The sequence below is a fragment of the Enterobacter cloacae complex sp. 418I7 genome (genome assembly GCF_050030705.1).
Classification (GTDB): Bacteria; Pseudomonadota; Gammaproteobacteria; order Enterobacterales; family Enterobacteriaceae; genus Enterobacter; species Enterobacter intestinihominis.
This window is the reverse complement of record NZ_JBLGUU010000001.1, coordinates 2466039-2696724: the sequence shown is the minus strand read 5'-3', so window position 1 is coordinate 2696724 and position 230686 is coordinate 2466039. Positions and strand designations below refer to the sequence as shown.

Below are 230686 nucleotides of genomic sequence, written 5' to 3'. Positions count from 1 at the left end.
TAATGGAGGCCCGATAAGTCAGGGTATAACCAGCAACTTCAACGTTAAAAGAACCCCGAACGGTCAGGGATAAGGAGATTTACGTGGTTATTGAGCCTGGCGAAATGCAGTCAATACCAACCGAGATAGGTAAGCCACATAAGATATGCCCGAACAGGGCGGTCGAGTTTGTCTTTACTCTAAATGATGGATCAAAAATTAAGGGTATAGCGCCAGCTGGCGAAGATCTGGAATTTACCAATAATGGCGATATCGTTGACATAAAAATCAATATTTACGAGGCACCATCCGGGCCCCGGCTTGTTGATTAATCAAACCCGCTTCGGCGGGTTTTTTAATGCCTGGAGTTTAGATGCCAATTATCGACTATCCCGACTGGCTGCCGCTGGCGCAGAAGGCCAGCAAAAACATGACGCTTGATACCGGGTTCCAGACCGATCAGCCAGCGGTCGGCCCGGCTATCTTCGAGAATCAAACCGACGACCTGAAAGTGACCTGGTCGCTGACGTGGATCTTCACCCTGGCTGAGGAGCGAGCTTTCCAGCAGTGGCTGCGCAGCCCAAACTATCTCAACCGGGGACTGAACTGGTTCCGGATGAATATCAATCTGGGCGGCAGTGGCCTCCAGTTGCAGGAGCTTCACTTCACGCAGATGCCGGTACAAACCAGTATCGACGGCGGGGTGGTGACCTGGACGGGGACGGTTATTGCGAACCACCTCTACAACGCCGACGACGAATTCGACGACATCATTGTTGAGCTGCCGCCGCCTTGGGATTCAGGGCTGGATATCGTGGTTACGGGTTATCCGGATGGTCGCGATCCGGAAAGTCTTCCGAGGGTTCCCTGATGCCATCGTTCCGTCAATATAAGCAGCAGCGCCCGATGCGCGGACTGTACGACACCATTACGTTCTACCATCCATCCTTTGGCTACGTCCGCCTGGTCGATAAGCAGTTCTTCCCGAAGACGCTCGGCGGCCAGACGTACACGCCAGCGCGCTTTGAAATCGAAGAGAGTCAGCAGAGCGGTACTCCGGTAATCGACGCGACGGTGAAATTAGGGCGTCTGTCGTCTGACATCAAAGCGCTGATGAAACAGTGGAAGGGTGCAGCCCGTCTGACGGCCATCACGGCCACCAGGCAGATCTTCGACAGCGGCGACGTGTCTGTGCCGATTAAGTCGTGGCAGCTTTACGTCAAGACGGTCGATATCGATGCTGATGCCGCATCGGTCACTCTCTCCGTCACCAACCCGCTGAACAACAACATCGGAAGGCTCTATGACCCAACGGAATACACTGGCCTTCAGTACCTCTGATTTTATCAGCAGGATGATCGGCGTGCCGTGGTCTAACCGGGCATGTTCTTTCGAGAAGGTTGATTGCTGGGGCTTGTGCGTATTGTATTACCGGCACGTGCTCGGAATTGAGCTGCACCAGACACCGGACTACGAAGCCGGGGCAGATTTCTTCACCTGCTATCAGGGAGACGTCGTGTTCTGGCGTAAGGCCGATAAACCGGTCGAGGGCGGGATATTCGTCGGGTACCGCGGCACGCAACCGGCACACGTTGGCCTGGTACTGAACCGGCAGGCGCTGCACTCGCGTGGAGAGAACGGAAGTGTACGCATGGACTCGTTGCTGGTCATTCAGCGGGCATTCACCAAAGTGGAGTTTTTCGAATATGGCGCTGGTTGAGATTTCGAATTTTCCAGGAACGCCTAAGCTGCGTTGCAGGGTGCCAAACGGCACCCTTTTTTATGACTGGCTGGCGGCCAATGACGCTACCTTTCACCGCGACCTGCTGATCGTCCGCAACGGAGTAAAGCTGGGTGACGATGATGAGCTGGCGTTTGAACTGAGCGAGCTGGACCATATCCAGATTTTCGACCAGCCAAAGGGCATTGTCGGCGACATCCTGAGCCCGATCTTTAAAGTGGTTGGCCAGGTGTTTTCGTTCCTGGCGCCGAAGCCGGCAATAGCGAACAACGGCGGTAATACCGTCGACTCGCCCAACAATAGCCTGACCGGTCAGACAAACACCGCGCGCGTTTACAAGGCCAAGCCGGACATTTACGGGCAGATTCGTTCGTTCCCGGATCTGATTCAGGAGTCGGTGTTCGAATACGTGCACCAGACGTCCACCGACGGCGGCCTGAAGTACGTTACAGAGTGGATGTGCATCGGTATTGGAAAATACGATTACGAGTCCGTGCGTTACTCAGAATCCAGCCTGGGCTCTCTGGCCGGTGCCGAATTCCAGTTTTTCCAGCCAGGAGAAGTTATACCGCAGATCGTCGAGGGATACGGATTCGATGACGTTGACGGGCAGGAGGTGCCCGGGCAGAACGAAGCCAGCGACTTCCCGATTGAAACAGCAACGGCAAACACAGTGGTCAGCGGAACGTATTCCGGCGGCCAGATAGCGATGAAAATCGTGAAACAAGCTGAGTTCGATTACTTCATGGGCCTGGTGCTGCCGCACGCGGTGACCTTCACCATCAATGTGACGTACAGCACGGCCTCTGGCAACGTTACTACCGATGCAACATTCTCCGGCACGCTGATCTCCGCCGTTGAAACAAACGACGGCGCGGTTGTTGACCCGGTACGCTGGTACACGTTTACGATGAACCAGCTGGAGGGGCCGCAGGACATCCCGGCGAATGCCACGATCAACACCACGAAATTCATCCTCAACGATAACGAGGCGCTGGTGGTTGGGCCGTTCTTTTCCCCAGTCGAGTCAACGCAACTGTGGCTGCATACTCAATCAAGTCTGGGCGGGAAGAAAGAGACGAACTGGAAGGTTGTCATCTGGAAAATCGACGACGACTACAACCAGGTTCCGGGCACGCAGCAGACCTTTACGTACAGGCAGACGACGCCTCACCAGTCGACGAGTGAAGTCTTCTACCGCACAGACAAAATCACGCCGACCGGCGGCTTCGGGAAATACGCGGTCAGTTTCCAGCGAACGGATAACTCCGGCGACGCGTCACTGCTCAAGGTAGAAGAGATCCACAGCATCAACATCCGTACGAACGTTGTTCACCCGACCGACACGCTGGTGCGCGTAAAAGTCAGGGCGACAGAGAATGCCCTGGGCAGCCGTGAGCGCAAATATAACGCGCTGGTGACGCGTCATACCATCACATACGACCTCGACACGCAAACAGTGGATTACACGCTGCGGCCGTCGCGCTCGTTCGCTGATGCGGTGGCGCACACCTGGCTGATTATGGGGGAACAGCCGGTAAGCAGCATTGACCTCTACGGGCTGTACTCGATAGCCGAAAGCCTGCCGGATGAGCGCCTGGGTTACTTCGACTACACGTTCGACGACGAGAACGACTCACTGGGCGATCGCGTACAGGGGATCTGTAATGCTGCGTCGGTGGTGGCGTACTGGGATGACGGTGTGCTGACGTTTACCCGCGATCAGAAGGTTGACTACCCGGCGGCGGTATTCAACCGTGCGAACATGAAGACGGACGAGTACAAAATGACGTACGAGGCCACTCTTCCTGGGGGCTACGACGGTGTGCAGGTGTCCTATGTCCACCCGACCACGAACAACAAGACGTACATCAACTACCGCGTGCTGAACGGCGCCATCGTCGAGCAGGAAGCTGAGAACCCGAACAAGCTGGAGATCGTCGGCTTCCGTAATGAGTATCAGGCCCGGGAGCGAGCTCTGCGCGAAACCAAACGCCTGATCTACTCGCGCGTGAAGATGAACGCCAAAGTGTTTGAGGACGGCATTATCCAGGTCGGTAGCGTCATTCAGATGCCCGACATCTACGACAGCAACCAGCAGGGTGGTTACGTCACCGGCCGCTCCGGGAATGATTTCGATACCAGTGAGCCGATCACCTTCACCGGTTCGATGTATGTCCTTGTCACCGACAGCTTGGGTAACCCGACGCTGCGTTATCCGGCGACGGCCCGCACCGACACCAAGTACGGCTTCACTGCGGCAATACCCGACATTCAACTCAATATCTGGAACGGAGACACTGTACAGCTCCCGTCACGCTACCTCATAGCAACGGTGGAGGAGCTGAACAGCCAACTATGGACGGTCAATAGCATCAAGCCGAACACAGATAACACGGTATCTCTGACCGTCGCGGAATATAGCGACGCCATCTACCAATAAAAACCGTCCCCGACCAACCAGACCCGGCCACCGTGCCGGGTTTTTTTATGGAATCAATATGGCTACGCAACCTACTAATTTGTCTGTCCCTAGCGAATCACCACGCGATCTGAAGTTTAATGCGGGAAAAATTGACGAGTTCGTTACGTCCTTTTCTCAATGGTACGTAGACCGCTTCGGTGTGCAGCATTACACGATTGAAGGGCTGAAACAGCTAGTCTTGCAGCAGATCTACAATCTTGGTTGGAACCTTAAAGGTACATTCCAGGGTGGCGGAACGGTGACGGCTGCCGGTGACCTTTTGCAGGACACGACAACATTAATCTGGTATCGCTGGGATGATCTTTCTACTCTCCCAAAAGATGTACCTTCTGGATCTACGCCTGCTTCCGCTGGAGGCACTGGCCCAGGAAAGTGGCAACCAGTAGAAGTTTCTGATGTGCTGAGGAAAGACCTGTCTGCGGCTGATGGTTTTAAATTAATAGGCCGCTGCGCGACGGTAACGGCCCTGCGACTGGTTGAACCGACCATCAATAAGCAGATGATCAGCCTTGTAGAGTATGCATCTGGTACTGGGTATGGTGGCGGCATTTTGTGGTATGACAACACAGATACAACTAGCGCTGATAATGGCGTGGATGTATTTGTTACTGCTGGCGGCAAGCGCTGGAAGCGCCTCACTTCCCGCATAACGTTACTTGACGCCGGAGGTGTGCCTGGCACGGACAGCAGCGTTGCATTGCAGCGTCTGGTTGATGCCAAGAAAGGGAAGTTGGTTGTCATTCCAGAGGGAGAATTTATCGTTGCAGGTATCACGCTCAATAACAGTAGCTATAACAACACGCGCTTTCAGTGTGAGGGCATGCTGAAGTTAAAACAACGAACTTCCACTTCTGAAAACAATGCCGGAATGCCAGCTTACATGGGCATCTTATTGAAAGATGTTTTCGATGTTACAGGGCATCTCAGATTCGATGGGCAGAGAACTCTACAGCCAGATGAGGAGCACATTTATTGTGTCGGCATAGCAGGTGGTGGGCGGTTCGACTTCACTCATGAAATTAAAGATATTAAAGGCGACGGATTTTATGTTTCTCAATCTGACTGGTTGTCAAATAGTGCCATTACTAATGGCCTGCGCCTAAGAGGAACGATTTCCAACGGTGTTATTGACGGCCGTAACGCCATCTCAGTTATCAGCTGCAAAAACTTCAATATTGATGTCTCTATCAATAATGTTGGCGGCATAGTAGGCGGGGTTCAGCAGCCTGGCGGAGTTGATTTGGAGCCTAATTTCGACTATCAAATTATTGATAGCGGTTTCATTAATATAGTTGCAGATAATAGCGCATTTGGAGTATGCATATTAGGTAAGTCGTATAATGTCAATAATCTTAAAATCAAGGCCATCCTTAGTAATAACTGCAAACCATATCTGACACGTTTCAAAAATTGCGACATTGATATTCAAAATAAAGATGGAGGGGTTGCTGCTGAAGTTGATACATGTGTGGATAGCAAGATCAAAATTCGACACCATAATTGCAATTCTGGTGCTATTTACGGCTTTAACGGGCAAGTATTGGGATGTGAGATTGAGACAATCGGGACGCAGTGGAAGGATTCAGTTGCAGGACATTACGACATTCAATCATGTATATTTAAGGTTTCAGCTTATGATTGCCTGGGCACAGGCACTGGGTTCGCCTGGATCATCGGCATTCCTAATGGGAAAACATCAGCGTACATACCTGCGTATAATCGTTACAGTATTGACTGCCCAAGGCAGACCAATGCAGTGTATGCAATTCGTAACGCAAGCAATCTTGTATTAACCCGGTGTATTCTCTGTAACAGCAATCTTGGTGGATGGAATAACTGGGGGGAAGCAGTACTTGGTCAGGTTGCGAACGTTATTGAAAGTACAATATGTAACACTCTCAGCAGTTCAAACGCCATGCCAGGTTCTGGTTATTATCCCCAGGGAGTTATCGTTAAAGCAAACTCTAATACGGTTACCTCAGGGCAGGTGCTCTATGGATGGCTGAGACTAACAACAAGCAATAGTCACATTTTAGATACAGACTGGAAAGCCGTGAAATTTTTGTGGTGAAACAGGCCCCTGACGGGGCCTGTTTTGTTATTTGCATTTCTTGTTGAAATCAACAATTGCAATATCTTTAACGATATGCAGGTCAAATAATCTCTCATTTCGAGTAAAACTGGAAGTACACATCTCGCTCAATGCATTTTTTACCGTATCTTTATCAGGTACCCTTGGAAGGTACAAGCCTTCAAAGTTGAATCTATTGTAAGGCCACGACCAATTGTAAAAATAATTTGGTATGTTGAACTTGAAAATCGGGAAGTTATTTTCTGAATTCAGCAGAACCGGCGATTTCGCATATGCTCCATTGAAAGCAATATAGTTATAATCTATTCCTCTTAAGCTGTGCTTTATATCATTAATAATAACAGAGCTATATTCGGACTGAGCTTTGGATGCAGCGCCAAATGCATAGATATACACGGCAAAATAAGTGAGTGGAATTAGCAGCAAAAGGATTAAATATTTTGCTTGAGTGTTTTTAGTTAATACGTAAACACAATAAAAGACAAGCAGATTTAATCCACCAAACCCTACGTATAACCGTGAAAAATAAGGTACGGCACTCTCAAGAGGTAGCAGGGAGCCCATCGTGGCAATCAAAGAAATAAAAGGTAGTGAAACTAATGCTAGGTATGTGAATATTAATGAAACACTTTTCTGAGTCCCCTTTTTTTTCTTTGCAAGCTTGATGCAACAAAGCAATATTAAGCATGTAACTGCTAAGAAATAAATTGCCGCCATACCATGAAAGAAAAACCTATCAACGAAGTTATAATATGCAGTGAGATTGTTGACAGCATTACTAAACAAGCCACCTCCATCTATTCCTGGATGGCTGGAATTGTGTGACCCTGAAAATGTATTCGGTAGGATAATTTTCAAGTATAAGAATGCTGATAAAGCAAGAGCCAAAATTCTGGATGCAGCAAGCATTAACGCATATTTATGCTCATTCCTATGCTCAATAGTGTGCATAAACTGTATTATGCTACAAAAAATGTAAAGATTTATAGATGGCTGGTAGGTGCAAAAAACCACAATTACAGTGGCTAATGATAATAAAAAGTCTAATTTATAGTCATTCTTATTTGCACTGATCAGTAGAAGTGGTGCGCATAATGAAACACACATCGGCAGCACATCAAATCTATAAGAAAGTATCTCTGGGAGTGAGGGCGTCAACACATATCCAAGAGGAACGATAAAATAAATACCGCCGGAGACTATATATTTCTTATGAAACATATAAAGTGCTAAGGCTATCAATGAGCATGACAAAATCAGAGGTAAAGGGAAAATGTCAATTAATCTATGATTAAAAGATAGCAACTGCATTAACCAGTCTGAAACTGGTCTGCCATCAACCCCCCACCTAGTATAACCTTTTGTTGCCCTCCCCATATCGTCAATATAATATTGAGAAGACAAAAATATTGGAAGAGAAAGAAATAATATAGCGATTAAGTAATCTTTATATTTTATTGTTTTCATTTTCCAATCCCAGCCTTGGATTTTAGTATGTAACGTGGTCGATTTTTAACTTCTACATAAATCCTGCCAATGTATTCACCCAAAACACCAATTCCTATAAGCTGAATGCCTCCAAGAAAAAGTATAGAGACGAGGAGAGATGGGTAACCACGCACAGCATTACCAAAGGCGAGGGTATCTATAATCATCCATGCTCCATACAGGAAAGCCACGCCAGCAACCAGTAAACCAATGTAGGTCCACATGCGGAGGGGGAAGGTTGAGAAGCTTGTGATGCCCTCTAGAGCCAGATTCCAGAGCTTCCATCCGTTGAATTTTGTGCTTCCTGCGACGCGTTCTGCGCGTGCATATTCAACGACATCGGTGCGGCCGCCAACCCAACTCAGCACGCCCTTCATGAAAAGATTCCGCTCTGGCATAAGCTTAATGTTTTCCACAACATCACGCGACATAAGACGGAAGTCACCAACGTTTTCTTCAATCTTTGGATTGCTGATCTTGTTGTGCAGCTTATAGAACCACTCAGCTGTCTTGCGCTTCAGTCTGCCATCAGTGGAGCGGTCAGAACGCTTGGCAAGAACCATGTCAGCCCCGGCCTGCCATTTCTCTATCAGGTGCGGAATGACTTCGATGGGGTCTTGTAAGTCTACGTCAATCGGGATAATGGCTTCACCGTTTGCGTGGTCAAGTCCAGCGAATAGCGCAGGTTCTTTCCCAAAGTTGCGAGTGAATGACAGTGGAACAACAAGCGGATCGGCAACAGCAAGCGCGTTGATAATTGACTCTGTCGCGTCTTTACTGCCGTCATTAATGAAGACTATCTCTACTTCATGCTGCTGAAGCCCTTCAAATTCCCGAACCGTTTTATAAAAAATAGGTATCGCGTCTTCTTCGTTGAAGACGGGAACGACCAAAGAAATTTTCATTTCGCATCCCTAAAGACAATGAACTTTGAATAGATAAATCCGCACACCAGACTGATTGCGGAGAACACGATTAACGTGATGATAGGAGCCATGCCAGACTTATCAGCGCACCATCCAACAATCGCGCTAAGTGAGCCCATGAATCCTACGTAGAGCATGTAGCGTAGAGTGGTAGTCGAGGACTTAAACGTGAACCTGGCGTTTGCAAAGAAGCTGAATGACACCGCCACGACAAACCCGGCGAAGTTGCCAAGTGCCTGACCTGTATGGAATGCGTAAATGCAAACGGCGAACACCACCCAATGAATGAGCGTGTTGATAACACCTATTGATGTGTACTTGGCGAATAACTTTAACATTATAGAAATCAGTAAATTCTGAAAGGCCTGAAGTTTAGCACCACTGTGAAACTTGATCGACCCTCATAATTAACGATACTGTATATACATACAGTTATTTTGTGAGGTGATTATGCCACGCACGGCAGATATACACGCCGCCTTTGTTGCGGCCATACAGCTCAACCCCAAGGGCTATCGCTATCTGAGCACAGACGCATTCATAGAGAAATTGCGGGAGTTCAACTGGCACTACACGCGCGAAGAAGCGAATGCCTGGATAGAGCGATACCAAAAAGACTTTGCTGACAAGACGACAGACGGTAGCGACAACAGGTACTGGATCCTGCGTAACATGGGGAGGGTCCAATAATGGGATTTGCATCACCTGCAAGCGATTATGTCGAGCGCCAACTTTCACCCGAGGTGATTTGCAACATCGGGGCAGAAAGTAGGGTGCTTGAAACTGATTCAGGATTTGCAGTCATTGAGCCAGTTGTTAAAAAATCATCCGGTGATGTGTTACTTATCCTTTGCGACGGTCATACGCAGTTTGCCAAGTTGATGGGCAAGGCGCTCATTACAGATGATGGTGAGGCGATAGAGGGAAACGCACTCGAAGAGGTCGAAGTTCTTGGCCGAGTGACGTTCTTCATCAACCGCGCAATAGATGACGGATTACCGATATGATTACCAGGCTCAAGAAAGCGGCTGGATCAGCTCCGGTCCCTGATTCTTAACATTCCCCACGGCACGCGTAACGGCATGCCAGATAAACTTGTCGGCGGGCACTGTCCCGTCGGCAATTATCTTCTCAGCTTCTTTCCCACCTGCATCCTGACGCATCCACTCGCGTGCCGCTTCTGGTGACAAAACCAGTGGCCTGCGGTCATGAATGTCGACGAGGCCTTTATCAGCCGCAGACGTCACAATCAGAAATCCCTCGGCTTCATCGCCGCGCTCAAACGGTGTGCTTCCGATCGCCGCCATAAAGATTGGCTGACCGTCGGCCCGGTGGATGAAGTAGGGTTGTTTCTTGTCACCTTCTTTCTTCCATTCGAACCATCCATCCGCAAAACAGATCGCCCGGCCATGCTGCCAGAGAGGCTTGAACATTCTGCTGGTGGCCGCGGTTTCGACGCGCGCGTTTATCAGGGGGGCTTTATCCCACCACCCGGGCGCGTAGCCCCAGAACACCGGATCGAGATGTAACTGCTCGTGGCGTTCATTCAGCAGCAGCACTTTGGTGCCGGGCGCCACGTTGTACCGGCCAATTGGTTCCGGGTCATATGCAATGTCGCGATCGCCTTCATCGGCCAGGTAAGCCAGATATTCTTCACGGGTTTGGGCTTGTGCAAAACGTCCACACATAGAAACCTCCAGTCGGATGTCAGACTGAAAGTATAGGGCAGGGAGAAAAAGTAGCGCGCGCTAGTTAAGTCTTACAATCGGATCGGTGGGGATTATGCTGATGGTATGGGAGGGCGTAAAGCTGCGTGTTACGAAACTGGAAGGAGCTACGCAAAGTTGGGGAGATTTCGGATCGAAGCGATCCCGAAGTTCACTCGTCGCCCACTCGAAAAAGATGGCAACGGTTTGATCTTGAATGGATGTATTGGTAAGCATTGAAACCCGTTAAAAATGGGTTTCTGATATGTAAGTGTTTGAATAAATTCAAAAAGTGCTGGTTGAAGCGGAAACAGGAATCGTATTCGGTCTCTTTTTATCTGCATGAAAATAAACGATAAAATCCGGTTTTCGTCTCAGCAGAAGGTTCACTTCCTGTGCGCCTGCTTCAAACATACCACAACCCGGCAGGCGTAAGTCCAGTCCTTTTTGGCTGTTTTGTTAAATTTTTGTTTGTATTTTGCCTGAGACGAGTGCGGGATCAATGCGCGCATGTACGGAAGCCGCAATATCATCAAGTAACGCAAAGCGGCGACGGTATTCGGCGCGTTTTTTGCTGGCAATCTCCTCCAGTGCTTTACGCTCCATCTGGAGCGGCAACTGCCAGCAGAAGGCGGAGAGTTTCTTTCCGTTCAGGCCTTCCCAGAACTCGTCGTAGCTGGCGTGAAAATGACGCCCTTTACTCAGACGGTAGCGCAGCGCGCGGAAAACATGGCCTTCATCGCTGACGGCAAAAATCGCGCTGATGTTCGAGCGTGAGGCAAGCTGGAAGATCACCTCCATCAGCACGCGTTTCGGGAAAAGCCCATGGCAGGCACGGGTAGCCTGCTTAATCACCTCCCGTGAAACATGACGACGGGGACCCTGGAGGCCGCCGATCACCAGCACCATACGGCCGTTACTGCGTGCGACACAGAACGTCAGGCTGGCAAGCAGCGTGTTGTCATTGTCATACAGCCAAAGCGTGCTTTCGCCTTCACGTTCAGCCTTACCTGCGGACGAGGCGTGGACGGTATAGATTTCGCCGTTTTTTGCCTCGAACCGGACAACCGGCACCTCTTGCGGATTAGTCAGCGCGTGGGCGAGGGCGGTATTTGTCAGACTATCAATCCACTGATAGTGGCTGACGATAGCATCGGCCCGGTCGTTTGAGTTCAGGCCACGCATCAGATACTGGCGGTGAGTTTTGCTCGGCAAGGTAATTTGAGAGGTGAGCAGCCTGTCGAAATCATCGCGCCCGGATAGCGCCTCCAGCATGCGATGGGTGGAGGACCAGAATAAAAGCGAGCGCAGAAGGAACTTTAACCGGTAATCACGTTTGTGCCAGATTGGGCCGGGAACGCGTTTCCCTCTCACCAGTTCAGAAATAATATTTGTGCGATGCGGATAAAAAACATCGTTTTGCAGGTGTATGTTTGACACGTGAAAATCCCTCTTTTTATTCCGCATTATTTTAAAGGCCAGGGAATAAGGGATTAATAGCGCAGCGATCTTTATTTCCGGCTGGTTTATGGTTTGTTTGGATTCGCGATATCCAACGCCAGCGCATGACATTTTCTGTGGCAGCTATACTTCTTACAGGAGGCGTTATGTATCAGAAAATAGAGGGAGAACACTGGCGTCATGTCTGGGTTGTCAGCGATATTCATGGTTGTTATCAGTGGCTTATGGATGAACTGAATCGACGGAATTTTAATCCTGATGCGGATCTGCTGATCTCGGTGGGGGATATTATCGACCGCGGTCCCGACAGCGTGAAATGTTTACAGTTGATGCAGGAAAAGTGGTTTTATGCGGTACGCGGTAATCACGAGCAAATTGCGTTAGATGCGCTTGAAAATAATGATTTTAGTCTCTGGAAGATAAATGGCGGTAACTGGTTTACCGGGCTTACGGTCGCTCAACAAAAGCAGGCGAAGGATTTACTCGACGCGTGTCGGGACTTACCGCACATTATTGAAATAACCTGCAAAAACGGTCTGAACGTGATTGCTCATGCGGATTATCCCGCCGCCGAATATGCCTGGCATAAGCCGGTAGATGCCCAGCGGGTGCTGTGGGATCGCGACCGGTTAATGGGCTTTATGGTGGGTAGAGGGCAGGGCATTAGCGGTGCGGATCACTTCTGGTTCGGACATACGCCTGTGGACAAGCGCTACGATTTCAACAATCTGCACTACATTGATACGGGAGCGGTGTTCGGGGGCTTTCTGACGCTGACGCAGCTTCAGTAATAAATAACCCGCCTTCGGGCGGGTTCTCTTTGGGTTATGCAAGACGCAAGACCCAGGCATCGGTTTTACTGTCGTAATGTTCACGGTACAGAACGGAATGTTCCCCATCAAGGATCGCCGGGACGCTGGTATCTGCATCCCAGGCGTCCAGTTGCATGCACAAATCCGGATCGGATTTGCAGGGAATACTTAACGTTCGTTCGCCTTGTGCTTCGCCGCGCAATTCAGCGTCGTCGATTTCAAAAGCGCCAATGCGTACGCTGGTTTTCGTCATAATGCTCTCCGATTTGTTGCCCAAAATCTGGTATGACCAGTGCAGTCATCCATTTTTGATCCTAGACAAGGAGAGAGAAATCGCCAGTAAAAAAATGCGTTTTTTCAGTCAGTGCGGCTGTTACCGGTAAACAGGCGACCATCGCGTACCAGTTCACGCGGATAGCTGTTTTTCAGCCGCGAGCCGACTTTTTTCGCCAGCCCGAGCGGATAGCCCTGATACGTCACGATGACTTCATCCTGTGACGGGCCGTCTTCCGGGTAAACGTCACGACCGCGATACCACTCTTCCGCTTCATGATGCGTCAGGGCGAAGGTGTTCTCATTGCCTGCCAGCGCAATGACCGCTTCGTGCTGCCAGCGATAGCCTTTGTTGTGGATCTCCGCCAGGCGAATACCGAGGCGGGAGAAACGCACCTTACCAATCAGCGGTTCGATGTTGACCGGGAACAGCCACAGCTCTTTGTCACGCATCCAGAGGCGCAGGCTCTCATCCCAGTGCAGTCCCACTTTGCTGGCAGCCGCTTGCGCCTGTGCCGCCTCACGGCCTTTGACCGGCGCGAACGGGAAGTTGCCGACCTTAAACTTAGGGACAGGCAGCGGATCGACGGCGCGGGTTTTACGCAGTCGTGCGACAAAGAACCCCTCGCAATCGTAAATCTGCGGGAAGACGTGCAGGAAGCCTTCAGGGGTGGCCGCGTGACTGGCCGAATCGAAGAGGGTGTCCAGCGGCAGAAACTCGACGGCATCCGCATAGCGTTGCCTGAGCCACAGGCAGACGTCCTCGTTTTCATCACGATTCAGCGTGCAGGTGGAGTAAACCAGCGTTCCACCGGGGCGCAGGGCATGAAACGCACTGTCGATCAGTTCACGCTGCGTGGCGGCGATCTCCAGGTTGCTTTCAACGGACCAGTTTTTTAACGCATCAGGATCTTTACGCACTACGCCTTCGCCGGAGCAGGGCGCGTCGAGCAGGATGGCATCAAAAGCTTCCGGCAAGGCAGCGCCAAACACGCGACCGTCGAAGTGTGTTAACGCGACGTTGTGGATCCCGCAGCGGCTGATATTGGCGTGCAGGACTTTGACGCGGCTGGCGGAAAATTCGTTGGCGAGGATCGCGCCGCGGTTGTTCATCCGGGCGGCAATTTGCGTGGTTTTAGAGCCCGGCGCCGCCGCGACATCCATCACCCGCTCGGGCTGGTTTCCGTCGGCAAACAGCGCGGCAACCGGTAGCATGGAGCTGGCCTCCTGAATATAAAACAGCCCGCTCAGGTGCTCGGCGGTGCTGCCGAGCGGCAGGCTCTCCTCGTCATCCCGCTCGATCCAGAACCCTTCCTCACACCACGGCACCGGCGTCAGCTGCCAGCCGTAGGAGGAGACGAGATCCAGAAACGCTCCGACGCTGATTTTCAGCGTATTGACGCGAATACTTCGACGCAAAGGGCGCTGGCAGGCGGCGACGAAATCGTCGAAAGAGAGATGAGCAGGAAGCGCCTCGCGCATCTGTACGAGGAATTGTTCAGGAAGAAATACGGAGTTTTGAGCCACGGGCACACCACAGGGAAACATTCAGGCGCGCAGTGTAACATAAAGGCTCCGGCGCGTTGACACCGGAGCCTGCGAGATTAACGCGGCAGCGCCGTTCCCCATTCGCGCCACTCTTTCGGTTCACTTTCCAGCAGCAGGAAGTGTTTTCCTGCCTGCGCCTTAGGCGCCAGAGGCGTGCCAGGCGGCGTCGCGAAGGCAATGCCGCCGCGAATGAACTGGTTAAAGGTCCCCGTTTTGACCACGCCACCGGTCAGGCCGAAGTCCAGCGAGTAGCCTGAAGCGAGCCAGAACACTGAGTTGTTGCGAACCAGATGCTGATAACGCTGGCTGATGCGCAGGCCAACCATCACGCGATCGGACAGATTACCCAGCGTCAGGCTTGTTACTGTCCCCACTTCAATACCGCGGAACAGGACCGGCGTACCGATGCCCAGCGAACCGGCTTCCGGTACTTCAACCACAATGCTCAGACCGTCCAGATAACGGGAATCGGTGATGGTCGCCTCCTGCAACTCAAACTCACGACGCGCGTTGCCCCGACCCGGTTCAACGTTAATGTACGGCTGAAGTATGGTGTCGAGATGCTCAACCCCTGCGGCAGAAATTTGCGGCGTAACCACCGAGAAGCGCGAGCCTGCCCGGGCGAACGTCTGTACATATTCCGGATAAAGCACGGCGGTAGCCTGAACTTCATTGCGCGCGGTGATCAGCGTCAGCTTCTGAACCTGCCCGATATCAATTCCGAGATAGCGGATAGGCATGCCTTCTGCCAGTTTACCGGCATCAAAGGTGTGCAGGGTAATCTGTCCCCCGACGGCGCGCGCCGCGGTTTCAGACGGGAAGAGGATCCGCTTGTCACCTTTACGCATGTTGCCGCCCGCGCCGCTCAGGTTATCGAAGCTGATCGCACCGCGCAGGGCACGGGAGAGGGGAGACGCCTGTACGGTCAGCCCGTTGCCGTTGAGCTGCACTTTCGCGCCGCCTTCAGCCCAGAACACGCTGTTTGGCGTGAGCAGCTTGCGATACTCCGGCTTGATATGCAGTTCGATATCAAACGCGTCCGCACGAGGACGAACGGTGATCACTTCTCCGACCTCAAACTTACGATAAAGCACGACGGAGCCTGCCTGGACATCCGGCAGCGTTTCAGCGCTTAAGGTCAGCGTGGTGGTCGGCAGGTCGCCGAGGCTGTTTTCAATGGCTTTGTCCAGATTGGCGAACAGTGGATAGCTCTCACGCAGCGCGCCTTTGCTGCCCGGCAGAATGCGGATCCCGCCGTTAACCCACTCGCTGGCGCTGGCGCCGAGGAACTCAACGCCGTCCAGACCCACCTTCACGTCGACCCGGCTGTTCACCACAAATTTACTGTCGCCGTGCACAAGGTTGCCGTACTGCGGATCGATGGCGGCGGAGAAGGAGACCCCTTTTTCCGTCAGCTTTCGTTCCAGAACCTGACCCACCTGCACACCGTGCAGGATTAGCGGTTGACCGGCTTCGATACCATAGCTTTCCGGCGCATTCAGCTTAACCGTCAACACGCCCGGTTTTTGCAGCAGAGCTTTATCCGCCGGCGCGATGACAAAGTTTTTATTCGGTGCACCTTCACCGGGGATCAGCTCAAAGGTGCTTCCCGTCAGCAGGGAACTGATGCTAGCGTCGCTGAGGGAGAGCTTCGGATTACGCAGCTCGATGCGCGTTTTTTCCCGCAGGAGGTCCACAACGCTCGGATCCACCGTCATTTCGCCGGTAACGGAGCCGCCCGCGTTGAGGGTTAATTTTGTCAGTTGCCCGACCTCTAAACCCTGGTACATCAGCGGGGTCGAACCGGCTTTCAGGCCTTTGGCATCCGGCAGGGTCAACTTGACGATGACACCGCGCTGGCTGTGTGCCAGGTCGGCGTACAGACCAAAGGTATCCTCTGCGGCGGCAGGGCTGGAGTCAGCAGGTGAGTCGAAGGCGATAGCGCCATTCACCAGCGCCGCCAGGCTCTCAAGCTTCACTTTCGCACCGCTTAAGCTCAGGTCAGCATCGACGCCGGAGACGTTCCAGAAGCGGCTGCCTTTTTTTACCAGGTTGGTAAAACGGCGATCGATCAGTACATCAATGGTCACGCCATCTTTGTTCGGGTTAATGGCGTAGTCGTAAACGCGGCCAACCGGAATTTTGCGGAAATAGACCAGAGAACCACTGTTCAGCGAGCCCAAATCCGGCGCGCGGAGGTGGATCATCAGATCGCCGTTATTCAGCCGATATTTCGGCTGGGTATCCAGCGCAACAAAGTGATCCTGTGGCTCACCTTTGCCAGGCATCATGCCGATATAGTTACCGCCCACAAGCGCATCCAGCCCGGAAACGCCGGCCAGGGAGGCTTTAGGCGTGACCAGCCAGAACTGCGTTTCGGCGCGCAGGGCATCCTGCATGTCAGACTTAATGCTCGCCCGGACCTGGATTTTGTTCAGCCCTTTGCCGAGGGAAATATCCTGCACGGTACCCACTTCCACCCCCTGGAAGCGAACGGGGGTACGTCCGGCGACAATGCCGTCCGCAGACTGGAAATCAATCGTGATGGTACTTCCGCGATCTTCATAGCTCGTCCAGATAAGCCAGCCTGCGATCATCAGCGCGATGACAGGCAGCAACCAGAATGGCGAAATGCGGCGTTTTGTTTTAATTCTCGCTTCAGTCGGCGAAGCGGGCGTTTCCTGACTCATGTGCGTCCCAAAGTAAGCGGCTGTCCAGCCATTCCACTGCAAGAATAGTCAATATCACCGCAGAGCCGAAATAAAAAGCTGCGGGTCCCATGGTAAAAGCAAGTAACTGATCGCGATTGATGAGCGACATCATCAGCGAAATCACGAACAGATCCAACATCGACCAGCGACCAATCCAGGTCACGAATCGCAGAAGCAGGATGCGGGTGCGTAGTCCTTGTTCGCATTTAAAGTGAATGCTGATAAGTAGCGTAAACATCACCACCACTTTGGTAAAGGGCACCAGAATACTGGCGATGAACACAATGGCGGCAACCCCCACGTTACTGTGCGCCAGAGAGATAATCCCCGAAAGGATAGTATCTTCCTGTCGGGCGCCGTTCACATAAATTACGGAGATCGGCAGCATATTGGCCGGGAATAAAAATATCAGTGAGGCGATAAGCGCCGCCCAGCATTTTTGCAGGCTGTTGTTGCGCCGCAATCTTAACGGAATGTGGCAGCGAGGACACCTCCCGCGTTTATCCGGAAAACCGGTGTAATGGCACCCCAGGCAGACGCGCAGGTTTTCATCAGGCCGGGTCGCGGGACGCTGAGGGTAAAATCGCTCCCAAAGCTGTTCAACATTCAGATGAATCAGGGTCAAAATACTCAGCAGGACCAGTGAAATAAACGCAAAAAGGCCAATGCCGGGTTGTAAAAACGCATAATCCTGCACCTTAATGGAGGCCACGCCGACGCCCACCAGATAGATGTCCAGCATCACCCACTCCTTGAGCTTTTCCAGCATGAGCAGGACAGGGCGCAGGTTCATCCCCAGAATGTTGCCAAACCACAGGTAGGCAATTGCCGCGACCAGCACCAGCGGTGCGCCGACGACGCAGAACAGCACCATAGCGCCGGTGAGCGGATCGCCCTCGCGCGTCATCTGCCAGATCCCCTGCAATACGTTAGCGTCAATACGCACGCCAAGCAGGTAGAGCTTTAACAGCGGCTCGGTCCAGGCGAACGGCATCAGCAGCAGCATGGTAACCGCCATTGCCGCCAGACGCGTCAATGACCAGTCCCGGCCATCGCGAATTTTGGCATCGCAGCAAGGGCAAAAAGCACTTTGGTGCGATTTCATCTTCGGCAACATAAAAAGCGTATCGCACTGGGGACAACGCTGATAATGTGCACGAGGCAGAGCCTGGCTTACCGTACGGACAACGATCTTTCTTGTCGGCGTAATTTGGGGTGTTTTTAGGGCCATCAGTCGCACACAGATAAGTATTGTTGAAAGTTATAATAACTCATGAACGGATTCATCTTGAGCATGAGCGCATTTAATGCTTATTTTAATAGGCTATGCGGTAATTATGTAAGATAACTAAGTGATTGAATAATGAACAAAACAGAATTCTACGCGGATCTGAATCGCGATTTTAAGGCATTAATGGCAGGGGAAACCAGTTTCTTAGCCACTCTGGCAAATACCAGTGCGTTACTGTACGAACGCCTTTCTGACGTGAACTGGGCGGGCTTTTATCTGCTGGAAGGCGACACGCTGGTGCTGGGGCCTTTCCAGGGGAAACTCGCCTGCGTACGCATCCCGGTAGGTCGCGGCGTGTGCGGTACCGCAGTGGCGACCCGTCAGGTTCAGCGTGTCGAAGATGTTCATGCGTTTGACGGCCACATTGCCTGCGATGCCAGCAGCAATTCTGAAATCGTACTGCCGCTGGTGGTTAAAAATCAGATTATTGGCGTTCTGGATATCGACAGCACGGTCTTCAGCCGCTTTACTGCCGAGGATGAGCAGGGGCTGCGCGCGTTGGCCGCAAACCTGGAAAATGTTCTGGCAGAGACCGATTATCATAAATTCTTTGCGAGCGTCGCAGGATAATCAACGGATAACGTAGCATTTACTGATAGCGTCATTATAATGTCGCCTGTTCATGCCTGCGCTTGTTGGCAACGTCCGTTGTAATCAGGAAATTTCATGGAAAATCAACCTAAGTTGAATAGCAGTAAAGAAGTTATCGCATTTCTGGCCGAGCGTTTCCCGCAGTGCTTCAGCGCTGAAGGTGAAGCGCGTCCTCTGAAAGTCGGTATCTTTCAGGATCTGGTCGCGCGCGTTGAGGGGGAGATGAACCTCAGCAAAACGCAGCTTCGTTCTGCCTTGCGCCTTTATACCTCGAGCTGGCGTTACCTGTACGGTATCAAGCCGGGTGCGACCCGTGTCGACCTTGACGGCAACCCGTGTGGTGAGCTGGACGAGCAGCACGTAGAACATGCGCGTAAGCAGCTTGAAGAAGCTAAAGCTCGCGTTCAGGCACAGCGTGCTGAACAGCAGGCCAAAAAACGCGAAGCCGCAGCGGCAAACGGTCAGGAAGACGCCCCTCGTCGCGAGCGTAAACCGCGTCCGGCACCGCGTCGTACTGAAAATAACGATCGCAAACCGCGTGCTGACAAACCAGCAGCTAAAGCCCCACGTGCGCCGCGCGAAGAGCCGCGCCACACCCCAGTTTCGGACATCAACGCCCTGAGCGTAGGTCAGTCTCTGAAGGTTAAAGCGGGTAACAATGCGATGGATGCCACCGTACTGGAAATCACCAAAGATGGCGTTCGTGTACAGCTGACTTCTGGTATGTCAATGATTGTACGCGCAGAACACTTGTTGTTCTGAAACGGAGGCCGAGCCTGGCATGAACACTTTTTTTAAGCTCACCGCGCTGGCTGGCCTGTTTGCTATAACAGGCCACGCTTTCGCTGTGGACGATATTACGCGTGTTGATCAAATTCCGGTTCTTAAGGAAGAAACTCAGCACGCGACGGTGAGTGAGCGCGTGACGTCGCGCTTTACTCGTTCGCACTATCGTCAGTTCGATCTCGATCAGGCCTTTTCGGCCAAAATCTTTGACCGTTATCTGAACTTGCTGGATTACAGCCATAACGTACTGCTGGCCAGCGATGTCGAACAGTTCGCTAAACGCAAATCCGAAGTGGGTGATGAGCTGCGCTCCGGAAAGCTGGATCTTTTCTACGATCTGTACAACTTATCGCAAAAGCGCCGTTTTGAGCGTTATCAATACGCGCTGAAAGTGCTGGAACGTCCGATGGACTTCACCGGCAACGACACCTTTAATCTGGACCGCAGCAAAGCGCCATGGCCGAAAGATGAGGCTGAACTGAATGCGCTGTGGGACGGAAAAGTCAAATATGACGAACTGAGCCTCAAGCTCACAGGCAAAGACGAGAAAGAGATCCGTGAGACGTTAAACCGTCGCTACAAATTCGCAATTCGTCGTCTGGCGCAGACCAACAGTGAAGATGTTTTCTCGCTGGCGATGACCGCGTTTGCGCACGAAATTGATCCGCACACTAATTATCTCTCTCCACGTAACACCGAACAGTTCAATACCGAAATGAGCCTGTCTCTGGAAGGTATCGGTGCTGTGCTTCAGATGGATGATGACTACACCGTTATCAACTCCATGGTGGCCGGTGGCCCTGCGTCGAAAAGCAAAGCGATCAGCGTAGGCGACCGTATTGTCGGTGTAGGTCAAACCGGAAAGAGCATGGTGGACGTGATTGGCTGGCGACTTGATGACGTAGTTGCGCTGATCAAAGGGCCGAAGGGCAGCAAAGTTCGCCTGGAGATCCTGCCAGCCGGAAAGGGGACCAAAACCCGTATCGTTACTCTGACCCGTGAGCGTATCCGTCTGGAAGATCGCGCGGTGAAAATGTCGGTGAAAACCGTGGGTAAAGAGAAGGTTGGCGTTCTGGATATCCCTGGCTTCTACGTTGGCCTGACCGATGATGTAAAAGTGCAGCTCCAGAAGCTTGAAAAGCAGAATGTCAGCAGTGTGATCATCGACCTGCGCAGCAACGGCGGCGGGGCATTGACCGAGGCCGTCTCGCTCTCAGGGCTGTTTATCCCGTCTGGCCCGGTGGTTCAGGTGCGCGATAACAACGGTAAAGTGCGTGAAGATGCCGATACCGATGGCGTGGTCTACTATAAGGGTCCGCTGGTGGTGCTGGTCGATCGCTTCAGCGCCTCTGCATCGGAAATCTTCGCTGCTGCCATGCAGGATTACGGCCGGGCGTTAATCGTCGGCGAACCGACGTTTGGCAAGGGCACCGTTCAGCAGTACCGCTCTCTGAACCGTATTTACGACCAGATGCTGCGTCCTGAATGGCCGGCGCTGGGCTCAGTACAGTACACCATTCAGAAGTTTTACCGTGTTAACGGCGGCAGTACGCAGCGCAAAGGCGTGACGCCGGACATCATGATGCCGACAGGTACCGAAGAGACGGAAACGGGCGAGAAGTTTGAAGATAACGCGCTGCCGTGGGATAGCATTGATGCCGCGACATTCGTGAAATCGGGTGATATGAAACAGTTCGGTCCGGAACTGCTGAAAAATCACAACGACCGCATCGGGAAGGATCCTGAATTCCAGTACATCATGAAGGACATCGCGCGTTTCAACGCTCTGAAAGCGAAACGGAACATTGTCTCTCTGAACTACGCCCAGCGTGAGAAAGAGAACAATGAAGATGACGCGACACGTCTGGCGCGTATCAACGATCGCTTCAAACGTGAAGGCAAGCCTCTGCTCAAAAAACTGGACGATCTGCCTAAGGATTACCAGGAGCCCGATCCGTATCTGGACGAGACGGTGCATATCGCGCTTGATCTCGCGAAGCTGGAAAAAGAGAAACCTGCCGTACAACCTGCTCCGACAAAATAATCCCCCAACAGGCACAAGAAATTGTGCCTGTTTCTTTTTGTTCCTCATCCTTCCGTCAGGCAGATTTCCAATTGTGTAAAGTTGTGTCTTTCTGGTGACTTACGCCGTCTGGATGCTTGAAAATAGCCGCAATACCCATACGATGTGGGTAATCGCATAGTGCGTTTTGTTAAACTGAGGTTAAAAGAATATTATGATGCGAATCGCGCTCTTCCTGCTCACCAACCTGGCGGTGATGGTGGTATTCGGGCTGGTGCTAAGCCTGACGGGAATTCAGTCGAGCAGCGTTCAGGGTCTGTTGATTATGGCGCTGCTGTTTGGTTTCGGCGGCTCTTTCATTTCACTGCTGATGTCGAAGTGGATGGCACTGAAATCCGTAGGCGGTGAAGTTATTGAGCAGCCGCGTAACGATATGGAACAGTGGTTGATGAGCACGGTTGCTCAGCAGTCAAAGCAGGCGGGCATAGCCATGCCGCAGGTGGCGATCTACCACGCGCCGGATATCAACGCGTTTGCTACCGGTGCGCGTCGTGACGCGTCCCTGGTGGCCGTCAGTACCGGTCTGCTGCAAAACATGAGCCGTGACGAAGCGGAAGCGGTTATTGCTCACGAGATCAGCCACATCGCTAACGGCGATATGGTCACCATGACCTTGATCCAGGGCGTGGTGAACACCTTCGTTATCTTTATTTCCCGTATTCTGGCGCAGATTGCTGCCGGATTTATGGGTGGCAACCGTGATGAGGGTGAAGAGAGCAACGGTAACCCGCTGATCTATTTTGCTGTTTCAATGGTGCTGGAGCTGGTGTTCGGTATCCTGGCAAGCATCATTACCATGTGGTTCTCCCGTCATCGTGAGTTCCACGCGGATGCCGGTTCTGCGAAACTGGTGGGTCGTGAGAAGATGATTGCTGCGCTGCAACGTCTGAAAACCAGCTACGAGCCGCAGGAAGCAAACAGCATGATGGCCTTCTGTATCAATGGTAAATCAAAGTCGCTGAGCGAGCTGTTTATGTCACACCCGCCGCTGGATAAACGTATTGAAGCGCTGCGAAGCGGCGAGTACCTGAAGTAATACCCGCCGGATGAAAAAAACCGGGCAGGAGACAATCTCCGCCCGGTTTTTTTATGCCTGCGCCTTTGGCTGGGTCACACGAAGGCCGCTAATGATAGCCGCGAGGGTCGCCAGTGTCCCTGCGGTAATCAGCGCAACGTGTGTCGCATTTTGCCCGGCAAGGTTAAACATCAACGCCACCATTGCGGCCCCGGTGCTTTGCCCTAACAGTCTTGCCGTACCCAGCATCCCGCTGGCACCACCGCTGCGATGACGTGGGGCAGAGGTGATAATTGTGTGGTTGTTAGGTGACTGGAACAGACCAAAACCTGCCCCGCACAGGATCATGCGCCAGATAATATCCAGATCCCCCGGCGAGGAGGGCAGGAGCGACAGCGCAAACAGTCCTGCTGCCATGACGATCAGCCCGATAGCCCCCAGCAGTCCGGCATGAACGCGCTCAATAAGGTACCCGGCCAGCGGGGCCATCACCATGGTTGCCAAAGGCCAGGGTGTGAGCAACAAGCCTGTTTCCACTTCCGAACGGCCAAGCACGCTCTGCAAAAAGAATGGCAGCGCAACCAGCGCCAGCATCTGGGCGCAGAACGAGCAAATGGAGGTACAAATTGATAGCAAAAACAGCGGAATACGCAGCAAATCGACCGGCAGTAACGGCACGGGCAGCGCCAGCTGGCGTCGTACAAAGAAAAAGCCGATGATAAGCAGGGCAACGATTTCTGCGGCAATGAGCGACAAAGACTGTCCCTGCGCAAATCCGCTCAGCGCAGTAATCAGCAGGCCAAAGGTCAGCGCGTTCATCACAGCGCTGGGCAGGTCAAAACGTGGCATGGTGTTTTTCGGACCATTTTCCGGAAGATAGCGCAAGGCGAAGAAGATCGCCACAATGCCCAGCGGCACGTTAATGGCAAACAGCCACTGCCACGAGGCAACGGACAGAATGGCGGCGGCAATCGTCGGCCCGGCGGCGGACGACACGGCCACAATAAAGGAGTTAATGCCCATGCCGCGCCCCAGATGGCGATGAGGATAGATAAGCCGTATCAGGGCCGTGTTCACGCTCATTAGCGCCGCACCGCCAAAACCCTGTGCGATACGCGCAAGCGTAAGGGTGTGCAGTGAATCGGAAAGGGCACAGAAGAGCGAGGTGAGAGTAAAGACCACCAGCCCGCACTGATAAACCCGGCGATAACCAAACATATCGCCCAGGAAAGAGAGTGACAAAAGGGAAATCACAATCGCTATCTGGTACGCGTTCACAATCCAGATGGAGCTTGCCGGAGAAGCATTAAGGTCTTTGGCAATGGTAGGAAGAGCCACATTGGCAATCGCACCGTCAAGGACAGCCATCGAAATGCCGATGACAATAGTGGCAATTGCTCCGTACCGCTGGGGTAAGGGCAGGCCATCAGAAACGTTTTTTTGCATGGGAAAAGAATGACTCAGTGTGAAATTATTTTCAGAGTAACTATTTTAGCATCGTTATTTCGGTTTTATGTCGCAGATTTGTAACGAAGTAAACCCAGATAGATTGCAGCGCGCATCACACGAATTTATAATAAAAACCGGTTCTGATTTTTATAAAACACTCTCCATGAGGTGATAAATGGCAATCGCAGATTTGGATAAGCAGCCAGATTCTGTTTCTTCCGTGCTGAAGGTGTTTGGCATCTTGCAGGCGCTCGGAGAAGAGCGTGAAATTGGTATTACAGAGTTGTCGCAGCGTGTGATGATGTCGAAAAGCACCGTTTATCGCTTTTTGCAGACGATGAAATCATTGGGTTATGTCGCGCAGGAAGGAGAATCAGAAAAATATTCTCTGACCCTGAAACTGTTTGAATTGGGCGCCCGCGCCTTGCAGAACGTGGATCTGATCCGCAGCGCTGACATTCAGATGCGTGAACTTTCGCGGTTGACGAAAGAGACAATTCACCTCGGCGCACTGGATGAAGATAGCATCGTTTACATCCACAAAATTGACTCCATGTACAACCTGCGCATGTATTCACGCATCGGTCGTCGTAACCCGCTGTACAGTACCGCAATTGGTAAAGTCCTGCTGGCCTGGCGCGATCGTGAAGAGGTTAAGCAAATCCTTGACGGTGTGGAATACAAACGCAGCACCGATCGCACGATTACCAGTACGGATGAACTGCTGAGCGTGCTGGATAACGTGCGTGAGCAGGGTTATGGGGAAGATAACGAAGAGCAGGAAGAAGGGTTGCGCTGCATCGGTGTGCCGGTGTTTGACCGCTTCGGCGTTGTCATTGCGGGACTGAGCATCTCTTTCCCAACGCTGCGTTTCTCCGAAGAGCGTCTTCATGAGTATGTGGCAATTCTGCATACCGCAGCGCGCAAAATTTCAGAGCAGATGGGCTATAACGAATACCCGTTCTGATCAATGCCTCCAATAAAAACGCCGCACTCTTGCGGCGTTTTTGTAAGCGAAATTTAGCTCTGATTAGCCGTTATCCACCACAACAGATGATTTACGCAGCACAGGACAGTTGGTTAACCCGATGATCCCGCTGTCGGAATGGATGTACTGAGCCGTGCTTACCCCCTGGGCGGTGAGATATTTACACTGAATACCCAAACCCGCGGCATTCTCTTTGCTTCCCATTAATACGCCATACCCACTTAACAGCAGGCCGATCCACACAAGTGCCAGTACAATTATCGTACGAACGAGTAAACGCATCGATGCCTCTTTTTTCTTTGTTGTCATGGAGTAAGCGTAACGGGTTTACGCAGTGAAACAAGTGCACGATTCCGAAAAGCGTCTGTTGAAGGTACAGTTAGCCCCTGTTTAAGATAGCCGTGATAACCTGGCTACATCAGGTCATAAGACGGAGTGTGGAGTGAAAAAAATACGCTGGGTAATTCTGATTATAGTGCTGATAGCATGCGTGGTGCTGTGGACGCAGACTATCAATGTGATGTGCGATCAGGATGTACAGTTCTTTAGCGGCATTTGTTCAATCAATAAGTTTATCCCCTGGTAGTGGCTATTTTTGCACTGAGCGATGTCCTTACGTGGCTGCAGTGGTAAAATGACTGTTTTTACTGAGGTGGTGAAATGGGTGAGTTAATGAATTCGGGGCTGCTGAGCATTGCATCCCTGGTAATGTCTTTAGTGGTGCTGGTCGTTGGACTGGTGCTGTGGTTCTTCGTTAATCGCGCCAGCTCCCGCACAAACGAGCAGATTGAGCTGCTGGAAGCATTGCTCGATCAGCAGAAACGGCAGACTGCGTTGCTGCGTCGTCTGTGCGAAGCCAACGAGCCGGAGGAGAAAGCGGTGCCGAAGGAAGCTGATGTTCAAAAACAAGACGAGGAAGAGTTCATTCGCCTGGTGGCCGAACGATAGTCTGCCCGGAACGGGGAGGTGGCCTGACGTGCGGCGTAAATCTCCTCCCTTATCAAATGTGACCCATAACATCCAAACATATAATTAAGCAGCAGTTAACTACTGTTTCAGTATACTGAAAACTGGCGAATATTTATCCTTATACAAGTCGTACCGTTTCGTTGAATAAATTGTGAGCTTTAACTTTCCTGAAGTGTTTTATTTTTATCGAAACGTTTTGCTTGCCTTGTTTTGAGGCAGAGTCATAAAAATTTCATTATTTTGGTGCAGAATAACGCTTATTAAATGGTGGATTTTAATACAGTTAGCAATATGTATTTAACATCGTTTATTCACTGTCTCACTCTGGTGCATTGCGATGTTTTCAGCATAACTTTTCACAAAATGTTCTAACTCAGTCATTCCTTTAAAGAAATTCAGGGATTGGGATGGACGCTTTGAAATGATTGAGCTATGTTTAAAAAGTCTTTGATTACAGGGCGCGTCAGCGCACCCTGTGGGCGGTGAGGTCAGGTGGCGCTTCATTTGACAATTCGCATAACTGTGCAGATTGTTATGGAGTAACGCCTGAATTTGTGCGGCGGATCGAGACACGTTTAAAAATGGCTTGCCATATTAAACGTTGTGTGTGATAACACGTTTTGGGTCAAACGAGGTACAGTTCTGTTTATGTGTGGCATTTTCAGTAAAGAAGCCCTGAGTAAACACGTTGTCGTTGAATACCGCTTCTCTGCCGAACCTTATATTAGTGCCTCAAGCAGTAATGTCTCAGTTTTATCTATGTTAAAGCCTGCGGGCTAAGAAAACACTCTAAGGAATTTTGCAAATGGCAAAGATTAAAGGTCAAGTTAAGTGGTTCAACGAGTCTAAAGGTTTTGGTTTCATTACTCCTGCTGACGGCAGCAAAGACGTGTTCGTACACTTCTCTGCAATCCAGGGTAACGGCTTCAAAACTCTGGCTGAAGGCCAGAACGTTGAGTTCGAAATTCAGGACGGCCAGAAAGGCCCAGCTGCGGTTAACGTAACTGCTATCTGATCGAATCACTGCTGACTGAAGCGCTCAGCGCTTCGATCTCAGACATAAGCCTCGCCGATGCGGGGCTTTTTTATTCACTTATTTTTCAAAATGTTACGTATTCCTCCTCTGTTATTATCTTGTTGCAAACCCGCGAAATTATTAGCATTGTTTTCCCGCCTTATTATCCCTTTTTCCCGTTAAATCAGGGCGTTGATTAACAGCCCTGGGGTTAAAGTGAAAAAAAAGACAATAACGGCCAACGGAAACTTTACACCGGCACGTTTTGCACTTCTGTGTCTCGCCATCTTTTGTAGCCTTGCTTTTCTGTTAGGCCGCGTGGCATGGCTACAAATTATCAAACCGGATAATCTGGTGAAGCAGGAGGATATGCGTTCCCTGCGCGAAGTGGCGATAGACGCCCCGCGTGGGATGATTGTTGACCGTGAAGGGCGTCCCCTTGCGGTAAGCGTACCTGTCCAGGCCGTCTGGGCCGATCCCAAAACTGTGCTTGATAAAGGGGGGATTGGCTTTGATTCGCGCTGGCAGGCCCTGGCAAATGCTTTACACCTTTCTCTGAGCACGCTCGCATCGCGAATAAACAGCAATCCGCACGGGCGATTCATTTATCTAGCTCGTCAGGTTGATCCCTCCCAGGCAAAGTGGATTGATAAGCTGCGTCTTCCCGGTATCAACCTACGCGATGAGTCCCGCCGCTTTTATCCTGCCGGACACGTGGCGGCAAACCTGATTGGCTTCACTAATATTGATGGTCAGGGTATTGAGGGCGTCGAGAAAAGCTTTAACACGCAGCTCACCGGGAAGGCAGGCGTGCGGCTGGTCAGGAAAGATCGCTACGGGCATGTGGTTGAGAACCTCACGGAGGTGGCGCCCGTACCGGCACATAATATCCAGCTTAGTATCGATGAACGCCTGCAAACTATCACCGAAGACGCGCTGGACAATGCCGTGGCGTGGAATAAAGCCGAGTCAGGAGCGTCGGTGCTGATTAATATCCAGACGGGCGAAATTCTGGCGATGGCGAGCTTCCCTGACTTCAACCCCAACAATCGGGAAGGGGCAACGCTGGATGACTTTCGTAATCGCGCGATCAGCGACACCTTTGAACCGGGTTCGACCGTTAAGCCTCTGGTGCTGATGACGGCGCTACAGCAGGGGCTGGTGCAGCCTGACAGCGTGATAGACACGCATCCCTACACCATTGATGGTCATCGTATTCGCGATGTGGGTTACTACCCCGAGCTGACCATGACCGGGATCCTGCAAAAATCCAGCGACACGGGCGTATCCCGTCTTTCTCTCGCGATGCCCGTGCAACGGTTACTTGATACCTATAAAAACTTTGGTTTTGGCGAGAGTACCGGGCTTGGCTTAACGGGAGAAAGCTCAGGTTTACTGCCGCAGCGAAAATTCTGGAGTCAGTTAGACAGGGCGACCTTTGCCTTTGGGTATGGCCTGATGGTTACCCCCCTCCAGCTGGCGCATGTGTATGCCACCATCGGTAGCTATGGCATTGAACGGCCTCTGTCCATCACCCGTATCGATCCCCCCGTGATTGGCAAACGGGTGATGCCCGGGGAGATTGTTCACGAGGTGGAACACATGATGGAGAGCGTCGCGTTACCCGGCGGTGGCGGGATCAAAGCGGCGGTGCGTAACTATCGTGTGGCGATTAAAACCGGGACGGCCAAAAAAATCGATGAACACGGTAAGTATGTGGATAAATACGTCGCCTACACAGCAGGCGTTGCGCCCGCCAGCGATCCCCGTTTTGCACTGGTGGTGGTGATCAACGATCCGAAAAACGGAGCCTACTACGGCGGGGCCGTTTCCGCGCCCGTGTTCAGCGAAATTATGGGTAACGTCTTGCGTCTGGAAAACGTGAAGCCAGACGGGCTGCCGGCAGATTCTGACCATCTGATCGTGATGCGTCACCCAGCCGTTTATAACCCTGGCGAATAGCGGTACACTTCGCCTTTTGGTTTTCGCCCTGGAGCTGTCATGTCTTTCAGTTGTCCCCTTTGCCACGCGCCGCTGACGCGCGCGGAGAAAACGTTTATCTGTCCACTGGGACATCAGTTTGACCGGGCTAAAGAGGGCTATGTCAATCTTCTGCCGGTACAGCACAAGCGCTCCCGGGATCCGGGTGACAGCGCGGAGATGATGCAGGCGCGCCGTGCGTTTCTTGATGCCGGGCACTATCAACCGCTCAGGGATGCCGTTGTCGACTTACTCCGTCAATATCTGACAGAAGGCGCATCCGCCATGCTGGATATCGGCTGCGGTGAGGGCTACTACACCGCCACGTTTGCTGACATCGCGGCTGGGAAGGGCGCCGAAACTTACGGGCTGGACGTGTCGAAAGTGGCTATCCGTGCAGCAGCAAAACGCTACTCAGCGGTAACGTTCTGCGTGGCCTCCAGCCACCGCCTGCCGTTTGAGGAAGCGAGTATGGACGCCGTAGTGCGTATCTATGCCCCGTGCAAGGCAGAGGAGCTGGCGCGCGTCGTTAAGCCCGGCGGGTGGGTTATCACCGTTACGCCGGGACCGCGTCATCTGCTGGAGCTAAAAGGGCTGATCTATGATGAAGTTCACCTGCATGCGCCGCACTCTGAACAGCTGGCGGGCTTCGCGTTAAAGCAGGCGCAGTCAGTGGCGTATGAGATGACGTTGCAGGGAAGTGAAGCGGTGGCGTTACTGCAAATGACGCCGTTTGCGTGGCGGGCAAAACCAGAGGTGTGGGAAACGCTGGCAGCACAGACAGAATTTCGCTGCCAGACGGATTTCAGCATCCATTGCTGGCAGCGCGAAGATTAACCCGCGAAGTGTGCCCAGAGTATTTGGGCACCAATTCCGATCAACACGATACCGCCCAGAATTTCGGCGCGTTTGCCTAACAGCGGGCCAATGAACCGCCCCACCATCATCCCCAGCGTTGACATAATCAGCGTGGCGCAGCCAATCGCCAGCGCGGTGGCGATAATATTGACCTGCAAAAACGCCAGACCGACACCGACGGCCATTGCGTCCAGGCTGGTTGCGATAGCGGTTGTCACCAGAAGCCAGAAGCCGTGGCGTTGCAGCGGCGCATCATCTTCATCGCTGTTGCCACGAAAACCTTCAATTACCATGCGTCCGCCGAGGAACACCAGCAGCACGAAGGCGATCCAGTGGTTCCACTCCAGCACAAACTGGCTGGCGAGCATCCCCAGACCCCAGCCAATAAGCGGCGTCAGCGTTTCGATTGCGCCAAAGATGAGACCGGTGCGCAGGGCTTCGGAAAATTTAGGTTTATGGAGGGTGGCACCTTTACCGATAGAGGCGGCAAATGCGTCCATGGACATGCCAAAAGCCAGAAGGATCGTAGCGGAGATATTCATAAGTGCGTCCAGACCGGGGGTATCCATATGACACATCACTGCCCCCAGTAAACAGCAGTTGATGTATCTATGGTCTCGCCTGATCGCTTTTGGCACAGTAAGTGTGCTGAAAACGATCCGTACGCGCCACGTTTTGCAACGAGTATGTTGACACGTACATTTCCCGCAGGCAGGAAATCGGCTACTCCCCAACGACGGACGCAACCTTAACATATTTTGAGAATATAAAACAACAACGAAGATGGCTTTATATAGCCACTATATTGATAACGATTTTCATTTAGGTTTATGCGTGAAAGTATCGTTAATAAATATAAGTTAATTCGCAGGGGAGATATAGCATCGGCTATATTGCTGGTTTGAGAATAATACAATACATAGCCGATGCTATAAAATTAATTCATTGAGTTTTAAGGAGTAATTTGTAGATTTTTTCCAGGTCGTCAATATTTTTGACCCGAATGAGCAGGCGGCGTTGTTCTAATTGCATCACCAGAACTCCGTCTTCGGATAAATTCATCTCTTTAATGCGGTTATATTCTATCCAGACATTGGCGAAGAAGAATCCGTGTTTTTTAAAAATGAGTTTTGGCGAGCGGATCCAGAACAGGTAAATCGCCATTAATGCCAGCGCACATAATAACCATGTGGTTAATATTGCGCCGTGGCTGGTCACATTATTGTAAATCAGGATGACTACCAGACCGGCGAAGATAAACGCATCAATGCGCCCACGGCGTAAGAGGGGAAGGGTCAGCAGCGTCTCGCCGTGGCGGCGAGGCATAATGAACTCGTCATAGATCGCGTAAGCCAGAAGGGCAACAATAAATAAAACCAGTACGGTGTCCGTGACAGTCATTCATCCTCCAGATAAAAAGACCGGGGGCAAGCCCCCGGTCGGTAACGCATTTTATTACAGACCCAGCAGGCCGACGGCGTAGCCCGCGATACCGATGACGAAGAAGCCAACGATGATCCAAAGCGGGTTCACTTTCTTACGCAGCAGCCACATACAGGCGAAGGTTAACAGCAGCGGTACCAGGCCAGGCATCAGCTGGTCCAGAATAGTCTGCACGGTGGTGACGCGCGTCTGACCATCCTGACCGGTGATCGTCGATACCACCAGCGGGATGTTCACGTGCGTCCACTTGTTAACCAAAGCCCCCATTACAAACAGGCCGAGGATTGACGCCCCCTCAGTCAGTTTTTGCAGGAAGCCGCCGCCCATATCCTTAACGATATCCACCCCTTTACGGTAACCGTACGCCACGCCGTAGTAGCGGGTCAGCAGACGCACCGCGTTGAACAGGATAAAGAACAGCAGGGGACCAAGCAGACTGCCGCTCATGGCGATCCCGGCGCCCAGTGCCGCAAAGACCGGACGCACGGTACCCCAGAAGATCGGGTCGCCCACGCCTGCCAGCGGCCCCATCAGACCGACTTTAATACCGTTGATAGCACCATCGTCGATCTCAGCCCCGTTTGCACGCTGCTCTTCCATCGCCAGCGTTACGCCCAGAACAGGCGCCGCTACGTAAGGGTGAGTGTTGAAGAATTCCAGGTGACGCTTAATTGCCTGACGGCGTGCTTCGTTGTTTTCCGGATACAGGCGTTTGATTGCCGGCACCATGGAGAAGCAGAAGCCGAGCGCCTGCATACGTTCGAAGTTCCATGAACCCTGAAACAGGTTAGAACGGATGAACACGCCACGAATATCACCCGGAGTGAGTTTTTTCTCAGTGGTAGTTTTTGTCATATCAACCATTTCGCTCACCTGTTAGTCCAGTTCGTTATCGAGATCGTTGTTACCAGCAGCCTGCGCAGGGGCACCCGCGACACGGTTGTATTTCGGGCTGAGCTGGATATAAAGAATCGCCATCACCGCACCAATCACACCCAGCGCAACCAGGTTGAAGTTGGTGAATGCAGCGGTAACGAAGCCAAGGTAGAAGAACGGCATCAGATAGCCTGCGCGCATCATGTTGATGACCATCGCGTAACCTACGACCACAATCATACCGCCCGCGATATTCAGACCGCCGGTGACCACTTCTGGTATGGCGTTCAGCATACTTTGAACTTCACTGGTCCCAACGGAAATCGCCACGATAACGGCCGGAATAGCGATACGCATCGCCTGCAGGAACAGGGACGAGACGTGGATCCAGGAGAGCGCTGTCAGGTTGCCGTTATCGGCCGCCTTATCCGCCGCGTGCTGGAAGGCAACGGTGATGGTACGAACAATGATGGTCAGCACCTGGCCTGCCGCGGCCAGTGGAATGGCCAGCGCGATACCGGCACCGATACTCTGATGACCGGCGATAACCAGAACGGTCGAAATAATGGACGCCAGCGCGGCATCTGGCGCAACTGCCGCACCGATGTTCATCCAGCCGAGGGCGATCATTTCCAGGGTACCACCGATGATGATACCGGTTTTCATGTCACCGAGAACGGCGCCAATCAACGTACAGGCCACCAGAGGGCGGTGGAACTGAAATTCATCAAGTACGGACTCCATACCCGCAATACACGCGACGATGAACACCAGCACAATCTGAAGAGTAGTAATCTCCATTGCACTTCTCCTATTACATAAGCTCTATATGAAAAACCGGCCCGGGCTTATTTCCCCACTTTGCCGATCAAATCCATCATTTTCAGTTTCTGATCCGTGGAAACCTTACGGGCTTCCAGCTCGATACCGCGTGCATTCAGCTTGTTGAAGGCCTCGATATCTTTCGCATCCACTGAAATCGCGTTGTTGACCTGCGTTTTGCCCTGACGGAAAGCCATACCGCCAATGTTAACGGAGGTGATTTTCACGCCGCCTTCAACAATGCGTTCAACGTCTGTCGGGTTGGTGAACAGAAGCATCACGCGTTCGCCCGCATATTTCGGGTTGTTGTAAACGCGGATCATTTTGGCGACATCCACGACGTGCGCGGTGACGCCCGGCGGTGCAACCTGGGTAAGAAGGGTTTTACGGACAGTGTCGGCGGCCACTTCGTCACTGACCACGATGATGCGTTGTACGTTGGTCTCTTTGGTCCAGCGCGTCGCCACCTGGCCGTGGATCAGACGGTCATCAATACGCGCAAGGCCGATAACCATGTAATCGTTCGGACCCATTGGCTTCGCCGGTGCCGCGGCTTTTGGTGCAGCAGGGGCAGGGGCAGGTTTTTCAACCGGCTGTGCTTTCAGCGCCTTCACGCCTTCGCGACCGGTTTCCACCGCCAGCGCCACCAGCTCGTCAAAGCCTGGGTTGTCGTCACGCGCCATGAAGGTTTCCACCAACATTGGGATATTTACCCCGGCGACGACTTCATAATGCTCTTTATCGACGACAATGCGGCTGGCAGCGTTGAACGGGCTGCCGCCCCATGTATCCACGAGAAACAGCACGCCTTTGCTGGTATCCAGCTTCTCAAGCTGAGCAGTGTACTTTTCAATCAGCGTCTCGGCGTTTTCACCGGGAACGAAATCGATCCAGCCGACGTTTTCCTGCTCGCCCAACAGCATTTCTGCCGTTTTGAGTAACTGCTCCGCAGCCCAACCATGTGTGCCTATGACAATAGCAATGGTCACTTGCTACCTCCTATTATTATCATTTATACGTCTGCCAGGCAGGCGTACTGAGAATCGTATTGGCGAACCGAATCGATTCAGATAAGGGTTAGAGTTCTAAAAAACCAAGACTTCCGCGAATTATTTTAGATAGTGAAAAAATAATTTATGTGATGAAGATCCGTAATTTAGCTACGCCTTACAGATTTTTCTGTAAGATAAACCACGTGTGTTACAGAAGTTTGCAAAGGAACGTAAATCTTTGCTAAAAACCCATTGTCTCTGATATGTTTAGCGTCCGTTTAATTATTCAGGAGTATAGGGCTACAGCCCACTATATGGACCGTCACCGACGTCAGTCATCTTCCAGGCCATTCCGCGCCTTATTCACCGGCGACCTTCGCCACGCATCGACCCCCATTCCCTTTGAAATGCCCGAAATTAGCGGGGCACCGTTTTGTCATTCCTTTAGCAGGAGCGTGTCATGGAATTCTTAATGGACCCGTCAATCTGGGTAGGCTTGCTTACGCTGGTCGTGCTGGAGATCGTTCTCGGTATTGATAACCTGGTGTTTATTGCCATCCTTGCGGATAAGCTGCCGCCGAAACAGCGTGATAAAGCCCGTCTGATCGGCCTCTCGCTGGCGCTGATCATGCGACTGGGCCTGCTGTCCGTGATCTCGTGGATGGTTACGCTGACTAAGCCTCTGTTCACCGTCATGGATTTCACCTTCTCCGGCCGTGATTTAATCATGCTGGTGGGGGGGCTTTTCCTGCTGTTCAAAGCTACAACAGAGCTGCATGAACGGCTGGAGAACCGGCAGCATGATGATGGTCACGGTAAGGGGTATGCCAGCTTCTGGGTGGTGGTCCTGCAGATTGTGGTGCTTGATGCGGTCTTCTCACTGGATGCGGTGATTACAGCGGTTGGCATGGTGAACCATCTGCCGGTGATGATGGCGGCGGTTGTGATTGCGATGGCGGTAATGCTGCTGGCGTCGAAACCGCTGACGCGTTTCGTCAACCAACATCCGACGGTCGTCGTGCTGTGTCTGAGTTTCCTGTTGATGATTGGTCTGAGCCTGGTGGCAGAAGGTTTTGGTTTCCATATACCGAAAGGCTACCTGTACGCCGCGATTGGCTTCTCGATTCTGATCGAGCTGTTTAACCAGATTGCGCGCCGTAACTTCATTAAGCAGCAGTCGAATCAGCCGCTGCGCGCGCGTACCGCCGATGCGATCCTGCGCCTGATGGGCGGGCGTCGTCAGGTGAACGTGCAGGCGGATAACGAGAACCGTAACCCGGTTCCGGTGCCGGAAGGCGCGTTTGTGGAAGAAGAACGCTACATGATCAACGGCGTGCTTTCGCTGGCCTCCCGCTCCCTGCGCGGCATTATGACGCCGCGCGGTGAAATCAGCTGGGTGGACGCCAACCTGAGCGTCGACGAAATTCGCCAGCAGCTGCTCTCCTCGCCGCACAGCCTGTTCCCGGTCTGTCGGGGCGAGCTGGATGAGATCATCGGTGTGGTGCGCGCGAAAGAGATGCTCGTGGCGCTGGAAGAGGGCGTCAACGTCGAGGCCGTAGCGGCCGCGTCGCCTGCCATCGTGGTGCCGGAAACGCTGGATCCGATTAACCTGCTGGGCGTGTTGCGTCGTGCTCGCGGGAGCTTTGTTATCGTCACCAACGAATTTGGTGTGGTACAAGGTCTGGTAACGCCGCTGGACGTGCTGGAAGCCATTGCCGGTGAATTCCCTGATGCGGATGAAACGCCAGAAATCGTTGCCGACGGTGACGGCTGGCTGGTGAAAGGCACCACCGACCTGCACGCGCTCTCGCACACGCTGGGCGTCGAAAACGTGGTCAATGACGATGAAGACATCGCCACGGTAGCGGGGCTGGTGATTGCCGTTAACGGGCAGATCCCGCGTATCGGTGATGTGCTTGAGCTGCCGCCGCTGCAAATTACCATCGTTGAAGCCAACGACTATCGCGTTGATATGGTTCGTATTGTTAAAGAGCACTCTGTACACGACGAAGAAGAGTAACGCTATCTAGCGTAACGGCAATAAAGGCACGATGTGTCCGTTGTGACGGGCTGGCGGAGGGTTACTTTCCGCCAGCCATTTCGGAAACTCCCGCAGCGGCATCGGCCGCGCATACAAGTACCCCTGTAAAATATGTACGCTGTGGCGGCGCAAATAGCGTGACTGCTCCTCGGTTTCAACCCCTTCTGCAACCAGTTCAATATTCAACCGCTGGCCCAGCGCAATAATAATATCTGTTACCGTTGAGTTCACGGCGTCGGTGCCGATCGCGGTGGTGAAGGATTTATCAATTTTCAGCACGTCCGGGTGAAGTTTTTCAAGCCACGAAAGAGAACTATTGCCCGTACCAAAATCATCAATCGCAAGCTTCACCCCTTTGCGATGCAGCTCCCGCACGATGCGGTAATCCACATCGAGCAACGCATCGCGCTCGGTTAACTCTACAATCAACTTTTGAACAGGGTTCGCCTTAAACCAGATGCGGTTAAGATCCCGGATCAGCGCAGCGCGGCGAAAATGGCTGGCGGCCACGTTGATGCCAATATGGAAATCCCGTGAGGCCGGGAAAAAGCCTATCTGCCGCACCGTTTCGCTGATGACGTAGCGGGTAAGCGGAACAATCAGGCTATGTTCTTCAGCCAGGGGGATAAAGACATCGGGAGAAATCCAGCCCTGACGCGGGTTGTTCCAGCGCAGGAGGATCTCGACGCCAACGCATTCCCGGGTGCGGGCGTTTACCAGCGGCTGGCAGAAGAGTTCAAACTCCCGGGCAGCAATCCCCATATTAATTTCCCAGGTGAAACTTATGCGTCGCGCCGTGGCAAGCCAGGCGATATAGCCCATCAGTAAACTGAGCATCAACGCCAGCGGTAGCTGGGTGGGCAGATTTTTCAATGCCATTTGGCCTGCCCCCGGGCCGCTGACCGTGACGCTGAAAGGGTAGTGCTGTGAAGACTGTTCCAGCAGGGAGGCGTGTTCATCGAAGGTCGGCGTATTCGTCACCTGCTGCCCGTCGCGGAGAAAATTATCGCCTACTCTCAGGACCACGTCGGTGATTTGTGGCCGCTGTGGCTCCAGAATCATTTTGGTGATGAGATCGATATTCACTACCTCCATCAACCCGTCACTGCCGTCGCCCGCAAGGGGTGACCACTGAATCAGTACCGGACTGCCCTTTAACAGCCACCGATCGGTCAACAAGATCAGCCTGGGTTCACTGGACGGAAGCATCGGCTCAATGTCACTGACGGGCATATTTCGGCTGCCAAATACGCTCGAGCAATACAGTATTCCGTCTTTGACGAGGGCGATCGAGCGCACGGTCTGGAGGATCGCCGCCTGTTTTCGCAGAATCGGATTCGCTTCAGCGCAGGGTATATCAACCAGAAAACGTAGAGTTTCACGCTGGGTTTCTAACGCAAGAAGCACCTTATCAAGCGCACGCACGGTGTGGTGAGTAAAGTCGTGGATCCGATCCTGATTAATGTTGCGCTGTGAAATAAAGCGAATGCCCAGCGTCAGGACGAGCGTAACGAGCGCAACCGTAACACAGACGATAACGCGTTTTCGGCGATAGTCTTTAATGATCGTTTGTGCAGTTTGCATGAACGGTCGCCTGATAAGCACCGGCCGGAAAAGCCAGACGCAACAGTGACAGTGTAGTGGGGAAAACGTGAAGCGACGAGAGGCGGTGGGAAAATTCGCCCATCTGTTGCAGATGGGCGAAAAGGAAGGTTTAGTCGCACTGCACCTTAATGGCCAGACCGCCGCGCGAAGTCTCACGGTACTTCGCGTTCATGTCCTTGCCGGTTTCGTACATTGTTTCAATAACCTTATCCAGTGACACGCGTGGCTCGCTGGTACGGCGCATCGCCATACGCGAGGCGTTGATCGCTTTGACGGAGGCGATGGCGTTACGCTCAATGCACGGTACTTGCACCTGGCCGGCAACCGGGTCACAGGTCAGACCGAGGTTGTGCTCCATGCCGATTTCCGCCGCCACGCACACCTGCTCAGGGCTTGCGCCCAGCAGTTCCGCCAGACCGGCCGCCGCCATAGAGCAGGCCACGCCCACTTCACCCTGACAGCCTACTTCGGCACCGGAGATGGAGGCATTCATCTTGTACAGCGCGCCGATAGCGCCTGCCGCGAGGAAATAACGGATATAGATCTCCGGTGTCACGGGCTCAATAAAGTGATCGTAGTAGGCCAGCACCGCCGGAACGATACCGCACGCGCCGTTGGTTGGCGCCGTCACCACGCGACCACCCGCTGCGTTCTCTTCGTTAACCGCCAGCGCAAACATGTTCACCCAGTCAACCACATTCATAGGGTCATTGGAGAATTTGTCGGTGGTGACCAGCATACGGCGAAGCGCAGAGGCACGACGCGGCACACGCAGTGGCCCAGGCAGAACCCCCTCGGTGTTCATCCCGCGGTCAATACAGGCGCGCATGGTTTGCCACACGTTAGCAAAATAGTCTTCGATCTCTTTCTTGCTGTGCAGCGCCAGTTCGTTCTGCATCACCATGCCGGAGAGGGAGAGACCGGTCTCTTTGCAATAGGCCAACATCTCGGTGGCAGATTTAAACGGATAGGGCACATTCACATCGCCCGCGCTCTCTTTGCCAAAGTGTTCTTCGTCAACGATAAAGCCGCCGCCGATGGAGTAGTAGGTTTTACTGTAGATCTCTTTTTCGCCGCTCCAGGCGTGGATGGTCATACCGTTTTCATGCAGCGGCAGGTTGTCGCTACGAAAACGCATCCCGTCATCCTGCGGGAATTCCACTTCGTGCTGACCGTTAGCCAGCAGCAGACGACCGCGCGTTTCCACGTCGCGGATAAATGCCGGAATGGCATCAATATCAACTGTGTCCGGCATATTGCCCGCCAGACCCATAATAATGGCGATATCGGTGTGGTGGCCTTTACCCGTTAATGACAGTGAACCGTAAACGTCTACGGCGACACGGGTAACGCTTTCCAGTAATCCTTTTTCGACCAGATCATCGACGAACTGTTTACCGGCCTTCATCGGCCCTACAGTGTGGGAAGAAGATGGACCAATCCCCACTTTGAACATGTCGAATATACTAATCACTTTCACACTCCTGACAGGGTTACTGGGGTTCCAGTAACGATGTTATAACTGCGCATAGTGTAAGAGGGAACACTAACCTCGGCTTAACTATTCACATGAATTAAACTAATGGTTAACGATGGTTTAGCTAATAGCGCGACGCCGATCGCAAACCTGCCAGAAAAGGGTGGAATGTAAAGTATAGTCAAGGCTTCAGGCCGATTTGTAGCGCAAGCTCACGAATGATGCCTGCCGTCATGCCCCAGACAAAATAATGCTGATACCACGACAGCCAGACCCGATGATCGTGCCCGCGGCGGTGAATATCCAGAGGATGATAGCGGCCCAGACGAAGGGCCTCTTCAAGCGGCATTTCGAACACCGCTGAAACTTCATCGACGCTGGCGTGATACTGAAGATCGGGCGGAATAATGCCGACGACCGGCGTGACCTGAAAACCGGTTACGCTGTCCACTGGCGGCAGCACGCCAATTACCTCGACTGCCTCCGGGGGGATCGCCACCTCCTCATGCGCTTCGCGCAGCGCGGCGGCAATCAGGGAAGCATCGGTGCTGTCCACCGCGCCGCCCGGAAACGCAACCTGACCGGCGTGTTTTCGCATATGCGGTGAGCGCTGGGTAAGCAACAGACCCGGCTGTTCACGACGCACGACCGGGATCAGTACTGCCGCCTGACGTTGATTCAGCGCGGCGCGGTTAACCTGGGGCCGCAGAAGCTGAAAACGCGACAGAAAATCATCCAGCGTCAGGTTGTCTTTCTTCACCGTGAGTTCTCCAGTTGTTTCAGGATACGATTCACTTTATCAAAGGTTTCCTGATATTCCGCTCCGGCCTGGCTGTCGGCTACAATGCCGCCGCCTGCGGAACAGTAAAGGTTACCGTCGCAGGCCGTCAGGGTGCGAATAGTGATGCTGGTATCCATGGTTCCGCACAGGCTCACATAGCCGATGCTGCCGCACCAGGCGTTGCGGCGATGCGGTTCCAGTTCGTCGATGATCTCCATCGCGCGGACCTTCGGCGCGCCGGTGATGGAGCCGCCCGGAAACGCGGCGCGGAGCAGATCGCAGGCGGTCCGCGAGGCCGGCAGGCGTGCAGTGATAGTACTGACCAGATGATGTACCGCCGGGAAAGGCTCCACAACGAACAGCTCCGGCACGCGCACGCTGCCCGGCTCGGCGACGCGGCCAATATCATTGCGCATCAGATCGACAATCATCAGGTTTTCAGCGCGATCTTTCGGCGAGGCCGCCAGCGTCTCCGCCTGCTGGCGGTCGGCGTTAGCATCGGCAAGGCGCGGCAGGGTGCCCTTGATCGGGCGGGTCTGAATAATACCGTCAGCCAGATGAATAAAACGCTCAGGCGAAAGGCTGAGGATGGCGCCGTGTTCAAGGCGTAAAAATGCGCTAAACGGGGCCTTATTGCTGGCATTGAGGCGAGTAAATGCCTGCCATTCGTCTCCCCGGTACGCCGCCTGGAAACGCTGGGCAAGGTTGACCTGATAACAGTCGCCGCTGTGAAGATACGCCTGCACGCGAGAGAATTTTTCCGCATATTCCGCCGCGCTCATGTTCGAGTGCCAGCCAGAGGTCAGCATAAAGTGTTCCGCTGTGGCGGGCCGTTGCGCCTCAAGCCAGGCCAGACGCGCCTGCACGTCTCGGTGGCTAAGCAGGGAAACCGTCTGCTTACGGTGATCCACGATTAGCGCCCAGTCATACAGCCCGACCGCTATATCCGGCAGGGAAATATCCGCCTGCGCATGCTCGGGCAGCTTTTCGAAACGGCGACCCAAATCGTAACCAAACAGGCCCAGCGCGCCCCCCTGGAAAGGCAGATCCGGATCCGGTGTGGCAGATAAGCCCAGAGCATGGATCTCGTTCTGAAGCCGCATCAGCGGATCGTCCGTGGGTGACAGCGCATCGGTAGTCAGCGTTTTAACCGGGTCGGCCACCAGAATATCAAAGCGGCTGTAGGGGTGAACCGCATGCCCGGAGTGCAGCAGCATGGCAAAAGGAAGGTGGCTCAGACGGGCAAACCAGAACTCGGCGGCGTCTGCACGCCAGGGTAAGGTCATAACAGTGGGGAAGCGCATGTTCATGTATGGCATACTACCGGGTAGCGTGAAATAATTAGCGCGAATAATTTAGCAGGAGTTAACGATGTTTGCAGGTTTACCTTCTCTCAGTCATGACCAACAGCAGAAAGCGGTAGAGCGGATTCAGGAATTGATGGGCCAGGGTATGAGCAGCGGAGAAGCGATCACCGTCGTCGCTCAGGAAATTCGCGCCAGTCATACCGGCGAGCGGATTGTGGCGCGATTTGAAGATGAAGATGAATAACCGGGCTTAAACTGCCGCGATAATCTTAATCTCCACCTTATACTCCGGTTTCATCAGCGTGGCCTGTACGGTGCAGCGTACAGGCGCGTGACCCGCCACTACCCACGCATCCCAGGCTTTATTCATCTCCGCGAAGTCGTCTTTATTCGCCAGGAAAATCGTCGCGTCCAGAATGCGGGATTTATCGCTGCCCTGTTTTTCCAGTACGGCGTCGATCTGCGCCAGGGTGTTAGCGGTTTGCTCGAAGGCGTCGGCGTCCAGATTGGCAGGGACACCGGTGTAGTACAGCGTCTGGTTGTGGATCACCACATCAGACCAGCGGGCTTCGGCATCAATGCGCGTAATTGTCATAAACGTATCCTCGTTATCTTTCATCGTCAGGCGGCAAGACTGCCATATTGTTCCGCCGTCGTCACTATTTGGGGTGGCACCGGAGAGAAGGGGCTGACATAATCCCTGTGCAAAAATACAGTGAGAGAACACCGTGGCAGACGATTTTTCCCCTGAAGGTCAGTTAGCACAGGCAATTCCCGGTTTTAAACCGCGCGAACCCCAACGTCAGATGGCGCATGCCGTCGCGCACGCCATCGACAAGGCGCAGCCGCTGGTTGTGGAGGCCGGCACCGGTACGGGGAAAACCTACGCTTACCTCGCTCCTGCGCTGCGGGCGAAAAAAAAGGTGATCATCTCTACGGGATCAAAAGCGCTCCAGGATCAGCTCTACAGCCGCGATTTACCCACGGTGGCGAAAGCGCTAAAATACAAAGGGCGTCTGGCCTTGCTGAAAGGGCGTTCTAACTATCTGTGTCTGGAGCGTCTCGAACAGCAGGCACTGGCGGGCGGTGACCTGCCGGTACAAACACTCAGCGATGTGATCGTCCTGCGCGCCTGGGCCAACCAGACGGAGGAGGGGGACATCAGCACCTGTGCGAGCGTGCCGGAAGACTCCCCGGCCTGGCCGCTGGTGACCAGCACCAACGACAACTGCCTCGGCAGCGACTGCCCGCTGTATAAAGACTGCTTTGTGGTGAAAGCGCGTAAAACGGCGATGGACGCCGACGTGGTGGTGGTGAACCATCACCTGTTTCTTGCGGATATGGTGGTCAAGGACAGTGGTTTCGGCGAGCTGATCCCGGAGGCGGAGGTGATGATCTTCGATGAAGCCCATCAGCTACCGGACATCGCCAGCCAGTATTTTGGCCAGTCGCTCTCCAGCCGTCAGCTTCAGGATCTGGCGAAAGATATTACCATTGCCTATCGCACCGAGCTCAAAGATACCCAGCAGTTGCAGAAGTGCGCGGACCGCCTGGCGCAGTGCGCACAGGATTTCCGCTTACAGCTTGGCGAGCCGGGCTATCGCGGCAACCTGCGCGAACTGCTCGCAGACAAAAATATCCAGCGCGCGCTGCTGCTGCTCGATGATGCCCTTGAACTCTGTTACGACGTGGCGAAGCTGTCTCTCGGACGTTCAGCGCTGCTGGACGCCGCCTTCGAGCGGGCCACGCTCTACCGTGGGCGGCTGAAGCGGCTGAAAGAGATCAACCAGCCGGGCTACAGCTACTGGTATGAATGTACCTCCCGCCACTTCACCCTGGCGCTCACGCCGCTGACCGTTGCCGATAAATTCAAAGAGGTGATGGCGCAAAAGCCCGGCACCTGGGTCTTTACCTCGGCCACGCTGTCGGTCAACGACGATCTGCACCACTTTACCGAGCGTCTCGGCATTGAGCAGGCTGAATCCTTACTCCTCCCAAGCCCGTTCGACTATGAGAAACAGGCGCTGCTGTGCGTGCCACGCAATCTGCCGCTGCCTAACCAGCCAGGGGCGGCGCGCCATCTGGCGGCCATGCTAAAGCCGATGATTGAGGCCAACAACGGACGCTGCTTTATGCTCTGCACCTCTCACGCCATGATGCGCGATCTGGCCGAGCAGTTCCGCGCGACCATGACGTTGCCGGTGCTGTTGCAGGGGGAAACCAGCAAAGGCCAGCTGCTCCAGCAGTTTGTCAGCGCCGGTAATGCCCTGCTGGTGGCGACCAGCAGCTTCTGGGAAGGGGTGGACGTGCGCGGCGATACGCTCTCGCTGGTGATTATCGATAAGCTGCCATTCACATCGCCGGACGATCCGCTCCTGAAAGCACGCATGGAGGACTGCCGTCTGCGCGGGGGCGATCCGTTCGACGACGTCCAGTTGCCGGACGCGGTTATCACGCTTAAACAGGGGGTAGGGCGACTGATACGCGACGTCACCGACCGCGGAGTGCTGGTGATCTGCGACAATCGCCTGGTGATGCGTCCCTACGGCGCCACCTTCCTCGCCAGCCTGCCGCCTGCGCCGCGCACACGGGATATTAAACGCGCGGTCCGCTTCCTGGCGAACCCGACGGCGGAGTAATTCTTCCCGGAGTGTGTTAAGATGCGCGCCATTTTGTGACTGACCATTGCGAGAGCGCGACGACTGATGCGAATTCTGGCTATTGATACCGCGACAGAGGCCTGTTCCGTTGCCCTGTGGAACGACGGTACGACTTTTGCTCATTTCGAAGAGTGCCCACGGGAACACACCCAACGTATTCTGCCCCTGGTAAAAACCATTTTAACCGAGGGCAACACCGCCCTGACTGACCTCGACGCGCTGGCCTACGGCCGTGGTCCGGGCAGCTTTACGGGCGTACGTATCGGGATTGGCATTGCGCAGGGGCTGGCGCTGGGCGCTGACCTGCCGATGATCGGCGTCTCAACGCTTGCGACCATGGCTCAGGGTGCCTGGCGCATGACCGGTGCCAGCCGCGTGCTGGCCGCGATTGATGCCCGCATGGGTGAAGTCTACTGGGCGGAGTACACCCGTGACGAAAACGGCGTCTGGCACGGCGAAGAGTCGGAAGCCGTGCTTAAACCTGATGCCGTCACCGAGCGCCTGAAACAGCTCACCGGTGAGTGGGCGACGGTCGGAACCGGCTGGCCGGCATGGCCTGAGATGGCGAAGGACACCGGCCTTACGCTGGTGGACGGTAACATGCTCCTGCCTGCCGCCGAAGATATGTTGCCTGTTGCCTGTCAGCAGCTTGCCGCAGGAAAAACCGTGGCCGTTGAACACGCCGAGCCGGTTTATTTACGAAACACCGTCGCGTGGAAGAAACTTCCTGGCCGCGAGTGAATCTCAGTAACAGGAACTGAGAAAAAGGAGTCGCATCATGGCGGTTCAGACTAAAGTTGTACGCTTTTTTATGGCAGGCGCGGTTGCCATAGCACTGAGCGGGTGCGTCACCGTTCCTGATGCGATCAAGGGCACCAGCCCGACGCCACAGCAGGATCTGGTACGCGTGATGAATGCTCCGGAGCTGTATGTCGGGCAGGAAGCGCGCTTTGGCGGCAAGGTGGTTGAAGTGCTAAACCAGCAGGGGAAAACCCGGCTGGAGATTGCCACCGTTCCACTGGACAGCGGCGCACGGCCTGTTCTGGGTGAAGCCTCGCGCGGGCGGATCTACGCTGACGTCAGCGGCTTCCTCGATCCGGTAGATTTCCGCGGGCAGCTGGTGACCGTCGTCGGGCCGATTACCGGTTCGGTGGCGGGGAAAATCGGCAATACGCCATACAAATTTATGACCATGCAGGTGAACGGCTACAAACGCTGGCGTATCGCCCAGCAGGTGGTGATGCCGCCACAGCCAATCGATCCGTGGATGTGGGGTCCACATCCGTATCGTTACGGCTACGGTGGCTGGGGTTGGTACAATCCAGGCCCTGCACAGGTTCAAACAATCGTAACTGAGTAACTTACTGTTATTGTTAGGAAAGAGACAGCGGCTCAGCCGCTGTCTCTGTTTTTTTACGGACAAAACGAAAAAAAAGAGTGACGCGCTTCGCAACCTGCAATCTGAGCAATTAATAAACTGGTACGCTGAGTTAATATAATGTTAACAAACTGTTTATTATCGGGGCTGTGATGACGACGAACACTCATTTCAGAGGTGATGCATTGAAAAAGGTTTGGCTTAACCGTTATCCCGCGGATGTCCCTGCGGAGATCAATCCTGACCGTTATCAATCCCTGATTGAATTATTTGAACACTCGGTACGGCGCTACGCTGACCAGCCCGCATTTGTGAATATGGGCGAAGTGATGACTTTCCGTAAGCTGGAAGAGCGCAGCCGGGCGTTTGCGGCCTATTTACAGGAAGGATTGGGCTTGCAGAAAGGGGATCGCGTCGCGCTGATGATGCCAAACCTGCTGCAATACCCGGTGGCGCTGTTCGGGATCCTCAGGGCGGGGATGATCGTGGTTAACGTTAACCCGCTCTATACCCCGCGCGAGCTGGAACATCAGTTGAATGACAGCGGTGCGGCGGCGATTGTGATTGTCTCCAACTTTGCCCACACGCTGGAAAAAGTCGCTGAAAGAACCCAGGTTAAGCACGTCATCCTGACGCGCATGGGCGACCAGCTCTCTACCGCGAAAGGTACGCTGGTCAACTTTGTCGTGAAATACGTTAAGCGGCTGGTGCCGAAATACCACCTGCCGGATGCCATCTCTTTCCGCCGCGCGCTGCATGCGGGCTATCGGATGCAGTACGTTAAGCCGGAGATCGTGTCAGAAGATCTGGCGTTCCTGCAATACACCGGCGGTACCACCGGCGTGGCTAAAGGGGCGATGCTGACCCATCGTAATATGCTGGCGAACCTTGAACAGGTGAACGCCACCTACGGGCCGCTACTGCACCCGGGCAAGGAGCTGGTGATCACCGCGCTTCCGCTGTATCACATTTTTGCGCTGACCATGAACTGCCTGCTGTTTATCGAGCTTGGCGGTCAAAACGTATTGATCACCAACCCGCGCGACATTCCGGGGCTGGTTAAAGAGCTGGCGAAATACCCGTTCACCGCCATGACCGGCGTGAACACCCTGTTTAACGCGCTGCTTAACAATAAAGAGTTCCAGCAGCTCGATTTCTCCACGCTGCATCTTTCTGCGGGCGGCGGGATGCCGGTTCAGCAGGCGGTTGCCGAGCGCTGGGTAAAACTCACCGGACAGTATCTGCTGGAAGGCTATGGTCTGACGGAGTGCGCCCCGCTGGTCAGCGTCAACCCGCATGACATCGACTACCACAGCGGCAGTATCGGTCTGCCGGTCCCGTCGACGGAAGCTAAACTGGTGGACGATGAGGGTAACGAAGTGCCTCACGGCGAACCGGGCGAGCTGTGCGTCAGAGGGCCGCAGGTGATGCTGGGCTACTGGCAGCGTCCAGATGCCACGGATGAGATCATCAAAGACGGCTGGCTGTACACCGGCGACATCGCGGTGATGGATGACGAAGGTTTTCTGCGTATCGTCGATCGCAAGAAAGACATGATCCTCGTTTCCGGTTTCAACGTCTATCCGAACGAAATCGAAGACGTGGTGATGCAGCACAGCGGCGTGCTGGAAGTGGCAGCGGTGGGGGTTCCTTCCGGCAGCAGTGGTGAAGCGGTGAAGATATTTGTGGTCAAGAAAGATCCTTCTCTTACCGAGGAAGCGCTGATAACGTTTTGTCGCCGGCAGCTGACGGGCTATAAAGTGCCGAAGCTGGTGGAATTCCGCGATGAGCTGCCGAAATCCAACGTCGGGAAGATATTACGACGAGAATTACGTGACGAAGCCCGTGCCAAAGTGGACAATAAGGCCTGAGCTTCACGTTAATCGCCCAGACGCCGGTTAAGCCGGCGTTTTTTATGGGCGCAAACAAAAGAGAGTCCGATTTGAATTACCAGATGATCACTACCAACGACGAGCTGGCTTCGCTGTGCGAGGTGACGCGTGATTTCCCCGCTATCGCCCTGGATACGGAATTTGTCCGTACCCGCACGTACTACCCGCAGCTGGGCCTGATCCAAATGTATGACGGCAAACACGTGTCGTTGATTGACCCCCTCGGCATTACCGACTGGGCGCCAATGCGCGAGCTGTTGCTTGATACCGCCGTGACCAAATATCTGCACGCCGGCAGTGAAGATCTGGAAGTCTTTCTCAACACCTTTGGCATCATGCCGCAGCCGCTGATTGATACCCAGATCCTCGCGGCGTTCAGCGGTCGTCCGCTCTCCTGGGGCTTCGCGGCGATGGTGGAAGAGTACACCGGTCTGACGCTGGATAAGAGCGAATCGCGTACCGACTGGCTCGCGCGCCCGCTGACGGCGCGTCAGCTTGAATACGCCGCGGCAGATGTATTCTACCTGCTGCCGATTGCTGGCCAGCTTATGAAAGAGGCTGAGGCGTCCGGTTGGCTGTCTGCCGCCCTGGACGAGTGCCGCATGACGCAGCAGCGTCGTCAGGAAGTGGTTGCTCCGAAAGAGGCCTGGCGTGACATCACTAACGCCTGGCAGCTGCGCACCCGTCAACTGGCCTGTCTGCAACTGCTGGCTGACTGGCGGCTGCGTAAAGCGCGTGAGCGCGATCTGGCGGTTAACTTCGTGGTGCGTGAAGAACACCTGTGGGCGGTGGCGCGCTATATGCCGGGTAGCCTTGGCGAACTGGACAGCATTGGCCTTTCCGGGAGTGAGATCCGTTTCCACGGTAAAACGCTGCTCGCGCTGGTAGAGAAAGCTCAGCAGCTGCCGGAGGACGCACTGCCAGAACCACTGCTTAACCTGATGGATATGCCGGGCTACCGCAAGGCGTTCAAAGATATCAAAGCGCTGGTGCAGACGGTGGCGGGGGAAAGCAAACTGAGCGCCGAACTGCTGGCTTCACGTCGTCAGATTAACCAGCTGCTGAACTGGCACTGGAAGTTGAAACCGCAAAATGGTTTACCTGAACTGGTCGCCGGATGGCGGGGGGAACTGATGGCTGAACGCCTGAATACCCTGCTGGAAGGGTATCCGCGCTAAAGAATTGTAGCCCCGGTAAGCGCCGCGCCACCGGGGAAATTGCCGGGCGGTACGATGCTTGCCCGGCCTACAAAACCACAAACGGATTAACGCGACTCTTCCGCTTCCGGAAGCGTCACGTTCAGCTCCAGAATCGAAATATCCCCGTCTTTTTGCTCCAGCTGAACGGTGACCATTTCCGGGTCAATCTGCACGTATTTGCAGATCACTTCCAGAATGTCTTTGCGCAGCTGCGGCAGGTAGTGCGGTTCGGCGTCGCTACGACGACGTTCCGCCACAATGATTTGCAGACGTTCTTTTGCGATGTTGGCGGTGCTTTTTTTCCGCGAGAGAAAAAAGTCCAGTAATGCCATAACTTATCCTCCGAACAGGCGTTTGAGGAAACCTTTCTTCTCTTCTTCAATGAAGCGGAAAGGACGTTCTTCTCCCAGCAGACGGTCAACGGTATCCGCATACGCTTTACCCGCGTCTGCCTGTGTATCCAGGATCACGGGCTCACCCTGGTTAGAGGCGCGCAATACGGACTGATCTTCCGGGATCACGCCAACCAGTTTGATGCGCAGGATCTCCAGCACGTCTTCCATGCTCAGCATGTCACCTTTGTTCACCCGACCCGGGTTGTAGCGGGTCAGCAGAAGGTGCTCTTTGATCGGCTCCTGGCCATTTTCCGCGCGACGAGATTTCGAGGCCAGAATGCCGAGAATACGGTCGGAGTCACGTACTGACGAGACTTCCGGGTTAGTAGTGATGATGGCTTCATCCGCGAAGTAGAGCGCCATCAGCGCGCCGGTTTCGATACCGGCCGGGGAGTCGCAGACCACGAAGTCGAACTCCATCTTTTTCAGATCGTCGAGCACCTTTTCCACGCCTTCACGGGTCAGCGCGTCTTTATCACGGGTCTGGGACGCCGGGAGAATGTAGAGGTTCTCGGTACGCTTATCTTTAATTAGCGCCTGGTTAAGCGTGGCATCGCCCTGAATGACGTTCACGAAGTCATACACCACGCGACGCTCGCAACCCATGATCAGGTCCAGGTTACGCAGACCGATATCGAAGTCGATTACGACGGTTTTCTTTCCCTTCTGGGCCAAACCAGTAGCGATGGCCGCGCTGGAGGTGGTCTTGCCAACGCCTCCTTTACCCGAAGTCACAACAATAATGCGTGCCATAGAAATTCCTTGTTAAAAGGGATCAATTTAACGGTTGAACGGTCAAAGCGTTATCTGCCAGCTGCAGACGAGCCGCTTTGCCATAAAATTCGGCTGGGATTTTATCGCTCAGCCAATATTCACCTGCGATAGACACCAATTCTGCCGTCAGGTGAGTACAAAAAATTTGTGCTTCTCGATCGCCGCTGGCGCCCGCAAGCGCACGCCCACGCATCATACCGTAAACGTGAATATTGCCGTCTGCAATCAGTTCTGCGCCCGCACTGACGTGGCTTGTAACAATCAGATCACAGTTTGGCGCATAAATGCGCTGACCGGAACGAACCGGCAGATCAATCAATCGCGTTTTTGTGACTGGGGCTACATTTTGCGCCGAAGGCGGGGGAGCGGGAACGGTTGCAGGCGTTGCGCGCGGGGATTTTTCTCTACCCTCGTTTAACAAGGGCAAACCCGCGCGTTCAATTTCGGCTTTTAACTCTGCGTCTTTGCAGCCGCTTATACCCACGATGCGCAACCCCGTGGAGACGACGGCCTGCTGGAGTCGCTTCCAATTAACCGGCCCCTCAAGGTCGCTTACATTAACGACAACAGGAGCATGCTTAAGAAAAGCGGGAGCCTGCGCGATTTTGTCTTCTAACGCCTGACGAATAACCTCGGGTTTTGCATCATGCAAATGAACCACTGATAAGGTGAAGCTACTGCCTTTAAGCTCGATGGGCGTATTTGACATCCTGGCCTTACTCAATTTGCTATTAACCGCAACACATCGCCGCGATATTCCGAAGAGTATCAGGCATGTTATAGTCAGGAGTATATTGAGGCAAGCAACCACCCATTAATTCAGAGTAAAAACATGTTTTGTGTGATCTACAGAAGTACCAGCCGCGACCAGACCTACCTTTATGTCGAAAAGAAAGACGATTTTTCCCGCGTGCCTGAGGAATTAATGAAAAGCTTTGGCCGACCGCAGCTGGCGATGCTGCTGCCGCTGGACGGCCGTAAGAAGCTGGTGAACGCCGATCTGGAGAAAGTCAAAAAGGCGTTAACCGAGCAGGGCTATTATTTACAGCTTCCGCCGCCACCGGAGAATTTATTAAAACAGCATCTTGAGGTGAGCGGAAAGAAATAAGCCCGGGTCATTCCGGGAACAACTCATCAACCGATTAGGGGTCGACCATGTATCAACATCATAACTGGCAAGGTGCTTTACTGGATTATCCCGTCAGCAAAGTGATCTGCGTGGGCAGCAACTATGCAAAACATATTCAGGAGATGGGCAGCGCCGTGCCGGATGAGCCTGTTCTGTTTATTAAGCCAGAAACTGCACTGTGCGATATTCGCCAGCCGCTGGTTCTGCCGCAGGGGCTGGGCTCGGTGCATCATGAAGTGGAGCTGGCGGTGCTGATCGGCGCGACGCTGCGCCAGGCGACCGAAGAGCATGTAGAGAAAGCGATTGCGGGTTACGGTGTCGCGCTCGACCTGACCCTGCGCGACGTCCAGAGCAAAATGAAGAAAGCGGGGCAGCCGTGGGAAAAAGCCAAGGGCTTTGACAATTCATGCCCGATTTCCGGTTTCGTTCCGGTGAGTGAATTTACCGACGACCCGCAGAATACGCCCCTCAGCCTGAAGGTCAACGGCGAGATTCGCCAGCAGGGGACGACCGCTGACATGATCCATAAGATCGTTCCGCTGATTGCCTACATGAGCCGCTTCTTCACCCTGAAACCCGGCGACGTGATCCTTACCGGCACTCCGGAAGGTGTGGGGCCGCTGCACAGTGGCGACGAGCTGGACGTCAGTTTTAACGGCCTGTCGCTGAAAACCCGCGTGCTGTAAAAGCACCTTGCCGCCTGAAAAGGGCGGCAAAACTTGCATCAACGTGCCAGACTCGTTATAAGGTGCGCTCTATTTTGACGTGTGGACATCCCGATGAACGACATTCCTTTCTGGCAAAGCAAAACTCTCGACGACATGACCGACGCGGAGTGGGAATCGTTGTGTGACGGCTGTGGGCAGTGCTGCCTGCATAAGCTGATGGATGAAGATTCGGATGAGATCTATTTCACCAACGTAGCCTGCAAGCAGTTAAACATCAAAACCTGCCAGTGCCGCAACTACGAGCGCCGTTTCGACTATGAGCCGGACTGCATCAAGTTAACTCGTGAAAATCTGCCGACCTTTGAGTGGCTGCCGCATACCTGCGCGTATCGCCTGCTGGCGGAAGGTAAAGATCTGCCCACATGGCATCCGCTGTTGACGGGTTCGAAGGCGGCGATGCACGGCGAACGTATTTCCGTGCGCCACATTGCGGTGAAAGAGTCCGAGGTGCAGGACTGGGAAGACCACATTATGAATCACCCTAATCGGTGATAATAAAAAACCCGCCGAGGCGGGTTTTTTATTATGCGCAATTTTGTCGGGTGGCGCTGCGCTTACCCGACCTACAAAACTGACGTTGCCGTTTTGCTTTTACCTTCCAAAAAGATCGCGTTTCTTTGGCTTGAACGGCTGGGCAATCAGCACCAGCAGTGCTACCACGAAGTAGGCGACAAAAATGCCCACCAGCCACTGCGGCATCTCCAGCGTCAGAAACTCCCACTGGCGTACAGAGCAGTCACCGGAGGCCACAAACACCTGCGGCAGCCATTTATCCAGCGGCAGCCAGCTCGGGAAGCGGGCGGCAAAGTCGCAGGTCATAAACGGCGACGGGTGAAGCTGCATCTGGGTATGCTCCCAGGCAAGCGCAATCCCTTTCCCGGCGCTGTACAGCCAGATGGCAATTGCGGCATAGCGTAACGGTGTTTTAGGTGCAATCGCACCTACCAGACCTGCGCCCATAATGCCGAACAGCGCACAACGCTCATAAATACACAGGACGCAAGGTTTCAGCCCCATCACATGCTGAAACCACAGCGCGACCATTTCCAGCGCAAAGGCGGTCAGGGCCATCAACAACCATGCTCCGCGACCGCGTGAGCACTGGTTCAAAAATCGCAACATAATCATTTCCCTGGAACATGCTTAGACAGCGCAGTGTAAACGAATTTTAATGCGCCGCAAGTATACCTGCTTGCAACAACCATTGCGTACAGGGAACGAGAGTAATTTTGATGCACAGCAAACCAACAAGGGTAAGCACCAGCGTGTACGGCAGCGCCATCCAGACCATTCTTCCATAAGAAAGTCGTATGAGTGGCGCCAGCGCCGAGGTCAGCAGGAAGAGGAAGGCCGCCTGACCGTTCGGGGTTGCCACGGAGGGGAGGTTGGTTCCAGTGTTGATCGCCACCGCCAGCAGCTCGAACTGTTCACTGCTGACAATCCCTTGCTCCATCGCGGCTTTGGCCTCATTGATGTATACCGTCCCGACAAAGACGTTATCGGATATAGAAGACAACAGACCGTTAAACAAATAGAACAGCGTTAGCTGCGAATCTGGCGTGGCCTGAAGCACAAACGCGATGATTGGCGCGAACAGATGTTGGTCAATAATCACCGCCACGACGGCGAAAAACACCGCCAGCAGGGCGGTAAACGGCAGCGCTTCGGTAAAGGCTTTTCCGATAGCATGTTCGTCCGTGACGCCGCTCAGGCTGGTTGCCAGAATAATTACCGACAGACCAATCAGCCCCACCTCGGCAAGGTGGAAGGCCAGCGCAGCGATAAGCCACACGCCGATGATGCCCTGTGCAATCAGGCGCAGCGTCTCCTGGCGCGTGCGTTGTTTGCGGCTCTGCTCGTCAAACTTATGCAGCTCCTGACGGACCTGATCGGGCAACTTCGCGCCATACCCAAAAAGGTTGAATTTTTCGACCAGCACGCAGGTCGCTAAGCCGCAGATCAGAACGGGCACGCTGACCGGCGCCATGCGCAGGAAAAATTCGCCAAAATGCCACTCAGCCGCTTTGGCGATAATCAGGTTTTGCGGCTCTCCGACCATTGTCATCACGCCGCCCAGCGCCGTCCCCACGCCCGCATGCATCATCAGGCTGCGCAGAAACGCGCGGAACTGCTCGAGCACATCGCGGTTGTGCGCCTCAACGTGGCTGTCGTCCTGTAAGTTATCGCCAGGACGAGACGAAGCGACCCGGTGGTAAATACCGTAAAAGCCGACGGCGACGCTGATCACCACCGCCACAACCGTCAGCGCATCCAGGAAGGCAGAGAGGAAAGCCGCGGCGAGGCAAAACGCCAGCGAGAGCAGCGTTTTCGACGGAATGCTCAGCAGCAGACGGGTGAAGATAAACAGCAGAAGCTGCTTCATAAAGTAGATCCCCGCCACCATGAAGATCAGCAGTAGCAGGACTTCAAGATTCGACGCAATCTCGTTTTTAACATGCTCCGCGCTGGTCATTCCAATGACCACGGCTTCCAGCGCCAGCAGCCCGCCGGGCAACAGCGGATAGCACTTCAATGCCATCGCCAGGGTAAAGATAAACTCGGCGACCAACATCCACCCGGCAACGAAGGGATCCAGCAAAAAGATAACGGGATTAACGACCAGGAATACCAGTAGAGTGAGTTTGTACCAGTCAGGTGACTGACCTAAAAAGTTGCGCCACAGCGCGCGCCCAAATGAAATTTCCACGACAGACGTCCTTTCCCCGTCAAATAAGACAAGACATCAGTATACGCAAAAACGGCGGCGGAGAGGGGGATAAAGCCATTTTGTAAATTTCATAAAAATGAAACGGCGATCCCTCTTTTCTGTCTCTGCTGCGCTATCTGCCTCTGCGCGCCTCTGGTATGATGAGTGCAATTTGCTAAAGCTGTGTAATGGAAATCTCACTATGGTCATTAAGGCGCAGAGCCCGGCGGGTTTCGCGGAAGAGTACATCATTGAAAGCATCTGGAATAATCGTTTCCCTGCGGGATCAATTCTACCTGCTGAACGCGAACTCTCTGAACTGATTGGCGTCACCCGTACCACGCTGCGAGAAGTGCTCCAGCGTCTGGCGCGCGATGGCTGGTTGACGATACAGCATGGCAAACCCACTAAGGTGAATAACTTCTGGGAAACGTCCGGGCTGAATATTCTGGAAACGCTGGCGCGTCTCGATCACGAAAGCGTACCACAGCTGATTGACAATCTGCTTTCGGTGCGCACCAACATCGCTACCATTTTCATCCGCACCGCGTTTCGTCAGCATCCTGAAGATGCGCTGAAGGTGCTTGCCACCGCCAATGAGGTGGAAGACCACGCGGATGCCTTTGCGACCCTCGACTACAACGTGTTCCGCGGTCTGGCGTTTGCTTCCGGCAATCCGGTTTACGGTCTGATCCTGAATGGAATGAAAGGGTTATATACACGCATTGGTCGTCACTACTTTGCCAACCCTGAAGCCCGCAGCCTGGCGCTCGGCTTTTACCATAAACTGAGCAAGCTCTGCACCGAAGGGCTGCACGATCAGGTCTATGAAACGGTGCGTCGTTATGGCCACGACTCCGGTGAAATCTGGCACCGAATGCAGAAAACCCTGCCGGGCGATCTGGCGATTCAGGGCCGGTAAAAGAAAAAACCTCTCTATTGAGAGGATTTTTTTCGCCCGGTGGCGCTTCGCTTACCGGGCCTACAAAACCCGTAGGCCGGGTAAGGCGTAGCCGCCACCCGGCTAAAACGCACTACAGCGTATTCATCCGCGCCGGACACCGCTCCAGCAGCTCCACGCTGCCATCTTCATTCTGCTGCTCCAGCGACACGTCAAATCCCCACAGGCGATGCACATGCTTCAGCACTTCCTTACGCCCCTTATCCAGCGGCGCGCGGTTGTGAGGGATATAGCGCAGCGTCAAAGAGCGGTCACCGCGCAGATCCACATTCCAGACCTGAATGTTCGGTTCAAGATTGCTCAGGTTGTACTGAGACGACAGGCGCGAGCGGATCTCACGATAGCCCTCTTCGTTGTGGATCGCAGAGATCTCCAGGTAGTTGTTGCGGTCATCATCCAGTACGGTGAAGAAGCGGAAATCACGCATGATCTTCGGCGACATGAACTGGCTGATAAAGCTCTCATCCTTAAAATCACGCATCGCGAAGTGCAGCGTTTCCAGCCAGTCAGAACCGGCAATATCCGGGAACCAGTATTTGTCCTCTTCGGTGGGCGACTGGCAGATACGCTTGATATCCTGGAACATGGCAAAGCCGAGTGCGTACGGGTTAATGCCGCTGTACCACGGGCTGTTATACGCTGGCTGGAATACCACGTTGGTGTGGCTGTGCAGAAACTCCATCATAAACCGCTCGGTGACTTTTCCTTCGTCATACAGGTGGTTAAGAATGGTGTAGTGCCAGAAGGTCGCCCAGCCTTCGTTCATCACCTGGGTCTGCTTCTGAGGATAGAAATACTGGCTCACCTTGCGCACGATGCGCAAGATCTCACGCTGCCACGGCTCCAGCAGTGGGGCGTTCTTCTCCATAAAGTAGAGCAGGTTTTCCTGCGGCTCGGAAGGGTAACGACGCGCCTCGGCGACGGTTTTCTCCTCCTCACGTTTCGGCAGGGTGCGCCACAGCATATTCACCTGGCTTTGCAGATACTCCTCGCGGCTCTTCTGCCGGGCTTTCTCTTCCTGCAATGAGATCTTCTGCGGACGCTTATAGCGGTCAACGCCGTAATTCATCAGCGCGTGGCAGGAGTCCAGTAGCTTCTCTACCTCGTCCACGCCGTAGCGCTCTTCGCAGTCGGTAATGTATTTGCGGGCGAAGATCAGGTAATCGACGATGGAGCTGGCGTCCGTCCAGCTGCGGAACAGATAGTTATTTTTGAAGAACGAGTTATGTCCATAGCAAGCGTGCGCCATCACCAGCGCCTGCATGGTAATGGTGTTCTCCTCCATCAGATAGGCAATACACGGGTTAGAGTTAATAACGATTTCATACGCCAGCCCCTGCTGTCCGTGCTTATACAGTCGCTCCGTTTCAATGAATTTTTTACCAAACGACCAGTGCGGATAGTTAATCGGCATCCCGACGCTGGAGTAAGCGTCCATCATCTGTTCCGAGGTGATGACTTCAATCTGATGGGGATAGGTGTCCAGACGATAGAGTTTGGCCACCCGGTCGATCTCCGCCAGGTAGACATCCAGCAACTCGAAGGTCCAGTCGGGTCCATCGCTCAGACGGGTGCTGTCCCTTGACATGGAATCTAGTGTAGCCATTAGCGCGCCCTCGTTGTTGGTCGCTCTCTCTGACTGGAGAGCCTCCTTTCAAGCATAGATCACCCCATTCAAATACGCGGGGCGCAGAAATTTTTTCTTTGCGATTTCCCGTTTTCGATACGGCAAAAAAAGCGGTGCTCGCAGAATTTTCTACTGGTTAAAAATAACGCGCAGCAGGAGATCCCAAATAAGCGCCATCCCCTGATACAGCGGGATATGTGAGTTGAGTCACCATAAAAAAGTCATATGTTGAATAATATTTTCAGCTAGGTTATCAATCTGTAATTAGATGATTGTTCTTTTGCTCATAATGGAGTGGCTATGCGTGTTGTCATACTGGGAAGTGGTGTCGTTGGCGTAACCAGCGCCTGGTATTTAAGTCAGGCGGGACATGAGGTTACCGTTATCGATCGCGAATCCGGTCCGGCGCTGGAAACCAGTGCGGCGAATGCGGGGCAGATCTCCCCGGGCTACGCTGCGCCGTGGGCGGCCCCGGGCGTTCCGCTGAAGGCGATCAAATGGATGTTTCAGCGACATGCGCCGCTGGCGATAAGCCTTGACGGCACGCAGTTCCAGCTTAAGTGGATGTGGCAGATGCTGCGCAACTGCGATACCCGCCACTACATGGAGAACAAAGGGCGCATGGTGCGCCTCGCAGAATACAGCCGCGATTGCCTGAAAGCGCTGCGTTCCTCAACGGGGATCGAATATGAAGGGCGCCAGGGCGGCACACTTCAGCTGTTCCGTACCGCGCAACAGTACGAAAACGCGACCCGCGATATCGCCGTGCTTGAAGATGCGGGCGTACCGTATCAGCTGCTGGAAGCCAGCCAACTTGCCCAGGTGGAGCCAGCACTTGCCGAGGTCGCGCACAAGCTGACGGGCGGCCTGCGTTTACCGAACGATGAAACTGGCGACTGCCAGCTTTTCACCCAGCGTCTGGCGCGCATGTGTGAGCAGGCCGGGGTGAAATTCCGCTTCAACACCTCTGTCGACAAGCTGCTGTCGGAAGGGGAGAAGATTTACGGCGTGAAGTGTGGAGAAGAGGTCATCAAAGCCGATGCTTACGTGATGGCGTTTGGCTCCTACTCTACCGCGATGCTGAAAGGGATCCTGGACATCCCGGTCTATCCGCTGAAAGGCTACTCCCTGACCATTCCCGTGAAAGAGGACAGCGGCGCGCCAGTATCAACCATTCTTGATGAAACCTACAAAATCGCCATCACCCGTTTCGATAACCGGATCCGCGTCGGGGGCATGGCGGAAATCGTGGGCTTCAATACCGAACTGCTCAAACCACGTCGTGAAACGCTGGAGATGGTCGTCGGCGATCTCTTCCCGCGCGGCGGTTTCATTGAGCAGGCGACGTTCTGGACCGGCCTGCGCCCAATGACCCCGGACGGCACGCCGATTGTGGGCCGTACGCCTTACAAAAATCTGTGGACAAATACCGGCCACGGTACGCTTGGCTGGACCATGGCCTGCGGTTCGGGCCAGCTGCTTAGCGACCTGATTTCCGGGCGGACGCCGGCAATTCCGTTTGACGATTTAAGCGCCGCACGCTATCAATCAGGGTTTACCCCCTCGCGTCCACAACACCTGCACGGCGCGCATAATTAAGGAGTCGTCATGTCCCGTCCCATTCTGGCCCAGCTGGATTTGCAGGCGCTGAAGGATAACCTGCAAATTGTTCGTCGTGCTGCGCCGGGTTCTCGTGTCTGGTCGGTGGTGAAAGCCAACGCCTATGGTCATGGTATCGACCGTATCTGGAGTGCGCTCGGCGCTACCGACGGTTTTGCCTTGCTGAATCTGGAAGAGGCCATCCTGCTGCGTGAGCGCGGCTGGAAAGGACCGATCCTGCTGCTGGAAGGATTCTTCCATGCGCAAGATCTGCCTCTGCTGGATAAGTACCGCATGACGACCAGCGTTCACAGTAACTGGCAGATCAAGGCCATTCAGGACGCGAAGCTGCATGCCCCGCTGGATATCTATCTCAAAGTGAACAGCGGTATGAACCGACTGGGCTTCCAGCCTGAACGTGTGCACACGGTCTGGCAGCAGCTTCGTGCGCTGAAAAACGTCGGTGAGATGACGCTGATGGCGCATTTTGCCGATGCGGAAAAGCCGGACGGCATTGCCGATGCTATGGTCCGCATTGAGCAGGCGGCAGAAGGGCTGGACTGTCCGCGCTCGCTGTCGAACTCAGCGGCAACGCTCTGGCATCCCGAGGCGCATTACAACTGGGTGCGCCCGGGGATCGTTCTGTACGGCGCGTCACCCTCAGGTCAGTGGCAGGATATCGCCAACAGCGGCCTGAAGCCGGTGATGACGTTACGAAGCGAAATTATCGGCGTGCAAACCCTGAAAGCGGGCGATACGGTGGGCTATGGCAGCCGCTATCGGGCAGCGGGCGAACAGCGTATCGGTATCGTGGCGGGGGGCTATGCAGACGGTTATCCGCGCATCGCCCCAAGCGGCACGCCGGTGTGGGTCGATGGCGTGCGTACGGGCACGGTAGGCACCGTCTCAATGGACATGTTGGCTATTGATTTGACGCCATGTCCTCAGGCGGGGATCGGCTCACCGGTTGAGCTGTGGGGCAACGAGGTTAAAATTGATGATGTGGCCGCTGCGGCGGGCACTGTCGGGTATGAACTGATGTGCGCGCTGGCGTCAAGAGTGCCTGTTGTGACGGTGTAACATGTGTGTGCCGGGTGGCGGCTTCGCCTTACCCGGCCTACAAAAGCCCGAATTTAGGCCGGGTAAGCGTTAGCGCCACCCGGCAAAAAAGCAGCTACTCCGCCGCCTCCTCCTCCATCGGCCTTACGCCGACTTTGCGCACCGCGTTATCCTCTTTCTCGGCCACCGTCCAGACCATCCCGGCAAACTCCACCTGGTCACCGACGACCGGTGCAGCCCCTAATAATTGCTGAATAATCTCGCCCAGTGTTTGCTGGTTATCGCGATTCTCCATTCCTCCCTCCAGCCCATAAATCAGCGCCACATCCGCAAAGCGGGCGCTGGCTTCGAGGATAAAATCGCCGAAGAAACGCTGATCCAGCGCCACCGGGGGCGACTGGCTGAACAGCTTGCCCAGGGCAGGCAGGTCGCGCTCGCGGCCAATCACGCAGAGGATATCGTTCTCTCGCAGCCGCGTGCTGCCGGTCGGGTGAAGCAGGGCGTTATCCCGGAACAGGGCGGCAATACGCGTTTCAGCGGGCATATGCAGATCGCGTAGCGAAGCACCCACGCACCACTTATCGGCGCTTAGCTGATAGACAAACTGTTCCCACGGGTTGTCTGGGTGAATATCCAGCCCCACGCGGGAGACCGGCCAGCCAACGGGCGGTACCACCACTTTGGCTTTTTTCGCCGCCCAGCCCAGCGACGTCCCCTGGAACAGCAGCGATACCAGCACCACAAAGAAGGCGACGTTGAAGAACAGACGAGCGTTGTCCAGCCCGGCCATCATCGGGAAAACCGCCAGGATAATCGGCACCGCGCCGCGCAGCCCCACCCAACTGATAAATATCCGCTCACGCAGGTTAAACCCGCGGAACGGCAGCAGCCCGGCAAACACCGACAGCGGACGGGCGAAGAAGATCATCCAGGCCGACAAAAGCAGCGCTGGCACGACGATAGGCAGCAGGTCGGAAGGCGTCACCAGCAGGCCCAGCACCAGGAACATGGCGATCTGTGCCAGCCAGGCCAGCCCGTCAAAGTTTTGCAGTATCGCATAACGGTTACGAATCGGTCGGTTGCCCAGCAGGAATCCACAGAGGTAAACCGCCAGAATACCGCTGCCGTCCAGCGCGGTGGTGACGGCAAAGATTAGGATCCCGCCGCTCAGGGCCAGCAGCGGGTAAAGGCCGGAAGGCAGCGTAATACGGTTGATTGTCTGCTGTAACAGGTAACCGCCGCCGAGACCAATGATAATCCCGAGGCCAAACTGCTGGAGGATGTGCCAGGCGAACATCCAGCTCAGGCCAGTTTCGTGCTGCTGGATCATCTCAATCAGGGTGATGGTCAGGAACACCGCCATCGGATCGTTGCTGCCGGATTCAATCTCAAGCGTGGAGCCAACGCGCTCGTTCAGCCCCTTTCCGCCGAGCAGCGAGAACACCGCCGCCGCATCGGTAGAGCCGACAATCGCGCCAATAAGCAGGCCTTCCATCATATCGAGGTTAAACAGCCAGGCTGCCATCATACCGGTCAGGCCGGAGGTGATTAGCACGCCGACGGTAGCCAGAGACAGCGCCGGGCCTAAGGCAACGCGAAACGAACTTGCCTGGGTGCGCATGCCGCCGTCCAGCAAGATCACCGCCAGCGCGAGGTTACTTACCATATAGGCGAAAGGGTAATTATCGAAGGGGATACCGCCGATTCCGTCAACCCCCGCCAGCATGCCGATAGCCAGGAAAATGACAAGAATAGGTATGCCAAGGCGCGATGAAAATGAACTTAATAAAATGCTGAAGGTTACCAGGATGGAACCCAGAATGAAAAGACTGATTATCGCTGTGGCACTCAATGTCGTCTTACTCCCACCTCAATGTGAACGCTGTTATTAAAACCCTAACATATTAACAACTGTATCTGCGTTTTATTGAGGGGGAATAACGGCTTTTTTATGCCTTTAAGACCGGATGACCGCTGATTGTTAACCGACTGCCTGAATTACCGTGTGCAAGGTGCGCCCGGGCACCCAGTGGCAAGGTAACGGTTTGCTGCTCATGGCCGAAATTCAGACCGGCGATCACCGGAATATCCAGCCGGGAACGAATGAAATCGACCATCGTCTCCAGCGTGTAGCCCGCGTCGTAATCGTTGGGGGCTGACCCGCTGAAACTGCCCAGCACAATGGCCGACTGCCGATCCAGGATCCCGGCGTGATAAAGCTGTAACAGCATGCGTTCGACGCGGAACGGGTGTTCGTTGATATCTTCCAGCACCAGAATGCCGTCCTCGATCTGCGGCAGCCACGGTGTCCCAATCAGCGATACCAGCATCGCGAGGTTTCCGCCCCACAGCTGCCCTTCACATTCCCAGTGCGGTCCGTTGCCTTGCCACTCGACGGTAAACGTCGGGTTTTGCAGGGCGCGCCAGAAATGGTCCTGCGTAAACGCATCCAGCTCCGGCGCACCAAAGTTGCCGGCCAGCATCGGGCCGCTAAAGGTAATGACGTTATGCAACGCCAGCAGGCCGAGCTGGATCGCCGTGAAATCGCTGTGTCCGCAGATTAACAGCGGATCCTGCTGCTGGCGTGCGGCCAGCCCGGCCCAGTCGATGCTCTCCAGCAGCCGGCTTGCGCCATAGCCGCCGCGCACGGCCAGCACAATGGTGTTTTCACCTTCCAGCGTCGCCAGGCTGTTGATATCGCTCAGTCTCTGCGCCTCCGTACCGGCAAAACGCTGCATGCGGCGGGGGATAATTGTCTGATTTTCTACCTGATGGCCTATTTCCAGCAGGCGCTGAACGCCCCGCTGTGCCGCCTCCTGGTTGATGCAGTAGCCCGACGGTGCAATGAGATGAAACTGAGGCATGGCAATTCCTTGCTGAATGAGAATCTAATTGTCTATATCATGCCGCTTATACGCCGCCTGCTTCAAGGGGCGACGTACCGCGATGACCGGCTATAAGGATAGATGACGTGAAATTGAGATGGTTTGCTTTTTTGATTGTGTTGCTCGCTGGCTGTAGTTCAAAACATGATTATAAAAATCCCCCCTGGAACCCCGAAGTCCCGGTAAAGCGGGCCATGCAGTGGATGCCGATCAGCGAACAAGCCGGGAAGGCCTGGGGCGTGAGCCCGCGCCTGATCACCGCGATCATCGCCGTGGAGTCCGGCGGTAACCCGACGCTGGTGAGTAAATCGAATGCGGTGGGGCTGATGCAGTTAAAAGCCTCTACGGCGGGAAGAGAGGTCTATCGCTACATGGGCTGGAAGGGACAGCCATCCACCAGCGAGCTGAAAAACCCGGAACGTAATATCTCTATGGGAACCGCTTACCTGAGCATCCTGGAGCATGGCATTCTGAAGGGGATTGACGATCCGGAAGTGATGCAATATGCGCTGGTGGTGTCGTACGTTAACGGAGCTGGCGCGCTGCTCCGAACCTTCTCATCCGATCGTAAAGAGGCGATAGAAGAAATTAACGATATGGATAAAGATGAATTCTTCGAACACGTTGTGAAGAATCATCCGTCAGCACAGGCTCCACGTTATATCTGGAAAGTACAGAAAGCAATGGACGCCATGTAACGTCTTTGTCGGGCGGCAGCACGCTGCCCGACGCCTTTCAGCGCACTTTATTCGCGCGTTCCCGCGCTTCACGCTCCAGTGAAAAAATGATGCGCTGTAGTTCGCGCTCGGCGCCTGGCCCGACATTCAGAAAGCGAAAACTCAGTCGCGGCGTGGTAATGGTTTCGTTTTTGCCGTCCACCACCTTGCGCTCGCTGATGGCAATCAGCTGGGCGTCAAACCAGAAGCGTCCCCATCCGCCCATATCCAGCTCGATCTGACTAAAACGCATACCTTCCACCAGCCCTTCCGGCTTCGGCATATCCATCAACGCTCCCATGCCGCCCAGCGACAGGTCGAAGAGACGAAAGCGGATCTCTTTTTTGTCCGGCATTTTCGCCTTACAGAAGTAGGCCGGGTGAAGCGGGGCGCTGATGCGAAAATACTCGCGGCGCTGCACGAACCAGAGATTAGCGGGCAGGGGGGTGATAAACGCAGGCAAACCCTGGTACACGATCGTGGTCAGGCGAGGCAGTATAAACTCGACTTTAGCCCCCTGCGTTTCGGCCATCACCGAGAGGTTTTCTGCCTGTAGCGCGGCACGGTTTTCATCGCTCTGGCTACCCAGATCCACGATCAGGTGTTCTGCCGTCACGTCCAGGATCTTGCTGATAAACTGGCTGGTTGACCAGTTGATGCGCAGCGGCACCTCGCCCTTTTTCAGGTCGCGTAACACCCCTAATACAGCCAGCGGATTTTGTTTCAGGAACTGCTCACTGTAGCTACTCACGCCAGATGGCTCCTCGATAGATGACAGACTGTCTCTGGGTTATCGGCACGCTGGCATGAAACTTAATACAAACGATCTGTTTTTCTCCGCTGATATTGATTTGGTAATAAAAATGATAATAATTGTCGTTCCCAATATCATCTAATAATAAGACGACACTATGAGCACCTCACGTTTTGCGTTATGCGCGTTGGCAGGCGCCGTCACGCTGGCATTGCAGACACAGGCTTTCGCAGAAGAACCCAACATCGTGGTAACCGGTACAGAGCAGGGCAGCGCGCTCCCTGCCTGGACCAATAGCGCCACGAAATCAGCCGTCGCGGAAAGTAAAACGCCGCAGGTGATCAACACCATCGCCGCTAAAGAGATTGAGCAGCGGCACGCCAGTTCGGTAAACGAGATCCTGCGCTATGCGCCGGGCGTTTCCACGGAGGTGCGCGGGAGCACCTCTTACATGAGCGAGTACAAAATCCGCGGGTTCAACGTTGATCAGGAGTTCTACAACGGCCTGCAACTTCCCTATAACGTCACCGGGAACACCAAAGCGCGAATCGATCCGCTGCTGATTGAGAGCGTCGATATCCTGAAGGGGCCGTCATCCGTGCTGTATGGCGGCGGCTCCCCGGGTGGGCTGGTCAATATTCAGAGTAAAAAGCCGCAGAAAGAGGCGAAAACGGAACTGGGCTTTAATACCGGAAACCGCAATCTGAAAGAGGGGTACCTGGATTCCACGGGGCAGATCGCGAACAGCGACTGGAACTATCGTCTGCTGGGCAAAGCAACGGAAAGTGACGAACAGGCGCACACCACGCGCTATGAAAACTATCTGGTGGCCCCCTCCGTGACCTGGCAGCCGGATGACAAAACGCGCCTGACCATTGACGCGCTGGCGCAAAATACGCCGAGCCTGACGCCGTCTGATCCGATGCCGCTAAGCTATCTGCGGTCTAAATACGCCGATCGTCGTGACTATGCCGGGGATGAGTGGAGCGGCTTCAAACAGCGCCAGTGGATGCTGGGCTACAGCTTTGAGCATGAGTTTGACAGTGGCTGGGGCTTTAACCAGAAAGCGCGCTACTTTGACGTGGATACCCACCAGCGCAGCGCCTATTCCACCGGGACGGGCAGCGAGGTCTACCAGCTTAACCGCTTCGCCTATACCACGGATGAAGATTTGCAGAGCTTCAACATTGATAACCAGGTTACCCGAACCGTCGCGCTGGGGGACTGGCAACATCATCTGCTGGCGGGCTTTGACTACCAGAAGCTGAACTCTCACTTCCATTATCGTTACGCCTCGTCCACACCGGGTATCGATATGCGCAATCCGGATCACTCGCAGATCGATAACGATGCGCTGGGGCTTTACACCGCGCAGAAAAACCGTCTCAGCTATCAGCAGAATGGCTATTACCTCCAGGATCAGATTGCGTTTGGCGGGCTGAACGTGCTGGCCAGCCTGCGCTATGACGACTACCGTTCCGTCACCACCAACTATCTGCAAAACGGTGACAAAGCCTGGGTATCGCAGGATCGCCTCACCAAACGACTGGGCGCGCTTTATGCCTTCGACAATGGTCTCTCGCCGTTTATCAGCTATTCGGAAGGTTTCGCACCGGTATCGCCGCAGGGTACGCTGACCGCGAAAGACGTTAAGCCCACCACCAGTAAGCAGGTGGAGGGTGGGGTGAAATATCTGCTGGCGGAATATGCAACTACCTTCACCGCCTCGGTGTTTAACATTCGTCAGAAAAATGTGGTGACCAGCGATCCGGGCTTCCTCAACTACCGACAGACCGGGGAAGTGGAATCGAAAGGCGCGGAGCTTTCCGCTATTAGTCGTCCAACGGATAACCTGACGCTGATTGCCAATTATGCCTACACCCACGCCATCAATACCGAAGATGACAAGTACCAGGGCAAACGACCGACGCAGGTCCCTGAGAACGCCTTTAATCTGTGGGGAGATTACACCTTTGACAGCACGCCGCTGAGAGGGTTAACGCTGGGGGCTGGTGCACGCTACACCGGCCCGATGGAGATCTCGCCAGCCAATGACGCAGGCAAGCTGGGCGGTACGACGCAGTACGATCTGGCGGCATCTTACCGCATGGGCGAACTGGCGCCATCGCTGGAGGGGCTGACGCTGAAAGCGAGCGCGCAGAACGTCACCAACAAAGAGACGCTCACCTGCTATGACGCGACCAACTGCTGGATAGGCCGCGACCGCACCTTCCAGGTCGGGGCGAACTACAGCTTCTGAAAAAAGCCCGGTGGCGCTACCGCACTGAACAGTCCCCTCGCCCCTTTGGGGAGAGGGTTAGGGTGAGGGGAACATACGGCGGTGGTGGTCATTCCGTTCACTTTATGTTCCTTGCTACTCTGTAACGACATGACCGGTGAACGTGCCAGGGTGGCTCAGTCGCCACCACCCTGGCGACCCGGGCTCCCGGCGGTAAATCGCCGCTTCGCGGTGCCCTCGGCTTATTCCTTCCGGCTTATCGGGTACGGGCGGAGGTACCGTCCCTGTAAAGCCCGCCCTCTCGGCGCATCCCTGCGCCTCGCCCCGGCCTTCAGGAAACGCCTCAGCGATTTACAGCCGGACCAGGTCATCGCTGAAAGCTCTCAGTTATTCTGAAGGCAGCGTTATTGCTTCTGCTTTGAAATCACTGGGGAACCCTCGCCCCTTTGGGGAGAGGGTTAGGGTGAGGGGCGCTACTGCGCCGCCTGTTTAGCAGGTGCAACATCATCGTTTGCCGCAGACTGATTCTCCGGTACGCTGTCGCACGGCTTCTCTTTCGGGCAGACCATGTCCAGCATCCTGAGCGTCACACCGTTACTCCAGCCGAAACCGTCCTGCAACGGATACTCACCGCCGCCACCGCCGGTACCTGTCGAAGAGACATCGTACTTCTCAACCAGTTTCTTCTCGCGATCGTAGGTATGCTGAACGTTTTTCAGGAAACGCCAGGTCACGTCCATCGCCACTTTCTGCTGACCATAGTTCTGCAACCCTTCCACCGCTACCCACTGCAACGGCGCCCAGCCGTTCGGCGCATCCCACTGCTGCCCGCTGTTGATGGTGGTGGTAGAAATACCGCCCGGTTTCAGCAGGCGCGACGATGCGGCTGCGGCCACTTTATCGGCGCGATCCTGTGATGCGGCCTTCACATACAGCGGGAAGAGGGCCGCGGCAGTCAGCTGATTACGCACCTTCCTGGTTTTCAGATCGTAATCCGCATACCAGCCCTCTTTATCGTTCCACAGGTGGCTCTCCATGGCTTTCTGACGTGCGGAGGCCAGCGCGTCATATTTACTTGCGCTTGCGGTATCCCCGTCTTCCTGGCTGGCACGGGCCAGCAGTTTTTCCATCTTAAACATCAACGCATTCAGATCCACCGGCACGATGCTGGTGGTGCGGATGGTACCCAGCTTCTTGGGATCGTCCATCCAGCGGGAGCTGAAATCCCAGCCCGAGGCCGCGGCAGAGCGCAGATCACGGTAAATCTCGGTGGCCGGACGGTTAGGGTTATTTTTGGCGGTGGTCACGTCATCCAGCCACGACTCAGGGCGTGGCGTGTCCAGATCGTCCCAGTAGCGGTTGAGGAGGGAGCCGTCATCCAGCTTCACTACGCGTTTGTTTGCCTGACCAGGCTGGAGCCCATCAGCCCCCTCCATCCAGTAGGCATACTCCTTCTCCATCTGCGGACGGTATTTCTTCAACGCGTCGCTGTCATGCGTGGCCAACAGTTCCACCATCAAAGAAAAGAACGGCGGCTGAGAGCGGCTCAGGTAGTAACTGCGGTTACCGTTAGGGATATGGCCCCAGGTATCAAGCTCGTATGCGAAGTTGTCCACCATGTCGCCGATCTTATCCCAGTGGCCGCTCTCGGCCAGCCCCAGCATGGTGAAATAGCTGTCCCAGTAATAGACTTCGCGGAAGCGTCCTCCCGGCACGACATAAGGTTTTGGCAGAGGCAGGAGGGAGTCCCATTTGTTCGCTTTGTCGGTGGTGCGGGTCAGCACTGGCCACAGATCGTCTATGTGTTCGCGCAGGCTCTGGCCCTCAGGGGGAACATATTTCTCACCCTCCTTCGGCAGGATAAAGTTCATCTCCACGAAGTGACGCAGGTCAAAACCGGACTGGGTATGCTGCATCCGGTAATCCGCCAGGATCATCAGCGGGTCGCTTTTGGGAACGGCATCCGCGAAGGTTTTCTGATCCGGGAACAGTTTGGCGCTCTGAACGTCATTAAAGAGGGGGCCAAGAAGAATATCAGGTGAGCTTTGCTGGCTCGTTGGCTGGTCTTCAGCATAACCAAATGCGGTAACACCGAGTAGTGCGCCTGCCAACGCAAGGGGTAAAAAAGCGGGGCGTCGTGCGCGAGGTCTTATCATCGGTTCGTCTCCTGTCTTCACTGAGCAGCGTGACCGCTGTTGTCAATTACCTGAAAACCTTAGACGAATATCGATAACTTCGCGTGTTGAATGTCCCATTTTTCGCATAACCAGATAATTCGGGTGCGCTTTCACTACACCAGGGTTGGATTACTTAATTTTTAACCACACCACGGAAAGGCCGGGTAAGCTTCATGCCACCCGGCTTAAGCCCTACAACCCTTTTTTATCCATCAGCACCGCCAAATCCACCAGACGGTTTGAGAAGCCCCACTCGTTGTCATACCACGACAGGATCTTCACCATATTCCCGCCAATCACCAGCGTTGAAAGCCCGTCGATAATGGATGAGCGCGGGTCGCCCTGATAATCACTGGAGACAAGCGGTTCATCGCTGTAGCCCAGGATGCCTTTCAGCGGCCCGCTACCGGCAGCCTGACGGAACGCGTCATTCACCTCTTCGGCGGTCACGTTGCGGCTCAGCGTCACCGTCAGATCGACAATCGACACCACTGGCACCGGCACGCGCAGGGAATACCCGGTGAGTTTACCGTCCAGTTCGGGGATTACTTTCCCGAGCGCTTTTGCCGCGCCGCTGGAATAAGGCACAATCGATAATGCTGCCGCACGCGCGCCGCGCAGATCTTTTTCTGGCTGGTCATGCAGCGCCTGGCTGTTGGTGTAGGCATGCGTGGTGTTCATCAGCCCGTGTTCAATGCCAAACTGCTGGTGCAGCACCTGCGCCGCTGGCGCCAGACCGTTAGTGGTGCAACTCCCGTTACTGACCACAAAATGCTGGGCCGGATCGTACAGCGTGTGGTTCACGCCCATTACCACCGTAAGATCATCATTTTTAGCCGGGGCGGAAATAATGACGCGTTTTGCGCCGCCGCTCGTGATATGCACCGCCGCTTTATCACGTTCGGTGAAGAAACCGGTGGCTTCGATTACCACCTCAACGTCAGCGTCTTTCCACGGAATGTTTGCCGGGTCGCGTTCACTGAATACGGTGATGCGTTGCCCGTCAACCTGTAGCGCGCCGTCCGCCGCTTCCACAGGTACCGGTAGCGTGCCGAGCAGAGAGTCATATTTCAGCAGATGGGCGAGGGTTTTACTGTCCGTCAGATCGTTAATGGCCACAATCTGGATATCCGGATTGCCCAGCGCCGCGCGCAGGACATTACGTCCGATACGGCCGAAACCGTTAATACCGACCTTAACCATGATGCACTCCTTATCTGTGTTGTCTGGAGTTACTGTAGGTGTCAGGTCGGTTGGCGTAAATGACAAAAAAGGATCAGATTACGCCATTCTGCGGCAGTGGAAACGCTGGCGATATTCGCCCGGCGTGAGATGAAGCTGCTTTTCAAAAACGCGGCGCAGGTTGATGCTGGTCCCAAACCCGCTTTTTTCGGCAATGACCTCAAGCGGATACGGGGTCTGCTCCAGAAGCTGTCGTGCGGCGGCCAGGCGCGCTTCGGTGACATAACGGGCCGGAGGTACACCGACGTCACGCGTGAACACGCGGGTGAAATTGCGCGGACTCATGGCGACCCGTTCGGCCAGCCTTTCGACGCACAAATCTGCGGTGAGGTTTTGCAGGATCCAGCTTTGCAGTTCGCTAACCGGTCCGGTCGCGCCGGACTGCTCCAGATTATAGCGGCTGAACTGTAGCTGGCCGCCAGGCCGACGCAGGTACATCACCATATCCTGCGCCACGTTGCGGGCGAGGGTGAAGCCGTAATCATCCTCTACCAGCGCCAGCGTCAGATCAAACCCGGAACTGACGCCGCCGGACGTCCAGACGGGACCATCCTGAACATAGAGCGGGCCGCCCTCAACGTTGACCGCAGGATAGCGGGTTTTCAACGTTTCCAGAAGCCGCCAGTGGGTCGTTGCCCGGCGCCCATCGAGCAGTCCGGCCTGTGCCAGCAGCAGGGCCCCGCCGCAGACAGAGGCGACGCGTCCCGCATGCGGCGCGGCCAGGTGCAGCCAGTCCACCACCGCAGTGCTTTCCTGCTCATTCATGCCACGGCCGGTGATGATAATCGTGTCCAGCGGCTCGCGCGGATCCAGCTCCGGCAGGCGATAGTCCGCCAGCAGATTTAAGCCGGACTGGCCATGGATCACCAGGTGAGGCTGGGTAGTGGCAATAATGATGCGGTAGCGGGGCTGCGCCAGACCGTCCGGGTGCAGACGGTTGGCCTGCATCAGAATGTCGGCTATACCGGCGGCTTCAAACAACATGCCACCATCAGGAACAATTATCAGGATCTTCTTCATGTCCTGAAAAGTACCTTTCTTACAATATAAGTCAAGTGGAGGACGTTGACAGTTACCGAGCACGGTTATGGTCAACCCCGATGTCGGCACCGGCACATATTTTGATACCTACTTAACCTGTTTTTACCGCTCGGCCTGTAAGCTATGGTGCGGGAAAGCAAAGAACTCATAACAAATTTTCATCATGTTTGTAATAAATCGTCGGAGTGGTGGAAAGCAAGCAATAGTGTAGTGACGGTAAAATACCAAATGAAGTTCGCCTGTCGAAAGCAGCGTCTTTATTCATTACCTGGAAAGGGTGGGTTATATTTTGAGCAATGCTTTGGCGAGCAAGAGTGTAGTCAGGCTTAATTATTCATACGGCCCAGACGAAAGAAAATTATCTTAAGAAGGGGGGAGAGCATAAAGTTAATTTGCGGCGTGAAATTAATTTTTTCATCCTTACTGTGTTTTCTTAATTTGATGGGACATCGTCCTGAGTATTGACGATTTGCTATCGATACAACAAATAATTCGTGTGAGATATATTCATATGCAACTGAAAAATTCTCCGTTCTACTAATTATGGTAGTGGCAGAAATAGTGGTATTACGTTAGTGATAATGGTTCTCTTTTGGGTTTTTTTGTCTTTAAATCAGTTAATTGCGCGATTTCTCTATTTTTCAGATTAATCTCAGAGTGAGGCGAATGCCTCATGAATCAGCAGTAGCGAAAAAGGAAATATTGAAAAGGCGATAAGCTCATGTAAACTTGTTTACCGTTTGTCAAAATATGTCAGGATTACGCTGGGCCTTATTCTCGAAGGCTCGTGCGGTAGCTATGCCCAAATAATAGTAACGCCCCGGAAAAACCTGACTATTTTTAACAATAGCACCTAAGTCAAATTTTATCCCCTCTCTTCATCCTCTAAATATCGCTACGGAAAAGCATATGAAACTGCGTGTATTGTTATCACTTCTGTTTGTTATGGCGGTGGCGGGCTGTAAGGCGCCGCAAAAACTAGCGATCACCGATGATACGATTGTGACCAGCCAGGTTAATGGCATCACGCTGACGCACCGTCACGCTGTTACCCCTCCGGCGGAGTTCACTCAGGTGAATGAACCGTATCGTGCTATGTACCCGGCATCCCTGATGAGCCGTCCTGACTACGGTGGAAAAGTGATCCGTACGCTTGAGACCGGAAAAACTTACGTCGTGCTGGGGCAGGTTGAACATTTCTGGATGGCGCTGGCCGATGAAGGGAGTGAACAGCTGATTGGTTACGTGCCGATGCGTGCCGTGATCAAGGCCGACCAGTACGAAGCCACCGTGCGTAAACAGGCACTGCGCCCTAAAGCGCGCAAGAAAACCACCTGTGTTGATGTCGATGGCAACAGCAAAGCCTGCAAAGACAGCGCGAACGGTACCTGGATCCTGAACTAAACGGGTTTCACGAGCATATTTTTATGAATAATAAAAATTTCCATCGGATGTGGTTCCCTTTTTTTGCGTTGATTCTCGCGCTGATCGGTGGTTGTACGTCGTCTTCACACAGCGACCCCTCCCGCTACAATCTTCAGTTTCAGGCTCATCCTCAAATCAATGATTCTGCACCGCTTAAGGTCAGAGTATTGCTGCTGAAATCTGATGCGGATTTCATGTCCAGCGACTTCTACTCCTTACAGAACAACGCGTCAGCCACGCTTGGCGCGAATCTGCTGAACAGCGATGTGTTCTTCCTGATGCCGGGCCAGCTTTCGAAAACCCTGAGCGGTCAAAGCTCACCGGAAGCGCGCTATATCGGCGTAATGGCGGAATACCAGGCACTGGACGGCAAAAAATGGCGCGTCTCACTTCCTTTGCCTGTTCCCGGCGAAAACGCGATTTACCAGTTCTGGAAATGGTCCGCAGATGAACTCCAGGCCAGCGTCTTCCTTGACGTAAATGGTATCCGGGTCATCAGCCAGTAAAGCCCTTCATAACAGGAAAGAGATCATCATGACGAAAGCAGAAAAGGTCGTCTGGACCGAGGGCATGTTCCTGCGTCCCCACCATTTTCAGCGGACAGAAAGTTACCTCCTCAACCACGTTCGTGAGTGGGGGGCCTTGCAGCGTTCGTATCTCTGGGGCTTTCTCGACCTTGAGCTAGATGAAGCGATGCTTCGCCAGGGCTGTATTGCCCTGAGCTACTGTAGCGGTTTGCTGCCTGACGGCACCTTTTTCCAGGTGCGCAGCGACCGCAACGGTCCGGCCCCGCTAAAAATCCCCGATAATCTTACCAATGAAAAGGTGGTGCTTGCGCTGCCGGTTCGTCGCGGTGGACGTGAAGAGGTGATTTTCAGCGAGGAGCACTCTTCTCTGGCGCGTTTTATTACGTTTGAACAAGAGGTAGAAGACGACAACGCCATGTCGGTCGGGGAAGCGACGGTTCAGTTTGGCCGCCTGCGTCTGACCCTGATGCTGGAGAAAGATCTGACGGCAGAATGGACCGCCATCGGCGTGGCGTGCGTCGCTGAAAAGCGCAACGACAACCACGTGCGGCTGGATAACAGCTACATCCCGCCAATGCTGAACGCCAATAACAGCCCGCAGCTGTACGGCATGATCAATGACCTGCACGGCTTGCTGGTGCAGCGTAGCCAGCAGATCGGCGGCCGCCTGCGCCAGCCGGGGCGTTTCAATACGTCCGAGATGGTTGAGTTCACGCTTCTTTCGCTGATCAACCGCCACCTTGGCGACATCTCACATTTAAAAACGCTGCCGCTGCTTCACCCTGAAGCGCTCTGGCGAAGCTGGCTGCCGTTTGCCACGGAACTCGCCACCTGGACGCCGCAGCGTACCGCAGAGAGCGTACTGCCGGTATACGACCATGACGATCTCGCCCTTTGCTTCGGCAAAATGATGCTGATGCTGCGTCAGGGGCTGTCGCTGGTCATGGAAGATCATGCCATCCAGCTGCCGCTGCACGAACGCTCTCACGGACTGAACATCGCCACCGTGCCGGAGACCAGCATGGTCCGCGAATTTGGCTTCGTGCTGGCGGTAAAAGCCAATGTCCCCGGCGAACACCTGCAAACCCATTTCCCTGCCCAGATGAAGGTTGCGCCAGTCTCGAAAATTCGCGATCTGGTTCAGCTCCAGCTGCCGGGCATCATGCTTCGGGCAATGCCCGTCGCGCCGCCGCAGATCCCGTGGCATGCAGGCTACAGCTATTTCGAGCTCGAGAGGGGCAGCGAACTGTGGCACGAGATGGACAAGTCTGGGGCATTCGCGCTGCATCTCGCAGGGGAATTCCCGGGTCTCGATATGGAGTTCTGGGCCATCCGTAGCCCGACAGAATAATAAAGCGAGCGCTTAATATGCAGGAACGACAGGATACCGGCAGTGATGCCGTGTTTACCGGAGCCAGTGGGAACAATCAGCTGGTGGCGGCCGCCAATCCGCTGCTCAATGCGATTCCGCAAATCCGTCATTCGGTTTCCCACGACGATCAGGTCGGGCTGCGCCAGCGCCTGATTGACGAAATTCGCCGTTTCGAGGTGCGATGCCAGCAGGCGGGCTTACCATATGAAGTGATTGTCGGCGCGCGCTACTGCCTCTGCACGGCGCTGGACGAAGCCGCCGCTCTGACCCCCTGGGGAAGCAGCGGCGTCTGGTCAAGCAATGGTCTGCTGGTGACGTTTCATAACGAAACCTGGGGCGGCGAGAAGTTTTTCCAGCTGCTGGCACGTCTGTCTCAGAATCCGCGCGAACACATTCTGCTGCTGGAGATGATCAACTACTGTTTGCTGCTCGGCTTTGAAGGCCGCTACCGCGTGCTGGACAATGGCCGGACCCAGCTTGAAACCATCAAACAGCGCCTGTGGCAGATGATCCGTGGCGTTCGCGGCAGCTACCCGCCGCCGCTCTCGCCGCACCCGGAAGATCGCCCCGTTCTGCGCAAGCTCTGGCGGCCGATGATTCCACTCTGGGCGTGCGTGGCGCTGGTCGGCTTTATCGCCTGCCTGTTCTATATCGTGCTGAACTGGCGTCTCGGTGATAACACCAGCCCGGTGCTGGCGAAAATTTACCAGTCCCAACTGCCGGAAACCACGATCCAGCAACCTGCGCGCCAGCTGCCGGCGGTACTGAACCTGCGCGGCTTCCTGAAACCGGAAATTGATGCCGGTCTGGTGGCCGTTAAGGATGAGGCGGATCGCAGCGTGGTGATCCTGAAAGGGGACGGACTCTTTGCCTCGGCCTCAACGGTGGTGCGCGATCGCTATGAGCCGGTCATCGACCGCATCGCCCAGGCGATGAATAACGTCAGCGGCAAAATTCTGGTGGTGGGGTACAGCGACAACGTGCCGATCCGCAGCGCACGCTTCGCCTCTAACTATGAACTCTCGCTTGAGCGCGCCCGTTCGGTGCAAAAACAGCTCCAGGGTAGCCTCTCGCAGCCTGAGCGCGTCAAAGCCGAAGGGCGGGGCGAGATCAACCCGGTAGCGCCTAACACGACGCCTGAAAATCGCGCCCGTAACCGCCGCGTGGAGATTACGCTGCTGGTATCGCCTGACAATACCCAGGCCGAGCTGAACGGATTGCCGCAAGGAAACTAAGGATGCTGACTACTCTACTTTCTATACTGACCAATCGCATTCTGTGGAGCTTCCTGGGCGTAACGGCACTCGCGGCGGTCATCTGGATGATTGGCCCGCTGTTGTCCATCGTGGACACCCGGCCCCTTGAATCAGAGCAGAACCGCGTCATCAGCATTGCGGTGGTCTACCTGATTTGGGCTCAGAGCCACATTCTGCCGCGGCTGTATAACGCCTGGCTGAACCGTAAGCTGATGGACAAGCTTAACGAAAATACCACCAGCCCGGAGGCGGCCGATCCGCAGAAACGTCTGAACAGCGAGGAGCAGATCCTTGCCGGGCGTTTCGATGAAGCCGCCCAGATGCTGAAAAAAGCCCACTTCAGCAAAGCGGGACATGGCGCGCAGTGGACGCAGCGCTTCAGTACGCAGTACCTCTATCAGCTGCCGTGGTACGTCATTATTGGCGCGCCGGGTTCAGGTAAAACCACCGCGCTGGCCAACTCCGGGCTGCAATTCCCACTGGCGGACCGCTTCGGTAAAACCGCGCTGCGCGGCATTGGCGGCACGCGCAACTGTGACTGGTGGTTTACCAACGAGGCGGTTCTGCTGGATACCGCGGGGCGCTACACCACTCAGGAGAGCGAGCAGGTTCAGGACGCCGGGGAGTGGCTGGAATTTATCAACCTGCTGCGTAAATACCGCCGTCGCCAGCCCATCAACGGCGTGATTATCACCATCAGCATTTCCGACCTGCTTTCGCAGTCCGCTGAGGCCTCCCGCCAGCAGGCGGTCAACCTGCGCCAGCGTCTCTCCGAGCTGCATGAACAGCTGGGTATTCGCTTCCCGGTGTATGTGATGGTGACCAAAGCGGATCTGCTTAAAGGCTTCCGCGCCTGGTTTGCGGATTACGACAAAGCCCAGCGCGATCAGATCTGGGGCTTTACGCTGCCGTGGGAGCAGACCAAACACGCCGATTACGACCTGATGGGCAACTTCCAGCAGGAATTTTCCCTGCTGCAACAGCGTCTGGATGCTGGCCTGCCGGAAACCATGCTTAAAGAGCATGACGCCAAAACCCGTGCGGAAGCCTATCTCTTCCCGCAGGAGTTCGCCGCGCTGCGTCCGCTGCTGGCAGACTACCTGAGCACGGTCTTTGCCCGCTCAAACTTCGAAACCGAATTTTCGCCGCGCGGCATCTACTTTGCCAGCGGCACCCAGGAAGGGATGCCGTTTGACCGCGTGATGGGCGAGCTGAACCGCGCGCTCTCCTTACCTGAAGGGGAGGAAAGCACGCGCTGGGATTCGGTAAGCAAAGAGGCGCCGATCCCGGGCGCGAAGGGCCAAAGCTTCTTCATTAAAAATCTGCTGCAAAACGTGATTTTCCAGGAAGCGGGCATCGCCGGGGAAAACCGCTGGTGGGAGCTGCGCAACCGCGCCGTGATGTGGTCCGGCTACGCGGCGCTGCTGGCCCTGCTGGTGATCCTGGGTGGTCTGTGGCTGACCAGCTACGCCAAAAATAAAGCTTATCTGGAAGAGGTAGATGCAAAAGTGCCGATGCTGGAGCAGCAGAGCAAGGCGCTGCAAAACCAGCCCCAGCGAGATCTGTTTGCGCTTCTGCCGCTGCTTAACAGCCTGGTGGATTTGCCGAAAAGCGATGCCTTCGACGTTAACAACCCGCCGGTTTCCCGCCGCATGGGGCTTTATCGCGGGGATGACGTCAGCGATGCCTCGCAGTCTCTGTATCAGAAGGCGCTGGATCAGATGCTGCTGCCTGCCGTGGCGATGCACATTACCACCTGGCTGCGCAACGACAACGGCAGCGACGTGGAGTACAGCTATGAGGCGCTGAAAGCCTATCAGATGCTCTACCAGCCTAAGCATTATGACGGTAAATTCCTGCACTCGTGGGTGATGCTCAACCTGCAACGCAACCTGCCGCAGAACGTGACGCAGGCGCAGCTTCAGGAGCTGGAATGGCACCTGACGCAGCTGCTGGAGCCAAAAATTCAGGCTTCACCGTATGCGCAGGATGAGGATCTGGTGGCCCGCGAGAGGGCGCTGATCAACCAGCAGCCGCTCTCAACACGCGTATATGGGCGCCTGAAACGTCTGCTGGAGCATGATGAGAACCTGAAGCCGGTTTCGCTTTCTGATCTCGGCGGCCCGCAGAGCGAACTGGTGTTTTCGCGCAAAAGCGGCAAGCCGGTTAGTGAGGGCGTACCGGGCCTCTACACGCCGGACGGCTACTGGAAAAGCTTCAACGACCAGATCGACAGCGTGACCACCGCCCTGCACGAGGACGATGCCTGGGTACTGGGAGCGACCACTGCCCAGGAAGATAAACAGCAGATCGACAACGCCGTGCGTCAGCTCTACATGCGCGACTTTATCGTTAACTGGGATCGCTTTCTCGCTGATATTCAGCTCAACAACAGCGCCGATCTTTCCCAGCGTATCAACACCGCGCGCCTGCTTTCAGGCACCAATTCGCCGCTGCGCCGTCTGGTACTTAACCTGAGCAAGGTGCTGACCCTGTCGCGCACTGCGCCTGCGCCGGAAGATGCGCAGAAAGCGGAAGACCAAAGCAACCGCGCCACCCGCACGCTGGAAGCGCTGTTCAGCAACGGTGACAATGCCCCGACGCAGGGCGCGGTTGTGACGCAGGCGCCTGAGCAACTGGTGACCGACCACTATGCGCCGATGATTGAGCTGGCGCAGCCGCTGGAGAAGGGCGGTAAGACCATCGTCTTTGATGATTTTCTCAAGCAGGTTGACGAGCTTTATCGCTACCTGACTGCCGTTCAGGATGCAGCAAACAGCGGTATGCCTGCGCCGGGCGGCGATGCAATTAGCCGCCTGCAAGCCAGCGCGGGACGTCTGCCGGGCGGGCTGCAAACCATGTTCAGCAATATGGCCGTCGGCGCCAGCAGCGACACTCAGCGTCGCGATCTGGAGAACGTGCGTAAGCGCATTAACGTGGAAGTGGGTGGGTTCTGCCGTCAGGCGATTGCCGGGCGTTATCCGCTGGTGCGCAGCGCCAGCACCGAGGTGACGCCGGACGATCTCGCCCGCATGTTCGCGCCGGGCACCGGACTGATGGACACCTTTTTCCGCGACAACCTGACCAACAAGGTGGACACCACCCAGGCGAACTGGCGCTTTATGCCGGGCATCGACGGTAAAACGCTTCCGGGCAGTGAAGGGCTGCTGCGTCCGTTCCAGCAGGCGCAGTCTGTCCGCGATGCCTTCTTCGCAAACGGCGCGACCACGCCATCCTTCAAGGTGACGGTGCGCACCGTGCGTATGGACAATACCATTCTGAACCTGACGCTGGACGTGGACGGCCAACTGCTGCGCTACAGCCACGGTCCGCAGGCGGTGCAGATCATGACCTGGCCGGGGCCGGGCGGGACGAACCAGGTGCGTATGCAGCTCGGTCTTGCCAATGGCAGCACCGCAACGCTGGTGACCAACGGTTCCTGGGCGCTCAACCGCTTTTTCGACAAGGCGCGCACCAGTCCTGGCGCGGGTAGCCTGAGTCGTCAGGCGACCTTCAACGTCGACGGACATCAGGTCACGCTGGAGTTTGCCCCGAACAGCATCCGTAACCCGTTCCAGCTTCCCCGTTTCTCATGCCCATAACCGCAAGGACAGCCGTATGACGAATACCCCTGCGATGAACCGTTATAGCTGGTATGGCAAATTACCCAGCGCCGGAGATTTTTTGCAGCGTCGCTTTCCGGATACCCTGCAACGCCAGTGGTCGCACTGGTTTCAGGTCGGCCTGCTGGCCTGGCAACAGGAAGAGCAGCGCAGCGGCGAGCGCCCGTTTTCTAAAGCCCCGGTGTGGAACTTTGTCGTCCCGCCGATGCTCGGTAGCCAGATGATTCAGATGGGCTGCCTGCTACCGGGCCGTGACAGCGTAGGCCGTCACTATCCGGTATGCCTGCAACTGAGCTTCACCCCGGCCGAGTGGTCATCCCGTCTGCTCGGGCAGGCTGAAAGCTGGTACCAGCAGCTTGGCCGTCTGGGGCTGCACGCGGTGCGTAACAGCTATTCTGCCTCCCAGCTGGATGAAATGCTGATGACCATCCCGGCGCCCCAGCCGGTTGAGCCGCAAAAGCGTTCCGACATTCTCGACGTGATTGGCTATGACGACGAGGGTCAGAGCACGCTGGGCTGGCCGCAGGCGGCGGAGTGTTTTGATCCGCTGCGCCAGACCAGCTACTGGTGGACAAACCGCTGCGACGGCTATCCGCTTTACACCCACGTCCACAGCGGAAACTTCACCGGGCAGCTCTTTACGCTGTTGTTCGATCCGGCAGGCGGCGCCCGTCCGGGCCGCCACGGTCTTTACCCGCCTATGTTTGAATAAGCAGGGATCTTATGAATATCGATGAATTTCTCGCGCCGATAAGCCCCGATAACCCCTGCGGTGAAAACCTGGAGTACGACGCTGATTTCCAGGCCATGGGGCAGGCCAGTCAGGGCAAAGCCGAACAGCAGTTTGGCGACACCATCATTCCGGCAGAGCCTGCCGACTGGAACACGGTGGAAAGACTCGCCACCAGCCTGCTGGGCCGCACCAAAGATCTTCGCGTCATGCTGGCGTTAACCCATGCCTGGACGCGTCGTCGCGGGCTGGCAGGTTACGCCGACGGGCTACTGCTGGTGCAGGAAGCCCTGTCCCGTTACTGGGAGCAACTTTACCCGCTGCTGGAAGAGTATGGCGAAACCGATCCGTTCTACCGCATTAACGCCCTCGCCGGGCTGAGCGATAAATCTGACCTGACGGTCGCGGTGCGTAACGCCTCACTGCTCCGCTCTAACGGCGATGAGATTTCGCTCCGTGACGCCCAGGCGCTGCTTGATGGCAGTAAAACAGAGTGTCCGGATTATCCGGGCGGTCGTCCACGACTGATCGATGAGCTGGCCCGGGGCGATCAGCCAGGCACCGAAGCGGTAATCGTGATCAACGAACGCCTGCTCGCCATCCGTGAACTGCTTACCGGCTATCTCGGGGAAAGTGGCGTACCGGAGATGGAACAGCTGCTGAAAACCGTCGGGCAAGTTTCGAGCGCCTGTCAGGTGACCGATATCAGCAAGTTGCTGCCGAACCGTGACGCGCAGGCTGAGCAGCACGCCGAGCCGCAGCCGGTGACCGCGTCGCCCGTTCAGCAGGTGACGGACTGGCGCAGCGTGCAGGTGACCAGCCGCGCCGACGCGCAGCTGATGCTGGAAAAAGCGAAACAGTATTTTGCGAAGTACGAACCCAGCCACCCCGCACCGCTGATGATTGAACGGGTGCAGCGGCTGTCTGAACTCAACTTTATGGACATTATTCGCGACCTGGCGCCAGACGGCGTTAACCAACTGGAAAACATCTTTGGACGCCGCGAATGACGCGTCCTGGCATTATGACGACAGGCATGGAGTCTGCCGTTTCACCTTCACCGCGCATCTTTGATGGAGAACATCATGGCAATGAGTAACAGTGGACAGAAATTCATCGCACGCAACCGTGCTCCCCGCGTGCAGATCGAATATGACGTAGAGATCTACGGCGCAGAACGCAAAATTCAGCTGCCGTTTGTGATGGGCGTTATGGCCGATCTGGTTGGCAAGCCGGTGGAAAACCTGCCAGCCGTCGACGAGCGTAAGTTCCTTGAAATCGACATCGACAACTTCGACGAACGCATGAAGGCGCTGAAGCCGCGCGTGGCGTTCCAGGTGGATAACACCCTGACCGGCGAAGGTAAGCTCAACGTCGATCTGACCTTTGACAGTATGGACGACTTCCTGCCGGACGCGGTAGCCCGCAAAGTAGAGCCGCTGAACAAGCTGCTGGAAGCGCGCACCCAGCTCTCTAACCTGCTGACCTACATGGACGGCAAAAACGGCGCGGAAGAGCTGATTGCAAAAATCCTTCAGGATCCGACGCTGCTCAAATCCCTGAGCCAGATGCCAAAAAATGACGAAAGTGCGAAAGGTAGCGAGGAATAATCGATGAGCAACCAGACTCAACAACACGATCAGCAGGCGGGCCAGGCCTTCAGCCAGGACGAGTTCAGCGCGCTGCTGAATAAAGAGTTCCGCCCGAAAACCGATCAGGCGCGCTCTGCCGTAGAAAGCGCGGTAAAAACCCTGGCGCAGCAGGCGCTGGAAAACACCGTGACCTTCTCAAACGATACCTACCGCACCATTCAGAACCTGATTGCCGGTATTGACGAGCAGCTTTCACAGCAGGTGAACCAGATCATTCACCACGAGGAGTTCCAGAAGCTGGAGAGCGCCTGGCGCGGGCTGAGCTATCTGGTGAACAACACCGAAACCGACGAGATGCTGAAGATCCGCTTTATGAGCATCTCCAAGCAGGAGCTGGGCCGCACCCTGAAGCGCTACAAGGGCGTGGGCTGGGACCAGAGCCCGATCTTCAAAAAAATCTACGAGCAGGAGTACGGCCAGTTCGGTGGCGAGCCGTTTGGCTGCATCGTAGGCGACTACTACTTCGACCACAGCCCGCAGGACGTTGAGCTGCTGGGCGAGATGGCGCGCATCGGCTCTGCGGCCCACTGTCCGTTCATTACCGGCACCGCGCCGGGCGTGATGCAGATGGAGTCCTGGCAGGAGCTGGCTAACCCGCGCGACCTGACAAAAATCTTTCAGAACACCGAATACGCCGCCTGGCGTTCACTGCGTGAATCGGAAGATGCCCGTTATCTGGGCCTGGTCATGCCGCGCTTCCTGTCGCGTCTGCCGTACGGCATTCGCACCAATCCGGTCGACAGCTTTGACTTTGAAGAGCAGACCGACGGCGCGAACCACAACAGCTACTCCTGGGCGAACGCGGCTTACGCGATGGCCGCCAACATTAACCGTTCCTTCAAAGAGTACGGCTGGTGCACCTCGATTCGCGGCGTGGAGTCCGGCGGGGCGGTGGAAAACCTGCCGTGCCACACCTTCCCGAGCGATGACGGCGGCGTGGACATGAAATGCCCGACCGAGATCGCCATCAGCGATCGTCGTGAAGCCGAGCTGGCGAAAAACGGCTTTATGCCGCTGGTTCACCGCAAAAACTCCGACTTCGCCGCCTTCATCGGCGCGCAGTCCCTGCAAAAACCGGCCGAGTACCACGACCCGGATGCCACCGCTAACGCGCGCCTGGCCTCCCGTCTGCCTTACCTGTTTGCCTGCTGTCGTTTTGCTCACTACCTGAAGTGCATCGTGCGCGACAAAATCGGCTCCTTCCGCGAGCGCGAAGAGATGGAACGCTGGCTGAACGACTGGGTGATGAACTACGTGGATGGCGACCCGGCTAACTCCTCCCAGGAAACTAAGTCCCGCAAACCGCTGGCGGCTGCGGAAGTGCAGGTGCAGGAAATTGAAGACAACCCGGGCTACTACGCCGCGAAGTTCTTCCTGCGTCCGCACTACCAGCTGGAAGGCCTGACCGTTTCCCTGCGTCTGGTATCTAAACTGCCGTCGCTGAAGACGAAGGACGCGTAATGATGATTGCCGGCCCGAAGGGGCCGGCAATTCGAGCGGAAGAGCTTAGCTTGTTTCTGTCAGTGAATAAGGATAGCCGGTGAAACATATACTTTTGATCGCGACCAGTTTGCTGGCAGTTTCTACTCTCGCAAGCGCGGACGCAGGAAATTACAAATACCCTCAAGCGGAAGCATTGCCTCAGGATGACACATCAAACTTCCAACGCGATCCGACGCTGTTAACAGGGTACGATTTAAATCTGAGTGCAGAGCGTTTTGCTAAAGCCTGGCTGTCGAAAACGAATGAACGTGAACGCATTAAGGCAAATATGTATCTTCTCGGCGTAGTCGACGCGTCTGAGGGCACTGCATGGTGCAAGGGCAGGCCTTTTTTGCCAAATACAATACATGAGTTTCTCTATTCTCGTTTTGCGGACTTATCGAAACAGAAAGGCGAGGAGCGCGCTTCAAAAATCATCATTGACGGCATGAAAGAATTACGCCCGTGCAAAAAAGGAGAGTGACAGATGAGACCATTATACGAACAACTTAAACGTCAGCATCACTCTTCAAATCACACACGCGCGGGTTTTGCCTCGGGTGAACAGGTTTTTTCAGAAATTGGCTACGATTATTCGACGATTATCAAGCAACAACCGGCATACGAAAATACCTGTGCGGTAAGAATGAGCCTGGCATTGTTAAAATGCAATGTTGAATTTACAGGGCGTTTACCCATAAAGACCGGTCCCTATAAGGGAAAAACAATCGAGCCTGGCGCAAAATTACTTGCCGATCAGCTTTTTAAATCCCATGTGTTTGGCAAGGCAGAAATCTTTAAAGACCGCGAGGCTGGTGCACGCTCAATGTTGGGCCGAAAAGGTGTTGTTTTCTTCAATAAAATTGATGGGTATGGGGGTGGTCATATCGACCTTATCGAGCCTCTGAGTAATAATTCGTTTATATGTAACTCCGATTGCTTTCCGTACTGTCAGGAAATCTGGTTTTGGGAATTAAAATAATTATATTCAGGTTTCTAAAGACCGCATTACTTTTGTTCACTTGCTTATCTTTTTCTGCTCGCAGTGACAACCCTTACGTTGATTTTTATCAGCAGCAAACATACCGGCAGGTGGTAAAAGATTTGGTCCTGGCGCGCTGCCTTGCGCAGGTTGCAGATAAAGGCAGTCAATTTTCTGCTGATGCGGCCCGCAGTGCGAGTGCATTTATTGAGTGGATGCCGTTTGATGCTGAAAACGGTACTGACAAAGTTAACGCCATTATTGGGAAGTATAAAAACCAAATTAATGGTTTCCACTCGGAGCGCAAACCTGATGTAAAAGGCGTAACCTTAAATTGTCTACGTCTTTATCATAGCGACGAACTGAATAAACTGGTTCCGCAGCTCATCATTGGCGATCCTGATCGTACCTGGATTCAGGATAATCCGCCGTAGTAAAAGACTTCACATTCTTTCCGTTCATTCAGGGGGAATGTAAGACTATCAAATGACACGGGTCGTTTGATATGAGGCAGAGGTAAAATATGGACGGTTTTATTCAGCCCCATGCTTTCCTGTTTGCCATATAAGGGCTTTTTCGAAAGCAATATTGTTCATCCACGAAGAGTAGATATTATGGCTATTGATATGTTTCTGAAGGTCGAGGGTGTTACGGGCGAATCTAAAGATTCTAACCACACCGGCTGGACTGATATTACCTCCTTCTCCTGGGGCGCGTCCCAGCCGGGTAATATGAGCGTTGGTGGCGGCGGCGGTGCCGGTAAGGTTAACTTTAACGATCTGCACGTTAACGCTCTGATCGACAAATCCACTACAGCAATCCTGAAACACTGCGCAAGCGGTAAGCACCTGACCAAAGTTGAACTGTCCGTCTGCAAAGCGGGTGGTCAGCAGGTTGAATATACCCGCATCACCCTGGAAGACGTTCTCGTGACTTCCGTTCAGTACACCGGTGCCGACAACGGCGATACCGTTGGCGTGACCTATGCATTCCAGGCTGCGAAAGTGAAACAGCAGTACTGGGAGCAGACCACTGCCGGTGGTAAAGGTGCTGAAAGCAGCGCTGGCTGGAACATCAAAGAAAACAAAGAAGCATAACAGGAGTGGGCCCGAAAGGGCTCACTTTATCCTGTGCTTTTTAAAAGGGAAAATACTTATGCGTCCTGCTTTTGGTGCCGCCTGGAACAGATTCAGAGAGGTTAATGTCAATGTCGAGACGGTGGGTAAATTATTGGGTGGAAAAGTCCAGCACAATATCGAAGCCGGAATTTTTCAGAATGCATGCCCCATTCGTATGAGCTACGTTTTAAATTATTGTGGCGTTCCAATTCCCGCCAACAGTAGATATGCGACGGTTACGGGGAGTGATAAAAAACGTTACATGTATCGCGTAAAGGATATGATTGCTTTTCTGCCAACTGTACTGGGTAATGCAGATCTGACGGTGACGTCTCCAACACCAGGCCAATTTGCAGGTAAGCAAGGCATTATCATCTTTACCGGTCATGGCTGGAGCGATGCCACTGGACATGTCACGCTCTGGAATGGGAATATTTGCTCCGATGATTGCCATTTTCTGGGTTCTCCCGGTAATGGTTCGTTTATTCCTGGCAGCGCTACGCTCTGGAGCCTGAAATGAAACATTTACTCGCTTTCGTGCTGGCGTTGAATACCTCATATACCTTCGCCCAAACTCTGCCGGACGTTAATACCTTTTCTCAGCAACAGATTTTTGAAAACTGGGTGCAAAATCGCTGTATCGGAAAGATTGCGGATAGTACGACACTGAAAAATGATGCAAAGGCAAGCGCCGCAGCATGGCTGGAAGCCAGTAACCTGCCTGCCGAGAATTTCGAAAAGGCCGACGAGGTTATTAACACCTTACTGAAACAGAAGCTAGGTGGTACAGCACCGGTAAACTATGAGGTTTTAAAGTGCAGCCTAATTTCCCATAGCGATGCGATTCGCCAACTCAGTGTGCAAAAATAAATCTTCTGCAAAAGCTAAAAAATTAAAAAAGAATACAAGGAGTTTCCATGGCAAGTCCGTCAAACGTTGCTCCAGGTTACTGTATTGTTCAGCAACCCGGCACTCTGGATTTTCAGGCAAAACAGCTATTTGGCAATGTGCGCAATGAAAAATCCGAGTATTTTATGCAATTGAATAAAGACACTGCGTGGCTCAAGCCTGGACAAATATTAATTGTCGCTGATCCACGTAGCGATAATCAAACACAGCAGATTAATAGTTTAGCCATTGCGAAAAAGAAGGTAACCAACGCGCTTGCGACTTTGGACGTGGTCACTGCTGAATTTTTGAAAAATAATTATGATAATATAAAAGCCATAACAGGCTGGGGCGATACAATCGTCGGTGGTGTGAGTGGTGCTGGTGAGTCATATTTTAAGCAAATAGAAAATATTTTAATTAAAATTGAAGCTACCTATCAAAATCAGTACAGAACACAAGGTGCGCTTTTCGGCCAACAGTTTTATGCTGAGCGCAATGCGCTTTTCGCACAATTGAAACCCTTGTTAAATAAAATAACTAAAAAACAGCTTAAGTTTAAAGATTATGCGGATCTTAAGAGAGCATTAGGGCTTTCCACGAAATCAATTGTCCATGAATGGAGTACTGTTGGGATTGGCGCAATCCCAGGTTACTCAACATATATTGACAGAACTGCCAAAATCACCTCTTATCTGAAAGCAGGCGGATGGGTTGCTTTAGGTTTTTCTTTTGTGAACACGTCTAACGAAGTTTATCATGCCTGCACCACTGGAAGAGAAAATGAGTGCAGCAGGGTTGCAGTGACTGAATATAGCAAATTTGGAGGTGGTGTCGCTGGTGCTGCATTAGGCTCATCCCTGGCGGCTCCCATTTGTCTTGCATTAGGTGTACCCACAGCGGGGACAGGAACACTCATCTGTGGTTTAGTGGTTGGTGCAGTCGGGGCTGCGGGTGGAACACAAATCGGTGGGTTTGCAGGAGAACAGCTCAATAACTTAATTTTTAGCGGAGAATAAAGTGATTTTTAATAATATTTACTCTGCTGTTATTATATGTCTTTTTGCTGCCTTTATAATCCTGGTTATTTCATTTTATATAGACTATCGAAAAAAACATCGCCAGGTTAACCAAATATATTCGATATTCACAAATCAACAGTTGCTCAAAAAAGAAGATTATCAAACCTGGCAAAATCTTGGATTCTGGGGGTTTGGTTTTCTCACCACAATTTTATCACGGATCTTACAGGGTAAGCGTGTGAGACTCACTGAGTGTCGTTGGCTTGAGCCACAGTCGTGCAATGAAATTTTGTCTGCCTTTGAGTTATCATGGGTTAAGTCGTACAGAAGAAAAATCATTATTGCCACTATTATATTTTTAGTGCTGTTAATTCTTTCCATCGTTAATAATATGTAATCCTACTCTGAAATTTAAATGATGCCTTTCTGAATTAACCCCTAAACCCCGCCGTTCTCATCCCCGAGAGCGGCAGCGTTTGAGCGCTAATCATACCAGCAGGAATACGCCATGCGATTCACGATTATTTCTACGAAACCCGGTCATCAGCCGCCGCAAAGCAGCTGTGATTTTTATGCCCCGGGCGGCACCATTGGGCGCGGTACGGATAACAATCTGGTGCTGCCGGACAATGACCGCACTATCTCACGTTTGCAGGCCATCGTTCATGTCGACGCCAGCGGCGAATGTCGCGTCACGAACCGTGGCAGCGTCACCCGCGTGGTATTGAATGATATTCCGCTGGAGCGTGGGCGTCAGGTTGAGCTTCAGGATGGGGATATTCTCGGTATTGATGATTATCGCATTGAAGTCAGCGAACTCATTCATGACACCCAGCCCGTAAGCCGCATGGCGGCCAGCATGCAGCAGGCGCGCCCAGCGGCGACACCTGCTCCGGCGGCACAACCGAAACCGGCCAGCGCCGCGCCTCGCGGAAAAGCTGAACCTACGGCCGTGCCGTCGGAAATCTGGGACAGCCTGATGCAGGAGTTCTCCATCTCCGACAGCATCTCCAGCAATCGGGCAAAGCCACAGCCCGCGGCCTCCCACGACCCGTTCTCCCAGCCTGCGGCCCCGGAGCGGAATGCCGAAGACCCGCTGGCGATGTTCAACGATGCCGATCCGTCGCTTGAACGTAAAAACGTGGACCCGGACACGCTGTTCAGCGATGAAGCGTTGTTTAAACAGGAGAGCATCTTTGACGATGTCACCCCTTCAACGCTGGTACAGCCGGACGAAAGCAAACCTGCCCAGCCAAAGGAAGAGGCGTCGGATGAACTCGATCCGTTAGCCCTGTTTGGCGGGTCGGCGAGCGCGCCTGCCGCGCGTCACGATGACCCTCTCGGCCTGATGGGCGGCGCGCCGTTAACCCATCCGGATGAAATCGTGGCTGATAAGCCGGAGCCAAAGCCTGAAGCGCAAGCCGCACAGGAAGAGGATGCGCTGGCCAGTTCACCGCTGTTCGATCCGGAACCGACTGAACCACAGGACGCGCCGCGCGCGGAAGAAGAGCCCGCGCGTCCCGATTACGCTGGCTTCACCATGCCAACGCCGCAGGCCGTGGCGCGCAGCAACGCGCAGGCGCCGAAAGGCCGCCTGCGTATCGACCCGGTTAAAAACGCTGCATCGCCTGCTGCCTCCGCGCAGACCGGCGAGCGGGGCGAGGTGCTTCAGGGCGAACTGCTGGAGGCGCTGCTGGAGGGCATGGGCCTGAGCGAAATGCAGCCGGTGCCGCAGTTTGACCGGGAAAATATGCGTCAGCTGGGGCAGATCCTGGGCATGTTCTCGCAGGGAACCGTGGCGCTGCTCTCCTCGCGCTCCATTCTCAAGCGCGGGGTGAAGGCCGATATGACCATGGTGCTTGACGATGCCAACAACCCGTTCAAGCTGCTGCCAACCGGTAAAACGGTCCTGATCCAGATGTTCGGCACGCCGATGCCGGGCTTTATGCCGCCGACCAAATCGGTGCGTGATGCGCTGATCGATCTGCAGGCGCACCAGCTGGGGATGATCTCCGGTATCCGCGCCATTATCGCCGCCATGCTGCAATCCTTTAACCCGGAACAGCTGGAAGAGCAGGCGAAACAGAACGGAATGACGTCACGCCTGGCGCTGCCGGGCAGCCGTAAAGCCGCGCTGTGGGATTATTTCGTTCGCAGCTATGGCGAGACGGCGGGCGAGATCGAGGACGACTTCCATACCCTGTTTGGCGAAGCCTTCCTCCATGCCTATGACATGGAGGTCAATCAGTACAAAGACTCACAAAGCGGATCCGAAGAAAAATGAATATCGCAACGGCTTCTCTCTCCCGCCAGGGGACGCGCGCCAGCAACCAGGATCAGACGGGAGAAACCATCGGGGAACGTTCAGCCTGCTTTGTCGTCTGCGACGGCATTGCGGGCCTGCCGGGCGGCGAGGTGGCCGCTGAGCTGGCCCGCAATAGCATTATTTCCCGCTTTGATGGCGACAAGCACCTGAATGCGCAGCATATTCGTGACTACGTCCAAACGGCGAACCGTACCATCCTCAGCGAACAACAGGCGGTGCAGGACTATCGCCGGATGGGTACCACGCTGGTCAGCCTGTTTATCGACAGGGATTACCGTCTGGCTTACTGGGCGCACGCCGGAGACAGCCGCCTGTACCTGTTTCGCCGCGGCTGGCTGTGGCACGTCACCACCGACCACAGCCTGGTGCAGCAGATGAAAGATGCCGGGCATCAGACCGACGATCTCAACAGCAACCTCCTGTATCTGGCGCTGGGTATTGAGAATGGCGGACCGGAAGCGAGCTACAGCGATGTCGTGCAGGTTGAAGACGGTGATGCGTTTTTACTCTGCACCGACGGTTTCTGGCACGGCGTCAGCGAAGAGCAGATGAAGCAGTCGCTGCACATGGTCAATACGCCACAAGAGTGGCTGACCTTGATGAACCAAATCATTCAAAAGAATGCTGAACAGGAGGGCAATGCTCAGGATAACTATACCGCCGTGGCGGTGTGGATGGGCAACCCTCAGGACACCACTTTGCTGCATACGCTCTCTGACGCAGCACAATTTCTTCCCTGCGGAACTGATTAGACACACAAGGATTGATATGAAACTTTGGCTATCGGGTTTGGCTCTTCTGACGGTGGCGACCACCGCACAGGCTGAAAACTTCCGCATCGTGCAGTCTCCTGCGCAGAAGCTGGATATCTGGATCGACAACATTAAAGACAATACGCCGCAAAGCTGGTGTAAGGCGGACGTGGCGCTGCGTATCGTGGCGAACGGCAAGAAAGAGGTTTCGGTGCTGGAAAACTTCGTGCCGCGCCTTGGCTCGCTGCTGGAGCACCAGTGTAGCAAACTGAATACCCTGAACTGGACGCTTAACGATCCGGAAGGCACGACGCTTGCCCGGGGCACAGCGGCTAAAGCGCAGGACTGGGCGCTGGTGGTGAAACAGCAGGAAACGGCGGCGGCAACGACCACCACCTCAGGCGCGCTGCTACCGCCTGACCAGAATCCGGAGACGCACACCGTGGCGGCAGATCGTACGCCATGGCAGGAGTTCACCCTTCAGGACGGTTGCCACCTGCGCACCTTCTGGGAGGGCGGTTCCTCCGCGCCAGCGCTGTTTATTCCCGATTCCGACACCACTCGCTGCGGCAACGGCAGCTGGCTCAGCGGCCACACCGTGGTGACGCAGAATCGTAACGGGACGCAGAAAGCGATTCCGGTCACCTACATTCACGGCTTCCCGGTGATGGGACTGAACAACGCGGTCGATCCTGAAAAGGCGCTGATTACCTCCGTCAACAAAGAGCGCATGGTCTTCAGCACCCCGAACAGCGATCAGAGCTGGATGATCCTGCCGTACGACAGCACCCTGAACGGCTGGAAGAGCAACGGCACGGTGGCGGTGGAAATCACCCGTGAGATCGCCAGCGACGACGCCAGACTCCAGGCGCGTATCGCAGAGGTGAAGAAGATCTGGAGCGCATGGGTTGCACCGGGCGCGGAGCTGAATGTTGTTCTGATTGACACGCTGCGTCCGCAGCTACGCGATCCGGCTGTGGGCGCCTGGCGCGCGGCGAATTAAGGAGGGGCTATGAATACGCTTTATCAACGTCTGGCGGGTGAGTCGATTAGCGACGCGCTGCTTCGCCTGGAAGCCGAAATCAAAGCTCGTCCGGCGGATGCCGATCTGCGCGCCGCGTTTGTGCAGTTTCTGATCCTCAGCGGCAACTGGGCGCGCGCCCTGACCCAGCTGAAAAGCTGGCTGGCGCTGAAGCCGCAGGCAAAACCAACCGTAACGCTGCTGGAGCAGGCCATTCAGGGTGAACAGCAGCGGGCGCGCGTGTTCGCGGGAGAGGTACGACCGGCAATGCCCGAGGCGCAGTGGCCGTGGCTGACCACGTTAGCCCAGGCGCTGACCGAAAGCGCAGGGCATGCGCAAACGCTGCGCCTGGCGGCACTCGAACAGGCCCCGGCAAGCCGCGGGCAGGTCACGCTGGAGAATGAAGAGAGCCACACCTTTGAATGGCTGATGGACGGCGATGCCCGTCTGGGGCCGGTGTGTGAAACCCTGGTCAACGGCCGCTATTTCTGGGTGCCGTTCTGCGCCATCGACACGATCCGTTTTCAGGCTCCGGCCAGCGTGACCGATCTGGTGTGGCGTCATGCTCTGGTCCGCCTCACAGACGGCACCGAGCAGGTGTGTCAGATCCCGGCGCGTTATCCGTTTGCTGACGGAGCGCCAGACAGCGTTAAGCTGGGGCGCACCACCGAGTGGCTTCCACTCGACGATGACGGCACCCTGTATGAAGGCATGGGGCAGAAAGCCTGGCTGAGTGAGCTAAGCGAAAGCCCGCTGCTCACCCTGAGCCTGGTGACGTTCGCCGCGGATGGCGCGGATGAGTAATCCCGCTGGCGAAGGCGATCTGCTGCGCAGCGGCTGGCAGGCCCGCAGCAGGCAGGAGAAAGTGGGGGCGCGCGACAAAATGCAGCCGTCACTGCTGGATCGCCTGACGGATAACGATCCGGAAAAAAAACGCGAGTCCGCCAACAGTAATCTGATTACCCACGCCGCGCTGCGTCGTAACGTCCTGCGGGATTTACAGTGGTTGTTTAACACCATTAACCACGATGCCTCCAGCGATCTGAGTGGTCTGACGCAGGTGAGCCGTTCTGTCGTTAACTTTGGCGTCGCGCCGCTGGCGGGGAAAAGAATGTCCGATATCGAATGGCACGACATTCAGCGCAAGCTCACCGAAGCGATTATTAACTTTGAACCGCGGATCCTGCCGCAGGGGCTTCAGGTTCGCTGCGTGTCCGATACCTCCTCATTAGATCTGCACAACGTGCTGTCTATCGAAATCAAAGGCCGCCTGTGGTGCGTACCGTATCCGCTGGAGTTTCTCTTTCGCACCGACGTCGATCTTGAGAACGGCCATTTTGAACTGAAGGATGCGGGGTAATTATGGAAAGCAAACTACTCGAATATTACAACCGTGAACTGGCCTATCTGCGCGAGATGGGCGCGGAGTTCGCCGAACGCTACCCAAAAGTGGCGGGGCGGCTCGGCATGCGCGGCATCGAAGTGGCGGATCCGTACATTGAGCGCCTGATGGAAGGTTTCGCCTTCCTGACCTCCCGCGTGCAGATGAAAATGGACGCCGAATTTCCACGCTTTTCACAGCGTATGCTGGAGATGATTGCGCCAAATTACCTGGCGCCTACGCCGTCGATGGCGATCGCTGAGATTCAGCCCGACAGCAGCCGGGGCGACCTGAGCAAAGGCTTTATTGTGCCGCGCGGCACCATGATGGACAGCCTGGCGCTGAAAAAAACCGGCGTTACGTGCAGCTATACCACGGCGCACGAGGTCAACCTGCTGCCGTTAAAAATTGAGCGGATCGAGCTGGGCGGCGTTCCCGCCGATCTGCCGCTGGCCCAGCTCGGCCTGAGCCAGCGGGGGATCAGCAGCGCCTTACGGATCCGCATTGCCTGCGATGGCCCGCAGCATCTTGGGCACCTGGATTTTGACCGCCTGGAGTTCTTCTTAAGCGGCCCGGACATCGAGGCGCTGAAGCTGCTGGAGCTGGTGATGGAGCACCACGCGGGTATTGTCTGCCAGACGGTCAGCAAGCAGCCCCAGCGCCAGCTGCTGTCGTCTGACGCCCTGCGTCAGGAAGGCTTTGATGCGGATCAAGCGCTGCTCCCGGACGATCTGCGTAACTTCGACGGCTATCGCCTGTTGCAGGAGTACTTTGCGTTCCCGGCGCGTTTTCGCTTCATCAGCCTGAGCGGGCTGGGCAAGCTGATCCAGCGCTGCGAAGACGAAAAAGCGTTTGATATCTTCATTCTGCTCGACAAGAGCGACGATCAGCTGGAGCGCGTGGTGGATGCCAGCCACATGGCGCTGCACTGTACCCCGGTGATCAACCTGTTCCCGAAAGTGGCGGCCCGGCAGAAGCTGAGCGAAAGCCAGCATGAATACCATCTGGTGGTGGATAACATCCGCCCGCTGGATTATGAAATTTATGCTGTGAAAAAAATCTATGCCAGCGCGGATGGTCAGCGGGACGACCAGACGTTTCGTCCGTTCTGGAGTACCTGGAGCGGAGACGCGGGCAACTACGGCGCCTATTTTTCCTTGCGCCGTGAACAGCGCGTCCTCTCTGAACACGCGCTGCGCTACGGCACCCGTACGGGCTATATCGGCTCGGAGGTCTTCGTCTCGCTGGTGGATGCGCAGCACGCGCCGTGGCAGGAGAATTTGCGCTACATTTCCGCCGAGGTGCTGTGTACCAGCCGCGACCTGCCGCTGATGCTCCAGCAGGAGCTTGGGCAGTTTATTATGGCCGACTCCATGCCGGTGGAGGCGTTAACCCTGCGTAAAGGCCCGACGCCGCCGCGTCCGGCGCTGGCGGAAGGGTTCAGTACCTGGCGGCTCATCAGCCAGCTGCAAATGAACTACCTCAGCCTGATGGACAGCGAAAACGAAGAGGGCGCTGCCGCGCTGCGTCAGCTGTTAGGGCTGTACGCTAACCTCGCCGAGACGCCGGTTGCCCGTCAGGTGGATGGCGTTCGTCACTGCGTGCTGGAGCCGGTGCACCGCCGCGTGCCGGAACCCGGCCCGGTGGTGTTCGCCCGCGGGATCGGCATCACCCTGACGGTGGACGAACGCGCCTTTTCCGGTGCCAGCCCGTGGCTTTTCGGCAGCGTGCTGGAACGCCTTTTTGCCCGCCTGGTCTCCATCAACAGCTTTACGGAGTTCACGCTCAAGAGCCAGCAGCGCGGCGAAATTGGCTACTGGGCGCCGCGCATGGGTAAAAGGGCGCTGGTATGAGTGAAGTTGCCCCTGCAACGCTGCGCGTGCATCGCCTGACGCCGCTGCCCGATGCGTTCTGGCGCGGAGTGCGCGAGACGCCGTGGCGCTACGATCTGTTTCAGCTGTTAAGACGTATTGATGCCCAGGGCGGAGAACGTTACCCGCTGGGGCGCGCGCCGCTGCCTAAATTTGAGCCGCTGCGTATTGGTCAGCAGCCTTCAATGGGGTTTGCGCCGTCAACGGTTGCCGAGGTCCGGCAGCGGGAAGAGAACGGACTGCATGAGGTTTCCATTCTGAGCTTCGGCCTGTTTGGTCCTAACGGCCCACTGCCGGTGCACATGACCGAGTATGCCCGCGAGCGTATTCATCATCATCAGGATCACAGCCTCAGCGCGTTTGCCGACCTCTTTCACCACCGCCTGACGCTGCTGTTTTACCGCGCCTGGGCGGACGCGCAGCCTGCCGTTTCACTGGATCGCGACGACAACAGGCGCTTCGAAGGGTATCTTGCATCGCTGATTGGCATGGGTCAGCCCGGCCAGATGTCGAAAGGCAGCCTGAGCCCGCATGCCCGCTTTACTCACGCCGGTCACCTGACCCGCCATGGGCGGGACCCGGAAGGGCTGGAGAAGATCCTGCGCAACTATTTCAACATTCCGGTCAGGTTGGTGGCCAATGTACCGCAGTGGATGCCGCTCTCAACGCGGGAGCAGGCACAGCTGGGTGAGGGGCGTCGCCTGCCGCGCATGGGGGAGTCCGCTTTTCTCGGCATTGCGGTACGCGACGTGCAGCATAAATTTCGTCTTGAGATTGGCCCGTTGAGCGCAGACGAATACAACCGTTTTCTGCCGGGTGAAGGGTGGGTCACCGAGCTGCGCGACTGGGTGCGACAGTACGCCGGGGTGGAATTTGAATGGGAAACACGGGTGATCCTGCGCGCCGATGCGGTGCAGGGCACCACGCTCGGCAGCGCCGGGCGATTAGGGTACAACACCTGGCTGGGCCTTCAGCCTCAGCCTGTTCCGCGTGGCGATCTGGTGTATCGCGCAGAGCGATAATCCTTCCGTATACCGAATCATTGTTAATGGAAACTAACATGTCAGAAATTAGCCGTGCCGTGCTTTTCGGCAAACTGGATACGCTGTTATTTACCTCTCTGGAAAGCGCGACTGCCTTCTGTAAGCTGCGCGGCAACCCGTACGTTGAGCTGGTGCACTGGCTGCATCAGCTGATGCAGCAGCAGGATGGCGATCTGCAACAGGTCATCCGTCACTTCGCCCTTGATGAACAGCAGCTGACGCGCGATATCGTGGCGGCGCTGGATGCCCTGCCGCGTGGCGCAAGTTCCGTCTCTGACCTTTCCGAGCATATCGACAGCGCCGTCGAGCGCGCCTGGGTCTACGGCTCGCTGAAGTTTGGCGTCAGCCGCATCCGCGGCGGCCATTTGTTGATCGGCATACTGAAAACGTGGAATCTGGCTAACGTGCTGAAAAGTATTTCGGCGCAGTTCACCCGTCTTAACGTCGAGGTGCTGATCGAGCAGTTCGACGCTATTTGCGCCAGCAGCAAAGAGAGCCAGCAGGCCGCCGCCGCTGCGGACGCAGCTGCCGGGGCAGTACCGGCTGCGCAGGGCACGCTGGCGCAGTATGGTCAGGATCTGACGGCGCGCGCCCGGGATGGGAAAATTGACCCGGTGGTGGGGCGCGATGAAGAGATCCGCCAGATGGTCGATATTCTGATGCGTCGTCGCCAGAACAACCCCCTGCTGACCGGGGAAGCTGGCGTCGGGAAAACGGCGGTGGTGGAAGGGCTGGCGCTGCGTATCGCTGACGGCGACGTGCCTGAGCCGCTGCAAAACGTTCAGCTGTGGCTGCTGGATATCGGCATGCTTCAGGCCGGAGCGGGCATGAAAGGGGAATTTGAGGCGCGCCTCCAGGCGCTGATTAACGAGGTGCAGTCCAGCGCCACGCCGATTATTCTGTTTATCGATGAGATCCACACCCTGATTGGCGCTGGCGGCCAGCAGGGTACCGGTGATGCCGCTAACCTGCTCAAGCCTGCCCTGGCGCGTGGGCAACTGCGCACCATCGGCGCGACCACCTGGGCGGAATACAAAAAATACATTGAGAAAGATCCGGCGCTGACCCGCCGTTTCCAGACCGTACAGGTTCACGAGCCGGATGAAGCGAAAGCTGTATTGATGCTGCGCAGCACCGTGTCGCCGCTGGAAACTCATCATCAGGTTTTACTCCTCGACGAAGCGGTCAGCGCGGCGGTGAAACTGTCGCATCGCTATATTCCTGCGCGTCAGCTGCCGGATAAAGCGGTGGCGCTGCTGGATACCGCCTGCGCGCGCGTGGCCGTCAGCCAGAGCGCGCCGCCTGCCCAGCTGGAAGACTGCCTGCGTCATCTGGCGGCCCTGGACGTGGAGCTGGAGATTGCCGAACGTGAAGCGCGCGTGGGGGCGGGCGATCCGGCGCGCGTGGCGACATTAAGCGCCGAACGTGACGCGTTCGAAACCCAACGCGAGGCCCTGGCTCGTCGCTGGGAAGAAGAGCGCACGCGGGTGCAGGAAATTATCCGTCTGCGTGCCGCACTGTTTGCGGCGAGTGATGAGGATACGGCTGAACTGCGCGGCCAGCTGACAGAACAGCAGCAGGCGCTGAAGACCTTACAGGGTGACGAACCGCTGCTGTTTGCCGCGGTCGATGAAAACGTGGTGGCTGCGGTGGTTTCGGACTGGACCGGGATCCCGCTGGGCCGGATGGTGAAAAATGAGATCGACGCGGTGCTGAACCTGGCTGATACGCTGAACCAGCGGGTTATTGGTCAGCGTCACGGTCTGGATCTGATTGCCCGTCGGGTAAAAACCTCGCGGGCGAAGCTTGACGATCCGAACAAACCGGTCGGCGTATTTATGCTCTGCGGGCCGTCCGGCGTGGGCAAAACCGAAACCGCGCTGGCGCTGGCGGAGTCGCTTTACGGCGGCGAGCAGAACGTCATTACCATCAACATGAGTGAATTCCAGGAAGCGCACACCGTTTCGACGTTAAAAGGTGCGCCTCCGGGCTATGTGGGCTATGGTGAAGGCGGCGTCTTAACCGAGGCCGTGCGCCGCCGTCCCTACAGCGTGGTGCTGCTGGACGAAATTGAAAAAGCGCACCCGGACGTGCACGAGATCTTCTTCCAGGTCTTCGACAAGGGCTGGATGGAGGACGGCGAAGGGCGTCACATTGATTTCCGTAACACCATTATTATTCTGACCTCTAATGTCGGTACCGAGCTGATCGCAGCCATGTGTGCCGACCCGGAACTGATGCCGGATCCTGACGCGTTAAGCGGCGCCCTGCGCCAGCCGCTGCTGGAGGTGTTCCCACCTGCGCTGCTGGGCCGCTTGCTGGTGGTGCCGTATTACCCTCTGAGCGACGAGATGTTGGGGCAGATTGTGCGTCTTCAGCTCAGGCGCATTCAGCGTCGTCTGGAAGAGAATCACAATATTATTTCTGAATTTGACGACAGCGTGGTCGAACAGATTGTTCAGCGCTGTACCGAGGTTGAGTCGGGCGGGCGTATGGTGGATGCGATTCTGACCAATACGTTGCTGCCTCAGATGAGCCAGATTTTACTTACCGCCAGCCGCAGCGACGAGCAGTACCGACGTCTGCATGTCACCTGCGAGCAGGGCGAGTTCCACTGTCAGTTTGCCGCGTAATAATCATCAAGAGAACTGTAAAAGATGACGGATAATGATAACAATCGGACTGTCCCAAACGCGCTCCCGGTCGGGTACCGTTTCAATGAGTTTGAGATAAAAGAGGTGATTGGCGGCGGCGGATTCGGCATCGTCTATCGCGCCTGGGATCACCAGCTCGAACGCACTATCGCTATCAAAGAGTTTATGCCTTCCTCCCTCGCCGTGCGCGGCGAGGATATGACGCTGGTGCTGCGCAGCGAGCGCTTCGGCAAAGCGTTTTCTGCCGGTCTGAACAGCTTCATCCAGGAAGCCCGCCTGCTGGCGCGCTTTAACCACCCGAACCTGCTGCACGTGCTGCGCTTCTGGGTGCAAAACGACACGGCCTATATGGGGACGCTGTTTTACAGTGGCACCACGCTGTCGCGTCTGCGCGAAGAGAAACCGGAGCTGATTAACGAGGCGTGGATCCGCCGCATGCTGCCAATGCTCTTCGGCGCCATCAAAACGATCCACGATGAGGGCTACCTGCACCGCGACATCTCGCTGGATAACATTCAGATTCAGGATAACGGCCTGCCGGTGCTGCTCGATTTCGGATCGGCGCGCCGCACCATCGGTAATCTCTCGGATGAGACGGAAACCATGCTGCGTCCGGGGTTCGCGCCTATCGAGCAGTATACCGACGACAATGAAAGCGAGCAGGGGCCGTGGACGGATATCTACGCGCTCGGCGCCGTATTGCGCACCCTCATCGTCGGCTCTCCGCCACCGGTCAGCGTGGTGCGTTCGATTCAGGACACCTGCAAACCACTGGTTGAGCTGATGCCGCAGGGGTATTCCATTCCGCTGCTTCAGGCCATCGACAAGGCGCTGGCGCTGCATATGGAAGACCGACCGCAATCCATCGAAGAGTTTGCGGCGCTGATCGAGATGCCCGTCGCCGGTATCGACGAGGTGCTGACCGCGAAGAAGACCGGCACGATGCTGGTGCCGGTGGAAGAGGAGACATCTGCTTCCGCGCTGGACTGGCGACGTTACAAGCTTCCGGGGCTGGTGGCCGCGGGCGTGCTGGTTGGGGTGGTTGCCGGTGCGATGCTGTTCGGCGGCGGCAGCCAGGAAACGCCAGTGCAGACGGCGCAAACCCCTGCCGTGAGCCCTCCGGCTGAAAACTCCGCCGCAGCGGAAACCAGACCGGCAACGGCCGACGTGAGCGAGCCGGTAGCGCCACCTGCTACGGCGCAGCAGAGTGCGTCGCCTGTCGACGCCAGCCCGGTCGCGCTGGTCTATATCCGCATGCTTGATGGCGAGACGCTGAAGGTGAACGGCGAGCCGAAAGCGCTGCGTCCGGGGAATAACGGTTACGCATCGCTGAAACTGCCTGCAGGCGAGACCCGCATTGAACTGGAAGGCAATGGAAGAACGCGTACCCAGACGCTGGATATTGCGAAGCCAGGCACCTGGCTGGTGAATCCGTAAGCCTGCGGGTAACAGGACGGAGCGAATGTATAACATCAAGTTTGTCTATCTGTTCCACGAGAACGTCTCGCCAGCGCTGTTTGCGAAAATAATCCGCCCGTCCGTTGCCGGACAGTGGATTATGTCGGTTCCTGACCATTCGCTGCGCTCGCTCTTCACGCGCTACGATCTGCTGCGCACGATCACCGGTGCGAATCCTTATCAGTCCGGGCGCGATACCCGCACGCTGATCGCGCAGGATTTAGAGATGGGCAGAGTGGTTGCTATTGACGAAAGTTTTCGTGACTGGTCATCAGTAACGGAAATTTTTTATATCAACGCCAAAGGGCAACTCCAGGCTGCCTCGCTGGTCGGCCTGGGCTGGTATCCGGTGAGTACGATTGTTGACCGCTACGAAACCATGGTGAGAACGTACGGATCTCGCCCTGCGCCAACGGTACTGCCAAAACAGGTAGTGAAATCTAAAACGGCACAAGTGCCGGATGAACCTACTCCCGGCAAGGACGGTAAAACCTATGCCGGGCAGCTTCAGAAGATGACCAAAGCAGAACGCTGGCAGGCGCGTAAGGATCTGATTGCGAAGGGGAGCAATAGCCTTTATCCGGATGCCCAGATCGCCGCAAAACGTCTGGCAGCGAATAATATCGCGGTGGAAAAAGCGAAGCTTGCGGAAAATATTTATAAGACCGTGAACCCGCTCGAAACCACACCGGACGTGCCGGAGGGATGGACAGATATCAGTAATGACGATGCGCTGTTAGGAAAGTTCGGGCTGAACAAATCCATGCTCTTTGACGATGATACGTCCCCCAATTTTCTGGCGCGCGTCTATCAACCGAAGCCGGAAGTGTTTGGTGCAGATATGAACCCCACGCTGGTATTCAGGGGATCGCGCGAGCCTGGTTTCGCCTCTCTGTCTGAGAATGTCTCCTCTCTACTGACCAAAGGGGAACTGGCGCCGGTGGTAAACGGGGCTGACTGGTCGAATAACTTCTCACAGGGCATGGGTATGGCTTCAGATTATTATAAAAAGGCCGTGAGTATCGGTAAGGAGCTGGCAAGGTCAGGGCAGAATATTGATATTGCCGGTCATTCCCTTGGCGGTGGTCTCGCCTCTGCAACCTCTATGGGCAGCGGGAAAGCGGGGTGGACGTTTAACGCCGCCGGCCTCAATGCCGGAACCGTAGAAAAATACGGCGGTAAGATATTAGGCAGTACGGATAATATCCAGGCGTATCGGGTTGAAGGTGAACTGCTGACGAAGATTCAGGAAGTTAACCCCTGGGAAGATCTGAAAACGATGAAAGGGCATGTCCCTTCGTGGATCCTCAAAGAGGAAATCTCTGCGCTGAGCCCTAATGCTGCCGGAATACCCCATGATCTTCCCGGTGGAACCGGAAGCGCGCTGGACCGCCACGGAATTAATCAAGCGATTGATTGCATAGAGCAACAGAAGGATGAGGATATTTCGATAATCGGGAGTCGATTGTGAAAAAAGGGTTGATGGCTTTTGTCGCGTTATGTTTTTTATTCATGATTCAGGGGTGTAAGCAGGATATGGACCTTAATCCACAGGACTACTTCAGCGGCCAGCAGCTTGAACTGGCGAAAGCAATTGAGGAAGGCGACGTCGATGCGGTGAAGACGCTTGCGCCAGACAGCGACCTTAATCAACCAGGAAAGCAGGATATGACCCTGCTTTTCTGGGCCCTTGGCAACGCAATTAATGATAAAAAAACGTCGAGCCATTTAAAGGTGATTACGTTGCTAGTTAAGGATGGCGCAGATCCGCTCCAGCCTCGACCGCAGGGAAAAAGCAGTCCTGCTGAATTTGCCCTAAAGGGAGACAGTGCGGACTGGATCGACGCGATGTTGGACGGTGGCCTCTCACCCAACGTGAAAGATAAGGTTTTCCACGAACCGATCGTCTTCCAGTCGCTTAAAGCGAAAAATACAGAGACGCTGGAAGCCATGCTCGATCGCGGTGCTGACGTCAACTCAACCAACTCACTGGGTAAAACGCTGGTGTTTGATGCGCTGGATAACCAGGCTTACGATCATGTCTTGTTGCTGCTCGATCGGGGAGCGGATTCGTCAATTAAGGCCAAAAATGGCTGGTCGATGAGCAATGCGCTCGCGGACGCGCTGAATGGACTTGACCGAGGCAGTGAGCAATACGAGAAATTAAACGAAATAAAAGAGAAGCTCATCCAGAAGGGGGGCGAATGGCCACCTCAGCCCGTTAAGTAATTGCTTAACGGCCATGAACGCCAGAGATAAGGTTTTCGTTTTCTGGGGATGCATGGATGCCCTGGCCGTTGTCTTCTATTGTGCCCAGTCCGTGCGACATGACAGGATCCCTTTTATTTCCGATATACACGCCTTCAGTACGGTTGTGAACACGCTGTCTGCTGGTGGGTATAGCGCTCTGGTTATTCTTTTCTTTATTCTCGATTTCTTGTTGTTGGTCTCTTTTATTGCCTCAGCATGGTGCTTCTTCGCCCGGAATTTATACGCGAGAAGACTGGCGCTCTACCAGGAAATACTGCGTCTGGTTGGATTTCGCTACTCAGTTTCCCTTTTTCCCCTGGTGTTAAGTTTCACGGGCGTGATGAATGTCTGGCTAAATGGCTTTTTGTTCTTTTTGTCAGAGTTTCTGAAAATCTATTCCCTGTGGATTTATAAATATGAAGGGGAAAGGCCCGCGGTTAAAGAGTAAGACGGCCAACAACCAGAACATTCACGTTTAAAAAAACCTTGCGTTAAAAATACTCTCAGCATAAACCATTACGGAATAAAGATTATGCTCAACCGAATTACCGTTCAGCTCCCGGTTGAGGGGCTGCTTTTCTGGAAACTCTCCGGCCGCGAGGCGATGTCGGAGTCGTTCGCGCTGACGCTGACCCTGCTCGGCACGGATGCGCGCCTTGACCGCAGCAGGCTGCTCGGCCAGCCGGTCACAGTGACCATCCCCACGCAGAGCCTGCTTACTCCCCGCTTTATCAACGGCAAGGTGACGCGCGTGGCGGTGAGCGCCGTGGAGCTGACGGGCACCCGCTATGCGGTCTACCAGCTGACTGTAGAGCCGGACCTGTGGCCGATGAAGCGCGACCGTAACCTGCGGATTTTCCAGGGCCAGACGGTACCACAGATAGTGAAAACCCTGCTGGGTGAGCATCAGGTTAACCTCGAAGACAAACTCACCGGCAGCTACCGGGTGTGGGACTACTGCGTGCAGTATCAGGAGTCGAGCCTGGACTTCATCAGCCGCCTGATGGAGCTGGAGGGGATTGCGTACTACTTCAGCCACGAGGCGGACAAGCACACCCTGGTACTGACCGACGCCGCGACGCAGCATCAGCCGTTCAGCGGCTATGAGGTCATTCCTTACCACCAGACGCCGTCCGGCGGCAGTACGGATGAAGAGGGCATCAGCCAGTGGGCGCTGGAGGACAGCGTGACGCCGGGGATTTACAGCCTCGATGATTACGACTTCCGCAAGCCGAACGCGTGGCTTTTCCAGGCGCAGCAGAACCCGGCGTCACCGAAACCGGGAAGCATCGATGTGTACGACTGGCCGGGGCGCTTTGTGGAGACAGGCCATGCGGAGTTCTACGCCCGTATCCGTCAGGAGCGCTGGCAGGTGGAGCATCAGCAGATTCAGGCGACGGCCACGGCGGCGGGCATTGCGCCGGGCCACATCTTTACCCTGACCAACGCGCCGTTCTTCAGCGATAACGGCGAGTATCTGGTGACGGCGGCGGGTTACCACTTCGAGGAGAACCGATACGCGAGCGGCGAGGGGGAAACCATTCACCGCACCGATTTCACCGTTATCCCGGCGGCGGTGTCGTACCGTCCGGCGCAGAGCACGGCGTGGCCGCGGACCTACGGCCCGCAGACGGCGAAAGTCGTGGGGCCGCAGGGGGAGAGTATCTGGACGGACAAATATGGCCGTGTGAAGGTGAAGTTCCACTGGGACCGTCTGGCGAAGGGCGATGACACCAGTTCCTGCTGGGTGCGTGTCTCCAGCGCATGGGCGGGCCAGGGCTACGGCGGGGTGCAGATCCCGCGTGTCGGCGACGAGGTGGTGGTGGACTTTATCAACGGTGACCCGGACCGACCGATTATCACCGGCCGCGTGTATAACGAAGCCAGCATGCCGCCGTGGGCGCTGCCGGCTGCGGCAACGCAGATGGGCTTTATGAGCCGCACGAAAGACGGTTCAGTGGACAACGCCAACGCCCTGCGCTTTGAGGACAAGGCGGGCGCAGAGCAGGTGTGGATCCAGGCTGAGCGCAATCTGGATATTAACGTCAAAAACGACGAGTCTCATTCTACTGAAAAAAATCGTACCCAGTTTGTTGGTGAAGATGAAACGTTACGGGTAGCGAAAAACCAGAAATCAGGGATTAAAGGCGATGTGATATGCCTGACGGGTAAGAGTCGAACCGATAAAGTCGTTAACAACTTTATACTTTCCGCAGGGAATACGCTGAGACTGGAATGTGGTGAGAGTGCCCTCGAGCTATCCAAAGACGGTAGCGTTCATATCATTGGTAATAACTTTAACTTTACTGCAAAACAGACTGCACAAATTAATACACTCTCCGGCGAATTACATTTGAATCCTGATGATGGACGAAACGTCATCGATCCGCCTGGTGCATCTCTTCAGGGCGAAATCCAGCAGGAAGTAGATGGTTTTTTTGTAATTAATGCCAATAAGTAAGAGTGATCAGAATGGCCGAATATATTCTTCAGGAAGCAACTCTCGCCTTACCCGATGTATTTAAAGACAGAACAATGAATTTATTTACCCTGAGTGATAATGGAGCAAGTGAGTTTACTTTTGTTGTTTCTCGTGCGAGTGCTAAACATGAAGATAAAGTTCATGATGCGGCAACTCGCCTGGTACGAGAGCTGGAAATCACGGTGCCCGATTTTCGTCTTGAATCCTCTCAGATGACTTCTGTTGATGGTCACCCGGCGGTAGAGCTTTTTTATCAATTTAAAAATGATAACTCAGCCATCTTTCAGAAGCAGACGGTGATTTTGCTCGGTGACCATCCTGGCGGACAAAAGCTGGTGTGTTATATTGGCACATGTCCTGGCGAATTCAGCGATTATTATCATAATCAATACTGGGAAATTATTCGCAGTATTAAATTCCACAAACCAGCTCTGACCGAAACTAAAGACATGCTCGCTGCCGACAGCCTGGGGCCATTTTTTGCGCTTGATGTTGAGAGTAAGGTACTTAGTGTTTTTGAAAAAATTCAGGAACTTTATGGACATCTTTCGCTTCAGCGGGCGAAAGAGGGGCAATATCTGCTTTTTGATAAACAGGGTAAACCGCTCAGTATTGCCCCCGTTCCGGGCAGCCAACCCCTTCGTTACGCGCTGTGGACGACTTTCGCAGACGAGTCACATCACTTGCTTTCACAGCTTTCCGTTTGCCGTCAGGTCGCTGGCTCTGACCAACTTAGTACACCCGATCGGATACGTGGATATCTGATGGCACAGCGTGCCGAATAATTATGTCCGAATGTCTGGCCGCTCGCGAAGATGATGAGATTGCTCATACAGCCTCAAAAGGCTGGATGATTGCAGGATTGGTTGGTGGGGCCATTCTGGGCGCTGCTGCCGTTGTCGTCACTGGAGGGACCGCGCTGGTTGCTGTTTCTGCCGTTGCGGCTGGTGCATGTGCTGCGGGTGGGTTAGGAGAACTCCTCGGCAGTATGTCATGGGCTCCACGCCACACGACAGGTACGCTGAAAGAAGGTTCACCCAATGTTTTTATCAACAGCCGAAAGGCTATCCGCGCTCATCTGTCAGCCGGAGAGTGTGACGAGCACAGCGGTAGCTTGCAACGGGTTGCGGAAGGGTCGATAAAGGTTTACATCAACAACTTTCCCGCCTCCCGCATTGGCGATAAATTGACGTGTAGCGCTGAGATTAGTCAGGGATCGCGTAATGTTATTATTGGTGGAAGCAAAGTTCAGACCGATGAAATAAGCCCTGAAATCCCTGAATGGGTAAACTGGACGATGCTCGCCGTTGGTGCCGGAGCGATGGCGGTGCTGGCCAGTCCGGCAATCGCACTTCTGAGTACCCTCGGTGCGATGGGCGGTGGCACTGTTGGTAGCTACGCGGGTGGAATGCTGTTTGGCGAAGGCAGCGACGGGCAGAAATGGGGGATGCTGATCGGCTCTGTTATCGGCGGCGGGGCTGGCATGAAGGGTGGTGCAAGGTTTGATGCGTGGCGGGCTGGTAAATCAATGTCGCGCGTTAGTGCGGAACCCGTTACAGCCCCTGCTTCGCCAAGGATGAGCTTAAGCGAAGCCGTAGGGAAACAACGAGCCGAAAAATGGATCACTCGTGGTAGAGAATTAGCGGAGAATCGTGATCCTGCTTTGTCTGCTTTACTCAGTGATGAGCAAGTAGGCGCATTGTATGGTTATACTACCGATCCTGGCTACAAAATGGTAAACCCAGCATTACGAGGTATGAAACCAATGACTAAAGAAATGGAAGCATTTACTCAACATATAAATGATGGCTTGGACCAGCTTCCTGCTTTTAGTGGAGAGACATACCGCGGGATGAACAGCTTACCTTCACACATATTGGAAGGATATACTCCGGGCAAAACAGTTATCGATCCAGCCTTTGTTAGTACTGATGTTAATCAAGGCTTCAGCGGTCCTATCCAAATGCGTATTGAAGGTTTTTCCGGTCGGAAAATTGACTTCCTTTCAGAATTCAATGCAACAGAGACTGAAGTGCTATTTAAGCCTAATACATCGTTTGAGGTTATCAGCAGGTCAGATGAGCTTGGGATAACAAATATAGAATTAAGGGAAATACCATGATCGACCTTCATACTGAAGACTCTGAAATCAATCATTATGCCGATCGCTATCGTACATACATGCCAATTAATGTCCGTAAGGCAATAAAAAACAACGGTATTGATGGTTTAACTTCTTCACAAGCTTGGGATGAAACATTACCTTTAATTACGACTGAAGATATTTCACGTGATAAAGCACTTGGGGCGCTGGTCGGTTTGGCTGTTGGGGACGCAGTCGGCACTACTCTCGAGTTTAAGAAAAGAGACAGTGAACATGTAGCGGATATGATTGGTGGCGGACCTTTCCAATTAAAACCTGGCGAATGGACAGATGATACGTCCATGGCATTATGTCTGGCGGAAACTTATCTTTCAGAAAACAGAATGCATACCGATGTACTTAGAAAATATCTCGTCAAATGGTATCTTAACGGTGATAATAGCAGTAATGGTCGGTGTTTCGATATTGGCAATACGACGCGATTTGCGCTTGAACAGTATATGCGTATCGGGCCTTCCTGGTATGGTAATACAGAAAAACACACTGCTGGTAATGCTGGGGTTATTCGTCAAGCTCCGGTGTCTATCTTTCGTCGAAAATCGCTGCGTGCGATTTACTTCGAATCCCAGGCTCAGAGTCGCGCAACTCATGGCGCGGTAGAGTCAATTAATGCATGCCAATTTCTCGGATTAGTATTGCACTATTTAATTAACGGTTATCAAAAAGAAGAAGCTTTTTCGCCTCATGTTTTTCCTTTGTGCGCGCGTGTAATGATCATAAATGCGGGTGAATATAAGAAAAAAACTCGCGATCAGATTCGTTCAAGTGGTTATGTTATCGATACGCTTGAGGCCGCGATGTGGTCCGTATGGAATACTGATAACTTCCGGGATGCGATTCTGCTGGCCGCCAATCTTGCCGATGATGCTGACAGCGTTGCGGCGACAGCGGGACAAATCGCTGGAGCATTATATGGTTATTCCGGTATTCCGCAGGAGTGGAAAAACAAACTTGTACAGCACGAACGTATCGCAAAAATGGCAGGTGAACTGTTCGATAGAGCTCCAGAGGATAATTTTTTATAATTATATTAGTCATCGGGCACGGGTATTGTACCGTGCCTCTATCTTTGTCTGTACTTCATGTTTTGTTAGCTAAAAAGATCCCTGCGTGTCAAACATTTTAAAATACATATTCTTTCAGAAGAGAATATGTGGTTACCATGGTTTGTGGATAAAAAATTATATTAAGCTGGGTTGAATTAATGGTGTCATTGGTATAATCAATCAACGGTTCGGGCCAAAAATTACGCTTGGTAGCAAAATCTCTCGCTTCGTTAAGCTGTATTTTGATGTTTTATGGTGTTTGGTTTGGAAAAGAAGTGTGATGTGAAGTGAGATGACGACACGACAATGCTTGGAGATACAACATGTATAAATGTGGTATGTTATGATGCATTGGCTTTTCTTTATTCTCTTTATGATTTGGACACAGACGCTTATATGGAATGGAAAAGACTTGTTCAGTAAAAAACAATGGTTCCTGGCCGGGTTGATGTTTGTTCTGGTGCTGGTGGCTACGGTTGTTATTGGTTTTACGTTGAAATGGTTAGCTCTGTCAATGTCATTATTCTCCGTCGCAACGGCGAAACAATATTCAATTATCTTTTCCATGTCTTTACTGTGCGTATGGGGACTAAAAGTTACCGTTGTGCTGCTCTGCACGATCTTTTCCGGGATTATAGGAAGGCACAAAAAATACAATGCGAAAAATTATGAAGCAATATCGTCTATAACACCCGTCGTTGCGCCTGGCTTACTTATCGTTGCAAAATGCCTGGTTTCCCTGGGTAGCGTCCTTATGTTTTCAGGTTTATGGCTTAAATAAGCACGATATTTAATAAAAAATATCTCAATGAACACTGAGATTAGTCCATAGTGGAATAAAGATTATGCTCAACCGAATTACCGTTCAGCTCCCGGTTGAGGGGCTGCTTTTCTGGAAACTCTCCGGCCGCGAGGCGATGTCCGAGTCGTACGCGCTGACGCTGACTCTGCTCGGCACGGATGCGCGCCTTGACCGCAGCAGGCTGCTCGGTCAGCCGGTCACAGTGACCATCCCCACGCAGAGCCTGCTTACTCCCCGCTTTATCAACGGCAAGGTGACGCGCGTGGCGGTGAGCGCCGTGGAGCTGACGGGCACCCGCTATGCGGTCTACCAGCTGACTGTAGAGCCGGACCTGTGGCCGATGAAGCGCGACCGTAACCTGCGGATTTTCCAGGGCCAGACGGTACCACAGATAGTGAAAACCCTGCTGGGTGAGCATCAGGTTAACCTCGAAGACAAACTCACCGGCAGCTACCGGGTGTGGGACTACTGCGTGCAGTATCAGGAGTCGAGCCTGGACTTCATCAGCCGCCTGATGGAGCTGGAGGGGATTGCGTACTACTTCAGCCACGAGGCGGACAAGCACACCCTGGTACTGACCGACGCCGCGACGCAGCATCAGCCGTTCAGCGGCTATGAGGTCATTCCTTACCACCAGACGCCGTCCGGCGGCAGTACGGATGAAGAGGGCATCAGCCAGTGGGCGCTGGAGGACAGCGTGACGCCGGGGATTTACAGCCTCGATGATTACGACTTCCGCAAGCCGAACGCGTGGCTTTTCCAGGCGCAGCAGAACCCGGCGTCACCGAAACCGGGAAGCATCGACGTGTACGACTGGCCGGGGCGCTTTGTGGAGACAGGCCATGCGGAGTTCTACGCCCGTATCCGTCAGGAGCGCTGGCAGGTGGAGCATCAGCAGATTCAGGCGACGGCCACGGCGGCGGGCATTGCGCCGGGCCACATCTTTACCCTGACCAACGCGCCATTCTTCAGCGATAACGGCGAGTATCTGGTGACGGCGGCGGGGTATCACTTCGAGGAGAACCGCTACGCCAGCGGCGAAGGTGAAACCATTCACCGCACCGATTTCACCGTAATCCCGGCGTCGGTGTCGTACCGTCCGGCGCAGAGCACGGCGTGGCCGCGGACCTACGGCCCGCAGACGGCGAAAGTCGTGGGGCCGCAGGGGGAGAGTATCTGGACGGACAAATATGGCCGTGTGAAGGTGAAGTTCCACTGGGACCGTCTGGCGAAGGGTGACGACACCAGCTCCTGCTGGGTGCGTGTCTCCAGCGCCTGGGCGGGCCAGGGCTACGGCGGGGTGCAGATCCCGCGCGTCGGCGACGAGGTGGTGGTGGACTTTATCAACGGTGACCCGGACCGACCGATTATCACCGGCCGCGTGTATAACGAGGCGAGCATGCCACCGTGGGCGCTGCCGGCTGCGGCGACGCAGATGGGCTTTATGAGCCGCACGAAAGACGGTTCCGTGGACAACGCCAACGCCCTGCGCTTTGAGGACAAGGCGGGCGCAGAGCAGGTGTGGATCCAGGCTGAGCGTAATATGGACACCAGCGTTAAAAATGATGAAACGCACAGCGTCGGGGGCGCACGCAGCCATTACGTGAAGAAAAATGAGCTGCATCGTGTTGAAGCGAACCAGATCCAGGCCGTGAAAGGCGGAACCGAGATCCTGACGGGAAAAGGCAAGCTGGATGCAGCGGTAGAGCAGTATGTCATTGCTTCCGGGACCAAGCTGCGGCTGGTCTCGGGTGAGAGTGCTATTGAGCTTAACGCTAACGGCAAAATTAACCTGATTGGTAAAGAGTTCAATTTCTTCGTTGAAGGGGACGGCTATATCACCACGGGCGGCAAGCTGCATCTGAATACCTCGGGAACCAAGCCGGGCACAACGGCACCGGGATCGGGGCATAAAGGGGATATTGATGCGGCGGTGCAGGAGAAGTTTGCGCCGGGAAAGGAGAGTAAGGCAGGTGCGGCTGCAAGCGCGCCTGCCGAAACCTCTAAAACTGCAACACCCCCATCATCAGGTGTGCCTTCAAGCGGATATGGTAAGGATGTGGATGGTCTTGTAGACAAATCACCAACCATGAAAAATGACATTGCGACTTTAAAGAAACGAGGCTGGACATTCGAAGAGGGTGAAGCAGGCAAGGGAACGTTTGCTAATCGTCAAACGCGAGTTATTACCGTTGATAAAAATGAGCTTGGTAATCCCAAGGCTGTTGTTCAGTCTCTGTCGCATGAAAGTGGCCACGCGTTATATGAACCTAACATTGATGTTTCATCGCGCGATGCCTACCTGAACAGTGCACTTAGTGATGAAGGCGCTGCAACACTGAATAATATCCGGGTGCAGCGTGAAATCCTGGCCAATAAGGGAGGGGATATAGGTATTGCAGGCAATCCGGCAAATCAGTCACAATATAATCGAATCTACGATTCTCTCGAACGCGGGGCTATAAAGGAAAGTGAAGCGCGTACGCAGATAGGCCGTATCTTTGGCAAAGGCGAACAAACGTCTACCACAGGGCAATATTACGAAGATTATTATGGCGGTTGGTATGATAAAAATTATCCATAGTATAAAAACGGGTGCGGTGTTTGCGGCTTTATTAACGACGGGAATGGCAGGAGGTAACATGCAAAAACAGGATCTTTGGCAGTTCATTGCAGAAATGAGCGCATCACTCAAAACATTGTCCGTTAACAGTCTGGATAACGCTCCGTTGTCATTCAAGCTAACGAAACAGAATGAATATATCAATTTCTACAATGCCGACGATATCCAACTGGCGGATGGAACGAACATTACTGCAATTGATTTACGTTTAAGCAAAGAAAGTGAAGGTATGGCACCGTTACTGAATTTTTCACCGTCCGGCCAGTGCATCACTCTCGACACGGTTAAAAAACATTATCCGCAACTGACGTTAACTGATTATCCACGAGGCCGTTCGGAGAACGAAGTGACCAGTTATACAGCGCCAAAGGATATGAATGGACAAAAAGTAAGCTTCAGTTTCACAGTAAAAAAAACTGACTGCTTGGGTGGGGTCGCTATTAGCGCTGACTAAAAATGCTTATTTCATTACTCACCGCTTTTTAGAGTGGTGAGTAGCATAATATTTATCCAGCAAATGACGATTAACGTGAAAAAACGCCTTTCTGTCTCTCTTTTTTTTACCCTCATGTCTACCTTTCTGAGCAGTTATGAAGTAGTAGCTCACACTATGCCGCCCAGTCTGGCTAAAAAGGATTTTTCTCTACAGATAAAAGACCAGATTGTGGCACTGGGCGATAGGTGGACTCCTGAGGTTGCGCGTAAAATTGCAGTTTCTGTGGAAGGTAGTTTTGTCGGTGAGGTTCCTTTTGACGGAACGAGCTATAAATTCTACCAGCATCAGAAGACTGGGTTAAAAATATTCAGTTCCAATCTCTGGTGGGATAAAACCGAGCGAAGTGTTGACGATTATATTGTGGCGCAGATTACGCTAACTGCTACGGATGGCAAAACAGCTCGCGGGATCCATATTGGTTCAACATTAAATGAACTTAATAAAGCATATGGTGGTGGCCAGGTCGAAAATGATTCCGGGGAGCAGTGGGTTTCCTATGAATTGGGTAAGAAATTACTCTCTTTTGAGGTTAAAGACAGTAAGGTTGTAAAAATAACAATGAATTACGATAATGATTCTTTAGAGTGATTTATGACCAAGAAATTTCTGGCAGTCGTATTGTTCACTGCTTTATGGGCAGGCGTAGTTGAAACGTCATCTGCGCTTGAATTATCGCAATACAATAACCTCAATACGGTTAGTCTCATCGTTAACGACAGTGAAGTGACAGACAATCTCAGGAAGACGCTGGGAAATCATTACCAGACCTTTATTGATAACTTTGATGTCTTCGGTGAACCGCATACCACCACAGGTGGCGGATTGTTTGTTGAAGGTTGGTTAAAAGATCTCTATCAGGAGAATGCATCCGTGCTGGTTATCAATCCTGACGGCAAAATCTTTGCGGCCTGGGTGGTTCCGGAGTCGGACGTCATTCATTACCAGTCTTCTGATAATAGCCCGGTTATTCATGCCGATATTCAGCAATGGGCTGCCAGATTCAATGCTTTGCATTTTGCAACGAACATCCAGGCAGGTCTCGCGTTTGACGGGGACTGGGCTGGCGAATTCGAGAACGACTCGACGTTAACACTGCGGTTAGCTGAATCAGGCAACCGGATCACCGGCTCTTATTGCTATATCTCCCAGAGAGGAAACCGCATAGATTGCCCTGAAGATGATGAGCAAAATCTTAGCGGTACGATCGCTGGCAATCGTGTCAACGTTGAGTTCAACTCATCATTTGGCGGCGTAGGCGGTCGGGCTGTTCTGGAAATAAAGGGGAGTGAGATGGAATGGCGTTTAGTTACTCCTCCTCAAAAAGGAAATTATTATGCTCCGCAGCGTTATACGTTACGTAAAGCCGCTTCGGTTCAAAACGCTGAAACCAGAAAACTGGACACCGAAAGGTTCGCTATTTCTCTTATAAATAAGTGCGGTCATTTTGATAGCGAATGTGACCAGATGGTCTATCTCGGCGTGCGCAAAAGCGATAACAGTACGATCTCCTTAAGGGGAAAAACGTTGCACGACTCCGCAGGTAAAATAATCGGCTCAACGTACAAGAATGGCGAGACCGTTTACACCGTAACGTATGCACCTGTGAAATTGGTTGTCAGCAAAGGCAGTCATGTTTTAGTCGAACAGTCAGGCCAGTGGCTTAAATAACTATACAGCCAGCCAAAAGGCCAGCACGGATTGGCCTCTTTTGTTTCTCACAATATTAATCATCCCGAGTTCACTTATGAAATACACCCTCCAGGAAGGTTCGTTTTCCCTTTTTCCTGCCGCCTGGCAGGATAACAGCATGAACATCATTCGTGATGACGAGAGCGGATTATCCGTGGTGGTCAGTCGCGGCGTCATCCCGGATGGCAGCAATTACGAACAAGAGTTTCACCGCCAGTGGGATGTGCTGCGTTCTCAGATGGGTGAGATCGCCCAGAGCGAATTTCAGCACGTAAAAGCCGGGCCTGACGGAAAAATAAACGGGCTGGAAGTTGAGACCACCTTTGACCGTAACGGCCAGCGCCTGTGGCAAAAACAGCTTGCCGTGCAGACACCGGACAAACCGGTACTGATGATTTTTACCCTCTCGGCCTTAAAAGCCTTTACGGAAGAGGACGAGGCGCGCTGGAGCGCACTGAAGCAAAGTCTGACGCTAAACGACAACCGGAATGTGTAAGGCATGAGCGATAACAACGCGGCCCGTAAGGGCGACGAGATTATTCACTCCAGCATTTTTGCTGATATAACCAGCATTGTGGCGGAAGGTGCCGCCTATGCGGTGATTGGCGCGGCGGTGGGCGCGGCAGCTACCGTGGCGGCGCCACTGCTGGGAGCCGGGGCGGCAGCCGCAGGCGTGGCGGCGATCGGATCCAGCTGTCTGCTGAGCGGCATTATTGGGGGTGTCCTGGCGAACGTTGCGGGGATCACCGACGATATCAGCAACGCCGCTGAAGGGCTGGGCAACGCGCTTTTCCCGCCGTCGCCTGCGGGTAAGATCACTACCGGTTCCAGCAACGTTCTTACCAATGCGATCCCCGCTGCACGCGCAGCCGGGACCTTGACGCCTACCGATACTCCTTCCCCTGAGCCGCAGTCTCCGGGCAGCTTTGCCGACTACGCGGGCATGCTGCTTGCCGCTGCCGGACAGTTCGGCAGCGAAATGTGGCAGCCGAGCGTGGCCTCTGCCGCTGCCGGGACCTCGCCGCTGGAAGAAGACAAGGTGGCGTGCGAGAAACACTCCGGGCCGCAGTATCTGGCGGAAGGCTCCAAAAGCGTCTTTATCAACGGGCAGCCCGCGGTGCGTGCGAAAGATCGCACCACCTGCGAAGGCACCGTTTCCGACGACGTCTCCCCGAACGTGATCATCGGCGGCGACACCCTCACGGTTCGCGATATTAAAAGCGGCAAAACGCCGGGCCTGGCGCTGGGGATGATTGCGCTCTCCCTGCTGCGCGGGCGTCCGGGCAAGATCCTGAAAAACATGCCCTGCGCGCTGGCTGCTGCCGGTGGCGGGATGCTGGCTGATATGGCCGTCAACGCCGTGTTCGGCTCCTCGCACCCGGTTCACGCCGCTACCGGCGTGAAGGTGCTGAATGACGACGACGAACTCGATTTCTCGCTGCCGGGGCGCTTTCCGCTACGCTGGCAACGCAGCTACAACAGCCTGACCACCCGCGAAGGGCTGTTTGGTCTGGGCTGGGCTACCACCTTTGACAGCTATCTGACGCTGGAAGAAAACAACGCCACCTGGTTCGATGAAACCGGGCGCGAGCTGAGCTTTGAACTGCCGCCGGTCGACCGCGCGTTTTACAGCATCAGCGAAGGCATTATCATCCGCCGCAATGAGAGCGGCGACGTGGCGATTGCCGACGATGACGGCGCGGTGTGGCGTCTGTATAAACAGACCCGCGCCAACCCAGCCATCCTGCGCCTGGCCTCCCTCAGCGACGAGTACGGCAACGCGTTGCTGACGGCGTGGGATGAACACGGGCGGCTGGTCGGTCTGCACGATGAGCCGCGGGCGATCGACGTCACTCTGCGTTATGAAAATGAACGTTTCCCGCAGCGCGTTACCTCGGCGAGCCATTTTGACGGCAACCAGACATGGCCGCTGATGCAGTGGGGGTATGACGCGCGCGGCCAGCTGGCCAGCGCAACGGATGCCTCCGGCGTGGTTACCCGTGAATACCGTTATAACGATGATGGCCTGATGGTCTGGCACCGTCTGCCGGGCGGGCTGGAGAGCGAATACCGCTGGCAAAAATTCGACCACTGGCGCGTGGTGGAAAACCGCACCAGCACCGGCGACGGCTGTCGCTTTAGCTACGATTTAGCCGCCGGGCTGACGACCGTCGATCACTACGACGGTCAGACGCGAAAGCATTACTGGAACGCGCAAAACCTGATTGTTCGCTACGTTGACGAGCGCGGTGAGAACTGGCGCTACGAGTGGGATGACAACGAACTCCTCACGCGTCGCATCGATCCGCTGGGTAATGCCGTTACCTTCGTCTATGACGAGATGGGCAACCGGGTGCAGGAGATCGACGCCGACGGCAATACCCGCACCACCACCTGGCTGGAGCACCGTGCGCTTCCGGCGTCCATCATCGAAGCCGACGGTAGCGCCACCCGGTTCCTGTATGACGAACATCACGGGCTGAAACGCGTGGTGGATCCGATGGGGCAGACCACGCTGCTTCGTCGGGACGAGTTTGGTCAGGTTGTGGAAGAAGTCGATGCCGCCGGGAACAGCCGTTACCAGGAGTACAACGAGGCCGGGCAGATGGTGCGTGCGACGGACTGTTCGGGCCGTGTGACACAATACCGTTATCATCCGCTGGGCTGGCTGGTGGCTGAGATAAGCGCCGACGGCGAAGAGACGCGTTACCGCTACGACGCCGCGGGGCGTCCGGTGCAGCTCGATCGCCCGGAAGGGTGGACAGAGTCGCTCAAATGGAACGAACGTGGTCTGCCGGTGAAGCATGCGGGCGCCGACGGGAAAGAGAGCGAGTTCAGATACGACGAGGCAGGGCGCTTAACCGCCACCCGTAATACGCAGGGTGAAGAGGTGCGCCGCCGCTGGGACAGCCGCGGGCGTCTGATTGCCCTGGAAAACGAAAACGGCGAAGCGTACCAGTTCCGCTGGGGTGCGGACTCGCTGCTGCTGGAAGAGGTAGGGCTCGATGGCGTGGCCTCGCAGTATCGCTACGATGCCTGCGGGCGTACGATAGCGCGCACCTTTGCCGCCGAACATCCGGAGGCCATTACCCATGCCTTTGCCTGGAGCGCGAGCGGCCAACTGGTCGCCCGCACCACGCCGGAAGGGCAGACCCGCTACCACTACACCCCGTCCGGCCTTCTGAGCCGGATTGGGCTGCATCCCGCGCTTTCAGCCGATGCCTGGAGTGCCGAGGCCGAGCAGGAGCTTGTGTTTGAGTATGACGCGCTCGGGCGCGTCACGCGCGAAACGGGCGAGCACGGGGAGCTGGCGTGGGAGTATGACGCGCTGGGTAACCGCACCTCCGTCACGCTGCCCGATGGCCGGGAGCTGAAACAGTTCTACTACGGCAGCGGGCATCTGCTCAGCATCGCGCTTGATAAGCTCTCGGTCTCCGACTTTACCCGCGACGAACTTCACCGTGAAACCAGCCGTACGCAGGGGCTGCTAACCACACGCAGCGAATATGACCGTCTCGGTCGACTGCATCGCCGGGATGTTTTTACCGGCAATGCCCAGCGCCCGTCGCCGCGCCGCTGGTCCCGCCGCTGGGATTACGACTATCGCAATAACCTGGTCCGCGAAGAGCGGGACGATAACCCGTTCAGTTGGTACCGCTGGCAGTACGACAGCGCCGGACGTCTGCTGGTTCAGGACGGCACGCTGCCCGGCCAGGAGCAGTGGCGCTGGGATGCTGCCGGTAACCCGCTCGAAGGCTCTGCTGAGAAGGTCACGCACAACCGCCTGACGCAGCTGAACGGCATTCGCTGGTGCTATGACATCCATGGCCGCACCGTTGAGAAGGATAACGGCCAGACCCGCTGGCACTACCGCTACGACGGCGAGCACCGCCTGACGGAGGTCATCAGCCAGCCACGGGACCGCAACAGACCGCAGACGGAGGTCAGCTTCCGCTACGATCCGCTCGGGCGACGCATCAGCAAAACGCGCCGCCAGATGCTGGGCGGGCAGCCAACCGGTAAGCCTGTCACCACGCGGTTTGTCTGGGAAGGGTTCCGGCTGTTGCAGGAGGTGCACGGGGATGTGCCGCTGACCTACGTCTACAGCGATCAGGACAGCTACGATCCGCTGGCGCGAATTGACGGCGTTGATGCCCCGGAAATCTTCTGGTTCCACTGTCAGCCCAACGGCACACCGGAGCGGATGACGGATAGCGAAGGGCAGGTGCGCTGGGAAGGGGTGAACAGCGCCTGGGGCAAACTGCTGCGGGAAAGCGAAACGCAGGTATCAGGATATTCTCAGAACCTGCGCATGCAGGGGCAATACCTGGACCGTGAGACAGGGCTGCACTACAATCTGTTCCGGTATTACGACCCGGACTGCGGACGGTTTACGCAGCAGGACCCGATAGGGCTGGCGGGGGGGATAAACTTATATAAATATACTGTTAACCCTCTTACCTGGATAGATCCACTGGGATTAGCTGGTTGCACTTTAACAAAATCGAAGTCAAAAAATTACGAATACGTTTTGAAATTGAAACGCTCTGAATATCCAGCAACGTTTGGTCACATATCAGATGCGATCGATTTAGGACATGCAAAGGTTGTAACAATCCAACGAGGCACTGCAAAAGCTAACAGGAAAACGAGTCTTAAAAATATCAAAACTAAGCCAGGATACGATCGTGATGAATGGCCTATGGCGATGTTTAAAGAAGGCGGTGATGGTGCTAGTGTAAGATATATAGATCCTAGCGATAACCGTGGTGCAGGTTCAAGCATTGGTAATGTTTTATCAGAACTGCCAGATGGTACAAGAATAAAAGTCGAGGTAATATAATGAGTGATAAAAACACACAAACAGTTGACCTACTGATTTCACATAGTCAAATATTGCTACGATCACGAGACTATGATGAAAAACTGAGTCAGTGGGGTAAAGGTAATGTATCTCAAGGTGCTGTGATTCATAAAGATTATGTTATTTTTGATCCTTTACCAGAGGACGCATTTGGAGCGAACGTAAATATCAAAATAGAGAATGCTTTTAATTTAGATGAAAATGCTCAACGCTGCATTGTAGTGCCATTTTTTATTACAGATAAAAATAAGCTTCAGGTGGCTTCTGCGACAGAGAAATTTGACATAAACATAAATGTAACCAACAAAACGTATTCGCTCTATTATGAGATTTGTGAAGGGGATGAAATTTATTACAATTTCACTCTTGTGCCGGAAAAAGACACTGTCACAGCTAAGTTTTTATTAGACGACCCTTGGGGCGGAAAAAAAGATAATCCACTCAAAGAAGGTGTTTTTTAACGTTAATAATAACTAAATAAGAACGAAAAAAATCCACGCCAAAGCGTGGATTTTTTTAATTCAAAACTAATCAGACGTTAAACAAGAAGTTCATCACATCGCCATCTTTAACGATGTAGTCTTTCCCTTCCGCACGCATCTTGCCAGCTTCTTTCGCGCCTTGCTCACCCTTGTAGGTGATAAAGTCTTCAAACGCGATAGTCTGCGCACGAATGAAGCCCTTCTCGAAGTCGGTGTGGATCTTACCGGCCGCCTGAGGCGCAGTCGCACCCACAGGGATGGTCCACGCACGCACTTCTTTTACGCCAGCGGTGAAGTAGGTTTGCAGGTTCAGCAGCTCATAGCCCGCGCGGATCACGCGGTTCAGGCCCGGCTCTTCCAGACCCAGTTCGGCCATGAACTCTTCACGGTCGGCATCGTCCAGCTCGGCGATATCAGATTCAACGGCCGCGCACACGGCAACAACCACAGAACCTTCAGCCGCGGCAATTTCACGTACTTTGTCGAGGTACGGGTTGTTCTCGAAACCGTCTTCGTTAACGTTGGCGATGTACATGGTTGGCTTCAGGGTCAGGAAGCTCAGGTATTTGATCGCCGCTTTGTCTTCTTCAGTCAGGTTTTTCAGCGCGCGCAGCATGCCCGCGTTTTCCAGCTGTGGCAGACATTTTTCCAGGGCAGCCAGTTCCGCTTTCGCGTCCTTGTCGCCGCCTTTGGCTTTCTTCTGCACGCGGTGAATGGCGCGCTCGCAGGTGTCGAGGTCAGAGAGGGCCAGCTCGGTGTTGATGACGTCGATGTCGTCAGCCGGATCCACTTTGTTGTTAACGTGGATAATGTTGTCGTTCTCGAAGCAGCGCACAACGTGGCCGATCGCTTCTGTTTCACGGATGTTGGTCAGGAACTGGTTGCCCAAGCCTTCACCTTTGGATGCGCCTTTTACCAGGCCCGCGATGTCCACGAACTCCATGGTAGTTGGCAGAATGCGCTGCGGCTTCACGATTTCCGCGAGCTGGTCCAGACGCGGATCGGGCATAGGAACAACACCGGTGTTCGGCTCGATGGTACAGAACGGGAAGTTCGCCGCTTCAATACCTGCCTTGGTGAGCGCGTTGAACAGGGTGGATTTGCCCACGTTTGGCAGACCGACGATACCGCATTTGAATCCCATTTCTAAATCACCTTAATATCTTGATAATCAATCCGTTAACGATAACCGATTGAAGAAAAGTAAATAACTACGCCTATTATACACGTAACCCGCACGACGCGCGGTAAAAAAGCCCCATGGCGCCGATTATTGCGCTTTGAAAGCGTGCAGTCGATTGGTGGCTTTCGTCAGGCCGTCCTGAAGCCAAATCTCGGTGCAGCGGGCCGCTTCGTCCACCGCTTCGTCAATCAACTTCTGCTCAGAAACCGGTGGTTTACCCAGTACGAAACCAACAACTTTGTTTTTATCGCCCGGATGGCCGATTCCCACGCGCAAACGGTGGAAATTAGGATTATTACCCAGTTTGCTGATGATGTCTTTAAGGCCGTTGTGGCCGCCATGACCGCCGCCCAGCTTGAACTTCGCCACGCCTGGCGGCAGATCCAGTTCGTCGTGGGCCACCAGTATCTCATCCGGATTGATGCGATAAAACGTTGCCATAGCCGCCACGGCTTTGCCGCTCAGGTTCATAAAGGTGGTTGGCACCAGCAACCGCACGTCAGCACCCGCAAGATTGATGCGTGAGGTATACCCGTAAAACTTGGGTTCTTCACGCAGGGGCGCGCGCAGACGTTCCGCCAGCAGATCAATATACCAGGCGCCGGCGTTATGGCGGGTAGCGGCATACTCTGCGCCCGGATTGGCGAGGCCGACAATCAGTTTAATCGTCACGATTTACTTCCTAATGGGTTCCAGATCTGGCGCGTAGTTTACTGTCTGGCGCGCCGCTTGACAAAGTTCTGCCTGCTGTACACCGAAATGCGAATAATTTCTTCTTTGAACAATTAGAATTTCAAGCTGTTCAATGTCTTATTTGTAAATTTTTGTCCGGGAGTTATCTGTAAATGTGATCATTCACGCAACTCATATAAGTGGCGTTGTCTATACTTTACACACAAGGAGAAGGGGTTTTTCCCCTGACAACCCAAAGTTCCGGAGGTGACATATGAAACGCAAAAACGCTTCAATGCTCGGTAACGTGCTAATGGGGTTGGGACTGTTCGTGATGGTCGCCGGTGTCGGTTATTCAATTTTAAACCAATTACCGCAGCTTGACCTCCCACAATACTTTGCGCATGGCGCGGTGCTGAGTATCTTCCTCGGTGCGGTATTGTGGCTCGCCGGGGCGCGTGTGAGCGGACATGAGGAAGTCTGCGATAAATACTGGTGGGTGCGCCATTACGATAAACGATGCCGCCGTGACCAGCATAAGCACGGCTAGTGCCCCATAAAGAACACCGAAACGACTTCATCTGAAGTCGTTTTTTTTTGCATGACGCATTGACCCTCACGTAACGTAAGGCTTCAGAGTAGCGACACTGGCAGAACAAAAGGAGCCGTTATGTTGATTCAGGTGGGTGAACTGGCGAAACGCGCAGGGATCACCGTGCGGACTTTGCATCACTACGAGCAAACAGGGCTGTTGTTACCTTCTGCCAGAAGCGCGGCAGGCTACCGGCTTTATAACCTGGCGGATGTGCAACGTCTGCATATGATCCAGACGCTGGCAAAAGCCGGTCTGGAGCTTGCCGAAATCAGGGATTTTCTGGAACAGCGTTCGCTGTCATTAGCGGAATTACTCGACGGGCAAATCACTTTGCTGGACAAGCAACTGCGTAGCATCCATACGCTGCGCAACCGGCTGGTGGAATTGCGTACCGGGCTGACCGACGATGCGACGCCGGATCTGGAATCCTGGCTACAGACTCTGGAGTTAATGAATATGTACGATCGCTGGTTTAGCAAAGAAGAATTGCAGCAACTGCCGTTTGCGGTAGAGAAAGAGGCGCTGGCGGATATCTGGTCGGGTCTGGTGACGGAGGTTAAACACTTACTGGAACAGAACGTCAGCGTCACGGACGCGCGGGCGACCGATTTGGCTTCACGGTGGATGGAACGCCTGGAACAGGATACCGCAGGCAAACCGGAATTTTTGACCCGTCTGAACGAAATGCACAGCGTGGAGCCGCAGATGCAGGAGCAAACCGGCATTACACCGGAGATTGCGGATTACATCACGCGGGCGTTTGCCGAATCAAAGCTCAGCATCTGGGAGAAATATCTCACTGCCGAAGAGATGGCCTTTACCCGGGCGCACTACTTTGACCGGATGATGGAGTGGCCGCCGCTGGTGGCAAAGCTGCATCAGGCGCAGCGGGATAATCTCAGTCCCGCTTCTGACGATGCGCAAAAGCTGGCAGAAAAGTGGCTGGTTTTATTCCAGTCCTATGCGGGAACAAATCCGCAGACCCAGCAAAAATTTCGTCTCGCCATGCAGCAGGAGCCGCATCTGATGAAAGGTACGTGGATGACGCCTGCCGTGCTTGAATGGCTCCAGCAGGCGATCGGGGTGATGATGCAAAGACGTGTCTCTGCATCAGATGACTCACAGATCCGCTAATGCAGCTTCACGGTTAGGGTAGAAGGACAATCGGCTAGGGATCGGCTGCACGCCCGCGCGCGCCATGGTGCGCAGGGGCTGGAATTCGAGGTTACTGATCCGCAGCTCGCAGCCTTCCGGCAGGCGGGCAACAAAGCGCTGGAAGGCATCCAGACCGCCGGCATCCAACACCGGGACGGCATCCCACTTCAGCACCACAATCCGTTTGCCCGCGATGCGGGACGCCAGATCGCTGAACAAACCTTCCGCCGCGGCGAAGAACAGCGGGCCAATCACGCGCAGCACCAGCACATCGTCAGGCACCTCAACGTTAACCGGAGAGAGACGCGTCATCTGCGCGATGCGGCGCATAAACAGCAGCGAGGCCAGCACTATGCCGACGCTGATAGCGATAACCATATCAAACAGCACGGTCAGCGACATGCAGATCAGCATCACGATGATGTCGTCTTTCGGCGCACGGCGCAGCAGATTCACCACCTTATGCGCCTCACTCATATTCCAGGCCACCATCAGCAGCAGCGCAGCCATGGCAGAGAGCGGAAGCCATGAAAGCAGTGGGGCAAGGATCAGCAGCGCCATGATCACCAGCAGGGAGTGAATGACCGCGGAAACCGGTGATGTCGCGCCCGCACGTACGTTCGCGGCGGAACGGGCAATCGCAGCCGTAGCCGTAATACCGCCGAAGAACGGTGCAACGATGTTCCCTAAGCCCTGACCGACCAGTTCGCTGTTGGCTTTGTGCTTAGTGCCGGTCATGCCGTCGAGCACGACGGCGCAGAGCAGGGATTCAATCGCGCCCAGCATTGCCATGGAGAACGCGGCAGGCAGCAGAGCGCGAAGGGAATCCCAGCTCAGGGTGAAGCTGGAGCCCGGCATGTCCCACGGCAGAACCAGCTGCGGCAGCAGCTGCGGAATACCGTTACCCTGTGAGCCATCCGCCAGAACATAGTGGAACTGGGAGCCAATGGTGGCGACCTGTCCACCGAGCAGGTTGACGACGCCCATCACCGCGCAGCCCAGCAGCAGAGCGGGGAGATGCCCCGGGAGACGAATGCCTAAGCGAGGCCAGACGATGAGTGTGCCGAGGGTAACGATGCCAATGGCTGCATCGCCCAGGTTGGCCGTCGGCAACGCCATAAACAGCGCGCCCACTTTCTGTAAGTAGTGCTCCGGAACATGGGCCATTTGCAGGCCGAGGAAATCCTTAATCTGCATGGTCCCGATGGTAATCCCAATCCCCGAGGTGAACCCCAGCGTCACGGAAAGGGGAATATATTCAATCAGGCGACCAAAGCGGGCCAGACCGAACAGAATTAAAAAGATGCCGGACATCAGGGTGGCAACCAGCAGGCCTGCCAGACCAAACTGTTGGGAAACCGGGTAGAGGATCACCACAAAGGCGGCAGTTGGGCCGGAGACGCTGAAGCGGGACCCGCCCGTCAGCGCAATCACAATCCCCGCAACGGCTGAGGTGTACAGCCCGTACTGCGGCGCGACGCCGCTACCAATCGCCAGTGCCATCGCCAGCGGGATGGCAATAATCCCGACGGTGATCCCGGCTATCAGGTCACGAACAAAGCGTGACGACGTGTATTTCTCTTTCCAGCAGGCGTCGATGAGGGCGCGAAAGGGCAGAACATGTGAGGAGGTTACGTTTTTCACAATTATCTATCATCCGTGTGCGCATCATCTGTCATATGAATGGCAGGTGAAGGAGGCATAAGTCATACAAATAAATACTATAAACAAAAAAACCCGCCGTAGCGGGTTTTTTAGCCGTGTTCGATCAGTGTTCGAACATTGCAGAGATGGATTCTTCGTTGCTGATACGACGAATCGCTTCGGCCAGCATCCCGGACAGGGTCAACGTACGCACGTTTGGCAGCGCTTTGATCTCGTCACTCAGTGGAATGGTATCGCATACCACAACTTCGTCGATGACGGAGTTACGCAGGTTGTTTACCGCATTGCCGGAGAAGATCGGGTGAGTCGCGTAAGCGAATACGCGTTTCGCACCACGCTCTTTCAGCGCTTCAGCGGCTTTACACAGCGTACCGCCGGTATCGATCATGTCGTCCACCAACACGCAGTCGCGGCCAGCCACGTCACCGATGATGTGCATCACCTGTGAAACGTTAGCACGCGGACGGCGTTTGTCGATGATCGCCATGTCGGTATCGTTCAGCAGCTTCGCGATAGCTCGAGCACGTACCACGCCGCCGATGTCTGGAGAAACCACAATCGGGTTGTCCAGATTCAGTTGCAGCATGTCTTCCAGCAGGATTGGGCTGCCGAAAACGTTATCAACCGGCACGTCGAAGAAGCCCTGGATCTGCTCTGCGTGCAGGTCGACCGTCAGTACGCGGTCAACGCCGACGCTGGAGAGGAAGTCTGCGACAACTTTAGCGGTGATTGGCACACGCGCGGAACGGACGCGACGGTCCTGACGTGCATAGCCAAAGTAAGGAATAACAGCAGTGATACGGCCAGCAGAAGCGCGACGCAGCGCGTCGACCATAACAACCAATTCCATCAGGTTGTCGTTCGTTGGAGCACAGGTGGACTGGATGATGAAAATATCACCACCGCGTACATTTTCGTTAATTTGTACGCTGACTTCGCCGTCGCTAAAGCGACCTACAGCGGCGTCGCCGAGGGAAGTGTACAGGCGGTTGGCAATACGTTGTGCTAGTTCCGGGGTGGCGTTACCAGCAAAAAGCTTCATATCAGGCACGAGAAGAACCTCAGGCATGCGTCCAGTGGTGGATAGCGTTCGCCGCAAACTGCGGGGCCTAAGCAAACGCTATCCAGGCGGTGTATTAAAGAGCGCGATGCAACGTCTGGAACAGGGTGACGTTGTCACCGAAACTCAGTCTGCGCCAGAATGGCCTGCTGTAGGGGGGAGGTGTTCATCCCGCGTGCTACAAAACCATGCAGCCAATCCGGCGCTTGCTCAAGCACCTGACGGGCGGCGGATTCGGTGTCAAATTCAGCAAAGACACAGGCCCCTGTACCGGTCAGGCGCGACGGCGCGTATTCTAACAGCCAGGAAAGCACCGCATCAACCTCGCGAAAACGTTTTCTTGCGATATCCTCGCAATCGTTGCTGAATTCACAATTTAATAACGTTTTTATTGACCGTACCGGGGTATTTCTTTTCAGGTCAGGATCTTTAAAGATGACCGGGGTAGGAATGCTCACGCCAGGGTGAACGATCAGATACCATTTTTCCGGCGGATCGACCGGCGTGAGGATTTCGCCCACCCCTTCAGCAAACGCCGCGTGGCCGCGCACAAACACTGGTACATCGGCGCCCAGCGTCAACCCTAACGCTGCCAGCTCGTCCGTTGTCAGACCGCAGCCCCACAGATGGTTAAGCGCCACCAAAACGGTTGCAGCATTTGACGAACCGCCGCCAAGACCGCCGCCCATCGGCAGGCGTTTGTCGATACGGATATCCGCACCGCTTCCCGCTGGCAGACGACCCGACGACGACGCCGTTTTCATCAGCAGGCGGGCAGCGCGCACGATCAGGTTATCGTCATGCGCCACGCCGTCGACTGGCGTCAGCAGGCAAATCTGCCCGTCCTGACGCGGTTCGATTGAGATCGTGTCGCCGTAGTCGACAAACTGAAACAGGGTTTGCAGGGTGTGATAGCCGTCAGCGCGCTGCCCGGTAATGTAGAGAAACAGGTTCAGTTTTGCGGGAGAGGGCCAGTGGGTCATCATTTAACGATCCAGTTATCCATTTTCAGCTTGATACGCTGGCTACCCTGCGTCAGCTCCATATTGGACGGCAGCGATGGTTGCGTCTTGCTGTCATACGCGCTGTACACCACTTTCCAGGTTTTACCGCCCTGGGTGTAGTTAACCTGGCTCAGACGGTATTGGTCATCAAGCGTATAGTCGGTGGCGTCACCCGGCAGGCCAAGGATCCACTGGCGCAGACTATTGAGCGGAATCGGCATCCCGGTCAGCTTGCCAATCATCTCTTCGGCGTCGGTCGCGGTGTAGTGCTGGCCTTTGTTATCGGTGATCTGCGCTTCGCCAGGCTTCGCGTTAAGCTCCAGCTCGGTGCTGCCCAGCGGGTTGAGCAGCAGCAGGCGATAGTTGTCCTGCCCCGTTTGCTGCCAGAAGAAGCGAGCATAAACTTTTTGTTCGTCAGACAGATATGCAAATGCACCGCGGGTCTGGTACTGGCTTAATTTCAGCACATCCTGCTGGTGCTGACGCCACTGCGGTGAGTCGGGGCTTTTGCCCGGGCCTTTCGGCTGATGAACGGAACAGGCGGTCAGAACCAGGGCCGCCAGAGGCAGCAGGCGAATCATTCGGGTCATAATGATGACAAATCCTTGAGATACGTTGCAGTTATAACTGTTAATGCTAGCGTTGAAGGGTGCCACCGTCTACGTTCAAATTATCTCAAAGCGCGGCGTAAGCTATTACTCCGAAAGGGGGCAGTCTCTTTTATTGGTCTCGCGCATCCTGTATGATGCGTCCTGCTAACCTTATTAACGCTGGTACTACTCCCGCTCAACATGACCCTATTAGCACTCGGTATTAACCACAAAACGGCCCCGGTTTCACTGCGAGAACGCGTTACGTTTTCGCCGGATACGCTCGACCTGGCGCTGGATAGCCTGCTTGCACAGCCGATGGTGCAGGGTGGCGTGGTGCTGTCGACGTGCAACCGTACCGAGCTCTATTTAAGCGTGGAAGAGCAGGACAACCTGCACGAGGCGCTGATCCGCTGGCTATGTGACTATCACAACCTCAACGAAGAAGAGCTGCGCAACAGCCTGTACTGGCATCAGGATAACGATGCGGTCAGCCATCTGATGCGTGTGGCCAGCGGTCTGGATTCGCTGGTGCTGGGCGAGCCGCAGATCCTCGGCCAGGTGAAAAAAGCCTTCGCGGATTCCCAGAAAGGGCATCTGAAAGCCAGCGAACTGGAGCGAATGTTCCAGAAGTCATTCTCCGTGGCGAAGCGTGTGCGAACCGAAACCGACATTGGCGCCAGTGCGGTTTCGGTTGCTTTCGCGGCCTGTACTCTTGCCCGTCAAATCTTTGAATCGCTGTCGACCGTCACAGTACTGCTGGTGGGGGCGGGCGAAACCATCGAGCTGGTGGCGCGCCATCTTCGCGAACACAAGGTGAAGAAGATGATCATCGCTAACCGCACCCGCGAACGTGCGCAGGTGCTGGCAGATGAAGTGGGCGCTGAGGTGATTGCGCTGAGCGACATCGATGAACGTCTGAAAGAGGCGGACATAATTATCAGTTCTACCGCCAGCCCGCTGCCGATTATCGGGAAAGGGATGGTCGAGCGTGCGCTGAAATCCCGCCGCAATCAGCCGATGCTGCTGGTGGATATCGCCGTTCCGCGTGATGTCGAACCGGAAGTGGGCAAACTGGCGAACGCCTACCTGTACAGCGTGGATGACCTGCAAAGTATCATTTCGCACAACCTTGCCCAGCGTAAGGCGGCGGCTGTGCAGGCGGAAACCATCGTTGAACAGGAAACCAGCGAATTTATGGCCTGGCTGCGCGCGCAAAGCGTCAGCGAGACCATCCGCGAATACCGCGGTCAGGCGGAGCAGGTGCGTGATGACCTGACGGCCAAAGCGTTAGCGGCCCTTGAACAGGGCGGCGACGCGCAGGCGATTATGCAGGATTTAGCCTGGAAACTGACCAACCGCCTGATCCATGCCCCAACCAAATCTCTTCAGCAGGCTGCCCGTGACGGGGACGATGAACGCCTGACTATTCTGCGCAACAGCCTCGGGCTGGAATAGCGCCCTATACCCATTTTCTAAGACAAGGTGCATTTACGCCTATGAAGCCTTCTATCGTCGCTAAACTGGAAGCTCTGCACGAGCGCCATGAAGAAGTCCAGGCGCTGCTCGGCGATGCCGGGACCATTGCCGACCAGGAACGTTTTCGCGCGCTGTCGCGTGAATACGCGCAGTTAAGTGATGTTTCAAAATGCTTTACCGACTGGCGACAGGTCCAGGAAGATATCGAAACCGCGCAGATGATGCTCGACGATCCTGAAATGCGCGAGATGGCCCAGGAAGAGTTGCAGGACGCTAAAGCGCGGTCAGAAGAGATGGAGCAGCAGCTTCAGGTCCTTCTGCTGCCAAAAGATCCGGACGATGAGCGTAACGCTTTTGTGGAAGTCCGCGCCGGTACCGGCGGCGACGAAGCGGCGCTGTTCGCCGGAGATCTGTTCCGTATGTACAGCCGTTATGCGGAATCACGCCGCTGGCGCGTAGAGATCATGAGCGCCAACGAAGGCGAGCATGGCGGCTACAAAGAGGTTATCGCCAAAATCAGCGGCGACGGCGTTTATGGTCGGCTGAAGTTTGAATCCGGCGGTCACCGCGTGCAGCGCGTGCCTGCGACAGAATCTCAGGGACGCATTCACACCTCGGCCTGTACGGTGGCGGTCATGCCCGAGCTGCCGGAAGCGGAACTGCCGGATATCAACCCGGCGGATCTGCGCATCGACACCTTCCGCTCTTCAGGGGCGGGTGGTCAGCACGTTAACACCACCGACTCCGCTATCCGTATTACTCACCTGCCCACCGGGATTGTGGTTGAGTGTCAGGACGAGCGATCCCAGCACAAGAACAAAGCTAAGGCGTTATCCGTGCTGGGTGCCCGTATCCACGCGGCGGAAATGGCGAAACGCCAGCAGGCGGAAGCCTCTACCCGCCGTAACCTGCTGGGCAGCGGCGACCGTAGCGATCGTAACCGCACCTATAACTTCCCGCAGGGGCGCGTAACCGACCACCGCATCAACCTGACGCTCTACCGTCTGGATGAGGCAATGGAAGGCAAGCTCGATATGCTGATTGAGCCTATCGTGCAGGAATACCAGGCCGACCAGCTGGCGGCGCTGTCCGAGCAGGATTAATGGATTTTCAGCGCTGGTTACGTGAGGCGGCCCGTGAACTTTCAGAAAGTGAAAGCCCGAAGCGGGACGCCGAAATTCTGCTTGAGCATGTGACGGGTAAAGCCCGCACGTATCTGCTGGCTTTCGGCGAAACCGAACTGACAGCTGAACAGCTATCGCAGCTGGAGGCGCTGCTCGCCCGCCGTAAAACCGGCGAGCCGGTGGCGCATCTGGTTGGTGAGCGCGAGTTCTGGTCACTTCCGCTGTATGTCTCAGCGGCGACGCTGATCCCGCGCCCGGACACCGAGTGTCTGGTGGAGCAGGCGCTGGCGCGGTTACCGGCGCAGTCGTGTCAGATCCTCGATCTCGGTACCGGCACCGGTGCGATTGCGCTGGCGCTTGCCAGCGAGCGGCCGGACTGTACCGTGATGGCGGTAGACGTGATGCCTGATGCGGTCGCCCTCGCGCGGCGCAACGTTGAACGGCTGAGGCTGAACAATGTTTCCGTTCTGCGAAGCAGCTGGTTTGCCGCGCTTGAAAGCCGCATGTTCGAAATGATTGTCAGCAATCCGCCCTACATCGACGAAGACGATCCGCATCTCGCGCAGGGCGACGTGCGTTTTGAACCGTTGACCGCGCTGGTCGCTGCGAATCAGGGACTTGCGGATCTCGATCACATTGTGACAACGTCACGGCAACATTTGCTTCCCGGTGGCTGGCTGCTGGTGGAACATGGGTGGACGCAGGGAGAGGCGGTGCGAGCACTGTTTACGCGTGCCGGATACGCCGCCGTGGAAACCTGCCGGGATTACGGCGGCAATGAACGTCTGACGCTGGGGCAGTGGTCATGAGCCTGTTTACGCTGCTAATCTCCGTTCACCTGGTTTCCGTTGCCCTGACCATCGGCTTTTTCATTGTCCGCTACTGGTGGCGCTACAGCAATAATCCGCTGATTAACGCCCGCTGGGTACGTATCGCCCCACACGGTATCGACACAGTGCTGTTCCTTTCCGGAGCCGGGTTAATGTGGAAGACCGGCTATCTGCCATTTACTGATAAAGGCCTATGGCTGACTGAAAAGCTGTTTGGCGTTATCATCTACATCGTTTTGGGTTTTATCGCGCTTGGGCGTCATCGTCCGCGCAGCCAGCAGACAGGGTTTATCGCCTTTCTGCTGGGTCTGGTGGTGCTGTACATCATCATTAAACTCGCCACCACAAGAATACCGTTACTGGGGTAAGTCATGAGGTCCTTAGCCGATTTCGAATTTAACAAAGTGCCGCTATGCGATGGTATGATCCTGATTTCAGAGATGATCCGCGACGATTTCACATCACAGTACGTTTACGCTGAACTGGAAAATCTGGTCAGCCTGGCGCGCGAAGAGATCAATCAGGCACGTCCGCAAGACTGGCAATTAGAGAAGCTGATTGAGCTTTTCTACGGCGAATGGGGTTTCTGCGACACGCGAGGCGTGTATCGCCTGTCTGACGCACTGTGGCTGGACCAGGTGCTGAAAAATCGACAGGGTAGCGCCGTCGCGTTGGGCGCCATTTTACTGTGGGTTGCGCACCGACTGGATATTCCACTGGTGCCGGTCATTTTCCCCACGCAGATGATTTTGCGGGCGGAGTGGCTGGACGGTGAGATGTGGTTAATCAATCCGTTTAACGGCGACACGCTGGATGAGCATACGCTGGACGTCTGGCTGAAAGGCAACATCAGCCCGATAGCGGAGCTGTTCAATGAAGATCTCGATGAAGCCGATAACGCCGAAGTGATCCGCAAGCTGTTGGATACGCTGAAGTCTGCGCTGATGGAAGAGCGTCAGATGGAGCTGGCCCTGCGCGCAAGCGAAGTGCTGTTGCAGTTCAATCCGGAAGATCCGTACGAAATCCGCGACCGCGGCCTGATTTATGCGCAGCTCGACTGCGAACACGTGGCGCTGAATGATTTGAATTATTTCGTCGAGCAATGTCCGGAAGACCCGATCAGCGAAATGATTCGCGCGCAGATCAACGCGATCGCGCATAAACACATTACACTGCATTAATCTTAATTCCGATTCACACCTGAATAAGGCGATCCTATGAAACAAAAAGTGGTTAGCATTGGTGATATCAACGTGGCAAACGACCTGCCGTTCGTGCTGTTTGGCGGTATGAACGTTCTGGAATCCCGCGATCTCGCTATGCGCATCTGCGAACACTACGTGACCGTGACCCAAAAGCTGGGCATCCCGTACGTGTTTAAAGCCTCTTTTGACAAAGCCAACCGCTCCTCCATTCACTCCTACCGTGGCCCGGGCCTGGAAGAGGGGATGAAGATTTTCCAGGAGCTGAAACAGACGTTTGGCGTTAAAGTGATCACCGACGTGCACGAAGCGTCTCAGGCACAGCCCGTGGCTGATGTGGTAGACGTGATTCAGCTTCCGGCGTTCCTGGCGCGCCAGACTGACCTGGTAGAAGCGATGGCGAAAACCGGTGCCGTGATTAACGTGAAAAAACCGCAGTTCGTGAGCCCTGGCCAGATGGGTAATATCGTCGATAAGTTTATCGAAGGTGGTAACGACCAGGTGATCCTGTGCGACCGTGGTTCAAACTTCGGTTATGACAACCTGGTTGTGGATATGCTGGGCTTCAGCGTAATGAAGAACGTCTCTAACCAGTCTCCGGTGATTTTCGACGTGACCCACTCCCTGCAATGTCGCGACCCGTTTGGCGCCGCGTCTGGCGGGCGTCGTGCGCAGGTGACCGAACTGGCGCGCGCCGGTATGGCAACCGGCCTGGCGGGTCTGTTCATTGAAGCGCACCCGGATCCGGTTAACGCGAAATGCGACGGTCCATCCGCGCTGCCGCTGGATAAGCTGGAGCCATTCCTGAAACAGATTAAAGCGATTGACGATCTGGTGAAGAGCTTCGACGAGCTGGATACCAGCAACTAATAAAAAACCCGCTTCGGCGGGTTTTTCTTTGCCCGGCGGCGCTACGCTTGCGCGGGCCTACGGGTTTCGTAGGCCGGGTAAGCGCAGCGCCACCCGGCAAAAAAATTACGCAAATATCGTCATCAGATACGCAATAAACAGCGCCATATGCGCCGCGCCGTTCAGCACATTGGTGCGGCCGGTTGAGAAGGAAATCTGGCACAGTAGTAGCGACGCTACCATCACAATCATCTCTGGTGCACCCAGCGCAAACTGCAATTCATTCCCCGTCATAAAGGCAATAAGCGTTACCACCGGAACGGTAAGGGAGATGGTCGCCAGAACGGAGCCAAAGAACAGATTCATCGCACGCTGCACCTGATTATTGAGCACCGCTTTCAGCGCTCCCAGGCCTTCTGGCGACAGGATCAACAGGGCTACCAGGAAACCGGTAAAGGCGACCGGCGCGTTCAGTTCAGTTAACAGCGCCTCCAGCGGGTTCGCATTCATCTTGGTGACCGCAATTACCGCAATCAGATGCACGATCAGCCAAACCGTGTGCCACGCGCTGCTGTGGGCCGACGGCTTACCGTGATGCGGGTCATCATCGTCGCCGTCGTCTTCATGCTCGTAAACAAACAGGCTCTGGTGCGTTTTGGTCTGGATCAGCAAGAACACGCCGTACATTGCCGCGGAAATCAGCGCCACCAGCAGCGCCTGGCCGGTAGTGAAGTTTGCGCCCGGCAATGCCATCGGGAATACCAGCACGATAATCGCCAGCGGGAACAGGGCGATCAGATACTGTTTAATGCCAAAAAGGTTCATGTACTGGGTGGCAAATTTGCGGCCACCTAATAAAAGCGAAAAACCGACCAGGCCGCCGGTAACAATCATAATGATGGAGTAGAGCGTATCGCGCATTAACGTTGGTGCGGCGTCGCCGGTGGCCATTAATGCGGAAATTAGACTGACCTCAAGAATCACAACCGAAAGGCTTAAAATTAATGACCCATACGGCTCTCCAAGACGGTGGGCTAAAACATCCGCATGGCGTACCACGCTAAATGCACTGGTTAAAATACCCACCAGAGCCAGAATATTGATCCCCACAACCACTGGCAATGACTGACTGCTTCCCCAGAAGAGCAGCACAGCCAGTGCCAGAACCGGGAAAATGAGAGAGGTCTCCTTGTGGCGGGTCTTTACCGCCTCGTGTGTTGCTGTCATGTGTTTCTCCAACAGTGCAGGTGCTTGTAATTATAGATAGATTTTGAGGGTGTTAAATTAACAGAAAACGGTTAAATACCCTGTATTTTTTACTTAATTTTACCCTTTAATGGGAATTTTCTTCCTGAAGCTTATAATACCTTATTTACACAAAATAATAATTTAATAACAATGCCTTGCACTCTTAAATAGTTCATTTCTCGCTGTCGGCTGGCACCCTGGCGTATCGTCGTCCACACTTATCTTTTAACCAAAAGAGAGGTTAGCGATGCCATACAAATCGAAAAGCGAATTACCGGATAACGTGCAAAACGTACTGCCTGCCCACGCTCAGGATATCTACAAAGAAGCCTTTAACAGCGCCTGGGATCAGTACAAAGATAAAGAAGATCGCCGGGACGATGCCAGCCGTGAAGAGACGGCGCATAAAGTGGCCTGGGCCGCCGTAAAAAATGACTATGAGAAAGGGGATGATGACAAATGGCACAAAAAGAAATAGCTGCCGAATAATACACTGCCTCCATTTTGACATTTCAGGCGGTTGAACTGCCGCTGTATTGCATCTGGCCCGCGAATTGCTTATCGTTGCTCAACTGCTGTTAAAATGAACAGCACAGAATGCCGGGAAGGCGCATTAAAGATGTCGCAAGGAAGCATGCAGTGGCGGAGGTGGAATGTGTTAACGCGTGATTTCTTGATGAAGGCAGATTGTAAGACGGCATTTGGTGCTATTGAGGAATCGCTTCTGTGGTCGGCTGAACAACGTGCGGCGTCGCTTGCGGCAACGCTGGCCTGCCGCCCGGATGATGGCCCGGTCTGGATTTTTGGTTACGGCTCTCTGATGTGGAACCCGGCGCTCGAGTTTGTTGAATCGGCAACCGGAACGCTGCCTGGCTGGCACCGCGCCTTCTGTTTGCGCCTGACCGCCGGACGCGGCAGCGCCTGTCAGCCTGGACGTATGCTTGCACTAAAAGAGGGCGGGCGCACCACGGGCGTGGCATACCGGCTGCCGGATACCACGCTGGAAGATGAGCTCACGCTGCTGTGGAAGCGCGAGATGATCACCGGCTGCTATATGCCCAGCTGGTGCAAGCTGGAACTGGACGACGGCCGCACCGTCAACGCGCTGGTGTTCATTATGGATCCGCGCCACCCGCTGTATGAAGCCGACACCCGAACCCAGGTGATTGCCCCGCTGATTGCCGCCGCCAGTGGACCGCTGGGCACTAATGCCCAGTACCTTTTCTCGCTCGATCAGGAGCTGACGCGTCTCGGTATGCAGGACGACTGTCTGAGTGAGCTGGTGGTGAAGGTTAAAGCGCTGCTGGAAGGGAACCCGCTCAGCAATACGCTGCGCCCGGGTTTTGCCTGATAATACGCCCGGCTGGCCGGGCGTTTATGGTTATGCTGCCACGTAACTTACGGAATGTTCGAGCGACTGGCTGTGGCTGTCGATCAGCACATCCCAGGTGCCGGTGTAAGGCACCGTCAGCCAGGCCTTATCATCCTGGACGGTAAGGATATCTGCCTGCGATTGCTTTTGCCCTTTTGTACTCATCAGATGGATGCGGCAACGTTCTGAGCAACGCACCACTACCGTATCCCCGCCAAACAGTTTCAGACTCGTTTTAACTCGTGCCATTTTTTATACCCCGTCGTTTTTGCCCATCCCGAGCGTGATGTTGTTCACAATTTACTCATTGCATAACACCAAAGGGGAAGGTGGGTGATGCTGATTTCGATCAAAAAATGGCGCAACGATTAAACAAAAATGACAAAATTTCTGAAACCTTTCAGCCGACGCGCGTTTTCCCTGCTTAACGCGCGTCCGGGAAAAATTATATGCGGAAATGGCCAGCGGTCTCAGCAAGGTCGCCCGCCTGGCTTTGCAGCGCGCTGGCCGCAGCAGCAGACTGTACAACGAGTTCAGCGTTCTGCTGCACCATGCGATCCAGGTGAGTCACCGCGTGGTTAATTTCATGGATGCCTTTCATCTGCTCGCGGGTGGCAATAGATATTTCACGCATAATGCCAGACACGCTCCCGACGCTGGCGCGGATCTCATCCATGCTGTCGCCCGCAAGGTGCACAAATCGGGAGCCGGTTGCAACGCTTTCGGTAGTGGAGTCAATAAGGGATTTAATCTCTTTCGCCGCCTGAGCGCTGCGGCTGGCCAGATTACGCACTTCCCCCGCAACGACCGCGAACCCACGGCCCTGCTCACCGGCACGAGCCGCTTCGACGGAGGCGTTAAGCGCCAGAATGTTGGTCTGGAAGGCGATGCCGTCAATCACGCTGGTGATATCGCCAATCTTTGCAGAAGCCACTTCGATGGACTGCATGGTGCTGATTGCCTGCGAGACAACTTCGCCGCCGCGCGCTGCGGCCGCAGAGGCCTTACTGGCCTGGTCGTTGGCTTCTTCGGCCGATTCATTCGACTGGGTAACGGAGGCGGTTATCTCTTCCACGGCGCTGGCGGTCTCACGCAGGCTGGACGCGGCCTGCTCGGTTCGTCCGGAGAGATCCTGATTGCCTGCCGCAATCTCCTGCGCGGCGTTTTTCACTGAGGCGCTGGCGTCGCGAAGCTGGACCATCACCACCGAGAGTTTATTGCTGAAGGCGTTAAACGCCTGCGCAATTTGCGCCACTTCGTCATCGCCGCTATCCGGCAGACGCTGGGATAGATCGTTGGTGCCGTTGGCAATGCTGTGCATCGCGTCGCGAATGTCGGACAGGCGCTTAAGCAGGCGGGCTATCAGGAGGTAGACAATGGCGCCGCTCAGAAGCGCCAGAATCACCAGCGAGATTGCCGACGCTTTCAGCAAGGAACGCATGCCGGAGGTAGCGTCGCTGCTGTCGAGGGCGACGACCAGCAGCCAGTTCGTGCCCGGCACGGCTGAGGCGATAAAGGTTTTTTCCTCATCATTCAGCGTCCCGTCGACCGGATTACCGCTCTTCAGCGCCGCAAGGTCGATGCCTTTGATCGTCCCGGTAAACGGCTTCAGCGTCAGGGTCGACTCGTTGGCGGCAATAACCGTGCCGTCGCTGTTCAGGAGCAACCCGCTGCTGGCAGGCGTTGGGTGGATCCCGCGCACGTTCGCCACCACGCTATCCATGGCGACATCGCCCGCTACCACTGCTTTCAGAGTACCATTCTCCTTCACCGGTACGGCAAACGTCACCACCAGCTTCCCGGTCCCGGCATCAACGTAGGGCGCCGTCACAACCGGGCCGTCCGTGCTCACCACCTGCTGATACCAGGGACGAATGGTTGGGTCATAATCCGCCGGGACCCCCGCAGGATCGGAGAATTTCGCCGTCTTGCTGGCGTAGCCTGCGTAGACGTTGGTGAAGCCGCCCGCCTGGGCTAATTGCTTAAACACCGGAACCGGATCGTCAGCCAGCGCGATGCTCTGCGCGGAGGCAATCACCGTCATTTTGCTTTTGACCCAGTCGGCAATCGCCATATTGTGGCTGGCGCTGGTGCTGGTCAGTATATCGCGCTGCGACTGCTGATTATCCTGGCGCGTGACCTGAAAGTTGATAATGGTATTAAGAAGAAGGGCGACGACCATACAGCCTGTCGTCGCCGCAATAATGCGGGCGCGAATGGATCTGAACATAAGTGTAATACCTGCTGTGTTGTTTCCATGCCTATCGGCAATGGCGCAGGTAAACTTGATGCTGAAACCGCGTCCATAAGAAAATAATATTTTTAGCGATGTATTATTAAAAAGTTAATACTTTATCAGCGGTAAGAGTCCATTCAGCCAGTTCAACCAGCGTGCCAATTTCCACGCCATCAATCAGGGGCAGCCCGGTAATGCCGCGACCGTCGGTACAGGTTTTGCACAGCTTGACCGGAACGTTTTGCGCGGTCAGGATCTCCAGCATGTGTTGTATGTTGTAGCCCTCAGCGGGGTTCTGCCCCTTCAGCGCGGCCGTGACGGCATCGGACATCAAAAAGAGGCGCAGCTCCAGCTCACTCTCCTTATCGCGCAGCGCGATTGCCAGGCGCAGACTGTTAAAAAGGGATTCACTGCCGTAGGCCGCACCGTTGGCGACGATCACAATCTTCTGCATGTTGACTCCTGTTCTTTGAAAAGGCACGAATATTGCTTCTCATACCGAAGAATATGTATCGGAGAGAGAAACGATGACGATAGTGGCTGGCAGTTCGCCTGGCGCGACCGAATGGTTCCAGCGTGCAAGAATGCTGCGGGAGGAACAGCTCGGCAGATTAGCGCAGCTGGGCGCACTGGTGAACGGCATCAGTCGACTGGTGCATATGCTACAGTGCGAACGCGGTGCGTCAAATGTCTGGCTCTGCTCGCAGGGTAAATTGTACGGGCCTGAATGCAAGGCCAGCAGGGCTTTGGTGGATGAAAACCTTGCGGCATTGCACCTCCTGTTTAGCGAACCGCTGCCGGGCAGCGCCCTCTGCGAACGTATCGCCAGTGCACTGCACGGCCTTGAAACGCTGATGGTGCTGCGTGATGGCGTTACAGGTCAACGCGTCACCGCGCCGCAGGCGATGGAACACTACAGCCGCATACTGCGGCATCTGCTCAATATCGTACCTCAACTCAGCGACAGCATTGACGATCCGCACATCGCGGGCCGATTTGTGGCCCTTTACAGCCTGATGCAGGGCAAAGAACTTGTGGGACAAGAGCGGGCGTTAGGGGCTATTGGTTTCACCCAGGGATTCTTTGACGATGAAACTCGCCAGCGGCTGGTGGATCGCATTGATGGCCAGCAGGCCTGCTTTGAGGTTTTTATCTCCCATTGCACTCCAGACGTGCAGGAGACGTTTACCCTCAACTGTCAGCCGGGTCTGGAGACTGAAAAACTCAGGCGTGAAGCGTGCACCCGCCAGCCTCCGGCAGATAATGGCGATACCGCTCTCAAATGGTTTGCCCTGCAAACCGCGCGTCTTGAACATCTGCGCACGCTGGAGGAGGTGGCCATTGCCGATCTGATGACGGCAGTTGAGGAGCGTCGCTATAGCGAAAACCTGCACATAGACGATGAGTACGACGATATCCTGGCGCGATTTCCGGATAGACCACTGCTGCCGCTGGTGCGCCAGCAGGCGCGTGAAATTGAGCAACTCTCCCGTCAGCTTGCTTCCCTGCGCGACACGCTGGAGGAGCGCAAGACCATCGACAAGGCCAAAAGCGTGCTAATGACGCATCAGAACATGAGCGAGGAGCAGGCGTGGACAGCCCTGCGCAAAATGGCGATGGATAAAAACCAACGCATGGTGGATATCGCCCGTGCGCTCCTTACGGTGAAAAATCTGTGGAAGATACCCCCTGGGGAGTAGTTGCACAGTCAGTGGGCATTTAATGCCTGATTGAGGTGCGTAAAACAGCGCTCTCCTTGCAGAAACCCCGTAACGCCGGGGTTAAAAAGCTGGCATCACCTTTGCATTAACAGATTAACTATTTTTGACGATGCGCCAACGGCGGTGCATACGTCTTCGGGATAAAGGCGTCCAGCGGTGCTTCAGCACCGTCGGGCGCTTTTTTTTTCCTTTTTTCAGGAGCAATTATGGCGGATTTGTCGAGACGGCGGTTATTGCAGGCCAGCATGCTGGCGAGTGGTGCGATGCTGTTGCCGGGTGTCATGCAGGCCGCATGGGCGGCGGGGTCAGATAAGCCGGAGCAGGATACCGTGCGTATCGGGTTTATCCCCCTGACCGATTGCGCGCCAGTGGTTATCGCGGCCCTGAAAGGGTTCGATAAAAAACACGGCATTACCATTGTACCTACCAAGGAGGCGAGCTGGGCGGCGGTGCGCGACAAGCTGGTGGCGGGGGAGCTGGACGCCGCACACATTCTTTACGGCCTGCTGTACGGACTGGAGCTGGGTATCGCGGGCAAGCCGCAGCAGATGGCGAACCTGATGACTCTCAACCAGAACGGTCAGGCCATTACGCTCTCCAGCGATCTGGCGGAGAAGGGCGTTCGTGATCTCGACGGGCTGAAAAAGCTGATTACACAGCAAGCACCGGGAACCTACACCTTCGCGCATACCTTCCCTACGGGGACACACGCTATGTGGCTCTACTACTGGCTGGCCAGTGCGGGCATTAACCCGTTTGACGACGTGCGCACTGTGGTGGTCCCGCCGCCACAGATGGTGATGAACATGCGCATCGGCAACATGGTCGGGTTCTGCGTCGGCGAGCCGTGGAACGCTCGGGCGATTAACGACCGCATCGGGTTTACCGCCGCCACGTCACAGTCCATCTGGGCCGATCACCCGGAAAAGATCCTCGGCACCCGACGCGACTGGGTGGTGAAAAATCCGCACACCGCACGGGCGCTGGTGAGCGCCGTGATGGAGGCCGCGCGCTGGATCGAGGCGTCAGCGGAAAACAAACGTGAAACCGCGCAGATCCTCTCGCGCCGCGCATGGCTCAACTGCAAGGAACAGTACCTCACCGGACGCATGCTCGGCGAATACGACAACGGGCTCGGTCAGCGCTGGCAGGATGCGCACCCGATCCGTTTCTTCAATGAGGGTGCCGTGAGCTACCCGTATCTCTCCGACGGCATGTGGTTCTTAACCCAGTTCCGTCGCTGGGGCTTGCTCAACGCCGCGCCGGATTATGCGGGCATCGCACAGCGCATTAACCAGACCGCGGTCTGGCAGGATGCCGCGACCGCCGTGGGCGGCATGTCCACACCGTCATCACCGTATCGCAGCAGTACCCTGATGGACGGCACCGTCTGGAACGGCACCGATCCGGAAGGGTATGCCAACCGCTTCGCCATTCACCGTAAAGGGGCCTGAGTATGCAGCATCTGCAAAATACGCAACCACAAGAGAAGTCAGAGAGCGGGGAAGTGATTGTCCTGCCTCCGCTACAGGTTCGCCGTCGTGAGCCAGCGTTTACGCGTCGGATGAATGAGTTTTTACAGCGCGTCATCCCGGCGCTGCTCGGTCTCGGTCTGCTGGTGGTGCTCTGGCAGCTGGCGGCGATAAACAGTAAAGGTTTCCCGACGCCGCTCAGCACGCTCGATTCGGCCATGACCCTGTTTGCCGATCCGTTTTATCGCGACGGGCCAAATGATATGGGCATTGGCTGGAACGTGCTGGCGTCGTTGCAGCGCGTCGCCATCGGCTTCGGTCTGGCGGCGCTGGCGGGCATTCCGCTGGGCTTTTTGATTGGGCGCTTCACCTTTTTCTCCCGCATGTTCAACCCGCTGATCGCGCTCCTGCGTCCGGTCAGCCCGCTGGCCTGGCTGCCTATCGGCCTGCTGCTGTTCCAGAAAGCGGAGCCCGCGTCGAGCTGGACCATTTTTATCTGCTCCATCTGGCCGATGGTCATTAACACCGCCGAAGGGGTGCGCCGTATTCCGCAGGACTACCTCAACGTGGCCCGGGTGCTGCAACTCTCAGAGTGGACCATCATGCGCCGCATTCTTTTCCCCGCCGTGCTGCCTGCGGTGTTGACCGGGGTACGTCTCTCCATTGGCATTGCCTGGCTGGTGATTGTCGCCGCCGAGATGCTCACCGGAGGTTTAGGCATTGGCTTCTGGATCTGGAATGAGTGGAACAACCTCAACGTTGAAAACATTCTCATCGCCATCGTCATCATTGGCGTGGTCGGGTTGCTGCTGGAGCAGGGGCTGATGCTGATCGCCCGTCGCTTTAGCTGGCAGGAAAAATAAGGAGTGAAGATGAAACCTTTAATTCAGGTCCAGGCCGTGAGCCAGCGTTTTTCCACCGCCAGCGGCGAGTTTCTGGCGCTGCAAAACGTCTCTTTTGATATCCACGAGGGCGAAACCGTCAGTCTGATTGGTCACTCCGGCTGCGGCAAGTCGACGCTGTTAAACCTGATCGCCGGGATCACGCTGCCGACGGAAGGCGGGCTGATTTGCGACAACCGCGAAATCGCCGGGCCGGGGCCTGAGCGTGCGGTAGTGTTCCAGAACCATTCGCTGCTGCCGTGGTTAACCTGCTTCGACAACGTGGCGCTGGCGGTGGATCAGGTCTTCCGTCGCACCATGAGTAAGGCCGAGCGCAAAGAGTGGATTGAGCACAATCTCGACCGGGTGCAGATGGGCCACGCGCTGAATAAGCGCCCCGGGGAGATCTCCGGCGGTATGAAGCAGCGCGTCGGTATTGCCCGGGCGCTGGCAATGAAGCCGAAAGTGCTGCTGATGGATGAGCCGTTTGGCGCGCTCGATGCGCTGACGCGTGCCCATCTTCAGGACTCGGTGATGCAGATCCAGCAGGCGCTGAACACCACCATCGTGCTCATCACTCACGACGTGGACGAGGCGGTACTGCTCTCTGACCGCGTAATGATGATGACCAACGGCCCGGCGGCCACCGTGGGTGAGATCCTGCGCGTCGATCTGCCGCGCCCGCGCAACCGGGTGCAGCTGGCGGACGATAGCCGCTATCACCATATGCGCCAGCAGATCCTCCATTTCCTCTACGAAAAACAGCCGAAAGCGGCGTAATGAGGGGGCACGATGCGACTGGTCATTATCGGTAATGGTATGGCGGCAACCCGGCTGATTGCATCGCTCACCGGGCGTGTGCCCGGTCGTTTCGCTATCACCGTCATCGGTGACGAGCCGGAGCAGGCGTACAACCGCATCCAGCTTTCGCCGGTGCTGAGTGGTGAAAAGCAGGCGGAGCACATCTGTCTGCACGATGAAGACTGGTACACGGCACGAGGCGTGACGGTGCTGCGAGGAGAAACGGTGCTCGCAGTAGACGTTAACGCGCGTAAAGTGCGTACCTCTGCTCGCACGCTGGGCTGGGATGCGCTGGTGTTTGCCACCGGGTCTACCCCTGTAGTGCCGCCGATCCCCGGCGGCGATGCGCCGCATGTGTTCACCTTTCGCACCCTGGCAGAGACCCGCGCCATCCAGAACCTCTCCGGTCCGGCGGTAGTGCTGGGCGGTGGCGTACTTGGCGTGGAAGCAGCGGCAGCGCTGGCGCGCAACGGTGACAACGTCACGCTTATCCATCGTGGTCCCTGGCTGATGGAACAGCAGCTGGATCAGCAGGCGGGACTGCTGCTTGAAGAGGCGCTGGCGGCGCGGGGTGTTAGCTGTGAATTCGCCTCTGGCATCGCGGCGATTAACGGCAAGAGCGTGACGCTACTCAACGGGCACAGCGTCACCGCCGCGCGCGTGGTGCTGGCCACGGGTGTACAACCCAACGTTGCGCTGGCAAAAGCCAGCGGCATTCACTGCGCGCGCGGCATCGTGGTGGATCACCAGATGCAAACCTCCGTGCCGGATATCTACGCCATCGGCGAGTGCTGTGAAATTGACGGCCAGACATTTGGCCTGGTCGCCCCCTGTCTGGCGCAGGCGGATATTCTCGCCGCGCGGCTGGCCGGGGAGATCACCGCGCCGTTTACCCGGACCGACAACGGCGTGCGTCTTAAGGTGACCGGCGTGGAGCTGTTCAGCCTCGGACGCGCGACGGCGCAGGCGGACGATGTGGTATGGAGTTCATGGGATCCGCTGACCCGTCACTATCGACGTTTACTGATCCATCAGGGGACGCTGGCTGGCGTGCTGCTGCTGGGTGACTGCCGCAGCGCGGCAACCTTTACCGATTTACTGGCAACGGCTGCGCCCGCCCACGCGGACTGGCTGTTCGATCGTTTCACAACGCAACCGCAGGTTGCAGGACAGAACGCTATGACAAAACCTACTCTGGTGGTGGTTGGGCACGGTATGGTCGGCCATCATTTCCTCGAAGACTGCGTTAACCGCAATTTGCATCAGCAGTATCAGATTATTGTTTTTGGCGAAGAGCGCTATGCGGCCTATGACCGCGTGCATCTGTCGGAATATTTTGGCGGACGCAGCGCGGACTCGCTCTCGCTGGTGGCGGGGGCGTTCTTTGCCGAAAACGGCATTGAGCTGCGCCTCTCGCAGCAGATTGTCGCTATCGATCGTGATGCACACGTTGTGCGTACCGCCAGCGGCCATGAAACCCACTGGGATAAGCTGGTGCTGGCGACCGGCTCGTACCCGTTCGTACCGCCCGTTCCGGGCAGCGATCTGCCGGGTTGTTTTGTCTACCGCACCCTCGACGATCTGGACAACATTGCGGCCCATGCGGCAGGCTCTCGCCGCGGCGTGGTAATTGGCGGCGGCCTGCTGGGGCTGGAGGCGGCGAATGCGCTTAAGCAGCTAGGGCTGGAAACCCACGTGGTGGAGTTTGCGCCGAACCTGATGGCGGTGCAGCTCGACAGCGACGGTGCGGCAATGCTGCGCAGGAAAATTGAGGCGCTGGGCGTAGGGGTACACACCAGTAAATCGACGACGGAGATTGCCACCGCAGACGACGGGCTGGTGCTGCGTTTTGCCGAGGGTGAACAGCTGGAAACGGACATGGTCGTCTTCTCTGCCGGTATTCGTCCGCAGGACGCGCTGGCGCGCAACAGCGGGCTGGCTATTGGCGAGCGCGGCGGGATCTGTATTGACGACGGCTGCCGGACCTCCGATCCGGACGTGCTTGCCATCGGGGAATGCGCGCTGTGGGAGGGGAAAATCTTTGGCCTGGTGGCCCCGGGCTACCAGATGGCGCGCGTGGCCGCCGCTGTGCTGGCGGGTGAGGAGAAGCGCTTCACCGGCGCGGATATGAGTACCAAACTCAAGTTGCTGGGTGTGGATGTGGCGTCGTTTGGCGATGCCCACGGGCGCACGCCGGGGGCGCTGAGCTACCAGTGGACGCACGGGCCGCAGCAAATCTACAAAAAAATTGTGGTCAGTCACGACAGCAAAACCCTGCTGGGTGGCGTGCTGGTGGGCGATGCCAGCGAATACGCCACGCTGGTGCAGATGATGCTTAACGGCATCAGTCTGCCAAAAGAGCCGGAAACGCTGATCTTACCCGCGTCGTCAGGCTGCACGCCAAAAGCGCTGGGCGTGGCGGCGCTGCCGGAAAGCGCGCAGATCTGTTCGTGTCATAACGTCAGCAAAGGGGATATCTGCCTGGCGGTAAGCGCGGGCGCAACGGATATCGGCGCCATTAAGCAGTGCACCAAAGCGGCGACCGGCTGCGGAGGTTGTAGCGCGCTGGTGAAGCAGGTGATGGAGTTCCAGCTTGCGGAGCAGGGCGTGGAGGTGAAAAAAGATATCTGTGAGCACTTCCCGTACTCGCGTCAGGAGATATACCACCTGGTGCGCGTCAACCATATCCGGACCTTCGACCAGCTTATCAGCCGCTACGGTCAGGGGCACGGCTGTGAGATCTGTAAACCGCTGGTGGGATCAGTGCTGGCCTCCTGCTGGAACGAATACCTGCTGAAACCGGCGCATCTGCCGCTGCAGGACACCAACGACCGCTACTTTGCCAATATTCAGAAGGACGGAACGTATTCCATCGTGCCGCGCATGCCTGCCGGGGAAGTGACGGCCGACGGGCTGATCGCCATAGGCCAGATTGCGAAACGCTATAGCCTTTACAGCAAAATCACCGGCGGACAGCGTATTGACCTGTTTGGCGCCACGCTCGAACAGTTGCCGGAAATCTGGCAGGCGCTGGTGGAGGCCGGGTTTGAGACCGGACATGCGTACGGGAAATCCCTGCGCACGGTGAAATCCTGCGTCGGGTCGACCTGGTGTCGCTATGGCGTGCAGGACTCCACCGGCCTTGCGGTCAAACTGGAGCATCGCTACAAGGGGTTACGTGCGCCGCACAAAATCAAAATGGCGGTCTCCGGCTGTACCCGTGAGTGCGCAGAGGCGCAGAGCAAAGACGTGGGGGTGATTGCCACGGACAAGGGCTGGAACCTTTATCTGTGCGGCAACGGCGGGATGAAGCCGCGCCACGCGGATCTCTTTGCCAGCGATCTGGACGACGAAACGCTGATCCGCACCGTTGACCGTTTCCTGATGTTCTACATTCGCACGGCAGATCGTCTGCAACGCACCAGTACCTGGATGGATAATCTGGAAGGCGGCCTCGACTATCTGCGCGAGGTGATCCTCAACGACAGCCTGGGGATCGCCCACGAGCTGGAGCAGGAGATGGCCCGGGTGGTGGAGACCTATCAGTGCGAATGGCAAACCACCCTCAACGATCCTGATCGCCTGGCGCTGTTCCGCACCGCGGTGAATGTCCCTGCCGCGGCGGAGAGCAAGCGCTGGCAGGAAATTTGCGGCATCGATGATATCCCCGAGCAGGCGGGCATCGGCGCGCGGCTTGGCCGAAAACCGATTGCGCTGTTCCGCTTTGGAACGTCCGTTTATGCCCTGGACGACCTGGAGCCGGGCAGCAGCGCGAACGTGCTTTCGCGCGGCATCCTTGGCGATGCAGCGGGCGAGCCGGTGGTGATTTCCCCGCTTTATAAGCAGCGCATACGTCTGCGCGATGGATGTCAGGTGGAGAACGGCGAACCCGTGGTGCGCGCCTGGCCGGTAAAAATTGAAAACGGCAAGGTTTGGGTTGGAAGCCAAGAGCTGGTGATGCGTGCGGAGGCCTCATGACGGAAACCCGTACAACGTGCCCTTACTGCGGGGTGGGCTGCGGCGTGGTCGCCAGTGTGGAAGATGGCGCGGTAAGCGTTCGTGGGGATGAAACTCATCCGGCGAACTTTGGTCGCCTGTGCGTAAAAGGATCTGTCCTCGGGGAAACGACGGGGTTGCAGGGACGTCTGCTGCGCCCGGTTGTTGACGGCATGGAGGTGGCATGGCCGCAGGCGCTGGGTGAAGCGGGCGAGCGGCTACGGAAGATCATCAACGAATGGGGGCCGCAGGCGGTGGCGTTTTATGCCTCCGGCCAGCTGTTGACCGAGGATTACTATGCGGCCAACAAGCTGATGAAAGGCTTTATCGGGGCGGCGAACATTGATACCAACTCGCGGCTGTGCATGTCGTCAGCGGTGGTGGGCTACAAACGCGCCTTCGGTGAAGACATTGTGCCGTGCAGCTACGAGGACGTGGAAAACAGCGATTTGGTGGTACTCGTTGGCTCAAACGCGGCCTGGACGCATCCGGTGCTTTATCAGCGGCTGGTGCAGGCAAAACGCAGCAACCCGCAGATGAAAGTGGTCGTGATCGATCCGCGTAAAACCGCCACCTGCGATGTCGCTGACCTGCATCTGGCGCTTAAGCCCGGCAGCGACGCCGGGCTGTTTGTGGGGTTGCTCAAACTGATTCAGGGTAGCGGCGAGTGGCCGATTCCTCACGTGGCCGCGTTTTGCGATCTGCCTTCAGACGAGATTGGCACCTTCTACGACTGGTTTGTCACTGCGCCACGCGCGATCACGCTCTACACCATGGGGATCAACCAGTCCTCCAGCGGCAGCGACAAGTGTAACGCCATCATTAACGTGCATCTTGCCAGCGGGAAGTTCAACCGTTCGGGCTGCGGCCCGTTTTCGCTGACCGGACAGCCAAACGCCATGGGCGGGCGGGAAGTGGGGGGGCTGGCGAACCAGCTGGCGGCGCACATGAACTTCGAGCCGGACGATCTTTCGCGTGTGGCGCGTTTCTGGGGAACCGAGCGGCTGGCACAAACGCCGGGGCTGATGGCGGTAGAGCTGTTTGACGCGATTGCCCACGGCGAGGTGAAGGCGGTGTGGATCATGGGCACCAATCCTGCCGTGTCACTTCCCGACAGCCACGCGGTGTGCCAGGCCCTGGCAGCCTGCCCGCTGGTCATAGTATCTGAGGTGATGCAGGAGACGGACACCAGCCGGTTTGCTCATATCCGTTTTCCCGCCCTGGGCTGGGGCGAAAAAGACGGAACGGTGACCAATTCCGAGCGGCGTATTTCGCGCCAGCGCGCGTTTCTGCCTGCGCCGGGCGAGGCCAGACCGGACTGGTGGATCATCGCCCGGATCGCAGAGCAGCTCGGTTATGGCGATGCCTTCGCCTGGGAACACCCTCATGAGATATTTTGTGAACATGCGGCGCTGACGGCGTTTGAAAATAACGGCGAACGGGCGCTAAACCTGCGCGAACTGGCGTCGCTGTCGCGAGAGGCGTGGGACGAGCTGGCGCCTTATCAGTGGCATGCCGGTGATTTCCCGCAAAGAAATCTTGTACCGGTTGATCCTTTCTCACATGGGGCAGGCGTCGACGAATTGTACCCCTTGATACTGAATACCGGGCGGATCCGCGATCAGTGGCACACCATGACGCGCACGGGATATGTTTCGCGCCTGATGCAGCATATCGATGAGCCTTTTATTGAGATGAACGCAACCGATGCGGCGCGCGCGGGGCTGACTGACGGCCAGCTGGCGCGGATAAGTTCCCCGCGCGGGGTCATGGTTGCCAGAGTACGTATCTCTACCGCACAGCGTGCGGGCGAGCTGTTTGCGCCGATGCACTGGAACGCGCAGTTTGCCCGGCAGGGGAAGGTCAACGCGCTGGTGGAAGGGCGGGTTGATGCCTGGTCCGGCCAGCCGGAGAGTAAACAAACCGCGGTGAGGATCCTGCCCTGGCTACCCGCCTGGCAGGGGGAGCTGTATGCCCGCGAGTTGCCAGCGCTGCCGCCGTCGGTATGCTGGTGGCGTAAAGCCTCACGTCTGACGGTGGCGGGGGAGCAGCCGTTGCTGTCGTGGGTCATGGCGTACGCCAGCGGTCGGGGCTGGCAGTTACAGGTGGCACAGACGGGAGAACGCAGCAGCGTGCTCGCCTGGCATCACGGCGAGCTGATGCTGGGCTACTGGGAGGGCCATACGCTGCCGGCGCTGGCGCATGCGTTTATTGAAGAAGCCTTTGCTGCTGCGCCCGTACAACTCGCTGAACGCCACGCGCTGCTGCAGGGACAACGGCCGGGCGAAGATGCCGATCCCGGGCGAATTATCTGTAGCTGCTTTAGCGTGGGTGAAAATACGATACGTAAGGCGATAGCCGGAGGCTGTAATTCTGCCGCAGCGCTGGGCGTGAAGCTGCGTTGCGGTACGAACTGCGGCTCCTGCCTGCCGGAGCTGAAAGGGTTGTTGGGATAATAGTGTAAAGGCGTCAGGTGGCGGCTTCGCACCGGCACGAATTTGTAGGTCGGGTAAGGCGAAGCCGCCACCCGACAATTCTGTTCAGGATATTCCTGAAATTTCTGTTAAGACTGGTTTTCAGGGCTTATGGCGTTAACATAATAAGTGTTTGTTCATAAACACAGGTTCTGATTGACGACGTTGAAGGCTGTATCGTCCCGCATCCGTTTTTTGCTGTTACTCCCCCTTTTTACGGCTGGAGCCGTTCACGGTGCGCCGAAATCCTTCGTGCAGCAGGCGCAAAATCCGTTTGATAACAACGGCGATAGTCTGCCGGATCTCGGTATGGCGCAACCGACTACCGAAGGCGAAAAGCACCTGGCTGAAATGGCAAAGGCCTTCGGTGAAGCCAGTATGATCGATAACGGCCTGACGGCCGGGCAGCAGGCGCGACAGTTCGCGTTTGGCAAGGTGCGGGATGCCGTCAGCGGGGAAGTCAACGAGCAGATCGAATCCTGGCTTTCCCCCTGGGGTAACGCCAATGTCAATGTACTGGTGGATGACGACGGTAACTTTAACGGCAGCAGCGGAAGCTGGTTTATCCCCTGGAGCGACAACACCCGCTATCTGAGCTGGAGCCAGCTTGGCCTGACGCAGCAGACAGACGGGCTGGTGAGCAACGTCGGGATCGGGCAGCGCTGGGTTGCCGGAAACTGGCTGCTGGGCTACAACACTTTTTACGACAACCTGCTGGAAGACAACCTGCAACGTGCCGGACTGGGCGCAGAGGCGTGGGGCGAAAACCTTCGCCTGTCGGCCAATTACTACCAGCCGTTCGCTGGCTGGCAGCCGCGTTCCGACATCCGGGAGCAGCGCATGGCGCGCGGGTACGACGTAACGGCCAAAGCCTGGCTTCCCTGGTTTCATCACCTGAACACCAGCGTCAGCTTTGAACAGTATTTTGGCGATAACGTCGATCTGTTTAACAGCGGTACGGGGTATCACAACCCGGTTGCGGTCAACCTGGGGCTGAACTATACCCCCGTTCCGCTGGTCACCCTGACGGCTGCCCATAAGCAGGGGGAGAGCGGCGTTAGCCAGAATAACCTCGGGCTGAAGCTAAACTATCGCTTTGGCGTGCCGCTGGCGAAACAGCTTTCCGCCGGGGAAGTGGCGGCGACGCGCTCGCTGCGGGGCAGCCGCTATGATTCACCTGAGCGTGATAATCTGCCCGTGATGGAATTCCGTCAGCGTAAAACCCTCTCGGTCTATCTGGCCACGCCGCCGTGGGATCTTAAGCCAGGCGAAACTGTGATGCTGAAGCTGCAAATTCGCAGCACGCACGGTATCCGTCAGATCCACTGGCTGGGTGATACCCAGGCGCTCAGCCTGACCTCACCGGCAAACAGCAACAGCAGCGATGGCTGGAGCATAATCATGCCCGCCTGGAACGACGCGGAAGGGGCGAAAAACGAATGGCGGCTTACGGCCGTGGTGGAAGATAAGGATGGGCAGCGTGTCTCCTCCAATGAGATCACGCTTTCCGTGGTGCAACCGCTCGTCGCAATGCCTGCCGACGATCCACGGTGGAAGTTGCTGCCGGATGAGTAAGTTAAAAAATGCGCTCCTGATGCACCCAGACGGCGGCTTCGACGCGGGATTTTAACTTCATTTTCTTCAGCATGTGTTTGACATGCACTTTGACCGTGCTCTCGGTGATGTCCAGACGGCGGGCGATCATTTTGTTCGGCAGACCCTGAGCAATCAGCTTCAGAATGTCGCGCTCGCGCGGGGTCAACTGGCTGACGTCACGGTCAGACGTGGCGCGGTTCGCACGCAGGCTGGCGGCCAGTACCGGCGTTAACGCTTCACTCAGCACCATCTCGCCTGCGGCAGCCTGTTGCAGCGCCTTGAGCAGATCTTCCGGCTCCATATCTTTCAGCAGATAGCCGTCTGCCCCCCGCTTGAGGGCGGTGACCACGTCTTCTTCATGGTTTGAGACGCTGAAGACCACCACCCGGCCAGAGAGGGATTTCTCCCGCAGCTTGTCGAGGGTTTCCAGGCCATTCATGCCCGGCATGTTGAGATCGAGCAAGATCAAATCAGGATCGAGCGATTCGGCAAGTTCAATACCCTGTTCGCCGTTGCTGGCTTCCCCGACGACGGTGATATCGGGCGCCATGCTGACAAGCTGTTTAACGCCAGTGCGCAGCATCGGATGATCGTCAATCAACAGGATAGATGCCGGTTCCTGATTAGTCATGGTTTTCTCCTTGAGCAGTTATGAGGGGCTTTTCGGGTATAAAGGTGACCACGACTTCGGTGCCACCTGACTCTCCCCGGCGAACCTGGCAATCACCGCGCAGGCTTTGCGCGCGGTCTCGCATGATGATTAAACCATAATGGTTCGTTCGTTCGGCATTTTCCGGCACGCCGCGGCCGTTATCCTGAACCCTGAGCTTCACCTGATTATCCTGGCAGCTGACGGTGACCGTGACGGCCGTCGCCTCGGCATGCTTAAGCACGTTGCTCAGGGCTTCACGGGCAATTTGCAGCACATGGATCGCCTGGTGAGAGGGGACAAAACGCGGTGGCAACTGGTAATCCAGCTTCACCGGGAAGCCCAGCCTGGCACTAAATTCCTGACAGCTGGACTCCAGCGCAGGGCGTAGCCCCGGCTCGGTGAGCTGTAAACGGAAGGTGGTCAGCAGCTCGCGAAGCTGAATCCACGAGGTGTTAAGCTCGTTGCGGATCTGGCTGAGCAGCTGTTTGCTGCTCTCGGGCATGCCTTCGTCCTGCATTTGCAGGCAACTCACCTGCATCTTCATGCAGGAGAGGGACTGGGCGATGGAGTCGTGCAGCTCGCGAGCAATGGTGGCGCGCTCCTCCATCACGATCAGCTGCTGCTGTTTTTCCTGGTGACGGTCGAGCGCCAGCGTGGCCGTGAGCTGCTCTACAAGAGTATCGACCAGCTGCTGCTGGTCGTGGCTCAGATGACGTCCGGCGGGCAGGGTGGCCAGCAAAATACCGTACTGGGTATGGCTGTCCATCAGCCGCCACTTGAGGGTCGTGCCGCTGGTGGTAAGCGGCGGCAAGCCGCGCGGGCAAAGATGACACCCTTTATCGTCGCAGGAGATGTCCGACTGACAGGTAAATTCCTGATGGTTTTCCTCATCTTCAACGTCGTAAACCCGTAGCTCAAGATCGTGGAGCAGAGTCAGGTTTTGCAGGCCGTTCAGTACCGGCGAGAGACGCTCGCAAAGCGGTACCTGCATATGCAGGCGACGGTTCGCCTGCCAGAGGAAAGAGAGGATCTCGTTTTTCTGCTCAAGCCCGGCGGTTTTCTCCTGGACGCGTTTTTCCAGTACCGCGTAGCTTTCAGATAGTTCCGCCGACATGGTGTTGAGCGCCTCGCCGAGCATCGCCATTTCGTTGCGCCCGCTGATGTGCGTGCGTTGGGTAAAATCGCGCTGTGTGACGGCGCGGGCCATCGACAGGAGTTGCTTCCAGGGGTTAAGCAACCGCGCGCGCAGCCAGATAACCGTGAAAATCAGCAGCAAACCCATAAACAGCGCCATTGCGCGGTGAACCATCACTACGCGGTCAATGCGTAACTCTGTGGTGCGATCGAACGAGGAGACGAGATGATCGATGCGTGACACAAACCCGGCGACATCCTGGGCGACCGTTTCCCGGTCTTCCGCCCGCTTTAACCCGGGCTCCAGCTGGGTATGCCAGTAGCCCTGAAGCGCCTTAAGCTGAGATTGCTGGCCGTCACGGATGGCGGCTCTTTCCAGTTCAGGGCTGAATGCGGTACGCTCCATTTCGTCGATAAGCGGTTGGTCAGCCTGCGTCAGCGGCACCGACGCCAGCAGCCGGTAACTCTGCATACGTAGCGAGCCTGCCTCGTTGATGGCATGCGCATTACCCTGCACACCCTGTACCAGCCAGCCAGAAATAGCCATGCCGGTCACACCGATAGCGGTGGACAGCAGAACAATAAGCGCCAGCTGGTTAACCAGCGTCAGCGGAGATAAACATCTTTTTAACATAGAGTTGCCGGGCTCCTGACGTGACCTGATTGCAGGAATGGCGCTATTCTGGTGCATACCCTGGAGTATACCCATACCAATAAAGGATTACCTCTAAATTGCCAGGGAGGTAACGGTTAGTGGGTGGACGAAGCAGGGATGCGTCAGCACCGTGAAAAACCACACCTTTTTTACGATTTGCATCTACTCATTAAGAGTGATGGCTTTTTTTTCGCCGCAAAACCTCCCACTTTTCCTTTGATTTATATCAACTTACCGCCGCCCTAAAGCCCTAATGTTTGCAGCATCATTCGAGAATCAGAGGTGTCTATGAGTCACTCTTCCGCTCCCGAAAGGGAAACTGGTGCCGTTATTACAGACTGGCGTCCAGAGGATCCGGCGTTCTGGCAACAGCGCGGCCACCGTATAGCAAGTCGTAATCTGTGGATTTCCGTGCCATGTCTGTTACTGGCGTTTTGCGTCTGGATGTTGTTCAGTGCGGTTGCGGTTAACCTGCCAAAAGTGGGCTTTACCTTTACCACCGATCAGCTGTTTATGTTGACTGCGTTGCCGTCGCTTTCAGGCGCACTGCTGCGCGTTCCTTACGCGTTTATGGTGCCGGTCTTTGGTGGTCGTCGCTGGACGGCTTTCAGTACCGGGATCATGATCGTGCCGTGCGTGTGGCTCGGTTTTGCGGTGCAGGATACCTCTACACCGTTTAGCGTGTTCGTGATTATCTCTCTGCTGTGCGGTTTTGCGGGGGCGAACTTTGCGTCCAGTATGGCAAACATCAGCTTCTTCTTCCCGAAAGCGAAGCAGGGTGGTGCGCTGGGCATTAACGGCGGTCTGGGTAACATGGGCGTGAGCGTGATGCAGCTGATTGCTCCGCTGGCGATCTCGGTCTCCATCTTTGCGGCGTTTGGCGGCGGCGGTGTGACGCAGCCCGACGGTTCAGTGCTGTTCCTGCAAAATGCCTCCTGGATTTGGGTACCGTTCCTGGTGGTCTTTACCCTGGCGGCATGGTTCTTCATGAACGACCTGTCCGCGTCCAAAGCGTCCCTGAGCGAGCAGCTGCCGGTTCTGAAACGTGGCCACCTGTGGGTAATGGCACTGCTGTATCTGGCGACCTTCGGCTCGTTCATCGGTTTCTCCGCAGGCTTTGCCATGCTGTCGAAAACCCAGTTCCCGGACGTACAGATCCTTCAGTTTGCCTTCTTCGGTCCGTTTATTGGCGCGCTGGCACGTTCACTGGGCGGGATGATCTCCGACCGTCTGGGCGGAACGCGCGTTACGCTGGTGAACTTTGTATTGATGGCCATCTTCTGTGCACTGCTGTTCCTGACGCTGCCTGCGGGTGGTGAGGGAGGTAACTTCTTTGCCTTCTTCGGCGTCTTCATGGTGCTGTTCCTGACCGCCGGGCTGGGCAGTGCGTCTACTTTCCAGATGATCTCTGTCATCTTCCGCAAGCTGACCATGGACCGCGTGAAAGCGCAGGGCGGGAGCGACGAGCAGGCGATGCGTGAAGCCGCCACCGATACCGCTGCGGCGCTTGGGTTTATCTCTGCGATTGGCGCGATTGGCGGCTTCTTTATTCCAAAAGCGTTCGGTATCTCACTGGATCTGACCGGCTCTCCGGCGGGTGCGATGAAGGTATTCCTCGTCTTCTATATCGCCTGTGTGGTCATCACCTGGCTGGTATATGGCCGTAATACCAAGAAAAACAAGTAAGCTTGATTATCCGTTTGCGCGGCCTGAGTGCCGCGCTTTTTTTAATCGCTTAATAGTTACAACATACTAATAGCGTTTCCCGTAGTCGCACACAGGTAACGCTGTGATCGCCATCGCTTTACAGGTGTCTCTACCCCTTAATACCTAAGATGTTAAATTTTGCTCCGCTTATTGTACGATAAATAAAATATATCCATATAAATCATTAAGTTAAAAAATATTAACAGCTACCGCTTTGGTGGTATTTGATCTAATACCCCCCCTCAGAGACCCCCTCCGTCTTGATCGTTATCAATTCTCACCATCTTTCATAGCGTTACCTTCGCTGCAAATCAGCAATGTCGATTTAGAGAGCCACAGGCTCCACACAGGAGATACCCGATGAGCAAATTTTTGGACCGGTTTCGCTACTTCAAACAGAAGGGTGAAACTTTTGCCGATGGGCACGGCCAGGTTCTGGATACCAACCGGGACTGGGAAGACGGTTACCGTCAACGCTGGCAGCATGACAAAGTTGTCCGTTCTACCCACGGTGTAAACTGCACTGGCTCATGTAGCTGGAAGATTTTCGTTAAAAACGGTCTGGTGACCTGGGAAATGCAGCAGACCGACTATCCGCGTACCCGTCCGGATATGCCGAACCATGAACCGCGCGGCTGCCCGCGTGGGGCCAGCTACTCCTGGTATCTCTACAGCGCCAACCGTCTGAAATACCCGCTGATGCGTAAACGCCTGATGAAAATGTGGCGTGAAGCGAAAGTGCAGCACAGCGATCCGGTTGATGCCTGGGCATCCATCATCGAGGACGCCGACAAAGCGAAAAGCTTCAAACAGGCGCGTGGTCGCGGTGGTTTCGTTCGTTCTTCCTGGAAAGAAGTGAACGAGCTGATTGCGGCCTCCAACGTCTATACCGTGAAAACTTACGGTCCTGACCGCGTGGCAGGCTTCTCGCCAATCCCGGCAATGTCGATGGTCTCTTACGCCTCCGGCGCGCGCTACCTTTCACTTATCGGCGGTACCTGTCTGAGCTTCTACGACTGGTACTGCGACCTGCCGCCAGCGTCGCCGCAGACCTGGGGCGAACAGACCGACGTGCCGGAGTCCGCTGACTGGTACAACTCCAGCTACATCATCGCCTGGGGCTCTAACGTTCCGCAGACCCGTACCCCTGATGCGCACTTCTTTACCGAAGTACGTTACAAAGGGACCAAAACCGTTGCCGTGACCCCGGACTACGCCGAAATCGCCAAACTGTGCGACCTGTGGCTGGCACCGAAACAGGGTACTGATGCCGCCATGGCGCTGGCGATGGGCCACGTCATGTTGCGTGAATTCCACCTCGACAAGCCAAGCCAGTATTTCACCGATTACGTGCGTCGCTACACCGACATGCCAATGCTGGTGATGCTTGAAGAGCGTGACGGCTATTACGCCGCTGGCCGTATGCTGCGTGCTGCGGATCTTGTGGACGCGCTGGGTCAGGAAAACAACCCGGAGTGGAAAACGGTCGCCTGCAACAGCAACGGCGAGCTGGTGGCACCAAACGGTTCTATCGGCTTCCGCTGGGGCGAAAAAGGCAAATGGAACCTGGAACAGCGTAACGGCAACACGGGTGAAGAGACAGAACTTCGCCTCAGCATGCTGGGCAGCCAGGACGAAATCGCCGATGTCGGCTTCCCGTACTTTGGTGGTGAAGGTTCCGAGCACTTCAACAAGGTTGAGCTGCAAAACGTTCTGATGCACAAACTGCCGGTTAAGCGCCTGCAACTGGCGGACGGTTCTACCGCTCTGGTCACTACGGTCTACGATCTGACCATGGCGAACTATGGCCTGGAGCGCGGTCTGAACGACGAAAACTGCGCGACCAGCTATGACGACGTGAAGGCTTATACACCAGCCTGGGCGGAGCAGATCACTGGTGTGCCACGCGCCCAAATCACCCGTATCGCCCGCGAATTTGCGGAAAACGCAGACAAAACTCACGGTCGCTCCATGATCATCGTCGGTGCCGGTCTGAACCACTGGTATCACCTCGATATGAACTATCGCGGCCTGATCAACATGCTGATCTTCTGCGGCTGCGTCGGGCAGAGCGGCGGCGGCTGGGCGCACTACGTGGGCCAGGAAAAACTGCGTCCGCAGACCGGCTGGCAGCCGCTGGCGTTTGCCCTTGACTGGCAGCGTCCGGCTCGTCACATGAACAGCACCTCCTACTTCTATAACCACTCCAGCCAGTGGCGCTACGAGACGGTGACCGCGCAGGAGCTGCTGTCGCCGATGGCGGATAAATCCCGCTACAGCGGCCACCTGATTGACTTCAACGTGCGCGCTGAACGCATGGGCTGGCTGCCGTCTGCACCACAGTTGGGCACTAACCCGCTGCGCATTGCGGAAGCGGCGAAGAAAGCGGGCATGTCACCGGTGGACTACACCGTGAAATCGCTGAAGGATGGCTCAATCCGTTTTGCGGCAGAACAGCCTGAGAACGGCAAAAACCATCCGCGTAACCTGTTCATCTGGCGCTCCAACCTGCTGGGTTCGTCCGGTAAAGGCCATGAGTACATGCTGAAATACCTGCTCGGTACCGAAAACGGTATTCAGGGTAAGGATCTCGGCAAGCAGGGCGGCGTGAAGCCAGAAGAAGTTGAATGGAAAGACAACGGTCTGGACGGCAAGCTGGATCTGGTGGTAACGCTGGACTTCCGTCTGTCCAGTACCTGCCTGTACTCCGATATCGTGCTGCCTACCGCCACCTGGTACGAAAAAGACGACATGAATACGTCGGATATGCATCCGTTTATTCATCCGCTGTCTGCGGCCGTTGACCCGGCGTGGGAATCAAAAAGCGACTGGGAAATCTATAAAGACATCGCGAAGAAATTCTCCGAAGTCTGTGTAGGGCACCTGGGCAAAGAGACCGACGTGGTGACGCTGCCAATCCAGCACGACTCCGCTGCCGAACTGGCGCAGCCGCTTGACGTGAAGGACTGGAAAAAAGGCGAATGCGACCTGATCCCGGGCGTGACCGCGCCGCACATTATTCCGGTTGAACGTGATTACCCGGCAACGTACGAGCGCTTTACCTCTATCGGTCCGCTGATGGAGAAGATCGGTAACGGCGGTAAAGGCATCGCCTGGAATACCCAGAGCGAAATGGACCTGCTGCGCAAGCTCAATTACACCAAAGCAGACGGCCCGGCCAAAGGCCAGCCAATGCTGAACACGGCAATTGATGCAGCGGAAATGATCCTGACCCTGGCACCGGAAACCAATGGCCACGTGGCGGTGAAAGCGTGGGCGGCTCTGAGTGAATTTACCGGCCGTGACCATACGCATCTGGCGAAGAATAAAGAAGAAGAGAAAATCCGCTTCCGCGATATTCAGGCTCAGCCGCGCAAGATTATCTCCAGCCCTACCTGGTCTGGCCTCGAAGATGAACATGTGTCCTATAACGCCGGATACACCAACGTTCACGAGCTGATCCCATGGCGCACGCTCTCTGGCCGTCAGTCTCTGTATCAGGATCACCAGTGGATGCGTGACTTCGGTGAAAGCCTGCTGGTTTACCGTCCGCCAATCGATACCCGCTCCGTGAAAGCGGTGATGGGGGCGAAATCAAACGGTAACCCTGAGAAGGCGCTGAACTTCCTGACGCCGCACCAGAAGTGGGGTATCCACTCCACCTACAGCGACAACCTGCTGATGCTGACGCTGTCACGCGGGGGGCCGATTGTCTGGATGAGCGAAGCGGACGCCAAAGATCTGGGTATCGAAGATAACGACTGGATCGAAGTGTTCAACAGCAACGGTGCCCTGACGGCACGTGCGGTGGTGAGCCAGCGTGTACCAGCCGGGATGACCATGATGTACCACGCGCAGGAACGTATCGTTAACCTGCCGGGTTCAGAGATCACCGAGCAGCGCGGCGGTATTCACAACTCTGTGACCCGTATTACGCCGAAACCGACGCATATGATCGGCGGCTATGCCCAGCTGGCCTACGGCTTTAACTACTACGGCACTGTAGGATCAAACCGCGATGAGTTCGTGGTGGTACGTAAGATGAAGAATATTAACTGGTTAGATGGCGAAGGTAATGACCAGGTACAGGAGAGCGTAAAATGAAAATTCGTTCACAAGTCGGCATGGTGCTGAATCTGGATAAATGCATCGGCTGTCATACCTGCTCAGTCACCTGTAAAAACGTCTGGACCAGCCGTGAAGGTATGGAGTACGCCTGGTTCAACAACGTGGAAAGTAAGCCGGGCACCGGCTTCCCGACCGACTGGGAAAACCAGGAGAAGTGGAAGGGCGGCTGGATCCGTAAAATCAACGGCAAACTGCAACCGCGCATGGGTAACCGTGCGATGCTGCTCGGTAAAATCTTTGCTAACCCGCATCTGCCGGGCATCGACGATTACTACGAGCCGTTTGATTACGACTATCAGAACCTGCACAACGCGCCGGAAAGCAAACACCAGCCGATCGCCCGTCCTCGCTCGCTGATCACCGGTAAGCGCATGGACAAAATTACCAGCGGTCCAAACTGGGAGGAAATTCTGGGCGGCGAGTTCGAAAAACGCGCCAAAGACCAGAACTTCGAGAACATGCAGAAGGCGATGTACGGCCAGTTCGAAAACACATTCATGATGTATCTGCCGCGCCTGTGCGAACACTGCCTTAACCCGGCGTGCGTGGCGACCTGCCCAAGCGGCGCCATCTACAAGCGTGAAGAAGATGGCATTGTGCTGATCGACCAGGACAAGTGCCGCGGCTGGCGTATGTGCATCACCGGCTGTCCGTACAAAAAAATCTACTTTAACTGGAAGAGCGGTAAGTCTGAGAAGTGTATCTTCTGCTACCCGCGTATCGAAGCCGGTATGCCGACCGTCTGCTCAGAGAGCTGCGTAGGGCGTATCCGCTACCTCGGCGTGCTGCTGTACGACGCGGATGCGATTGAAAATGCCGCAAGCACCGAGAACGAGAAAGATCTGTATCAGCGTCAGCTGGACGTCTTCCTCGATCCGAACGATCCGAAGGTGATCGAGCAGGCGCTGAAAGACGGTATTCCGCAGAGCGTGATTGACGCCGCACAGCAGTCCCCGGTGTACAAAATGGCGATGGACTGGAAGCTGGCGCTGCCGCTGCACCCGGAATACCGCACGTTGCCGATGGTCTGGTACGTGCCGCCGCTGTCTCCGATTCAGTCTGCGGCTGACGCAGGTGAACTGGGCAGCAACGGCATTCTGCCGGACGTGGAAAGCCTGCGTATTCCGGTTCAGTATCTGGCCAACCTGCTGACGGCCGGGGATACCCAGCCGGTGCTGCTGGCGCTGAAACGTATGCTGGCGATGCGTCACTTCAAACGTGCGGAAACCGTTGACGGCGTTAACGATACCCGCGCGCTGGAAGAGGTCGGCCTGACCGAAGCGCAGGCGCAGGAGATGTACCGCTATCTGGCAATCGCTAACTACGAAGATCGTTTCGTGGTGCCGAGCAGTCACCGCGAGCTGGCTCGCGAGGCCTTCCCGGAGAAAAGTGGGTGTGGCTTTACCTTTGGCGACGGTTGCCACGGGTCAGACAGCAAATTCAACCTGTTCAACAGCCGCCGCATCGACGCGATGGATGTGACCAGCAAAACGGAGCCGCACCAATGATTGAACTCGTCATTGTTTCGCGTCTGCTCGAGTACCCTGATGCTGCGCTTGTGCAGCATCAACAGGAACTCTTTGATGCACTCGCGTCATCTGAAAACCTGGATAAAGAGGATGCCCAGACGCTGGGCATTTTCCTCCGCGACCTGCTGGCGCGCGATCTTCTTGATGCGCAGGCGGACTACAGCCAGCTGTTTGACCGTGGTCGTGCCACGTCTCTATTGCTGTTCGAACACGTTCACGGTGAATCCCGCGACCGTGGTCAGGCGATGGTGGATCTGATGGCCCAGTACGAGCAGCACGGTTTGCAACTCGACAGCCGCGAGCTGCCGGATCACCTGCCTCTGTACCTGGAATATCTGGCGCAGCTGCCGAAAGAGGAAGCGCTGGGCGGGTTGCAGGACATCGCTCCCATTCTGGCGTTGCTCGGCGCACGTCTCCAGCAACGTGAGAGCAATTATGCAGTCCTGTTCGATTTGCTGGTGAAACTGGCTAACGCCTCGGTTGACAGTCAAAAAGTGGCGGAAAAAATTGCGGATGAAGCCCGTGACGACACCCCACAAGCACTGGATGCCGTCTGGGAAGAAGAACAGGTGAAATTCTTTGCTGACCAGAGCTGTGGCGAATCTGAAATCTCCGCGCATCAGCGTCGTTTTGCCGGAGCGGTGGCTCCGCAATATTTGAATATCTCTAACGGAGGACAGCACTAATGCACTTCCTGAATATGTTCTTCTTTGACATTTACCCGTATATCGCGGGCACCGTGTTCCTGGTGGGAAGCTGGCTGCGTTATGACTATGGCCAGTACACCTGGCGTGCTGCCTCCAGCCAGATGCTGGATCGTAAAGGGATGAACCTGGCGTCAAACCTGTTCCACATCGGGATTTTGGGTATTTTCGCCGGTCATTTCCTGGGGATGCTGACGCCGCACTGGATGTACGAAGCGTGGCTGCCGATTGAAGTGAAGCAGAAGATGGCGATGCTCGCCGGTGGCGCCTGCGGCGTGATGACCCTGGTGGGTGGGCTGCTGCTGCTGAAACGCCGTCTGTTCAGCCCACGCGTGCGGGCTACCACGACCGGAGCGGACATCCTGATCCTCTCCCTGCTGATGGTGCAGTGTGCGCTGGGTCTGCTGACCATTCCATTCTCTGCGCAGCATATGGACGGCAGCGAGATGATGAAGCTGGTGGGATGGGCGCAGTCTGTCGTGACCTTCCGCGGTGGTGCCTCTGAGCATCTGGACGGCGTGGCGTTCATCTTCCGCGTTCACCTGGTGCTGGGTATGACCCTGTTTGTGCTGTTCCCGTTCTCTCGCCTGGTGCACATCTGGAGTGCGCCGGTGGAGTACCTGACGCGCAAATATCAGATCGTGCGTGCTCGTCGCTGATTCGCTGTATTGATACAACCCCGCATTTGCGGGGTTTTTTTTGTCCTGGAACCAGGGTTTCGTGCGGATGCCGGGTGGCGGCTGCGCCTTACCCGGCCTACGGAATTCACTATGCTCGGATCGAACCCTGGTCGAAGCTTCTCATCTTTCCCCGCATGGGAGAACCATAGGGCATTGTGCTTTTGGAGAGTGCTAAAGAATCTGGAAGTGATGGTGGTGGGGGAAGGATTCGAACCTTCGAAGTCGATGACGGCAGATTTACAGTCTGCTCCCTTTGGCCGCTCGGGAACCCCACCAGGGGTAATTCATATTTTGAGATAAAGCTGGAGATGGTGGTGGGGGAAGGATTCGAACCTTCGAAGTCGATGACGGCAGATTTACAGTCTGCTCCCTTTGGCCGCTCGGGAACCCCACCACGGGGTAATGCTTTTAACTGGCCTGCTTCCTGTTGGAAGCGGGGCGCATCATATCAAATGAGACGCCCCTGTAAAGCATTCCTTTAGGAAAATGAAGCTGTTTGCCTGCTTTTTATCCGTAAAGGCGTAAAGCTAATCAATTCATTTTCCGAAGGATTAAAGAATAATCGTTCTGTTGCCGTACACAAAGACGCGCTGAGCAAGTACCTGATAAAGCGCACGGCTCAGTACGTTCTTCTCAACGTCACGGCCAGCTCGCATCATATCTTCTGCCGTGTAGGTGTGATCCACGTGGATCACGTCCTGCATGATGATTGGGCCTTCGTCCAGATTATCATTCACGTAGTGCGCGGTTGCGCCAATGATCTTCACCCCACGCTCGTACGCCTGGTGGTACGGACGCGCGCCAATAAAGGCTGGCAGGAAGGAGTGGTGGATGTTGATAATTTTGTTCGGGAAGCGCGCCACGAAGGATGGCGTCAGCACGCGCATGTATTTTGCCAGCACCACGTAGTCCGGGTTATGCGCTTCAATCGCAGCAGCCATCAGGTTGTCGTGCTCTTCGCGGGTATGACCTTCATGGCTGACCAGTTCAAACGGAATGTCGAAACGTTCAACCAGCGTACGCAGCGTCTCGTGGTTGCCAATGACGGCGGCAATTTCGACGTCCAGGCCACCGTAGTTGGCTTTCATCAGCAGATCGCCCAGGCAGTGCGCCTCTTTGGTGACCAGAATGACAATGCGGCGACGACCCGCCGGGTTTAGCTCGCGCACCGAGCCTTCCGGCAGGGCGCTGTCCAGATCGGCAAGCAGGGTTGTGTCGTTGAAAATACCTTCCAGCTCGGTACGCATAAAGAAGCGACCGGTACGGTGGTCAACGAACTCGTTGTTCTGCACGATATTCAGTTCATGCTTGTAGCAAATGTTGGTAATTCGTGCGATCAGTCCTTTTTGATCGGGACAGATAGTGCGCAGAACTTTACGTTGTAATGATTGCATCGCCGGGAAATCCTGTTTATGTATTTGCGAAGTCTGAGTTGTCAGGCATTACTGCCGCAACACTTTTTAAATTTTTTTCCTGAACCACAGGGGCAGGGATCGTTACGACCGAATTGCGGACGTGTGCCGTCAATATAATACCATTGCCCGCTGTCCTTTAAGAACCGTGAGCGTTCAATGATGGCGCCGGGTTTGTTTTGTTCGCTAAAGCGGGCGACAAAACTGACATAGCCCTCGTTGGCATCGCGGCCGGGAGCGGCATCAAAGACGGTAAGGCCCAGCCAGACGGTGTTGGCAAATCCGGCTTCAATCTCTTGCCGAAAATCGGCAGCATCACAGGACGGATGCCAGGTTTTAATCAGGTAGTCTGCGTTTTTGATCACAAAAGCAGTATACCGCGAGCGCATAAGGTGTGACGGGTCTGGTGCAACCTGCTCGCCAGAAAGATATCGCTGGCAACATAGGCTATACTCCAGAGCGCTACCACAGGGGCAGAGTTGAGACACGATTCTCTTCCTGGAACAAAAAATAAGGCGTTAAACGCTTAAGGTAGCAATATGTTAACTGAGCAGGTGCGTTGACGCTATGTCGGGAATCCAGGGGAAGTAAAACAGGGCTAATGAGAAAGGTAAAAATTGGACTGGCGTTGGGCTCAGGTGCAGCCCGGGGTTGGTCACATATTGGCGTTATCAATACCTTAAACCAGATGGGGATTGACGTTGATATTGTCGCAGGATGTTCTATCGGGTCGCTGGTCGGATCCGCGTACGCCTGCGGTAAGCTTCCGCAGCTTGAAAGCTGGGTGCGCTCCTTTAGTTACTGGGATGTACTGCGCCTGATGGATCTCTCCTGGCAGCGTGGCGGCCTGCTGCGCGGCGAACGCGTATTCAATCAGTTTCGTAAGATAATGCCCCTCGCTGACTTCAGCCACTGCCAAATGCCTTTCGGCGCCGTTGCAACCAACCTCAGTACGGGCAGGGAGTTATGGCTCACCGAAGGGGATATTCATCTCGCCGTTCGCGCATCCTGTAGCATGCCTGGGTTAATGGCGCCTGTGCCTCATAATGGCTACTGGCTCGTTGATGGTGGCGTGGTGAATCCTGTCCCCATCTCTCTGACGCGCGCCATGGGGGCAGATATCGTCATTGCAGTGGATTTACAGCACGACGCTCACCTTATGCAGCAGGATTTGATGCCGGTTAATCTTCAGAGCGATGATGCGGAAGAAGAGAAACTTGCCTGGCATGCGCGTTTACGCGGCAGAATAGGGCGCCTGACTGCCCGTCGCACGGTGACCGCGCCGAACGCCATTGAAATCATGACGACCTCCATTCAAATTCTTGAGAATCGCCTGAAGCGAAACCGTATGGCTGGCGATCCTCCGGATATTCTTATTCAGCCCTATTGTCCACAAATCTCTACCCTTGATTTCCACCGGGCTGAGGCCGCCATAGCAGCGGGCTCGTTAGCCGTCGAAAAGAAAATAGATGAACTGTTGCCTTTTGTGCGTACAGCACGTTAAGCACTTTTTTGATTACTTCAGCAAAATCTGACAGGCGATAGTACCAATAGCATGCCACTATTGAGTAACTGTCAGCCAGGGGAGGAACCATGACACAGCCATTGGCCGGAAAACATATTTTGATAGTAGAAGACGAGCCCGTTTTCCGATCGCTACTGGATTCGTGGTTATCCTCACTGGGTGCAACCACGTCCCTTGCCGAAGATGGCGTCGAGGCACTGGAAAAAATGGCCAGCATGGCGCCTGATCTGATGATCTGCGATCTCGAGATGCCGCGCATGGACGGATTAATGCTGGTGGAGAACCTGCGTAACGAAGGTTATCAGACACCGATACTGGTGATCTCGGCGACCGAAAATATGGCGGATATTGCTAAGGCGTTGCGTTTGGGTGTGCAGGATATCCTGCTCAAACCGGTTAAAGATTTAAACCGACTGCGTGAAACGGTGTTGGCCTGCCTGTATCCCAATATGTTTAATTCCCGGGTGGAAGAAGAAGAACGTCTTTTCCAGGACTGGGATGCTTTAGTCAGTAATCCGCTCGCGGCCGCGAAGCTGCTTCAGGAACTTCAGCCGCCGGTGCAGCAAAATATCTCTCATTGCAGAGTAAATTATCGCCAGCTGGTAGCGGCTGACCAGCCTGGACTGGTGCTGGATATTGCGCCGCTATCAGATTCCGACCTCGCTTTTTATTGCCTGGATGTTACCCGAGCGGGTGATAACGGCGTTCTGGCGGCCTTATTACTCCGTGCGCTGTTTAATGGATTGCTACAGGAACAATTATCCCATCAGGGGCAACGACTTCCTGAGTTAGGCAGTTTACTAAAACAGGTCAACCAACTTTTTCGCCAGGCCAATTTGCCGGGGCAGTTCCCGCTTCTGGTTGGCTATTATCACAGCGGGTTGAATAACCTTATTCTGGTCTCTGCTGGATTAAATGCCACGCTGAATACCGGCGAACACCATATACAGGTGAGTAACGGTGTGCCGTTGGGAACGTTGGGTAATACTTACCTTAATCAAATTAGCCATCGCTGCACCTCCTGGCAGTGCCAAATTTGGGGTGCCGGTGGGCGGTTACGCTTAATGTTGTCCACGGAGTAAGCAGTCAGATTTTATTTTTCAGATTGCTTTACCTGTGTTTTTGCTGGCAGTGCTACTATCGCTGCAAGTTTCATGCGTATTTGTCTTAATTGATCGGCAACGCGTTCTTTTCAGACCCGTATTAGTGGCTGAGACTGTATACTCAACGCGTTATTCAATGCATAAAAGTTCAAAACTTGAACAGTTCAGGAGAATTTCAATGGCTGCCCTAAATTCGAAAGTCAGAAAGGCCGTTATCCCGGTGGCGGGATTGGGTACCAGGATGTTGCCAGCGACGAAGGCAATCCCAAAAGAGATGCTGCCTCTGGTTGATAAGCCATTAATCCAGTATGTCGTGAATGAGTGTATTGCGGCAGGTATCACCGAAATTGTACTGGTGACGCATTCATCTAAAAACTCTATCGAAAACCATTTCGATACCAGTTTCGAACTCGAAGCAATGCTGGAAAAACGCGTAAAGCGCCAGCTGCTGGAGGAAGTGCAGTCTATTTGCCCTCCACACGTTACCATTATGCAGGTTCGTCAGGGCCTGGCGAAGGGCCTGGGACACGCAGTATTGTGTGCACATCCGGTAGTGGGTGATGAGCCGGTCGCGGTTATTCTGCCAGATGTGATCCTTGATGAGTATGAGTCCGATCTTTCCCAGGAAAACCTGGCGGAAATGATTAAACGCTTCGACGAAACCGGCAGCAGCCAGATTATGGTTGAGCCAGTCGACGATGTGACTGCTTACGGTGTGGTTGACTGCAAAGGTGTTGCCCTGCAACCTGGTGAAAGCGTACCGATGGTTGGCGTTGTTGAAAAACCTAAAGCGGACGTCGCGCCGTCTAACCTTGCTGTCGTTGGCCGTTACGTACTGAGTGCTGAAATCTGGGCGCTGCTGGCCAAAACGCCTCCGGGTGCGGGCGATGAAATCCAGCTGACGGATGCTATAGATATGCTGATCGAGAAAGAGACCGTGGAAGCCTACCATATGAAAGGTAAGAGCCATGACTGCGGTAATAAGCTCGGTTATATGCAGGCATTCGTCGAATATGGCATTCGCCATAACAGCCTTGGTGAAGAATTTAAAGCCTGGCTCAAAGGTAGCGTGGGTATTAAGTAATAAACTCACGGACCAGTGAACAAGACCGGTGTGGCGATGCCCACCGGTTTTTTTATGCCTGTCGATCCGTAATTGGCTGGAGATTGTCAAGGACGTTAAATAGTGAGCCAGGCAATATGACAGAATGTAAGGAGATGTTTGGGGAATATTATGGGCATAAAAAATCCCGCATTAAGCGGGATTTTTCAGAATCTTTCCAGATTAATCCTTGATCAGGAAGTCATCCAGTTGTTTACCTTGTTCGTCCATAGCTTTCTTGATTACAGCAGGAGTACGACCCTGGCCGGTCCAGGTTTTCTCTTCGCCGTTCTCGTCGATGTAGCTATATTTAGCAGGACGTGCTGCGCGTTTTGCTTTGGTACCGGTTTTAGCCGCAGCCATGCTGTTCAGCAATTCGTTTGGATCGATACCATCGGCAATCAGCATTTCGCGATACTGTTGCAGTTTACGTGTACGTTCTTCGATTTCAGCCGCAGCTGCGCTTTCTTCTTCACGACGTTCGTTAACGACAACTTCTAATTTTTCGAGCATCTCTTCAAGCGTTTCAAGGGTACATTCTCTTGCCTGCGCACGAAGAGTACGGATGTTGTTCAGAATTTTAAGTGCTTCGCTCATTGTAGTAATCTCAAACTTATAATGGGGGTGGGTTTGTTGTCCTAATAATAGAGCGTTAATTTCACTTGTGCAATAGGTTGGAATGTAAGGAATTCAAAAAATACAAAATTAATGACGCTATTATTAATTACGCTAACTTAAATTTCATTGTTTGCTGGGGCGATGAGATATCGTTTCAAACGGCAAAAGCGCGTCATTTGCATGTTTGTTTTGTGACTTTTACCTCAGGAATTATAGTTGCGGTTGATAAATATCAGCCTTTCGTATTACTCCGGCTAAGCGCAGCGAACAGAAGAATAGTTAATAAATAGTGAATTTTAAAGATTGCAGAAGCCACTATAAAAAGAAGTGTTATCTCCGGTGTCGAGCTCGCCTTATTGTCCGTGCTAAAAGCCTTTACTGTCTGTTTTAACGCATTATTTTGCGCTATCAACGAAGAGTTTATTGGTGCAGAACAGCCTGGAGCACGCAGCCCGCCGCTGATGACAATACAAAATATGGTACAATGATCCATCGGGAATATTACACATTGATTAGGGTTCTTCGGCCAATGGCACAACTTTATTTCTACTATTCGGCAATGAATGCAGGGAAATCGACGGCGTTACTGCAATCCTCATACAATTATCAGGAGCGGGGGATGCGTACCGTTGTTTATACCGCCGAAATCGACGATCGCTTTGGGGCAGGGAAGGTAAGCTCAAGAATAGGGCTCTCGTCGCCTGCAAGGCTGTTTAACCCTGAAACGGACCTGCTTGAGGACATTCGTGCCCAGCATGCCTCTAAGCCTGTCCATTGCGTGCTGGTAGATGAAAGCCAGTTCCTGACCCGCGAGCAGGTCCATGCGCTTTCAGAGGTCGTTGATGAGCTGGATATTCCCGTTCTTTGCTATGGATTACGCACTGACTTTCGCGGTGAGTTATTTGCCGGTAGCCAGTATCTGCTCGCCTGGTCGGATAAGCTGGTTGAGCTGAAAACTATCTGCTTTTGTGGCCGCAAGGCAAGTATGGTTCTTCGCCTGGACCAGTCGGGCAAGCCTTATGCTGATGGCGAGCAGGTGGTGATAGGGGGCAATGAACGTTATGTCTCGGTCTGCCGCAAGCATTATAAAGAGGCGCTGGCTGTAGGCTCGCTGACGGCGTTACAGGGCGACAATCGCAAATAAAAAAAATGTCTTACGGATCCTCAGATATAAAAAAACCCGCCAGCGGCGGGTTTTTTTTCACACTGTCAATCAAGCATTTTTCTTCGCTTTCTTGTCAGCCTTTACAACTGCGGGGATGTCAACTTTTACGGCAGCGACATCGCTTTCAGTGAAGTTACGACCGTAATAGGTATCCAGCAGGATCTGTTTCAGTTCGGAAATCAGTGGGTAGCGCGGGTTAGCACCAGTACACTGGTCATCGAATGCATCTTCAGACAGCTTATCTACGTGAGCGAGGAAGTCAGCTTCCTGAACGCCTGCTTCGCGGATAGATTTAGGAATACCCAGTTCAGCCTTCAGGCTTTCCAGCCATGCCAGCAGTTTCTCGATCTTCGCTGCAGTACGGTCGCCCGGTGCGCTCAGACCCAGGTGGTCTGCGATTTCAGCGTAGCGACGACGAGCTTGCGGACGGTCGTACTGGCTGAATGCAGTCTGCTTGGTTGGGTTGTCGTTGGCGTTATAGCGGATAACGTTGCTGATCAACAGGGCGTTCGCCAGACCGTGAGGAATGTGGAACTGTGAACCCAGCTTGTGCGCCATGGAGTGACAGACACCCAGGAAGGCGTTAGCAAATGCAATGCCCGCGATGGTTGCTGCACTGTGTACACGTTCACGAGCTACAGGGTTTTTCGAACCTTCGTTGTAAGAAGCTGGCAGGTTTTCTTTCAGCAGTTTCAGTGCCTGTAAAGCCTGACCGTCAGAGAACTCAGAAGCCAGTACGGAAACGTAAGCTTCCAGGGCGTGAGTTACCGCATCCAGACCACCGAACGCACACAGTGATTTCGGCATTTCCATGACCAGGTTGGCGTCAACGATAGCCATATCTGGCGTCAGTGCGTAGTCAGCCAGCGGATATTTCTGACCCGTTGCGTCATCAGTCACAACAGCAAATGGCGTCACTTCTGAACCGGTACCGGAAGTGGTGGTGACGGCGATCATTTTCGCTTTCACGCCCATTTTCGGGAACTTGTAGATACGTTTACGGATATCCATAAAGCGCAGCGCCAGTTCTTCGAAGTGGGTTTCCGGATGCTCGTACATGACCCACATAATTTTCGCGGCGTCCATTGGGGAACCGCCACCCAGTGCGATGATCACATCAGGTTTGAAGGAGTTAGCCAGTTCAGCGCCTTTACGTACAACGCTCAGGGTTGGGTCAGCTTCAACTTCAAAGAAGACTTCAGTTTCGACGCCAGACGCTTTCAGAACAGAGGTGATCTGGTCTGCATAGCCATTGTTGAACAGGAAACGGTCAGTCACGATGAGCGCACGTTTGTGGCCATCAGTAATCACTTCGTCCAGCGCGATTGGCAGAGAGCCGCGGCGGAAGTAGATAGATTTCGGAAGTTTGTGCCACAACATGTTTTCAGCTCGCTTAGCAACGGTTTTCTTGTTGATCAGGTGTTTTGGACCAACGTTTTCAGAGATGGAGTTACCACCCCAGGAACCACAACCCAGAGTCAGGGAAGGTGCGAGTTTGAAGTTATACAGGTCACCGATACCACCCTGAGAAGCAGGGGTGTTGATCAGAATACGTGCCGTCTTCATCTTCTGACCGAAGTAAGCAACACGCTCTGGCTGGTTATCCTGGTCGGTGTACAGGCAAGAGGTGTGGCCGATACCGCCCATCGCCACCAGCTTCTCTGCTTTTTCTACCGCGTCATCGAAATCTTTCGCACGGTACATCGCCAGTGTCGGGGATAGTTTTTCGTGAGCAAACGGCTCACTTTCATCAACGACGTTCACTTCACCAATCAGAATCTTGGTGGTAGCAGGGACGCTAAAGCCGGCGAGTTCAGCGATTTTATACGCTGGCTGACCTACGATAGCTGCGTTCAGTGCACCATTTTTCAGAATCACGTCCTGAACGGCTTTCAGTTCTTTACCTTGCAACAGGTAGCCGCCGTGGCTGGCGAAACGTTCACGAACGGCGTCGTATACCGAATCAACCACGACAACTGACTGTTCAGATGCACAGATAACGCCGTTATCGAAGGTTTTTGACATCAGCACAGAGGCAACTGCACGCTTGATATCTGCCGTTTCGTCGATCACAACAGGGGTATTACCTGCGCCTACGCCGATGGCTGGTTTACCGGAGCTGTATGCTGCTTTAACCATACCAGGACCGCCGGTCGCCAGGATTAAGTTAATGTCCGGGTGATGCATCAGGGCGTTGGACAGTTCAACAGAAGGTTGGTCGATCCAACCGATCAGATCTTTTGGCGCACCCGCAGCAATGGCAGCCTGAAGCACGATATCCGCTGCTTTGTTGGTGGCGTCTTTCGCACGTGGGTGCGGGGAGAAAATGATTGCGTTACGTGTTTTCAGACTGATAAGAGATTTGAAGATGGCGGTAGAGGTTGGGTTAGTGGTTGGAACGATACCGCAAATAATGCCGATGGGTTCAGCGATAGTGATGGTGCCAAAAGTGTCGTCTTCTGACAGCACACCGCAGGTTTTCTCATCTTTATAGGCGTTGTAGATATACTCTGAAGCAAAGTGGTTTTTGATCACTTTATCTTCAACGATACCCATACCGGATTCGGCAACGGCCATTTTAGCGAGAGGGATTCGAGCATCTGCAGCAGCCAGAGCGGCCGCGCGGAAGATTTTATCAACCTGTTCTTGGGTGAAATTGGCATATTCACGCTGGGCTTTTTTCACGCGCTCGACGAGGGCGTTCAGTTCAGCGATATTGGTAACAGCCATAATGCTCTCCTGATAATGTTTAAACTCTTTTAGTAAACCAGCGCTCGATACGTCTGACAGTATAGTCAGAGCCGATCCCACTTGCGTAACACACAGTAAAACAAAGGATTACTCACTGCTTCCGCTCACTAATTTACTAAAAGAGCCTTACCTTAGCATCATACCTTTTTGATAGGTGATCTCCCTGGCGGCGTAATCAAGATTACTCACTTCTGAGTACGAAAATTATGATCAAGATCAATTTTGTCCTAAGCTGATACCTTTCAGCAGGGTTATTTTGTGCTAATTATTCCAGTGTTAAATAATTAAGTAACTATTGGAAGTGGCGCTATCATTGAGTATACAAATGTTTAACATCATGAATTGATAACGTTTTAGAACAGATTTCTGGTGAAGTGTGCGGCTAAAAAGCGTATCTTCAGCGCGGATTTATCATTACACGCTGTCTCTCCCTGACCATGCTCAATTGCGGAGCTTAATGTGATTCAAACGCTCTTTGATTTCCCTACATATTTCAAGTTTTTTATTGGCTTGTTTGCCCTGGTCAACCCGGTAGGGATTATCCCTGTCTTCATCAGTATGACCAGTTATCAGACAGCTGCCGCGCGAAATAAAACCAACCTGACGGCAAACCTGTCGGTGGCGATTATCTTGCTTACGTCTCTTTATCTGGGGGACGCCATTCTTCAGGTCTTCGGCATCTCTATTGATTCGTTCCGAATAGCAGGCGGGATCCTGGTGGTGACGATTGCAATGTCGATGATCAGCGGCAAGCTGGGGGAAGATAAACAGAATAAGCAGGAAAAATCAGAGACAGCTATCCGCGAGAGCATCGGCGTGGTGCCACTGGCACTGCCGCTGATGGCGGGCCCGGGGGCAATCAGTTCTACCATTGTATGGGGAACACGCTATCACAGCCTGATGCACCTGATTGGCTTCTCTGTCGCCATTGCCCTGTTCGCACTTTGCTGCTGGGGCGTATTTCGTATGGCGCCATGGCTGGTTCGCTTGCTGGGACAAACGGGCATCAACGTGATTACCCGTATCATGGGTCTGTTGTTAATGGCGTTAGGCATCGAATTTATCGTTACCGGTATAAAAAGTATATTCCCCGGATTAGTACACTGACTTTCGTTTGAAAGAGCGGAGCCAGCGGCTCCGTTTTTTTACGTGAATATCAGCAAATCATATAAATAAAGTTGAAATACGCACCAGCCATAATAAGTTCTACTAATAACCCTCTTTTGTTGATTTTCAAGAGGTTGTTTATTTTCAGTTTGCTTCTCTGCCCATAAATCCTTCAAACGCTCTGTTATTTTACTCACATGATACTCTGGGGCTTGCTGACAGATAACCGAAATGATATTAGTAATTTCGACGTCTGACCCAGACGAATGTGCTAAATAATAACCAGATGTTAAATTTTCGTGAAAAATCGTCCGAATTTGTCATGTCATCGCACCAGTCACGAGAGAACTCTACAACTGAATGTATTGTAAGGGTTTTACTTGTTTTTGGCGTGAAAGGTGGTCGGCGGCATAGCTACGCCTGACTCCGTAAAAGAGAAATGCTTAACAAATTTGCAAAATGTATTGGCGAGAGTTGGCACCATTTGGTACTTTCCGGCCTTATATTTTGCGGCATTAAACAAGTTGATGAGAACTATTTTCATATAGACCTCACTTAAGCTTTCCAGCACACCTCACTGACAGGGGAGAGGTGTAAAGAATCGACGCAAGATCGCCGTACGAGCGGTCAGTAATAATGAAGTCGATGATAGCAAGAAGTAAAAAAAGAACCTGACAGCAGCAAAAAAAACTCCTGCGCTGTACAGGCCCCAACAGGGGATTACACAACTGGCGAAGGCCAGTCATAATAATGAGTGGAGTATCAACACAATGTCCATCATCACAAAAAAAAGTCTGGTAGCGGCGGGGATTTTAACTGCGCTAATCGCGGGCAACGCTGCAATGGCTGCGGACGTTCCTGCTGGTGTTCAGCTGGCTGAGAAGCAAACGCTGGTACGTAATAACGGTGCGGAAGTGCAGTCTCTTGATCCGCACAAAATTGAAGGTGTTCCAGAGTCTAACGTTAACCGCGATCTGTTTGAAGGTCTGCTGGTGACTGACGTAGACGGCCACCCGGCTCCGGGCGTGGCGGAAAAATGGGACAACAAAGATTTTAAAGTCTGGACCTTCCATTTGCGTAAAGATGCCAAATGGTCTGACGGTACGCCGGTTACCGCCGAAGATTTCGTCTATAGCTGGCAGCGTCTGGCGGATCCGAATACCGCCTCCCCGTACGCGAGTTACCTCCAGTATGGCCATATCGCCAATATTGATGACATCATCACGGGTAAAAAGCCAGTAACCGACCTGGGCGTAAAAGCCATCGATGCCAACACTTTTGAAGTGACGTTGAGCGAACCTGTTCCGTACTTCTATAAGTTGCTGGTTCACCCGTCCGTTTCTCCGGTACCAAAATCCGCGGTAGAAAAATTTGGTGAAAAATGGACGCAGCCTGCGAATATCGTGACCAACGGTGCATATAAGCTGAAGGACTGGGTCGTTAACGAGCGTATGGTGCTGGAGCGCAACCCGCAGTATTGGGATAATGCCAAGACGGTTATCAATCAGGTCACCTACCTGCCAATCTCTTCTGAGGTAACGGACGTAAACCGCTACCGCAGCGGCGAAATCGACATGACCTATAACAACATGCCGATTGAACTGTTCCAGAAGCTGAAAAAAGAGATCCCGAAAGAAGTTCACGTCGATCCGTATCTGTGCACCTACTATTATGAAATTAACAACCAGAAAGCACCGTTCACCGACGTACGTGTTCGTACCGCACTGAAGCTGGCTCTGGATCGCGACATTATCGTGAATAAAGTGAAGAATCAGGGCGACCTGCCGGCTTACAGCTACACCCCGCCTTACACCGACGGTATGAAGCTGGTTGAACCTGAATGGTTCAAATGGTCCCAGGAAAAACGTAACGAAGAAGCGAAAAAGCTGCTGGCTGAAGCGGGCTATACCGCCGACAAGCCGCTGACGTTTAGTCTGCTGTACAACACCTCCGATCTGCATAAAAAACTGGCTATTGCCGTCGCGTCAATCTGGAAGAAAAATCTCGGCGTGAACGTGAAGCTGGAAAATCAGGAATGGAAAACCTTCCTCGATACGCGCCATCAGGGAACCTTTGACGTGGCACGTGCAGGATGGTGTGCGGACTATAACGAACCGACCTCATTCCTGAACACCATGCTCAGCGACAGTTCGAACAATACCGCACACTATAAGAGCCCGGCGTTTGATAAGCTGATTGGCGATACCCTGAAAGTGGCAGATGACGCCCAGCGCGCCGATCTGTACGCGAAATCAGAACAACAGCTCGATAAAGACTCTGCGATCGTTCCGGTTTACTACTACGTTAACGCCCGCCTGGTGAAACCATGGGTAGGGGGTTATACCGGTAAAGACCCGTTGGATAATATTTCCGTTAAGAATCTTTATATTATCAAGCATTAATGGCAATACGTGGGGCGAGCGAGCTTGCCCCACTGTGTCTATTTTGTAACATTCATCAGGCACACGCCAGAAGGTACGGGCAATGTTGAAATTTATCCTGCGTCGCTGTCTTGAAGCGATTCCAACGTTATTTATTCTAATTACAATTTCCTTCTTTATGATGCGTCTTGCGCCGGGCAGTCCTTTTACCGGTGAACGCACGCTTCCGCCAGAAGTTATGGCCAACATCGAAGCGAAATACCATTTAAACGATCCTATCACCACGCAGTACTTCAACTATCTGAAGCAACTTGCACACGGTGATTTTGGTCCGTCATTCAAATATAAAGACTATTCCGTTAACGACCTGGTGGCGTCCAGCTTCCCGGTATCGGCTAAATTAGGGGCTGCTGCATTTATCCTGGCCGTTGTTCTCGGTGTCACTGCGGGCGTTATCGCCGCACTAAAACAAAATACCCGATGGGATTACGCCGTAATGGGGGTCGCAATGACCGGGGTGGTTATCCCCAGCTTCGTTGTCGCGCCGTTGCTGGTCATGATATTCGCGATAACCCTTAAATGGCTGCCCGGGGGCGGCTGGAATGGCGGGGCGCTGAAGTTCATGATATTGCCGATGGTGGCATTATCTCTGGCCTACATTGCCAGTATCGCCCGTATTACGCGTGGTTCAATGATTGAAGTCCTGCACTCGAACTTTATCCGTACCGCCCGAGCGAAAGGGTTGCCGATGCGCCGGATTATTTTCCGTCACGCTCTCAAGCCTGCACTGTTACCGGTGCTCTCCTATATGGGTCCTGCATTCGTCGGCATTATTACGGGTTCAATGGTGATTGAAACCATTTATGGCCTGCCGGGCATCGGGCAGTTGTTTGTTAACGGGGCGCTTAACCGTGACTATTCGCTGGTGCTGAGCCTGACGATCCTCGTGGGCGCGCTGACCATTCTGTTTAATGCCGTTGTCGATGTGCTGTATGCCGTTATCGATCCGAAAATCCGTTACTAACTGGAGCACGCCATGATGTTGAGTAAGAAAAACAGCGAGGCGCTGGAAAACTTCAGTGAAAAGCTGGAGGTCGAAGGTCGTAGCCTTTGGCAAGACGCCCGCCGTCGTTTTATGCATAACCGTGCCGCCGTTGCCAGCCTGGTCGTGCTGGTGCTTATCGCGCTGTTCGTAACCCTGGCACCAATGCTCTCTCAGTTCACCTATTTCGATACGGACTGGGGCATGATGTCCAGCGCGCCGGATATGGAATCCGGGCACTATTTCGGTACCGACTCCTCCGGGCGTGATTTGCTGGTGCGTGTGGCGATTGGCGGCCGTATCTCCCTGATGGTTGGCATCGCGGCGGCGCTGGTGGCGGTGATCGTCGGCACGCTTTACGGTTCGCTTTCCGGTTACCTCGGCGGGAAAGTGGACTCCGTGATGATGCGTCTGCTAGAAATCCTGAACTCCTTCCCGTTCATGTTCTTCGTCATTCTGCTGGTGACCTTCTTTGGTCAAAATATCCTGCTGATCTTCGTGGCGATCGGGATGGTGTCCTGGCTGGATATGGCGCGTATTGTGCGCGGCCAGACGCTGAGCCTCAAACGTAAGGAGTTTATCGAAGCCGCACAGGTTGGCGGCGTTTCTACCGCCAATATTGTGGTGCGTCATATCGTTCCTAACGTGCTGGGCGTGGTGGTGGTGTACGCCTCCCTGCTGGTGCCAAGTATGATCTTGTTTGAATCTTTCCTGAGCTTCCTGGGATTAGGTACGCAAGAGCCGTTGAGTAGCTGGGGCGCTCTGTTAAGTGACGGCGCAAACTCCATGGAAGTGTCACCGTGGTTACTGCTGTATCCGGCGGGCTTCCTGGTCGTCACCCTGTTCTGTTTCAACTTTATCGGCGATGGCCTGCGTGATGCCCTCGACCCGAAAGACCGTTAAGGAGCGCCGTCATGACCATTATTGAAACGGCAACCGCGCCACAGGCGCAACAGCGGACCAGCGCACTGCTGGACGTTAAAGACCTCCGCGTGACGTTTAAAACCCCCGACGGTGATGTGACTGCCGTTAACGATCTCAACTTCGACCTGCGTGCCGGTGAAACGCTGGACATTGTGGGCGAATCCGGTTCCGGTAAATCCCAGACCGCATTCGCGCTGATGGGCCTGCTGGCATCAAACGGCGTGATAGGGGGTTCGGCGACGTTTAACGGGAAAGAGATCCTGAATTTGCCGGAACATGAGCTGAACAAGCTGCGCGCCGAGCAGATTTCAATGATTTTCCAGGATCCGATGACCTCCCTGAACCCCTATATGCGGGTGGGTGAACAGCTGATGGAAGTGCTGATGCTCCACAAGGGGCTGGGCAAAGCCGAAGCGTTTGAAGAGTCCGTCAAAATGCTGGATGCGGTGAAAATGCCTGAAGCACGCAAGCGCATGCGCATGTATCCGCACGAGTTCTCCGGCGGTATGCGTCAGCGAGTCATGATCGCGATGGCATTGCTTTGCCGGCCAAAACTGCTGATCGCTGATGAACCAACCACCGCTCTCGACGTGACCGTCCAGGCGCAGATCATGACGTTGCTGAACGAGCTGAAGCGTGAGTTCAACACCGCCATCATCATGATCACCCACGATTTAGGCGTCGTTGCCGGGATCTGCGACAAAGTGTTAGTCATGTATGCAGGCCGCACGATGGAATACGGTAATGCCCGCGATGTGTTCTACCAGCCAGCCCACCCGTACTCTATCGGGCTGCTGAATGCCGTACCGCGCCTCGATGCGGAAGGGGAGTCGCTGCTGACTATCCCGGGCAACCCGCCAAACCTGCTGCGTTTGCCAAAAGGCTGCCCGTTCCAGCCACGCTGTCCGCATGCGATGGAAATCTGTAACAGCGCACCGCCGCTGGAAGCGTTTGCCCCAGGCCGTCTACGCGCCTGCTTTAAGCCGCTGGAGGAGCTGGTATGAACGCAATCGACGAAAAAAGAAATGTGCTGCTCGAAATCGCTGACCTGAAGGTCCATTTCGATATCAAAGACGGTAAACAGTGGTTCTGGCAGCCTGCCAAAACCCTGAAAGCGGTGGATGGCGTCACGCTACGCCTGTACGAAGGGGAGACCCTGGGCGTGGTGGGCGAATCCGGCTGCGGCAAGTCGACATTTGCGCGTGCGATCATCGGCCTGGTGAAAGCCACCGACGGGAAAGTGGCCTGGCTTGGCAAAGATCTGCTGGGGATGAAGCCGGATGAATGGCGCAATGTGCGCAGTGATATCCAGATGATTTTCCAGGATCCTCTGGCGTCCCTGAATCCGCGTATGACCATTGGCGAAATCATTGCCGAGCCGCTGCGCACCTATCATCCGAAGATGCCGCGCCAGGAAGTTCGCGATCGGGTGAAAGCGATGATGCTGAAGGTGGGTCTGTTGCCTAACCTCATCAACCGCTACCCTCACGAGTTTTCCGGCGGTCAGTGCCAGCGTATCGGTATCGCACGCGCGTTGATCCTTGAACCGAAACTGATTATCTGTGATGAGCCGGTTTCGGCGCTGGACGTTTCCATCCAGGCCCAGGTGGTTAACCTGCTACAGAAACTGCAACGGGAAATGGGGCTGTCGCTGATCTTCATCGCCCACGATCTGGCGGTGGTAAAACACATTTCAGACCGTGTGCTGGTCATGTATCTGGGCCACGCCGTGGAACTGGGCACGTATGATGAGGTGTACCATAATCCGCTGCACCCTTATACCAAAGCGCTGATGTCTGCGGTTCCCGTTCCGGATCCCGATCTGGAAAAAAATAAAACCATTCAGCTTCTGGAAGGTGAACTGCCTTCGCCAATCAACCCGCCTTCAGGCTGCGTATTCCGTACGCGATGCCCAATAGCCGGGCCGGAATGTGCAAAAACACGGCCGGTTCTGGAGGGCAGTTTCCGACATGCGGTTTCCTGCCTGAAAGTAGACCCGTTATAATCGCAAGGGCTGACATGATGTCAGCCCTTATTTTTTCGAGGTTAATGTGTCGCGATTATTCACGTCGGCCCGTCAGCGGCTTTATCACCTTTTATTTGATCCAGAAACGGTTTCCGGTCGCCGTTTCGAGGGTCTGTGTGGCTTATTTGCACTGATTAGCGTCATTATTATCTTTATCGAATCCGGTGCCGGAACGCAGTACCACATGACGTATGAGGAGTGGCACGTTTTTGTCTGGCTGGAATTGATCGTCACGGTGGTGTTTACCGCAGAGTATGTGCTGAGGGTCATTAGCTGGCCAAATCCGGCGAAATACGTTTTCAGCTTCTGGGGATTTATTGATTTAGCCACTATCCTGCCGCTGTATGTCATGTGGCTGTGGCCTGAGATCAGCCTGAATTATGTGTTTGCCTGGCGCGCAATGCGGGCGATTCGTGTGTTACGAATTTTGAAGCTGCTGCGCTTTATGCCGTCGCTGAGGGTTTTTTGGGTCGCCATTGTCAGCGCCCGCCACCAGCTTATTCTCTTCTATTCGTTTATTGCTATCGTGATGATCGTTTTTGGCTCCCTGATGTATTTAATCGAAGGGCCAAAATACGGGTTTACCACGCTTAATGCGTCGGTTTACTGGGCTATCGTCACGGTGACCACCGTGGGCTATGGCGATATTACACCGCATACGCCGCTCGGACGTATTGTGGCATCGATTCTTATTCTGATCGGTTATTCGGTAATAGCGATACCGACGGGGCTAATTACCACCCATATGAGCAGCGCCTTCCAGAACAGCAAGCAGCAACGCAAATGTCCGAATTGTCAGCAGGGAAATCATGAACCCGGGGCGCGGTTTTGTCACCGCTGTGGAAATGCCTTGCCGGATTAAATAAAAAAGGCTGCGCGGGCAGCCTTTTTTATTATTCGCGCCAGAGAATATGGCACAGCTTATGGTCTTTCTCGCGGCACAGCAGGACGCGGGCAAAGATGTCGTTAATTTCTCCGCCGTCTTCATCTGCCAGGCCAATTACCACCTCAGCGAAGAAGTCCGGGTTGAGATCAAAATCGACGTGTTCGGCCCAGTCTTCAGACGGATCGAACAGCTCAGCACCGCCACGCTCTTCAAATTGCAGGTTGAAAAGAATGACGTCAGCAGGGTCGAGATTATCGACCGCCAGCTCGAGAAAAATATCGTAGGCCTGTTCGAGCGTTTCGTCTTCGGTCAGGCGATTGTTCAGATCCATTTCCATGATGACTACCTGTTAAACATCGTTGGGCACGTTTTACAGCAACGGACTAAAGAAGTAAAACAGTCGTTCGGCAATTCGCTGCCACAGCGGACGTTTCGCCCACAGTCTGGCGTCCAGCAGGCGTGAGCGGGAGATATAATCATCCTGAACCGCCGCCAGATCGCCGCCGAAACCGGCGTCATCAATGACCAGCGTAATTTCAAAATTCAGCCACAGACTGCGCATATCGAGGTTGACGGTACCCACCAGGCTCAGCTCTCCGTCTACCAGCACGCTCTTGGTGTGTAACAGACCGCCTTCGAACTGATAGATTTTAACGCCCGCGGCCAGCAGCTCACTAAAGAACGCGCGACTTGCCCACCCGACCAGCAGCGAATCGTTCTTGCGCGGCATAATAATGCTCACATCCACTCCGCGCTGTGCCGCTGTACAGATGGCGTGCAGAAGGTCGTCGCTGGGGACGAAATAGGGCGTGGTCATGATCAGATATTCCCGCGCTGAGTACGCGGCGGTAAGCAGTGCCTGATGGATCAGATCTTCCGGGAAGCCAGGACCGGAGGCGATAGTGTGGATAGTGTGCCCGCTGGCTTCCTCAAACGGCATGATATTGCCATCCGGCGGCGGGGGAAGAATGCGTTTACCGGTTTCAATTTCCCAGTCGCACGAATAGACGATGCCCATAGAGGTTGCCACCGGGCCTTCCATGCGAGCCATCAAATCGATCCATTGCCCCACGCCAGAATCCTGTTTAAAGAAGCGGGGGTCGACCATGTTCATGCTGCCGGTGTAGGCGATATAGTTATCGATCAGGACCATTTTCCGGTGCTGACGAAGATCCATGCGGCGCAGAAAGACGCGCATAAGATTCACTTTCAGCGCCTCGACCACCTCGATACCGGCGTTGCGCATCATGCCTGCCCACGGGCTACGGAAAAAAGCCACGCTGCCGGCGGAGTCCAGCATCAGGCGGCAGTGGATACCGCGACGTGCAGCGGCCATCAGCGATTCGGCGACCTGGTCCGCCATGCCGCCCGGCTGCCAGATATAAAACACCATCTCGATATTATGCCGGGCGAGCTGGATATCACGGATCAGCGCCTGCATCACGTCATCGGAAGAGGTCATCAGTTGCAGCTGATTGCCTTTTACCCCAGCAATGCCCTGGCGGCGTTCGCACAGCTTGAACAAAGATGCGGCCACGCTGCTGTTCTCTTCGGCGAAGATATGCTTGCAGGCTTTAAGGTCGGCAAGCCATTTTGCCGTGGAGGGCCACATGGCACGGGCGCGTTCGGCCCGGCGTTTACCCAGATGAAGTTCACCGAAAGAGAGATAGGCGATGATGCCCACCAGCGGCAGAATGTAGATAATCAGAAGCCAGGCCATGGCGGAAGGTACCGCTCTGCGTTTCATCAGAATGCGCAACGTCACCCCGGCAATTAACAGCCAGTATCCTAAAATGACCAGCCAACTCACCACGGTGTAGAAGGTTGTCATAAATAAAAAATCCTTTTGAAAGCGTATTGTTATGAGTTTACGCATCAGGATTCATCTGGCAAATAAAAACGGCAGATAAAAGCGCTGGTTTGCCGCCTGCTTAGGCATATAATGGCATCTCTGTTAGAGAAAGAGTTGTAGACATGAAGCGCAGTAGAACTGAAGTAGGGCGCTGGCGCATGTTGCGACAGGTGAGTCGTCGTAAGGCTCGTTGGCTGGAAGCACAATCCCGCCGCAATATGCGTATCCACGCCATCAGAAAATGTGGCCTGAACAGACACCGTAACGCGCTGCTGTTCGCGGTCCAGGATATCTGAAAAGCATGAGGGGCACCGTAAAGGTGCCCATTAAACATCCAGACTATTAATCTTTGCAGTCTCCTCCCGTCTGCTTTCCACGATATACTACGTCCCCATAACGTCATGATATTAAAAGGTGAATCCTTATCTCTGGATTTTTATTGCATTTTTGGCGCTGGATGCGCTCAGGGAAGGTTTAGGACTTTCGTCATTTTCCTCATTGGCAGATTATGTTTTTGCGTGGGGAATACATTGGCTTTATTAAAGGAAAAAAGGATGAACGTAAAAGTGATGGCAGCACTCTTCGGGATTGCAGTATTAAGCGGTTGTGCCAGTAGCAAAACCTCACCCGAACGGCACGCGTTTTATTTCGTGTCGCATCAGTCCAGCTTTACTGGCGGCAATTACACCTCCAGCGTGCAGAAAAATTATCACCTGAACGTAGCGCAGTTCCGCGAGCTTTATGCCCGGGGCAAAGCTGACCGTGCGGAAGGGCGGTCTCAGGCTGAAGCCAGTGAATACGCGCAAAGCATTCGCGATCAGCTGAAAGAAAATGCGAAGTCGCAGGAATTGTACGCAGGCAACGCGAAGGATAAATGGTCTTCGGACATGGACAGTAAAGACGCCATATTATTTGGTAACGAACTGGCCGCGACTTATCTTGATGGTTATAACGGCGTACAATAGCGCAACTGATTCAGGGGATACCGTAATTACCGGTATCCCCGCTGTTTTTGAGCAAAAGGAGTGAGACGTGTTTGCGGAGTTTGGTGTACTGAATTTCTGGACCTATGTTGTCGGCGCATTTTTTATCGTGCTGGTTCCAGGACCGAACACCTTGTTTGTGCTGAAAACAGGGATTGGCCACGGCGTTAAGAAAGGCTATCTGGCAGCCACCGGTGTGTTTATTGGTGATGCCGTGCTGATGTTTCTGGCCTGGGCGGGCGTCGCCGCGTTGATCCAGACCACTCCGGTATTATTTAATATTGTCCGCTATCTTGGGGCGTTTTATCTGCTGTGGCTCGGCGGAAAAATGCTCTGGTCCGTTATGACACGTCAAAAAAATGCGCACGAAAGTAGCGCCGAACCGGCAAGCGCGATCCTTAAGCGTTCGCTGGTGCTGAGCCTGACGAACCCGAAAGCGATTCTCTTTTACGTATCGTTCTTCGTGCAGTTCATTGATGTCAATGCGAAGAATACCGGCACGTCGTTCCTGATCCTCGCCACCACGCTTGAGCTGATCAGCTTCATGTACATGAGCTTCCTGATTTTCTCAGGCGCGTTTGTCACGCGTTATCTGAAAACCAAAAAGAAACTGGCGAAGCTGGGGAATGGGTTGATAGGCCTGCTGTTTGTTGGATTTGCGGCGAGGCTGGCGTCGCTGCACTGAATGAAGAAAAGGCTCCCGAGGGAGCCTTTTTAATATCTGGCGTAACTTGAAAGACGCGCCAGACAAGGCTTCACGTTTTACTACTAGCAGTCAAAAGCCATAAAAAGCGGCTCTGACGCGCCCGGAGTCCTGTCAATAACTGTGGAAAGCTCACAGGCGGTGGCGATCCAGTTATGACCCCCACACCGTCCGAGCAAGCCGCAGCGGTGTTAAATCTGATTGAGCGCGGGGTTATCGGTTGGAATGAGCCAGACGTTGTGTAGGTGCTTAACGAGGCGTTAAAAGCTCGCGCACCGCGCAAACATCGGCATCAAAGAAGCAATGCGCCGCTCAAAACCAGCGAGCAAGCGCCATCAGCCCGGATGACAAAGTCCGAAAGGGATCGCGTCGCAAAAATTCGTTTCGATTTAGCTCAGGACGGCATTACCCCGGAACGGTGTGAGCTCGACGCGCTGGCGCGTGGGGCACGGTGATTTATGGCAAGAAAAGTTTCAAATATCCGGCTGCTGACGAGTGGCCTGGAAATTCAACTGAAATGGAGTGGACTTTATGAAAGATTATTTATTCAGATGGCTAATTATCGCAAGAGAAAATAACCGCAAATATAGCGAGATCAGCGATACGAAAATTGAGGGGTTTACACCGGTGATAGGTTCGATAATTCCGCCGCCACGTCGACGATAGCAACGCCGCCGGTGCTGAAACTCGCTTTCAGTGTCGGTGGTGTTGAACAACGAGCCCTGAGAGGCGTTAACTTCTAAGCCGATAAAATCAGAATCAGGAAAAGTAGATTGAAGTAAAAACGTCCTTTATGATGACTCAAAGGTTAGCCCAAAAGGAAATCATGACAATGAGCGTTGGATTAATTACAGACGAGCCAGGACGTTTCTACACCTTCCAGTCTACATTGCCAGCCGGTGAATATTTCGAATTTCGCCCACGCAATCCTCCACTGAACTCAAAACCCATCGTTGATGACGAAAGCGGGATGTGTATTGGTTATTCCGTCGCTCAGGCTCCCGGTTTATGGCAGATTTATGATGCAGACGGCATGTTTGTTAGGCTGGAAGAAGCGCCATTAGAAGCCCCCCTGATTGACCCAACAGACCTCGCTCTAATTGCTTTTGGTGCATTTCGTCTTTTACGGGCAGGTCAGGCGTTACTGAAAAGTGGTGTCAAAGCCGCCGTAACTGTGAGGCTCAGTGAGGCTACCATCAGTCTCTTGCGTGGCCGCCTTAAAATGGGCTTATCAGCTCGCGCGCTCAGGATGAGTGAGTCATCTGTAAAACACATGCTGACCCCAGGTCGTTATGTGCCTTTGCAGATTCAGGAAAAGGCCATTCGTTATGGCATAAGAACGCCGGATCCTCTCAAAAAGCCAGGGCTTTTCCGTTACGAGGCTCGTATGTATAAGCTTGTGGAAGACAGGCAAAATAAAGGCACTTATATTTATAAGTCTTACCGTCTTGAGGTTTTGGTCAGGGAAGCTGACTGGACTATCATGCATTTTCAGTACATGCCGTAAGGGGGGATCATGATAGATATCACAAGCGGTGACAGACACCTTAAATTAACGCCTTATGAAAGGCTGGCTGAACCCGAAGAGCCTGCCTATAGCCGTATTATGGTTTGGGTTGAATTCTCAATCCCAGCCTTAAAAACAGAGTTTGCTGCAGAGTTTTTTGTCGGTCAGTTGGAGCAGTTCAGGAATGATACACATGATTTCCATCTGGCCTTAAAGACAGGGGCGAAATTTAAGGATATTAATTTAACCTCGGCATTCGAGCAGGTTGTGCTTAAGTTTCATCAGGCACATTTTGCCGGGGCTGTTGGCGTTAGCATGGTACTTAAGCCTGAAAACCATGCTGACAGTATTACCCTTGATGATTCCTTCGATATTGATGAAAGTTACTTTCCCGACCTGCTCTCTGGACTGGACGACATCATTTCATGGCAAAACTGATGCTTGCATCAAGCCACAAGACCGGCACTCAGAATGCCGGTCTTGTTATGCCATTTACTCGCGATTTTCTCGTATTTAAGCTCTACATGCATCAGGTGCATGAGTTTGGATCCGTTTTTTACTCCAGCATTTGCCAGTCAGCGTCAGCGCTGGCACAGCTTTCCGCAACCGCGTTGTCGTGGCAGTTACAGCGACGACTCATGCTGCCTTCCAGACCGTGTGATTTCAGGAACGACTGCCACTCATGGCTCGTGTACTGACTGCCCTGATCAGAGTGAACCGTACCTGCTTTTGAGGATTACGCCTCCACACCGCCATAAGTAATGCGTTCAGGACAATCTCTTTTGTCATGCGGGGTTGCATTGACCAGCCGATAACTTTGCGTGAGAACAGGTCAACCACCACGGCCAGATACAGCCAGCCTTCGTGGATTTCGGCCTGAGCATCTGACTGTTCATTATGAGTGGAAGAATCCGGACCGTACTTCTTTATCCAGGCGTAAAGACTGTGAGTGGTGATATCGAGACGTGTTGCAACACTGGAAACAGAATGACCGCGTTCAACAACCTGTTTGACTGCTTCAATTTTAAACTCTTCAGGATAACGCTTACCGCTCATGGGCACCTCTCTTTAAGTCATCTTAAATGACTCTGAGGTGTCTGTTAAACCCGTGGCGATTCAGAGCTAACAGTGGCATGTTCCTCTCAAGTCAAAATCTGAAATTTAAGTATGGGAACGTAATGCGTGAGCTTGTTAAGTAATCTTGCCGAGAAATCTTTTAAATAGAAAATGATTTAAATGAAACTTCCCGCATGGGCGGGAAGTGATGTGTCAATGTGGTCAATATGTGGACTCGGCCTGTAATAAACCATTTTATTTCATTGTGTTAAGGTGTTTAAAATGGCTCCCGAGGGAGCCTTTCATTTCAGAACACTTTTTTATACGGGCGAACCGTGACTTTCTCGTACACGCCGGCTGCGACGTACGGGTCTGCTTCTGCCCAGGCCTGCGCGGCTTCCAGAGATTCAAACTCGGCAATCACCGTGGAGCCGGTAAAACCCGCTGCTCCCGGATCGTTGCTGTCAACGGCAGGCATCGGGCCTGCGGTCAGCAACCGACCTTCATCCTGTAGCAGCTGTAAACGCGCCAGATGGGCAGGGCGAACGGAAAGACGTTTTTCCAGAGAATCAGGTACATCTTCAGCGTAAATCACATAAAGCACGGCAGAGCTCCTTAACCGGTAAAAGTGACATTTACGTTATGTGAAAGCACAAATGACTGCAATGTAAAGATAATAACAATGTTAAAACCCTGATCTGGATGCCCCTTTTTTGCCCTCTTATACGCTTAAATTGCGCCAGGACAAAGTGTCTTATTGAATATGATTGCTATTTGCATTTAAAATCGAGGTTCGGTTTTTTAACGTTGATGATTATGACTTCGATGACCCTTGATTTACCTCGCCGCTTTCCATGGCCGACGCTGCTTTCCGTCGTTATTCACGGTGCTGTCGTGGCGGGTCTGCTCTATACCTCGGTTCATCAGGTTATTGAAATGCCAGCGCCAGCGCAGCCAATTTCTGTGACCATGGTATCGCCCGCGGATCTTGAACCGCCGCAGGTTGCGCCGCCGCCGCCACAGCCCGTTGTTGAACCCGAGCCGGAACCCGAGCCGATTCCTGAACCGCCAAAAGAAGCGCCGGTGGTGATCCATAAGCCAGAGCCGAAACCTAAGCCGAAGCCAAAACCCAAGCCGGTCAAAAAGGTGGAAGAGCGTCCGAAACGCGAAGTGCGTCCGGTTGAGCCACGCACCACGCAGCCGGTTGAAAATGCCGCCCCGTCACGTCCGCTGATGAGTAACACCACGACCGCGACAAAACCGACGGTAACGGCGCCAGCGGGCCCGCGCGCGCTGAGCCGTAACCAGCCGCAGTATCCGGCACGTGCTCAGGCGTTACGTATTGAAGGGCGTGTACGGGTGAAATTCGACGTTACGGCTGATGGACGTGTGGATAACGTGGAAATCCTGTCCGCACAGCCGGCGAATATGTTTGAACGCGAAGTTAAATCGGCCATGCGCAGGTGGCGTTATGAAGCCGGTAAACCCGGCAATGGGTTGATTGTAAATATTGTCTTCCGCCTGAACGGCGGGGCACAGATGGAATAAAAGAAGCCTCCGCAAGGAGGCTTTTTTTTACCTGAGGATCAGCTCCGTGGGAGCTGGCGGGGCTTACCGTCGCTATCCACTGCCACGTAGATGAACAGGGCCTCCGTCGCCTTATAGCGCTGACCAATCGGTTCAGAAGAGACTTTTTTCACCCATACTTCAATGTTAATGGAGATAGACGTATTGCCGCGTTTTACGCAGCGTGCGTAACAGCACACCACGTCCCCCACCGCGACAGGGCGCAGGAAGGTCATGCCATCGACCCGGACGGTTACCACGCGCCCGTGTGCAATCTCTTTTGCCAGGATTGCACCGCCCATATCCATCTGCGACATTAACCAGCCGCCAAAAATATCGCCATTGGCATTCGTATCCGCAGGCATTGCCAGTGTGCGTAAAACCAGTTCGCCCTGTGGGGCGTCATTTGTTGTCATTGTTTTTAAACTCGTAACTGAAGACTTCAGGCGGGATGCTACTATGATTTCTGGCTGGAGAGAATAGGGTTAGCGCCCGCAGCGCGGGCGCCTGAAGGTCAGAAGGACATGGTTACGCCAGCGTAATAGGCGCGGCCCGGTTCGTTATAGGTAGATGCACCGTCATTTTCACGGTAAATCTGCTTGTCAAAGAGGTTGCTGATGCCGGCATTCAGGCGCAGGTTTTTGGTCAGCTGATAGTTACTGCCGATACCCACGATGGAATACGCGCCGATCTCTCTGTTGGACATCGCATTTTCCTCTTTGCGGATTTCAGCGTTTTCTCTGGGCTTCTGGCGGCCGTACATCGTCCAGCTTACGTTGGCTGAAAGCTTGCTGTTAACCTCCCAGTCCAGCATGGTGTTGACGGTATATTTGGGGATAATCGACAGCGGATTACCGGTGTCTTTACTTTCAGACTGAATCATATACGTCGCATTAGTACGCCAGGTTAGCGTGTCGCGAATAACAGGGACGGTGAGGTTGCCTTCCAGCCCTTCAACAACGGCCTTACCGCCGTTCTCCCATTGCAGGATATTTGCGTCGCTGCTTGTCTGCCCCAGCACGTCCGTTCCTGAAACGATCTTGTTTTTGTAATCATTGCGGAACCAGGTAATTCCAGCCTCGTAGCCTTCCAGGGCAAAGGCCAGGCCGATCTCTTTGTTCACGCTGATTTCCGGATCCAGATCCGGGTTACCTAACAGATAACAGCTTCCTTCGGAAACGTTATTCGGGCAGCCATTGCCGCGGGTGGAAAGCAGATAGCCTTCGCTGGATTGATACAAATTTGGCGCTTTAAATACCCGAGCGATACCCGCTTTAACCTTGAACATGTCACCCAAATCCTGAGAGAGGTTCAGGCTCGGACTCCAGTTGCTGCCAAATTGATTGTGATAATCAAAGCGGAGCCCTGGGATCAGGTTGGTGCCCTGACGCGCTTCAATATTGTCCTCAAGATAGATGCCGGTGAGGTCAGCGCTGTTTTTGCTGTTGCGCTCAGAAGCCGTGCCGGGAACGCCGTTAATCACTTCTCCCGACACATTTGTCGACTGCATTGAGGCCGGATCGTTCAGTTCATCACGGTTCCATTCTGCACCCACGGTTAGCGTCTGTTCGACCAGCCAGAAGAAAGGAATGTTCAGTTCACCCGTTGAACGGTATGACTCCAGCCGGCTGGTATCGTATTTATCGCTATTGATCATCCCTTCAACTTTGCCCGTAGAGCCTTCTTCCAGTCGGGTGTTGTTGGTCTTTTCATAATAAACCCCGAACTTTGACTGACCCCAGTCCCAGATGCCGTTGTGCGTAATGCCATAAGACTGGCGGTACATTCGGTTGGTTTCGTGTCCATACAGGGACGACACCAGACCGTCAGGGCTGACGTTGCTGTTGCTGTATTGAGTATCACCCGCGTAGATATTGCCCTGGCGGCTGTAGCTGTAGTCGAAATCGATAATCTGCTGTGGCGTGAGTTTCCAGGAGAGCAGGGCATTAATGTCCTTGTTACGTACGCCCTCTCGCCCGGCGGCGTAAGAGCCGTTTTGCGCGGTGTTGATGTCCTGAGCATCTGCGTCGGTTTTGTTGATGTTCCCGTACAGGCGCATCGTTAACGCATCGCCCGCGAGGGGGCCGCTCAGATCAAAATTAGCGCGTTTCGTCGCCCCCTCTTTATCATTTTCAGGCTGGTTAGTGTATAGGGAGAGGGAGCCGTGCCAGTCGTTGGACGGGCGTTTGGTAATGATGTTGACTACGCCGCCGGCCGCCCCCGAACCATAGCGGGCGGCAGCTGGTCCCCGGAGCACTTCAATGCGTTCAACCATCTCTGGCGGAACCCAGTTGGTGTCCCCGCGGGTGTCGCGCTCCCCGCGCCAGCTGTAGCGCACCGAGTTACGTGACGTCACCGGCACACCGTCAATCAGAATCAGCGTGTTCTCTGGCCCCATACCGCGGATGTCGATCTGGCGGTTGTTACCACGACTGCCTGTCGCGCTGTTTCCGGTGAGGTTAACCCCGGGCATTTTGCGAATAATTTCCGAAAGATCGTTAACCGGTGGATCCTTTTCTATGTCCTTTGCCGTGATGATGGAAACCCCCGGCTGTTGCTTTAGGGCCTCTTCAGCGGTTGCCTGAACGACCATTGTTTCACCATCGGCGAGAGGATCTTCCGCTGCGTGCGCGCTCTGGTATAGCGTTGAAAGAATGGCGAGTGTAAGTGTAGCCGGGGCAAATCTTATTATGTTATTCATCAACTCATTTCCATTTGTTAAAAATGCGATGAAGAATATTAATGATAGTGATTCTCATTACAATAAAGCGACAGCAATCTCCATAAAATCTTCATGATTCAGACATTTTCGCAGGAAGGTTGTGGAGAAAAGGGAAGGCGGGAAAAGAGGCCAGACCGCGTGACGATCTGGCCAGAAGGATCAGTGCTTGTCATCCTGCGGCATGTGGCGATAAATATAAACGCCGCTGAGCAGGGTGAAGATAAGGGTCAGCGCCGTCAGGCCAAACACCTTGAAGTTGACCCAGATATTCTGCGGCAGCCAGAATGCGATATAGATATTCGCCAGACCACACAGAATAAAAAATAGCGCCCAGGCGATATTCAGACGCCCCCACACAGCCTGCGGCAGCGTCAGTTCTTTCCCCAGCATGCGCTGGATCAGCGGCTTCTTCATCACCCACTGGCTGATGAGCAGCGCGCCCGCAAACAGGCCGTAAATCACTGTGACCTTCCATTTGATAAATTCATCATTGTGGAAGAACAACGTCAGACCACCAAACACCGCCACCATCAGGAAAGTGATGAGCGCCATCTTTTCAACTTTGCGATAGCGAACCCAGCTGTAAATCAGCACCACAGCCGTTGCCACAATCAACGCCAGCGTGCCGGCATAGATGTCGTACAACTTATAAAAAGCGAAAAATACGATCAGCGGTAAAAAATCAAGAAACTGCTTCATTCTGCGATCCCGGTTACTGACGAATTAACATGTACAGGCGGAACAAATAGACCAGCAGTACAGCTGAAATCAGATTGCTCAGCGTATTGGCGACAACCGCGCCGACGTTTGGCGTTAATACCGCAAAATTCGGCGCAAACAGCAACAGTAGAGTCTTGGCCAGCAACCAGCTGATAACGGCCGGGGCGACCAGACGCATATTCGCCCACGCGAGCCTTATGCTGCTGCGCATGGCGGTGAAAATACCCATTTTGTCCTGCACAACCATTACTGGCGCAAATGAAAGCACGATAGCCAGCAGCACGCCCGGAACGACAACCAACATTATCCCCATCTGGACCAGCAGCGTGGTCAGGAAGATGAGGATAAACAGTTTCGGCAGCACCGGAGCACTGGCCCCGATGGCACGTAACGCGCTGACGCGTTGGCCGGCAGACACCAGCTGGATCATCAGCAACACGCCACCCGCCAGAATGGCGTTGCCGATCAGCCCCGAGAAGGTAGATGCCGCAGATGCACGCAGCAAGATTTGCTGTTGCTCTGGCGTCATATTCTGCACAAGGTCAAATAACCCTGCGCTGCCTGCAAGATGATCCCCCTGGCTCAGCGAGGCAATCTGTTCATCACTGGGTGAGAACGCATGACCCAGCACCACCGTAATAAAGGCGCACAACAACGCGATCAGTAAAAAAGTAACGAACTGATTGCGGAAAAAATTTCCCGTGTCACGGTAGACAGACTTCGCCGTGATAGACATGCACTCTCCTTGAGTATTGCAGGTGTTAATTAGCCGGCAATTGTACACCGGATAACACGCTGGTGGCAGCATCAAGGCTTGTATGGAAAAGCATATCTTTGTAAAGCGGCGGTAATCCATAGCGGGCGCGGGCGCGATTGCATGCCTCATTGACCTGTCCATCCTCTCCCGACATCGCGAAAGTGCGGCACGGGCTGGGGCGATCCGCGTAAATGGAACAGCGGGTGGATACCCCAGGTTCACCTTGCAGTGCCACACAGCGGCTCTGTTTTTGGTTGGTGCCGCGCATGCAACGCAGGAAAGGGGTCAAGGGTTCAGTGAGATCAACCGGAACGGTGCCGCCGCCATCGCTGGCTTCAGCCCAGTAGAAAGAGACTCGAAAATACGCACAACAGGCTCCGCACGTCATGCACGGGTTATGATCACTCATGGCACACCTGCAAAAGTAGAACGCATCAAATCAGACTGTGAGAGCGATAAATTATCCAGCCGCTACAGGAAGCGCAAGAGAGGAAAAACAGAAAATTTTGTAACTATGAAATGCCAAAAATTGACGCGGCAACAACTTATTGCTTTATGAGGCGTCACCAAAAATTAACCTAGATCAATGAATGTTAACTTACTGGTTTTAATGTGATCTGTGTTAGATCACTTATTACTCATTTGTGAGTATATTCTCCTCCGCAATTAAAACCACAACGATGGAGCGGATATGAAAAAATTAGCGGTGGCAGCCCTTATCTTAAGCAGTCTCTCTGGCGGCGCGTACGCGCATGAAGCAGGTGAATTCTTTATTCGTGCCGGTTCGGCAACGGTGCGTCCAACGGAAGGTTCCGACAATGTACTGGGTATGGGCGGGTTTAACGTTAGCAATAACACCCAGTTAGGCCTGACATTCACGTATATGGCTACGGATAACATTGGCGTTGAGCTTCTGGCCGCCACGCCATTCCGTCACCGCGTCGGTTTAGGGCCGACCGGGGACATTGCTACGGTGCACCATTTACCACCAACCCTGATGGCGCAGTGGTACTTCGGCGATTCCAGCAGCAAGTTACGCCCTTATATTGGTGCAGGCGTTAACTACACCACCTTCTTTGATGAGAAATTTAACGATACCGGTAAAGAGGCTGGGCTATCCGATCTCAGCCTGAAAGACTCATGGGGCATGGCGGGGCAGGTTGGTCTGGATTATCTGATTAACCGTGACTGGCTGATCAACGCCTCGGTCTGGTATATGGACATTGATACGGATGTGCGCTTTAAAGCTAGCGGTGAGCAGCAGAGTATCAGTACCCGTCTGGATCCGTGGGTATTTATGTTCTCAGCGGGTTATCGTTTCTGACAGAAGATATATCCCCGGTCAGCCGGGGATTGCTGTATGGTGGTTGTTCCACATACCTGGCTGGAGGGGATATCCCCAACATCAAATTTGAGTGTCCGGTTTGTGCAGGTAAACAGTTTCAGTTCACGACGTTCAGCCCAGCACATAGCCTACCTCACGGTGCTATCTGTTCCGTTTGCGGAACACGTCTCACCACTCATTCATGCCTGCCGAAACTCAGACGACGACGGTGGCCAAAGCCAGTAAACTAGATAAGGCCTCTGAGAGGCCTTTTTCGATCGTGAAATCACTTCTGAATTAAATAACGAATCGTTGGTCCGTCCTGCTGGATATCCAGCACGGTATAGCCGTGATTTTTGGCATCAAGCGGAATGTTATTGATCGACTGGGGGCAATCGCTCACCACTTCCAGAATTTCACCTTTCTTAAGCTGCGGTAACGCCTCAAGCGTGGCGACAGCCGGGTAAGGGCAGGGTTCACCCACCATATCGAGACGATAATCAGGCACGATCTCTTTCATGCGGCATTCTCCTGAGTTTCAGTTTTGACGGTGGCACGCCGGAAGAAGCGCTTTTCATGCGCAATAACCAGTAAGAAGGCGATAAGCAGCAGGGCGTAGGTCACCATGAGCCCCCCGAGTGGACCAAAGGTATTCAGCAAATTGACCTTGTCCCAGTTGGTTGCCAGTACTGGAGAGACGTCATCCCAGTAGTACGCCACGAGGGTTGAGCCAATCACGTTACCCAGACCAACCCACCAGTAATGCACCTGGCCTTCCACGGCGCGATACATCCAGCCAGTTTCACACCCGCCCGCCAGCACGATGCCAAAACCAAACAGTAGCCCGCCAATGACCGCATTAGGACCGGCCCACATAATTTTCGGCTCAACGCCGAGCTGAACATAGCTAAAGATCCCGATCGCGCTCATGGCCATCCCGGCAATAATGGCTTTCGCCATCATGGTACGTCCGGTGATCCACATATCGCGAAACGCGGAGGTAAAGCAGATCTGCGCGCGTTCAATCAGCAGACCAAAGCCGACGCCGAACAGCATGGCCAGACCGAGTTTGGGCTGATTCATCGCCGTGCAAATCGCCCAGGCAACCATAGCAAAAAAGACCAGCATACCGAGGCGGAAGCGACGACGCGCCTGATCGGGTTTTTGCGTTAACGGAGATGCAGCGCTAACTTTCGTCATTTTCACCGGAATGCGGAACAGTGGCAGCAGGGTGAACTTTGCACCGAAATATGAGCCAATGGCGGTGGCGACAGCAAAGAACCAGGCATGCAGCGAGAATTGCGGAATACCGGTAAAGAACGCGGCCAGATTACAGCCCATCGCCAGGCGGGCGCCAAACCCGGCAATGATACCGCCGACCACGGCCTGCATAATGCGGATGCGGTTTTTCGGCATGCGCAACTTAACGTTGTTGGCCCACAGCGCGGCCGCAAAACATCCGCCAAACATGCCAATGATCATCATCCCGTCGATGCGGGTCAGCGGTGAGCCCTCAAGATGGATCAGTTTGAAGTAACCCCACTCTTCGGCATGAACGCCTGCCAGCTGTAATAGCTGCCCACCCCAGCGGGTAAACTCGCCCGTAACAGCCCAGAAGGTGCCGGTAATGCCGAAATAATAGGTAGAGAGAATGCCTGCCGCGATAACGGCCGGAACAGGTGACCAGAACTTAACCATGTAAGTCTGTTTGAAGGAATGCCAGGACATGAATAACCTCTGAACTCAGAAGGGTAACGCTAAAAAGAGCCCAGATCATACGCTTACGCGAACGTTTGAAAAGTCATTCACACCGAAAATATCGACAGGATCAATTTTGACCTGCTTCTTTCAGGAAGAGAGAAGGGAAAACCGCCTGACGCCGGGGCCAGACGGTGTTAACGGTTACGCCTTGTGTGTGGCCGCTTTCATGGATGTGACGAATGCGTGTAACTCAGCCAGCATCTGCTCTGGCTTATCCACATTCTTCTCGATGATTTTCACGATAGCCGAACCGGAAATGGCCCCGGCGGCTTTCGCGTCAATCGCCGCAGTAACCTGATCCGGAGAGGAAATCCCAAAGCCCTGAAGCGGCGGTGCAGCATGGTATTCTGCCAGCTTCTCCACCAGATGATGCAGCGGAAGCGCGGCTTTGTTTTCCGCACCGGTGACGCCCGCACGGGAGAGCAGGTAGGTGTAACCCCGTCCGTAAGAGGCAATCTGGCGCAACAGATCGTCATCGGCATTCGGTGGACAGATGAAAATCGGCGCGACGTTGTGGCGCATCGCCGCCTGACGGAACGGCGCAGACTCTTCAACGGGCACGTCAGCCACCAGCACGGAGTCAACGCCCACGCGGGCGCACTCTGCGTAAAACGCATCAATACCGCGGCTGAACACCAGGTTGGCGTACATCAGCAGGCCGATCGGAATGGTCGGGTGCTTCTGGCGAATCGCCGCCAGCATTTCGAAGCACTGGCCCGGCGTCACGCCCGCAGCAAACGCGCGAAGCGTCGCGTTCTGGATGGTCGGGCCATCCGCCAGCGGATCGGAGAACGGAATCCCCAATTCCAGAGCGTCGGCACCGGCGTCAATCAGGGTATCGATAATCTTCAGCGACAGCTCCGGACCGGGGTCGCCCAGCGTCACGAAGGGAACGAAAGCGCCTTCCTGGCGGGCTTTCAGTTGTGCAAATGCGTTGTCGTAGCGTTCCATCAGATTTCCCCTCGTGCTTTCAGAATATCGTGAACGGTGAAAATATCTTTGTCACCGCGACCGGAAAGGTTTACCACCAGCAGTTGCTCTTTTTCCGGGTTTTCCTTCATCATTTTCAGCGCGTGTGCCAGCGCGTGGGAAGACTCCAGCGCCGGGATGATCCCTTCATTGCGGCACAGGGTTTTGAAGGCCTCCAGCGCTTCGTCATCAGTGATGGAGACATAATCCGCGCGGCCGGTGCTGTTGAGGAACGCGTGCTGCGGCCCTACGGACGGGAAATCCAGCCCGGCTGAAATTGAGTAAGACTCCTCAATCTGCCCTTCATCGGTCTGCATCATCGGGGCCTTCATGCCGAAATAGATCCCCACGCGGCCATGCTTCAGCGGCGCACCGTGCTCACCCGTTTCAATGCCGTGGCCGGCAGGCTCAACGCCAATCAGCCCAACGCTGGTTTCGTCGATAAAATCGGCAAACATGCCGATGGCGTTAGATCCGCCGCCAACGCAGGCGATCACCGCATCCGGCAGGCGACCCTCTTTTTCGAGGATCTGCGCTTTAGTCTCTTCTCCGATCATGCGCTGGAATTCACGCACGATGGTCGGGAACGGGTGTGGGCCTGCCGCGGTACCGAGCATGTAGTGGGCGGTTTCGTAGCTGCCAGACCAGTCGCGCAGCGCTTCATTACAGGCATCTTTCAGCGTGGCAGAACCGCTGTGCACAGGGATCACTTCCGCCCCCATCAGACGCATACGGAACACGTTAGGCGACTGGCGTTCAACGTCTTTCGCCCCCATATAGATGCGGCACTTCAGGCCGAGCAGGGCGCTGGCGAGGGCAGAGGCCACGCCGTGCTGGCCCGCGCCGGTTTCGGCGATAATTTCGGTTTTACCCATACGTTTGGCGAGCAGAGCCTGGCCAAGCACCTGATTAGTTTTATGCGCGCCGCCGTGCAGCAGATCTTCACGTTTAAGGTAGAGCGTGGTTCTGGTGCCTTCGGTCAGGTTGCGGCATTTGGTCAGTGCCGTCGGACGACCGGCGTAGTTTTTCAGCAGGTCAGTAAACTCCGCCTGAAACGCCGGATCTTTCTGCGCGCTCACGAACGCTTCTTCCAGCTGGCGCAGCGCGGGCATCAGGATTTGTGGGACGTACATCCCACCAAACTCACCAAAATACGGGTTAAGTAATGTCGTCATCTTCTCTTCCTTAATATGCACGTAGAGTTTTAAATACCGATGCCAGCTTGCTGGCGTCTTTTATGCCCGGTTGGGACTCTACGCCTGAATTGAAATCGAGGCCGGCGCAGCCGGTTTTGGCTGCTTCCACACAGTTATCGGGGCTTAATCCCCCCGCCAGCAGGACATTGTCCAGCACTTCGCCACGCAGCAGTGACCAGTCGAAACGCTGCCCCGTGCCGCCCTGGCCGTTGTCGAGCACGTATTTATCAACATGCGTAAGGTTACGCGCGGGCAGGAAGGCGCCAACGCTTTGCGCTTTCCAGATCTGAACCTGAGGTGCCAGAACATGTCGCAGAGCATCGATGTATGTCTGATCTTCATCGCCATGTAGCTGAACCGCGCTCAGGGATAACGCGTCCGCTTTCGCCGCAACGTCGTTAATATCCGCATTGAGGAACACGCCCACGTAGCTCAGTGGCGCAGCCGCAATCACCTTGCGCGCCTGTTCTTCATTAACGGCGCGAGGAGAGGACTCAACAAAGATCAGACCACCATAGATTGCGCCCGCCTCATACGCCGCCTGCGCATCCTGTTCACGGGTCAGGCCGCAAACTTTGTTCTCACCCAGCAGCACGCGGCGCACGGCCGCATTAAGATCGTCGTGTTCCATCATCGCGGAACCGATCAGGAAACCGTTGGCAAAGTGGCTGAGTTCGCGCACCTGAGCGTAGCTGTTGATTCCGGATTCGCTGATCACCGTGACGCCCGCACCCAGACGCGGCGCAAGCTGGCGCGTACGGTTGAGGTCAATCGACAGGTCGCGCAGGTCGCGGTTGTTAATGCCGACCACTTTGGCTTCCAGCGCGATGGCGCGCTCCAGCTCCTCTTCGTTGCTCACTTCGGTAAGCACGCCCATATTCAGGCTGTGCGCGACGGCGGAGAGCTGGCGATACTGTTCATCATCCAGCACGGAGAGCATCAGCAGGCAGGCATCGGCCTGGTAAAAGCGCGCCAGCCAGATCTGATACGGGTCGATAATAAAGTCTTTGCACAGAATCGGCTGCGGCGCGATGCCGCTGACTACGGGCAGAAAATCGAAGCTGCCCTGGAAATATTTCTCATCCGTCAGCACAGAAATGGCAGACGCATGATGCTTGTAGATACCGGCAATACGCGCCGGGTCGAAATCGTCACGGATCACGCCTTTGGACGGAGACGCTTTTTTACACTCCAGAATAAACGCGGTACGCGCGCCCTGGAGGGCATCATAGAAACGACGGCTGCTCGGAACGACGTCATTCTGAAAACTGGCGAGCGGCTGCTGTTGCTTACGGGCTTCCACCCAGATGGCCTTATCGGCGACGATTTTCGCTAAAACGGTCTGCATTATTTACCCTCTTGCCGCAAGTGCGGTAACGCGATCGTAAGCTGCACCGGAGCGCAGTACGTCCAGAACTTTTTGGGCGTTGGCTTTCAGATCTTCCTCGCCATGTAAACGCATCAGCATGGCTACGTTGGCCGCCACGGCGGCCTCATGGGCGGCCTCACCTTTACCTTGTAATAAGCGCGTGAGAATGTCACGGTTTTCTTCCGGCGTGCCGCCCGCCAGGGCGTCCTGATGGTACGGGGTCAACCCGAAATCAGCGGCCTCAAGCTGATAGTTCAGCACTTCGCCGTTATTCAGTTCGGCCACCAGCGTGGGCGCATGCAGGGAAACTTCATCCATCCCGCCGCTGTGTACCACGGCGGCGCGTTGGTAACCGAGGACGCGCAGCGTCTCCGCAATCGGCAGGACCAGCTCCGGACTGTAAACGCCAATCAGCGCCAGCGGCGGGTGCGCCGGGTTAATGAGTGGACCGAGCACATTAAACAGCGTCCGGGTTTTAAGCTGCTGGCGAACGGGCATCGCGTGGCGGAAACCGGTGTGATACTTCGGCGCAAACAGGAAACAGACGCCCAGGTCATCCAGCGCTTCACGGGAACGCTCGGCGTTCATGTCCAGATTGATACCGAAAGCCGCCAGCAGGTCGGACGATCCGGAACGGCTGGACACGCTGCGGTTGCCGTGCTTCGCCACTTTCAGTCCGCATGCCGCCGCCACAAAGGCGCTGGCGGTCGAAATATTGATGCTGTTGCTGCCGTCGCCGCCGGTCCCAACGATATCGGCAAACGGATAGTCCGGGCGCGGGAACGGGGCGGCATTTTCCAGCAGCGCGGTTGCCGCACCGGCGATCTCCTGCGGGCTTTCGCCGCGCACTTTCATGCTCACCAGCGCAGCGGCCAGCTGCTCAGGCTTCAGCTCGCCGCGCACGACGGCGGAGAAAAGCTGGTGGCTCTCCTGCTGGCTCAGGGTCTGGGCCTGATACAGTTTTTCCAGAATCGGTTGCAGGGTGTTGGTCTGCTCCAGCTTTTGCAGCGCCCAGTTGAGCGTTTGCTCCAGCAGGCGCGCGCCGTTAGACGTCAGGATAGATTCCGGGTGGAACTGCATCCCGCAGACGCGATCCGCATCGTGACGCACCGCCATCACCATCCCTTCAAACGAGGCGTTAATCGTCAGCCCGGCCGGAATATTGCTGCCGACCAGTGAGTGGTAACGCGCCACCGGAAGCGGGTTCGGCAGACCGGCAAACATCGCCTGACCGTCATGTTCAATGCTTGACGCTTTACCATGCAGGATCTCCCCCGCCTGACCCACGTAACCACCGTAGGCTTCGACAATCGCCTGGTGGCCGAGGCAGATGCCGATAATCGGCAGCTTGCCGCGCATACGGGTCAACAGCTCAGGCATACAGCCCGCTTCGCTCGGTGCGCCTGGCCCCGGGGAGAGCATCAGCACCGGGTTTTGCATGGTCGCCAGACGGTCAATCAGCGTCTGGGCCGGAACGTGGTTGCGATAGATAACGACGTTGTGTCCATTCGCACGCAGCTGATCTGCCAGGTTGTAGGTAAAGGAGTCGATATTATCGAGCAGCAGAATGTCAGCCATCAGAAAATCTCCTGTGCATGGTGTGCGGTAGCAATGGCGCGCAGTACCGCGCGCGCTTTACTGCGGGTTTCGTCGGCTTCCGACTGCGGAACAGAATCCAGCACAATCCCGGCCCCGGCCTGGACGGTAGCAATGCCGTCCTCAACGTAGGCGGAGCGAATCACGATGCAGGTATCGAGGTCACCGTGAGCGGTGAAATAGCCCACCGCGCCACCGTAGCTGCCGCGACGGCGGCCTTCAGCTTCGGCAATCAGCTGCATGGCGCGGACTTTCGGCGCGCCGCTCAACGTGCCCATGTTCATGCAGGCGCGGTAGGCGTGCAGGACGTCGAGGTCGTGGCGCAGCTCACCCACCACGCGGGATACCAGATGCATGACGAAGGAGTAGCGGTCGACTTTGGTCAGGTCTGCCACATAGCGGCTGCCCGGCGTACAAATACGCGCCAGGTCGTTACGCGCCAGGTCAACCAGCATCAGGTGTTCGGAGAGCTCTTTGTGGTCGGTACGCATTTCCAGTTCGATGCGGCTGTCGAGATCGCGGTCCAGGGAGCCATCGGCACGACGGCCGCGTGGACGGGTTCCCGCTATCGGGTAGATCTCAATCTGGCGGCTGGTGGCGTCGTACTTGAGGGAGCTTTCCGGTGACGCGCCGAACAGAGTGAAATCATTGTCCTGCATAAAGAACATGTACGGGCTTGGGTTGCTCTTTTTCAGCACATCGTAAGCCGCCAGCGGCGACGGGCAGGGCAGTGAAAAGCGACGGGACGGCACCACCTGGAAAATCTCCCCGGCACGAATCGCTTTTTGCATCTGACGGACCACCGCGCCGTACTGATCGTCGGTCTGACTCACCTCGCAGGTCATCTTTTCAACACGCTGCACCGGGAGCGCGGGCGGTGCTTCTGACATCTGCTGTTGCAGTTGGCCGATGCGCTGCGCGAGGCGATTTTTCTCAGACACAGATGGCGTGAACAGGCTGGCCTGAATGCGGGTGTATTTTTTCTGATGGTCGATCACCAGCAGGGTTTCGGCCAGGTAGAAACAGTAGTCCGGGCAGCGGTTACCCTGCTCGGTTTCCGGTAAATCTTCAAAGCCAGCAACCAGGTCGTAAGCAAACAGCCCGCCAAAGAACATTGCTTCGCGCTCATCTTCCGGCACTTTGATCAGATTTTGCAGCAGGCGGAAGGCGTCGAAAACGGAGAGTGAGCAGAGGCGGGCATCTTCATCCAGCAACTGGCTTACCGGCGGGAAATGCAGAATTCGCAGGTCCGGATGACGCTCATTTTCAATGCCTGAAGGCAGAGCCGCATCCAGCAGCGGCAGCAGCGACGCACCATTCTCGGATAACGCCTTAATAGTGACAGTGTCACCCGCTGCGGTAATGCGCAGCGCGCTGTCAACCAGCAGCAGGCTTTTGAGATCGTCCTTGCTGTCGATATCAGCAGATTCCAGCAGCAGCGTCGCAGGACGTGCACCGCACACCTGATGAAAGAGCGCGGTAGGGTTATGGCGATAAGCCGCCTCGCAGGTCAGCAGTTCGAGGTGGGGTTTGGCTGTTTGCATGTTGTTATTCTCATATTCTGTTCAAAAAAAAGCCCGCTTGGGAGCGGGCCGGGTATCTGTTTGCTTTTCGCAGACGCGTGACACTGCCCGAAGATCAGGAAGTACGCCACCAACCGTGCAGAGCGAAATGTGCTGTCATTTTCAGATACCTTTCTCGTGTGAACTTGCGTACTAGTTAACTAGTTCGATGGCGTGTTGTCAACCCCTGATTTCAGTATTTCGCGGTAAGTCGGTATCATAGGTGCTTCGGATGTCTCCAGACTGTTATGGGAAGTGCTTTGAGCGATACCACCTACGCCGTAATTTATGATTTACACAGCCATACGCAGGCTTCAGATGGCCTGCTGACGCCCGAAGCCCTGGTCCATCGCGCCGTTGAAATGCGTGTCGGCACGCTGGCAATAACCGATCACGACACAACAGACGCCATCCCCGCCGCGCGCGCCGAGATTGCCCGAAGCGGGCTGGCGCTAAATCTGGTGCCCGGGGTCGAGATCTCCACGCTCTGGGAAAACCACGAAATTCATATCGTTGGCCTGAATATTGATACAGAACATCCGGCAATGTGCGCATTTTTGCAAGAGCAAAAAGCACGACGCAATCAACGCGCGGAGTTGATAGGCGAACGTCTTGAGAAGGCGCATATCCCCGGTGCGCTGGAAGGTGCGCGCAAGCTGGCGAACGGTGGGGCGGTCACGCGCGGCCATTTCGCCCGTTTTCTGGTTGACGCCGGTAAAGCGACGACCATGGCGAATGTGTTTAAAAAGTATCTGGCGCGCGGGAAAACCGGATACGTTCCTCCCCAGTGGTGTACAATAAAACAAGCTATTGATGTGATTCATCATTCTGGTGGTAAGGCCGTATTGGCCCATCCGGGGCGGTATAATCTTTCTGCTAAATGGCTGAAAAGGCTGCTGGCCCACTTTGCCGAATGCGGCGGTGAGGCGATGGAAGTTGCCCAGTGTCAGCAGGCACCCAATGAGCGTTCGCAGCTCGCGACCTACGCCCGTCAGTTTGGCCTGCTTGGGTCACAGGGTTCAGATTTCCATCAGCCCTGCGCGTGGATTGAACTGGGGCGCAAGCTCTGGTTACCCGCTGGCGTTGAGCCCGTCTGGCAGCTCTGGGAACAGCCACAGCAAATTGAAGAGAGGGAAGTATGAGTCAGTTTTTCTATATCCATCCGGATAACCCACAGCCACGTCTGATTAATCAGGCTGTGGAAATCGTCCGTAAAGGTGGCGTTATTGTCTACCCAACCGATTCTGGCTACGCGCTGGGCTGTAAAATCGAGGATAAAGGGGCGATGGAGCGCATCTGTCGAATCCGCCAACTGCCGGACGGCCACAACTTCACCCTGATGTGTCGCGATCTCTCTGAGCTGTCGACCTATGCGTATGTCGACAACGTGGCCTTTCGCCTGATCAAAAACAACACGCCGGGAAACTACACCTTCATTCTGAAAGGGACAAAAGAGGTGCCGCGTCGTCTGTTGCAGGAAAAACGTAAAACCATCGGCATGCGCGTGCCGTCGAACCCGATTGCCCAGGCGCTGCTGGAAACCCTCGGCGAGCCGATGCTGTCTACCTCGCTGATGCTGCCGGGCAGTGAGTTTACCGAGTCCGACCCGGAAGAGATCAAAGATCGTCTGGAGAAAGTGGTGGAGCTGATTATTCATGGCGGCTATCTAGGCCAGCAACCGACCACCGTGGTGGATCTCACCGAAGACGCGCCAGAAGTGATTCGTGAAGGCGTGGGCGATGTTAAGCCTTTCTTGTAAGGGTGTAAGCAGATATACTACGCGGCCATCAAAGCAGGGCGTTGCCCTGTTTTTGACCTGATTCGACGCCTGTGAAGGCGACACCTGAGGAAGCTCAATGAGCGAGAAGTTACAGAAAGTGCTGGCGCGTGCCGGCCACGGTTCGCGCCGTGAAATCGAAGCCATTATTGAAGCAGGTCGCGTGAGTGTGGACGGTAAAATCGCCACACTCGGTGACCGCGTTGAAATCGTACCGGGGCTGAAGATCCGCATTGACGGCCATCTTATCTCCGTGAAAGAGTCCGCTGAACAGATCTGCCGCGTGCTGGCTTACTACAAGCCGGAAGGCGAACTGTGTACCCGCAACGATCCGGAAGGCCGCCCGACGGTGTTCGACCGTCTGCCAAAACTGCGTGGCGCCCGCTGGATTGCCGTAGGGCGTCTGGACGTGAATACCTGTGGCCTGCTGCTGTTCACCACCGATGGTGAACTGGCAAACCGCCTGATGCACCCGAGTCGTGAAGTGGAGCGTGAATACGCCGTTCGTGTTTTCGGCCAGGTTGATGAGAACAAACTGCGCGATCTGTCGCGTGGCGTTCAGCTGGAAGACGGCCCAGCGGCGTTCAAAACCATCAAGTTTACCGGTGGTGAAGGCATTAACCAGTGGTACAACGTTACCCTGACAGAGGGACGTAACCGCGAGGTGCGTCGTCTGTGGGAAGCGGTCGGTGTCCAGGTAAGCCGTTTGATTCGTGTCCGCTATGGCGACATCCTGCTGCCGAAAGGCCTGCCACGTGGCGGCTATACCGAGCTGGATCTGACGCAAACCAACTACCTGCGCGATCTGGTTGGCCTGACGCCAGAAACCACGTCGAAAGTGGCGGTAGAGAAAGATCGTCGTCGTATGAAGGCGAATCAGATCCGCCGTGCGGTTAAACGTCACAGCCAGGTTAGCAGCAATCGCCGCTCTGGCAGCCGTAATAACAACGGTTAATCTAAAAGCCCGGTGAATATACCGGGCTTTTTTCTTCAGTAATCAATCCCTATTTGCGCTTTGATACCCGCATCGAACGCATGCTTAACCGGACGCAGTTCGCTGACGGTATCGGCCAGCTCCAGAATGTCCCGATGACACCCGCGCCCCGTGACGATCGCCGTCTGGTGTGCAGGGCGGTTCCTGAGGGCCTCCAGCACGGCTTCCAGCGGCAGGTAGTCATAGGCCACCATATAGGTGATCTCATCCAGCAACACCATGTTCAGCGACGGGTCAGAGAGCATTCTTTTGGCATGCTCCCAGACGGCGAGGCAGGCTGCGGTATCTGTTTCCCGGTTCTGGGTATCCCAGGTAAAACCGGTCGCCATCACCTGAAACTCAACACCTTGCGGTTCGAGCAGATTACGCTCGCCGTTGGGCCATTCACCCTTGATAAACTGGATCACGCCCACTTTCTGACCGTGCCCGACTGCGCGGGTGGCGGTACCGAATGCGGCGGTGGTTTTGCCTTTGCCGTTGCCGGTGAACACGATGAGGATCCCGCGCTCGTCCTGAGCGGCCGCCACGCGTGCATCAACCTGTTCTTTCAGACGCTGCTGGCGCTGCTGATGACGGTCTTCACTCATTGCGATATCCCCGGTTTGCGGCCTGGCTGAGCATCGAATGTCATTCCGGTTTTACGACGGCTGTCGTCACCCATTAGCCACAGGTAAAGAGGCATAATATCGGCCGGGGTTTTTAGCTTTTGCGGATCTTCTGTCGGGAACGCGCTGGCACGCATTTTAGTGCGCGTACCGCCAGGGTTAATACAGTTAACCCGCAGATGGCGGTTTTGATACTCTTCGGCCAGCACCTGCATCATTCCTTCGGTGGCAAATTTTGAGGCGGCGTAAGCCCCCCAGTTCGCACGACCCTGACGCCCCACGCTGGAGGAGGTAAACACCAGCGAACCGGAATCTGAGTTAAGTAATAAAGGAAGCAAGGCCTGGGTCAGGAAAAACGTCCCGTTGACGTTAACCTGCATCACCTGCTGCCAAATCTCCGGATCCTGTTCATCCATCGGGCGCACTTCGCCCAGTAACCCCGCGTTGTGCAGTACGCCGTCCAGACGCGAATAATGCGTACTAATGCGCTGGGCAAGGGCCTGACATGACGCTGACGTACAGGTCAGCAGATCGAGCGTATACCAGGGCGTGGGGGTACCGCCGGCGTTTTCGATTTCACGGGCAACGGCTTTGAGCTTTTCTTCATTACGTCCCAGCAGAATAAGGCTCGCACCGTATTCAGAATAAGTCAGCGCCGCTTCGCGACCAATCCCGTCGCTGGCACCGGTAACCAGAATGATGCGGTTCTGTAGAAGGTTTTTTTGTGGCTGATAATGCACGGTGGCTCCTCAGGCGCATTGGGCGTGACTTGCACCTTTATTTATGACTTTTCGGCTTTATGCCCGAAACCGCGTCAGAATTCAATCAGTCTACAGGACAGAACGCTGGGAAATTAACAATTTGCAAAGATTTAAACCAAAAACGGGGGATTCCTGAAGCCGCCTCGCAGAGCTAATGTCCAGAGCGAGACGCCTGCGCAGGGCTGTTGTACACTGGCATGAAAGATTCGTGGTTAAATCAAGGTGGAACGCGTGGAATTACTTTCTCAGTATGGGTTGTTTTTGGCCAAAATCGCGACGGTGGTTATTGCTGTCGCGGTGATTGCCGTCCTGATTGTCAACCTGACGCAGCGTAAGCGTCAGCGTGGTGAGTTACGCATTACCCGCCTGAGCGAGCAGTATAAAGAGATGCGGGAAGAGATGTCTCTGGCGCTGCTTGACGATCATCAACAGAAGCTGTGGCTAAAAGCCCAGAAGAAAAAACATAAGCAGGACGCCAAAGCCGCGAAGGCGAAAGCTAAGCTCGCCACGCCACAGGCTGACGCAAAACCGCGCGTCTATGTGCTCGATTTTAAAGGTAGCATGGATGCGCATGAAGTCTCCTCTCTGCGTGAGGAAGTGACCGCGGTGCTGGCCGTGGCGACAGCCCAGGATCAGGTGGTGGTACGCCTTGAAAGCCCGGGCGGCGTAGTGCATGGGTATGGACTGGCGGCTTCGCAGTTACAACGTCTGCGGGATAAACAGATCCCGCTCACCGTGGCGGTAGATAAGGTCGCGGCGAGTGGCGGCTATATGATGGCGTGCGTGGCGGATAAAATCGTCGCAGCACCGTTCTCCATTATCGGCTCGATTGGGGTGGTTGCGCAGATCCCTAACTTCAATCGTTTCCTGAAAAATAAAGAGATCGACATCGAATTGCATACGGCGGGTCAGTACAAACGTACGCTAACGCTGCTCGGCGAAAATACCGAAGAGGGACGGCAGAAGTTCCGGGAAGATCTGAACGAAACCCACCATCTGTTCAAGGATTTCGTGCACCGCATGCGCCCAACGCTGGACATTGAGCAGGTGGCTACGGGCGAACACTGGTACGGCACGCAGGCGCAGGAGAAAGGGCTGGTGGATGAAGTGGGTACCAGCGACGACCTCCTGCTCAACCTGATGGAAGGTCGTGAGCTGGTGGGGGTGCGCTTCACCCGACGTAAGCGCCTGCTCGACCGTTTTACCAATAGTGCGGCAGAAAGCGCGGATCGCCTGCTGCTACGCTGGTTGCAGCGCGGACAAAAGCCGCTGCTGTAAAGAAAAACGCGAGGCAGATGCCTCGCGTTTTCGTTTTAATCGACCAGGTGGTACTTCTCTGAGAGGGTATGCGCCAGGTATTTAAACATGTTAAACACGGCGGTGCTTTTCGGGGTTGGTAACCCTTGTTCATCAAGGAAGTATTCACCGCTGAACACCAGCACGCCATTACGTTGTTCCACGCCAGTCGCTTCGATACCCGCCAGGGTGTCTTCATGGTCGCGAATGAGTTTGTTTGCTTCGATAAGCAGTGAAGCTCGGTCAATGGGTTGGGTCGTATTCTGCATATTCCACTCCTTAAACAGTGACAATAGTCTACGCCTGGGTCGCTTCGGGGGCAAATTTTCCCTGCTATTCGCGGGTATAAGGAACAGGGGCTGGCTGGCGGGATTTGCTTTTGCATGCTAATAAAGTTGCGTAACGAATTTTATCAGGTACAGTGTGCGCTTTCGTCATTCTGGCAACAGAATTGCTTGACATTCGACCAGGAATTCGTCACGAATGAACTTTGATGTGAGAAAAATACCCGAAAACTCAATGACCTGGATGTCGCCATACTGACGTTCGGTAAGACAAAGGGGTTGATATCCCCTGACGACGTCGCAATATCAATGGCTCGTCGTCAGCGGAAGGGAAATCAACGTGCGGCGTATTCCTGGAAGAATTAAATTAGGTAAAGGTGAATATGGGTAAAGCTCTCGTCATCGTTGAGTCCCCGGCAAAAGCCAAAACGATCAATAAATATCTGGGCAATGACTACGTGGTTAAGTCCAGCGTTGGTCACATTCGCGATTTGCCGACAAGTGGCTCAGCCAGCAAAAAGAGCGCAGACTCTACCTCCACCAAAGGGGCTAAAAAGCCTAAAAAGGATGAACGTAGCGCGCTTGTCAACCGCATGGGTGTTAACCCATGGCACAACTGGGATGCACAATACGAAGTGCTGCCAGGCAAAGAAAAAGTCGTTAACGAGCTGAAACAGCTTGCTGAAAAAGCAGACCACATTTATCTCGCAACCGACCTTGACCGCGAAGGGGAGGCCATCGCATGGCACCTGCGGGAAGTGATTGGGGGTGATGACAAACGCTACAGCCGTGTAGTGTTTAACGAAATTACAAAGAATGCGATTCGTCAGGCGTTTGAAAAGCCGGGTGAACTGAATATCGACCGTGTTAACGCTCAGCAGGCGCGTCGCTTTATGGACCGCGTTGTAGGCTACATGGTTTCGCCGTTGCTGTGGAAAAAGGTCGCTCGCGGCCTGTCTGCGGGGCGTGTGCAGTCTGTGGCTGTTCGTCTTGTTGTCGAACGTGAACGCGAGATCAAAGCGTTTGTCCCGGAAGAGTTCTGGGAAGTGGATGCGAATGTCACCACGCCGGGCGGCGATGCGCTGCCGTTGCAGGTGAGCCACCACAACGACAAACCGTTCCGTCCTGAAAATCGCGATCAGACCATGGCCGCCGTAGCGCTGCTGGAAAAAGCGCGTTATCAGGTGCTGGATCGTGAAGACAAACCGACCAGCAGCAAGCCTGGCGCACCGTTTATCACGTCAACGCTTCAGCAGGCGGCAAGTACGCGTCTGGGTTACGGCGTGAAGAAAACCATGATGATGGCCCAGCGTTTGTATGAAGCGGGTTACATCACCTACATGCGTACTGACTCCACCAACCTGAGCCAGGACGCTGTCAGCATGGTGCGTGGCTATATCGAGGACAACTTCGGTAAGAAATACCTGCCGGACAGTCCTAATCAGTACGCCAGCAAAGAGAATTCTCAGGAAGCGCACGAAGCGATCCGTCCTTCTGACGTTTCCGTTCTGGCGGAATCTCTTAAAGATATGGAAGCGGACGCCCAGAAGCTGTATCAGCTGATCTGGCGCCAGTTCGTGGCCTGCCAGATGACGCCAGCGAAATACGACTCCACTACGCTGACCGTTGGCGCGGGTGATTTCCGCCTGAAAGCGCGCGGCCGCATTCTGCGTTTCGACGGCTGGACAAAAGTGATGCCTGCGCTGCGTAAAGGTGATGAAGACAGAACGCTGCCTTCCGTCAACAAAGGCGACGAGCTGTCGCTGGTTGATCTGGTACCGGCCCAGCACTTCACCAAGCCGCCTGCGCGTTTCAGCGAAGCGTCGCTGGTAAAAGAGCTGGAAAAACGCGGCATCGGTCGCCCGTCTACCTATGCGTCGATCATTTCGACCATTCAGGATCGTGGATACGTTCGCGTTGAGAACCGTCGTTTCTATGCTGAAAAAATGGGTGAGATTGTTACCGACCGTCTGGAAGCTAACTTCCGTGAGTTGATGAACTATGACTTCACCGCGCAGATGGAGGACAGTCTCGATGAGGTTGCCAGCCATAAGGCCGAGTGGAAGAAAGTTCTCGACAGCTTCTTCAGCGATTTTACCAACCAGCTTGAGAAAGCTGAGAAAGATCCTGAAGAAGGCGGCATGCTGCCTAACCAGATGGTACTGACCAGCATCGACTGCCCAACCTGTGGCCGTAAAATGGGGATCCGTACCGCAACCACGGGCGTGTTCCTCGGCTGTTCTGGTTATGCGCTTTCGCCGAAAGAGCGTTGCAAAACCACTATCAACCTCGTGCCGGAGAACGAAGTTCTCAACGTGCTGGAAGGTGACGATGCGGAGACCAACGCACTGCGCGCCAAGCGCCGCTGTAAGAAATGCGGCACGGCGATGGACAGCTACCTGATCGATCCAAAACGTAAACTGCACGTTTGCGGTAATAACCCAACCTGCGACGGTTATGAGATCGAAGAAGGTGAGTTCCGCATTAAGGGCTATGACGGTCCGATCGTTGAGTGTGAGAAATGTGGTTCCGAAATGCACCTGAAAATGGGACGCTTCGGTAAGTACATGGCATGTACCAACGACGACTGTAAAAACACGCGTAAGATCCTGCGTAACGGTGAAGTTGCGCCGCCGAAGGAAGATCCGGTTCCGCTTCCTGAGCTGCCGTGCGAGAAGTCAGATGCGTATTTCGTGCTGCGTGACGGCGCTGCCGGGGTATTCCTGGCGGCCAACACCTTCCCGAAATCGCGCGAAACCCGTGCGCCGCTGGTAGAAGAGCTGTACCGCTTCCGCGACCGTCTGCCGGAGAAACTGCGTTACCTGGCCGATGCGCCACAGCAGGATCCGGAAGGCAACAAAACCGTGGTGCGCTTTAGCCGTAAAACGAAGCAGCAGTACGTGGCGGCAGAGAAAGAGGGTAAAGCGACCGGTTGGTCAGCCTTCTTTGTCGACGGGAAATGGGTTGAAGGTAAAAAATAATCTTCACTTACCGTAACTTACCTTTGAAAGGGCCGGACTTCCGGCCCTTTTTTATTACGTTGTAATTATTTTTTGTTCCGTACTATACAGCCTGGCTATAAATGATATAGTGGTTATAGTTAACCCGTTTTTTATTATCAAATCGTATTAAGCGATTGACGCATGCGCTAAATCGGATGGTCTGGCATGAAATTACAGCAGCTTCGCTATATCGTTGAGGTCGTCAATCATAACCTCAATGTCTCTTCCACCGCAGAAGGTCTTTATACCTCGCAGCCTGGCATCAGTAAGCAGGTGCGTATGCTGGAGGATGAATTAGGTATTCAGATATTTGCCCGCAGCGGTAAGCACCTGACTCAGGTCACGCCGGCAGGGCAGGAAATCATTCGCATCGCACGAGAAGTGCTTTCCAAAGTCGACGCCATTAAATCCGTCGCCGGGGAACATACCTGGCCGGATAAAGGCTCCCTTTATATTGCCACCACGCACACACAGGCGCGTTATGCGCTTCCCGGGGTGATCAAAGGTTTCATCGAACGCTATCCCCGCGTTTCCCTGCATATGCATCAGGGCTCACCGACGCAAATCGCAGAGGCCGTGTCTAAAGGCAATGCCGATTTTGCCATCGCGACGGAAGCTCTTCATCTGTACGATGATCTGGTCATGCTCCCGTGCTACCACTGGAACCGCTCTATTGTCGTGACCCCCGATCATCCGCTGGCGGGGAAGGGCGAAGTGACAATCGAAGAGCTGGCGCAATACCCGCTGGTTACCTATACGTTCGGATTTACGGGCCGTTCTGAGCTAGACACCGCCTTTAACCGCGCCGGATTAACGCCACGGATCGTCTTCACTGCAACGGATGCGGACGTCATTAAAACGTACGTGCGTCTGGGTCTGGGCGTAGGCGTTATTGCCAGCATGGCGGTGGATCCTGTATCAGACCCGGATCTGGTGCGTCTGGACGCGCATGATATCTTCAGCCACAGCACCACCAAGATAGGTTTTCGTCGCAGCACGTTCCTTCGCAGCTATATGTATGATTTTATTCAGCGCTTCGCACCGCATTTAACACGTGACGTGGTCGACACGGCCGTGGCGTTACGCTCCAATGAAGACATCGAAGAGATGTTTAAAGACATCAAACTTCCTGCCAAATAATTACACCCGGTATCTTTCTCTTCTGGAAAGATACCGGTTTCCCCCTTTAAATCTAAATTAGAATTAACCTCATCTGCGCCTACTGTCATATATCGTCATAACCCATTTGATGAATAGGGTTTTACTGTCGCAAATTTGCGACAAAAGTAGAAACTAATTTACAGGTGTGCAAATTATTCTTTTCAATTATTTATTTCTGGTCAAAAGATTGAATTTTCCCAGGCTCAGATTCGTAAATTCACTGGCTTTTCGGCTAAAGTTTCTTTAGGATTTATCTCATCAGATGATTACTTGTGCCAATTGTTTGGTCTCTAAATGATAAGCGATATCGATTGTATGAGGTTAGCAATGCCGTCAGGAAGTGAAGAACCGCAAAGGGATCCCGCGCTTAAGCGTAAAGCCTGGCTGGCGGTCTTTCTCGGCTCTGCCCTGTTCTGGGTGGTTGTTGCTCTTCTCGTCTGGAAATATTGGGGTTGAATATGGTCATGACGGTGCGTACTGACGCGAGAAAAGAGATGTGTCAGCTTCGTGACAATGCTCACAAAGCGCGTAAGGCGCCAGGAACCAGCGTGCCAGCCTCCTGGCAACTGACGCCACAGCAGCAGGCCTTTATTGATGTGTTCGCAGAAGACGAACCCAAAAAACAATAATTTTGATTTTTGCGTAATGATGCAAATAGTCTGAATAAAGACTGTGCACTTTTGTACTCCTTAATAAATACACATCAGCAATATAGAACGAGGGCAGACCTCGCATCCTTAAATAATTAAAGTCTGGTGTCCCTATGATGAATAACATGACAACCGTAAAATACTGGTCATGGCTCGGCGTATTCTCAGCGTCGATCCTCTTCTGGTGTCAGCTCCTCTGGCTGGCCTTACACTAAATCGTAAAACCTCGCCACGGCGGGGTTTTTTGTTTAATCCCTCGCGTTGGACCATTCCTAAATTTATCAATTTGGGTTGTTATCAAAACGTTACGACATCTTTGTGTTATCTTTAATTACAGCCCTGATGATTGTCAGGACATCCCTGTTTTTAAGGAGGAGCTTATGTCGTTAACCCTACGCGAAGCCAGTAAGGACACATTACAGGCGGAAAATAAAACCTGGCGCTACTACAGCTTACCGCTGGCTGCCAGGACGCTTGGGGACATTTCGCGGTTACCCAAGTCGTTGAAAGTACTACTGGAAAACCTCTTGCGCTGGCAAGATGGCGACTCGGTTACCGAGGAGGATATCCAGGCTCTGGCAGGGTGGCTGAAAAATGCTCATGCAGACAAAGAAATTGCCTACCGCCCGGCCAGGGTATTGATGCAGGATTTCACCGGCGTGCCGGCGGTTGTGGACTTGGCCGCCATGCGTGAAGCTGTTAAGCGTCTCGGGGGCGATACGGCTAAGGTGAACCCGCTCTCACCGGTAGACCTCGTCATCGACCACTCCGTCACCGTCGACCACTTCGGCGACGACGATGCTTTCGGTGAAAACGTCCGTCTGGAGATGGAACGTAACCATGAACGCTATGTCTTCCTCAAATGGGGTCAGCAGGCGTTCAGCCGCTTCAGCGTTGTTCCACCAGGCACCGGCATTTGTCACCAGGTCAACCTGGAATATCTCGGCAAAGCCGTCTGGAGTGAATTGCAGGATAAAGAGTGGGTGGCTTACCCGGATACGCTGGTGGGCACCGATTCACACACGACCATGATTAACGGCCTTGGCGTTCTGGGCTGGGGCGTCGGTGGTATTGAAGCGGAAGCGGCCATGCTCGGCCAGCCGGTATCGATGCTCATTCCCGATGTGGTGGGCTTTAAGCTGACCGGTAAATTGTCCGAAGGCATTACCGCCACGGATCTGGTTCTGACGGTCACCCAGATGCTGCGTAAGCATGGCGTGGTGGGTAAATTCGTTGAATTTTATGGTGATGGTCTGGATTCACTGCCGCTGGCGGACCGGGCCACCATCGCCAACATGGCGCCGGAATATGGTGCGACCTGCGGCTTTTTCCCGATTGATAGCGTTACGCTGGACTATATGCGCCTCAGTGGTCGCAGCGAGGAGCAGGTGGCGCTCGTAGAGGCCTACACCAAAGCGCAGGGCATGTGGCGTAACCCGGGTGACGAGCCGGTATTTACCAGCACGCTGGAACTGGATATGGGCACCGTTGAGGCAAGCCTCGCAGGGCCGAAACGACCGCAGGACCGCGTTGCCCTGAGCAACGTTCCGAAAGCCTTTGCCGCCAGCAATGAGCTGGAGGTTAACGCCGCGCAAAAAGATCACCGTCCGGTGGACTATGTTCTGAACGGGCATCAGTATCAGCTCCCTGACGGCGCCGTGGTGATCGCCGCTATCACCTCCTGTACCAACACGTCCAACCCGAGTGTGCTGATGGCAGCCGGGCTGCTGGCGAAAAAAGCGGTAGAACTGGGGCTCAAGCCACAGCCGTGGGTTAAGGCGTCGCTGGCGCCTGGTTCGAAAGTGGTTTCCGATTACCTGGCGCAGGCCAGACTCACGCCGTACCTCGACGAGTTGGGCTTTAACCTGGTAGGCTACGGCTGTACGACCTGCATCGGTAACTCTGGTCCACTGCCTGAGCCTATTGAAGTGGCGATCAAGCAGGGTGATTTGACCGTTGGCGCGGTACTTTCCGGTAACCGAAACTTTGAGGGGCGTATTCATCCGCTGGTGAAAACCAACTGGCTGGCCTCGCCGCCGCTGGTTGTAGCCTATGCTCTGGCCGGAAACATGAACATTAACCTGGCGACCGATCCGATTGGTCACGATCGCAAAAATGAACCTGTCTATCTGAAAGACATCTGGCCATCATCGCGTGAAATTGCGCGCGCGGTAGAGAAAGTTTCCACTGAGATGTTCCGCAAAGAGTATGCGGAAGTGTTCGAAGGTACAGCGGAATGGAAAGCGATCGACGTGGTGGGTTCCGATACCTATGACTGGCAGGAAGATTCCACCTATATTCGCCTGTCGCCCTTCTTCGATGAGATGCTGGCGGAGCCTGCACCGCTGAAAGACATTCACGGCGCGCGCATTCTGGCGATGCTGGGCGATTCCGTCACCACTGACCATATCTCACCAGCGGGGAGCATCAAAGCGGACAGTCCGGCAGGTCGGTATCTGCAAAGCCGTGGCGTAGAACGTCGCGATTTTAACTCCTACGGTTCGCGCCGCGGTAACCACGAAGTGATGATGCGCGGGACATTTGCCAACATCCGCATTCGTAATGAAATGGTCCCGGGCGTGGAAGGGGGCATGACGCGCCACCTGCCAGATACAGCGGTCATTTCAATTTATGACGCAGCCATGAAGTATCAGCAGGAGGGTACGCCACTGGCCGTTATTGCCGGTAAAGAGTACGGCTCTGGTTCCAGTCGCGACTGGGCGGCTAAAGGTCCACGTCTGCTCGGGGTTCGCGTGGTGATTGCCGAATCCTTTGAACGTATCCACCGCTCAAACCTGATCGGGATGGGGATCCTGCCGCTGGAGTTCCCGCAGGGCATAACGCGTAAAACGCTGGGTCTGACCGGGGAAGAGCAGATTGATATCAGCGGTCTGCAAAATCTGCAACCGGGTAAAACCGTTCCGGTGAAGTTAACGCGGGCAGATGGTACAACAGAAGTGCTGGATTGTCGGTGTCGTATTGATACGGCAACAGAGCTAACCTATTACCAGAATGACGGCATTTTACATTATGTGATTCGAAAGATGCTGGACTGATAAAACTCGCCCGGCAGAACTGCCGGGCGTTTTGCGTTTACTCGCTCAGCAGGTGCCCCATCTTTGCAGCTTTGGTATCGAGGTAGTGCGCGTTTTTCGGATTGCGGCCAACAATCAGCGGCACGCGTTCAACGATATTGATGCCCGCTTCAGTGAGGATCTCCACTTTTTTCGGGTTATTGGTCAACAGACGCACTTCGTCCACGCCCAGCAGCTTGAACATATCTGCGCAGAGGGTGAAATCGCGCTCGTCAGCAGCAAAGCCGAGCTGATGGTTTGCTTCGACGGTATCATAGCCCTGATCCTGCAACGCGTAGGCGCGGATTTTATTCAGCAGACCGATATTGCGTCCTTCCTGGCGGTGATACAGCAGCACGCCACGTCCTTCCTCTGCGATATGAGAAAGAGCGGCTTCGAGCTGGAAACCGCAGTCACAGCGCAGGCTGAAGAGCGCGTCACCGGTCAGACATTCAGAATGAACGCGGGACAGTACCGGCGTCTGCCCCGAAATGTCACCGTATACCAGGGCGACGTGATCTTGTCCGGTTGCCAGTTCTTCAAAACCCACCATCAGGAAATCGCCCCATGGGGTTGGCAGTTTGGCTTCTGCCACACGTTTAAGCTGCATGTGATTCTCCATACCAGGCTGACACGTTTCGTGCCTTTGCCCCATTTTGCTTTCTGTATTGGACTATTTTGCCACAAGCCCGGCTACTTCACCTAATCACCACCACGCTATACGGACGTTAAACGCACGATCCGACATATCCACCAGAAGGTGGAAATTCAGTTATGATTGTGGTGCTTAGTGAAAAAGGAGAGGACATGCTTTCAATTGCCAGACGCACGGCCGCAGGCGCCGCCGTATTGCTTGTTATACCCCTGATTGTTTGGTTCTCCGGCTGGATGTGGAAGCCCGGACAAAACGAGACGTGGCTGAAAGCCTTATACTGGATAACTGAGACGGTCACCCAGCCCTGGGGGATTATTACGCACGTGCTGCTCTGTGCCTGGTTCCTGTGGTGCCTGCGCTTTCGTCTTCGCGCGGCGCTGGTATTATTTGCCATTCTCGGAGGTGCCATTCTTGTCGGGCAGGGGGTGAAGTCGTGGGTGAAAGATCGCGTGCAGGAACCCCGTCCCTTTGTTATCTGGCTGGAAAAAACGCACCATATTCCGGTAGATGAGTTCTACACTTTAAAGCGTAAGGATCGCGGGGCGTTGGTGAAAGAACAGCTTGCGGAACAGCAGGATATCCCGACATTTTTACGCAAACACTGGCAAAAAGAGACCGGCTTTGCGTTTCCTTCCGGACATACGATGTTTGCTGCCAGCTGGGCGCTACTCGGCGTGGGGCTGCTTTGGCCACGTCGACGTACCCTCACGATTGCGATTTTGCTGGTCTGGGCGACAGGCGTAATGGGCAGCCGGATGCTGCTGGGGATGCACTGGCCGCGTGATTTGGTGGTGGCTACGCTGATTTCGTGGGTACTGGTTACGCTGGCGACCTGGCTTGCACAACGTTTCTGTGGACCTCTGACGCCACCGCAGGAAGAGAAGGAAGAAATAGCCGAAAGGGAGTCAGGCGGAACCTGAAGCTTGATATTCCGCATTTTGACCATAAATCCATGAAGGGCGCATTACTTTTTCCGTTTCGCGCCCGCCACTAAAATGGTAGCTTATAAGGCTGATTGCAGTGAGTTGAACACGCTTTATACGCTCGAACCACATAACGGGAAGTCATGTGAAATATTTACTCATTTTCTTACTGGTGTTGGCGATTTTTGTCATTTCAGTCACATTGGGCGCGCAAAACGATCAACAGGTAAGTTTCAACTATCTGTTGGCGCAGGGCGAGTACCGGGTGTCGAGCCTGCTGGCTGTGTTATTCGCAGCGGGTTTTGTCATCGGCTGGCTTGTATGTGGCCTGTTCTGGCTTAAGGTTCGTGTTTCCCTTGTTCGCGCTGAACGTAAAATTAAACGACTTGAACATCAACTTACGCCTGCGACTGACATTCCGGCGAGCTCTGGTGTGCCGGTAGTCAAGGAATAATCGAATATGCTGGAGTTGTTGTTTCTGCTTTTGCCTGTCGCCGCAGCCTATGGCTGGTATATGGGCCGCAGAAGCGCGCAACAAACAAAACAGGATGAAGCAAACCGACTCTCCCGTGACTACGTTGCGGGGGTGAACTTCCTGCTGAGCAATCAGCAGGATAAAGCGGTCGATCTGTTCCTTGACATGCTCAAAGAGGATACCGGCACCGTAGAGGCGCATCTCACCCTGGGAAACCTGTTCCGCTCGCGCGGAGAGGTTGACCGTGCCATCCGTATCCACCAGACCCTGATGGAAAGCGCATCGTTGACCTATGAGCAACGGTTGCTGGCCGTGCAGCAGTTGGGCAGAGATTACATGGCGGCGGGCCTGTACGATCGCGCAGAAGATATGTTCTCTCAGCTGGTGGATGAGACCGATTTCCGTATCGGTGCGCTTCAGCAACTTCTGCAAATCTACCAGGCAACCAGCGACTGGCAAAAAGCGATTGATACCGCCGAACGGCTGGTCAAACTCGGCAAAGATAAACAGCGCGTCGAAATTGCCCATTTTTACTGCGAGCTTGCCCTTCAGCAAATGGGTAGCGATGACATGGATAAGGCCATGGCATTGCTAAAAAAAGGCGCCGCGGCCGATCGCAACAGCGCCCGCATCTCGATAATGATGGGGCGGGTCTTTATGGCTAATGGTGATTACGCCAAAGCCGTGGAAAGCCTGCTTCGCGTTATCGATCAGGACAAAGAGCTGGTCAGCGAAACACTGGAAATGCTGCAAACCTGCTATCAGCAGTTAGGTAAGCAGGACGAGTGGGTTGCATTCCTGCGCCGCTGTGTTGAAGAAAACACCGGTGCCACAGCCGAGCTGATGCTGTCGGATGTCGTCGAAGAGCACGAAGGGAGTGATACCGCCCAGGTATACATTACCCGTCAGTTGCAGCGCCATCCGACGATGCGCGTCTTCCACAAGCTGATGGATTATCATCTTAACGATGCAGAAGAAGGGCGCGCTAAAGAGAGCCTGATGGTGCTGCGAGACATGGTCGGTGAACAGGTGCGGAGCAAGCCGCGCTATCGCTGCCAGAAATGCGGCTTCACCGCCTATTCGCTCTACTGGCATTGCCCTTCCTGCCGGGCCTGGTCTACCATCAAGCCAATTCGTGGTCTGGACGGGCAGTGATTTTTTAAAACACCCTATTTTAGTTACAACATACTAAAGAATGCATTATTTCTTTCAGCACCGTGCGGTCTGTGGTTCAGCAGGAAAAGCATTCGATTCTGTTCATTTACCCCGAGGGCAGGTAGAATGCACGCCGTTTATCTGTTCCGCGCCGCTGCGCGCCCATAGACGAAAAGGGCTGGTCATGACGTCTGTTACTTCCTCCACTTCCCGCGTAGTTACCGATTCTCCTGTAGTTGTTGCTCTGGATTACAATAACCGTGACGCCGCACTGGCCTTTGTTGATGGTATTGATCCCCGGGATTGCCGTCTTAAAGTAGGCAAAGAGATGTTTACGCTGTTCGGTCCGCAAATCGTCCGCGATCTGCACCAGCGTGGTTTCGACGTTTTCCTCGACCTGAAATTCCACGATATTCCGAATACCACTGCCCACGCCGTTGCTGCGGCGGCTGAACTGGGTGTGTGGATGGTTAACGTTCATGCCTCCGGTGGGGCACGTATGATGACGGCTGCGCGCGAAGCGCTGGTGCCGTTTGGCAATGACGCTCCGCTTCTTATCGCCGTCACCGTGCTGACCAGTATGGATGAATCTGACCTTCGTGACCTGGGTGTGACGTTGTCACCTGCCGAACATGCGGAGCGTCTGGCGCGCCTCACGCAACAGTGTGGGCTTGATGGCGTGGTCTGTTCAGCTCAGGAGGCGGTTCGCTTCAAATCTGAGTTAGGCCGCGAATTTAAACTGGTGACGCCAGGTATCCGTCCGGCAGGCAGCGAGTCAGGGGATCAGCGACGCATCATGACGCCAGAGCAGGCGCTGAGCGCGGGGGTAGACTATATGGTAATTGGTCGCCCGGTGACGCAATCCGCTCATCCGGCAGAGACTCTGAAAGCGATTAATGCATCACTGAAAAAGGGGGCATAATGCGTGATGCCAACACTCGTCTGGTCTATTCAACAGATACCGGGCGCATTGAAGAGCCAAAAGAGAAAGCTGAACGTCCGAAAGGCGATGGAATCGTGCGTATTCAGCGCCAGACCAGTGGCAGAAAAGGGAAAGGCGTTTGCCTTGTCACCGGCATTGATCTGGATGATGCAGAGCTGGTAAAGCTCGCCGCTGAGCTTAAAAAGAAGTGCGGATGCGGTGGGGCAGTAAAAGACGGCATAATTGAGATTCAGGGCGATAAGCGGGATTTAATTAAAACGCTCCTGGAAGCCAAAGGTATGAAAGTCAAACTGGCGGGCGGTTAAAATAAATGAGCCACGGACATTGCCGTGGCTCTTTTTTTTAGGTGCGTAAGTCAGACCTGAAAATACAAAATATATTATTATACCGGTGAGAGCCGTTATGGTGATTATTTGCCCACCTGGTGACCGATAATACCACCTACGGCAGCACCACCTAATGTACCCAGCGTACTACCATCCGTTAATACTGCACCACCAAGCGCACCAGCACCGGCACCAATCGCGGTGTTACGGTCACGTTTAGACCAGTTAGAGCAAGCGCTCAGAGACATTGCTACAGTGATTGCCAGAACAGCGGCGGCTAATTTTTTGCTGGTAAAGGTCATAATACTTTCTCCTGAATTATCGATTCACGGAAAGGAATGCACTTTAAGTATAGACAATATCCATACTTAAATTCTGTTCCCGTGAAAGCTGGTCGCGCAGGCGTTACATCATCACGCAGGTGATAGTCACTTCCTGTTATATCGCTAATATTAATTTTACGTGTTTAGAACAGTTTCAACAGGTAAAAACTCTTAAAGGAAGGGTCGGAATACTCTCAGAGAAAGGTTTAAGTGCGCCCATTATTCGGGCGCAGCAGGATAATCAGGCCGTTTTTTTCACAATATCGACAGTCAGGCCGTCTTGTTCTAATTGCTGGCGATATTCATCGCGTAAACGCTCATCCGTAATCACACGGCTGAAGCGCGAAGCCGGACCCATCGTATAAGGGTGTACGGCGCCAAACTTAGAGCTATCGGTCAGCACAATCGCTTCACACTCTTTGGCGAGTACGGCGTTCACCACGTCTGAACGCATCATGTCGCGACCGGTAAAGCCGGTGTCGGGCTGCCAGCCGTCTATGCCAATGAATGCCTTACTGAAGTGAACCTGCTGAACATATTGACGCGTTAATGGCCCCACCATGCTTTCGCTTTTCTTCTGGTAAATGCCGCCCAGCAGAATGACCTCGCAGCGAGTTTCCTTCAACAGATGGGCGATATAGCTGCTTACGGTAATGATGGTAACGTCTTTTTGATCGGCAAGCGTGCGCGCCAGAAGGGCGTTACTGCTGCCATTTTCAATAAAGACGGTCTCACCGTTATTCACTAAGGATGCAGCAAACTCCGCCAGTTCCCGCTTGAGCGCAAAATTGTTCATCATGCGGGTTTCAACGTCGTCGCTGTCCAGTGGAACGGCATATCCGTGCGCACGCCGCAGGTAGCTCTGTTTTTCCAGAAGATTCAGATCCTGACGAATGGTGACTTCAGAAACGCCGGTAGCTTTAGCGAGATCGACTACGCTTACGCGTCCCTGATCGATCACCATCTGCAAAATGATTTGTTGTCGGGAATTCATAGCATCCATTTAAAAGGCAAGGGCGAAAACGACGTGGTTACACTTCCCACGGGGCTTTTGGTTGAGTGGATTCTGATGCGTTATCAGTGCCGTTCTCAGCCAGCAGTTCAGACTTGAGGATCTCAAGATTACGGATAGCAGAGTGATAATCGCCCGCGACAAGAATATCCAGCACAGTATCAATACGCTGTGCCACGGCTGTTGCATCAATGTTAGACATAAGCTCACCCTGAAGCGAAAAGTTAATATTATCAATGATGCAGAAAATTGATTCAAAAGAGAAGGTAAAAAATGCAATAACCAAAGTTCATAAATGAAAGTGACAAATTTAACCCCCGTATGCTGCGGGTTGTAGGGGTGGATTAGTCTAAAACTGCGCGCAACGCGCTTTTTTATAAGAGGAATTCGACTATGACAGTTATCAACCAGACAACCTGCACATTGTTTACTGATGCTGAACGATTCACTCAACTGGCGGCTTATTATGAGGCCGAACGGCGCACGGTGTGGATGATGTTACGTGCCACGCCACGGCCTTGCTTCAATCATGCGCTGATCGAGGAGATCATGAATCTCTCCTGGCTGGTTCGCCAGTCCGGATATGTCGTTGATTTTTGGGTCACCGGATCGCTGGTCCCTGACATCTACAATACCGGCGGTGATTTACAATTCTTCGTTGAGTGCATCAAAAACAACCGACGCGAAGCGTTACGCGCCTATGCCCGGGCCTGTGTGGACTGCGTTCATGCCGCCTCGCGAGGGTTTGATACCGGTGCTGTCACGCTGGCGATGGTTGAAGGAAGCGCGTTAGGGGGCGGGTTTGAAGCCGCGCTGGCGCATCATTTCATTCTGGCCCAGCGCGATGCCCGATTAGGCTTTCCGGAAATCGCGTTCAATCTGTTCCCTGGCATGGGCGGTTATTCACTGGTGGCGCGTCGTGCCGGCATGAAAATGGCAGAGGCGCTGATCTATAAAGGTGAGTCGCATACGGCGGAATGGTATGAACAGCACGGTCTTGTGGATCTCTTATTCGAGCCGTTACAGAGCTATGTTTCGGTACGGACGTTTATCGACACGCTACAGCCGAAGCTGAACGGCGTAAGGGCCATGCTGCGCGCGCGTACGCGTGTTCTGCCACTTCCGCGAAGCGAGTTGATGGACATTACAGAGGATTGGGTGGATGCCGCCTTCTGCCTTGAACCGAAGGATATCGCCTACATGGAGCGGCTGGTTATGCTGCAAAATCGCCATCAGGCGACGGGCTTACGCAAAGCCAGCTAACGGACATTCCTGGCCTGATAGCGCTTTAGCCATCGCTCGAATGCGGCTGCGGGCATGGGCTTAGCAAAAAGAAAACCCTGCCGTTCGTTGACGCCATTCTTCGTCAGAAAGGCGTCTTCTTTTGCACTCTCCACCCCTTCAGCAATGACCTGCAGATTCAACGCCTGTGCCACGGCGACTATCGCGCGCACCAGCGACTGTGAAATGGACTGCTTATGGATATCCCGGACGAAGGACTGGTCAAGCTTGATGGCGTCGATAGGGAAGCGCGCCAGCTGCGACAGGGAAGAGTACCCCGTACCAAAGTCATCAAGGTGAATTTGCGCCCCCAGGCGGCTAAATTGCTGGATCACTGACAGGGCCAGCTCTTCATTTTCGATGAGACAGCTTTCGGTCAATTCCACGTCAATCGGGCAGTATTCAAAATTCAGGTCTTTCAGCGCCTGCTTCAGGTCACTGAAGATGGTCTGGTCCGCCAGCTGACGGGCGGAAACGTTGACCGCGACGCGCAGGTTGATCCCTTTGTCGCGCCATTTTGCCACCTGGCGCACCACATCGAGCATAACCCAGCGGCCAAGGGGCACTATCAGCCCTGACTCTTCCGCATAGGAGATAAATTCCATCGGCGGGATCAGGCCACGCTCCGGCGACTGCCAGCGCACCAGCGCCTCCAGACTTCTGACTTCGCCGCGCCAGGTCATTTTTGGCTGGTAGTGAATTAACAGCTGATCGTTATCCAGCGCTTTACGCAGGTTGGTATCCAGCCACAGATATTCAAATACGCGCTGGTTCATCTCTGGCGAGAAGACGCAGAATTTACCCCGGCCATTTTCCTTGGCGGTGTACATGGCGGTGTCGGCATTGCGAATGACGCTTTCCCGATCGTTACCGTGCTGGGGCGCAAGCGCGATACCAAGCGAGCAGCCAGTGTAAACCTCTATCAGCCCGATGCGGAAAGGCTGCCGCAGTCGGGTCAGAATGCGCGACGCCATAGCTTCCAGTGCGCCCTGCGAGGTATCGGTGGCCATCACGATAAACTCATCCCCACCCAGGCGCGCCAGGGTTTGTCCGTCGTCCAGGCAACTCAGGATCGCCAGCGCAACGGCCTGTAGCAGCTGGTCGCCAAACATATGCCCATAGGCATCGTTCACTTTTTTAAAGTTATCCAGATCGAGATAAACCACGCCCACCTGCGTTTCGCCCCGGGAGGTGATGGCGTCGGAGATCAGCTCATGGATGGCATTTCGGTTAGGCAAACCGGTAATCGTATCCGTATTGGCGAGAACGCGCAGGCGCTCCTGGGCCCGGCGCTCTTCCGTGATGTCGGTACCTGAACAGATGAGGAAAATTTCATTTTTCCCGCTGCCGCTGTGAACGAATTTATTTCTGAAGAGAAACAGGCGTTGCCCCTTGCGGGTCTTGATCCAGCGTTCGACTTCGTAGGAGCTGCCGTTACGAAAAAAACCGGTGATGTTGCGTTTTGAGGCCGCGGCTTCGCTGCGGCTCATGAACAGTTTAAACACGTTTTGCCCGATGACTTCCTGTTCCTTCAGGCCCGTATATTCTTCACTTAAACGGTTGAAGCGCTGAATATTCCCGTTCTGGTCGAGGATGACAATTACGGAGTTAGCTTCGGACACTACCTGTTCGGCGAAGGAGAGTCCCTGCGCCAGATCGCGCGCCACGGAAGGCGTGTCGTTCCATGCTGATGCCGTTCCCGCCCACTCATTTTTGTTAATTTTACGACCGACAAGATGGACGGGAACGTCCAAACCATACAAGGGAAGGGTCATGGCAATGCTGGACGTGATAACGGTGAGCTGGCGAATCAGAGCGGCCTGCTCATCGTCCAGCGCAACCACCTGAACGATTTCAGCGCTTTCACTGGCAGCAAGATGCAGAGCATTGCTGTCTGCTGTTAGTCGCCACCAGGGGCTATGCGTACCCATGTAACGAAACAGCAAATTCTGCTCCAGATCGTCCATCCCGTTTTCTCCCGCGGCTGCTGAGTAGCGCACAAATTATTCATTTGCAGTCGACTATGACGGCTCTTTTTACTGTAGATAATTCTGGCGAAATGTGGCGGTGGGAAACAGAAAAGTGTGAGAAAAAACGATGATTTTGCGAGAGATAATACTGGGGAGAACTCCCGGCCATCTCTGAACGGAACGGCCGGGAGTCTACGCGGTTATCAGGCGACAGGGCGCGCGATAATGCTGCGGGTTTCCATGCGGACTTCAGCGATGTTTACATCAATCACGTCAGTGACTTTGTAAACCGTTTCGCCTTTAATTTGCACGGTCCCGTTTTCCTGGCTACAAACCAGTTCGTCGCGAACGGCATGCAGGAACGGGGCAGGAATAAAGGCAACGGCGCCATTATCCACCAGACGCACGCGCATACCGCCGCGGCTGATGTCAATGATTTCAGCCGGGAAACGGGTGTCAGTCCCTGCCTTATCATTCAGGAAACGCGCGTACAACCAGTCGCCTACATCACGCTCCGCCATACGGTTCAGACGGCGACGCTCTGCCATCTGCAACGTAGTCTCATCCTGTGGCCGGGCAACAGATTCCCCTTTGATGATCGCTTTCAGCAGACGATGGTTAACCATGTCGCCGTACTTACGGATCGGGGAGGTCCAGGTGGCGTAAGCCTCAAGACCGAGACCGAAGTGCGGGCCTGGCTCCGTGCTGATTTCCGCAAAGGACTGGAAGCGGCGAATGCGGCTGTCAAGGAAACCTGACGGCTGTGCGTCCAGCTCGCGGCGCAGCTTGCAGAAGCCTGGCAGGGTCAGCACCTCTTCCGGATCGACGTGGACGTCATGGGTTTTGAGCAGGGCGGCCAGCGCTTCGGTGTTAGCCGGGTCAAAGCCGGTGTGCACGTTGTAAATGCCAAAGCCTAACTTGTCGCGCAGCACGCGTGCGGCGCAAATGTTGGCGGAGATCATCGCTTCTTCAACGATACGGTTGGCAATACGGCGTGGCTCGGCGACGATGTTGAGCACTTCGCCTTTTTCCCCCAGCACAAAGCGGTAGTCCGGGCGGTCCTTAAATACCAGGGCGTGGGTCTGGCGCCACTCACTGCGGCTCTGGCAGACGCGATGCAGCAGACGAATTTGCGCAGCGATATTATCGGATTCAGGCTTCCAGCTGCCGGTATTTTCCAGCCAGTCGGACACGTTGTCATAAGCCAGTTTGGCTTTGGATTCGATGGTGGCGGCGAAGAATTCGATATCTTCTTCAATGGTACCGTCAGCCGCGATGGTCATGCGGCAGGCCAGTACCTGACGCACTTCATGGGGACGCAGGGAGCAGAGATCGTCGGAAAGCTCGCGCGGCAGCATCGGGATGTTGAAGCCCGGCAGGTAGTTGGTGAACGAACGCACTTTGGCCATTTCGTCCAGCTTGCTGCCTTCGACAATCCATGCGGTAGGGTCGGCGATGGCGACGGTCAGATGCATTTTGCCATCCGCTGCCTCTTCGGCATACAGCGCATCGTCCATATCCTCGGTGCTGGCGCTGTCGATGGTGACAAAGTCCAGCGCTGTCAGATCGCGACGCTCAAGACCTTCGTCCTGCATTTTGGTCGCGACGCCATCCGGCGCTTCTTTTTCGAGGTTGTGGCGCGCCAGCGTCACCCACCATGGGACGAAATGGTCGTCGCCAAAGGTGATGAACTGGGTCAGCTCGGCGTAGAAACCGCGATCGCCTTTTAAAGGATGACGGCGCATTTCGGCAACCGCCCAGTCACCCTCGACAAAGTCATGCTCAACGCCACGCGCGGCGCGGCAAGGGATGGCATCTTTCAGGAGAGGATGATCCGGTACGATAGAAAGACGATCGTCTTTTTTATGCACTTTCCCGACAAAGCGGGTCAGGAAAGGTTCGATCAGTGCTTCCGGCTCGGCAGACTCTCGTTCCTTTTCGGTATGAATAACGGCCGAAATGCGGTCGCCATGCATCACTTTCTTCATCTGAGGAGGCGGAATGAAGTAGCTCTTCTGTCCGTCAACTTCAAGAAAGCCAAAGCCCTTTTCCGTGGCTTTTACGACCCCTTCTGCACGGGGCGTCTGGGAATGTAGTTGCTGTTTAAGCTGCGCTAGCAGCGGGTTGTCCTGAAACATAATGTTCTATTTTCGTAGCCATTGAGCGGCTGACAGTTTTACGCGATTCTCACTGCTACAGCAAGCGCTCTTTAGGTAAAGCGTGTGGTTATTCCTCTTTGCCAAGCGCCACGCGAAGACGGTCCAGCCAGCCATTAAAAGCGCCGTGGGTTAACAGGTTAATTGCCTTGCCCGGTGGGATACCGGCCTCCGTGAGAGGCGTTAACTGGGCGGCGCTAAAACGATCGGGAGACGTAAGCAGCAGCGTATGGGCGGCTGAGAGCGATGCAGATGGCTGGGCTTCGCTTTGTGGGTGGTTAACCAGTATCTCGCCCGTCAGATTCAGCAGCATCGGCTCATGGCAGAGAACCGGCGTGAGCGCTGAAAGCGCAGGTTCGGCCTGCCAGCGTGAGAGCGCCTCAAGTTGAACCGCACTGGCATATTTTAGTTCGACTACGGGCTGGGTGGCTGTCCATCGGGTAAAGCTCAGCGGTAGTGTATGGGGCTGAATGTGGTGTCCCGGTAGCCAGCGTACCGGATGGCCAAGCAGCGCCTGAAACACTGCAACCGCCCGCGCCTGAAAACCAGTAAAGCCGATGATCTGGTTGATAAGCACAATGTCATACGTTGACAGTCCCACCTCATCAAGCTGAGTTTGCGCTTTATCGTCAATGACGTCCGGAGAGCTCGCCAGCTGGCGGGCATACTGAGTGATTTCTGCAAGGCGTCGATTGCTTTCCCGGGAAGAGTCGGGGCCCGGAAGGGGGGCGAGGAGCGCCGCGTAGTGGTTACAGAGCCGCTGGACGCCACACGCCTGGGAAACCGTCAACGCCGTGCTCAGTCTGTCGTAGGCGCTAAGCGTGTGCAGACGGTTTACGGGAGTATCGAGCGGGAATAAGAGGCGGCACAAGGTTCGGGCTGGCGTAAGCCACCCACAACAGCTTGCGGCAATGTCGTCAGGCAGGGCTAAATCGAGCAAAAAACGATCGTCGACGTTAGCGGCTTCAGGCACCAGCGGCAGAACGTCCGTCTGCGAATGATTCGACTGGGTTTCGTGATACCAGTGGCCTTTGCCGGAAAAACGGCGTTGTTCCATGGGCGTTCCTTGATCTCAAAATGGCGATCAATATCCTGGCGTAAGGCGGATGAGGGGAAAAATATTGTTAGGTGATAACAAATAGCAGAACGGAATAACGAAGTGCGGGGAGGGGAGAAAACTCTCTTCCCAGGCGGGAAGAGAGTAACAGACTTATTTGATTTCCAGCTCGTTCATGGCAGCGATGTTGAAGCCGCCGTCCACGTGAACCACTTCGCCGGAGATACCCGCGGAAAGGTCAGAGCACAGGAATGCCGCAGAGTTACCCACATCTTCGATGGTAACAGTACGACGAATCGGGGTAACCGCTTCGCAATGTGCCAGCATTTTACGGAAATCTTTGATCCCGGAAGCGGCCAGAGTACGGATTGGACCCGCAGAAATTGCGTTAACACGCACGCCTTCAGGACCCATTGCGTTCGCCATATAGCGCACGTTGGCTTCCAGAGACGCTTTCGCCAGACCCATAACGTTGTAGTTAGGAATAGCGCGTTCTGCGCCCAGGTAGGACAGGGTCAGCAGGGCGGCGCCCGGGTTCAGCATCGCGCGGCAGGATTTTGCCATCGCAACGAAGCTGTAGGAGCTGATGTCATGGGCGATTTTGAAGCCATCACGGGTAACCGCGTTCACGTAATCGCCGTCCAGCTGGTCGCCCGGAGCGAAGCCGATGGAGTGAACGAAACCGTCGAATTTCGGCCATGCTTTAGCCAGTTCAGCAAACATGCCATCAATGCTTTCGTCTTGTGCAACGTCACATTCCAGAACAATGCTGGAACCCAGCTGCGCGGCAAATTCTTCAACACGGCCTTTCAGCTTGTCGTTCTGGTAGGTGAACGCCAGCTCAGCGCCTTCGCGATGCATAGCCTTTGCGATGCCGTATGCGATGGACAGTTTGCTGGCAACGCCAGTTACCAGAATGCGCTTACCGGAAAGAAAACCCATAGCTTTAATCCTTATATTCATTGCTTATTTTGCCTTGTAATTCATAGCGTTACAGGCAGTATTTCAAAATCATTCGAAATTAGCTCGAAATTATAGCCCACTCACAGCCCCTTGTGTCACGATATTTCTCGCTCACGTGCCGTGACTGGGCGCACGAAAGACGTTGAACTGACTCTTTATCAGGCTATTTCGTGTGTATTCCAGCAGTATATCACCAGGTGCTGGGTTCGCCTCATCCAACCAGAGGTTGGCCAGAAGCTTCACGCTAAGACGGCCGGATATTAATTCGCTGGCGAGGGGATTCGGGCAATAACCTTAATTTCAAAATCAAATCCGGCCAGCCAGTTAACGCCGATAGCCGTCCAGTTTGGGTAAGGTGGCTGTGGAAACACCAGTTTTTTCACCTCCATGATGACGGGGAACTGGTTTTCTGGATCGGTATGAAACGTCGTGACATCAATCAGATCGTCAAAAGTGCATCCTGCCGCGGTCAATGTCGCCTGTAAATTATCGAATGCCAACTGCACCTGAGCGGCGAAATCAGGTTCAGGCGTGCCATCGCTGCGGCTGCCGACCTGACCGGAAACAAATAACAGATCGCCAGAGCGAATAGCAGCCGAATAGCCATGCTCCTCATAAAGGGCATGTCGATTGGCAGGGAAGACAGGATTACGTGGATGCATGGCATTTCCTTTTCTGTCAGAGGCGTTGTTGTGGTTACTTAAGAGAAGTAACATACGTAATGTATGTGAAAAATGTAATTCACATACGCCGCGTATGTCAAATTAAAAATATCGCTTTTATAGGAAGTTCTATGGCTACAAAACGTCGTGCTGAAACAGCTCAGGAAAATCGCGAAAAATTGATTCATGCGGCGCGAAAGGCGTTTGCTGAGAAAGGCTTTGCTGCAGCGTCGATGGATGAACTGACGGCAAGCGTGGGGTTAACGCGCGGTGCGCTGTATCATAATTTCAGAGATAAGAAAGGGTTACTGGCGGCGGTGGTCGCGCAGATAGACAGCGAAATGGCGGGCAACGCGAAAGCCGTTGCCGCGGCCACAGACGATGATTGGGAAAGACTGCTGGCGGAAGGTATCGCCTACATCAACATGGCGCTCGTTCCGGAAGTTCAGCGTATCGTGCTTCTTGACGGTCCGGCCGTTCTGGGCGATCCGGCGCAATGGCCCAGCCAGAACAGCTGTCTTGAGTCGACCCGCCAGACCATCGAAAAATTAATCGAACGCAACGTGCTTAAAAAAATGGATGCGAAAGTCGCAGCCCATCTGTTGAACGGCGTTGCGCTGAATGCTGCCTTGATGATTGCCGCGAGTGACGAGCCGCAGAAGACGCTGCCGCATGCCATTGAGGTGTTTACTCTGCTGGCAAGCGGGTTACGCAACGGCTAACGATCTTTCCGCCACGCATCGGCCGTCAATGCTTCACCAAAGTGTCCGGCAATCAGGCGTTTTGTCAGGTCGTGGAGCGGGGAGGCCAGCACGTCAGCGGTACTGCCGCGCTCAACGACTTCACCCTGGTGCATCACCAGCACCTGATCGCTGATGTGCTTCATCATGCCCAGGTGCTGAGTCACGTAGATATACGATATCCCCTGCTTTTCCTGTAGCTCCAGCATCAGGTTGATGAGTTGCGAACGCATCGACATGTCCAGCGACGCCAGCGCTTCGTCGGCGATAATGACCTTCGGGCGCAGGATCAGCGCGCGGGCCAGTCCGAGACGCTGTTTTTGGCCCGGGGCCAGCATGTGGGGGTAATAGCTGACATGGTCGGGCAGGAGACCTACCAGACGCAGGGTTTCGACAATCCGTTTGCGACGTGCTTCCGGCTCCAGGTCGGTATTCAACCGCAGCGGGAAATCCAGGATCTGCGAAATACGCTGGCGCGGGTTGAGGGACGTTGACGGATCCTGAAAAATCATCCGAATGCGCTGGCTGCGGAAAGAGTAGTCACCAAATTCCAGAGGATGATCGTCAATCAGTATTTCACCGCCGCTTGGCTCAACCATACCCGCGAGCATTTTTGCCAGGGTCGATTTGCCCGAGCCGTTTTCACCGATAATCGCCAGCGTCTGCTTTTCGCGCAGCGTAAAGCTCAGCGGTTTAACCGCCTCGACGGTCTGACGGTGAAACAGGCCGGTGCGATAGCGAAAGGTCTTACTCAGGTTACGGACTTCCAGTAAGGTTTCGACCATTTCACTCTCTCTCCATGTTCAGCGGGAAATGACAGGCAAACAGATGATTTTTCGGCCCTGTCAGGCGCGGTGTTTCAATGCATTTACGCTGAGCATACGGGCAACGCGGACCCAGACGGCAGCCAATGGGCAGCGATTCCAGCAGCGGAATCGCGCCAGGCAGAGTATTCAGACGGCTCTTGTGTGGCATTGCGCTGCCGAAATCAGGGATCGCCCTGATCAGCGCCTGCGTGTAGGGATGATGCGGCGTCGTCACCAGGTCTTCACTTGGCGCGGTTTCTACCGTTTGTCCGCAATACATCACGTCAATTTTATCCGCCCACTTGCTCAACATTTGCAGGTCATGGCTGATCAGCAAAATGGTGGTGTTGTTATTCTGGTTCAGACGCGTGAGCAGGCGGAAAATCTGCGCCTGAGTCGTTGGCTCCATCGCGTTCGTCGGTTCGTCCGCAATCAGCAGACGCGGCTGATTGGCCAGGGCGATAGCAATCATCACTTTCTGGCATTCACCGTCGGTCAGTTCGTAGGGGAAACTGCGCATCGCGTCTTTATGGTCTTTGATCCCCACACGGTGCAATAGCTCAATGGCACGGCGTTTACGCCAGCCGAAACGCTGCCACCAGCGGCCTTTATAGGTCCAGCCGGGGATATTCTGCATCAGCTGTTTCCCGACGCGCTCGGACGGATCGAGACAGGATTGCGGCTCCTGAAAAATCATCGAGACGTTATGGCCCACCAGTTTACGGCGTTCGCGCGGGGAGAGACGCAACAGATCGATGTCGTCGAAACGCATACGGTCGGCGGTCACCCGCCAGTTGTCCTTTGCCACGCCGCAAATGGCTTTGGCGATTAGACTCTTACCGGAACCCGATTCGCCCACCAGCCCGCGTATTTCGCCCTCTGCGAGCGTAATACTGATGCGATCCACCGCTTTAACCCAGCCTTCGCCCGTTTTAATTTCGATCGTGAGGTTGCGGATATCAAGTAACGGCATTATTGCACCCCCGCATTGATTGCGCGGCGGATCCCGTCGCCAAGCAGGTTAACGAGCAGAACGCTCACCATAATGGCCGCGCCCGGCAGCATGACCGTCCACGGCGCGACGTAAATCAGCTCCAGAGCATCGCCGAGCATTGCGCCCCATTCCGGGGAGGGGAGCTGCGCGCCCAGGTCCAGGAAGCCCAGCGCTGCGATATCAAGAATCGCCATCGACAGGGCGCGGGTGATCTCCGTCACCAGCCCGGCGGCAATGTTAGGCAGCACGGCAAACCACAAAATATTAAACGTGGTGGCACCGTCCAGACGGGCGGCGACGACATACTCTTTCTCCAGTTCGTCGTGAA

Annotated in this window: 211 protein-coding genes, 2 tRNA genes, 6 pseudogenes and 1 other annotated feature (2 of these 220 only partly in view); of the genes and pseudogenes, 135 read left to right on the top strand and 84 right to left on the bottom strand. The window is 54.7% G+C overall.

Annotation, left to right across the window (positions count from 1 at the left end; translation table 11 throughout):
• The 7 genes and pseudogenes from ACQG0S_RS12935 to ACQG0S_RS12905 all read left to right on the top strand — a co-directional run.
• Positions 1–73, top strand: a pseudogene (locus tag ACQG0S_RS12935) (tail protein (tape measure)) (its annotated part extends 719 nt beyond the left edge of the window); the annotation flags it as partial.
• A gap of 10 nt (positions 74–83) precedes the next feature.
• Positions 84–311, top strand: coding sequence for a hypothetical protein (locus ACQG0S_RS12930; protein WP_096216859.1), 228 nt, complete (start codon positions 84–86; stop codon positions 309–311).
• Between the two features lie 41 nt (positions 312–352).
• On the top strand, positions 353–850 hold the full coding sequence (locus ACQG0S_RS12925; protein WP_426750437.1) for a hypothetical protein: 498 nt from the start codon (positions 353–355) through the stop codon (positions 848–850).
• On the top strand, positions 850–1320 hold the full coding sequence (locus ACQG0S_RS12920; RefSeq protein ID WP_426750435.1) for a hypothetical protein: 471 nt from the start codon (positions 850–852) through the stop codon (positions 1318–1320). The genes ACQG0S_RS12925 and ACQG0S_RS12920 overlap by 1 nt, the downstream gene beginning before the upstream one ends.
• Positions 1283–1699, top strand: a complete 417-nt coding sequence (locus ACQG0S_RS12915; protein ID WP_426750433.1) for an NlpC/P60 family protein — start codon at positions 1283–1285, stop codon at positions 1697–1699. Before ACQG0S_RS12920 ends, ACQG0S_RS12915 begins: the two co-directional genes overlap by 38 nt.
• On the top strand, positions 1686–4163 hold the full coding sequence (locus ACQG0S_RS12910; RefSeq protein ID WP_426750431.1) for a host specificity factor TipJ family phage tail protein: 2478 nt from the start codon (positions 1686–1688) through the stop codon (positions 4161–4163). Before ACQG0S_RS12915 ends, ACQG0S_RS12910 begins: the two co-directional genes overlap by 14 nt.
• 58 nt (positions 4164–4221) lie before the next feature.
• Positions 4222–6276 (top strand): hypothetical protein, encoded by a 2055-nt coding sequence (locus tag ACQG0S_RS12905; protein ID WP_169441165.1) that lies wholly within the window; start codon positions 4222–4224, stop codon positions 6274–6276.
• A 27-nt stretch (positions 6277–6303) separates the two neighbouring features.
• Here the strand turns inward: ACQG0S_RS12905 and ACQG0S_RS12900 are convergent, their stop codons facing one another.
• From ACQG0S_RS12900 to ACQG0S_RS12890, 3 genes are read right to left on the bottom strand one after another with little or no spacing between them, the layout of a single operon-like run.
• Positions 6304–7764 (bottom strand): glucosyltransferase domain-containing protein, encoded by a 1461-nt coding sequence (locus ACQG0S_RS12900; protein ID WP_169441163.1) that lies wholly within the window; start codon positions 7762–7764, stop codon positions 6304–6306.
• A complete protein-coding gene (locus tag ACQG0S_RS12895) occupies positions 7761–8690 on the bottom strand; it encodes a glycosyltransferase family 2 protein (RefSeq protein WP_063151955.1) in 930 nt (309 codons plus the stop codon). Before ACQG0S_RS12895 ends, ACQG0S_RS12900 begins: the two co-directional genes overlap by 4 nt.
• Positions 8687–9049 carry a GtrA family protein gene (locus ACQG0S_RS12890; RefSeq protein WP_006808936.1) on the bottom strand — a complete coding sequence of 121 codons (363 nt, stop codon included), beginning with the start codon at positions 9047–9049 and terminating at the stop codon, positions 8687–8689. The genes ACQG0S_RS12895 and ACQG0S_RS12890 overlap by 4 nt, the downstream gene beginning before the upstream one ends.
• Before the next feature lie 112 nt (positions 9050–9161).
• On the opposite strand from ACQG0S_RS12890, the gene ACQG0S_RS12885 reads away from it, so the two are divergent.
• Positions 9162–9401, top strand: a complete 240-nt coding sequence (locus tag ACQG0S_RS12885) for a hypothetical protein (RefSeq protein WP_063151956.1) — start codon at positions 9162–9164, stop codon at positions 9399–9401.
• On the top strand, positions 9401–9718 hold the full coding sequence (locus ACQG0S_RS12880) for a hypothetical protein (protein WP_169441161.1): 318 nt from the start codon (positions 9401–9403) through the stop codon (positions 9716–9718). Before ACQG0S_RS12885 ends, ACQG0S_RS12880 begins: the two co-directional genes overlap by 1 nt.
• A gap of 9 nt (positions 9719–9727) precedes the next feature.
• Here ACQG0S_RS12880 and ACQG0S_RS12875 read toward each other — a convergent pair whose 3' ends face one another.
• A complete protein-coding gene (locus tag ACQG0S_RS12875; RefSeq protein WP_169441159.1) occupies positions 9728–10399 on the bottom strand; it encodes an SOS response-associated peptidase in 672 nt (223 codons plus the stop codon).
• A gap of 477 nt (positions 10400–10876) precedes the next feature.
• A complete protein-coding gene (locus ACQG0S_RS12870; RefSeq protein WP_048966746.1) occupies positions 10877–11857 on the bottom strand; it encodes a VirK/YbjX family protein in 981 nt (326 codons plus the stop codon).
• Between the two features lie 167 nt (positions 11858–12024).
• On the opposite strand from ACQG0S_RS12870, the gene pphA reads away from it, so the two are divergent.
• The gene (gene pphA, locus ACQG0S_RS12865) at positions 12025–12669 is read left to right on the top strand and encodes a protein-serine/threonine phosphatase (RefSeq protein ID WP_046619437.1); all 645 of its coding nucleotides are present in this window, start codon (positions 12025–12027) and stop codon (positions 12667–12669) included.
• Between the two features lie 34 nt (positions 12670–12703).
• On the opposite strand, the gene ACQG0S_RS12860 is transcribed toward pphA, so the two are convergent.
• The 4 genes from ACQG0S_RS12860 to yebS form a co-directional block, all read right to left on the bottom strand.
• Positions 12704–12943: a YebV family protein gene (locus tag ACQG0S_RS12860; protein ID WP_006811010.1), complete on the bottom strand. Its 240-nt coding sequence runs from the start codon at positions 12941–12943 to the stop codon at positions 12704–12706.
• A gap of 104 nt (positions 12944–13047) precedes the next feature.
• Positions 13048–14511: a 16S rRNA (cytosine(1407)-C(5))-methyltransferase RsmF gene (gene rsmF / locus ACQG0S_RS12855; RefSeq protein ID WP_048966747.1), complete on the bottom strand. Its 1464-nt coding sequence runs from the start codon at positions 14509–14511 to the stop codon at positions 13048–13050.
• 56 nt (positions 14512–14567) lie between these two features.
• On the bottom strand, positions 14568–17201 hold the full coding sequence (locus tag ACQG0S_RS12850; RefSeq protein ID WP_022648460.1) for a PqiB family protein: 2634 nt from the start codon (positions 17199–17201) through the stop codon (positions 14568–14570).
• Positions 17170–18453: a membrane integrity lipid transport subunit YebS gene (yebS, locus tag ACQG0S_RS12845; RefSeq protein WP_022648459.1), complete on the bottom strand. Its 1284-nt coding sequence runs from the start codon at positions 18451–18453 to the stop codon at positions 17170–17172. Before yebS ends, ACQG0S_RS12850 begins: the two co-directional genes overlap by 32 nt.
• Positions 18454–18585: 132 nt before the next feature.
• Here yebS and ACQG0S_RS12840 point away from each other — a divergent pair, with 132 nt between their 5' ends.
• From ACQG0S_RS12840 to htpX, 4 genes are all read left to right on the top strand, one after another.
• Positions 18586–19083 carry a GAF domain-containing protein gene (locus tag ACQG0S_RS12840; RefSeq protein ID WP_038416256.1) on the top strand — a complete coding sequence of 166 codons (498 nt, stop codon included), beginning with the start codon at positions 18586–18588 and terminating at the stop codon, positions 19081–19083.
• Between the two features lie 96 nt (positions 19084–19179).
• The gene (gene proQ / locus ACQG0S_RS12835) at positions 19180–19866 is read left to right on the top strand and encodes an RNA chaperone ProQ (RefSeq protein ID WP_003859895.1); all 687 of its coding nucleotides are present in this window, start codon (positions 19180–19182) and stop codon (positions 19864–19866) included.
• A 19-nt stretch (positions 19867–19885) separates the two neighbouring features.
• The gene (gene prc / locus ACQG0S_RS12830; protein ID WP_003859896.1) at positions 19886–21934 is read left to right on the top strand and encodes a carboxy terminal-processing peptidase; all 2049 of its coding nucleotides are present in this window, start codon (positions 19886–19888) and stop codon (positions 21932–21934) included.
• Between the two features lie 193 nt (positions 21935–22127).
• Positions 22128–23009 (top strand): protease HtpX, encoded by an 882-nt coding sequence (htpX, locus tag ACQG0S_RS12825; protein ID WP_003859899.1) that lies wholly within the window; start codon positions 22128–22130, stop codon positions 23007–23009.
• A 51-nt stretch (positions 23010–23060) separates the two neighbouring features.
• Here htpX and ACQG0S_RS12820 read toward each other — a convergent pair whose 3' ends face one another.
• Complete coding sequence (locus ACQG0S_RS12820; protein ID WP_426750421.1) at positions 23061–24434, bottom strand: MFS transporter; 1374 nt, start codon at positions 24432–24434, stop codon at positions 23061–23063.
• 178 nt (positions 24435–24612) lie between these two features.
• Between ACQG0S_RS12820 and kdgR the strand changes: the two genes are divergently transcribed.
• Positions 24613–25404, top strand: a complete 792-nt coding sequence (gene kdgR / locus ACQG0S_RS12815; protein ID WP_048966748.1) for a DNA-binding transcriptional regulator KdgR — start codon at positions 24613–24615, stop codon at positions 25402–25404.
• A 63-nt stretch (positions 25405–25467) separates the two neighbouring features.
• Here the strand turns inward: kdgR and ACQG0S_RS12810 are convergent, their stop codons facing one another.
• The gene (locus ACQG0S_RS12810) at positions 25468–25707 is read right to left on the bottom strand and encodes a YobH family protein (RefSeq protein WP_022648454.1); all 240 of its coding nucleotides are present in this window, start codon (positions 25705–25707) and stop codon (positions 25468–25470) included.
• Positions 25708–25867: 160 nt separating this feature from the next.
• Between ACQG0S_RS12810 and mgrB the strand changes: the two genes are divergently transcribed.
• The 6 genes and pseudogenes from mgrB (at position 25868) to rlmA (ending at position 30226) form a co-directional block, all read left to right on the top strand.
• A complete protein-coding gene (gene mgrB, locus ACQG0S_RS12805) occupies positions 25868–26011 on the top strand; it encodes a PhoP/PhoQ regulator MgrB (protein ID WP_003859906.1) in 144 nt (47 codons plus the stop codon).
• A 74-nt stretch (positions 26012–26085) separates the two neighbouring features.
• Positions 26086–26373 (top strand): YebO family protein, encoded by a 288-nt coding sequence (locus ACQG0S_RS12800; protein WP_022648453.1) that lies wholly within the window; start codon positions 26086–26088, stop codon positions 26371–26373.
• Positions 26374–27042: 669 nt separating this feature from the next.
• Positions 27043–27187 (top strand): annotated as a pseudogene (locus ACQG0S_RS12795) (DUF2627 domain-containing protein).
• A gap of 12 nt (positions 27188–27199) precedes the next feature.
• Positions 27200–27409 (top strand): transcription antiterminator/RNA stability regulator CspE, encoded by a 210-nt coding sequence (gene cspE, locus ACQG0S_RS12790; protein WP_001062678.1) that lies wholly within the window; start codon positions 27200–27202, stop codon positions 27407–27409.
• Positions 27410–27625: 216 nt separating this feature from the next.
• Positions 27626–29371 (top strand): peptidoglycan glycosyltransferase FtsI, encoded by a 1746-nt coding sequence (gene ftsI, locus ACQG0S_RS12785; RefSeq protein WP_023300357.1) that lies wholly within the window; start codon positions 27626–27628, stop codon positions 29369–29371.
• A 39-nt stretch (positions 29372–29410) separates the two neighbouring features.
• The gene (gene rlmA / locus ACQG0S_RS12780) at positions 29411–30226 is read left to right on the top strand and encodes a 23S rRNA (guanine(745)-N(1))-methyltransferase (protein WP_048966749.1); all 816 of its coding nucleotides are present in this window, start codon (positions 29411–29413) and stop codon (positions 30224–30226) included.
• Here the strand turns inward: rlmA and mntP are convergent.
• The 5 genes from mntP to manX all read right to left on the bottom strand — a co-directional run bounded on the left by mntP (position 30223) and on the right by manX (position 34377).
• On the bottom strand, positions 30223–30789 hold the full coding sequence (gene mntP, locus ACQG0S_RS12775; protein ID WP_032622454.1) for a manganese efflux pump MntP: 567 nt from the start codon (positions 30787–30789) through the stop codon (positions 30223–30225). The genes rlmA and mntP overlap by 4 nt on opposite strands.
• 400 nt (positions 30790–31189) lie before the next feature.
• The gene (locus ACQG0S_RS12770; RefSeq protein ID WP_022648449.1) at positions 31190–31648 is read right to left on the bottom strand and encodes a DUF986 family protein; all 459 of its coding nucleotides are present in this window, start codon (positions 31646–31648) and stop codon (positions 31190–31192) included.
• Between the two features lie 54 nt (positions 31649–31702).
• Positions 31703–32554 (bottom strand): PTS mannose transporter subunit IID, encoded by an 852-nt coding sequence (locus tag ACQG0S_RS12765; RefSeq protein ID WP_006810994.1) that lies wholly within the window; start codon positions 32552–32554, stop codon positions 31703–31705.
• A 12-nt stretch (positions 32555–32566) separates the two neighbouring features.
• Positions 32567–33367 carry a PTS mannose transporter subunit IIC gene (manY, locus tag ACQG0S_RS12760; protein ID WP_022648448.1) on the bottom strand — a complete coding sequence of 267 codons (801 nt, stop codon included), beginning with the start codon at positions 33365–33367 and terminating at the stop codon, positions 32567–32569.
• A 47-nt stretch (positions 33368–33414) separates the two neighbouring features.
• Positions 33415–34377 (bottom strand): PTS mannose transporter subunit IIAB, encoded by a 963-nt coding sequence (gene manX / locus ACQG0S_RS12755; RefSeq protein ID WP_022651434.1) that lies wholly within the window; start codon positions 34375–34377, stop codon positions 33415–33417.
• Positions 34378–34840: 463 nt separating this feature from the next.
• Here manX and yoaE point away from each other — a divergent pair, with 463 nt between their 5' ends.
• Positions 34841–36400, top strand: a complete 1560-nt coding sequence (gene yoaE / locus ACQG0S_RS12750; RefSeq protein ID WP_023300354.1) for a CNNM family cation transport protein YoaE — start codon at positions 34841–34843, stop codon at positions 36398–36400.
• A 6-nt stretch (positions 36401–36406) separates the two neighbouring features.
• Here yoaE and ACQG0S_RS12745 read toward each other — a convergent pair whose 3' ends face one another.
• The 4 genes from ACQG0S_RS12745 to pabB form a co-directional block, all read right to left on the bottom strand.
• Positions 36407–38005: an EAL domain-containing protein gene (locus ACQG0S_RS12745; RefSeq protein WP_048966750.1), complete on the bottom strand. Its 1599-nt coding sequence runs from the start codon at positions 38003–38005 to the stop codon at positions 36407–36409.
• A gap of 130 nt (positions 38006–38135) precedes the next feature.
• Positions 38136–39500 (bottom strand): L-serine ammonia-lyase, encoded by a 1365-nt coding sequence (sdaA, locus tag ACQG0S_RS12740; RefSeq protein WP_048966751.1) that lies wholly within the window; start codon positions 39498–39500, stop codon positions 38136–38138.
• 184 nt (positions 39501–39684) lie between these two features.
• Positions 39685–40263 carry a CoA pyrophosphatase gene (locus tag ACQG0S_RS12735; protein ID WP_022648443.1) on the bottom strand — a complete coding sequence of 193 codons (579 nt, stop codon included), beginning with the start codon at positions 40261–40263 and terminating at the stop codon, positions 39685–39687.
• Entirely contained in the window at positions 40260–41594 is a 1335-nt protein-coding gene (gene pabB, locus ACQG0S_RS12730) for an aminodeoxychorismate synthase component 1 (protein WP_048966752.1), read from the bottom strand. Before pabB ends, ACQG0S_RS12735 begins: the two co-directional genes overlap by 4 nt.
• 61 nt (positions 41595–41655) lie before the next feature.
• On the opposite strand from pabB, the gene ACQG0S_RS12725 reads away from it, so the two are divergent.
• Entirely contained in the window at positions 41656–41835 is a 180-nt protein-coding gene (locus ACQG0S_RS12725; protein ID WP_022648441.1) for a YoaH family protein, read from the top strand.
• 6 nt (positions 41836–41841) lie between these two features.
• Here ACQG0S_RS12725 and ACQG0S_RS12720 read toward each other — a convergent pair whose 3' ends face one another.
• The gene (locus tag ACQG0S_RS12720) at positions 41842–42186 is read right to left on the bottom strand and encodes a RidA family protein (RefSeq protein WP_022648440.1); all 345 of its coding nucleotides are present in this window, start codon (positions 42184–42186) and stop codon (positions 41842–41844) included.
• A gap of 133 nt (positions 42187–42319) precedes the next feature.
• Here ACQG0S_RS12720 and ACQG0S_RS12715 point away from each other — a divergent pair, with 133 nt between their 5' ends.
• The 5 genes from ACQG0S_RS12715 (at position 42320) to rnd (ending at position 48699) form a co-directional block, all read left to right on the top strand.
• On the top strand, positions 42320–44230 hold the full coding sequence (locus ACQG0S_RS12715; protein ID WP_023303884.1) for an ATP-dependent DNA helicase: 1911 nt from the start codon (positions 42320–42322) through the stop codon (positions 44228–44230).
• Between the two features lie 66 nt (positions 44231–44296).
• Positions 44297–44992 carry a tRNA (adenosine(37)-N6)-threonylcarbamoyltransferase complex dimerization subunit type 1 TsaB gene (gene tsaB, locus ACQG0S_RS12710; RefSeq protein WP_022648438.1) on the top strand — a complete coding sequence of 232 codons (696 nt, stop codon included), beginning with the start codon at positions 44297–44299 and terminating at the stop codon, positions 44990–44992.
• Between the two features lie 37 nt (positions 44993–45029).
• Entirely contained in the window at positions 45030–45611 is a 582-nt protein-coding gene (locus tag ACQG0S_RS12705; protein WP_023300347.1) for a Slp family lipoprotein, read from the top strand.
• A 203-nt stretch (positions 45612–45814) separates the two neighbouring features.
• Positions 45815–47500, top strand: coding sequence for a long-chain-fatty-acid--CoA ligase FadD (gene fadD / locus ACQG0S_RS12700; RefSeq protein WP_074132809.1), 1686 nt, complete (start codon positions 45815–45817; stop codon positions 47498–47500).
• A gap of 83 nt (positions 47501–47583) precedes the next feature.
• Positions 47584–48699, top strand: a complete 1116-nt coding sequence (gene rnd, locus ACQG0S_RS12695; RefSeq protein WP_157858534.1) for a ribonuclease D — start codon at positions 47584–47586, stop codon at positions 48697–48699.
• Between the two features lie 86 nt (positions 48700–48785).
• Here rnd and minE read toward each other — a convergent pair whose 3' ends face one another.
• The 3 genes from minE to minC are packed head-to-tail and all read right to left on the bottom strand — an operon-like array spanning position 48786 to position 50598.
• On the bottom strand, positions 48786–49052 hold the full coding sequence (gene minE, locus ACQG0S_RS12690) for a cell division topological specificity factor MinE (RefSeq protein ID WP_003859937.1): 267 nt from the start codon (positions 49050–49052) through the stop codon (positions 48786–48788).
• 3 nt (positions 49053–49055) lie between these two features.
• Positions 49056–49868, bottom strand: coding sequence for a septum site-determining protein MinD (gene minD, locus ACQG0S_RS12685; protein WP_003859938.1), 813 nt, complete (start codon positions 49866–49868; stop codon positions 49056–49058).
• Between the two features lie 22 nt (positions 49869–49890).
• Entirely contained in the window at positions 49891–50598 is a 708-nt protein-coding gene (minC, locus tag ACQG0S_RS12680) for a septum site-determining protein MinC (protein ID WP_023300345.1), read from the bottom strand.
• A 123-nt stretch (positions 50599–50721) separates the two neighbouring features.
• On the opposite strand from minC, the gene ACQG0S_RS12675 reads away from it, so the two are divergent.
• From ACQG0S_RS12675 to ACQG0S_RS12665, 3 genes are all read left to right on the top strand, one after another.
• A complete protein-coding gene (locus ACQG0S_RS12675; RefSeq protein ID WP_006810982.1) occupies positions 50722–50997 on the top strand; it encodes a YcgL domain-containing protein in 276 nt (91 codons plus the stop codon).
• Between the two features lie 47 nt (positions 50998–51044).
• Positions 51045–51704, top strand: coding sequence for a fumarylacetoacetate hydrolase family protein (locus tag ACQG0S_RS12670; protein WP_022648433.1), 660 nt, complete (start codon positions 51045–51047; stop codon positions 51702–51704).
• Between the two features lie 93 nt (positions 51705–51797).
• Positions 51798–52238 (top strand): YcgN family cysteine cluster protein, encoded by a 441-nt coding sequence (locus ACQG0S_RS12665; RefSeq protein ID WP_022648432.1) that lies wholly within the window; start codon positions 51798–51800, stop codon positions 52236–52238.
• A 99-nt stretch (positions 52239–52337) separates the two neighbouring features.
• Here ACQG0S_RS12665 and dsbB read toward each other — a convergent pair whose 3' ends face one another.
• Together dsbB and nhaB are read right to left on the bottom strand one after the other, a co-directional pair.
• The gene (gene dsbB / locus ACQG0S_RS12660) at positions 52338–52868 is read right to left on the bottom strand and encodes a disulfide bond formation protein DsbB (RefSeq protein WP_032622423.1); all 531 of its coding nucleotides are present in this window, start codon (positions 52866–52868) and stop codon (positions 52338–52340) included.
• A 46-nt stretch (positions 52869–52914) separates the two neighbouring features.
• Positions 52915–54453, bottom strand: a complete 1539-nt coding sequence (gene nhaB / locus ACQG0S_RS12655) for a Na(+)/H(+) antiporter NhaB (protein ID WP_045308313.1) — start codon at positions 54451–54453, stop codon at positions 52915–52917.
• A gap of 202 nt (positions 54454–54655) precedes the next feature.
• On the opposite strand from nhaB, the gene fadR reads away from it, so the two are divergent.
• The gene (gene fadR, locus ACQG0S_RS12650) at positions 54656–55375 is read left to right on the top strand and encodes a fatty acid metabolism transcriptional regulator FadR (RefSeq protein WP_003859951.1); all 720 of its coding nucleotides are present in this window, start codon (positions 54656–54658) and stop codon (positions 55373–55375) included.
• A 112-nt stretch (positions 55376–55487) separates the two neighbouring features.
• Here fadR and ACQG0S_RS12645 read toward each other — a convergent pair whose 3' ends face one another.
• Positions 55488–57020, bottom strand: coding sequence for a SpoVR family protein (locus ACQG0S_RS12645; RefSeq protein WP_048966754.1), 1533 nt, complete (start codon positions 57018–57020; stop codon positions 55488–55490).
• A gap of 321 nt (positions 57021–57341) precedes the next feature.
• On the opposite strand from ACQG0S_RS12645, the gene ACQG0S_RS12640 reads away from it, so the two are divergent.
• Together ACQG0S_RS12640 and dadX are read left to right on the top strand one after the other, a co-directional pair.
• Positions 57342–58640 (top strand): D-amino acid dehydrogenase, encoded by a 1299-nt coding sequence (locus ACQG0S_RS12640; RefSeq protein WP_022648428.1) that lies wholly within the window; start codon positions 57342–57344, stop codon positions 58638–58640.
• Between the two features lie 9 nt (positions 58641–58649).
• Positions 58650–59720, top strand: coding sequence for a catabolic alanine racemase DadX (dadX, locus tag ACQG0S_RS12635; RefSeq protein ID WP_048966755.1), 1071 nt, complete (start codon positions 58650–58652; stop codon positions 59718–59720).
• A 163-nt stretch (positions 59721–59883) separates the two neighbouring features.
• On the opposite strand, the pseudogene ACQG0S_RS12630 reads toward dadX, so the two are convergent.
• Both ACQG0S_RS12630 and ldcA read right to left on the bottom strand, forming a co-directional pair.
• A pseudogene (locus ACQG0S_RS12630) lies at positions 59884–61551 on the bottom strand (potassium/proton antiporter); the annotation flags it as partial.
• Between the two features lie 97 nt (positions 61552–61648).
• Positions 61649–62563 carry a muramoyltetrapeptide carboxypeptidase gene (gene ldcA / locus ACQG0S_RS12625; RefSeq protein WP_048966756.1) on the bottom strand — a complete coding sequence of 305 codons (915 nt, stop codon included), beginning with the start codon at positions 62561–62563 and terminating at the stop codon, positions 61649–61651.
• 107 nt (positions 62564–62670) lie between these two features.
• Here ldcA and emtA point away from each other — a divergent pair, with 107 nt between their 5' ends.
• Complete coding sequence (gene emtA / locus ACQG0S_RS12620; protein WP_022648424.1) at positions 62671–63282, top strand: membrane-bound lytic murein transglycosylase EmtA; 612 nt, start codon at positions 62671–62673, stop codon at positions 63280–63282.
• A gap of 37 nt (positions 63283–63319) precedes the next feature.
• Here emtA and ycgR read toward each other — a convergent pair whose 3' ends face one another.
• Positions 63320–64051, bottom strand: a complete 732-nt coding sequence (gene ycgR / locus ACQG0S_RS12615; RefSeq protein ID WP_022648423.1) for a flagellar brake protein YcgR — start codon at positions 64049–64051, stop codon at positions 63320–63322.
• Between the two features lie 160 nt (positions 64052–64211).
• Here ycgR and ACQG0S_RS12610 point away from each other — a divergent pair, with 160 nt between their 5' ends.
• Entirely contained in the window at positions 64212–66314 is a 2103-nt protein-coding gene (locus ACQG0S_RS12610) for a TonB-dependent siderophore receptor (protein ID WP_048966757.1), read from the top strand.
• 452 nt (positions 66315–66766) lie between these two features.
• Here the strand turns inward: ACQG0S_RS12610 and ACQG0S_RS12605 are convergent, their stop codons facing one another.
• The 3 genes from ACQG0S_RS12605 to ACQG0S_RS12595 all read right to left on the bottom strand — a co-directional run bounded on the left by ACQG0S_RS12605 (position 66767) and on the right by ACQG0S_RS12595 (position 70732).
• A complete protein-coding gene (locus ACQG0S_RS12605; protein ID WP_048965746.1) occupies positions 66767–68449 on the bottom strand; it encodes an alpha,alpha-trehalase in 1683 nt (560 codons plus the stop codon).
• A 213-nt stretch (positions 68450–68662) separates the two neighbouring features.
• Positions 68663–69673: a type I glyceraldehyde-3-phosphate dehydrogenase gene (gene gap, locus ACQG0S_RS12600; protein ID WP_048965745.1), complete on the bottom strand. Its 1011-nt coding sequence runs from the start codon at positions 69671–69673 to the stop codon at positions 68663–68665.
• Positions 69674–69751: 78 nt separating this feature from the next.
• Complete coding sequence (locus ACQG0S_RS12595; protein ID WP_022648419.1) at positions 69752–70732, bottom strand: GlxA family transcriptional regulator; 981 nt, start codon at positions 70730–70732, stop codon at positions 69752–69754.
• 930 nt (positions 70733–71662) lie between these two features.
• On the opposite strand from ACQG0S_RS12595, the gene ACQG0S_RS12590 reads away from it, so the two are divergent.
• The 40 genes from ACQG0S_RS12590 (at position 71663) to comJ (ending at position 118213) form a co-directional block, all read left to right on the top strand.
• Positions 71663–72157 carry an SH3 domain-containing protein gene (locus ACQG0S_RS12590; protein ID WP_426750415.1) on the top strand — a complete coding sequence of 165 codons (495 nt, stop codon included), beginning with the start codon at positions 71663–71665 and terminating at the stop codon, positions 72155–72157.
• A 23-nt stretch (positions 72158–72180) separates the two neighbouring features.
• Entirely contained in the window at positions 72181–72684 is a 504-nt protein-coding gene (gene tssJ / locus ACQG0S_RS12585; protein WP_022648418.1) for a type VI secretion system lipoprotein TssJ, read from the top strand.
• A gap of 28 nt (positions 72685–72712) precedes the next feature.
• Positions 72713–74056, top strand: a complete 1344-nt coding sequence (tssK, locus tag ACQG0S_RS12580; protein ID WP_023300335.1) for a type VI secretion system baseplate subunit TssK — start codon at positions 72713–72715, stop codon at positions 74054–74056.
• A 17-nt stretch (positions 74057–74073) separates the two neighbouring features.
• On the top strand, positions 74074–75312 hold the full coding sequence (locus tag ACQG0S_RS12575; protein WP_003859963.1) for a DotU family type VI secretion system protein: 1239 nt from the start codon (positions 74074–74076) through the stop codon (positions 75310–75312).
• A gap of 2 nt (positions 75313–75314) precedes the next feature.
• A complete protein-coding gene (gene tssM, locus ACQG0S_RS12570; protein ID WP_023306458.1) occupies positions 75315–78935 on the top strand; it encodes a type VI secretion system membrane subunit TssM in 3621 nt (1206 codons plus the stop codon).
• 16 nt (positions 78936–78951) lie between these two features.
• Positions 78952–79668, top strand: coding sequence for a type VI secretion system-associated protein TagF (gene tagF, locus ACQG0S_RS12565; RefSeq protein WP_006810959.1), 717 nt, complete (start codon positions 78952–78954; stop codon positions 79666–79668).
• A gap of 11 nt (positions 79669–79679) precedes the next feature.
• Positions 79680–80696 carry a type VI secretion system protein TssA gene (gene tssA, locus ACQG0S_RS12560; protein ID WP_048965781.1) on the top strand — a complete coding sequence of 339 codons (1017 nt, stop codon included), beginning with the start codon at positions 79680–79682 and terminating at the stop codon, positions 80694–80696.
• Positions 80697–80771: 75 nt separating this feature from the next.
• Positions 80772–81296 (top strand): type VI secretion system contractile sheath small subunit, encoded by a 525-nt coding sequence (gene tssB / locus ACQG0S_RS12555; RefSeq protein WP_022648413.1) that lies wholly within the window; start codon positions 80772–80774, stop codon positions 81294–81296.
• Positions 81297–81299: 3 nt separating this feature from the next.
• Positions 81300–82799, top strand: coding sequence for a type VI secretion system contractile sheath large subunit (gene tssC / locus ACQG0S_RS12550; RefSeq protein WP_006810956.1), 1500 nt, complete (start codon positions 81300–81302; stop codon positions 82797–82799).
• Between the two features lie 79 nt (positions 82800–82878).
• On the top strand, positions 82879–83304 hold the full coding sequence (locus tag ACQG0S_RS12545) for a Rap1a/Tai family immunity protein (RefSeq protein WP_074142863.1): 426 nt from the start codon (positions 82879–82881) through the stop codon (positions 83302–83304).
• A gap of 3 nt (positions 83305–83307) precedes the next feature.
• Positions 83308–83802 carry a T6SS effector amidase Tae4 family protein gene (locus ACQG0S_RS12540; RefSeq protein ID WP_048965780.1) on the top strand — a complete coding sequence of 165 codons (495 nt, stop codon included), beginning with the start codon at positions 83308–83310 and terminating at the stop codon, positions 83800–83802.
• Entirely contained in the window at positions 83787–84236 is a 450-nt protein-coding gene (locus ACQG0S_RS12535) for a T6SS amidase immunity protein Tai4 family protein (RefSeq protein ID WP_080461274.1), read from the top strand. Before ACQG0S_RS12540 ends, ACQG0S_RS12535 begins: the two co-directional genes overlap by 16 nt.
• Before the next feature lie 180 nt (positions 84237–84416).
• The gene (locus ACQG0S_RS12530) at positions 84417–84899 is read left to right on the top strand and encodes an Hcp family type VI secretion system effector (protein ID WP_014884229.1); all 483 of its coding nucleotides are present in this window, start codon (positions 84417–84419) and stop codon (positions 84897–84899) included.
• Between the two features lie 58 nt (positions 84900–84957).
• Positions 84958–85440: a type VI secretion system amidase effector protein Tae4 gene (locus tag ACQG0S_RS12525; RefSeq protein WP_023300327.1), complete on the top strand. Its 483-nt coding sequence runs from the start codon at positions 84958–84960 to the stop codon at positions 85438–85440.
• The gene (locus tag ACQG0S_RS12520; RefSeq protein ID WP_038416232.1) at positions 85437–85790 is read left to right on the top strand and encodes a T6SS amidase immunity protein Tai4 family protein; all 354 of its coding nucleotides are present in this window, start codon (positions 85437–85439) and stop codon (positions 85788–85790) included. Before ACQG0S_RS12525 ends, ACQG0S_RS12520 begins: the two co-directional genes overlap by 4 nt.
• 47 nt (positions 85791–85837) lie before the next feature.
• Complete coding sequence (locus ACQG0S_RS12515; RefSeq protein WP_426750410.1) at positions 85838–86827, top strand: hypothetical protein; 990 nt, start codon at positions 85838–85840, stop codon at positions 86825–86827.
• A gap of 511 nt (positions 86828–87338) precedes the next feature.
• Complete coding sequence (tagH, locus tag ACQG0S_RS12510) at positions 87339–89114, top strand: type VI secretion system-associated FHA domain protein TagH (protein ID WP_048966901.1); 1776 nt, start codon at positions 87339–87341, stop codon at positions 89112–89114.
• Positions 89111–89908 carry a PP2C family protein-serine/threonine phosphatase gene (locus ACQG0S_RS12505; protein ID WP_003859969.1) on the top strand — a complete coding sequence of 266 codons (798 nt, stop codon included), beginning with the start codon at positions 89111–89113 and terminating at the stop codon, positions 89906–89908. The genes tagH and ACQG0S_RS12505 overlap by 4 nt, the downstream gene beginning before the upstream one ends.
• 16 nt (positions 89909–89924) lie before the next feature.
• Positions 89925–90911 (top strand): hypothetical protein, encoded by a 987-nt coding sequence (locus ACQG0S_RS12500; protein WP_022651409.1) that lies wholly within the window; start codon positions 89925–89927, stop codon positions 90909–90911.
• 9 nt (positions 90912–90920) lie between these two features.
• The gene (locus ACQG0S_RS12495) at positions 90921–91733 is read left to right on the top strand and encodes a type VI secretion system accessory protein TagJ (protein WP_048966900.1); all 813 of its coding nucleotides are present in this window, start codon (positions 90921–90923) and stop codon (positions 91731–91733) included.
• Positions 91726–92289: a type VI secretion system baseplate subunit TssE gene (gene tssE, locus ACQG0S_RS12490; RefSeq protein WP_015570336.1), complete on the top strand. Its 564-nt coding sequence runs from the start codon at positions 91726–91728 to the stop codon at positions 92287–92289. The genes ACQG0S_RS12495 and tssE overlap by 8 nt, the downstream gene beginning before the upstream one ends.
• 2 nt (positions 92290–92291) lie before the next feature.
• Complete coding sequence (gene tssF, locus ACQG0S_RS12485; RefSeq protein WP_426750407.1) at positions 92292–94163, top strand: type VI secretion system baseplate subunit TssF; 1872 nt, start codon at positions 92292–92294, stop codon at positions 94161–94163.
• Positions 94160–95203 carry a type VI secretion system baseplate subunit TssG gene (gene tssG, locus ACQG0S_RS12480; protein WP_022648402.1) on the top strand — a complete coding sequence of 348 codons (1044 nt, stop codon included), beginning with the start codon at positions 94160–94162 and terminating at the stop codon, positions 95201–95203. Before tssF ends, tssG begins: the two co-directional genes overlap by 4 nt.
• Positions 95204–95241: 38 nt before the next feature.
• Positions 95242–97857 carry a type VI secretion system ATPase TssH gene (gene tssH, locus ACQG0S_RS12475; RefSeq protein ID WP_063138102.1) on the top strand — a complete coding sequence of 872 codons (2616 nt, stop codon included), beginning with the start codon at positions 95242–95244 and terminating at the stop codon, positions 97855–97857.
• Positions 97858–97881: 24 nt separating this feature from the next.
• Positions 97882–99315 carry a serine/threonine protein kinase gene (locus ACQG0S_RS12470; RefSeq protein WP_048966898.1) on the top strand — a complete coding sequence of 478 codons (1434 nt, stop codon included), beginning with the start codon at positions 97882–97884 and terminating at the stop codon, positions 99313–99315.
• Positions 99316–99340: 25 nt separating this feature from the next.
• On the top strand, positions 99341–100807 hold the full coding sequence (locus tag ACQG0S_RS12465; protein WP_023300317.1) for a hypothetical protein: 1467 nt from the start codon (positions 99341–99343) through the stop codon (positions 100805–100807).
• Positions 100804–101565: an ankyrin repeat domain-containing protein gene (locus ACQG0S_RS12460; protein ID WP_074142862.1), complete on the top strand. Its 762-nt coding sequence runs from the start codon at positions 100804–100806 to the stop codon at positions 101563–101565. Before ACQG0S_RS12465 ends, ACQG0S_RS12460 begins: the two co-directional genes overlap by 4 nt.
• A gap of 52 nt (positions 101566–101617) precedes the next feature.
• The gene (locus ACQG0S_RS12455) at positions 101618–102034 is read left to right on the top strand and encodes a hypothetical protein (protein ID WP_237764903.1); all 417 of its coding nucleotides are present in this window, start codon (positions 101618–101620) and stop codon (positions 102032–102034) included.
• 84 nt (positions 102035–102118) lie between these two features.
• On the top strand, positions 102119–104047 hold the full coding sequence (locus ACQG0S_RS12450) for a type VI secretion system Vgr family protein (protein ID WP_063138099.1): 1929 nt from the start codon (positions 102119–102121) through the stop codon (positions 104045–104047).
• An 11-nt stretch (positions 104048–104058) separates the two neighbouring features.
• Positions 104059–104853: a DcrB-related protein gene (locus tag ACQG0S_RS12445; RefSeq protein WP_038416224.1), complete on the top strand. Its 795-nt coding sequence runs from the start codon at positions 104059–104061 to the stop codon at positions 104851–104853.
• 2 nt (positions 104854–104855) lie between these two features.
• On the top strand, positions 104856–106190 hold the full coding sequence (locus ACQG0S_RS12440; RefSeq protein WP_038416223.1) for a PAAR domain-containing protein: 1335 nt from the start codon (positions 104856–104858) through the stop codon (positions 106188–106190).
• On the top strand, positions 106187–107257 hold the full coding sequence (gene tri1 / locus ACQG0S_RS12435; RefSeq protein WP_048966917.1) for an ADP-ribosylarginine hydrolase Tri1: 1071 nt from the start codon (positions 106187–106189) through the stop codon (positions 107255–107257). Before ACQG0S_RS12440 ends, tri1 begins: the two co-directional genes overlap by 4 nt.
• Before the next feature lie 364 nt (positions 107258–107621).
• On the top strand, positions 107622–108059 hold the full coding sequence (locus ACQG0S_RS12430) for a hypothetical protein (RefSeq protein WP_225303296.1): 438 nt from the start codon (positions 107622–107624) through the stop codon (positions 108057–108059).
• A gap of 64 nt (positions 108060–108123) precedes the next feature.
• Entirely contained in the window at positions 108124–110664 is a 2541-nt protein-coding gene (locus ACQG0S_RS12425; protein ID WP_426750402.1) for a type VI secretion system Vgr family protein, read from the top strand.
• On the top strand, positions 110645–111157 hold the full coding sequence (locus ACQG0S_RS12420; protein WP_063138060.1) for a hypothetical protein: 513 nt from the start codon (positions 110645–110647) through the stop codon (positions 111155–111157). The genes ACQG0S_RS12425 and ACQG0S_RS12420 overlap by 20 nt, the downstream gene beginning before the upstream one ends.
• A 75-nt stretch (positions 111158–111232) precedes the next feature.
• Positions 111233–111787 (top strand): hypothetical protein, encoded by a 555-nt coding sequence (locus tag ACQG0S_RS12415; RefSeq protein WP_074142853.1) that lies wholly within the window; start codon positions 111233–111235, stop codon positions 111785–111787.
• 3 nt (positions 111788–111790) lie between these two features.
• Positions 111791–112867 carry a hypothetical protein gene (locus ACQG0S_RS12410; RefSeq protein ID WP_048966564.1) on the top strand — a complete coding sequence of 359 codons (1077 nt, stop codon included), beginning with the start codon at positions 111791–111793 and terminating at the stop codon, positions 112865–112867.
• 76 nt (positions 112868–112943) lie between these two features.
• On the top strand, positions 112944–113384 hold the full coding sequence (locus tag ACQG0S_RS12405) for a DcrB-related protein (protein ID WP_023300307.1): 441 nt from the start codon (positions 112944–112946) through the stop codon (positions 113382–113384).
• A gap of 3 nt (positions 113385–113387) precedes the next feature.
• Positions 113388–117731, top strand: a complete 4344-nt coding sequence (locus tag ACQG0S_RS12400) for an RHS repeat-associated core domain-containing protein (protein ID WP_074142849.1) — start codon at positions 113388–113390, stop codon at positions 117729–117731.
• Positions 117731–118213: a competence protein ComJ gene (gene comJ / locus ACQG0S_RS12395; RefSeq protein WP_046619517.1), complete on the top strand. Its 483-nt coding sequence runs from the start codon at positions 117731–117733 to the stop codon at positions 118211–118213. Before ACQG0S_RS12400 ends, comJ begins: the two co-directional genes overlap by 1 nt.
• 70 nt (positions 118214–118283) lie before the next feature.
• Here comJ and ychF read toward each other — a convergent pair whose 3' ends face one another.
• Positions 118284–119378, bottom strand: coding sequence for a redox-regulated ATPase YchF (gene ychF / locus ACQG0S_RS12390; protein ID WP_010432886.1), 1095 nt, complete (start codon positions 119376–119378; stop codon positions 118284–118286).
• Between the two features lie 126 nt (positions 119379–119504).
• Positions 119505–120089, bottom strand: a complete 585-nt coding sequence (pth, locus tag ACQG0S_RS12385) for an aminoacyl-tRNA hydrolase (protein ID WP_048966565.1) — start codon at positions 120087–120089, stop codon at positions 119505–119507.
• A 274-nt stretch (positions 120090–120363) separates the two neighbouring features.
• Here pth and ychH point away from each other — a divergent pair, with 274 nt between their 5' ends.
• Positions 120364–120639 (top strand): stress-induced protein YchH, encoded by a 276-nt coding sequence (ychH, locus tag ACQG0S_RS12380; protein ID WP_022648382.1) that lies wholly within the window; start codon positions 120364–120366, stop codon positions 120637–120639.
• A gap of 120 nt (positions 120640–120759) precedes the next feature.
• A complete protein-coding gene (locus tag ACQG0S_RS12375) occupies positions 120760–121818 on the top strand; it encodes a MerR family transcriptional regulator (RefSeq protein ID WP_426750398.1) in 1059 nt (352 codons plus the stop codon).
• Here the strand turns inward: ACQG0S_RS12375 and dauA are convergent.
• The 4 genes from dauA to lolB form a co-directional block, all read right to left on the bottom strand.
• A complete protein-coding gene (dauA, locus tag ACQG0S_RS12370) occupies positions 121804–123483 on the bottom strand; it encodes a C4-dicarboxylic acid transporter DauA (RefSeq protein WP_426750396.1) in 1680 nt (559 codons plus the stop codon). The genes ACQG0S_RS12375 and dauA overlap by 15 nt on opposite strands.
• A 124-nt stretch (positions 123484–123607) precedes the next feature.
• Positions 123608–124555, bottom strand: coding sequence for a ribose-phosphate diphosphokinase (prs, locus tag ACQG0S_RS12365; RefSeq protein ID WP_003856663.1), 948 nt, complete (start codon positions 124553–124555; stop codon positions 123608–123610).
• 125 nt (positions 124556–124680) lie between these two features.
• A complete protein-coding gene (gene ispE, locus ACQG0S_RS12360) occupies positions 124681–125550 on the bottom strand; it encodes a 4-(cytidine 5'-diphospho)-2-C-methyl-D-erythritol kinase (RefSeq protein WP_032624093.1) in 870 nt (289 codons plus the stop codon).
• The gene (gene lolB / locus ACQG0S_RS12355) at positions 125547–126158 is read right to left on the bottom strand and encodes a lipoprotein insertase outer membrane protein LolB (RefSeq protein WP_003856665.1); all 612 of its coding nucleotides are present in this window, start codon (positions 126156–126158) and stop codon (positions 125547–125549) included. Before lolB ends, ispE begins: the two co-directional genes overlap by 4 nt.
• 201 nt (positions 126159–126359) lie before the next feature.
• Between lolB and hemA the strand changes: the two genes are divergently transcribed.
• From hemA to kdsA, 6 genes are read left to right on the top strand one after another with little or no spacing between them, the layout of a single operon-like run.
• Positions 126360–127616 (top strand): glutamyl-tRNA reductase, encoded by a 1257-nt coding sequence (hemA, locus tag ACQG0S_RS12350; protein WP_003856666.1) that lies wholly within the window; start codon positions 126360–126362, stop codon positions 127614–127616.
• A 41-nt stretch (positions 127617–127657) separates the two neighbouring features.
• Positions 127658–128740: a peptide chain release factor 1 gene (gene prfA, locus ACQG0S_RS12345; RefSeq protein ID WP_003856667.1), complete on the top strand. Its 1083-nt coding sequence runs from the start codon at positions 127658–127660 to the stop codon at positions 128738–128740.
• Positions 128740–129570 carry a peptide chain release factor N(5)-glutamine methyltransferase gene (gene prmC / locus ACQG0S_RS12340; RefSeq protein ID WP_045308280.1) on the top strand — a complete coding sequence of 277 codons (831 nt, stop codon included), beginning with the start codon at positions 128740–128742 and terminating at the stop codon, positions 129568–129570. The genes prfA and prmC overlap by 1 nt, the downstream gene beginning before the upstream one ends.
• The gene (gene sirB2, locus ACQG0S_RS12335) at positions 129567–129959 is read left to right on the top strand and encodes an invasion regulator SirB2 (RefSeq protein ID WP_022648377.1); all 393 of its coding nucleotides are present in this window, start codon (positions 129567–129569) and stop codon (positions 129957–129959) included. The genes prmC and sirB2 overlap by 4 nt, the downstream gene beginning before the upstream one ends.
• A gap of 3 nt (positions 129960–129962) precedes the next feature.
• Complete coding sequence (gene sirB1, locus ACQG0S_RS12330; protein ID WP_022648376.1) at positions 129963–130772, top strand: invasion regulator SirB1; 810 nt, start codon at positions 129963–129965, stop codon at positions 130770–130772.
• Between the two features lie 36 nt (positions 130773–130808).
• Complete coding sequence (gene kdsA, locus ACQG0S_RS12325) at positions 130809–131663, top strand: 3-deoxy-8-phosphooctulonate synthase (RefSeq protein WP_022648375.1); 855 nt, start codon at positions 130809–130811, stop codon at positions 131661–131663.
• Between the two features lie 105 nt (positions 131664–131768).
• Here kdsA and chaA read toward each other — a convergent pair whose 3' ends face one another.
• Positions 131769–132869: a sodium-potassium/proton antiporter ChaA gene (gene chaA / locus ACQG0S_RS12320; RefSeq protein WP_003856672.1), complete on the bottom strand. Its 1101-nt coding sequence runs from the start codon at positions 132867–132869 to the stop codon at positions 131769–131771.
• Positions 132870–133137: 268 nt separating this feature from the next.
• On the opposite strand from chaA, the gene chaB reads away from it, so the two are divergent.
• Positions 133138–133368 (top strand): putative cation transport regulator ChaB, encoded by a 231-nt coding sequence (chaB, locus tag ACQG0S_RS12315; protein WP_003856674.1) that lies wholly within the window; start codon positions 133138–133140, stop codon positions 133366–133368.
• A gap of 177 nt (positions 133369–133545) precedes the next feature.
• On the top strand, positions 133546–134241 hold the full coding sequence (locus tag ACQG0S_RS12310) for a gamma-glutamylcyclotransferase (RefSeq protein ID WP_017384255.1): 696 nt from the start codon (positions 133546–133548) through the stop codon (positions 134239–134241).
• 30 nt (positions 134242–134271) lie between these two features.
• Here ACQG0S_RS12310 and ACQG0S_RS12305 read toward each other — a convergent pair whose 3' ends face one another.
• From ACQG0S_RS12305 to ACQG0S_RS12295, 3 genes are all read right to left on the bottom strand, one after another.
• Positions 134272–134511 (bottom strand): hypothetical protein, encoded by a 240-nt coding sequence (locus ACQG0S_RS12305; protein ID WP_015570352.1) that lies wholly within the window; start codon positions 134509–134511, stop codon positions 134272–134274.
• Between the two features lie 196 nt (positions 134512–134707).
• Entirely contained in the window at positions 134708–136492 is a 1785-nt protein-coding gene (locus ACQG0S_RS12300; RefSeq protein ID WP_426750393.1) for a methyl-accepting chemotaxis protein, read from the bottom strand.
• A 106-nt stretch (positions 136493–136598) separates the two neighbouring features.
• A complete protein-coding gene (locus tag ACQG0S_RS12295; protein ID WP_022648372.1) occupies positions 136599–136952 on the bottom strand; it encodes a DsrE/DsrF/TusD sulfur relay family protein in 354 nt (117 codons plus the stop codon).
• A 73-nt stretch (positions 136953–137025) separates the two neighbouring features.
• Between ACQG0S_RS12295 and nasR the strand changes: the two genes are divergently transcribed.
• The 7 genes from nasR to ACQG0S_RS12260 all read left to right on the top strand — a co-directional run bounded on the left by nasR (position 137026) and on the right by ACQG0S_RS12260 (position 149418).
• The gene (nasR, locus tag ACQG0S_RS12290; protein WP_048966652.1) at positions 137026–138198 is read left to right on the top strand and encodes a nitrate regulatory protein NasR; all 1173 of its coding nucleotides are present in this window, start codon (positions 137026–137028) and stop codon (positions 138196–138198) included.
• A 227-nt stretch (positions 138199–138425) separates the two neighbouring features.
• Positions 138426–139673 carry a CmpA/NrtA family ABC transporter substrate-binding protein gene (locus tag ACQG0S_RS12285; protein ID WP_022648370.1) on the top strand — a complete coding sequence of 416 codons (1248 nt, stop codon included), beginning with the start codon at positions 138426–138428 and terminating at the stop codon, positions 139671–139673.
• Positions 139674–139675: 2 nt separating this feature from the next.
• Complete coding sequence (gene ntrB, locus ACQG0S_RS12280) at positions 139676–140554, top strand: nitrate ABC transporter permease (RefSeq protein WP_048966651.1); 879 nt, start codon at positions 139676–139678, stop codon at positions 140552–140554.
• A 9-nt stretch (positions 140555–140563) separates the two neighbouring features.
• On the top strand, positions 140564–141352 hold the full coding sequence (locus ACQG0S_RS12275; RefSeq protein ID WP_023300285.1) for an ABC transporter ATP-binding protein: 789 nt from the start codon (positions 140564–140566) through the stop codon (positions 141350–141352).
• Between the two features lie 12 nt (positions 141353–141364).
• On the top strand, positions 141365–145351 hold the full coding sequence (gene nirB / locus ACQG0S_RS12270) for a nitrite reductase large subunit NirB (RefSeq protein WP_154051372.1): 3987 nt from the start codon (positions 141365–141367) through the stop codon (positions 145349–145351).
• Positions 145348–147825, top strand: coding sequence for a nitrate reductase (locus ACQG0S_RS12265; protein ID WP_154051371.1), 2478 nt, complete (start codon positions 145348–145350; stop codon positions 147823–147825). Before nirB ends, ACQG0S_RS12265 begins: the two co-directional genes overlap by 4 nt.
• 174 nt (positions 147826–147999) lie before the next feature.
• Positions 148000–149418: a YchO/YchP family invasin gene (locus tag ACQG0S_RS12260; RefSeq protein ID WP_022648365.1), complete on the top strand. Its 1419-nt coding sequence runs from the start codon at positions 148000–148002 to the stop codon at positions 149416–149418.
• A gap of 1 nt (position 149419) precedes the next feature.
• Here ACQG0S_RS12260 and narL read toward each other — a convergent pair whose 3' ends face one another.
• Positions 149420–150070 (bottom strand): two-component system response regulator NarL, encoded by a 651-nt coding sequence (gene narL, locus ACQG0S_RS12255; RefSeq protein WP_003856701.1) that lies wholly within the window; start codon positions 150068–150070, stop codon positions 149420–149422.
• Positions 150063–151859, bottom strand: a complete 1797-nt coding sequence (gene narX / locus ACQG0S_RS12250; protein WP_154051370.1) for a nitrate/nitrite two-component system sensor histidine kinase NarX — start codon at positions 151857–151859, stop codon at positions 150063–150065. Before narX ends, narL begins: the two co-directional genes overlap by 8 nt.
• Positions 151860–152168: 309 nt before the next feature.
• On the opposite strand from narX, the gene ACQG0S_RS12245 reads away from it, so the two are divergent.
• From ACQG0S_RS12245 to narI, 5 genes are all read left to right on the top strand, one after another.
• Complete coding sequence (locus ACQG0S_RS12245; protein WP_022648363.1) at positions 152169–153566, top strand: NarK family nitrate/nitrite MFS transporter; 1398 nt, start codon at positions 152169–152171, stop codon at positions 153564–153566.
• Positions 153567–153947: 381 nt separating this feature from the next.
• Positions 153948–157691, top strand: coding sequence for a nitrate reductase subunit alpha (locus ACQG0S_RS12240; protein ID WP_046619563.1), 3744 nt, complete (start codon positions 153948–153950; stop codon positions 157689–157691).
• On the top strand, positions 157688–159223 hold the full coding sequence (narH, locus tag ACQG0S_RS12235) for a nitrate reductase subunit beta (RefSeq protein ID WP_032624103.1): 1536 nt from the start codon (positions 157688–157690) through the stop codon (positions 159221–159223). Before ACQG0S_RS12240 ends, narH begins: the two co-directional genes overlap by 4 nt.
• Positions 159220–159930, top strand: coding sequence for a nitrate reductase molybdenum cofactor assembly chaperone (gene narJ / locus ACQG0S_RS12230; protein ID WP_022648360.1), 711 nt, complete (start codon positions 159220–159222; stop codon positions 159928–159930). Before narH ends, narJ begins: the two co-directional genes overlap by 4 nt.
• Positions 159930–160607: a respiratory nitrate reductase subunit gamma gene (gene narI / locus ACQG0S_RS12225; protein ID WP_022648359.1), complete on the top strand. Its 678-nt coding sequence runs from the start codon at positions 159930–159932 to the stop codon at positions 160605–160607. Before narJ ends, narI begins: the two co-directional genes overlap by 1 nt.
• 211 nt (positions 160608–160818) lie before the next feature.
• On the opposite strand, the gene ACQG0S_RS12220 is transcribed toward narI, so the two are convergent.
• The 4 genes from ACQG0S_RS12220 to ACQG0S_RS12205 form a co-directional block, all read right to left on the bottom strand.
• Positions 160819–160903: transfer RNA gene (locus ACQG0S_RS12220), tRNA-Tyr, on the bottom strand.
• 34 nt (positions 160904–160937) lie between these two features.
• Positions 160938–161022 (bottom strand) — tRNA-Tyr (locus ACQG0S_RS12215).
• Between the two features lie 157 nt (positions 161023–161179).
• Positions 161180–162022 carry a formyltetrahydrofolate deformylase gene (gene purU / locus ACQG0S_RS12210; protein WP_003856715.1) on the bottom strand — a complete coding sequence of 281 codons (843 nt, stop codon included), beginning with the start codon at positions 162020–162022 and terminating at the stop codon, positions 161180–161182.
• Between the two features lie 41 nt (positions 162023–162063).
• Positions 162064–162528 (bottom strand): YchJ family protein, encoded by a 465-nt coding sequence (locus ACQG0S_RS12205; RefSeq protein ID WP_022648358.1) that lies wholly within the window; start codon positions 162526–162528, stop codon positions 162064–162066.
• Positions 162529–162641: 113 nt separating this feature from the next.
• Between ACQG0S_RS12205 and rssA the strand changes: the two genes are divergently transcribed.
• The 3 genes from rssA (at position 162642) to galU (ending at position 165752) form a co-directional block, all read left to right on the top strand.
• On the top strand, positions 162642–163544 hold the full coding sequence (rssA, locus tag ACQG0S_RS12200; protein ID WP_022648357.1) for a patatin-like phospholipase RssA: 903 nt from the start codon (positions 162642–162644) through the stop codon (positions 163542–163544).
• 89 nt (positions 163545–163633) lie between these two features.
• Positions 163634–164647 (top strand): two-component system response regulator RssB, encoded by a 1014-nt coding sequence (gene rssB / locus ACQG0S_RS12195; RefSeq protein WP_003856721.1) that lies wholly within the window; start codon positions 163634–163636, stop codon positions 164645–164647.
• A 199-nt stretch (positions 164648–164846) separates the two neighbouring features.
• Complete coding sequence (gene galU / locus ACQG0S_RS12190) at positions 164847–165752, top strand: UTP--glucose-1-phosphate uridylyltransferase GalU (RefSeq protein WP_022648355.1); 906 nt, start codon at positions 164847–164849, stop codon at positions 165750–165752.
• Positions 165753–165953: 201 nt separating this feature from the next.
• Here the strand turns inward: galU and hns are convergent, their stop codons facing one another.
• The gene (hns, locus tag ACQG0S_RS12185; protein WP_003856724.1) at positions 165954–166367 is read right to left on the bottom strand and encodes a histone-like nucleoid-structuring protein H-NS; all 414 of its coding nucleotides are present in this window, start codon (positions 166365–166367) and stop codon (positions 165954–165956) included.
• A gap of 550 nt (positions 166368–166917) precedes the next feature.
• Here hns and tdk point away from each other — a divergent pair.
• Positions 166918–167532 carry a thymidine kinase gene (gene tdk / locus ACQG0S_RS12180; RefSeq protein WP_032622434.1) on the top strand — a complete coding sequence of 205 codons (615 nt, stop codon included), beginning with the start codon at positions 166918–166920 and terminating at the stop codon, positions 167530–167532.
• Between the two features lie 69 nt (positions 167533–167601).
• On the opposite strand, the gene adhE is transcribed toward tdk, so the two are convergent.
• A complete protein-coding gene (adhE, locus tag ACQG0S_RS12175) occupies positions 167602–170283 on the bottom strand; it encodes a bifunctional acetaldehyde-CoA/alcohol dehydrogenase (RefSeq protein WP_045622008.1) in 2682 nt (893 codons plus the stop codon).
• Positions 170284–170763: 480 nt separating this feature from the next.
• On the opposite strand from adhE, the gene ACQG0S_RS12170 reads away from it, so the two are divergent.
• The 7 genes from ACQG0S_RS12170 (at position 170764) to ACQG0S_RS12140 (ending at position 178646) form a co-directional block, all read left to right on the top strand.
• The gene (locus tag ACQG0S_RS12170) at positions 170764–171411 is read left to right on the top strand and encodes a YchE family NAAT transporter (protein ID WP_017384236.1); all 648 of its coding nucleotides are present in this window, start codon (positions 170764–170766) and stop codon (positions 171409–171411) included.
• A gap of 770 nt (positions 171412–172181) precedes the next feature.
• Complete coding sequence (gene oppA / locus ACQG0S_RS12165; protein WP_023300277.1) at positions 172182–173813, top strand: oligopeptide ABC transporter substrate-binding protein OppA; 1632 nt, start codon at positions 172182–172184, stop codon at positions 173811–173813.
• 82 nt (positions 173814–173895) lie between these two features.
• Positions 173896–174816: an oligopeptide ABC transporter permease OppB gene (gene oppB, locus ACQG0S_RS12160; protein WP_003856738.1), complete on the top strand. Its 921-nt coding sequence runs from the start codon at positions 173896–173898 to the stop codon at positions 174814–174816.
• A 12-nt stretch (positions 174817–174828) separates the two neighbouring features.
• Positions 174829–175737 (top strand): oligopeptide ABC transporter permease OppC, encoded by a 909-nt coding sequence (gene oppC, locus ACQG0S_RS12155; RefSeq protein ID WP_003856740.1) that lies wholly within the window; start codon positions 174829–174831, stop codon positions 175735–175737.
• Between the two features lie 11 nt (positions 175738–175748).
• Positions 175749–176762 (top strand): ABC transporter ATP-binding protein, encoded by a 1014-nt coding sequence (locus ACQG0S_RS12150; protein WP_426750388.1) that lies wholly within the window; start codon positions 175749–175751, stop codon positions 176760–176762.
• Complete coding sequence (gene oppF, locus ACQG0S_RS12145) at positions 176759–177763, top strand: murein tripeptide/oligopeptide ABC transporter ATP-binding protein OppF (RefSeq protein WP_022648351.1); 1005 nt, start codon at positions 176759–176761, stop codon at positions 177761–177763. The genes ACQG0S_RS12150 and oppF overlap by 4 nt, the downstream gene beginning before the upstream one ends.
• Before the next feature lie 46 nt (positions 177764–177809).
• Complete coding sequence (locus ACQG0S_RS12140; protein WP_048966759.1) at positions 177810–178646, top strand: ion transporter; 837 nt, start codon at positions 177810–177812, stop codon at positions 178644–178646.
• Between the two features lie 31 nt (positions 178647–178677).
• Here the strand turns inward: ACQG0S_RS12140 and ACQG0S_RS12135 are convergent, their stop codons facing one another.
• Both ACQG0S_RS12135 and cls read right to left on the bottom strand, forming a co-directional pair.
• Positions 178678–179007 (bottom strand): HI1450 family dsDNA-mimic protein, encoded by a 330-nt coding sequence (locus ACQG0S_RS12135; RefSeq protein WP_006810881.1) that lies wholly within the window; start codon positions 179005–179007, stop codon positions 178678–178680.
• A gap of 33 nt (positions 179008–179040) precedes the next feature.
• Entirely contained in the window at positions 179041–180501 is a 1461-nt protein-coding gene (cls, locus tag ACQG0S_RS12130; RefSeq protein ID WP_022648349.1) for a cardiolipin synthase, read from the bottom strand.
• Between the two features lie 143 nt (positions 180502–180644).
• On the opposite strand from cls, the gene ACQG0S_RS12125 reads away from it, so the two are divergent.
• The 7 genes and pseudogenes from ACQG0S_RS12125 to ACQG0S_RS12095 all read left to right on the top strand — a co-directional run bounded on the left by ACQG0S_RS12125 (position 180645) and on the right by ACQG0S_RS12095 (position 184153).
• Complete coding sequence (locus ACQG0S_RS12125; RefSeq protein WP_017384232.1) at positions 180645–180818, top strand: YciY family protein; 174 nt, start codon at positions 180645–180647, stop codon at positions 180816–180818.
• Positions 180819–180936: 118 nt separating this feature from the next.
• A complete protein-coding gene (locus ACQG0S_RS12120; protein ID WP_213014383.1) occupies positions 180937–181065 on the top strand; it encodes a KPN_01571 family protein in 129 nt (42 codons plus the stop codon).
• Positions 181066–181076: 11 nt separating this feature from the next.
• Positions 181077–181487 carry an Exc2 family lipoprotein gene (locus ACQG0S_RS12115; protein WP_048966760.1) on the top strand — a complete coding sequence of 137 codons (411 nt, stop codon included), beginning with the start codon at positions 181077–181079 and terminating at the stop codon, positions 181485–181487.
• Between the two features lie 67 nt (positions 181488–181554).
• Positions 181555–182190: a leucine efflux protein LeuE gene (gene leuE / locus ACQG0S_RS12110; protein WP_006810877.1), complete on the top strand. Its 636-nt coding sequence runs from the start codon at positions 181555–181557 to the stop codon at positions 182188–182190.
• A gap of 122 nt (positions 182191–182312) precedes the next feature.
• A pseudogene (locus ACQG0S_RS12105) lies at positions 182313–182743 on the top strand (replication endonuclease); the annotation flags it as partial.
• A 297-nt stretch (positions 182744–183040) separates the two neighbouring features.
• Positions 183041–183715 (top strand): hypothetical protein, encoded by a 675-nt coding sequence (locus ACQG0S_RS12100; RefSeq protein ID WP_065421696.1) that lies wholly within the window; start codon positions 183041–183043, stop codon positions 183713–183715.
• Positions 183716–183724: 9 nt separating this feature from the next.
• Positions 183725–184153, top strand: coding sequence for a WapI family immunity protein (locus ACQG0S_RS12095; RefSeq protein ID WP_022648346.1), 429 nt, complete (start codon positions 183725–183727; stop codon positions 184151–184153).
• Positions 184154–184310: 157 nt separating this feature from the next.
• Here ACQG0S_RS12095 and ACQG0S_RS12090 read toward each other — a convergent pair.
• The 3 genes and pseudogenes from ACQG0S_RS12090 to ACQG0S_RS12080 all read right to left on the bottom strand — a co-directional run.
• Positions 184311–184582, bottom strand: a pseudogene (locus tag ACQG0S_RS12090) (DDE-type integrase/transposase/recombinase); the annotation flags it as partial.
• Positions 184583–184639: 57 nt separating this feature from the next.
• Positions 184640–184771, bottom strand: a pseudogene (locus ACQG0S_RS12085) (transposase); the annotation flags it as partial.
• 307 nt (positions 184772–185078) lie between these two features.
• On the bottom strand, positions 185079–185375 hold the full coding sequence (locus ACQG0S_RS12080; RefSeq protein WP_003856755.1) for a YciI family protein: 297 nt from the start codon (positions 185373–185375) through the stop codon (positions 185079–185081).
• A 221-nt stretch (positions 185376–185596) separates the two neighbouring features.
• Between ACQG0S_RS12080 and tonB the strand changes: the two genes are divergently transcribed.
• Complete coding sequence (tonB, locus tag ACQG0S_RS12075) at positions 185597–186319, top strand: TonB system transport protein TonB (protein WP_032622462.1); 723 nt, start codon at positions 185597–185599, stop codon at positions 186317–186319.
• Between the two features lie 38 nt (positions 186320–186357).
• Here tonB and yciA read toward each other — a convergent pair whose 3' ends face one another.
• From yciA to ACQG0S_RS12050, 5 genes are all read right to left on the bottom strand, one after another.
• Positions 186358–186753: an acyl-CoA thioester hydrolase YciA gene (gene yciA, locus ACQG0S_RS12070; protein WP_022648341.1), complete on the bottom strand. Its 396-nt coding sequence runs from the start codon at positions 186751–186753 to the stop codon at positions 186358–186360.
• A 98-nt stretch (positions 186754–186851) separates the two neighbouring features.
• A complete protein-coding gene (locus tag ACQG0S_RS12065; RefSeq protein ID WP_023300271.1) occupies positions 186852–189038 on the bottom strand; it encodes a TonB-dependent siderophore receptor in 2187 nt (728 codons plus the stop codon).
• 180 nt (positions 189039–189218) lie between these two features.
• Positions 189219–189758 carry a septation protein A gene (locus ACQG0S_RS12060; protein WP_003856762.1) on the bottom strand — a complete coding sequence of 180 codons (540 nt, stop codon included), beginning with the start codon at positions 189756–189758 and terminating at the stop codon, positions 189219–189221.
• A gap of 13 nt (positions 189759–189771) precedes the next feature.
• Positions 189772–190515: a YciC family protein gene (locus tag ACQG0S_RS12055; protein WP_023300270.1), complete on the bottom strand. Its 744-nt coding sequence runs from the start codon at positions 190513–190515 to the stop codon at positions 189772–189774.
• A 25-nt stretch (positions 190516–190540) separates the two neighbouring features.
• A complete protein-coding gene (locus ACQG0S_RS12050; protein WP_017384228.1) occupies positions 190541–190945 on the bottom strand; it encodes a YkgJ family cysteine cluster protein in 405 nt (134 codons plus the stop codon).
• A 282-nt stretch (positions 190946–191227) separates the two neighbouring features.
• Here ACQG0S_RS12050 and ompW point away from each other — a divergent pair, with 282 nt between their 5' ends.
• On the top strand, positions 191228–191860 hold the full coding sequence (gene ompW, locus ACQG0S_RS12045; RefSeq protein WP_023300268.1) for an outer membrane protein OmpW: 633 nt from the start codon (positions 191228–191230) through the stop codon (positions 191858–191860).
• A 286-nt stretch (positions 191861–192146) separates the two neighbouring features.
• Here ompW and yedF read toward each other — a convergent pair whose 3' ends face one another.
• The 8 genes from yedF to trpL form a co-directional block, all read right to left on the bottom strand.
• Complete coding sequence (yedF, locus tag ACQG0S_RS12040) at positions 192147–192380, bottom strand: sulfurtransferase-like selenium metabolism protein YedF (protein ID WP_003856774.1); 234 nt, start codon at positions 192378–192380, stop codon at positions 192147–192149.
• Positions 192377–193588 (bottom strand): selenium metabolism membrane protein YedE/FdhT, encoded by a 1212-nt coding sequence (gene yedE, locus ACQG0S_RS12035; protein ID WP_048966761.1) that lies wholly within the window; start codon positions 193586–193588, stop codon positions 192377–192379. The genes yedF and yedE overlap by 4 nt, the downstream gene beginning before the upstream one ends.
• Positions 193589–193762: 174 nt before the next feature.
• Positions 193763–194572: a tryptophan synthase subunit alpha gene (gene trpA, locus ACQG0S_RS12030; protein ID WP_022648335.1), complete on the bottom strand. Its 810-nt coding sequence runs from the start codon at positions 194570–194572 to the stop codon at positions 193763–193765.
• Entirely contained in the window at positions 194572–195765 is a 1194-nt protein-coding gene (gene trpB / locus ACQG0S_RS12025) for a tryptophan synthase subunit beta (protein ID WP_022648334.1), read from the bottom strand. The genes trpA and trpB overlap by 1 nt, the downstream gene beginning before the upstream one ends.
• Before the next feature lie 10 nt (positions 195766–195775).
• A complete protein-coding gene (trpCF, locus tag ACQG0S_RS12020; protein ID WP_048966762.1) occupies positions 195776–197134 on the bottom strand; it encodes a bifunctional indole-3-glycerol-phosphate synthase TrpC/phosphoribosylanthranilate isomerase TrpF in 1359 nt (452 codons plus the stop codon).
• 3 nt (positions 197135–197137) lie between these two features.
• Entirely contained in the window at positions 197138–198733 is a 1596-nt protein-coding gene (gene trpD, locus ACQG0S_RS12015; protein WP_022648332.1) for a bifunctional anthranilate synthase glutamate amidotransferase component TrpG/anthranilate phosphoribosyltransferase TrpD, read from the bottom strand.
• Positions 198733–200295, bottom strand: a complete 1563-nt coding sequence (locus tag ACQG0S_RS12010; protein WP_048966763.1) for an anthranilate synthase component 1 — start codon at positions 200293–200295, stop codon at positions 198733–198735. Before ACQG0S_RS12010 ends, trpD begins: the two co-directional genes overlap by 1 nt.
• A gap of 23 nt (positions 200296–200318) precedes the next feature.
• Positions 200319–200413, bottom strand: a sequence feature (Trp leader region).
• Positions 200390–200434 (bottom strand): trp operon leader peptide, encoded by a 45-nt coding sequence (trpL, locus tag ACQG0S_RS12005; protein ID WP_071524153.1) that lies wholly within the window; start codon positions 200432–200434, stop codon positions 200390–200392. (Overlaps the previous feature by 24 nt.)
• 139 nt (positions 200435–200573) lie before the next feature.
• Here trpL and rnm point away from each other — a divergent pair, with 139 nt between their 5' ends.
• The 3 genes from rnm to rluB all read left to right on the top strand — a co-directional run bounded on the left by rnm (position 200574) and on the right by rluB (position 203045).
• Positions 200574–201455, top strand: a complete 882-nt coding sequence (rnm, locus tag ACQG0S_RS12000) for an RNase RNM (RefSeq protein WP_048966764.1) — start codon at positions 200574–200576, stop codon at positions 201453–201455.
• The gene (locus ACQG0S_RS11995) at positions 201452–202072 is read left to right on the top strand and encodes an L-threonylcarbamoyladenylate synthase (protein ID WP_003856793.1); all 621 of its coding nucleotides are present in this window, start codon (positions 201452–201454) and stop codon (positions 202070–202072) included. The genes rnm and ACQG0S_RS11995 overlap by 4 nt, the downstream gene beginning before the upstream one ends.
• Positions 202073–202169: 97 nt before the next feature.
• Positions 202170–203045: a 23S rRNA pseudouridine(2605) synthase RluB gene (rluB, locus tag ACQG0S_RS11990; protein ID WP_003856794.1), complete on the top strand. Its 876-nt coding sequence runs from the start codon at positions 202170–202172 to the stop codon at positions 203043–203045.
• Positions 203046–203080: 35 nt separating this feature from the next.
• Here the strand turns inward: rluB and cobO are convergent, their stop codons facing one another.
• Complete coding sequence (cobO, locus tag ACQG0S_RS11985) at positions 203081–203671, bottom strand: cob(I)yrinic acid a,c-diamide adenosyltransferase (protein WP_045308895.1); 591 nt, start codon at positions 203669–203671, stop codon at positions 203081–203083.
• The gene (locus ACQG0S_RS11980) at positions 203668–204429 is read right to left on the bottom strand and encodes a YciK family oxidoreductase (RefSeq protein ID WP_022648324.1); all 762 of its coding nucleotides are present in this window, start codon (positions 204427–204429) and stop codon (positions 203668–203670) included. The genes cobO and ACQG0S_RS11980 overlap by 4 nt, the downstream gene beginning before the upstream one ends.
• 252 nt (positions 204430–204681) lie before the next feature.
• Here ACQG0S_RS11980 and sohB point away from each other — a divergent pair, with 252 nt between their 5' ends.
• Positions 204682–205728, top strand: coding sequence for a protease SohB (gene sohB / locus ACQG0S_RS11975; protein WP_032624125.1), 1047 nt, complete (start codon positions 204682–204684; stop codon positions 205726–205728).
• Between the two features lie 35 nt (positions 205729–205763).
• Here the strand turns inward: sohB and ACQG0S_RS11970 are convergent, their stop codons facing one another.
• Positions 205764–206015, bottom strand: coding sequence for a YciN family protein (locus tag ACQG0S_RS11970; protein WP_003856804.1), 252 nt, complete (start codon positions 206013–206015; stop codon positions 205764–205766).
• A gap of 398 nt (positions 206016–206413) precedes the next feature.
• On the opposite strand from ACQG0S_RS11970, the gene topA reads away from it, so the two are divergent.
• From topA to acnA, 6 genes are all read left to right on the top strand, one after another.
• Positions 206414–209011 carry a type I DNA topoisomerase gene (gene topA, locus ACQG0S_RS11965; protein WP_022648322.1) on the top strand — a complete coding sequence of 866 codons (2598 nt, stop codon included), beginning with the start codon at positions 206414–206416 and terminating at the stop codon, positions 209009–209011.
• A gap of 186 nt (positions 209012–209197) precedes the next feature.
• Positions 209198–210172, top strand: coding sequence for an HTH-type transcriptional regulator CysB (gene cysB / locus ACQG0S_RS11960; RefSeq protein ID WP_006810844.1), 975 nt, complete (start codon positions 209198–209200; stop codon positions 210170–210172).
• A gap of 336 nt (positions 210173–210508) precedes the next feature.
• Positions 210509–210649 carry a YmiA family putative membrane protein gene (locus tag ACQG0S_RS11955; RefSeq protein ID WP_096168876.1) on the top strand — a complete coding sequence of 47 codons (141 nt, stop codon included), beginning with the start codon at positions 210509–210511 and terminating at the stop codon, positions 210647–210649.
• Between the two features lie 8 nt (positions 210650–210657).
• Positions 210658–210822 carry a hypothetical protein gene (locus ACQG0S_RS11950; RefSeq protein ID WP_162200559.1) on the top strand — a complete coding sequence of 55 codons (165 nt, stop codon included), beginning with the start codon at positions 210658–210660 and terminating at the stop codon, positions 210820–210822.
• 137 nt (positions 210823–210959) lie between these two features.
• Positions 210960–211058: a small membrane protein YmiC gene (gene ymiC, locus ACQG0S_RS11945; RefSeq protein WP_032103392.1), complete on the top strand. Its 99-nt coding sequence runs from the start codon at positions 210960–210962 to the stop codon at positions 211056–211058.
• 165 nt (positions 211059–211223) lie between these two features.
• On the top strand, positions 211224–213899 hold the full coding sequence (gene acnA / locus ACQG0S_RS11940) for an aconitate hydratase AcnA (RefSeq protein ID WP_048966766.1): 2676 nt from the start codon (positions 211224–211226) through the stop codon (positions 213897–213899).
• A 37-nt stretch (positions 213900–213936) separates the two neighbouring features.
• Here acnA and ribA read toward each other — a convergent pair whose 3' ends face one another.
• Positions 213937–214527, bottom strand: coding sequence for a GTP cyclohydrolase II (gene ribA, locus ACQG0S_RS11935; RefSeq protein ID WP_013096372.1), 591 nt, complete (start codon positions 214525–214527; stop codon positions 213937–213939).
• Between the two features lie 197 nt (positions 214528–214724).
• On the opposite strand from ribA, the gene pgpB reads away from it, so the two are divergent.
• The 5 genes from pgpB (at position 214725) to yciH (ending at position 218373) form a co-directional block, all read left to right on the top strand.
• A complete protein-coding gene (pgpB, locus tag ACQG0S_RS11930; protein ID WP_032622464.1) occupies positions 214725–215492 on the top strand; it encodes a phosphatidylglycerophosphatase B in 768 nt (255 codons plus the stop codon).
• 148 nt (positions 215493–215640) lie between these two features.
• The gene (locus ACQG0S_RS11925) at positions 215641–215949 is read left to right on the top strand and encodes a LapA family protein (protein ID WP_006810839.1); all 309 of its coding nucleotides are present in this window, start codon (positions 215641–215643) and stop codon (positions 215947–215949) included.
• A gap of 6 nt (positions 215950–215955) precedes the next feature.
• Positions 215956–217125, top strand: coding sequence for a lipopolysaccharide assembly protein LapB (gene lapB, locus ACQG0S_RS11920; protein ID WP_003856819.1), 1170 nt, complete (start codon positions 215956–215958; stop codon positions 217123–217125).
• A 184-nt stretch (positions 217126–217309) separates the two neighbouring features.
• On the top strand, positions 217310–218047 hold the full coding sequence (gene pyrF / locus ACQG0S_RS11915) for an orotidine-5'-phosphate decarboxylase (RefSeq protein WP_022648318.1): 738 nt from the start codon (positions 217310–217312) through the stop codon (positions 218045–218047).
• Positions 218047–218373 (top strand): stress response translation initiation inhibitor YciH, encoded by a 327-nt coding sequence (gene yciH, locus ACQG0S_RS11910; protein WP_022648317.1) that lies wholly within the window; start codon positions 218047–218049, stop codon positions 218371–218373. The genes pyrF and yciH overlap by 1 nt, the downstream gene beginning before the upstream one ends.
• A 104-nt stretch (positions 218374–218477) precedes the next feature.
• On the opposite strand, the gene osmB is transcribed toward yciH, so the two are convergent.
• From osmB to ACQG0S_RS11895, 3 genes are all read right to left on the bottom strand, one after another.
• Positions 218478–218696 carry an osmotically-inducible lipoprotein OsmB gene (gene osmB, locus ACQG0S_RS11905; RefSeq protein ID WP_003856823.1) on the bottom strand — a complete coding sequence of 73 codons (219 nt, stop codon included), beginning with the start codon at positions 218694–218696 and terminating at the stop codon, positions 218478–218480.
• Positions 218697–218958: 262 nt separating this feature from the next.
• Positions 218959–219711, bottom strand: a complete 753-nt coding sequence (locus ACQG0S_RS11900) for a DNA-binding transcriptional regulator YciT (protein ID WP_022648316.1) — start codon at positions 219709–219711, stop codon at positions 218959–218961.
• Positions 219712–219748: 37 nt separating this feature from the next.
• Positions 219749–219931 carry a hypothetical protein gene (locus ACQG0S_RS11895; RefSeq protein ID WP_022648315.1) on the bottom strand — a complete coding sequence of 61 codons (183 nt, stop codon included), beginning with the start codon at positions 219929–219931 and terminating at the stop codon, positions 219749–219751.
• Positions 219932–220122: 191 nt separating this feature from the next.
• Between ACQG0S_RS11895 and ACQG0S_RS11890 the strand changes: the two genes are divergently transcribed.
• Complete coding sequence (locus ACQG0S_RS11890; RefSeq protein WP_022648314.1) at positions 220123–220992, top strand: crotonase/enoyl-CoA hydratase family protein; 870 nt, start codon at positions 220123–220125, stop codon at positions 220990–220992.
• Here ACQG0S_RS11890 and pdeR read toward each other — a convergent pair.
• The 5 genes from pdeR to ACQG0S_RS11865 form a co-directional block, all read right to left on the bottom strand.
• A complete protein-coding gene (pdeR, locus tag ACQG0S_RS11885) occupies positions 220989–222977 on the bottom strand; it encodes a cyclic di-GMP phosphodiesterase (protein ID WP_063147225.1) in 1989 nt (662 codons plus the stop codon). The genes ACQG0S_RS11890 and pdeR overlap by 4 nt on opposite strands.
• A 206-nt stretch (positions 222978–223183) precedes the next feature.
• Positions 223184–225118 (bottom strand): exoribonuclease II, encoded by a 1935-nt coding sequence (locus ACQG0S_RS11880; protein ID WP_022648312.1) that lies wholly within the window; start codon positions 225116–225118, stop codon positions 223184–223186.
• Between the two features lie 88 nt (positions 225119–225206).
• A complete protein-coding gene (locus tag ACQG0S_RS11875) occupies positions 225207–226193 on the bottom strand; it encodes an oxidoreductase (protein WP_048966769.1) in 987 nt (328 codons plus the stop codon).
• 153 nt (positions 226194–226346) lie between these two features.
• Complete coding sequence (gene fabI / locus ACQG0S_RS11870) at positions 226347–227135, bottom strand: enoyl-ACP reductase FabI (RefSeq protein WP_048966770.1); 789 nt, start codon at positions 227133–227135, stop codon at positions 226347–226349.
• 281 nt (positions 227136–227416) lie between these two features.
• On the bottom strand, positions 227417–227818 hold the full coding sequence (locus ACQG0S_RS11865) for a RidA family protein (protein ID WP_048966771.1): 402 nt from the start codon (positions 227816–227818) through the stop codon (positions 227417–227419).
• Between the two features lie 131 nt (positions 227819–227949).
• Here ACQG0S_RS11865 and ACQG0S_RS11860 point away from each other — a divergent pair, with 131 nt between their 5' ends.
• The gene (locus ACQG0S_RS11860; protein ID WP_022648309.1) at positions 227950–228540 is read left to right on the top strand and encodes a TetR/AcrR family transcriptional regulator; all 591 of its coding nucleotides are present in this window, start codon (positions 227950–227952) and stop codon (positions 228538–228540) included.
• Here ACQG0S_RS11860 and sapF read toward each other — a convergent pair.
• The 3 genes in view from sapF to sapC are tightly spaced (at most 1 nt apart) and all read right to left on the bottom strand, a layout consistent with a single transcriptional unit that may run on beyond the window.
• On the bottom strand, positions 228537–229343 hold the full coding sequence (gene sapF, locus ACQG0S_RS11855) for a putrescine export ABC transporter ATP-binding protein SapF (protein ID WP_003856838.1): 807 nt from the start codon (positions 229341–229343) through the stop codon (positions 228537–228539). The two genes, ACQG0S_RS11860 and sapF, sit on opposite strands and share 4 nt — an antisense overlap.
• A gap of 1 nt (position 229344) precedes the next feature.
• Positions 229345–230337 carry a putrescine export ABC transporter ATP-binding protein SapD gene (gene sapD, locus ACQG0S_RS11850; RefSeq protein WP_003856840.1) on the bottom strand — a complete coding sequence of 331 codons (993 nt, stop codon included), beginning with the start codon at positions 230335–230337 and terminating at the stop codon, positions 229345–229347.
• On the bottom strand, positions 230337–230686 hold the 3' end of the coding sequence (sapC, locus tag ACQG0S_RS11845; protein WP_006810824.1) for a putrescine export ABC transporter permease SapC. Its footprint extends 541 nt past the window's final position; only the last 350 of its 891 coding nucleotides appear in the window; its start codon lies beyond the right edge, outside the window; its stop codon occupies positions 230337–230339. Before sapC ends, sapD begins: the two co-directional genes overlap by 1 nt.

Bases quoted from the DNA above. Each gene is read 5' to 3' on its own strand.
- prc (WP_003859896.1), top strand. From the start codon at position 19,886: ATGAACACTTTTTTTAAGCTCACCGCGCTGGCTGGCCTGTTTGCTATA.
- mntP (WP_032622454.1), bottom strand. From the start codon at position 30,789: ATGAATATCTCCGCTACGATCCTTCTGGCTTTTGGCATGTCCATGGAC.
- ispE (WP_032624093.1), bottom strand. From the start codon at position 125,550: ATGATGACCCACTGGCCCTCTCCCGCAAAACTGAACCTGTTTCTCTAC.
- acnA (WP_048966766.1), top strand. From the start codon at position 211,224: ATGTCGTTAACCCTACGCGAAGCCAGTAAGGACACATTACAGGCGGAA.
- ACQG0S_RS11950 (WP_162200559.1), top strand. From the start codon at position 210,658: ATGACGGTGCGTACTGACGCGAGAAAAGAGATGTGTCAGCTTCGTGAC.
- ACQG0S_RS12285 (WP_022648370.1), top strand. From the start codon at position 138,426: ATGGCGGATTTGTCGAGACGGCGGTTATTGCAGGCCAGCATGCTGGCG.
- ACQG0S_RS12850 (WP_022648460.1), bottom strand. From the start codon at position 17,201: ATGAGTCAGGAAACGCCCGCTTCGCCGACTGAAGCGAGAATTAAAACA.
- tssC (WP_006810956.1), top strand. From the start codon at position 81,300: ATGAGCAACCAGACTCAACAACACGATCAGCAGGCGGGCCAGGCCTTC.
- sapF (WP_003856838.1), bottom strand. From the start codon at position 229,343: ATGGTCGAAACCTTACTGGAAGTCCGTAACCTGAGTAAGACCTTTCGC.
- topA (WP_022648322.1), top strand. From the start codon at position 206,414: ATGGGTAAAGCTCTCGTCATCGTTGAGTCCCCGGCAAAAGCCAAAACG.
- ACQG0S_RS12400 (WP_074142849.1), top strand. From the start codon at position 113,388: ATGAGCGATAACAACGCGGCCCGTAAGGGCGACGAGATTATTCACTCC.
- pdeR (WP_063147225.1), bottom strand. From the start codon at position 222,977: ATGGACGATCTGGAGCAGAATTTGCTGTTTCGTTACATGGGTACGCAT.
- ACQG0S_RS12745 (WP_048966750.1), bottom strand. From the start codon at position 38,005: ATGCAAACTGCACAAACGATCATTAAAGACTATCGCCGAAAACGCGTT.
- manY (WP_022648448.1), bottom strand. From the start codon at position 33,367: ATGGAGATTACTACTCTTCAGATTGTGCTGGTGTTCATCGTCGCGTGT.
- ACQG0S_RS12640 (WP_022648428.1), top strand. From the start codon at position 57,342: ATGCGTGTTGTCATACTGGGAAGTGGTGTCGTTGGCGTAACCAGCGCC.
- tonB (WP_032622462.1), top strand. From the start codon at position 185,597: ATGACCCTTGATTTACCTCGCCGCTTTCCATGGCCGACGCTGCTTTCC.
- ACQG0S_RS12295 (WP_022648372.1), bottom strand. From the start codon at position 136,952: ATGCAGAAGATTGTGATCGTCGCCAACGGTGCGGCCTACGGCAGTGAA.
- proQ (WP_003859895.1), top strand. From the start codon at position 19,180: ATGGAAAATCAACCTAAGTTGAATAGCAGTAAAGAAGTTATCGCATTT.
- yebS (WP_022648459.1), bottom strand. From the start codon at position 18,453: ATGGCCCTAAAAACACCCCAAATTACGCCGACAAGAAAGATCGTTGTC.
- yedE (WP_048966761.1), bottom strand. From the start codon at position 193,588: ATGTCCTGGCATTCCTTCAAACAGACTTACATGGTTAAGTTCTGGTCA.
- adhE (WP_045622008.1), bottom strand. From the start codon at position 170,283: ATGGCTGTTACCAATATCGCTGAACTGAACGCCCTCGTCGAGCGCGTG.
- tssF (WP_426750407.1), top strand. From the start codon at position 92,292: ATGGAAAGCAAACTACTCGAATATTACAACCGTGAACTGGCCTATCTG.
- minE (WP_003859937.1), bottom strand. From the start codon at position 49,052: ATGGCATTACTGGACTTTTTTCTCTCGCGGAAAAAAAGCACCGCCAAC.
- prfA (WP_003856667.1), top strand. From the start codon at position 127,658: ATGAAGCCTTCTATCGTCGCTAAACTGGAAGCTCTGCACGAGCGCCAT.
- ACQG0S_RS12470 (WP_048966898.1), top strand. From the start codon at position 97,882: ATGACGGATAATGATAACAATCGGACTGTCCCAAACGCGCTCCCGGTC.
- narJ (WP_022648360.1), top strand. From the start codon at position 159,220: ATGATTGAACTCGTCATTGTTTCGCGTCTGCTCGAGTACCCTGATGCT.
- ACQG0S_RS11970 (WP_003856804.1), bottom strand. From the start codon at position 206,015: ATGCAGAATACGACCCAACCCATTGACCGAGCTTCACTGCTTATCGAA.
- ACQG0S_RS12605 (WP_048965746.1), bottom strand. From the start codon at position 68,449: ATGATAAGACCTCGCGCACGACGCCCCGCTTTTTTACCCCTTGCGTTG.
- ACQG0S_RS12525 (WP_023300327.1), top strand. From the start codon at position 84,958: ATGCGTCCTGCTTTTGGTGCCGCCTGGAACAGATTCAGAGAGGTTAAT.
- sapD (WP_003856840.1), bottom strand. From the start codon at position 230,337: ATGCCGTTACTTGATATCCGCAACCTCACGATCGAAATTAAAACGGGC.
- tdk (WP_032622434.1), top strand. From the start codon at position 166,918: ATGGCACAACTTTATTTCTACTATTCGGCAATGAATGCAGGGAAATCG.
- ACQG0S_RS12240 (WP_046619563.1), top strand. From the start codon at position 153,948: ATGAGCAAATTTTTGGACCGGTTTCGCTACTTCAAACAGAAGGGTGAA.
- trpD (WP_022648332.1), bottom strand. From the start codon at position 198,733: ATGGCTGACATTCTGCTGCTCGATAATATCGACTCCTTTACCTACAAC.
- ACQG0S_RS12645 (WP_048966754.1), bottom strand. From the start codon at position 57,020: ATGGCTACACTAGATTCCATGTCAAGGGACAGCACCCGTCTGAGCGAT.
- ACQG0S_RS11955 (WP_096168876.1), top strand. From the start codon at position 210,509: ATGAGGTTAGCAATGCCGTCAGGAAGTGAAGAACCGCAAAGGGATCCC.
- ACQG0S_RS12055 (WP_023300270.1), bottom strand. From the start codon at position 190,515: ATGTCTATCACGGCGAAGTCTGTCTACCGTGACACGGGAAATTTTTTC.
- htpX (WP_003859899.1), top strand. From the start codon at position 22,128: ATGATGCGAATCGCGCTCTTCCTGCTCACCAACCTGGCGGTGATGGTG.
- rlmA (WP_048966749.1), top strand. From the start codon at position 29,411: ATGTCTTTCAGTTGTCCCCTTTGCCACGCGCCGCTGACGCGCGCGGAG.
- rssB (WP_003856721.1), top strand. From the start codon at position 163,634: ATGACACAGCCATTGGCCGGAAAACATATTTTGATAGTAGAAGACGAG.
- ACQG0S_RS12100 (WP_065421696.1), top strand. From the start codon at position 183,041: ATGAGCGTTGGATTAATTACAGACGAGCCAGGACGTTTCTACACCTTC.
- prmC (WP_045308280.1), top strand. From the start codon at position 128,740: ATGGATTTTCAGCGCTGGTTACGTGAGGCGGCCCGTGAACTTTCAGAA.
- ACQG0S_RS12150 (WP_426750388.1), top strand. From the start codon at position 175,749: ATGACCATTATTGAAACGGCAACCGCGCCACAGGCGCAACAGCGGACC.
- tssJ (WP_022648418.1), top strand. From the start codon at position 72,181: ATGAATAATAAAAATTTCCATCGGATGTGGTTCCCTTTTTTTGCGTTG.
- ACQG0S_RS12895 (WP_063151955.1), bottom strand. From the start codon at position 8,690: ATGAAAATTTCTTTGGTCGTTCCCGTCTTCAACGAAGAAGACGCGATA.
- tssB (WP_022648413.1), top strand. From the start codon at position 80,772: ATGGCAATGAGTAACAGTGGACAGAAATTCATCGCACGCAACCGTGCT.
- ACQG0S_RS12455 (WP_237764903.1), top strand. From the start codon at position 101,618: ATGGATGCCCTGGCCGTTGTCTTCTATTGTGCCCAGTCCGTGCGACAT.
- oppB (WP_003856738.1), top strand. From the start codon at position 173,896: ATGTTGAAATTTATCCTGCGTCGCTGTCTTGAAGCGATTCCAACGTTA.
- cobO (WP_045308895.1), bottom strand. From the start codon at position 203,671: ATGAGTGAAGACCGTCATCAGCAGCGCCAGCAGCGTCTGAAAGAACAG.
- pphA (WP_046619437.1), top strand. From the start codon at position 12,025: ATGTATCAGAAAATAGAGGGAGAACACTGGCGTCATGTCTGGGTTGTC.
- ACQG0S_RS12520 (WP_038416232.1), top strand. From the start codon at position 85,437: ATGAAACATTTACTCGCTTTCGTGCTGGCGTTGAATACCTCATATACC.
- rssA (WP_022648357.1), top strand. From the start codon at position 162,642: ATGAGAAAGGTAAAAATTGGACTGGCGTTGGGCTCAGGTGCAGCCCGG.
- ACQG0S_RS11860 (WP_022648309.1), top strand. From the start codon at position 227,950: ATGGCTACAAAACGTCGTGCTGAAACAGCTCAGGAAAATCGCGAAAAA.
- yedF (WP_003856774.1), bottom strand. From the start codon at position 192,380: ATGAAAGAGATCGTGCCTGATTATCGTCTCGATATGGTGGGTGAACCC.
- osmB (WP_003856823.1), bottom strand. From the start codon at position 218,696: ATGACCTTTACCAGCAAAAAATTAGCCGCCGCTGTTCTGGCAATCACT.
- narH (WP_032624103.1), top strand. From the start codon at position 157,688: ATGAAAATTCGTTCACAAGTCGGCATGGTGCTGAATCTGGATAAATGC.
- ACQG0S_RS12420 (WP_063138060.1), top strand. From the start codon at position 110,645: ATGATAAAAATTATCCATAGTATAAAAACGGGTGCGGTGTTTGCGGCT.
- ACQG0S_RS12610 (WP_048966757.1), top strand. From the start codon at position 64,212: ATGAGCACCTCACGTTTTGCGTTATGCGCGTTGGCAGGCGCCGTCACG.
- yoaE (WP_023300354.1), top strand. From the start codon at position 34,841: ATGGAATTCTTAATGGACCCGTCAATCTGGGTAGGCTTGCTTACGCTG.
- ompW (WP_023300268.1), top strand. From the start codon at position 191,228: ATGAAAAAATTAGCGGTGGCAGCCCTTATCTTAAGCAGTCTCTCTGGC.
- lolB (WP_003856665.1), bottom strand. From the start codon at position 126,158: ATGACCCGAATGATTCGCCTGCTGCCTCTGGCGGCCCTGGTTCTGACC.
- oppC (WP_003856740.1), top strand. From the start codon at position 174,829: ATGATGTTGAGTAAGAAAAACAGCGAGGCGCTGGAAAACTTCAGTGAA.
- ACQG0S_RS12765 (WP_006810994.1), bottom strand. From the start codon at position 32,554: ATGGTTGATATGACAAAAACTACCACTGAGAAAAAACTCACTCCGGGT.
- ACQG0S_RS12890 (WP_006808936.1), bottom strand. From the start codon at position 9,049: ATGTTAAAGTTATTCGCCAAGTACACATCAATAGGTGTTATCAACACG.
- ACQG0S_RS12675 (WP_006810982.1), top strand. From the start codon at position 50,722: ATGTTTTGTGTGATCTACAGAAGTACCAGCCGCGACCAGACCTACCTT.
- ACQG0S_RS12770 (WP_022648449.1), bottom strand. From the start codon at position 31,648: ATGACTGTCACGGACACCGTACTGGTTTTATTTATTGTTGCCCTTCTG.
- ACQG0S_RS12900 (WP_169441163.1), bottom strand. From the start codon at position 7,764: ATGAAAACAATAAAATATAAAGATTACTTAATCGCTATATTATTTCTT.
- ACQG0S_RS12705 (WP_023300347.1), top strand. From the start codon at position 45,030: ATGGCGGTTCAGACTAAAGTTGTACGCTTTTTTATGGCAGGCGCGGTT.
- minD (WP_003859938.1), bottom strand. From the start codon at position 49,868: ATGGCACGCATTATTGTTGTGACTTCGGGTAAAGGAGGCGTTGGCAAG.
- tssG (WP_022648402.1), top strand. From the start codon at position 94,160: ATGAGTGAAGTTGCCCCTGCAACGCTGCGCGTGCATCGCCTGACGCCG.
- ACQG0S_RS12860 (WP_006811010.1), bottom strand. From the start codon at position 12,943: ATGACGAAAACCAGCGTACGCATTGGCGCTTTTGAAATCGACGACGCT.
- ACQG0S_RS12425 (WP_426750402.1), top strand. From the start codon at position 108,124: ATGCTCAACCGAATTACCGTTCAGCTCCCGGTTGAGGGGCTGCTTTTC.
- trpA (WP_022648335.1), bottom strand. From the start codon at position 194,572: ATGGAACGCTACGACAACGCATTTGCACAACTGAAAGCCCGCCAGGAA.
- nirB (WP_154051372.1), top strand. From the start codon at position 141,365: ATGCGACTGGTCATTATCGGTAATGGTATGGCGGCAACCCGGCTGATT.
- ACQG0S_RS11865 (WP_048966771.1), bottom strand. From the start codon at position 227,818: ATGCATCCACGTAATCCTGTCTTCCCTGCCAATCGACATGCCCTTTAT.
- ACQG0S_RS12410 (WP_048966564.1), top strand. From the start codon at position 111,791: ATGACCAAGAAATTTCTGGCAGTCGTATTGTTCACTGCTTTATGGGCA.
- tagH (WP_048966901.1), top strand. From the start codon at position 87,339: ATGCGATTCACGATTATTTCTACGAAACCCGGTCATCAGCCGCCGCAA.
- cls (WP_022648349.1), bottom strand. From the start codon at position 180,501: ATGACAACCTTCTACACCGTGGTGAGTTGGCTGGTCATTTTAGGATAC.
- ACQG0S_RS12445 (WP_038416224.1), top strand. From the start codon at position 104,059: ATGGCCGAATATATTCTTCAGGAAGCAACTCTCGCCTTACCCGATGTA.
- ACQG0S_RS12500 (WP_022651409.1), top strand. From the start codon at position 89,925: ATGAAACTTTGGCTATCGGGTTTGGCTCTTCTGACGGTGGCGACCACC.
- ACQG0S_RS12450 (WP_063138099.1), top strand. From the start codon at position 102,119: ATGCTCAACCGAATTACCGTTCAGCTCCCGGTTGAGGGGCTGCTTTTC.
- pabB (WP_048966752.1), bottom strand. From the start codon at position 41,594: ATGAACATGCGCTTCCCCACTGTTATGACCTTACCCTGGCGTGCAGAC.
- ACQG0S_RS12050 (WP_017384228.1), bottom strand. From the start codon at position 190,945: ATGAGTGATCATAACCCGTGCATGACGTGCGGAGCCTGTTGTGCGTAT.
- chaA (WP_003856672.1), bottom strand. From the start codon at position 132,869: ATGACAGCAACACACGAGGCGGTAAAGACCCGCCACAAGGAGACCTCT.
- galU (WP_022648355.1), top strand. From the start codon at position 164,847: ATGGCTGCCCTAAATTCGAAAGTCAGAAAGGCCGTTATCCCGGTGGCG.
- cysB (WP_006810844.1), top strand. From the start codon at position 209,198: ATGAAATTACAGCAGCTTCGCTATATCGTTGAGGTCGTCAATCATAAC.
- ACQG0S_RS12720 (WP_022648440.1), bottom strand. From the start codon at position 42,186: ATGACAATTACGCGCATTGATGCCGAAGCCCGCTGGTCTGATGTGGTG.
- tagF (WP_006810959.1), top strand. From the start codon at position 78,952: ATGACGAATACCCCTGCGATGAACCGTTATAGCTGGTATGGCAAATTA.
- hns (WP_003856724.1), bottom strand. From the start codon at position 166,367: ATGAGCGAAGCACTTAAAATTCTGAACAACATCCGTACTCTTCGTGCG.
- ACQG0S_RS12925 (WP_426750437.1), top strand. From the start codon at position 353: ATGCCAATTATCGACTATCCCGACTGGCTGCCGCTGGCGCAGAAGGCC.
- tsaB (WP_022648438.1), top strand. From the start codon at position 44,297: ATGCGAATTCTGGCTATTGATACCGCGACAGAGGCCTGTTCCGTTGCC.
- ACQG0S_RS12095 (WP_022648346.1), top strand. From the start codon at position 183,725: ATGATAGATATCACAAGCGGTGACAGACACCTTAAATTAACGCCTTAT.
- minC (WP_023300345.1), bottom strand. From the start codon at position 50,598: ATGTCAAATACGCCCATCGAGCTTAAAGGCAGTAGCTTCACCTTATCA.
- rnd (WP_157858534.1), top strand. From the start codon at position 47,584: ATGATCACTACCAACGACGAGCTGGCTTCGCTGTGCGAGGTGACGCGT.
- ACQG0S_RS12505 (WP_003859969.1), top strand. From the start codon at position 89,111: ATGAATATCGCAACGGCTTCTCTCTCCCGCCAGGGGACGCGCGCCAGC.
- ACQG0S_RS12440 (WP_038416223.1), top strand. From the start codon at position 104,856: ATGTCCGAATGTCTGGCCGCTCGCGAAGATGATGAGATTGCTCATACA.
- ACQG0S_RS12725 (WP_022648441.1), top strand. From the start codon at position 41,656: ATGTTTGCAGGTTTACCTTCTCTCAGTCATGACCAACAGCAGAAAGCG.
- trpB (WP_022648334.1), bottom strand. From the start codon at position 195,765: ATGACGACATTACTTAACCCGTATTTTGGTGAGTTTGGTGGGATGTAC.
- kdgR (WP_048966748.1), top strand. From the start codon at position 24,613: ATGGCAATCGCAGATTTGGATAAGCAGCCAGATTCTGTTTCTTCCGTG.
- tssA (WP_048965781.1), top strand. From the start codon at position 79,680: ATGAATATCGATGAATTTCTCGCGCCGATAAGCCCCGATAACCCCTGC.
- ACQG0S_RS12530 (WP_014884229.1), top strand. From the start codon at position 84,417: ATGGCTATTGATATGTTTCTGAAGGTCGAGGGTGTTACGGGCGAATCT.
- ACQG0S_RS11890 (WP_022648314.1), top strand. From the start codon at position 220,123: ATGACAGTTATCAACCAGACAACCTGCACATTGTTTACTGATGCTGAA.
- ACQG0S_RS12910 (WP_426750431.1), top strand. From the start codon at position 1,686: ATGGCGCTGGTTGAGATTTCGAATTTTCCAGGAACGCCTAAGCTGCGT.
- ACQG0S_RS12875 (WP_169441159.1), bottom strand. From the start codon at position 10,399: ATGTGTGGACGTTTTGCACAAGCCCAAACCCGTGAAGAATATCTGGCT.
- ACQG0S_RS11875 (WP_048966769.1), bottom strand. From the start codon at position 226,193: ATGGAACAACGCCGTTTTTCCGGCAAAGGCCACTGGTATCACGAAACC.
- lapB (WP_003856819.1), top strand. From the start codon at position 215,956: ATGCTGGAGTTGTTGTTTCTGCTTTTGCCTGTCGCCGCAGCCTATGGC.
- ACQG0S_RS12245 (WP_022648363.1), top strand. From the start codon at position 152,169: ATGAGTCACTCTTCCGCTCCCGAAAGGGAAACTGGTGCCGTTATTACA.
- ACQG0S_RS11995 (WP_003856793.1), top strand. From the start codon at position 201,452: ATGAGTCAGTTTTTCTATATCCATCCGGATAACCCACAGCCACGTCTG.
- ACQG0S_RS12800 (WP_022648453.1), top strand. From the start codon at position 26,086: ATGGGTGAGTTAATGAATTCGGGGCTGCTGAGCATTGCATCCCTGGTA.
- ACQG0S_RS11880 (WP_022648312.1), bottom strand. From the start codon at position 225,118: ATGTTTCAGGACAACCCGCTGCTAGCGCAGCTTAAACAGCAACTACAT.
- ACQG0S_RS12575 (WP_003859963.1), top strand. From the start codon at position 74,074: ATGCAGGAACGACAGGATACCGGCAGTGATGCCGTGTTTACCGGAGCC.
- dsbB (WP_032622423.1), bottom strand. From the start codon at position 52,868: ATGTTGCGATTTTTGAACCAGTGCTCACGCGGTCGCGGAGCATGGTTG.
- ACQG0S_RS12880 (WP_169441161.1), top strand. From the start codon at position 9,401: ATGGGATTTGCATCACCTGCAAGCGATTATGTCGAGCGCCAACTTTCA.
- ychF (WP_010432886.1), bottom strand. From the start codon at position 119,378: ATGGGATTCAAATGCGGTATCGTCGGTCTGCCAAACGTGGGCAAATCC.
- ldcA (WP_048966756.1), bottom strand. From the start codon at position 62,563: ATGCCTCAGTTTCATCTCATTGCACCGTCGGGCTACTGCATCAACCAG.
- chaB (WP_003856674.1), top strand. From the start codon at position 133,138: ATGCCATACAAATCGAAAAGCGAATTACCGGATAACGTGCAAAACGTA.
- ACQG0S_RS12135 (WP_006810881.1), bottom strand. From the start codon at position 179,007: ATGGAAATGGATCTGAACAATCGCCTGACCGAAGACGAAACGCTCGAA.
- narL (WP_003856701.1), bottom strand. From the start codon at position 150,070: ATGACTAATCAGGAACCGGCATCTATCCTGTTGATTGACGATCATCCG.
- narX (WP_154051370.1), bottom strand. From the start codon at position 151,859: ATGTTAAAAAGATGTTTATCTCCGCTGACGCTGGTTAACCAGCTGGCG.
- ACQG0S_RS12430 (WP_225303296.1), top strand. From the start codon at position 107,622: ATGATGCATTGGCTTTTCTTTATTCTCTTTATGATTTGGACACAGACG.
- ACQG0S_RS12670 (WP_022648433.1), top strand. From the start codon at position 51,045: ATGTATCAACATCATAACTGGCAAGGTGCTTTACTGGATTATCCCGTC.
- ACQG0S_RS12010 (WP_048966763.1), bottom strand. From the start codon at position 200,295: ATGCAAACAGCCAAACCCCACCTCGAACTGCTGACCTGCGAGGCGGCT.
- ACQG0S_RS12540 (WP_048965780.1), top strand. From the start codon at position 83,308: ATGAGACCATTATACGAACAACTTAAACGTCAGCATCACTCTTCAAAT.
- sirB2 (WP_022648377.1), top strand. From the start codon at position 129,567: ATGAGCCTGTTTACGCTGCTAATCTCCGTTCACCTGGTTTCCGTTGCC.
- ACQG0S_RS12275 (WP_023300285.1), top strand. From the start codon at position 140,564: ATGAAACCTTTAATTCAGGTCCAGGCCGTGAGCCAGCGTTTTTCCACC.
- narI (WP_022648359.1), top strand. From the start codon at position 159,930: ATGCACTTCCTGAATATGTTCTTCTTTGACATTTACCCGTATATCGCG.
- ACQG0S_RS12065 (WP_023300271.1), bottom strand. From the start codon at position 189,038: ATGAATAACATAATAAGATTTGCCCCGGCTACACTTACACTCGCCATT.
- yciA (WP_022648341.1), bottom strand. From the start codon at position 186,753: ATGACAACAAATGACGCCCCACAGGGCGAACTGGTTTTACGCACACTG.
- pgpB (WP_032622464.1), top strand. From the start codon at position 214,725: ATGCTTTCAATTGCCAGACGCACGGCCGCAGGCGCCGCCGTATTGCTT.
- hemA (WP_003856666.1), top strand. From the start codon at position 126,360: ATGACCCTATTAGCACTCGGTATTAACCACAAAACGGCCCCGGTTTCA.
- oppA (WP_023300277.1), top strand. From the start codon at position 172,182: ATGTCCATCATCACAAAAAAAAGTCTGGTAGCGGCGGGGATTTTAACT.
- tssM (WP_023306458.1), top strand. From the start codon at position 75,315: ATGCTGACTACTCTACTTTCTATACTGACCAATCGCATTCTGTGGAGC.
- kdsA (WP_022648375.1), top strand. From the start codon at position 130,809: ATGAAACAAAAAGTGGTTAGCATTGGTGATATCAACGTGGCAAACGAC.
- pyrF (WP_022648318.1), top strand. From the start codon at position 217,310: ATGACGTCTGTTACTTCCTCCACTTCCCGCGTAGTTACCGATTCTCCT.
- ACQG0S_RS12125 (WP_017384232.1), top strand. From the start codon at position 180,645: ATGAAGCGCAGTAGAACTGAAGTAGGGCGCTGGCGCATGTTGCGACAG.
- ACQG0S_RS12300 (WP_426750393.1), bottom strand. From the start codon at position 136,492: ATGTTCAGATCCATTCGCGCCCGCATTATTGCGGCGACGACAGGCTGT.
- tssH (WP_063138102.1), top strand. From the start codon at position 95,242: ATGTCAGAAATTAGCCGTGCCGTGCTTTTCGGCAAACTGGATACGCTG.
- purU (WP_003856715.1), bottom strand. From the start codon at position 162,022: ATGCAATCATTACAACGTAAAGTTCTGCGCACTATCTGTCCCGATCAA.
- ACQG0S_RS12115 (WP_048966760.1), top strand. From the start codon at position 181,077: ATGAACGTAAAAGTGATGGCAGCACTCTTCGGGATTGCAGTATTAAGC.
- ACQG0S_RS12465 (WP_023300317.1), top strand. From the start codon at position 99,341: ATGTATAACATCAAGTTTGTCTATCTGTTCCACGAGAACGTCTCGCCA.
- trpCF (WP_048966762.1), bottom strand. From the start codon at position 197,134: ATGCAGACCGTTTTAGCGAAAATCGTCGCCGATAAGGCCATCTGGGTG.
- ntrB (WP_048966651.1), top strand. From the start codon at position 139,676: ATGCAGCATCTGCAAAATACGCAACCACAAGAGAAGTCAGAGAGCGGG.
- ACQG0S_RS12820 (WP_426750421.1), bottom strand. From the start codon at position 24,434: ATGCAAAAAAACGTTTCTGATGGCCTGCCCTTACCCCAGCGGTACGGA.
- ACQG0S_RS12375 (WP_426750398.1), top strand. From the start codon at position 120,760: ATGTTGATTCAGGTGGGTGAACTGGCGAAACGCGCAGGGATCACCGTG.
- ymiC (WP_032103392.1), top strand. From the start codon at position 210,960: ATGAATAACATGACAACCGTAAAATACTGGTCATGGCTCGGCGTATTC.
- rluB (WP_003856794.1), top strand. From the start codon at position 202,170: ATGAGCGAGAAGTTACAGAAAGTGCTGGCGCGTGCCGGCCACGGTTCG.
- ACQG0S_RS12905 (WP_169441165.1), top strand. From the start codon at position 4,222: ATGGCTACGCAACCTACTAATTTGTCTGTCCCTAGCGAATCACCACGC.
- nasR (WP_048966652.1), top strand. From the start codon at position 137,026: ATGACGATAGTGGCTGGCAGTTCGCCTGGCGCGACCGAATGGTTCCAG.
- ribA (WP_013096372.1), bottom strand. From the start codon at position 214,527: ATGCAGCTTAAACGTGTGGCAGAAGCCAAACTGCCAACCCCATGGGGC.
- ACQG0S_RS12305 (WP_015570352.1), bottom strand. From the start codon at position 134,511: ATGGCACGAGTTAAAACGAGTCTGAAACTGTTTGGCGGGGATACGGTA.
- tssE (WP_015570336.1), top strand. From the start codon at position 91,726: ATGAGTAATCCCGCTGGCGAAGGCGATCTGCTGCGCAGCGGCTGGCAG.
- tssK (WP_023300335.1), top strand. From the start codon at position 72,713: ATGACGAAAGCAGAAAAGGTCGTCTGGACCGAGGGCATGTTCCTGCGT.
- ACQG0S_RS12885 (WP_063151956.1), top strand. From the start codon at position 9,162: ATGCCACGCACGGCAGATATACACGCCGCCTTTGTTGCGGCCATACAG.
- gap (WP_048965745.1), bottom strand. From the start codon at position 69,673: ATGGTTAAGGTCGGTATTAACGGTTTCGGCCGTATCGGACGTAATGTC.
- cspE (WP_001062678.1), top strand. From the start codon at position 27,200: ATGGCAAAGATTAAAGGTCAAGTTAAGTGGTTCAACGAGTCTAAAGGT.
- ACQG0S_RS12495 (WP_048966900.1), top strand. From the start codon at position 90,921: ATGAATACGCTTTATCAACGTCTGGCGGGTGAGTCGATTAGCGACGCG.
- ACQG0S_RS12665 (WP_022648432.1), top strand. From the start codon at position 51,798: ATGAACGACATTCCTTTCTGGCAAAGCAAAACTCTCGACGACATGACC.
- ACQG0S_RS12590 (WP_426750415.1), top strand. From the start codon at position 71,663: ATGAAACTGCGTGTATTGTTATCACTTCTGTTTGTTATGGCGGTGGCG.
- ACQG0S_RS12920 (WP_426750435.1), top strand. From the start codon at position 850: ATGCCATCGTTCCGTCAATATAAGCAGCAGCGCCCGATGCGCGGACTG.
- comJ (WP_046619517.1), top strand. From the start codon at position 117,731: ATGAGTGATAAAAACACACAAACAGTTGACCTACTGATTTCACATAGT.
- rsmF (WP_048966747.1), bottom strand. From the start codon at position 14,511: ATGTTTCCCTGTGGTGTGCCCGTGGCTCAAAACTCCGTATTTCTTCCT.
- oppF (WP_022648351.1), top strand. From the start codon at position 176,759: ATGAACGCAATCGACGAAAAAAGAAATGTGCTGCTCGAAATCGCTGAC.
- ACQG0S_RS12060 (WP_003856762.1), bottom strand. From the start codon at position 189,758: ATGAAGCAGTTTCTTGATTTTTTACCGCTGATCGTATTTTTCGCTTTT.
- ACQG0S_RS12915 (WP_426750433.1), top strand. From the start codon at position 1,283: ATGACCCAACGGAATACACTGGCCTTCAGTACCTCTGATTTTATCAGC.
- dadX (WP_048966755.1), top strand. From the start codon at position 58,650: ATGTCCCGTCCCATTCTGGCCCAGCTGGATTTGCAGGCGCTGAAGGAT.
- ACQG0S_RS12595 (WP_022648419.1), bottom strand. From the start codon at position 70,732: ATGAAGAAGATCCTGATAATTGTTCCTGATGGTGGCATGTTGTTTGAA.
- fabI (WP_048966770.1), bottom strand. From the start codon at position 227,135: ATGGGTTTTCTTTCCGGTAAGCGCATTCTGGTAACTGGCGTTGCCAGC.
- sirB1 (WP_022648376.1), top strand. From the start codon at position 129,963: ATGAGGTCCTTAGCCGATTTCGAATTTAACAAAGTGCCGCTATGCGAT.
- ychH (WP_022648382.1), top strand. From the start codon at position 120,364: ATGAAACGCAAAAACGCTTCAATGCTCGGTAACGTGCTAATGGGGTTG.
- ACQG0S_RS11895 (WP_022648315.1), bottom strand. From the start codon at position 219,931: ATGTCTAACATTGATGCAACAGCCGTGGCACAGCGTATTGATACTGTG.
- ACQG0S_RS12840 (WP_038416256.1), top strand. From the start codon at position 18,586: ATGAACAAAACAGAATTCTACGCGGATCTGAATCGCGATTTTAAGGCA.
- fadR (WP_003859951.1), top strand. From the start codon at position 54,656: ATGGTCATTAAGGCGCAGAGCCCGGCGGGTTTCGCGGAAGAGTACATC.
- ACQG0S_RS12515 (WP_426750410.1), top strand. From the start codon at position 85,838: ATGGCAAGTCCGTCAAACGTTGCTCCAGGTTACTGTATTGTTCAGCAA.
- ACQG0S_RS12265 (WP_154051371.1), top strand. From the start codon at position 145,348: ATGACGGAAACCCGTACAACGTGCCCTTACTGCGGGGTGGGCTGCGGC.
- ACQG0S_RS12810 (WP_022648454.1), bottom strand. From the start codon at position 25,707: ATGCGTTTACTCGTTCGTACGATAATTGTACTGGCACTTGTGTGGATC.
- yciH (WP_022648317.1), top strand. From the start codon at position 218,047: ATGCGTGATGCCAACACTCGTCTGGTCTATTCAACAGATACCGGGCGC.
- ACQG0S_RS11900 (WP_022648316.1), bottom strand. From the start codon at position 219,711: ATGAATTCCCGACAACAAATCATTTTGCAGATGGTGATCGATCAGGGA.
- tri1 (WP_048966917.1), top strand. From the start codon at position 106,187: ATGATCGACCTTCATACTGAAGACTCTGAAATCAATCATTATGCCGAT.
- ACQG0S_RS12405 (WP_023300307.1), top strand. From the start codon at position 112,944: ATGAAATACACCCTCCAGGAAGGTTCGTTTTCCCTTTTTCCTGCCGCC.